At 46.2% G+C, this 203,911-nt stretch carries 185 protein-coding genes and 3 tRNA genes (1 of these 188 running past the window's edge); 111 read left to right on the top strand and 77 right to left on the bottom strand.

The genetic code is table 11. From position 1 onward, the window contains the following. Positions 1 to 369: 369 nt before the first annotated feature. Complete coding sequence (locus tag H6F63_RS05770; protein WP_190419205.1) at positions 370 to 570, bottom strand: hypothetical protein; 201 nt, start codon at positions 568 to 570, stop codon at positions 370 to 372. Positions 571 to 916: 346 nt separating this feature from the next. On the opposite strand from H6F63_RS05770, the gene H6F63_RS05765 reads away from it, so the two are divergent. The 5 genes from H6F63_RS05765 to H6F63_RS05745 all read left to right on the top strand — a co-directional run bounded on the left by H6F63_RS05765 (position 917) and on the right by H6F63_RS05745 (position 5,576). After that, positions 917 to 1,297: a histidine kinase gene (locus tag H6F63_RS05765; protein ID WP_190435334.1), complete on the top strand. Its 381-nt coding sequence runs from the start codon at positions 917 to 919 to the stop codon at positions 1,295 to 1,297. Positions 1,298 to 2,027: 730 nt separating this feature from the next. Further along, positions 2,028 to 3,479: a signal recognition particle protein gene (gene ffh / locus H6F63_RS05760; RefSeq protein WP_190419209.1), complete on the top strand. Its 1,452-nt coding sequence runs from the start codon at positions 2,028 to 2,030 to the stop codon at positions 3,477 to 3,479. A 163-nt stretch (positions 3,480 to 3,642) separates the two neighbouring features. Next, on the top strand, positions 3,643 to 3,903 hold the full coding sequence (gene rpsP / locus H6F63_RS05755) for a 30S ribosomal protein S16 (RefSeq protein WP_190419211.1): 261 nt from the start codon (positions 3,643 to 3,645) through the stop codon (positions 3,901 to 3,903). After that, a complete protein-coding gene (locus H6F63_RS05750) occupies positions 3,866 to 4,321 on the top strand; it encodes a KH domain-containing protein (RefSeq protein WP_190451749.1) in 456 nt (151 codons plus the stop codon). Before rpsP ends, H6F63_RS05750 begins: the two co-directional genes overlap by 38 nt. 295 nt (positions 4,322 to 4,616) lie before the next feature. Continuing rightward, on the top strand, positions 4,617 to 5,576 hold the full coding sequence (locus H6F63_RS05745) for a PhoH family protein (RefSeq protein ID WP_190451751.1): 960 nt from the start codon (positions 4,617 to 4,619) through the stop codon (positions 5,574 to 5,576). A 170-nt stretch (positions 5,577 to 5,746) separates the two neighbouring features. Here H6F63_RS05745 and H6F63_RS05740 read toward each other — a convergent pair whose 3' ends face one another. Then, complete coding sequence (locus H6F63_RS05740; RefSeq protein ID WP_190635593.1) at positions 5,747 to 12,256, bottom strand: CHAT domain-containing protein; 6,510 nt, start codon at positions 12,254 to 12,256, stop codon at positions 5,747 to 5,749. A gap of 177 nt (positions 12,257 to 12,433) precedes the next feature. On the opposite strand from H6F63_RS05740, the gene H6F63_RS05735 reads away from it, so the two are divergent. Both H6F63_RS05735 and H6F63_RS05730 read left to right on the top strand, forming a co-directional pair. Next, positions 12,434 to 12,841: a ChuX/HutX family heme-like substrate-binding protein gene (locus tag H6F63_RS05735; protein ID WP_190635591.1), complete on the top strand. Its 408-nt coding sequence runs from the start codon at positions 12,434 to 12,436 to the stop codon at positions 12,839 to 12,841. 121 nt (positions 12,842 to 12,962) lie between these two features. Next, complete coding sequence (locus tag H6F63_RS05730; RefSeq protein ID WP_347276773.1) at positions 12,963 to 13,733, top strand: DUF6816 family protein; 771 nt, start codon at positions 12,963 to 12,965, stop codon at positions 13,731 to 13,733. 424 nt (positions 13,734 to 14,157) lie between these two features. On the opposite strand, the gene H6F63_RS05725 is transcribed toward H6F63_RS05730, so the two are convergent. Continuing rightward, positions 14,158 to 14,712: an SRPBCC domain-containing protein gene (locus tag H6F63_RS05725; protein WP_242019529.1), complete on the bottom strand. Its 555-nt coding sequence runs from the start codon at positions 14,710 to 14,712 to the stop codon at positions 14,158 to 14,160. A gap of 74 nt (positions 14,713 to 14,786) precedes the next feature. Here H6F63_RS05725 and H6F63_RS05720 point away from each other — a divergent pair, with 74 nt between their 5' ends. Beyond that, positions 14,787 to 16,178, top strand: a complete 1,392-nt coding sequence (locus H6F63_RS05720) for an NAD-dependent malic enzyme (protein WP_190426400.1) — start codon at positions 14,787 to 14,789, stop codon at positions 16,176 to 16,178. A gap of 151 nt (positions 16,179 to 16,329) precedes the next feature. Then, entirely contained in the window at positions 16,330 to 17,217 is an 888-nt protein-coding gene (locus H6F63_RS05715) for a hypothetical protein (RefSeq protein ID WP_190451760.1), read from the top strand. A gap of 4 nt (positions 17,218 to 17,221) precedes the next feature. Here H6F63_RS05715 and H6F63_RS05710 read toward each other — a convergent pair whose 3' ends face one another. Continuing rightward, a complete protein-coding gene (locus H6F63_RS05710; RefSeq protein ID WP_190635589.1) occupies positions 17,222 to 17,974 on the bottom strand; it encodes a peptidoglycan-binding domain-containing protein in 753 nt (250 codons plus the stop codon). A gap of 312 nt (positions 17,975 to 18,286) precedes the next feature. On the opposite strand from H6F63_RS05710, the gene H6F63_RS05705 reads away from it, so the two are divergent. From H6F63_RS05705 to H6F63_RS05675, 7 genes are all read left to right on the top strand, one after another. Beyond that, on the top strand, positions 18,287 to 19,699 hold the full coding sequence (locus H6F63_RS05705; RefSeq protein WP_199297717.1) for a hypothetical protein: 1,413 nt from the start codon (positions 18,287 to 18,289) through the stop codon (positions 19,697 to 19,699). A 306-nt stretch (positions 19,700 to 20,005) separates the two neighbouring features. Further along, positions 20,006 to 20,467: a ribosome maturation factor RimP gene (rimP, locus tag H6F63_RS05700; protein WP_190426406.1), complete on the top strand. Its 462-nt coding sequence runs from the start codon at positions 20,006 to 20,008 to the stop codon at positions 20,465 to 20,467. Between the two features lie 109 nt (positions 20,468 to 20,576). Then, positions 20,577 to 21,905 (top strand): transcription termination factor NusA, encoded by a 1,329-nt coding sequence (gene nusA / locus H6F63_RS05695; protein ID WP_190635587.1) that lies wholly within the window; start codon positions 20,577 to 20,579, stop codon positions 21,903 to 21,905. Positions 21,906 to 21,951: 46 nt separating this feature from the next. Then, positions 21,952 to 22,272, top strand: coding sequence for a YlxR family protein (locus H6F63_RS05690; RefSeq protein WP_190426410.1), 321 nt, complete (start codon positions 21,952 to 21,954; stop codon positions 22,270 to 22,272). A gap of 284 nt (positions 22,273 to 22,556) precedes the next feature. Beyond that, positions 22,557 to 25,655, top strand: a complete 3,099-nt coding sequence (infB, locus tag H6F63_RS05685) for a translation initiation factor IF-2 (protein ID WP_190635584.1) — start codon at positions 22,557 to 22,559, stop codon at positions 25,653 to 25,655. Between the two features lie 72 nt (positions 25,656 to 25,727). Beyond that, positions 25,728 to 26,384 (top strand): low-complexity tail membrane protein, encoded by a 657-nt coding sequence (locus H6F63_RS05680; RefSeq protein WP_190635581.1) that lies wholly within the window; start codon positions 25,728 to 25,730, stop codon positions 26,382 to 26,384. 268 nt (positions 26,385 to 26,652) lie between these two features. After that, a complete protein-coding gene (locus tag H6F63_RS05675) occupies positions 26,653 to 26,859 on the top strand; it encodes a hypothetical protein (RefSeq protein WP_190426417.1) in 207 nt (68 codons plus the stop codon). Between the two features lie 117 nt (positions 26,860 to 26,976). Here the strand turns inward: H6F63_RS05675 and H6F63_RS05670 are convergent, their stop codons facing one another. Continuing rightward, positions 26,977 to 27,492, bottom strand: coding sequence for an alpha/beta hydrolase (locus H6F63_RS05670; protein ID WP_199297715.1), 516 nt, complete (start codon positions 27,490 to 27,492; stop codon positions 26,977 to 26,979). Between the two features lie 234 nt (positions 27,493 to 27,726). Here H6F63_RS05670 and H6F63_RS05665 point away from each other — a divergent pair, with 234 nt between their 5' ends. The 6 genes from H6F63_RS05665 to H6F63_RS05640 all read left to right on the top strand — a co-directional run bounded on the left by H6F63_RS05665 (position 27,727) and on the right by H6F63_RS05640 (position 33,319). Continuing rightward, positions 27,727 to 29,379 carry a DUF1565 domain-containing protein gene (locus tag H6F63_RS05665; RefSeq protein WP_190635577.1) on the top strand — a complete coding sequence of 551 codons (1,653 nt, stop codon included), beginning with the start codon at positions 27,727 to 27,729 and terminating at the stop codon, positions 29,377 to 29,379. 101 nt (positions 29,380 to 29,480) lie between these two features. Beyond that, positions 29,481 to 29,552: transfer RNA gene (locus H6F63_RS05660), tRNA-Gly, on the top strand. 410 nt (positions 29,553 to 29,962) lie between these two features. Further along, positions 29,963 to 30,685, top strand: a complete 723-nt coding sequence (locus tag H6F63_RS05655) for a hypothetical protein (RefSeq protein ID WP_190635575.1) — start codon at positions 29,963 to 29,965, stop codon at positions 30,683 to 30,685. Positions 30,686 to 30,699: 14 nt separating this feature from the next. Further along, positions 30,700 to 32,592, top strand: a complete 1,893-nt coding sequence (locus tag H6F63_RS05650) for a glycosyltransferase family 4 protein (RefSeq protein ID WP_190635573.1) — start codon at positions 30,700 to 30,702, stop codon at positions 32,590 to 32,592. 258 nt (positions 32,593 to 32,850) lie between these two features. Continuing rightward, entirely contained in the window at positions 32,851 to 33,117 is a 267-nt protein-coding gene (locus H6F63_RS05645; protein ID WP_190635571.1) for a hypothetical protein, read from the top strand. A gap of 43 nt (positions 33,118 to 33,160) precedes the next feature. Beyond that, a complete protein-coding gene (locus H6F63_RS05640) occupies positions 33,161 to 33,319 on the top strand; it encodes a hypothetical protein (RefSeq protein ID WP_190635569.1) in 159 nt (52 codons plus the stop codon). A gap of 154 nt (positions 33,320 to 33,473) precedes the next feature. On the opposite strand, the gene H6F63_RS05635 is transcribed toward H6F63_RS05640, so the two are convergent. Both H6F63_RS05635 and H6F63_RS05630 read right to left on the bottom strand, forming a co-directional pair. Then, positions 33,474 to 33,800 (bottom strand): element excision factor XisI family protein, encoded by a 327-nt coding sequence (locus H6F63_RS05635; protein ID WP_190635567.1) that lies wholly within the window; start codon positions 33,798 to 33,800, stop codon positions 33,474 to 33,476. Beyond that, positions 33,785 to 34,204 (bottom strand): element excision factor XisH family protein, encoded by a 420-nt coding sequence (locus tag H6F63_RS05630; RefSeq protein ID WP_190635564.1) that lies wholly within the window; start codon positions 34,202 to 34,204, stop codon positions 33,785 to 33,787. The genes H6F63_RS05635 and H6F63_RS05630 overlap by 16 nt, the downstream gene beginning before the upstream one ends. A gap of 178 nt (positions 34,205 to 34,382) precedes the next feature. Between H6F63_RS05630 and H6F63_RS30390 the strand changes: the two genes are divergently transcribed. The 3 genes from H6F63_RS30390 (at position 34,383) to H6F63_RS05620 (ending at position 35,409) form a co-directional block, all read left to right on the top strand. Continuing rightward, positions 34,383 to 34,511: a hypothetical protein gene (locus tag H6F63_RS30390; RefSeq protein ID WP_277876350.1), complete on the top strand. Its 129-nt coding sequence runs from the start codon at positions 34,383 to 34,385 to the stop codon at positions 34,509 to 34,511. Between the two features lie 76 nt (positions 34,512 to 34,587). After that, positions 34,588 to 35,166: a Uma2 family endonuclease gene (locus tag H6F63_RS05625; RefSeq protein WP_190635562.1), complete on the top strand. Its 579-nt coding sequence runs from the start codon at positions 34,588 to 34,590 to the stop codon at positions 35,164 to 35,166. Between the two features lie 105 nt (positions 35,167 to 35,271). After that, positions 35,272 to 35,409 (top strand): hypothetical protein, encoded by a 138-nt coding sequence (locus tag H6F63_RS05620; protein ID WP_190459897.1) that lies wholly within the window; start codon positions 35,272 to 35,274, stop codon positions 35,407 to 35,409. An 86-nt stretch (positions 35,410 to 35,495) separates the two neighbouring features. Here H6F63_RS05620 and H6F63_RS05615 read toward each other — a convergent pair whose 3' ends face one another. Continuing rightward, positions 35,496 to 35,654, bottom strand: a complete 159-nt coding sequence (locus H6F63_RS05615) for a hypothetical protein (protein WP_190420666.1) — start codon at positions 35,652 to 35,654, stop codon at positions 35,496 to 35,498. Between H6F63_RS05615 and H6F63_RS05610 the strand changes: the two genes are divergently transcribed. Further along, on the top strand, positions 35,593 to 36,828 hold the full coding sequence (locus H6F63_RS05610) for a family 10 glycosylhydrolase (protein WP_190635560.1): 1,236 nt from the start codon (positions 35,593 to 35,595) through the stop codon (positions 36,826 to 36,828). The two genes, H6F63_RS05615 and H6F63_RS05610, sit on opposite strands and share 62 nt — an antisense overlap. Positions 36,829 to 37,147: 319 nt before the next feature. Here H6F63_RS05610 and H6F63_RS05605 read toward each other — a convergent pair whose 3' ends face one another. Further along, a complete protein-coding gene (locus tag H6F63_RS05605; protein WP_190443783.1) occupies positions 37,148 to 37,354 on the bottom strand; it encodes a hypothetical protein in 207 nt (68 codons plus the stop codon). Positions 37,355 to 37,567: 213 nt separating this feature from the next. Between H6F63_RS05605 and H6F63_RS05600 the strand changes: the two genes are divergently transcribed. Continuing rightward, complete coding sequence (locus tag H6F63_RS05600; protein WP_190420385.1) at positions 37,568 to 38,440, top strand: S-methyl-5'-thioadenosine phosphorylase; 873 nt, start codon at positions 37,568 to 37,570, stop codon at positions 38,438 to 38,440. A gap of 282 nt (positions 38,441 to 38,722) precedes the next feature. Here H6F63_RS05600 and H6F63_RS05595 read toward each other — a convergent pair whose 3' ends face one another. The 6 genes from H6F63_RS05595 to mnmA form a co-directional block, all read right to left on the bottom strand. Further along, a complete protein-coding gene (locus H6F63_RS05595; protein WP_190635558.1) occupies positions 38,723 to 39,655 on the bottom strand; it encodes a hypothetical protein in 933 nt (310 codons plus the stop codon). A 144-nt stretch (positions 39,656 to 39,799) separates the two neighbouring features. Next, the gene (locus tag H6F63_RS05590) at positions 39,800 to 42,130 is read right to left on the bottom strand and encodes a caspase family protein (protein WP_199297713.1); all 2,331 of its coding nucleotides are present in this window, start codon (positions 42,128 to 42,130) and stop codon (positions 39,800 to 39,802) included. Between the two features lie 106 nt (positions 42,131 to 42,236). Beyond that, on the bottom strand, positions 42,237 to 43,436 hold the full coding sequence (gene sat / locus H6F63_RS05585) for a sulfate adenylyltransferase (RefSeq protein ID WP_190635556.1): 1,200 nt from the start codon (positions 43,434 to 43,436) through the stop codon (positions 42,237 to 42,239). Positions 43,437 to 43,596: 160 nt separating this feature from the next. After that, positions 43,597 to 44,652 carry a DUF6745 domain-containing protein gene (locus H6F63_RS05580; protein ID WP_190635554.1) on the bottom strand — a complete coding sequence of 352 codons (1,056 nt, stop codon included), beginning with the start codon at positions 44,650 to 44,652 and terminating at the stop codon, positions 43,597 to 43,599. Beyond that, positions 44,633 to 45,244, bottom strand: coding sequence for a hypothetical protein (locus H6F63_RS05575; RefSeq protein ID WP_190635552.1), 612 nt, complete (start codon positions 45,242 to 45,244; stop codon positions 44,633 to 44,635). Before H6F63_RS05575 ends, H6F63_RS05580 begins: the two co-directional genes overlap by 20 nt. A 60-nt stretch (positions 45,245 to 45,304) precedes the next feature. Further along, positions 45,305 to 46,360, bottom strand: coding sequence for a tRNA 2-thiouridine(34) synthase MnmA (gene mnmA, locus H6F63_RS05570; protein WP_190635550.1), 1,056 nt, complete (start codon positions 46,358 to 46,360; stop codon positions 45,305 to 45,307). A gap of 196 nt (positions 46,361 to 46,556) precedes the next feature. On the opposite strand from mnmA, the gene H6F63_RS05565 reads away from it, so the two are divergent. Further along, positions 46,557 to 47,351, top strand: a complete 795-nt coding sequence (locus H6F63_RS05565) for a hypothetical protein (RefSeq protein ID WP_190635548.1) — start codon at positions 46,557 to 46,559, stop codon at positions 47,349 to 47,351. Positions 47,352 to 47,439: 88 nt separating this feature from the next. Continuing rightward, on the top strand, positions 47,440 to 48,993 hold the full coding sequence (locus tag H6F63_RS05560) for an NAD(P)H-hydrate dehydratase (protein WP_277876349.1): 1,554 nt from the start codon (positions 47,440 to 47,442) through the stop codon (positions 48,991 to 48,993). Positions 48,994 to 49,008: 15 nt separating this feature from the next. Here the strand turns inward: H6F63_RS05560 and H6F63_RS05555 are convergent, their stop codons facing one another. Together H6F63_RS05555 and H6F63_RS05550 are read right to left on the bottom strand one after the other, a co-directional pair. Next, positions 49,009 to 49,377 (bottom strand): aspartyl protease, encoded by a 369-nt coding sequence (locus H6F63_RS05555; RefSeq protein ID WP_190635546.1) that lies wholly within the window; start codon positions 49,375 to 49,377, stop codon positions 49,009 to 49,011. Then, entirely contained in the window at positions 49,374 to 49,694 is a 321-nt protein-coding gene (locus H6F63_RS05550) for a hypothetical protein (RefSeq protein ID WP_190635544.1), read from the bottom strand. Before H6F63_RS05550 ends, H6F63_RS05555 begins: the two co-directional genes overlap by 4 nt. A gap of 145 nt (positions 49,695 to 49,839) precedes the next feature. Between H6F63_RS05550 and H6F63_RS05545 the strand changes: the two genes are divergently transcribed. After that, positions 49,840 to 50,325 carry a gluconokinase, GntK/IdnK-type gene (locus H6F63_RS05545; RefSeq protein WP_190635542.1) on the top strand — a complete coding sequence of 162 codons (486 nt, stop codon included), beginning with the start codon at positions 49,840 to 49,842 and terminating at the stop codon, positions 50,323 to 50,325. A 23-nt stretch (positions 50,326 to 50,348) separates the two neighbouring features. Here H6F63_RS05545 and H6F63_RS05540 read toward each other — a convergent pair whose 3' ends face one another. Together H6F63_RS05540 and H6F63_RS05535 are read right to left on the bottom strand one after the other, a co-directional pair. Then, a complete protein-coding gene (locus tag H6F63_RS05540; RefSeq protein WP_199297711.1) occupies positions 50,349 to 50,951 on the bottom strand; it encodes a hypothetical protein in 603 nt (200 codons plus the stop codon). Positions 50,952 to 51,123: 172 nt separating this feature from the next. Further along, positions 51,124 to 51,753, bottom strand: coding sequence for a fasciclin domain-containing protein (locus H6F63_RS05535; RefSeq protein ID WP_190635540.1), 630 nt, complete (start codon positions 51,751 to 51,753; stop codon positions 51,124 to 51,126). Between the two features lie 662 nt (positions 51,754 to 52,415). Between H6F63_RS05535 and H6F63_RS05530 the strand changes: the two genes are divergently transcribed. The 7 genes from H6F63_RS05530 to H6F63_RS05500 all read left to right on the top strand — a co-directional run bounded on the left by H6F63_RS05530 (position 52,416) and on the right by H6F63_RS05500 (position 59,062). After that, the gene (locus H6F63_RS05530) at positions 52,416 to 52,685 is read left to right on the top strand and encodes a GlsB/YeaQ/YmgE family stress response membrane protein (protein WP_190420405.1); all 270 of its coding nucleotides are present in this window, start codon (positions 52,416 to 52,418) and stop codon (positions 52,683 to 52,685) included. Positions 52,686 to 52,726: 41 nt separating this feature from the next. Continuing rightward, positions 52,727 to 52,996: a GlsB/YeaQ/YmgE family stress response membrane protein gene (locus H6F63_RS05525; RefSeq protein WP_190420405.1), complete on the top strand. Its 270-nt coding sequence runs from the start codon at positions 52,727 to 52,729 to the stop codon at positions 52,994 to 52,996. Between the two features lie 344 nt (positions 52,997 to 53,340). Continuing rightward, entirely contained in the window at positions 53,341 to 54,141 is an 801-nt protein-coding gene (locus tag H6F63_RS05520) for a glutathione S-transferase family protein (protein WP_190635538.1), read from the top strand. Between the two features lie 314 nt (positions 54,142 to 54,455). Continuing rightward, positions 54,456 to 56,174, top strand: a complete 1,719-nt coding sequence (locus tag H6F63_RS05515) for a DUF87 domain-containing protein (RefSeq protein WP_190443395.1) — start codon at positions 54,456 to 54,458, stop codon at positions 56,172 to 56,174. 531 nt (positions 56,175 to 56,705) lie between these two features. Next, entirely contained in the window at positions 56,706 to 57,695 is a 990-nt protein-coding gene (locus H6F63_RS05510) for an RNA polymerase sigma factor, RpoD/SigA family (protein WP_190635537.1), read from the top strand. 503 nt (positions 57,696 to 58,198) lie between these two features. Further along, positions 58,199 to 58,747 (top strand): hypothetical protein, encoded by a 549-nt coding sequence (locus H6F63_RS05505; RefSeq protein ID WP_190635535.1) that lies wholly within the window; start codon positions 58,199 to 58,201, stop codon positions 58,745 to 58,747. Positions 58,748 to 58,837: 90 nt separating this feature from the next. Then, complete coding sequence (locus tag H6F63_RS05500; protein ID WP_190635533.1) at positions 58,838 to 59,062, top strand: hypothetical protein; 225 nt, start codon at positions 58,838 to 58,840, stop codon at positions 59,060 to 59,062. A 72-nt stretch (positions 59,063 to 59,134) separates the two neighbouring features. On the opposite strand, the gene H6F63_RS05495 is transcribed toward H6F63_RS05500, so the two are convergent. Further along, the gene (locus H6F63_RS05495; protein WP_190635531.1) at positions 59,135 to 60,640 is read right to left on the bottom strand and encodes an MFS transporter; all 1,506 of its coding nucleotides are present in this window, start codon (positions 60,638 to 60,640) and stop codon (positions 59,135 to 59,137) included. 360 nt (positions 60,641 to 61,000) lie between these two features. Here H6F63_RS05495 and H6F63_RS05490 point away from each other — a divergent pair, with 360 nt between their 5' ends. Then, a complete protein-coding gene (locus H6F63_RS05490; protein WP_190635529.1) occupies positions 61,001 to 62,206 on the top strand; it encodes a pentapeptide repeat-containing protein in 1,206 nt (401 codons plus the stop codon). A 381-nt stretch (positions 62,207 to 62,587) separates the two neighbouring features. Next, the gene (locus tag H6F63_RS05485; RefSeq protein ID WP_199297709.1) at positions 62,588 to 63,319 is read left to right on the top strand and encodes a pentapeptide repeat-containing protein; all 732 of its coding nucleotides are present in this window, start codon (positions 62,588 to 62,590) and stop codon (positions 63,317 to 63,319) included. A gap of 132 nt (positions 63,320 to 63,451) precedes the next feature. Here the strand turns inward: H6F63_RS05485 and H6F63_RS05480 are convergent, their stop codons facing one another. Continuing rightward, entirely contained in the window at positions 63,452 to 63,784 is a 333-nt protein-coding gene (locus H6F63_RS05480) for an STAS domain-containing protein (protein WP_190420419.1), read from the bottom strand. 130 nt (positions 63,785 to 63,914) lie between these two features. Between H6F63_RS05480 and cbiD the strand changes: the two genes are divergently transcribed. Together cbiD and guaA are read left to right on the top strand one after the other, a co-directional pair. Then, positions 63,915 to 65,105, top strand: coding sequence for a cobalt-precorrin-5B (C(1))-methyltransferase CbiD (gene cbiD, locus H6F63_RS05475; RefSeq protein WP_190635525.1), 1,191 nt, complete (start codon positions 63,915 to 63,917; stop codon positions 65,103 to 65,105). Between the two features lie 131 nt (positions 65,106 to 65,236). After that, positions 65,237 to 66,847: a glutamine-hydrolyzing GMP synthase gene (guaA, locus tag H6F63_RS05470; RefSeq protein WP_190635524.1), complete on the top strand. Its 1,611-nt coding sequence runs from the start codon at positions 65,237 to 65,239 to the stop codon at positions 66,845 to 66,847. Positions 66,848 to 67,046: 199 nt separating this feature from the next. Here guaA and H6F63_RS05465 read toward each other — a convergent pair whose 3' ends face one another. Next, positions 67,047 to 67,952: a cation diffusion facilitator family transporter gene (locus H6F63_RS05465; RefSeq protein ID WP_190635616.1), complete on the bottom strand. Its 906-nt coding sequence runs from the start codon at positions 67,950 to 67,952 to the stop codon at positions 67,047 to 67,049. A 240-nt stretch (positions 67,953 to 68,192) separates the two neighbouring features. Here H6F63_RS05465 and H6F63_RS05460 point away from each other — a divergent pair, with 240 nt between their 5' ends. From H6F63_RS05460 to H6F63_RS05455, 3 genes are all read left to right on the top strand, one after another. Then, on the top strand, positions 68,193 to 68,534 hold the full coding sequence (locus H6F63_RS05460; RefSeq protein ID WP_190420423.1) for a hypothetical protein: 342 nt from the start codon (positions 68,193 to 68,195) through the stop codon (positions 68,532 to 68,534). A gap of 111 nt (positions 68,535 to 68,645) precedes the next feature. Then, positions 68,646 to 68,774 (top strand): hypothetical protein, encoded by a 129-nt coding sequence (locus tag H6F63_RS30385; RefSeq protein WP_277876347.1) that lies wholly within the window; start codon positions 68,646 to 68,648, stop codon positions 68,772 to 68,774. Positions 68,775 to 68,782: 8 nt separating this feature from the next. Continuing rightward, positions 68,783 to 69,175, top strand: coding sequence for a hypothetical protein (locus H6F63_RS05455; protein ID WP_190635521.1), 393 nt, complete (start codon positions 68,783 to 68,785; stop codon positions 69,173 to 69,175). Between the two features lie 205 nt (positions 69,176 to 69,380). Here H6F63_RS05455 and H6F63_RS05450 read toward each other — a convergent pair whose 3' ends face one another. From H6F63_RS05450 to H6F63_RS05435, 4 genes are all read right to left on the bottom strand, one after another. Then, positions 69,381 to 69,620: a DUF4327 family protein gene (locus tag H6F63_RS05450; RefSeq protein WP_190420427.1), complete on the bottom strand. Its 240-nt coding sequence runs from the start codon at positions 69,618 to 69,620 to the stop codon at positions 69,381 to 69,383. Positions 69,621 to 69,909: 289 nt separating this feature from the next. Next, positions 69,910 to 71,541, bottom strand: a complete 1,632-nt coding sequence (locus H6F63_RS05445; RefSeq protein ID WP_190635519.1) for a glycoside hydrolase family 3 N-terminal domain-containing protein — start codon at positions 71,539 to 71,541, stop codon at positions 69,910 to 69,912. Next, positions 71,538 to 71,939: a 30S ribosome-binding factor RbfA gene (rbfA, locus tag H6F63_RS05440; RefSeq protein ID WP_190635517.1), complete on the bottom strand. Its 402-nt coding sequence runs from the start codon at positions 71,937 to 71,939 to the stop codon at positions 71,538 to 71,540. Before rbfA ends, H6F63_RS05445 begins: the two co-directional genes overlap by 4 nt. A 48-nt stretch (positions 71,940 to 71,987) precedes the next feature. Beyond that, positions 71,988 to 72,194 carry a DUF751 family protein gene (locus tag H6F63_RS05435; protein ID WP_190443107.1) on the bottom strand — a complete coding sequence of 69 codons (207 nt, stop codon included), beginning with the start codon at positions 72,192 to 72,194 and terminating at the stop codon, positions 71,988 to 71,990. A gap of 331 nt (positions 72,195 to 72,525) precedes the next feature. Here H6F63_RS05435 and H6F63_RS05430 point away from each other — a divergent pair, with 331 nt between their 5' ends. Further along, positions 72,526 to 73,392, top strand: a complete 867-nt coding sequence (locus H6F63_RS05430; protein WP_190635515.1) for a DNA adenine methylase — start codon at positions 72,526 to 72,528, stop codon at positions 73,390 to 73,392. On the opposite strand, the gene H6F63_RS05425 is transcribed toward H6F63_RS05430, so the two are convergent. Further along, on the bottom strand, positions 73,389 to 73,871 hold the full coding sequence (locus H6F63_RS05425; protein ID WP_190443402.1) for a PD-(D/E)XK nuclease superfamily protein: 483 nt from the start codon (positions 73,869 to 73,871) through the stop codon (positions 73,389 to 73,391). The genes H6F63_RS05430 and H6F63_RS05425 overlap by 4 nt on opposite strands. A 186-nt stretch (positions 73,872 to 74,057) precedes the next feature. Between H6F63_RS05425 and H6F63_RS05420 the strand changes: the two genes are divergently transcribed. From H6F63_RS05420 to H6F63_RS05405, 4 genes are all read left to right on the top strand, one after another. After that, positions 74,058 to 74,726 (top strand): SOS response-associated peptidase, encoded by a 669-nt coding sequence (locus H6F63_RS05420; RefSeq protein ID WP_190635513.1) that lies wholly within the window; start codon positions 74,058 to 74,060, stop codon positions 74,724 to 74,726. 159 nt (positions 74,727 to 74,885) lie between these two features. Next, positions 74,886 to 75,968: a DUF3616 domain-containing protein gene (locus tag H6F63_RS05415; protein WP_190635511.1), complete on the top strand. Its 1,083-nt coding sequence runs from the start codon at positions 74,886 to 74,888 to the stop codon at positions 75,966 to 75,968. A 132-nt stretch (positions 75,969 to 76,100) separates the two neighbouring features. After that, complete coding sequence (locus tag H6F63_RS05410) at positions 76,101 to 76,733, top strand: AAA family ATPase (protein ID WP_190443120.1); 633 nt, start codon at positions 76,101 to 76,103, stop codon at positions 76,731 to 76,733. Beyond that, positions 76,733 to 77,335, top strand: coding sequence for a hypothetical protein (locus tag H6F63_RS05405; protein WP_190635509.1), 603 nt, complete (start codon positions 76,733 to 76,735; stop codon positions 77,333 to 77,335). The genes H6F63_RS05410 and H6F63_RS05405 overlap by 1 nt, the downstream gene beginning before the upstream one ends. A 114-nt stretch (positions 77,336 to 77,449) precedes the next feature. On the opposite strand, the gene H6F63_RS05400 is transcribed toward H6F63_RS05405, so the two are convergent. Next, positions 77,450 to 78,409, bottom strand: coding sequence for an SGNH/GDSL hydrolase family protein (locus H6F63_RS05400; protein WP_190635507.1), 960 nt, complete (start codon positions 78,407 to 78,409; stop codon positions 77,450 to 77,452). 288 nt (positions 78,410 to 78,697) lie between these two features. Between H6F63_RS05400 and H6F63_RS05395 the strand changes: the two genes are divergently transcribed. After that, positions 78,698 to 78,895 (top strand): hypothetical protein, encoded by a 198-nt coding sequence (locus H6F63_RS05395; RefSeq protein WP_190635505.1) that lies wholly within the window; start codon positions 78,698 to 78,700, stop codon positions 78,893 to 78,895. Positions 78,896 to 79,042: 147 nt separating this feature from the next. Here the strand turns inward: H6F63_RS05395 and H6F63_RS05390 are convergent, their stop codons facing one another. Both H6F63_RS05390 and H6F63_RS05385 read right to left on the bottom strand, forming a co-directional pair. Then, positions 79,043 to 80,422 (bottom strand): cytochrome P450, encoded by a 1,380-nt coding sequence (locus H6F63_RS05390; RefSeq protein ID WP_190635503.1) that lies wholly within the window; start codon positions 80,420 to 80,422, stop codon positions 79,043 to 79,045. A gap of 182 nt (positions 80,423 to 80,604) precedes the next feature. Next, positions 80,605 to 81,726 (bottom strand): site-2 protease family protein, encoded by a 1,122-nt coding sequence (locus H6F63_RS05385; protein ID WP_190635502.1) that lies wholly within the window; start codon positions 81,724 to 81,726, stop codon positions 80,605 to 80,607. Between the two features lie 262 nt (positions 81,727 to 81,988). Between H6F63_RS05385 and H6F63_RS05380 the strand changes: the two genes are divergently transcribed. Next, positions 81,989 to 82,486, top strand: a complete 498-nt coding sequence (locus tag H6F63_RS05380; protein ID WP_190443135.1) for a 2TM domain-containing protein — start codon at positions 81,989 to 81,991, stop codon at positions 82,484 to 82,486. 48 nt (positions 82,487 to 82,534) lie between these two features. On the opposite strand, the gene H6F63_RS05375 is transcribed toward H6F63_RS05380, so the two are convergent. Next, positions 82,535 to 83,971: a hypothetical protein gene (locus tag H6F63_RS05375; protein ID WP_190635500.1), complete on the bottom strand. Its 1,437-nt coding sequence runs from the start codon at positions 83,969 to 83,971 to the stop codon at positions 82,535 to 82,537. A gap of 178 nt (positions 83,972 to 84,149) precedes the next feature. On the opposite strand from H6F63_RS05375, the gene H6F63_RS05370 reads away from it, so the two are divergent. Then, positions 84,150 to 84,629: a hypothetical protein gene (locus tag H6F63_RS05370; protein WP_190443139.1), complete on the top strand. Its 480-nt coding sequence runs from the start codon at positions 84,150 to 84,152 to the stop codon at positions 84,627 to 84,629. Positions 84,630 to 84,708: 79 nt separating this feature from the next. Beyond that, positions 84,709 to 85,134 (top strand): hypothetical protein, encoded by a 426-nt coding sequence (locus H6F63_RS05365; protein WP_190635614.1) that lies wholly within the window; start codon positions 84,709 to 84,711, stop codon positions 85,132 to 85,134. Between the two features lie 40 nt (positions 85,135 to 85,174). Here the strand turns inward: H6F63_RS05365 and H6F63_RS05360 are convergent, their stop codons facing one another. Continuing rightward, the gene (locus H6F63_RS05360; protein ID WP_190635498.1) at positions 85,175 to 86,383 is read right to left on the bottom strand and encodes a NupC/NupG family nucleoside CNT transporter; all 1,209 of its coding nucleotides are present in this window, start codon (positions 86,381 to 86,383) and stop codon (positions 85,175 to 85,177) included. A 158-nt stretch (positions 86,384 to 86,541) separates the two neighbouring features. Here H6F63_RS05360 and H6F63_RS05355 point away from each other — a divergent pair, with 158 nt between their 5' ends. Further along, the gene (locus tag H6F63_RS05355) at positions 86,542 to 87,372 is read left to right on the top strand and encodes an N-acetylmuramoyl-L-alanine amidase (RefSeq protein WP_190635496.1); all 831 of its coding nucleotides are present in this window, start codon (positions 86,542 to 86,544) and stop codon (positions 87,370 to 87,372) included. A 256-nt stretch (positions 87,373 to 87,628) separates the two neighbouring features. Beyond that, positions 87,629 to 88,234, top strand: coding sequence for a molybdenum cofactor guanylyltransferase (locus H6F63_RS05350; protein WP_190635494.1), 606 nt, complete (start codon positions 87,629 to 87,631; stop codon positions 88,232 to 88,234). A gap of 195 nt (positions 88,235 to 88,429) precedes the next feature. Here the strand turns inward: H6F63_RS05350 and H6F63_RS05345 are convergent, their stop codons facing one another. From H6F63_RS05345 to H6F63_RS05335, 3 genes are all read right to left on the bottom strand, one after another. Continuing rightward, entirely contained in the window at positions 88,430 to 89,056 is a 627-nt protein-coding gene (locus tag H6F63_RS05345; RefSeq protein WP_190635492.1) for a hypothetical protein, read from the bottom strand. Between the two features lie 220 nt (positions 89,057 to 89,276). After that, entirely contained in the window at positions 89,277 to 90,449 is a 1,173-nt protein-coding gene (gene moeB / locus H6F63_RS05340; protein WP_190635490.1) for a molybdopterin-synthase adenylyltransferase MoeB, read from the bottom strand. Between the two features lie 84 nt (positions 90,450 to 90,533). After that, on the bottom strand, positions 90,534 to 91,013 hold the full coding sequence (locus tag H6F63_RS05335; RefSeq protein WP_190635488.1) for a M67 family metallopeptidase: 480 nt from the start codon (positions 91,011 to 91,013) through the stop codon (positions 90,534 to 90,536). Positions 91,014 to 91,444: 431 nt separating this feature from the next. On the opposite strand from H6F63_RS05335, the gene H6F63_RS05330 reads away from it, so the two are divergent. Continuing rightward, positions 91,445 to 92,422 (top strand): CBASS cGAMP-activated phospholipase, encoded by a 978-nt coding sequence (locus H6F63_RS05330; RefSeq protein ID WP_190635486.1) that lies wholly within the window; start codon positions 91,445 to 91,447, stop codon positions 92,420 to 92,422. A 146-nt stretch (positions 92,423 to 92,568) separates the two neighbouring features. Next, positions 92,569 to 93,708: a glycine cleavage system aminomethyltransferase GcvT gene (gene gcvT, locus H6F63_RS05325; protein ID WP_190635484.1), complete on the top strand. Its 1,140-nt coding sequence runs from the start codon at positions 92,569 to 92,571 to the stop codon at positions 93,706 to 93,708. Positions 93,709 to 93,862: 154 nt separating this feature from the next. On the opposite strand, the gene H6F63_RS05320 is transcribed toward gcvT, so the two are convergent. After that, complete coding sequence (locus H6F63_RS05320; protein ID WP_190635482.1) at positions 93,863 to 94,693, bottom strand: alpha/beta hydrolase; 831 nt, start codon at positions 94,691 to 94,693, stop codon at positions 93,863 to 93,865. 81 nt (positions 94,694 to 94,774) lie between these two features. Here H6F63_RS05320 and gcvH point away from each other — a divergent pair, with 81 nt between their 5' ends. Both gcvH and gcvP read left to right on the top strand, forming a co-directional pair. Beyond that, complete coding sequence (gene gcvH / locus H6F63_RS05315) at positions 94,775 to 95,164, top strand: glycine cleavage system protein GcvH (RefSeq protein WP_190420476.1); 390 nt, start codon at positions 94,775 to 94,777, stop codon at positions 95,162 to 95,164. Between the two features lie 143 nt (positions 95,165 to 95,307). After that, positions 95,308 to 98,235 (top strand): aminomethyl-transferring glycine dehydrogenase, encoded by a 2,928-nt coding sequence (gene gcvP, locus H6F63_RS05310; RefSeq protein WP_190635480.1) that lies wholly within the window; start codon positions 95,308 to 95,310, stop codon positions 98,233 to 98,235. Positions 98,236 to 98,342: 107 nt separating this feature from the next. Here gcvP and H6F63_RS05305 read toward each other — a convergent pair whose 3' ends face one another. Next, positions 98,343 to 100,946: a tetratricopeptide repeat protein gene (locus H6F63_RS05305; protein WP_190635478.1), complete on the bottom strand. Its 2,604-nt coding sequence runs from the start codon at positions 100,944 to 100,946 to the stop codon at positions 98,343 to 98,345. 75 nt (positions 100,947 to 101,021) lie between these two features. Next, positions 101,022 to 101,423, bottom strand: coding sequence for a hypothetical protein (locus tag H6F63_RS05300; protein WP_199297696.1), 402 nt, complete (start codon positions 101,421 to 101,423; stop codon positions 101,022 to 101,024). Positions 101,424 to 101,587: 164 nt separating this feature from the next. On the opposite strand from H6F63_RS05300, the gene H6F63_RS05295 reads away from it, so the two are divergent. Continuing rightward, positions 101,588 to 102,100, top strand: coding sequence for a DUF1648 domain-containing protein (locus H6F63_RS05295; RefSeq protein WP_190635475.1), 513 nt, complete (start codon positions 101,588 to 101,590; stop codon positions 102,098 to 102,100). A gap of 137 nt (positions 102,101 to 102,237) precedes the next feature. Here H6F63_RS05295 and H6F63_RS05290 read toward each other — a convergent pair whose 3' ends face one another. Then, on the bottom strand, positions 102,238 to 103,107 hold the full coding sequence (locus tag H6F63_RS05290) for an NAD(P)-dependent oxidoreductase (protein ID WP_190635473.1): 870 nt from the start codon (positions 103,105 to 103,107) through the stop codon (positions 102,238 to 102,240). A 684-nt stretch (positions 103,108 to 103,791) separates the two neighbouring features. Here H6F63_RS05290 and H6F63_RS05285 point away from each other — a divergent pair. Beyond that, on the top strand, positions 103,792 to 105,195 hold the full coding sequence (locus tag H6F63_RS05285) for a sugar porter family MFS transporter (protein ID WP_190635471.1): 1,404 nt from the start codon (positions 103,792 to 103,794) through the stop codon (positions 105,193 to 105,195). A 205-nt stretch (positions 105,196 to 105,400) separates the two neighbouring features. Then, complete coding sequence (locus tag H6F63_RS05280) at positions 105,401 to 106,990, top strand: sodium:proton antiporter (protein WP_199297747.1); 1,590 nt, start codon at positions 105,401 to 105,403, stop codon at positions 106,988 to 106,990. On the opposite strand, the gene H6F63_RS05275 is transcribed toward H6F63_RS05280, so the two are convergent. Further along, positions 106,956 to 107,663: a TrkA family potassium uptake protein gene (locus H6F63_RS05275; RefSeq protein WP_190635467.1), complete on the bottom strand. Its 708-nt coding sequence runs from the start codon at positions 107,661 to 107,663 to the stop codon at positions 106,956 to 106,958. The two genes, H6F63_RS05280 and H6F63_RS05275, sit on opposite strands and share 35 nt — an antisense overlap. A 196-nt stretch (positions 107,664 to 107,859) precedes the next feature. Continuing rightward, complete coding sequence (locus tag H6F63_RS05270) at positions 107,860 to 108,918, bottom strand: WD40 repeat domain-containing protein (protein ID WP_190635465.1); 1,059 nt, start codon at positions 108,916 to 108,918, stop codon at positions 107,860 to 107,862. A 94-nt stretch (positions 108,919 to 109,012) separates the two neighbouring features. Here H6F63_RS05270 and der point away from each other — a divergent pair, with 94 nt between their 5' ends. From der to proC, 7 genes are all read left to right on the top strand, one after another. Beyond that, a complete protein-coding gene (gene der, locus H6F63_RS05265) occupies positions 109,013 to 110,374 on the top strand; it encodes a ribosome biogenesis GTPase Der (protein ID WP_190635463.1) in 1,362 nt (453 codons plus the stop codon). A 175-nt stretch (positions 110,375 to 110,549) separates the two neighbouring features. Then, positions 110,550 to 111,515, top strand: coding sequence for a CbiQ family ECF transporter T component (locus tag H6F63_RS05260; RefSeq protein WP_190635461.1), 966 nt, complete (start codon positions 110,550 to 110,552; stop codon positions 111,513 to 111,515). A 63-nt stretch (positions 111,516 to 111,578) separates the two neighbouring features. Next, positions 111,579 to 112,994: an anthranilate synthase component I gene (locus tag H6F63_RS05255; RefSeq protein ID WP_190635459.1), complete on the top strand. Its 1,416-nt coding sequence runs from the start codon at positions 111,579 to 111,581 to the stop codon at positions 112,992 to 112,994. Positions 112,995 to 113,238: 244 nt separating this feature from the next. Next, positions 113,239 to 113,508 (top strand): transcriptional coactivator PipX, encoded by a 270-nt coding sequence (gene pipX, locus H6F63_RS05250; RefSeq protein ID WP_190420502.1) that lies wholly within the window; start codon positions 113,239 to 113,241, stop codon positions 113,506 to 113,508. A 210-nt stretch (positions 113,509 to 113,718) separates the two neighbouring features. Further along, a complete protein-coding gene (locus H6F63_RS05245; RefSeq protein WP_190635457.1) occupies positions 113,719 to 114,390 on the top strand; it encodes a YggS family pyridoxal phosphate-dependent enzyme in 672 nt (223 codons plus the stop codon). A 193-nt stretch (positions 114,391 to 114,583) separates the two neighbouring features. Then, a complete protein-coding gene (locus H6F63_RS05240) occupies positions 114,584 to 115,171 on the top strand; it encodes a cell division protein SepF (protein WP_190420506.1) in 588 nt (195 codons plus the stop codon). Positions 115,172 to 115,240: 69 nt separating this feature from the next. Then, positions 115,241 to 116,050, top strand: a complete 810-nt coding sequence (gene proC / locus H6F63_RS05235; RefSeq protein ID WP_190635611.1) for a pyrroline-5-carboxylate reductase — start codon at positions 115,241 to 115,243, stop codon at positions 116,048 to 116,050. A 319-nt stretch (positions 116,051 to 116,369) separates the two neighbouring features. On the opposite strand, the gene plsY is transcribed toward proC, so the two are convergent. From plsY to H6F63_RS05215, 4 genes are all read right to left on the bottom strand, one after another. Further along, positions 116,370 to 117,017, bottom strand: a complete 648-nt coding sequence (gene plsY, locus H6F63_RS05230; protein WP_190635455.1) for a glycerol-3-phosphate 1-O-acyltransferase PlsY — start codon at positions 117,015 to 117,017, stop codon at positions 116,370 to 116,372. A 32-nt stretch (positions 117,018 to 117,049) separates the two neighbouring features. Then, positions 117,050 to 118,282: a DUF3086 domain-containing protein gene (locus H6F63_RS05225; protein ID WP_190635453.1), complete on the bottom strand. Its 1,233-nt coding sequence runs from the start codon at positions 118,280 to 118,282 to the stop codon at positions 117,050 to 117,052. A 174-nt stretch (positions 118,283 to 118,456) separates the two neighbouring features. Continuing rightward, on the bottom strand, positions 118,457 to 118,855 hold the full coding sequence (locus tag H6F63_RS05220; RefSeq protein ID WP_190635451.1) for a DUF3119 family protein: 399 nt from the start codon (positions 118,853 to 118,855) through the stop codon (positions 118,457 to 118,459). A gap of 56 nt (positions 118,856 to 118,911) precedes the next feature. Further along, on the bottom strand, positions 118,912 to 119,709 hold the full coding sequence (locus H6F63_RS05215) for an MlaE family lipid ABC transporter permease subunit (protein WP_190420514.1): 798 nt from the start codon (positions 119,707 to 119,709) through the stop codon (positions 118,912 to 118,914). Positions 119,710 to 120,017: 308 nt separating this feature from the next. Between H6F63_RS05215 and H6F63_RS05210 the strand changes: the two genes are divergently transcribed. Continuing rightward, on the top strand, positions 120,018 to 120,311 hold the full coding sequence (locus H6F63_RS05210; protein WP_190420515.1) for a hypothetical protein: 294 nt from the start codon (positions 120,018 to 120,020) through the stop codon (positions 120,309 to 120,311). A gap of 608 nt (positions 120,312 to 120,919) precedes the next feature. On the opposite strand, the gene H6F63_RS05200 is transcribed toward H6F63_RS05210, so the two are convergent. Continuing rightward, the gene (locus H6F63_RS05200) at positions 120,920 to 122,575 is read right to left on the bottom strand and encodes a Ppx/GppA phosphatase family protein (RefSeq protein ID WP_190443195.1); all 1,656 of its coding nucleotides are present in this window, start codon (positions 122,573 to 122,575) and stop codon (positions 120,920 to 120,922) included. Positions 122,576 to 122,780: 205 nt separating this feature from the next. Here H6F63_RS05200 and H6F63_RS05195 point away from each other — a divergent pair, with 205 nt between their 5' ends. The 9 genes from H6F63_RS05195 (at position 122,781) to H6F63_RS05155 (ending at position 132,477) form a co-directional block, all read left to right on the top strand. After that, positions 122,781 to 123,665 (top strand): 4-hydroxybenzoate solanesyltransferase, encoded by an 885-nt coding sequence (locus H6F63_RS05195; RefSeq protein WP_190635449.1) that lies wholly within the window; start codon positions 122,781 to 122,783, stop codon positions 123,663 to 123,665. Between the two features lie 171 nt (positions 123,666 to 123,836). Then, the gene (locus H6F63_RS05190) at positions 123,837 to 124,331 is read left to right on the top strand and encodes a TIGR00725 family protein (RefSeq protein WP_190635447.1); all 495 of its coding nucleotides are present in this window, start codon (positions 123,837 to 123,839) and stop codon (positions 124,329 to 124,331) included. Between the two features lie 228 nt (positions 124,332 to 124,559). Next, on the top strand, positions 124,560 to 125,165 hold the full coding sequence (locus H6F63_RS05185) for a superoxide dismutase (protein WP_190635444.1): 606 nt from the start codon (positions 124,560 to 124,562) through the stop codon (positions 125,163 to 125,165). A 482-nt stretch (positions 125,166 to 125,647) separates the two neighbouring features. Beyond that, positions 125,648 to 126,337: a helix-turn-helix transcriptional regulator gene (locus H6F63_RS05180; protein WP_190635442.1), complete on the top strand. Its 690-nt coding sequence runs from the start codon at positions 125,648 to 125,650 to the stop codon at positions 126,335 to 126,337. 188 nt (positions 126,338 to 126,525) lie between these two features. After that, complete coding sequence (locus H6F63_RS05175; protein ID WP_190635440.1) at positions 126,526 to 126,735, top strand: hypothetical protein; 210 nt, start codon at positions 126,526 to 126,528, stop codon at positions 126,733 to 126,735. Positions 126,736 to 126,943: 208 nt separating this feature from the next. Continuing rightward, the gene (ppk1, locus tag H6F63_RS05170) at positions 126,944 to 129,091 is read left to right on the top strand and encodes a polyphosphate kinase 1 (protein WP_190635439.1); all 2,148 of its coding nucleotides are present in this window, start codon (positions 126,944 to 126,946) and stop codon (positions 129,089 to 129,091) included. Between the two features lie 255 nt (positions 129,092 to 129,346). Next, positions 129,347 to 130,636 carry a glucose-1-phosphate adenylyltransferase gene (locus H6F63_RS05165; protein ID WP_190635438.1) on the top strand — a complete coding sequence of 430 codons (1,290 nt, stop codon included), beginning with the start codon at positions 129,347 to 129,349 and terminating at the stop codon, positions 130,634 to 130,636. Between the two features lie 181 nt (positions 130,637 to 130,817). Next, the gene (locus tag H6F63_RS05160) at positions 130,818 to 131,378 is read left to right on the top strand and encodes an AAA family ATPase (RefSeq protein WP_199297694.1); all 561 of its coding nucleotides are present in this window, start codon (positions 130,818 to 130,820) and stop codon (positions 131,376 to 131,378) included. Between the two features lie 85 nt (positions 131,379 to 131,463). Further along, positions 131,464 to 132,477, top strand: a complete 1,014-nt coding sequence (locus H6F63_RS05155; protein ID WP_190635437.1) for a J domain-containing protein — start codon at positions 131,464 to 131,466, stop codon at positions 132,475 to 132,477. Positions 132,478 to 132,576: 99 nt separating this feature from the next. On the opposite strand, the gene H6F63_RS05150 is transcribed toward H6F63_RS05155, so the two are convergent. Together H6F63_RS05150 and H6F63_RS05145 are read right to left on the bottom strand one after the other, a co-directional pair. Beyond that, a complete protein-coding gene (locus tag H6F63_RS05150) occupies positions 132,577 to 133,116 on the bottom strand; it encodes a redoxin domain-containing protein (RefSeq protein WP_190635435.1) in 540 nt (179 codons plus the stop codon). A gap of 164 nt (positions 133,117 to 133,280) precedes the next feature. Then, positions 133,281 to 133,598 (bottom strand): hypothetical protein, encoded by a 318-nt coding sequence (locus H6F63_RS05145; protein ID WP_190635434.1) that lies wholly within the window; start codon positions 133,596 to 133,598, stop codon positions 133,281 to 133,283. 169 nt (positions 133,599 to 133,767) lie between these two features. Here H6F63_RS05145 and H6F63_RS05140 point away from each other — a divergent pair, with 169 nt between their 5' ends. After that, positions 133,768 to 135,225 carry an ATP-binding protein gene (locus H6F63_RS05140; RefSeq protein ID WP_190635429.1) on the top strand — a complete coding sequence of 486 codons (1,458 nt, stop codon included), beginning with the start codon at positions 133,768 to 133,770 and terminating at the stop codon, positions 135,223 to 135,225. After that, the gene (locus tag H6F63_RS30895) at positions 135,222 to 136,115 is read left to right on the top strand and encodes a tetratricopeptide repeat protein (protein ID WP_190635428.1); all 894 of its coding nucleotides are present in this window, start codon (positions 135,222 to 135,224) and stop codon (positions 136,113 to 136,115) included. The genes H6F63_RS05140 and H6F63_RS30895 overlap by 4 nt, the downstream gene beginning before the upstream one ends. Here H6F63_RS30895 and H6F63_RS05130 read toward each other — a convergent pair. The 3 genes from H6F63_RS05130 to H6F63_RS05120 all read right to left on the bottom strand — a co-directional run bounded on the left by H6F63_RS05130 (position 136,088) and on the right by H6F63_RS05120 (position 137,612). After that, entirely contained in the window at positions 136,088 to 136,381 is a 294-nt protein-coding gene (locus tag H6F63_RS05130; RefSeq protein ID WP_190635422.1) for a DUF3349 domain-containing protein, read from the bottom strand. The two genes, H6F63_RS30895 and H6F63_RS05130, sit on opposite strands and share 28 nt — an antisense overlap. A gap of 2 nt (positions 136,382 to 136,383) precedes the next feature. After that, the gene (locus H6F63_RS05125) at positions 136,384 to 136,788 is read right to left on the bottom strand and encodes a DUF1308 domain-containing protein (protein WP_190635419.1); all 405 of its coding nucleotides are present in this window, start codon (positions 136,786 to 136,788) and stop codon (positions 136,384 to 136,386) included. Positions 136,789 to 137,006: 218 nt separating this feature from the next. Beyond that, a complete protein-coding gene (locus H6F63_RS05120) occupies positions 137,007 to 137,612 on the bottom strand; it encodes a peroxiredoxin (protein WP_190635417.1) in 606 nt (201 codons plus the stop codon). A 139-nt stretch (positions 137,613 to 137,751) separates the two neighbouring features. On the opposite strand from H6F63_RS05120, the gene H6F63_RS05115 reads away from it, so the two are divergent. Beyond that, positions 137,752 to 139,806 carry an amylo-alpha-1,6-glucosidase gene (locus H6F63_RS05115; protein WP_190635414.1) on the top strand — a complete coding sequence of 685 codons (2,055 nt, stop codon included), beginning with the start codon at positions 137,752 to 137,754 and terminating at the stop codon, positions 139,804 to 139,806. A 29-nt stretch (positions 139,807 to 139,835) separates the two neighbouring features. Here H6F63_RS05115 and H6F63_RS05110 read toward each other — a convergent pair. The 7 genes from H6F63_RS05110 to H6F63_RS05080 all read right to left on the bottom strand — a co-directional run bounded on the left by H6F63_RS05110 (position 139,836) and on the right by H6F63_RS05080 (position 148,363). Then, positions 139,836 to 139,907: transfer RNA gene (locus H6F63_RS05110), tRNA-Met, on the bottom strand. Between the two features lie 91 nt (positions 139,908 to 139,998). Beyond that, on the bottom strand, positions 139,999 to 142,491 hold the full coding sequence (locus H6F63_RS30890; protein WP_190635413.1) for a peptidoglycan DD-metalloendopeptidase family protein: 2,493 nt from the start codon (positions 142,489 to 142,491) through the stop codon (positions 139,999 to 140,001). Between the two features lie 735 nt (positions 142,492 to 143,226). Then, entirely contained in the window at positions 143,227 to 143,691 is a 465-nt protein-coding gene (locus H6F63_RS05100) for a tRNA (cytidine(34)-2'-O)-methyltransferase (RefSeq protein ID WP_190635412.1), read from the bottom strand. 293 nt (positions 143,692 to 143,984) lie between these two features. Beyond that, the gene (gene gshA / locus H6F63_RS05095; RefSeq protein WP_190635409.1) at positions 143,985 to 145,124 is read right to left on the bottom strand and encodes a glutamate--cysteine ligase; all 1,140 of its coding nucleotides are present in this window, start codon (positions 145,122 to 145,124) and stop codon (positions 143,985 to 143,987) included. Positions 145,125 to 145,232: 108 nt separating this feature from the next. Beyond that, positions 145,233 to 146,150: a histone deacetylase gene (locus H6F63_RS05090; protein ID WP_190635607.1), complete on the bottom strand. Its 918-nt coding sequence runs from the start codon at positions 146,148 to 146,150 to the stop codon at positions 145,233 to 145,235. 160 nt (positions 146,151 to 146,310) lie between these two features. After that, positions 146,311 to 147,579, bottom strand: coding sequence for a hypothetical protein (locus H6F63_RS05085; protein WP_190635407.1), 1,269 nt, complete (start codon positions 147,577 to 147,579; stop codon positions 146,311 to 146,313). A gap of 541 nt (positions 147,580 to 148,120) precedes the next feature. Further along, the gene (locus tag H6F63_RS05080; protein WP_190635406.1) at positions 148,121 to 148,363 is read right to left on the bottom strand and encodes a hypothetical protein; all 243 of its coding nucleotides are present in this window, start codon (positions 148,361 to 148,363) and stop codon (positions 148,121 to 148,123) included. A gap of 323 nt (positions 148,364 to 148,686) precedes the next feature. Between H6F63_RS05080 and H6F63_RS05075 the strand changes: the two genes are divergently transcribed. From H6F63_RS05075 to H6F63_RS05065, 3 genes are all read left to right on the top strand, one after another. After that, positions 148,687 to 149,208, top strand: a complete 522-nt coding sequence (locus H6F63_RS05075; RefSeq protein WP_190420555.1) for a hypothetical protein — start codon at positions 148,687 to 148,689, stop codon at positions 149,206 to 149,208. Positions 149,209 to 149,360: 152 nt separating this feature from the next. Further along, positions 149,361 to 150,272: a mechanosensitive ion channel family protein gene (locus H6F63_RS05070; protein WP_199297692.1), complete on the top strand. Its 912-nt coding sequence runs from the start codon at positions 149,361 to 149,363 to the stop codon at positions 150,270 to 150,272. A gap of 265 nt (positions 150,273 to 150,537) precedes the next feature. Further along, positions 150,538 to 150,918, top strand: a complete 381-nt coding sequence (locus tag H6F63_RS05065; RefSeq protein WP_190420559.1) for a DUF2614 family zinc ribbon-containing protein — start codon at positions 150,538 to 150,540, stop codon at positions 150,916 to 150,918. Positions 150,919 to 150,990: 72 nt separating this feature from the next. Here the strand turns inward: H6F63_RS05065 and H6F63_RS05060 are convergent, their stop codons facing one another. After that, entirely contained in the window at positions 150,991 to 151,458 is a 468-nt protein-coding gene (locus H6F63_RS05060) for a hypothetical protein (RefSeq protein ID WP_199297690.1), read from the bottom strand. A 343-nt stretch (positions 151,459 to 151,801) separates the two neighbouring features. On the opposite strand from H6F63_RS05060, the gene H6F63_RS05055 reads away from it, so the two are divergent. The 5 genes from H6F63_RS05055 (at position 151,802) to H6F63_RS05035 (ending at position 156,764) form a co-directional block, all read left to right on the top strand. Then, complete coding sequence (locus H6F63_RS05055; RefSeq protein ID WP_190420563.1) at positions 151,802 to 152,149, top strand: hypothetical protein; 348 nt, start codon at positions 151,802 to 151,804, stop codon at positions 152,147 to 152,149. A 248-nt stretch (positions 152,150 to 152,397) separates the two neighbouring features. After that, complete coding sequence (locus tag H6F63_RS05050) at positions 152,398 to 154,602, top strand: pentapeptide repeat-containing protein (protein ID WP_190635403.1); 2,205 nt, start codon at positions 152,398 to 152,400, stop codon at positions 154,600 to 154,602. Between the two features lie 217 nt (positions 154,603 to 154,819). Further along, positions 154,820 to 155,065, top strand: coding sequence for a hypothetical protein (locus H6F63_RS05045; protein ID WP_190635401.1), 246 nt, complete (start codon positions 154,820 to 154,822; stop codon positions 155,063 to 155,065). Next, positions 155,062 to 155,484, top strand: coding sequence for a PIN domain-containing protein (locus tag H6F63_RS05040; RefSeq protein WP_190635399.1), 423 nt, complete (start codon positions 155,062 to 155,064; stop codon positions 155,482 to 155,484). Before H6F63_RS05045 ends, H6F63_RS05040 begins: the two co-directional genes overlap by 4 nt. An 86-nt stretch (positions 155,485 to 155,570) precedes the next feature. Next, positions 155,571 to 156,764: a glycosyltransferase gene (locus H6F63_RS05035; protein ID WP_190635398.1), complete on the top strand. Its 1,194-nt coding sequence runs from the start codon at positions 155,571 to 155,573 to the stop codon at positions 156,762 to 156,764. Between the two features lie 183 nt (positions 156,765 to 156,947). Here H6F63_RS05035 and H6F63_RS05030 read toward each other — a convergent pair whose 3' ends face one another. Then, complete coding sequence (locus H6F63_RS05030; protein WP_190635395.1) at positions 156,948 to 157,808, bottom strand: SDR family oxidoreductase; 861 nt, start codon at positions 157,806 to 157,808, stop codon at positions 156,948 to 156,950. A gap of 94 nt (positions 157,809 to 157,902) precedes the next feature. Beyond that, positions 157,903 to 158,646: an SDR family oxidoreductase gene (locus H6F63_RS05025; protein ID WP_190635393.1), complete on the bottom strand. Its 744-nt coding sequence runs from the start codon at positions 158,644 to 158,646 to the stop codon at positions 157,903 to 157,905. 162 nt (positions 158,647 to 158,808) lie between these two features. On the opposite strand from H6F63_RS05025, the gene H6F63_RS05020 reads away from it, so the two are divergent. After that, the gene (locus tag H6F63_RS05020) at positions 158,809 to 159,186 is read left to right on the top strand and encodes a helix-turn-helix domain-containing protein (RefSeq protein ID WP_190635391.1); all 378 of its coding nucleotides are present in this window, start codon (positions 158,809 to 158,811) and stop codon (positions 159,184 to 159,186) included. Between the two features lie 80 nt (positions 159,187 to 159,266). Here the strand turns inward: H6F63_RS05020 and H6F63_RS05015 are convergent, their stop codons facing one another. From H6F63_RS05015 to H6F63_RS05000, 4 genes are all read right to left on the bottom strand, one after another. Beyond that, complete coding sequence (locus H6F63_RS05015; RefSeq protein ID WP_190635389.1) at positions 159,267 to 159,800, bottom strand: hypothetical protein; 534 nt, start codon at positions 159,798 to 159,800, stop codon at positions 159,267 to 159,269. Between the two features lie 371 nt (positions 159,801 to 160,171). Further along, positions 160,172 to 160,957 carry a DUF3891 family protein gene (locus H6F63_RS05010; RefSeq protein WP_190635387.1) on the bottom strand — a complete coding sequence of 262 codons (786 nt, stop codon included), beginning with the start codon at positions 160,955 to 160,957 and terminating at the stop codon, positions 160,172 to 160,174. A gap of 148 nt (positions 160,958 to 161,105) precedes the next feature. After that, positions 161,106 to 161,366: a hypothetical protein gene (locus H6F63_RS05005; protein WP_199297688.1), complete on the bottom strand. Its 261-nt coding sequence runs from the start codon at positions 161,364 to 161,366 to the stop codon at positions 161,106 to 161,108. Between the two features lie 155 nt (positions 161,367 to 161,521). Continuing rightward, on the bottom strand, positions 161,522 to 162,421 hold the full coding sequence (locus H6F63_RS05000; RefSeq protein ID WP_190635385.1) for an alpha/beta fold hydrolase: 900 nt from the start codon (positions 162,419 to 162,421) through the stop codon (positions 161,522 to 161,524). A gap of 130 nt (positions 162,422 to 162,551) precedes the next feature. Here H6F63_RS05000 and H6F63_RS29875 point away from each other — a divergent pair, with 130 nt between their 5' ends. Then, positions 162,552 to 164,588, top strand: coding sequence for an S-layer homology domain-containing protein (locus H6F63_RS29875; protein ID WP_190635383.1), 2,037 nt, complete (start codon positions 162,552 to 162,554; stop codon positions 164,586 to 164,588). 129 nt (positions 164,589 to 164,717) lie between these two features. Here H6F63_RS29875 and H6F63_RS04990 read toward each other — a convergent pair whose 3' ends face one another. The 3 genes from H6F63_RS04990 to petB all read right to left on the bottom strand — a co-directional run bounded on the left by H6F63_RS04990 (position 164,718) and on the right by petB (position 167,430). After that, entirely contained in the window at positions 164,718 to 165,911 is a 1,194-nt protein-coding gene (locus tag H6F63_RS04990) for a glycosyltransferase family 4 protein (RefSeq protein WP_190635604.1), read from the bottom strand. 269 nt (positions 165,912 to 166,180) lie between these two features. After that, positions 166,181 to 166,663: a cytochrome b6-f complex subunit IV gene (gene petD / locus H6F63_RS04985; RefSeq protein ID WP_190420580.1), complete on the bottom strand. Its 483-nt coding sequence runs from the start codon at positions 166,661 to 166,663 to the stop codon at positions 166,181 to 166,183. A 98-nt stretch (positions 166,664 to 166,761) separates the two neighbouring features. Beyond that, entirely contained in the window at positions 166,762 to 167,430 is a 669-nt protein-coding gene (gene petB / locus H6F63_RS04980) for a cytochrome b6 (protein WP_190420582.1), read from the bottom strand. 184 nt (positions 167,431 to 167,614) lie between these two features. On the opposite strand from petB, the gene ctpA reads away from it, so the two are divergent. The 4 genes from ctpA to trmFO all read left to right on the top strand — a co-directional run bounded on the left by ctpA (position 167,615) and on the right by trmFO (position 175,441). After that, positions 167,615 to 168,850, top strand: coding sequence for a carboxyl-terminal processing protease CtpA (gene ctpA, locus H6F63_RS04975; protein WP_190635381.1), 1,236 nt, complete (start codon positions 167,615 to 167,617; stop codon positions 168,848 to 168,850). 396 nt (positions 168,851 to 169,246) lie between these two features. Further along, the gene (locus H6F63_RS30885) at positions 169,247 to 172,141 is read left to right on the top strand and encodes an ATP-binding protein (protein WP_190635380.1); all 2,895 of its coding nucleotides are present in this window, start codon (positions 169,247 to 169,249) and stop codon (positions 172,139 to 172,141) included. Between the two features lie 325 nt (positions 172,142 to 172,466). Next, positions 172,467 to 173,972, top strand: a complete 1,506-nt coding sequence (locus H6F63_RS04965) for a site-2 protease family protein (protein WP_190635378.1) — start codon at positions 172,467 to 172,469, stop codon at positions 173,970 to 173,972. 122 nt (positions 173,973 to 174,094) lie between these two features. After that, positions 174,095 to 175,441: an FADH(2)-oxidizing methylenetetrahydrofolate--tRNA-(uracil(54)-C(5))-methyltransferase TrmFO gene (gene trmFO / locus H6F63_RS04960; protein ID WP_190635376.1), complete on the top strand. Its 1,347-nt coding sequence runs from the start codon at positions 174,095 to 174,097 to the stop codon at positions 175,439 to 175,441. 64 nt (positions 175,442 to 175,505) lie between these two features. Here trmFO and H6F63_RS04955 read toward each other — a convergent pair whose 3' ends face one another. Then, positions 175,506 to 175,667, bottom strand: coding sequence for a hypothetical protein (locus H6F63_RS04955; protein WP_190420590.1), 162 nt, complete (start codon positions 175,665 to 175,667; stop codon positions 175,506 to 175,508). 409 nt (positions 175,668 to 176,076) lie between these two features. Here H6F63_RS04955 and H6F63_RS04950 point away from each other — a divergent pair, with 409 nt between their 5' ends. Both H6F63_RS04950 and H6F63_RS04945 read left to right on the top strand, forming a co-directional pair. After that, complete coding sequence (locus H6F63_RS04950; RefSeq protein ID WP_347276774.1) at positions 176,077 to 177,219, top strand: peptidoglycan DD-metalloendopeptidase family protein; 1,143 nt, start codon at positions 176,077 to 176,079, stop codon at positions 177,217 to 177,219. Between the two features lie 27 nt (positions 177,220 to 177,246). After that, positions 177,247 to 177,319, top strand: a tRNA-Arg gene (locus tag H6F63_RS04945). Positions 177,320 to 177,403: 84 nt separating this feature from the next. Here H6F63_RS04945 and H6F63_RS04940 read toward each other — a convergent pair. The 5 genes from H6F63_RS04940 to H6F63_RS04920 all read right to left on the bottom strand — a co-directional run bounded on the left by H6F63_RS04940 (position 177,404) and on the right by H6F63_RS04920 (position 181,794). After that, entirely contained in the window at positions 177,404 to 177,574 is a 171-nt protein-coding gene (locus H6F63_RS04940) for a hypothetical protein (protein WP_190635372.1), read from the bottom strand. After that, complete coding sequence (locus H6F63_RS04935; protein WP_190635371.1) at positions 177,575 to 178,294, bottom strand: class I SAM-dependent methyltransferase; 720 nt, start codon at positions 178,292 to 178,294, stop codon at positions 177,575 to 177,577. It abuts the gene before it with no gap. A gap of 506 nt (positions 178,295 to 178,800) precedes the next feature. Then, complete coding sequence (gene kaiC, locus H6F63_RS04930) at positions 178,801 to 180,366, bottom strand: circadian clock protein KaiC (RefSeq protein WP_190420594.1); 1,566 nt, start codon at positions 180,364 to 180,366, stop codon at positions 178,801 to 178,803. 122 nt (positions 180,367 to 180,488) lie between these two features. Next, on the bottom strand, positions 180,489 to 180,803 hold the full coding sequence (kaiB, locus tag H6F63_RS04925) for a circadian clock protein KaiB (protein WP_190635369.1): 315 nt from the start codon (positions 180,801 to 180,803) through the stop codon (positions 180,489 to 180,491). 76 nt (positions 180,804 to 180,879) lie between these two features. Then, on the bottom strand, positions 180,880 to 181,794 hold the full coding sequence (locus H6F63_RS04920) for a circadian clock protein KaiA (protein ID WP_190635367.1): 915 nt from the start codon (positions 181,792 to 181,794) through the stop codon (positions 180,880 to 180,882). Positions 181,795 to 182,122: 328 nt separating this feature from the next. Here H6F63_RS04920 and H6F63_RS04915 point away from each other — a divergent pair, with 328 nt between their 5' ends. The 3 genes from H6F63_RS04915 to H6F63_RS04905 all read left to right on the top strand — a co-directional run bounded on the left by H6F63_RS04915 (position 182,123) and on the right by H6F63_RS04905 (position 187,780). Beyond that, positions 182,123 to 185,344, top strand: coding sequence for a hybrid sensor histidine kinase/response regulator (locus H6F63_RS04915; RefSeq protein ID WP_190635365.1), 3,222 nt, complete (start codon positions 182,123 to 182,125; stop codon positions 185,342 to 185,344). 302 nt (positions 185,345 to 185,646) lie between these two features. Continuing rightward, on the top strand, positions 185,647 to 186,651 hold the full coding sequence (locus tag H6F63_RS04910) for a hypothetical protein (protein ID WP_190635363.1): 1,005 nt from the start codon (positions 185,647 to 185,649) through the stop codon (positions 186,649 to 186,651). 52 nt (positions 186,652 to 186,703) lie between these two features. Further along, the gene (locus H6F63_RS04905) at positions 186,704 to 187,780 is read left to right on the top strand and encodes a hypothetical protein (protein WP_190635361.1); all 1,077 of its coding nucleotides are present in this window, start codon (positions 186,704 to 186,706) and stop codon (positions 187,778 to 187,780) included. 68 nt (positions 187,781 to 187,848) lie between these two features. Here H6F63_RS04905 and H6F63_RS04900 read toward each other — a convergent pair whose 3' ends face one another. Together H6F63_RS04900 and H6F63_RS04895 are read right to left on the bottom strand one after the other, a co-directional pair. After that, a complete protein-coding gene (locus tag H6F63_RS04900) occupies positions 187,849 to 189,765 on the bottom strand; it encodes a glycosyltransferase family 39 protein (protein WP_190635359.1) in 1,917 nt (638 codons plus the stop codon). Between the two features lie 235 nt (positions 189,766 to 190,000). Then, the gene (locus H6F63_RS04895; protein WP_199297687.1) at positions 190,001 to 190,648 is read right to left on the bottom strand and encodes a hypothetical protein; all 648 of its coding nucleotides are present in this window, start codon (positions 190,646 to 190,648) and stop codon (positions 190,001 to 190,003) included. Between the two features lie 130 nt (positions 190,649 to 190,778). On the opposite strand from H6F63_RS04895, the gene H6F63_RS04890 reads away from it, so the two are divergent. The 3 genes from H6F63_RS04890 to tilS are packed head-to-tail and all read left to right on the top strand — an operon-like array spanning position 190,779 to position 193,314. After that, on the top strand, positions 190,779 to 191,135 hold the full coding sequence (locus H6F63_RS04890) for a DUF565 domain-containing protein (RefSeq protein ID WP_190420604.1): 357 nt from the start codon (positions 190,779 to 190,781) through the stop codon (positions 191,133 to 191,135). After that, positions 191,135 to 192,163, top strand: a complete 1,029-nt coding sequence (locus H6F63_RS04885) for a glycerate kinase (RefSeq protein WP_190635357.1) — start codon at positions 191,135 to 191,137, stop codon at positions 192,161 to 192,163. The genes H6F63_RS04890 and H6F63_RS04885 overlap by 1 nt, the downstream gene beginning before the upstream one ends. Beyond that, a complete protein-coding gene (tilS, locus tag H6F63_RS04880; RefSeq protein ID WP_190635355.1) occupies positions 192,163 to 193,314 on the top strand; it encodes a tRNA lysidine(34) synthetase TilS in 1,152 nt (383 codons plus the stop codon). The genes H6F63_RS04885 and tilS overlap by 1 nt, the downstream gene beginning before the upstream one ends. Before the next feature lie 33 nt (positions 193,315 to 193,347). On the opposite strand, the gene hmpF is transcribed toward tilS, so the two are convergent. Beyond that, the gene (gene hmpF, locus H6F63_RS04875; protein ID WP_190635352.1) at positions 193,348 to 195,111 is read right to left on the bottom strand and encodes a pilus motility taxis protein HmpF; all 1,764 of its coding nucleotides are present in this window, start codon (positions 195,109 to 195,111) and stop codon (positions 193,348 to 193,350) included. Positions 195,112 to 195,224: 113 nt separating this feature from the next. Between hmpF and H6F63_RS04870 the strand changes: the two genes are divergently transcribed. The 7 genes from H6F63_RS04870 to H6F63_RS29255 all read left to right on the top strand — a co-directional run. Then, on the top strand, positions 195,225 to 195,368 hold the full coding sequence (locus tag H6F63_RS04870; RefSeq protein WP_190635351.1) for a hypothetical protein: 144 nt from the start codon (positions 195,225 to 195,227) through the stop codon (positions 195,366 to 195,368). 349 nt (positions 195,369 to 195,717) lie between these two features. Next, positions 195,718 to 197,040: a response regulator gene (locus H6F63_RS04865; RefSeq protein WP_190635349.1), complete on the top strand. Its 1,323-nt coding sequence runs from the start codon at positions 195,718 to 195,720 to the stop codon at positions 197,038 to 197,040. A gap of 85 nt (positions 197,041 to 197,125) precedes the next feature. Continuing rightward, complete coding sequence (locus tag H6F63_RS04860) at positions 197,126 to 197,308, top strand: hypothetical protein (protein ID WP_190635347.1); 183 nt, start codon at positions 197,126 to 197,128, stop codon at positions 197,306 to 197,308. 47 nt (positions 197,309 to 197,355) lie between these two features. After that, on the top strand, positions 197,356 to 197,721 hold the full coding sequence (locus tag H6F63_RS04855) for a response regulator (RefSeq protein WP_190414517.1): 366 nt from the start codon (positions 197,356 to 197,358) through the stop codon (positions 197,719 to 197,721). 81 nt (positions 197,722 to 197,802) lie between these two features. Beyond that, positions 197,803 to 198,333: a chemotaxis protein CheW gene (locus H6F63_RS04850; protein WP_190420615.1), complete on the top strand. Its 531-nt coding sequence runs from the start codon at positions 197,803 to 197,805 to the stop codon at positions 198,331 to 198,333. 128 nt (positions 198,334 to 198,461) lie between these two features. Beyond that, entirely contained in the window at positions 198,462 to 201,344 is a 2,883-nt protein-coding gene (locus H6F63_RS04845; RefSeq protein ID WP_190635345.1) for a methyl-accepting chemotaxis protein, read from the top strand. 249 nt (positions 201,345 to 201,593) lie between these two features. After that, on the top strand, positions 201,594 to 203,911 hold the start of the coding sequence (locus H6F63_RS29255; RefSeq protein ID WP_199297685.1) for a response regulator. Its footprint extends 5,572 nt past the window's final position; only the first 2,318 of its 7,890 coding nucleotides appear in the window; its start codon is at positions 201,594 to 201,596; its stop codon lies beyond the right edge, outside the window.

Genomic DNA, 203,911 nt, shown 5'->3' with positions numbered 1-203,911 from the left:
AAATCAGCTATGTACACTGGATGACTAAGTTAACTAAATGTTAACTCAAAGCTCTTAGATAGGAAGAGTCTATTCGACTATGTAAAGTTTTGTATCTAGATTCAACATTTCTGCCTACCAAGGTGGTTTGAGAATTTAACCCAAAACGCATAGGTAAAATAAAATTCTTCAACAGCCACGCACTCTCGTGCGCTCTTAATCCACGCATAAGGGTGGCTCCCCAACTACGCTCAAAAAGCTTCAGGGCATTCTTCAGCTTGAAGAACGCCCTGATTCAAATCGATTCATTTATTCACAGGCTTTGGAAAGCCTCATTGAATTGTTACACCACTATCCAAAACGGACTCTAGCCGATTAATTGCAATAAACCTAGCTCAGCGAAGCATTGCTGCGGTCATAGCTGGCGCGGAAGCTGGGATGAGGCTGTCCCTGAATGTGGTTCCAGTATTCAGATCCTTCAACATCCATACCAACTTCAGCTGCTGTGCGACCTAGCATGGACTGCTGACGATTCTTGATGATGTGATGATGACGCATCATTAGGGCGCGAGCTTGTTCTTGAGTAGACATACCAGGTTTCTCCGTGTTGCTTAAGTGATGTTTGAAGGTCGTTTGTTTTCCTTACTTATTCAATATAACAGAAAATTCTGTATCTAAATTTACAAAACGGCTTTTTAAACAAAAATTCACAAATAATTTTGGGATCGGGTAGCATCCCGATTCAGATTTTGCATAGCCGATACTGGTCGGCAGGCAAAGGCTGTAGAATTTGACGAGCCACCGACAAATCTGAAACTCCTACATCCTCCAAAAGTTTGATTTAATACTTCAGATAGGTAGGCTAAAGACATAACATTGGGAAGAAATCGACTCTGTAGCTCAGTCCAGAAGATATAACTGACTAGGAAATAAAAAAATGCTTACATCGTGTCATATTCTCGTAGAGGGCAACCCTGTCATCATCTATGCCAGCCGGAATGGTAGCCCTAACAAGGTTTTACCCATTCTCAAGCGATTTCTAGATAAGTTTTGGCAAGAACGAGAAACCTGTGGAGAAAACAGCGATACGCCTGAGTGCTTAGCGGCTCAGATTCTGGTGCGTTTCGGCTACGAGATGTGTGAAGACGATTTTTCTAACTTGCGAGTAGGGATGAAGTTTGCTCAGGATGTGGGATATATCTACTGCGTATCTTTGGATCGCAGTGTCAATGTCTGGGTTCCAGAAGCTTCCTATCGTCATAATCCCGCTCTGGGGCTTAAAGCCTGTCGTCCAGACTCGGTGCTGAGCGCTTCCTAGGAAAAGCTTTTATGCGATCGCAACCCTCTTGAAAAGCTAAGCACTGCGATCGCCTCTGGCTTGAAACGAGATATGGCTAGGCTAAAGTAAGTTGTGAGTCTCAAAAAAGGGCAAAAAAAGGCAAAAGAAAGAATCTTTCCGCTTTCTTCTGCCTTTTTCCCTTTTAAGCTACTGCTTCGGCCCACACGCGGGCAAACTGGCTTTCAGTGATCCCTGGCACCGTCTGTACCCTTCCCGTTTCAATGTCGGCGTTTACAAAAGGCTTCTGGTTACTAATAAGAAGTAGTGGAAGTCTGGTTGATATGAGTCAAACTCAAGCTTGAAGCCGCATCACAGACAAGCGCGAAAACGATTACCCTGTATAGATAGGGGTTAAAACTACCACAGTTTCAGCTCTAAGACACAACCAGCCGATCTTAGTTTCAATGTTCTCCACAATTCCAGGTTATGTAATCGTTTTAATTTACACAAATGATACTGTCTTCCCAGAGGGTGTCCAACCCCTCTGACAAAGATCCACTTAGAATATTGCGATCGCATTTTTTTTAAACAAAAATTGGTTAATATAACCAATGCCCTTTCACAGCGCTTTCGGGAGCAGTTATCAAATGAGTAATTGGCAATGGGTAATTGGCAATTAATAATCCTCTCTACCCTGAGTTCCTCTACCACTTAATCCTCATCACTTTGATAAGCAGGATAATTATCTAAACCAAAAAATACAAATAATATGTTTGACGCACTTGCTGAACGCCTAGAATCTGCCTGGAAAACACTACGGGGTCAGGACAAAATTTCCCAATCCAATATCCAAGATGCGCTGCGAGAAGTTCGTCGCGCATTGCTGGAAGGGGATGTCAATCTCCAGGTAGTCAAAAATTTTATCGCCGATGTCGAAGCCAAGGCGCAAGGTGCTGAGGTAATCTCAGGAGTCCGCCCCGACCAGCAGTTCATCAAAATTGTTTACGATGAGCTGGTGCAAGTAATGGGAGAAACCAATGTTCCCATCGCCTCAGCCGATAAGCCTCCCACCATCGTCTTGATGGCTGGCTTGCAGGGAACAGGTAAAACCACAGCTACGGCAAAGCTAGCTTTGTATCTCCGCAAGCAAAATCGCAGTACCTTACTGGTAGCAACAGATATCTATCGTCCCGCAGCCATTGACCAGCTCGTGACGTTGGGCAAACAGATTGACGTGCCAGTGTTTGAACTTGGTACAGACGCGAACCCAGTCGAAATTGCGCGGCAAGGTGTCGCACAAGCTAAGGCAGACGGTGTAGACACGGTAATTATTGACACTGCTGGTCGCCTCCAAATTGACCAAGACATGATGGCTGAATTAGCCAAAATCAAGCAAACCGTCCAGCCGCACGAAACGTTGCTGGTGGTGGATGCCATGACCGGGCAAGAAGCAGCAAATCTCACCCGTACTTTCCACGAACAGATTGGCATTACTGGTGCCATCCTTACCAAGCTAGATGGCGACAGTCGTGGCGGTGCGGCGCTTTCTGTAAGGCAGATTTCTGGACAGCCGATTAAATTTGTCGGCGTGGGTGAAAAGGTCGAAGCCCTGCAACCTTTTTATCCTGACCGGATGGCTTCCCGGATTTTGGGCATGGGAGACGTTATCGGCTTCGTGGAGAAAGCCCAAGAGGAAATCGACCTGGCAGATGCCGAGAAGATGCAGGAGAAAATGCTCTCGGCTAAGTTTGACTTTAGCGACTTCCTCAAGCAGATGCGGCTCTTGAAGAATATGGGATCTCTGGGGGGACTCCTCAAGATGATTCCGGGGATGAACAAGATTTCCGACGAACAGCTCAAGCAGGGAGAAACTCAGCTAAAGCGGACGGAAGCAATGATTAATTCCATGACCAAACAGGAGCGCACCAACCCGGATTTATTAGCCAAGTCTCCCAGTCGCCGTCGCCGGATTGCCCGTGGTGCTGGCTATCTAGAATCAGATGTGAGCAAGCTGGTAACTGATTTCACAAAAATGAGAACAGCCATGCAGCAAATGAGTATGGGCGGCTTCCCCGGTATGCCCGGAATGATGGGCGGCGGCATGGGCGGCATGGGCGGCGGTAATCAGCCTTCTCAACCCGGTTGGCGCGGCTACTCGGCAGGAAACCCAGGCAAGAAAAAGAAAAAGGAGAAGAAGAAGAAAGGCTTCGGCACTCTCTAAAAGTTAAAAATTAGCAGTTTCTCGTTAAGAGTCAGAGACTCTTAACGAGGGAAACAGAGAACGGGCGATGAATTATGAGTTATAATTGTAAGTTCAAAACTCGTTACTCATAAGTGGATCTGGCTAATAGCTTAAAATCCAATAAGGAGCATTCTTCATCAACATGGTCAAACTGAGATTAAAGCGATTCGGCAAAAAGCGGGAAGTTAGCTATCGGATTGTAGCGGTGCATAGCACCTCCCGCCGGGATGGTCGTCCCCTGGAAGAACTGGGCTTCTACAACCCCAGAACCGATGAAGTAAGGTTGGACGAGCCTGCCATAACCAAGCGACTCAAAGAAGGAGCGCAGCCCACAGAAACTGTGCGTCGGATTCTGCAAAAAGCTAATGTCCTTGAACAATCCAGTGCAAGAGCCACCTCATGAGAACGGGTTGGGTAAACCAACTCCAACCATCAAACCAGTAGGAACGTCCCCTCGTGGGGGAGTACAACCGGATTATGCCGCTCTGGTGAATTTTTTGGTGCAGCCCTTTTTAGAGTCGCCAAAGTCGCTGAGCGTAGACTGTGAAATGTCACAAGGCAACACGCGAGCCTGGCTGAGGGTTGCCTTTGAAGGTGAGGATAAGGGACGAGTATTTGGTCGAGGGGGGCGGAATATTCAGGCAATTCGGACAGTAATTGAAGCGGCTGCCCTTGCTGCTGGACAATCTGTACATCTAGATATTTATGGAAGTCCGGCGCGATCGCTTGAAACTCCCCCGGAAAACCGAGAAGGCCCCAAGAAAGATCCACCCCGTCGCCCGTCTGCCCCAATACCTTCTTCCAAATCCCGCACCAATTAAAAGTCAAACGCTCAAGCGATCGCGTTTAGCTTTGATGGGGAGATGAGCAGAACCTACTCATCTGTCAAAAGTAAAAGGGCAAAAGCAAAAAGAATATCCAATGTCTAAAGCTGGGGGATTGAATAACGATACTTCATCGTGGTTTTTTGACCGATATGAAGCAAAAAGTATCAAAACCTACAAGTTCTTTCTTTTGGCTTTTGCCTTTTAGATTACATGATTGCCTTTTTTTTGGGACGCCCAAGCTGGGAGCTGCAAAGCGATAAATCGGGCGTTCTTTCACATAAATATATAAATGATAGAGGCCTTTAAGACAGTACAACTACCGAGTACAAATAGTGCGATCGCCCTCGCGGGAGATCGGGAAGAAAACCTCAAAGCCCTAGCAAAGTCTACAGGTGCAACTATAGTGTTGCGCGGACAAGAACTGATAATTTCTGGAACCCAGCAACAAGTAGACCGTTGCTATGAGTTAGTGCGAAGCCTTAAACCGTTCTGGAAAGACGGAAAGCGGATCACCAAAGTCGATATCCGCACCGCCGCCTACGCCGTGGATACTGGACGCACTGACGAAATGCAAGCCATGCAAGAGGAAGTTCTAGCCCGAAACCGTCGCGGCGAAGAAATCCGCGCCAAAACTTTCCCCCAGTGGCAGTATATCCAAGCAGTACGCACCAACGACCTTACCTTCTGCATCGGGCCAGCAGGCACAGGTAAAACCTACCTAGCAGCAGTTTTAGCAGTTCAGGCGCTGCTTAGCGATCAGTACGAACGGCTCATCCTAACACGTCCAGCAGTAGAAGCAGGCGAAAAATTAGGATTTCTGCCTGGGGATTTACAGCAGAAAATCGATCCATTTCTGCGCCCCCTCTACGATGCCTTATATGAATTCATCGACGCAGAGAAAATTCCTAGTTTGATGGAACGCGGCGTTATCGAAGTCGCACCCCTAGCTTATATGCGCGGTCGTACCCTCAACAATTCTTTTGTGATTGTTGATGAAGCCCAGAACACCACACCAGCGCAGATGAAAATGGTTCTGACTCGGCTTGGTTTCCGTTCCCGGATGGTTGTTACAGGCGACATCACCCAGACAGATTTACCTGGACATCAACAGTCAGGATTAGCTGTTGCTCAGAAAATCCTCCAGTCAGTTGAAGGTATTTCCTTCTGCTATCTCTCCAAAACAGATGTCATTCGCCATCCCTTAGTTGAGAGAATTGTATCAGCTTACGAACAGCACGAAGCAAAGTAATAGTCAATAATTTGTTGCTACTGGCATTCAGCCCAAATTATCCTCAATGATTCGTGAAGGCGAGATCCCCGACTTCTCTAAGAAGTCGGGGATCTGAAGGGCTGGCTCACAACTCAAATAGGATTGCTATACAACTATTTTTAAGTGAACCGTATTGGGTCATAATCCGATTACCAAGGGTTGCCAATCATCGTAAAAGCCGCCCAGTAGTAAGGATGGGTAAACTGTTGATTTGAGAAATTTCCCAGAGTCGGTGGTAGAGGTATTTTCCCATCAGGACTAAGCAATTGGTTTTCCTCTACACGTAACTCCCCTTTTAACATCGCTACCTGCACCTGACGTAGCGCCTCCGCTTTGATTGGGGCTTTTTTTAATTCGTTGTAGAAGCCTGTCATTAATCCCAAAGTACCTTCATCGGACACATACCACAGACTTGCTAGCGCCGACTTCACTCCCGCCTGCACCGCCAACCCTGCAAACCCCAACTCAGCTTCTTCATCCCCAATTGCCGTTCGACACGCACTCAGCACTAACAAATCCACTGGTGGGTTATTCCAGCCCATTTGTCCCAAACTATCCAATCTCAGCTGAGTGTCCCATAGCTGAATGTAAGAATTGCTCAGTGAGCCAGACTTAAATTCTGCATGGGTTGCCAGGTGTACAATCCCAAAAGGGCGTTCACCGCGTTGCGTCTTAAGATTACTTAGAGTAAAACCTTCGTCTAGGAAAGATTTACCACTCCAGCAAGGGCGATCGCTACTTTCTTTGGCTGTACAGGTGATGAACGACAACTCCGCAGGTACAGCAGGTAAAGCAGGTTTGTTCTGAAATTTCGCCGCCCCCATCGCCAGAACTTCCGTATCTTTGATATTTCGGTAACGGGTATCGGTTAAGCTGAGACTGGGCATCAGACCGACGCTGTAGCGTTCTACGAGAAATTTTTGACCATCGTGGAGAGCAGCCAGAGGTACAGAACGCAGCCCCATATCCGTGATGAATACTAGATTCTGAATGCCTCGTGCTTTTAAATCTGCTTCCAAGGGGGCTATTAGCCACTGATAAAGTTGCTGACCCAGAGGAAGGTATTTCTGACGACTGCTTTGTACGTTGCTTACTTCGGTGCTGAAGGCAAGAGCAGTTTTGAGGACTTGCGATCGCATAGCTGAAGGTATTTTCTTACGAATCGGTTCCCCTTTCCCCGTTACCAGAATCAATTCCAGCTGATCTTGGGAATTTTGAATTGTAGAAACGTTGCATCTAACGCTTCTACAATTTTCCTCCTCGGATGCAACGCTTGCAGGCAAAAATACAATATAAATCAGCGCTGGTTTTACGCCTGTTGCTGCTTCAATATTACGAACTGTCTTCTGAGCATCTTCCAGATTTTTGATCGAGGTATCCTCAATACCCATATAATTTTCAAACTGGTTGGTAAAAGCCTTCTCCAAGGCAGAAATACCAGAATTATCTAAAACTGGGCTGAGGTTATCAATGCTGGCGGATAGTGTTGGTAATGGCTGAAGTTGGAAGTCGAGAAAAGTTGTTGCCGTCCTTGCATCTGGTGTAAAAGTAAGGATGTTAATATCGCCCTGAGTGTACGTACCGGAAAAAGATTGCTGCGGCTGTATCGTATCATTTCCACTGGTAATGGCCCCTGCTGTGCCGTTGACGCTAGCATCTCCGACGACAAAGGGAGTATCGACGAATCCCCCAGCGTGTCGGATGGTGATGTCACCATTCCCTGCACCACCAGCAGTGGAAATGCTGGCTTGTGTACCATTTTGATCTGTGAAAGAGTCAGTCGCCCGGAAAAATCGCCCTGTGGTGATATCAACATCGCCCCCCTTGCCTTGGGTGCCACCTTGGGAGTTAATTGAGACAACTTGGATGTCATTTTCCGGATCGAGGGTGACATCGCCACCGTCTCCCACAGTTGCACTAGAGTTTATCGCGCCAGTCTGAATGCGCGAACGTGCAGAAACAGTGACTTTCCCACCACTACTCAATCCTGAAGATGTTAGATTACCGCTTTGTACGGCGTCTCTGGTGCTGGTGAGGGTAATCTTACCGCCATCGCCTGAAGAGGCACTAGAGTCTAGATTGCCAGTAATCACCTGGTTAAGTGCAGAAATGGTGATATCCCCGCCACGGGTTGTCCCTTTTGAAGTGAGATTTTCGGTTTCTACGGCACCGCGATCGCTTGTAAGCGTAATTTTACCGCCAATTCCTGCTGTACTGGAATCGAGAGAGCCTGTAAGAATATCTCCGCTGGCTTGAAAGTCAATTTCTCCGCCATTCGTAGCGCTACTAGAGTTAATAGTGCCTTGCTTAGTGTCAATAGTTGCGCCTGAGAGAGTGATTTTGCCGCCCTGCGTCTGTAGTGTACCGGAAATAGCGATCGCGCCCGGACTCTTCAGCTCAAAATTTCCGCCATCAGTGCTAACAGAACTCAACAAATTCGCATTACTGGCAAAGTTCAGGGTAAAATCTCCGCCACTGGTGCTGATACTGTTTGGTAGCAAAATATTGCTTGGTTTAATATCATTTCCTACCACAGTATCAGCTCCCTGAGCGGTAATATTTCCAGTGAAATTTACCACCCCAGAAGTATCAATTGTCAAGGCACCGCCGCCAAGTCCGGCGATAGAACCAAAATTTAATTCACCAGTGGTAATGTTGTTATTAGCAGAAAGCTTAATTTCGCCGCCAGTACCATTATCAGCATCAGCATCAAAATTTCCGCTGTTGATATTTCCAGTTTGGCTGCTGAGGGTAATATTACCCGCATTGCCAGAAACAAGAGAGTAAGAAGATAGTTTATCTGTAGTAATATCGCCAAATGCTGAAAGCGCGATCGCACCCCCATTTCCACCAGAAGCTGTTTTCAATTCTCCGGTTGTGTTAATTGCTCCCGCCGTGCTATTGACATTGATATTTGCTCCCGTGCCATTAACAGAGAAAGAGTCAATTTTTGCCGTGGTAATGTTGTTATTAGCAGCAATTTCAATTTTCCCCCCACTGCCAGAAACAGAACTAGAATTTAACGCGCCTTGAGTATTAATTGCTCCTTGAGTGCTAATGAGATTAATCTCACCTGCATCGCCAGCACCACTAGCAGCAGAATTTAAGTTTGTTGTAGTAATGTCCCTAGTTGCGGAAAGTTGAATTTTTCCCCCATTTCCTGAAGTAGAAGTTGAATTTAACTCACCTTGAGAATTGATTTGTCCTTGATTACTCGTGAAAATAATATCGCCTGCATTGCCTGAAACAACAGCAGCAGAATTTACAGCACCAGTGGTAATGTCGCTAGTTGCAGAAAGTTCAATTTTTCCCCCATCGCCAGTCAGACTGCTGGAATCTAAAGTAACTGCGGTAGTATCAATTCTGTTCCCGCCAAGAGTAATATTACCGCCATCAGTATCTAGATTTTTTAAAATATTCAGTTCTTGCGAACTCTTGATAAAGATATCCCCGCCAGAGGTAGCTAAAGTCTCTGTAGATAGATTTAAGTTAACTTCTTTAGGCGCAGCAATATCGCCAATAGAGATATCTGCACCATTGTTATTTATAGCACCGTTAATGTTAACGATACCAGCAGTATTGATATTCAAAGGGTTATCTACACCACTAGACAAATTGGAACCAAAGGTAATAGCGTCTGTAGTGATGTCACCTGTGTTGGAAAAAAGCGCGATCGCGCCTCCATTCCCCCCAGTACCAGTAGCCTTAACATAAGCTTGTACAAGATTGGTGGTTATGTTGCCATTAGTAGCATTCAGCCTAATGTTGCCAGCATTTCCCGCATTTCCAGAAGCCGTTTCAGCATTGGTTTGCAAAGCATCTTTTATATTAATATCCCCATTGGTAGTTGTAAGAATTGCATCACCACCATTCCCAGCATTGCCAGTAGCAGCAACGCGAGAACCACTTTGCAGCAAACCATTTACGGTAATACCATTAGCAGCATTGAGAATGACAGCAGCACCATTTCCAGCATTGCCCGAACCAGAAGAAATACTAGAGTAGGATCTAAGATTAGTGGTAGTAATGCTGCCATTATTTGCTGTTAGTTGGATTTTTCCAGCATTACCAGCGGTTCCCGAATTAACTTCTGCTCTGGAGAACATATCTCCTGTAATAATATTGCCATTACTGGTTGTAAAAGTAATGTCTCCTGCTGTACCCCCTCCTTGAGTGCTGGAGTTCGTAAAGTTAGCATTAATGCCGTTAGCAGCAGTTAGAGCGATCGCGCCTGCATTACCACTAACAGAGTCAGATAATAATTGCAGAGAATCAATACTTCCCTGCGTACTTGTCACCTTAATTTCACCGCCAGTACCAGCCGTAGAAGCTGAGTTTAGTTGAGCAATAGTAATATTATTTTTTGCAGATACATCAATCTTGCCAGCTAACCCTGTGGAAGTGCTGGATACCAGCGAACCACCACTACTCATCAAAATTCGTCCATTGCTACTGTTAACAGTAATATCTCCGCCATTAACAGGTGCATTCGCCAGAATTTGGTTTGTATTTATATCAATATCACCAGCAGCTTGTAGAGTAATATCACCTCCGTTACCAGTTGCTAAATTACCAGATGCTTGAATAAAACCTCCGAGTTGAATGCCACCTCCGCTAGTAATGCGAACTTCCCCACTTGTCGCACCGGACAGTGAACGGGAATCAATGGTATTTGTAAGAATGTTGCCAGCAGCTTGAATAGTAACTACACCGCCATTCGCGCTGAGCGACGAAGAGGAAGAATTTATAACACCAGTAGTAACAGTACCCTTTGTAGAATTGATGGTAATCTCTCCGCCAGCACCATTGTTACTGCTTGACTGAAGAATAGCTGAACTGGTATCAATAGAGCCGTTGACACTGTTAAGGCGAATAACTCCGCCTCCTATAGCTGAAGAAGTGAAAATATTTTGAGTGACAATTATATCTTGTCCGGCACTCAAATCTATAGAACCTCCTGCTGTGCTAATACCTCTGTTGATGCGAATATCTCTACCTGCTTGAAAAGTGATTGCCTCACCTAATGTTTGATTAGTAAACACTATCGGTGAAGTAAAAGGTTGCACGATAATATCGCGTTGCGCTTGCAGGAAAATATTACCAGTTAGAGCAGTTAGGGCTGTATCATCAATTTGGAAATCAGCAACACCACCATCAATAAAAACAATTTGGCTGTCCGCTACTTCGGCATTCTTATCAGGGTTTGAGTCATCAGGCTCAATAATAATATCTCTGGGATCGAGGAGTATTGTCCCATCTTTGCCCTTAATTGCAGAGACATTCACCCCACCGTTAAAATCTAGAAACTCTTTACCAGAGACTTCAACAAAGCCACCGTCACCAAAGTTAGCACCGCCACGAGCGCTGATATTGCCATAAAATCTAGTAACGTTATCAGACCATACAATGACGCGCCCACCATTACCATTGTTGTCAGCGTTGGCATTAATCAGCGAGTCGGGACTGACGTAAGTTGCAGAGGCATTCGGTACTGTACCTTTACCCTGATAATCGCCGCCAATTAGCACATTTCCGCCGCCATTAGTTCCAGAGGCGTTGATATTGGCACCAATTAACCCCACCTTGTCGCCCAAAACTTGTATTGTGCCACCAGTGGCACCAGATACATTTAGAGTGCCAGATGCGATCGCTACCCCCCCTGCTTCTGGCACTTGAACGCCAGAACCCGTCAGCCGCACTTCTCCATTACTATTAACCGTCAATCCCGTAGCATTCTCCAAACCAGAACCCGTCAGCAACTGGGGTAAAGATAAGGGATTAGGATTCCCCGCCCCTGGCCCCCCGTCCCCAGTCCCCACCTCCAAACTCAGGAGATGTCCAGCTTGAGAGAGGCGCACCATATTTTCACCAGGCACCCCGGCTACGGTGATATTACCTCCCGGTGCCGACAACTGCCCGGTATTAACTACAGTGCCGCCTAATAAAGTTAAATTCTGTCCTGAATTAACACCCAATTGACCTGCATTGACAATTGCTCCCGGCTGTGCGACCGAAAAAGCAAAGGTGCTGGGTGTCCCGACTAAAGCAGCGTAGTTATTCGCCCCGACAGCCTTAAACCAATTGTCACCAAAACCAATACCAGTGGCGGTGATAGCGGTAAAAGATGCAGGCACGTTTAGCTGGGCATTGGCACCAAAAACTATGCCTGCTGGGTTCATCAAGAATAAGTTGGAGTTGCCGCCAGTAACTTGAATAAGACCATTAATAATCGAAGGGTTGCCGCCGTTGACACGCCCCAAGATATTTTGAATAGATGGATTAGAGAGAAAATTGGCAATTTGGTTCTCACTCAGACCGAATTGGCTGAAACTGTGGAAAAGGTTCGCCCCATCCTGGGAGAGAGTGCCGCCAGTAATGTCGAAGCGAACCGAAGGTTGTCCTTTTAGGACATCGCCATTGGGTATACTAACCGTGCCTGTGCCGTCTGTAGCTGGGATAATAGACTGTGCCTGTGCTGATATTGGTAACAGCATTCCTAGTAGTAGGGCGGGTATTGCCCACCGAATGCGATCGCCTTCAGCATTCTTCTGATTCCCAGTCAAAAACTGGAAATGGGACAAGAGAGGCTTTGGCTCCTTTTGTTGAGAATGATGCAAAATGTTAGTATTGCTTTTTGTCTTGGTGTGTGCATCAACCATATAGATAAGATTTTCCCTAAATGATTTTGTATGCTTAAACACGAGGACAAATTTTATTTGTCTGTAATGACTGTTTTGCCTGGAGTTACAAGGAATCCGCAGATAGGCTAACACTCTGTCTTTAACAGATTCTTAAGAAAACTTAAGAGTGTTCTCTACCTTCTTATACGTGAGACAATGACTGCCACCCTGAAAGAATTTTTAGAAGCTTGCAATACTCTCTTGACGTTGCGTTTAATCGTGACTAGCAGCGCTGCTGTTTTGGAAGTACGGGGAACAATCCAAAACCTTTTCTATGCAGAGTTGCCTAAAGGCAGGTATGCCAATATGCACGCAGATTTATTCGAGTTTCACCTGAATATGGATGCCATCAAGCGGGTGAAATTTGAAACAGGTGAAGCAAAAAGAGGGAACTTTACTACCTACGCGATTCGCTTTTTAGATGAGAAAGAGGAAACAGCATTGAGTGCGTTTCTACAGTGGGGCAAACCGGGAGAATACGAACCGGGGCAAGTAGAAGCATGGGAGGCACTAAGAGAAAAATACGGAGAAATTTGGGAACCAGCACCACTTGAGGCTGTTTAAAAGTTAGCTAATGGCTAATTGTTTGTTGCCATTCGCCATTAGCTAACGATAAATTTAACCTGACAATTAAATCTGCTCTACCGTGATATTACGAGTCTTTTGGAGTTGCTTCCTGGTTCTGGTGTTGCTGTTGTGGGGTGGTGAGGCACACGCGGGAGTCTTAGCTGAACGTTTGGCACATCCCCATTGGGAAGGTAAGCCACCTGTCGCTGCTGCTGAGGGCGATTTAGTTTATCCTGACTGGATGGTAGGCACCTGGAAGGTCAGGAGTACGTTAGTAGATTTAGTGGCACCCTTAGCACCAGAGATTCTAACACCAGGTTTTGAAAGTAATCGTCGCTATCTTAACCATCCTGTAAGTTTCTATGTGCGATTTAACCCAATTATTCACACCAGTGAAGGATTGTCAAGATTTTTTTTAAATCCAAAATCACGCGATGTTTTGGGGAGATTGATTCTTCCCAAAAATAACTTGAAAATTCCTCAAGTGGTGGCAGATCGGGCATTCAATGGGTTGAATATTGGTAGGGCATATTTAGGCGATCGCGCTATTCTATCAGTCAAAGTTGATCCCCGTTCTCCCAATCGTCAGATTACCTCGTTGAGAGGCGATCGCCAGCTTGTCTCAATTGTCACTGGTCGCGGCACCGAGACACCAGCGCCCGATAAATTCATTGCCACAGAACTTCAAGAGCAAATCTTTCGCGGCATACCCAGCCCTTATTTCAACACGGTAGAAACGACAACAGCTTATCATCGGCTTGGGTCATCTATTGAAGCCGATCAGGTGACAGCTGTTTATCTTTCACCTCAAGATCCAGATTATTTTAAAGCTCTTGAGCGACCAGTAGCACTTTACCGCTATCGCCTGGAATTGGAAAAGTCTCCCTGACGGTTGTATAGCGGTTCTCGTTTGTTGGCGGTAGGGGCGTGGCATTGCCCATCGGTGTCAATTTAAGCCCCGGCGAATGAATTCGCGGCTACAAAAACCAAGTCCGCCTGCGCGGACTAACGGATCAAGATTCTTATAACCCGCGCAGGCGGGTTTTGTTTGTATAGCTGCGGTTTCAACCGCCAAGCTAACGTTAAGTTGACACCAATGGGCAATGCCATGCCCCCACAAAATAGTGAGAACCGCTAAACTGCCCTAACAAAATAAAAAACCGTGGGAGTTGAGGTTCCACGGTTCTGAAGGAGTCTTATCTTAAAGTCATCATATAGGCACCAATTTCTAGAACAGTGCTGGTAACATTTTTTGAAACCAACTCGAATTACGTGCAGTTAATTGCTCCCAATCCACTCCTGGCCAATCTCCATCACATCTGCTCTACATACCGCTTCAACTCCCGCGCCATCCGCTTGATCCCCTGCTGCTCATCTTGCCGAATGAAGGGCAAAAACACCCTCGTCAGCACCCCTGAGAAATTGTCCCGGTGAACGTATTTAGTCCGCCCAACACCAATCTCTTGCAACTCGAAAATATACTCATTCTGAAAACCGGGAATAGAAGAAACCCAAGCCAAGCACGTCCCAGACTGTACTAAAGTAACCGTAGGCTGAAACTCTGTCTCCTCCTCACCTGGATACCGCCGCAAAGAGAGGAAAACTTCTTGCCCCTGCTTAAATGGCGCATTAGGGTCTAAGTCAAATAAGAAAGTGTTCCATTTATGCCACTGCTGTTTTTGGAATAAAACTTGCCAAACTTTAGCTTTTGGAGCATTGATTTCAATTTCGGCATAGAAACTCGCCATGTCGTAGCAGCTGATCAGGTGGTGTAAGCGGGTACAATTGCAAATTTGTAGCTCCTTTAGGCTAGGAGCGAGTAAATTTTGGATGATTAGGGAATGGTGAAGAGGAAGACTCTTAACCATTCCAAATTCCTGAATCTAAAATCCCACATTCTCAATCCAAACTCTAAAATCTCAAATCTAAAATTCTTAACTCAATGGTAGAACTAACACCCAACTCTAGTTTCAGTTTAACGATTCGCCTCCAGATTCCCAACCGCGCTGGGATGTTAGCAAGTGTAACAGGAGCGATCGCATCTGTCGGGGGTAACTTAGACCAGATTACTTTGGTTGAGCGCACTCGTCAGACGGTGACTCGCGAAATCACTGTCGATGCTGCCAGTACAGAACACGCTGAAAAGATTGTACAAGCGATTAAGGAGCTGTCAGATATCAAACTGATCGATGTCTACGATCGCACCTTCAATTTACATCGCAGCGGCAAAATCACAATTGAAAGCAAAATTCCGCTAAAAAGTCAAGGTGATTTAGCGATGGCTTATACTCCCGGTGTGGGACGTATTTGTATGGCGATCGCGCGAGACCCGGAACAAGTCCACACCTTAACTATTAAGCAAAACACTGTTGCCATTGTCACCGATGGTAGCGCTGTCCTGGGATTGGGTAACTTAGGTGCCGCCGCCTCCTTACCAGTGATGGAAGGTAAAGCGATGCTGTTTAAAGAATTTGCCGGAATTGATGCCTTTCCTATCTGCCTGAATACCCAAGATACAGATCAAATTGTGGAAACTGTCAAGAACATCGCCCCAGTTTTTGGTGGGATCAACTTAGAAGATATTGCCGCGCCGCGATGTTTCGAGATTGAAGCGCGGCTGCGGCAAGAATTAGATATTCCTGTGTTTCACGACGATCAACACGGGACAGCAATTGTCAGCTTGGCAGCTTTGATCAACGCCCTGAAATTGGTAAAAAAATCCTTTGAGGATGTGCGTATTGTAATTAATGGTGCGGGTGCTGCTGGGGTAGCGATCGCACGTCTTTTACAAAAAGCTGGTGCCAAGTCAATCTGGATGTGCGACTCCAAAGGCATTATCTCCACCAACCGCCCCGACTTGACACCAGAAAAGCGAGAATTTGCCATAGAATCTAGCGGTAACTTGGCAGATGCCATGAAACAAGCAGATATCTTCTTAGGTGTCAGCGCTCCCGGTGTTGTGTCGCCGGAAATGGTACGCTCAATGGCAAAAGATCCGATTGTCATGGCGATGGCTAATCCGATCCCGGAAATTCAGCCGGAATTAATCGCCGACGATGTAGCTGTCATGGCAACGGGACGCAGCGACTACCCGAATCAAATCAACAACGTTTTAGCCTTTCCAGGTGTCTTCCGGGGTGCTTTAGATTGTCGCGCCTCTACAATTACCACCACTATGTATTTAGAAGCCGCCAATGCGATCGCTTCCCTAGTCAAACCCTCCGACCTCGACCGGGAACACATCATCCCCTCCGTGTTTGACAAGCGGGTAGCCAGTGCTGTTGCTGGTGCGGTACAAGCCGCCGCCCGATCTGAAGGGATCGCCCGCCGATAAAGGGAAAAGGGGAGCAGGAGAGTCAGCAGATAACTCCTCTCCTCAGCATTCTTCAGCCCTCAGCCGTTTGTGGTTCAATCCACAGATAGACCTTATGCAATGCAGAGATTGGAACAATAAGAGGAAATAGTGCTTTTTCGCCAAAAAAATAATGACCTTTAGTTTCTTTGACATTTTCTGGGTTATTTTAGCTGTATCCTCCTTCCTACCTGTATTGCAAAAACGCCAAGTTGCATCTCGACGAGTTCAATCCTTAAGAGAATTTGAGCGATCGCGTCGCAGCCGCGTGATTTTGCTGATTCACCGTCAAGAATCTATTAGTTTCTTAGGAATTCCTATATCTAGCTACATCAGCATCGAAGATTCAGAACAGGTACTACGGGCAATTCGCCTCACCCCGCCCGAAGTTCCCATCGACCTAATTTTGCATACCCCAGGCGGCTTAGTGCTGGCAACCGAACAGATTGCCAGAGCCTTAATTCGTCACCCAGCGAAAGTCACCGTCTTTGTACCCCACTACGCTATGAGCGGCGGCACTATGTTAGCCTTAGCATCCGATGAAATCATCATGGATGCCAACGCCGTCTTAGGGCCAGTCGATCCCCAACTGGGAAATATGGCAGCTGCTAGTATTCTCAAGGTCATTGAACAGAAGCCGATTAGCGAAGTTGACGACCAAACGATCATCATGGCAGACCTATCACGCAAAGCCATCGATCAGGTGCAACGGTTTGTCCGCACCCTCCTCAAAGACGCTATTCCCCAACCAAAGATCGCTCCAGAAAACATCGAAAAAATTGTGGAAGCCCTCACCACTGGCCGCGTCACCCATGACTATCCCATTACAGTAGAGGAAGCCACGGAACTCGGTCTGCCAATTACGGTGGGGCTGCCAATGTCAATCTATAACTTGATGGAGTTGTACCCACAGCCCCAGGGCGGCCGTCCAAGCGTACAGTATATTCCCATGCCCTACGAAGGTGCGCCTGCTTTACCTGTCCCTAAAGGAAGACCCCTGCCTGAAGATCCTCGGTCATAAAAATTTATCTTGCTGATGGCGAGGGACTGGGGCTAGGACTTGGCGCTGGCGAAGGAGTAGCCCCTGGTGTCGGTGAGGGACTAGGACTTGGTGCTGGTGAAGGAGTGGTATCCCTTGGTATTGGCGTAGCTCTTGGCAGAGGTGTTGGGGTTGGTGTTGGTGATGGCGTGGCTGCTGGCGTTGGTGATGGCGTAGCTCTTGGGGTTGGCGTTGGTGATGGTGATGGTGTTGGTGATGGTGATGGTGATGGCGTTGGCGTGGCTCTTGGCGTTGGTGCTTGGTCAACAGTTCCTAAGATTCTTTTTGCTTCCAAGTCGAGTCTCTGACGGACTGGTAACGTAGCGATCCCAGTTACAGGCAAATTAAACTGTCTCTGAAATTGCCTGATAGCTTCTTCGGTTCGCGGGCCATAAAACTGCGTCCGGGGCAAAAGGGGGTTTGGCTTAACGACTAGGTTCAAGTTCGCCTGGAGAATTCTGACTAAATCAGCAGCCAAATTCTGCGTTCTCTCCCCAGCTAGGCCATCAACTGGTGTGATTTTGTATCCCTGCTGAAATTCGCGGATAGCCCTGGTACTGGCTTCATCCGTAAGGCTATCTCCCAGAGTGACGTTATACCCGAAGCCGCGCAATACTGAGCGCATCTCAAGTGGCGTATAGTCGCGGCTTCTGTCGGCTAAAGCGAATTCGTAACTAACTAAGCTGGCTGTTATGCCGAGGGCAACGGCAGCCAAAGGCATTCCAAATCTACCCCACATACTTCAAACTCCTCACTCACTGAATTAAATGCGATCGCGAATTAAATAGTTACAGTTTAAGCCCAATTGGGAATCCTGACGCTAACCTTTGGTGAGTTGACAAATCTTTGGGCATTATTTGGTCTAAATTCTAGGAATGGTAATTGCGATCGCAATTAGCTCCCCGCTGTCGCGCCTATCCAATTTTCCGGGTCTATTTCGCTCCTCTTCAGCCTAAATCGTCAATCATGGATGAAGGATAAAGTGTGATAAGTCTATCAGTCGCAAGCGTCGCAACCCCACCTTCAACCTCCTTTATCCTTCATTCCTACCATGACCCCTCAAAAAATAGCAAATAGGCCCAAATCCCGCCGTCATCTGTGGTATGAACGTGTGATGGCACTTTTAGCCCTGGCTAACTTGGGCTTGGTCGCGTTTGATTTGAGCTATGTCCCCTTACGCGATTTCTACCTGCGCGAGTTCCGCAGCCTCACCCAAGTCTATGACCCAATCAAAGCTATTGAACCCCATCGAGAAACGCAGCGGTATCTGGAAACGGTAGAAAATCTCAAAGTGGAACTGCAAAAACCTACAGGGTTGCAGTCGCCAAGGGTCGAAACCTTGTTACAGGAACTACGCGATCGCAGCGTGGAAATGATTGAGACTAATCCATTTCAGGAAGCAAACAAAACAGGAACTCTCGAAAAAATCAAAAACCGGATGCGGCGGCGAATTGGTAACGACTCCGCCAAACAATCTTTCATAACTTTCTGGAGTTTACCCTACTTATCACAAGACTGGGAAAAAGAAATTGCGTTTTATAACCAAGAAATTCAGCCTTTAATCGCAACTAATTATTTTCGGCAAATAGGAGAAACAGGTTATTTTGCTGACCATTTTTGGCTAATTGATATTTGGTTTATCATCCCGTTTGCCATTGAGTTTTTGGCTCGTACCTACTACATTCACCGTACTCGCATCGGTTTAACTTGGATAGAAGCGATGCTGTGGCGGTGGTATGACATTTTTATGCTATTACCTTTTTGGCGGTTACTGCGTGTCATTACAGTTGCACTTCGCCTACACCAAGCCAAATTGTTAAACCTGGAACCAGTAAGGCTGCAAGTTAACCGAGGGCTGGCGGCAAACTTTGCAGAAGAACTAGCAGAAGTTATCGTTATCCGGGTAATTAACCAGGTGCAAAGTTCCATTCGCCGGGGAGAACTTAGACGGTTGATTGCCAACAAAGAAGCTCGTCCATACATTGACATCAATAATGTTAATGAAGTGGAAGCGATCGCTACTTTATTAATGAAAATAACCGTTTATCAAGTCCTCCCGAAAATCCAGCCGGATTTAGAAGCAATTTTAAAACATAATATAGACAAAATTCTCCGGTCTTCCCCAGCTTATCGAGGACTCCAGCAGGTGCCAGGATTGGGTACGATCCCCGCGCAAATAACTGAGAACCTGGTTAGAGAAATCTCCCAAGCAGCCTACCAAACCCTCACCTCCTCCCTGGAAGACGACCCGGTTGGCGCAGAACTCTCCAAACAGTTGATGGAACACTTCACCCAAGCCTTGGGATCGGAAGTGCAAAGACAGCAGACAATACAGAAAATTCAATCTTTACTTATCGATATGTTAGAAGAAATCAAACTCAACTACGTTCAGAACTTGTCCGAGGGAGATTTGGAGCAAGTATTAGAAGAAAAAAGAGCCATCAGCCAAATTGTCAAGCGTTGATTAGGGAGTGGGGATTCGGGGATTCACAGACGAGACACCTGTGGTGCGGACTAGGGAACAAGGGAACAGAAGAATTCTTTTTGTTGCCTTTTACATGATTGCCCTTTTCCTGACTCGCCACCAGAGTACAGCTTGCGTTAAAATCAACGTAGGGACGAATTCAACCGGATTCGTTGCAAGACTTCTTGGAATATAGTGTTCGCAGGAAGTGGGGCGGCACCCACTTTTTTTTGTTGGAGTTTTACAACCCTAATAGGGATTGGAACCTCCGCCCCGCATAAATTCTACAATGTACGGATAGGTCTCATGACTCATCCTCTGATTCCACAAATTATTGATTTAGCGACACCAGTAGCAGAAGACTTGGGCTTGGAGGTAGTAGGGGCGGTTTTTCACACCAACCAACGCCCGCCAGTGCTGCGAGTGGACATCCGGAACTGCGACACCGACACGGGACTAGATGACTGCGAACGGATGAGTAAGTCGTTGGAAGCTGCTTTAGATGCAGCGAATATCATCCCTGATGCGTATGTATTGGAGATTTCCAGCCCTGGGATTTCGCGCCAGCTGACAACGGATCGAGAGTTTATATCCTTCAAGGGATTTCCCGCGATCGTCAAAACCTCCGAACCTTATGAAGGGCAGAAAGAATGGAGGGGACAACTAATTGGTCGCGATGAGAGCAGTATTTACCTCAACCAAAAGGGTCGGGCGATCGCTATTCCCCGCCAGCTGGTGAGCCGCGTACAGCTGGATGAAAAACGCTAATTGAAGGATTGCTAACTGCTAATAGCTAATGGCTAATTGTTCGCAAGCTAGGAACCATTAGCTATTAGCTATTAGCCAATGACAAATATTACTTTTGGAGGTTTTTTTTATGTCAATGGTTAGTCTGCGTGGACTTAAAGAGCTAATCGACAAAATTAGTACAGAGCGCAATTTACCCAAAAGTGCCGTGCAATCAGCCCTCAGAGAAGCCCTTCTTAAGGGCTACGAGCGCTATCGTCGCACCCAGAACCTCGACAAGCGGCACTTTGATGAAGAGTATTTTGAAAACTTTGAAGTCGAACTCGACACAGAAGAGGAAGGCTTCCGCGTCTTGGCTACCAAGACCATTGTGGAAGAAGTGACAAATTCGGATCATGAAATTGCCCTAGAACAAGTTCAAGAAGTAGCTCCAGAGGCGGCTCTAGGTGACACCGTGGTTCTGGACGTCACACCAGAACAAACCGAATTTGGTCGCATGGCGGCAATTCAAACCAAACAAGTGTTATCGCAAAAACTGCGAGATCAGCAGCGCAAACTCGTTGCTGAAGAGTTCCAAGAACTGGAAGGAACCGTCTTACAGGCGCGAGTGCTGAGATTTGAGCGGCAATCTGTAATTATGGCGGTCAATAGTGGGTTTGGTCAGTCAGAAGTGGAAGCCGACTTACCGAAGCGGGAACAGCTGCCCAACGACAATTACCGGGCCAATGCTACCTTCAAAGTATTTCTAAAAAAGGTACGGGAAGGCCCAGCGCGTGGCCCTCAGTTACTGGTTTCTAGAGCCGCCGCAGGGTTAGTAGTTTATCTATTTGCCAACGAAGTACCAGAAATTGAGGATGAAGTGGTGCGGATTGTGGCAGTAGCGAGAGAAGCCAATCCTCCCTCTCGTCATGTAGGCCCCCGCACCAAAATCGCCGTTGATACTTTGGAGCGCGATGTAGACCCCGTGGGAGCCTGTATTGGCGCTAGAGGATCGCGGATTCAAGTGGTAGTAAATGAATTGCGGGGCGAAAAAATAGATGTGATCCGCTGGTCGCCTGACCCATCTACCTACATTTCTAATGCTCTTTCGCCCGCACGAGTCGATGAGGTGCGCCTTGTAAACCCAGATGCTCGTCAGGCTCATGTTTTGGTGGCGGAGGATCAACTAAGTTTGGCGATAGGTAAAGAAGGTCAGAATGTCCGTCTAGCAGCGCGATTAACAGGTTGGAAAATCGATATTAAAGACATTGCCAAGTACGACTACGAAGCCGAAGCCCGGAATATAGCGGCTGCTGCTGCTCAACGACAAGCCGAAGAGGAAGCTCTCTCCGCTTTGGCAGACGACGATGAGGAGTATGAAGAATTTGAAACTCCTGCCTCACAACATGATTGGCAGGACGACCTGGACGAGGAAGATGAGGTAGATAAAGTTAATCAGGCGCAGACAACGGAAGTTTAGATTTGAGATTTTAGATTAAATCTCAAATCTAAACTGTTGCCTCGATATGAAACCAAACTATCGGCGTTGCGTAAGTTGCCGCCAGGTAGCGCTAAAGTCAGACTTTTGGCGCGTTGTAAGACTCTACCCGTCGGGGAAGTTACAATTAGATCAGGGAATGGGACGTTCCGCCTATATTTGTCCCCAGGAAAGTTGTTTGGTAGCGGCTCGAAAAAAAAATAAACTGGGGCGAAGTCTCAAAGCACCTGTTTCAGAAGAACTCTACCAAACCCTGTGGCAGCGTCTGACCGCTAGCCAACACGAGCGAAGTCTCCTGTTGGTTAGCGAAACCAGCAGCCAAGAGCCGCCTATCGTCCCAGGCCCATAACACCCATCCGAATAAGATATCGTAAGGAAATAAGCCTGCAAAAAAGAAATGTGACCCAAGTTGTTAAAAATTTGTGCAAGATTAGAAAAAAAGCAGTTAACTAAAATAGGCAGATAGCTTGTTTGTGGTAAGCAGAGTAAAAATTTCTTGTACATGATTACGAGAAGCCAAAGACAACAGTCTGGCGCTTCCGTTCTTTACACAGCACGCAAATGATCAACAAGTTGTGGTTTAAGCGTATGGTTATGGTCTGAAAACTGGTAGGATTCGAGGGGAAAGACTGGATGAACAACGGCAAAGTCAGAATTTACGAATTATCACGGGAATTGGATTTGGAAAATAAGGATATTCTAGGAATTTGCGATCGGCTCGATATAGCAGTCAAAAGTCACAGCAGCACAATAACAGAATCGGAGGCAGAGCGTATTCGTTCGGCGGCAGAGAAACAACACGCCTCCCGTCCGAAGAGCGCGTTACGTCCGCCGGGGGAACGCAGAACTTCGCCGCCAGTATCTCAAGCTGTGCGACCAAGGCTGGAACACAAGCCGCAAATCTTGGAGATTCGTCAGCATAAAGCAGGTTCGGGTTCTAACCCACAACAGTCGGGAGAGCAAGTGGCTATCCCTCCCCAACCACCAGTTAGACAGCAGTCGCCGTCACCAATGAAGCCGACAACCCTCAATAAACCGGTGCGTCTCAGCGAACGGGATAATACCCCAACTGTAGAAGAAACGCAAGTAGAGTCTCAAGTAGAACTACAAGAAGAGCCTCAAGTAGAAGCAGTACAACCAGAGAGAAACGTTCTACCAGAGGAAAATGCCCCTGAACCTCAAGTCGTTGAAAAACGACCCGAACTTGTTGAACCTCCAGCAAGGCAAACAGCGCAGCGTCCAGGGCAAACAGTTGAACGGCCTGTATTGAAACGGGCCAATAAGGTTGACAACAATGCACCTCCTGCGGAGCCAGTAGCGAAACCACAAACAGGCGGGCCAAGCAGTGGGTCGCCAGTACGGCATAGTGCGCCGACTCCCCGATCAGCAGGAAAACCAGAGCGCTCTGCGCCCGTAGCCCCGCCAGTTCCACAACTGCACTCGCCACCGCAAAGACCAGGGCGGAATCTGTCCCCGATTGGCAGAAAATCTTCTGGAGGCGTTGAAGCACAAGAAGATTTAGTGACAGGACGCTCTAAGGGGCTTCGGGACAACGACGATGGTTTGGGATCGGCAGATACACCAGAAGAACTGTTATTAAGAAAACCAACTCCGCCCCGTTTGGTCAGCAAGCGGAAGGCTGCGTGGGAGGAAGAGGAAGAGGAAAGCCCAGAAGCAGCGAAGGCGAAGGCAGCAGCCAAAACCAAGCAGCGTCGCAATCAAATTGTCTTGGATGACGAAGATGATCTTGACGAAGTGGAAGGTTTGCCAGCTGCACTTCAGGTAAGTCTTTCAGTGGCGCGTCCTCCGAAGCAGCAAAAAGCTCGTCCAGCAGGGCCAGTAGTGGCAGCTCCAGCAGCGGCCACCAAAGTTGGCGCTCGCAAAGGTTCAAGCTCACGCGATACCCAAAATGATAATCGCCGTCGGGAAGCAGCCAAACCAGAACGTCCCGAAAAACTGGTATTGAGTGGCAGTTTGACCGTAAGAGAACTAGCTACGGCTCTGGGAGTGGCAGAAACCGAGATTATCAAAACTCTGTTCTTCAAAGGCTTTGCGATCAACATTACCCAAACCCTGGATATCCCCACCGTCACAATGGTGGCGAATGAGCTGGGTGTGGAAGTGGAGACGCAAGAAGAACAAGCTGCGGCTACGAAAGTAACGGTAATGGTGACCGAGGAAGACGTGGATCACCTGCAACGCCGTCCCCCAGTCGTGACAATTATGGGTCACGTAGACCACGGTAAAACAACCTTACTCGATTCGATCCGCAAAACCAAGGTGGCTCAGGGAGAAGCCGGGGGAATTACCCAGCATATCGGTGCTTACCATGTGGATGTGGATTATGAAGGTCAACATCAGCAAGTTGTGTTCCTCGATACTCCTGGTCACCAAGCCTTTACGGCAATGCGGGCGCGGGGTACGCGAGTTACAGACATCGCTGTGCTGGTGGTTGCCGCTGATGATGGTGTTCAACCCCAGACGATAGAAGCCATCAGCCACGCGAAAGCAGCTGAAGTGCCAATTGTAGTGGCGATCAACAAAGTTGATAAGCCGGATTCCCAGATAGACCGCGTGAAGCAGGAGCTAACCCAATACGGTCTGCAACCTGAAGAATGGGGCGGCGATATCATTATGGTTCCGGTAAGCGCCATTAAAGGGGAAAACCTGGATACGCTACTGGAAATGATTCTGCTACAGGCGGAAGTTTTAGAACTATCCGCTAACCCAGACCGCCCAGCTAAAGGTACGGTGATTGAAGCAAATCTGGATAAATCAAGAGGTCCAGTTGCTACCTTCCTGGTACAAAATGGTACGTTGCGAGTAGGCGATGTCCTGGTAGTTGGCTCGGTACTGGGCAAAGTACGGGCAATGATCGATGACCGGGGAGATCGGGTGAGTGCCGCGACACCATCTTTCGCAGTGGAAGTGTTGGGCTTAAGCGACGTTCCAGCTGCTGGTGATGAATTCGAGGTCTACCCGAACGAAAAAGAAGCTCGCGCGATCGCTAACACCAGAGCCGACGAGCAACGCCAGTCACGCCTGCAACAGGTGATGGCATCCCGCCGAGTTACCCTGGATTCCCTCTCAGCTCAGGCTCAAGAAGGCGAACTCAAGGAACTCAACTTGCTTCTCAAGGCAGACGTTCAAGGCTCCGTAGAAGCGATTCTGGGCGCACTCGGACAGTTGCCGCAAAATGAAGTGCAAGTTCGGGTGCTGTTAGCCGCTCCTGGGGAAGTTACTGAGACAGACGTTGACTTAGCTGCTGCCAGTGGCGCTGTGATTGTTGGGTTTAATACCACTCTTGCCAGTGGAGCGCGACAAGCTGCTGACGAGGCAGGTGTCGATGTGCGCGAATACAACATCATCTACAAACTGTTGGATGATATTCAAGGCGCAATGGAAGGTCTGCTGGAACCAGAGCAGGTCGAAGAACCCCTCGGAAGCGTGGAAGTCCGCGCTGTCTTCCCCGTCGGTCGCGGCGCTGTCGCTGGTTGCTACGTACTGTCCGGCAAAGTAGTTCGTAATTGCCGAGTGCGGGTACGCCGCAACTCTCAAGTGGTGCACGAAGGCGTTCTAGATTCCCTCAAGCGGATGAAGGAAGATGCCAGGGAAGTCAACGCTGGGTACGAATGCGGTGTCGGTGTTGATCGTTTCAACGACTGGAAGGAAGGCGACATTATCGAAGCCTACCAGATGGTAAGCAAGCGCCGGACTCTATCGCCCAATTAGTTTTGAGTTTTGAGTTTTGAATTAAAAACATATTTAACTCAAAACTCAAAATTCAGCACTCAAAACTCTTTTATGCGCTCTTTTTGGTCAGAACCGTTTTTGTGGATTCATCTTGCTGGATTGGCAGCAGTTCCTATTTGCTTGGAAGCGTGCTGCCTATTCCTAGCTGTTGGCGATCCTGTGTCACCAGGGTGGGTCGAAATGTCTTTAGTGGCGGTTGTCGGCATTGCACCAGTATTGTGGATGCAGTGGAGCCGCCCTTTTTCCATTTTCAGCATCCTGGCAGTGGCGATGAAGCCAGAGCAATTGACAGATGAGCAACGATGCCTCTTGTCGCAATTCAAAACTTCAGGGAACAAGTTTATCGCCGGCGCAGCAGCCGTTTTCATGCTGGGGCTATTGTGGCTCCTATACCAGACGGCACCCTTAGTGGCAAGCAAAGCAGCGTTTCTTCCCCAGTGGCGACTGGCGGGACTGCTAGCGGCGACACTGGCATTTCTGGCAGGCAATTTGTTTTTGCAGGTTAGCTTGAGCGTGGCGCGAGTTCTGTTCATCAGCGAAGCAGCGTTTTGGGCAACGCCACCTTATCCCCTAGAACGCATTTGTCAGGAGTTCACAATTCCGGGATTACAGGTAAATCAAATATTGCCAGCAGAAATCTCGCAAGCATCTGCTAAAATGCCAGCTGAGCTGGAATCAGCAAAGAGGGAACCAGTGTCTTCTGACTAAGAATACAAGCCTTTAGTCAACCTAGCCAATCATGGATAGTTTAAATTGAGATGTGCTTAAAAGCACAATCTAATTTGCGATTTAGGCTATCCTGGGAATAGATGGACAAATTAATTAAATAGCGGTTAGCTGATTTTAGATATTAAACGAGTGATATTAGATTTTCAAGTGAGTTTTAACTCTAAATCTAATATTTAGAATTTAAAATAAAAAATAGAATTGCTTTGATATATAAGCTGAAAACTCATTATTACTATAAAAGGTGCGTATGGTCATTTTCTCGGCTTCACAAAAAAGCGAATTTTCCGGCGATACCCAAATTTGGGAAAGCCTCAAACAAGCGATCGCATCCAGTTCCGGATTCCAGCGTTGGGAGCTGGAACGCCCTATGGATAAAGAACAACTTCAAGACGTGGGTATCGATTATCGGGTTCGCCGCTACCTGCGGGAAACACTAGAAACTTTGGCTTATTAGTCAGTTATCTAATGGCTAATTAGTTAATCAAGACGGTCTTTTGTAATTGCTCCCCCAATCGTAAATTGGGGGAGCAACTCTTAGTTGCACATTGGGTCAATTAGCTATTAACAGCCGCTACTTGATTAAATCGCCCAAATTCGGCAAGCCTTCTGCTAGTCGCCGGACTTGCTTGTAGACATCGGCAAGGCGATCGCCCTCCACATGAACTTCTGGGGTAGGGTAGTTTTGCAGCACTTCAATCAAAGTAATCTTATTATTTGATAGAGCCGAACTCATCAAAGCTCCCCGCAAAGCCTGTACGTTGGCACCGCTACCAGTATGAATTACATCAGAGACTTGAGTCAGGGCAATTTCCCCTAGAGGGTTATTCAGCACCTTGTCTAAAAACAGAGCATTCACCTTTATTTCTTGCGTCAGTACCTTTCTCAATTCTTCAGGTTTTTTTCCAGCCATAGCTAGATAAGCACGCAACGCAGGCGAAAGTTCCCCAGTTTCCACAAAAGTTGCGAGTTCGGGAACCGATATTGATTCTCTGAGAATGCTGTATTTTAGCACCACCGATTCGGCAGCATCCGCAGGAGTGGCAAAGAGCCAAACACCTGCAACAGCAGCTAAACAAACGAGACGCATTGACAGCAATAGATAGCGCATAGGGAACCACAAAATCTTGTTCTACTTTGACGATACTCTGTAGCGATAAGTTGCAACCTCTGGCGCAAGAAACAATGGCGAATAATACTACAGGGACATCGCACAAGTGGGGAATGCGATCGCATCCGTGTTCAATTTTAAATTTAAAAAAAAATATCCCTCAGCGAGTCCCTAAATCGTAAAGTAAGAAAGCACACAAAAAGCATCAATCGTATGATCTACAAGGGTTCTCATCGGAATTCCTCTCAGCTTAAGAGCGTCAATTTACGTCACAGCAAGGTAGCCACCGTCATCGGGACATCCCTGTTTAGCGCTTTGTTGCTTTGGTCTGGCGGGGTAATGGCACTTCCTGCTACTGCCCTTATAGAGCCATCAACATCCATAGCGCAAGTTCCCGCAGGCGCAACCGTCGTCTACGTCAACCAATCCACAGGTAACGATAGTACCAGTGCTGGCAGCCAAACCACACCCTATCGCACCATTTCCTATGCCCTCCAGCAAGCTGCATCTGGCACAGTCGTTCAGCTGGCATCTGGTTCCTACACCGCTGACACAGGGGAAGTCTTCCCCCTCGTCGTCAAAAAAGGCGTGATTTTGCGCGGCGATCCTGCGACCAAAGGACAGACAGTAGCAATTATTGGCGGTGGTGGCTACAACAGTCCCACTTTTTCCGGTCAGAATATTACATTGCGCGCAGACAACGACGCGGAAGTTGCAGGATTAACTATCACTAACCCTAATCCGAGAGGAACTGGGCTGTGGATTGAATCTAGTAATGCAAAGGTGAGTAATAATACCTTTTCCAACAGCAAGCGGGAGGGGGTTCTCGTCACGGGTACAGCTAACCCCAAGATTGAAGCAAACGTCTTTACCAGGAACGAGGGAAATGGTCTTTCTGTTGCCAAGACAGCGACAGGAGAGATCCGCAACAATCTGTTTCAGGAGACTGGTAGTGGTATTGTGATCACTGAGACGGCATCACCTTTGATCGTAGAAAACCGCATCATCCAAAATGTTGATGGGGTGGTTGCCTCCAACTCAGCGGCCCCTGTGCTGCGTAGTAACATAATTGAGGCAAATACCAGCTATGGAGTGGTGGCAACCGGGACTGCACAACCTAATCTAGGTACTGCTGACAGTCCGGGGCAAAATCGCATACGTAATAACACTAGGTTTGATGTTGCGAACATTACCCGTACCAATACGATACTGGCAGTCGGCAACGATATTGATGCCAAGAAGATTTCTGGCCGCGTAGACTTTGTAGCGACATCAGTTCCAGGCGGCGGCTTTGCGGATATTCAAGGTAACTGGGCGCAAGCATATATTCAAGCGTTGGTAGCTAAAGATATTATTGCTGGTTTCCCCGATGGCACTTTCCGCCCTAACCAACCTGTGACACGCGCCCAGTTTGCGGCTATCATCAATAAGGCATTTGCCCCAACACAAACACAGTCGGCGATTAATTTCACCGACGTTAGCCGGAATTATTGGGCTTATCAGGCTATCCAAACAGCTTCTCAGGGCGGTTTCCTATCGGGGTATCCGGGGCCTGTATTTCGACCGGAACAGCGCATCCCCAGAGTTCAGGTTTTGGTTTCTCTGGCGAGTGGTCTGAAACTGCGCTCTGATAATACTAATGTGTTGTCGGTATTTAGCGATCGCTCTCAAATTCCGACTTGGGCCAGCACTGCGATCGCAGGCGCGACTCAACAACAGTTGGTAGTAAATTATCCCACGCTGGCTCAGCTTAATCCTAGTCGCGATGCTACCCGTGCTGAAGTAGCGGCATTTGTCTATCAGGCGCTAGTTAATGCTGGCAAGGCTGAGGCTATTGCTTCACCTTATCTAGTCCAGGCTCCTTAAGATGCTTTCGCGCCAGTTTTCCTAATGCTGGATGCTGGCGCTCTACATTAAATGAGTGTTATAATATGATTTACCTATCAGCAATTAGCTGATAAGTAAATGCGGGTGTAGTTCAGTGGTAGAACGTCAGCTTCCCATGCTGAATGTCGTCGGTTCGAGTCCGATCACCCGCTTTTTTACAGTGACTAATTATTTGTCGTCAGTGCAGATTGTTGTCGCTGTACAACAGTGACTTTTAAAGAGATAGAACAGCATATAAAAGAAGCGATAAGCCTAGGGCATGGCTTCGCTTACCGCTTTTCATTTGGATTGGTTGCCTAGATGAGCGTTTACTCATTCGGAGAACCCACGACTCTATGTGAATATGTGGAAGCTTGCTGAGAGTGCGATCGCACTTTACGCCACTTTGCGATCGCATCCATCAACGCTTGCGAGAGAACCACAGAACCTTTGATCAGTAGATGAGTTGGTCTGACGATTCATCTATTAGACTATGATGTTGTTGACATTAATCTGTACGAGTGAGCGAAATCGTCAGACAACTGTACTGAATTCCACTACAACCCTATTGGCTTCAGGCTCAATGTCTCCATCAGTTATTGAAAACTTTGTAGTTGGCATAGTAACAAGCATTGTAACAGCCCTTGCTGTTTGGCTATGGGAAAAGGTACGCAAATCCAGAATCCTAAATCGAAGGGCTGCCTTTTTTGGTCTTTTACCCAAGGAAACATGCCTTGCAGTAATGAATCATAATCCTAAAAGCCCGAATACAATGTCTCATTCAGACGTGCAGACATTGATTGAAGTTGTTAGGCTTGTCGATGAAATTGGCTCCAAATTAATAATTGCTCCCTTCGATGAAATACTGGAACCTGCTGGAGGAACGACTGAATTTTGTATAGGTGGTCCAGACTCCAATCAGAGAACCAGAGTGCATTTAGAAAATTTTCTTAAGGGGATTCATCTGAAACCCTACGAGCCAGGCGATCCTGATAATATTGCAATTGTTACCAAAAACGAAAAATTTAGGTATGAGAAAAACAAGAGCGAGTATGCTGTTTTAGCAAGACTCTATCCTAGTTATACTTCTCATCCTGTGATTTTAATTTGTGGACAGACAGGGAGAACTAATCAGGGAGCTATTCACTATTTAATTCAAAATTATGATGATTTTTTGAGAAAAAAATTTGGAAATAAAAAACAGTTTTGCCTAATCATTACATTACAGTCGCCTGCAACATACGGATACAAATCTGCAAGACTAGAGAAAGATTTGACAGACACAGCGTTTATTCCATTATCGTAGGAAATTCCATAGCTATGAAGGAATGCCTCGTATTTTTCGCGACAGCTTGGGGGACACGTCACGGAGGTATCAATTCTTTTAACTATGACCTTTGTAAAGCTTTGGCTAAACTTTTAGCTGAACCTGGTCATCCCAAATTAAAGGTTGTTTGCATCGTCAATGAAGGAAAATACACTGAGGTCGAAGAGGCTAAGGCACTTGGCATAGAACTTCTTGTTATTTCCCACCACGATGAGCCTGCCCTCGACATGAAGAATGTTAGTAGCCAACTTAAAGGCAACGAAATAAAGCCTGTATACGTGCTGGGACATGACGTACATACTGGACCGAGAGCCATTAAATTATCAAGGGATGTTGGCGTTCCAGTCGCCGTATTTCATCACATGGATTACAGGGCATACAAGCCCTTCCAAGGCAAAAACGATAAGGATTCGATTTCGCGTCAAGAGAATATCCTGAAGGAAGCTGATACTGTATTCGCTATTGGTCCGAAATTGGAAGAGTCGGCAATAGACAAAATTCGTGGAGGAGAAAAAGAAGTCCGTGTCATAAAAGTTCAACCAGGTTTAGCAGAGATAAAACCAGTAGAGATGCCATCCCGCTTTTTAGCGATAACTTTCGGACGGCTGGATCAAGAAAACGGCTTACTTAAACAGACTGATTTAGCTGTAGCTAGTTTTGGGGAAGCTGTAAAAAATAGGGCAAACCCACTTGGACGAGATCCTGGACTCGTAGTGATTGGATTGTCCAATGAGGAGATAGACAGGGGGAATCAGTCACTCAAATCGTTAGGCGAAGATTATGCGAGAAAAGCCGTATCGATTTACGGTTGGATATATAACGAAAATCGACAAGAACTATTCAATGAGCTTAGAGGAAACACTGTTTGTATGATGCTTTCTCTTCACGAGGGTTTTGGTCTTGTTGGTCTAGAGGCAATAAGTGCTGAAGTTCCGCTTATCATTTCAAAGAATACTGGTTTGTATAAGGCTATAGACCAAACTCTTGAGGGAGAAGGAACTGGCTGTTTGTATCATGTTGATATCTCAGGTTCATTTGGTGAGAAATCCTTTCAAGATACAGATATTCAAGAAGTTGTAGATTGTCTCTATAAGATAGCCGATGACAAAGACAAAGCGAAGAGAAACGCTAAGAAACTTAAGGAAAAGCTGTCTAAAATTTGGACATGGGAAAATGCAGCTTGCCAAGTTTTTACAGGGCTTGAAGATATATTAAAGTCCGCACCTACCAATGATATAGCACAGATATTAAAGATGGACTCAAAAACAATTCTAGAGAATCTTCAAGATACTAAAACAGAAGGAAATCTTGATGCCTGTCTTCATGCAATTTATAAGACTGCTATTTGGTTGGAAAGGCATCCAAATGAATCATATATTCGTCGGCACTACCTTATTTTGGTAAGAGAAAAAGGCTTGCCGGAACAACAGCAGAAAGCAATTGTAAAAATGTCCCTTTGGCTACAAGAGAATCTAGAAAACTGTGATCCCTACGTTTTTACGGAGTATCTAAAGCTGATTAGAAAACCAGGAATACTAAAAGAGCAATGTCATGAGGCAATTCTTCAGTCTTCTAATTGGCTATCAGAACATCCAGATCAATCATCATATGTTCTCACGCAGTACCTTGCATTAGCAAGGGAAAAGGGGAAGCCAGAACACTCTCAAGAGGCAATTTCTAAGATGACTTTATGGCTGGAAGAGCATGGAAGTAACTGTGATCGCTACGTTTTTTGGGAATATCTCAAATTAATTAACCAAAAAGGAACATCACAACAGCAGCAAACAGCAATTAATCAGGCTGATATTTGGTTCCAAAAATATCCAGATGAAGATGATTCATACGTTCGTACAGAATACCTGAAGCTAATGAGAAAACAAAGATAGTAAGCAACTTCAATGACTTAATCGAAATCGCTAGTTGTGATAAACCCTTTCGCTAGGAGACGTGATTTTTGTCCACGGATGGTGCCGTAATGAACGAAGCACTTTGCATTCCGAGAAACGACAGGCTGCTCATACCTTGCCCTTGACTTAAACTGCGATTTTATTCTCTGACAGGGTAACTCGGCGTGAGACAATTGCTCATTCACTCCCTCCCAACTTTGACCGCATCGCTTGTCACACCTCAATCTGCTGCTGTAATTGTTGGATGCGATCGCCTTTTGCCTCATGAGTGCGATCGCTCATTCATTCCCTGCCAACTTTGACCGCATCGCTTGTCACACCTCAATCTGCTGCTGTAATTGTTGGATGCGATCGCTTTTTGCTTATGGAGTGCGATCGCTCATTCATTCCCTGCCAACTTTGACCGCATCGCTTGTCACGCCTCAATCTGCTGCTGTAATTGTTGGATGCGATCGCTTTTTGCTTATGGAGTGCGATCGCTCATTCATTCCCTGCCAACTTTGACCGCATCGCTTGTCACACCTAAATCTGCTGCTGTAATTGTTGGATGCGATCGCCTTTTGCTTATGGAGTGCGATCGCTCATTCATTCCCTCCCAACTTTTCCAGTAACGCTTGCCACGCCTCAATCTGCTGCTGTAATTGTTGGATGCGATCGCCTTTTGCTTATGGAGTGCGATCGCTCATTCATTCCCTCCCAACTTTGACCGCATCGCTTACCACGCCTCAATCTGCTGATGTAATTGCTGTTCGGGCGATCGCATGAAAGCCTCATGAGTGCGATCGCATCGCTTCTCACGTTTCAACCTTGTTTCTCATCCCAATTATTTGGATGGTTGCAAACAGTAAGAATGTGAGTGCTTAACGATGTAGAGTCAGCTGTCGCTGTTCTTGAGAAAGCCCCGTCACGATATCCTCTGCTGCAATTCCTGCTTTAATTAATGCTTCAGTCATTCCCTCCTCAAAATTATCATCCTCAATAACAACCTTGCCATCGAAGAGCCGAGCATGGAACAAGATTGTATTAAGCCAAACACTTTTCTCCCAACCTGTTGCAATAATTAGAAACTGCCCTGACTCAGTATCGCACACGGCACGAATTTGAATTGTCTGTAATCGGGGTTGTGCAGCTGATGCCTTCCGTAATACTTGTGTCAAAATTTCAGGATAGGTTAGTGAGCGATCCATTGGATAATGACCTCATCTATAGGCTCATAAATCAGTAGATTGATTTTATTCCGTCTAATGGCCATCTGAAAAATTGGTTTCTGAAAATGCTTTAAGTAGACAGACTGGCTCACAGCCAAAAAAAGCTGACGATCTGGTTCTTGTTCTTCTAAAGCCCACTGATAAAGCTGAAGCTGCCCCATCGTTTTTTCTAGTTCACTAATCACCGAAGGAGTATCAAAGTCTTTTACTTCAACTGCAATTTTACGGTTTTCTTTCTCTGCACTAAAAAACTTTTCGGCTCCAAGATCGGCTTTTAGCAATGTTCTCTCTAACAGCAAAACTAACGGAGCATCAGTAATTGTCCAACCATCCTTTTCTAGGGTACGACGCAGAGAAAAATGTAAATCATCTCGTCTAGACATTAGTATTAATCATTTTATTCAATTTTACGCATGAAAATACTTTGGTCAAATAGCTTTCTGATAGGTGGCCATTCCCACAAAAAGCAACTGACACTGATAACAACGCTTATCCTGCCACAAAGCCGTAATCTAAACCCTCTTCCCACACCTGGGACACAACGACCAACAACCTCAGCTGATGCTGCTCATACCTTGTCATCAGGAGAAGCGATCGCTCATTGATTCCCTCCCAACTTTGACCGCATTGCTTACCAGGCCTCAGTCTGCTGCTGTAATTGTTGGATGCGATCGCATGAAAGCCTCATGAGTGTGATCGCGCCTGACACGATAACCTCTCCAACCAGAAGATACAATAAAATCGACCATCGCCAGAAGTGAACGCGATGCCCCCACTACTTGACAAAACAACCGATCAACGCATTGTCCATCATGGAACTTGGGAACAGTTCAAGTTCATCCAGAAGGGCTTTGATGGTTCTCCTGGGATGCGGCTGTTTTACTATGACGGGACGATCGAGATTCTTATGCCAGGACAAGACCACGAAGCCTTTGCTCGCGTCATTTTTTACTTAGTGACTACCTTTCTGGTTGAACAGGGAATCTTCTTCAAGCCTACAGGAGCAATGACTCAGGAAAAAGAAGGCGTTGTCTCGGTTCAGGCGGATGAGTCATACTGCATTGGGAGTGTGAAGTCGATTCCCGATTTGTCGATTGAAGTGGTCTTTACCAGTGGAGGCATTAGCAAGTTAGAACGCTACAAAGCTTTGGGTGTATTAGAAGTTTGGTTTTGGGAAGATGGATCGCTCAAGCTGTATCACCTTCAAGATGGTAGTTATGAACCCATCGATCGCAGCCAGCTACCCGGACTCAATGACCTGGATCTTGATTTATTGAAACGCTGCATCTTGATGGCGGAGACTGACGCTGGAGAAGCGATTAGAGCGTTCCGTCGAGAGATTTAGGGCGATACAAAGTCAGGACTTTTAGCAGAGGCGCTTCTCATAACGATTCGAGAAACTACCACGACCTCCAATGAGAGGGCGACTAGGTATCAGGAAAGGAGAAGCGTGAAGCGATCGCTTTTTCACCGTCAATCCCTCCCAACTTTTCCAGTAACACTTGCCACGCCTCAATCTGCTGCTGTAACTGCTATTCGGGCGATCGCTTTTAGCTATCCTGTCGGGATGCGATTCCCGACAGGATAGTTACGCTTCATGCACCATTTTTTAAGGCTATGCGGAATTAAGCGATCGCAAAGTGAAGTAGCTTGATGTATCACTTAAGCCCTAAATTATTCCTCCTGTACTTCAAGAGTATCCGTTAATACAGGCAAGCCCCAGTCGAGTAAAGAAAGTTGCTGCATCGTTAAACAATCATGCTTTGTTGCCATGCCACCTAAAAAAGAAAACAATGGATGTGGATGTGCGAGTATTCCATTTTCATTAATCATCGTTTTGTTAGGTGTTGGTTATTGGGGCTTTAGGCATCTAGATAAACTAGATATCAGTAAATTTTTGCCTAATAATCAACAACCAACCGCTCCTATTTTGACTTCTGCGCCTAGCCAGGGCATACCTGTTGCCAATTCTCCCCTTCCGAAAGCGATTCCGACTGCGACACCAACCGCCAATCCTCCTCTTCCGAAAGCGATTCCGATTGCGACACCAACAACCAAGCCACAAGTTGCAGCATTACCCGTAACCCCCAAGAAATTACCATCACCTCAAAATTCTTGGGAGAAAAAGGAAATAAGAGGAATTTATTTGAGTCGGTATCAGGCGACTAATAATGCTAGCGAAAAAATGATTCGCGAACGAGTTCGTTATTATCGCGCTCAAGGAATAAATACCATTATTCATGGGGTGTGGGGGAATGGTTGCACGATGTACAACAGCAATGTCATGCAGCAAACATTCGGATACAAAAGCTGTCCTAACCAATTTCAAGAGCAATGGTTAGATTGGTTGATTGATGAGGCGCACAAGCAGGGAATGCAAGTTCACGCCTATTTTGAAAAGGGGATTAAAATTGATAAAAATAGCCCAATTTTTGATTTAGCAATTTCTAAACGATGGATTGTTCCTGGGGTCGATAAAACCTACGCTGGCATCGAGCATTATGTACTGGATGTGGAGATTCCAGAGGTTGCTAATTTATTCAGAACAATCTCAGTAGAGTTCGTCAAAAAGTATCCAACCATCGATGCAGTTCAGTGGGATGATTACCTAGGTTATCATGCTGAATTACCAGGCAAAGTTGATCGCACGGCGCATTTAACTAAGTTTGTGCGGCAAATGAGAGGTGACATAAAGAAAGCTAACCCAAGGGTTAGTTTCGACCTTTGCCATCATAATCCTTATTGGGGTAAACGTTATTTTGCAGCTGATTGGGAAAATTGGAATGTGGATCGAGCTTTCATTCAAATTTATAACGATGCGAATTTTACCCAAGAGCTAGATTATGCGGAAAATTATGCGGGAGTAGCTATTTCAGATAAGCAGTTGTCTCGTTTACAAGCATTGGTTAATAACCCCAAAATCAAGAGTATTTTAGTGTTTCCCTCCTCTGGAAAACCAGAAGAGACTGCTGCTCTTGTCAAGAAGTTAACTCCAACGAGTAAATAGGGTAAGAATATAATAGATTTGCTGAAATAAGTAGACAAGGGAGCCTGCGCTGGGAGAAATGCTTACAACTTTCAACAAGCTGTCATCACACACGCAGATAGGAGCGCGATCGCTACATGAGTTTTTCCCGCTTTGTTCATCTTTATCAAAGTGACGGCGCTGAGGTAGATTTTGGCCAATTTAACTGACTCAATGCCATCTCTAATATCTTGTAATGCTTTTTAACTGTATGATGCTAAAGCGGTACCATAACACCATAGCTGGTGTTGGTGAACCTACAGCAATTTCTGTATATGGTGGATTAATAAGGAATAGATTCTTAATCCGTAACCTTAATTAATCCTCTTTGCAGGGCATCAAACACGCGATTAATTTGCAAACGATCGGTTTCGTTGTAGCATTTTTTTGATAAAAATGCGGACATCAGTAACCGTTGGTCAGTGCGCGTAATCTGCCGAAAGGCGAAAATGCGCTCAACAATTTGTTCTACTGATACTTTAGGTAGAGAGCGTTGGGATATCATCATTCTAGGGGTAGATATTTTTGTATAAATTGAAACTCAGTATAATTTAAGTATGCAATATTTCTTTACAAATGTGGCAGATCGCAGTCCTAGAAAGGCTGTAATATTTTCCTGAAAAATCCGTGATTCCCATCATTGACAAATAACGCGGAGTTTGAATAAAGTCAGTAATTTCCCGGTAAAATAGCTTGGCGTTGCAGCAAGAAGGCAAAAACAATGGCTCAGGCTCGTATTGGGATTATAGGTGGCAGTGGTCTTTACAAAATGGAAGCGCTCAAGGATGTGGAAGAGGTGCAAATCTCTACACCTTTTGGCTTTCCCTCTGATGCGTTGATATTGGGAACTTTAGATGAAACGCGAGTGGCTTTCCTGGCCCGTCACGGTCGAAATCACACGCTTTTGCCGTCTGAGTTGCCATTTCGAGCCAATATCCACGCCATGAAGCAGCTAGGGGTCGAATATCTGATTTCTGCTTCCGCTGTTGGTTCCTTGAAGGAAGAAGCTAAACCTTTGGACATGGTAGTACCGGATCAATTTATTGACAGGACAAAAAATCGAGTTTCCACTTTTTTCGGGGAAGGAATTGTAGCGCACATTGCTTTTGCCGATCCGGTGTGTAATAAATTGGCTCTTGTTGTAGCGGATGCGATCGCATCCTTAAATTTACCAGATGTCACCCTCCATCGCGGCGGTACGTATGTCTGCATGGAAGGGCCAGCGTTTTCTACTAAAGCTGAATCCCATCTTTACCGTAGTTGGGGCGCGACAATTATTGGGATGACAAATTTACCGGAGGCGAAGTTAGCTAGAGAAGCTGAAATTGCCTATGCAACTTTAGCCTTAGTTACAGATTACGATTGTTGGCACCCAGATCACGATAGCGTAACCGTAGAAATGGTGATTGCTAATTTGCAACGCAATGCAGCGAATGCTCAAAAAGTAATTCAAGAAACTGTCCGCCGTCTGAGTGAAAATCCTCCAGTTTCTGATGCTCATTCTGCTTTGAAGTATGCAATTTTAACTCGCCTGGATAATGTTCCGGCGGAAACTAAGGAGAAGATGGAGTTGCTGTTGAAAAAGTATTTGTAAAGATGTAAGAGGGACTAAAGACACGGCTAGACAAAACTTAGCCCCCTGCGCGGGCTAAGAAAATAAAATAGTAAATGTAGGTTAGGTTTTGAACCCTTAAAATCTAACCTACATTTATTCTTAACTTCTATCTTCTCTTTGCATTCTTGGTGTCTTCCTGGTTCATAAAAAAAACCACAATTTCAAGAATGAAAAGCCAAGGACAGCTAAAGTCGCGACTAGACGAAACTTAGCCCGCCTGCTTGGACTAAGAAAATAAAATAGTGACTAGCCTAGAAGAACTTATTCACTGATCAACTTCTTAAATTGAGCATCGGAGCGAATCGCATCAAAAGCAGAGTCAGCTTTTGCCATTTCTTTATAATTAGGCTCAATATCAATTGCCCATTGTAGATTACCTATTGCTAAATTTACCCGGTATTGCACCGCATAACAACGAGAATTGTTATACCGAGCTTCAGAAAAGTTTGCTTCAATCTTAACAGCGGCGTTATAAGATTGATTCGCCTCTAGATAACGACCTTCAGAAAAATAAGCATTTCCTTGGATTAAATAATCATTGGCATTTAAAATTTGGTTAGCATTGGCATCCAATTCTTGAATTGGCACTGCTAAATCAGATTGAGCATCTAAAGTAAATTCCGAAAGGTAATTCTGCTCCTCAGAGTTTATGGTTTCAATTTGTGGCTCATAATAATGGTTGTACCTTAGTGTTTCAAATTCTTGAGATACAATAATTTTCTGTTCTTTAAGTTCTCCTAATACAGCTTGAGCTTCTGAAATTAGGTTGTTTAGTTGCAGAAGACTGTCATATTCTGCTTGGGTATTGTCAGTTAGATTTTTTAAGTTAGCAGTTACTTGTTCCTCTAGTTGGGTGGCAAATTTTTCTCGAATTTGCTCTAATTGATTTTGGGTTTCAGAAACTATTTGGTTAATAACACTGCGACGTAGGAAAAAAACGCCGACAGCTGCCACAATCGGAAACAAAGTTAATATAAATAGTAAAGTATTGAGTAAAGTTGTGGTGCGGCTAAAGGCGCGGTCAACTTCCGATTGTACGCGATCGCGTATTTCCAGCTCAAGCCGCAATCGTTCTACTTCCTGCTGTTCCTGAACCGATAGGGTTGTGGCAGCAGGCTGAGGTTGGGCAACGGCAGCAGCAGCAGATAGAAAAAGGCAGGAAAGCGCTAGGGCAACTTGCTTATTGATCTTCATGAGAATACTCTTAGCTTTAATCTAAGTATTCCCAGCCTGTGCCAAAACTATCAGGTACTAGGAAAATTCGTGCAATCCCCACCTATACAGTAATTAAAGATGCCTAATTAAAATGGAAGTTTAATTAGGCATCTTTAATTTGATTCAACCTACTTGATAAACAAAGCTGAGAGTTGCCCAGGCATTGACATCTAAAGCATAGCTGTCAGAGGATATACCAATATTTTCTCCAGACACAGACGCGATCGCGTTTTGCTTAAGTAACGCACTAGCTTGATGTAAATCTTGCAGCAAGGCCCGCGCCACGACTAGCGGGTTAAACAATTCGGACACTCCTTCGCGCTGGGAACGCCGCCCAGAGGACATGGCAGCAAGGGTTTGGGTAAAGGGTGCGCGACTGGCGAACAGATGAATTTCCGCAAGCCCTGCCGGGCCTGCGATCGCCCATTCCAACGATTGAGGTTGTGGCACCGTCAGAGTTGCCCCTGCCGGAATAAAAACATCTTGTAGGGCAGCGGTTGCTGCTGCCGTCGGGTTGCTTTCCAGGGACTCTGGAGTGGATGACGGGGGATAATAGGCGATGCCAGAGCCGCTGCTATCGATGCCGAGTAGTATGAAATAAATCGGGCGATCGCTATAGTTTTGAATTCGGTACTGGACGCGGCTACCAATTGGTAAAGTGGGGATGCCTGCAAGGGCGGAAAGTTTTGAATTTTGGGTATTGATTGAATCAAGATTAGTTTCCTGCGTCCTCCGCAAAGTTTCTCGTTGCAGCAGCACCTGTTCTGTAGGAGAAACCATTTCCAACGTCGCCGCAATTGGGAGACGAGAAGACCCTTCATTTGCCGTCAAACGCCATAACTTAGCCGCCAGAAGCGTTTTCAGTTTCGGGGTTAAACGATTAACAGCTATTTTTACCGCTTCAGTCGGTTCTCCAGCTGTGTTGAAAATCAGATCCCGGCCGGGAGAAAATAGTGCATAGCTACCCGCCGAGTCGGTAGTCTCCACTTTGCCAAACAAATAATCTGCGGGTTGTTCGCCTGCTGTGACAACCGATGAGACAGAACTAACATTGGCAAAGGCACTGGTTGCATCTACGCGCTCAATTCGTTCTAGTTTGGCATCTAGAGCCACAGTCAAGCCGATATTTCGGGGCAATACGCGGATGGATTCTTGTACCAGTTGCCCGACTTGCAAATTAGATGTTTCTGACCCAGAAACAACTCGCGCCTTGGCAGTCAAACCCTCCTTAAAACGAATTTGCACTTGTACAGGTTGTTCCTTGTTCGCAGTTGATAGTTGATTGCTGTTAACCACGAACAGAGAATTTACTCCGTAATATTCCCAAATGGGTGCTGGTAATCCTGCCAGCCACAAGTGTAAGAATTTGCCGCCTTCTTCTACGGCCGTAATCACACCATCCGCACCAATACCGATTTCAGGCGTCAAATTATAGGCAAGCGCATATTGCTCGTTACTTTTTTGGCCCATTAGCTGGGGCTGTTGCTCTTTACCTACCAGTTGTTCGACAACTCCAGCAGCCCGATTGAAGCTAACCTGAACCGTCGTGGGTGAGGTTGCTTGCCAGAGATGTTGAGTTAGGGCGTAGGTGAATAATCCGGCGCTAAAACCGCCCCAACGCGCCTCAGTTGCTGGCTGATTAGGGCCAGCTGCCGCCAGAACAATTCCAGGCATTTCGCCGGATAGCAGCTTGTTGAGTGCTTCTGGCGAAAACTTGAGACGCGATCGCAATTCTTCTTGAAAAGCTAGTTCCTCGTCGCTGGCTTGCTGCGCTAACACCGTTTCCGGGCAAGTGCGAATCCGCAGGTTGCCTTGGAGGACGGTATCGCCGTCACTGTAACTGGTATCGAGTACAGTTGTCACTTGGTCAGTGGCAAGCGATCGCAACAGCAAAAACAGCGTCTCTTCCAACAAATCATTCCCTACTGTTCCTTTGGTTGACAAAACGCCATCCACTGGCACTAAGGAATTTTGGATTCTAGATTTGGGATTTTGGATTAAAGAATCATCTTCATCTTTCATCCTTCCCACGCGGCTACCGTAGCCGCTGAAGTGAAACAGCACCACATCACCTGATGAAGCTTGAGCTGTCAAATGCTCAAGGAAAGCAGTTTCAATATTTCCCCGCGTTGCCTGAGCATCCGTCAGCGTCAAAATATCGCTGGGGTGAAAGCCAAACCTGTGAATCAAAAGTTCCCGTTGCAGTTCCACATCTGTCACGCAACCGAAAAGAGACGCTACTTTCGTCTCCGTGGTATGGGGGTACTGGTTAATTCCTACAAGTAGCGCCAACTTTCGCCCATTCGGTTGTGCCAGCGCTTGATAATAGCGATCCAGCAGAGGCACCGCTAGGCTTTGATCCCCCAGTAGAAGAGATAGCGCCGTTTCACTTACGCCCAGCGCCAAAAGCGCCATTCCCGCTCGTTGCAGAAAACTCCGCCGCTTCAATCCCATATCAGCTATTAGCTATGAGCCATCAGCTATAGCCTATCAGGGTCTAGGGAATACAGATAATTGCAAATTGAAGATTTCAAATTTAAGCAGCCTCCAATCTCCAATCTCAAATCTCAAATTTTAAACTTGCAATCTCATATTTTTTTGCTTCCTCTGGAACCTGCATCGCCCTTGCCAATTCTGCTGCAACTTCTGGGCGCGAAAACTCTGGTGGTGGCAATTCACCGCGCCGCAACATTTCTCGTACCTTCGTCCCCGACAGGTGAATGCGTTCACCGGGAGCGCTGGGGCTTGTCTTCGTCGTCGCCATAGTCTGAGTGCGCGTACAGTAGAAGGCGTGTTCAAACTTCATCGGCGTGATGCCCAACTCACCCGGTTCAAACTCATCAAAAATGTGCTGAGCATCGTAAGTTCCGTAGTAATCGCCGACACCCGCATGGTCGCGTCCAACGATGAAGTGAGTACAGCCGTAATTTTTGCGAATTAGGGCATGGAAAATCGCCTCTCTGGGGCCAGCGTAGCGCATCGCAGATGGATTAATTGCCAAAATTACCCGGTCTAGAGGATAGTAGTGTTCCAGAATAATCTCGTAGCAGCGCATCCGAATCTCTGCTGAGATGTCATCGTCTTTAGTGACTCCCACCAAGGGATGCAAAAACAAGCCATCTACAGTTTCTAAAGCACACTTCTGGATATATTCGTGCGCCCTGTGGATGGGGTTGCGAGTCTGGAAGCCGACAATCGTTTTCCAGCCCTTTTCCTTGAACATGGCGCGAGACTGGACGGGATCTATTTGGTAATTTGGGAATAAAGGATGAGGAGCGCGTTGCAACAGCCAAACTGATCCTGCAAGATGAATTTCTCCTTGCTTGTAAACAACCTTAACGCCTGGGTGCTTTTCATCATCGGTGCGATAAACATTGACCCCCTCGCGGGTTTTGTCATAGCGATATTTCTGCGTTAGTTCCAGAACGCCGACAAAGCGCCCAGTCGGGTCGTCCAGACGCACCAAACCGCCTTCTTTGAGATTTGCGGCTACCGACTCGTCCACCGAAAGCGTGACGGGAATTGACCACGGGAGACCATTGGCAAGGCGCATTTCCATCACTACGCGATCGTAGTCGGCTTGTTCCATAAAGCCAGTTAGTGGGCTAAATCCCCCAATGGCAATCAGTTCTAAATCCGATGTCGCCCTTTCGTCTAGTTGCACTCTGGGCAAATAGTCGGCTTTATCGAGAAATTCTTGTTTTTGTTCCGGTGTAGCGATGCGATTAATTAGCTGACCGCCGTGAGGTGCTAGGCTCATATCGAATTGTAAATTTAGCTGCCAAATTATCCTACCAAGATATAGAGCCGGGAGATAAGAAACCTAGCCCCCCTCCCCTTCCCTAGTAGGGAAGGGGGAGCCGGAGTTTCTTCCAGCTACAAATATTTTTCTTGTTCCCTCTCCTTTTAGGAGAGGTTCTTCAAGTTTGCACTGAAAATTTCTCTGGATCGATTCCCCAATTCACCCAACGAATCGCCTCACGCGCTGACTTAACATCAGGAGGTACTCGCAAAGCATGAATAAATCCAGTGCTGGGACAAGTCATTTTTAATAAATAAATTGGCTCTACATCGACATCATTATCTATTTTTAATAGAGTGTATTCCTGCCAAAAGTCTAATTCAGTCGCTTGCAACTCTTGGCAAATTCGACTGTAACCAATTCCTTGGATTAAAACTCGCCTCAATTCGGCGTTATCCTCTTCTAAAAGCCATTGTGCGTGCCATTGATTCGGGTGCAGTACACCGTACTTTTCAGGTAATTCCACACCGTGGTAAGCATAGACACTGAAACCATCAGCAAATTGAATTGCTGGTGTGCCTTCTGCGTGTAGGCGTTGCTCGTTGTCAAAGGAGAGGACGCGAGGGCGATCGCACACATAGCAAACTTCTTCAAATGGAAAAATCCAACCACAATTTTTGATTAGCTGCTGAAGAACTTGCCATCTGTCTTGATGACAACTACACCCTAGAACTGAAATGAAATAGTCTAGTCTACCTATATTACTATAAAAATTCTCAGAACCCTTAGGAACATAATTGTTATAAAAAATCGATTCTTCTTTTTCAAGTAAATTTATTGTTTTATGATTTACCGCTTCAACAATATGCGATTCTATTGTTATTAATGACCAAAAATTTGGGCTGGTTTCCCTTAATAAATTATGCCTTATTTCATTAGCTAAGTTTATCGATATTGGTTTTATTAATTTACTTTCTAATAAGTCTATTATTTCAATATATTCATGAAGGTATGTATTCAATAATATATGTTTCCAAGCTAGATAAGGACTATCAAAAAAAAGAATCTTAGGCTCTTCTAAATCAATTGCGTTGTAGGCGGCTTTTACTACTGCCGTAGCTTTTTGACAGTTAATTGGTTCAGTAGAGAAGATAATTCGCTTCCACTTTTCCCAATAAACCGGAATCAAAGCTTCTTGTTCAGGCGTGAGTTGTTCAATTTTCTGTGACATCATGGTAGGCAGATAATAAAACCCCTAAAATTTTATTGGCATTCCCTATGAAGTATTCAGTCAAGTCAATAGAAACTACTTGCCCTTCTAATTTCAAAAATTTCCAAATAGTTCCGGTTGTTACAGTTCCATAAAGGGTTATAATTTCATTCCCCTCTCGTTCATTAAACAACTGTGCTGCTATCATTTCAGCTACGCATTGCCCCAATCCAGCCTTAATATTTTCATTTTTCGCTTCTACAATAGTAAGGACTGGAGCGCTAATAAAAAGCTGTTCTGAGGAACGGCTAACTAGAAAATCACAGATCCCATTTAATCCTCTTGCCGTATCTACATTAAAATCCACACCTGAAAATAAACTAACTTGATAATTTAAGCGTCTCCTAACTTCAATCAGGATAGGGGCTATAATCATTTCAGAACGAGCTTTCTCAGTATTAATAGCAGTAGCTAAAGGAAGATTCTCTTTAAGTGTAAAAGCTAAATGTTCGCTACATTCTACCGGAGGAACAGCCGCAAATAAATCTACTGTTTCGTTAATCGTTAAACTAAATAGTTTTTTAAGTTCGCTTAGGGTGAAGTCACTATAAGCCATAGTTATAAAAAAAGAGGCAAAAGACTTTACTTTTGCCTCTATCTTATACCTTATTACCGTTTACTCAAACCTTTCGATAATTCCGCCGCCGAGTACGATATCTCCATCGTACAAAACCGCAGCTTGTCCAGGGGTAATTCCGAACTGAGGTTCATCGAAAACAAGCTTAATGCGCGAATCTTCTAGGGGGATTACGCTGACTGGTTCAGCCTTGGAACGATAGCGGACTTGCACTTCGGCACGGATTGGACTGGTTGGTTCTGGGATAGAAACCCAGTTTAACCGCGCTGCGGTGCATTCAGGCTTGTGAGTGCTAGCGCGATCGCCTACAATAACCCGATTCCGCACCGCATCCAACGCCACCACATACAACGGTTCCGCCGCCGCAATTCCCAGACCCTTACGCTGTCCAATCGTGTAGTGATGGATACCTGTATGCTGTCCCAACACCTTGCCCGACTGGTCAACAATATCGCCTTCTTTCTGGGGAATGAACTTATCCAGAAACGCTTGCATGGAACCGTTGGCTTCCACCAAACACAAATCCATACTTTCCGGCTTATCAGCAGTCGTCAAGTTAAATTCTGCGGCAATTCGTCGGGTTTCTGTCTTCAGCATTTCTCCCAGCGGAAACATTGTTCCAGAGAGCAAATCTTGTGTCAAATCATACAAAAAGTACGACTGATCCTTAGACGAATCTACAGCCCGACGCAGCTGGTAAAGTCCAGTTTCCGCATCATAACTGATCCGCGCATAATGACCCGTAGCAATGCGGTCAATTCGCAACTCTTCACGGGCATAGCGCAGCATTGGGCCAAATTTTACCGCTTTGTTGCACTGAGAACATGGCAACGGCGTGATACCCGATTCGTATCCCGCAACTAAGTAATCGACAATATTTGTCTGGAAAACATCCCGACTATCAACAATGTGATGAGGAACGCCCAACTGTTCGCAAATTGAAGCCGCATCGACCATCCCTTCAGAGCAGCATTGACCTTTACCCTTCATTAGCCAAAGGGTAAGGCCAACAACTTCGTAGCCCTGATGGTGCAGGGTTGCGGCTGCGACGGAACTATCAACTCCTCCGGAGAGACCAACGACGACTTTGTTCATGGAACGAAAATTTGAATGACTGAATTATCAGTTTTTTCTCTAGAGTAACATTTTGGTTGTTAGTCATTAGTTATTAGCAAAGGATTACTGACACAGGTGTCCCGCCGGTGCTACAGAACAATGACTAATTGTGGTAAATTTACTACAAATTTTGCCGCCACAATTTCTGAAAGATGATCAGGAGGGCTGATTGGAAATGAGTAGCGATCACCATAATCTAGAAACCAGTCGCGAGAGAAAAAGTAAACCTTCTTTCCTCCTACGCCTCCTAGCTTGCCTCTTTTGGGGTGGATGTTGGTTCGTGGCATCTACGCCAGCTTCGGCAAGACCCCTCCCTAGACCACCGGATGTGATTCCTGGCTTACCGCCATCGCCAAATGTTGAGCCAGCAGCTCCTCAAGATCGTTTACCATCACTCTCACCAAATCCTGCTGGTAGACGTGAATTTGACTTTCAAGCACCACCGCCAAGGACGCGCAACAGAAATAGAGATGAGAATTTCTTAAGAGAAGGTAGAACTTCTCAGCTATATGGGGTTTACATCAACGGCGATAGTCCCCTGCTGTTAGCGCAAGTCCGCAGGATAGAACCGGAAGCTTTTGTGCGGCAAGGCGGGGGCATGATCCAAGCGGGAGTATTTTCTGATGAATCTAATGCCCAGCAGCGTGTTCAAGCTTTGGAAGAATGGGGCATTATGGCGCAAGTTGATACTTATTCTGGTGATGATGTCGATTCTCGTCCTGTAGAAAGAGGTAACGAAATTGATGGCGTAGCCTATTTCGTGGTTGTTCCGGGAAGTAAGGAATATTTACCCGATATTGCCGCCCAAATGATTCGGTTGGGCTTCCCAGAGAATGCTGTTGCTCAAAGAAAGTCACCGCGAGGGCCGCACGTTGCAATTGGCCCTTTTGCAGAACAATCAGAAGCAGAGCGTTGGACTAGCTTTCTGCGTTCTAATGGTATGGATGCGCGGGTTTATTTTGGAAGATAAATAAATAGGGACTGGGGATTGGGGACTGGGAAAATTATCTTACCAATTACCAATTACTTCGTGACTAATAGCTGAAAGGAAACTCACCTTGGTACAGGCGAAAAAACGGCAAGAACAAATTGAGCAAATTGTGGTGGCTGCCCAACAAATGCGCGAAATTGAAGGGCGCATATTTGCGGCGGGAATGCCTGTGGCGGCTTTGATGGAAAAGGTGGCAAAGTTAATTGCATCTCGAATTCAAGGACTTTATCCTTCCACCAAAACGCGGCGTGTTGGCGTGTTGGTGGGGCCAGGCCACAATGGGGGCGATGCGTTGGTGGTTGCCCGCGAGTTGCACTTTCAGGGTTATGAGGTTGTTGTTTATCGTCCGATTTCTAAGTTAAAGGAATTGACTTCGCAACACGCCCAGTATGCGGATAGTTTGGGCATTCTTTGTTATGAGCAAATTGAGCAATTGCAAGACTGCGATTTAATAATTGATGGTTTGTTTGGGTTTGGGTTGGAAAGAGCGTTAGAAGGCCCCATTGCTTCTGCTATTAATCAGTTAAATGAGTGGTCGAAACTTGTAATTAGTATTGATTTGCCTTCGGGTTTGCATACGGATACTGGCGAGGTTTTGGGTACAGCGGTTCGTGCGACTCGCACGTTTTGCTTGGGTTTGTGGAAACTTGCTTTTTTGCAGGATCAGGCGTTGGAATATGTTGGGACTGCTGAACTGATAGATTTTGATATTCCACTTGCTGATATCTGGGGAGTTTTGGGAGCACCGAAATTGAAGCGCGTGACAAAAACTGCTGCGATCGCTTATCTTCCCATACCCCGCCCCCCAGTGACTCACAAGTATAAACAAGGACATCTGCTGCTGATTTGCGGTTCTCACAAGTATGGTGGAGGCGCAATTCTATCCGGTTTGGGAGCGAGAGCTAGTGGTGTTGGGATGCTTTCAATTGCGGTGCCGGAATACCTGAAACCGTTACTGTTGGCACAGTTGCCGGAAGCGCTGATTATTGGTTGTCCGGAGACAGAAACGGGCGCGATCGCATCCTTACCAGATATCGAACTTGCTTCATTTAGCGCGATCGCGTGTGGCCCCGGTGTAACAAAAGATGCCACGTCAGTAGTTGAAAAAGTGTTAGCAACCGATCGCCCTCTGGTTCTCGATGCCGATGGTTTGAATATCCTGGCTGAATTGGGAACCATCCCAACATTATCTAAGCGTCAAGCTACAACGGTTTTAACGCCTCATGGCGGTGAGTTTAAGCGTCTGTTCCCCGATTTAGGCGATCCGACGAAAGACCGAGTGCAGGTGGTGCGCGAGGCATCTAAACTCAGTGGTGCTACGATCCTCTTGAAGGGGGCGAGGACTGCAATCGCTAATCCTTCTGGTTCAGTATCGATTGTGCCGAAAAGCACACCAGCATTAGCCCGTGGTGGTAGCGGGGATGTTTTAACTGGGTTAATGGGTGGACTTGTGGCAGCGGCATCCTCAAAGGCGTTGCCTCTAGAAGAGGTGGTGCAAAGTGCGGCTTGGTGGCACGCTCAAGCGGGAATTTTGGCTTCCCAGGAGCGAACTGAGTTGGGAGTCGATGCGTATACTTTGACACAGTATTTGATGGCAGTAGTGCGTGAAGGAGTTGAATAAGCGATCGCTTTCTCCTCAATCTTCTCCTAACGTCAGTAAATCTGCTTTTCTATCTACTACTAACCGCCGATTTCCTAGCCACTGCAAACCTATCAAAACCTCGGTAATTTCTTCAGCGCCTAAGACGGGAATAGTAACTTCTTGACCCTCCATAACAACAGTTCCTCGATAAAGATTAAACGTTGCTTCTCCCCTTGCTGTCTGCATTTGCTCTTTCTTGACAAATGGCCATCCCAAACTCTCCACATCTTGGAGATCCATTACCAACCAGTCAGTAAATCCAGTGTCTAGCAACGCATTAACTGTAACTAATAAACCATCATCGGCGATTAAGTCAATCTCAAAAAATAGCTCACCTTTGTCGCCAAAATAGCCTTGGATCATATTCTGCCGCAAGTTCCAGTTTCATTCAAACGCATTGCCATCAGCACTGCTGTAGGGTGCTTCTGCTTGGCTTTTTGAAAACTGAGTTCTTCATCGGGGTCAATGAAATAGTCTCCGCTTTCTGGCTCAATATGTATGAACCAGTCGTAATGATCCGCGATTAATTCCGGGTAAACTCGGTTAAAAATCTCTCGACACCGCTTGCCAAATGCTTCATTCTCAGCCTCGCGTCTAGCTATCTCTTCTGGAGAAAGTAGTGCGCGGTCGGGGAAAATTCGGCTGCCGCGTGGCACTCGCCTATGGGTTTTCTGGCTCATTATTACAATTAGGTTAGTGGTGTAAACTTTAATATTATATCTTGAGGTAATGTAGCGCGATCGCGTAAATTGTATTATTTAAAATTGACATATTTATGAAAGCGATCGCATTTTAAAATAACTGAAAGCGAGTAGTAATAAAAAAGTGGTTATTATCGTAATGGGTGTTTCTGGCAGCGGCAAATCAACCGTCGCTGAATTGTTGGCAAAAGAACTGAACTGGGATTTCAGCGATGCTGACTCCTTCCACTCGCCAACTAATATTGAAAAGATGAGCCAAGGCGTTCCCCTCACCGATACCGACAGAATGCCTTGGCTGCAAACAATGCAACAAGCCATCGACCAATGGCTACAAGAAGATAAAAACGTAGTTCTAGCGTGTTCTGCCCTGAAAGAATCCTATCGTCAAGCACTGTGGCGAGACCCCGAACAAATGGAGCTAGTCTACCTAAAGGGAAGCTTTGAAGCGATCGCGCAGCGGCTAGGGTCACGCCAAAACCACTTTATGACCAAAAAGCTCTTGCAAAGCCAGTTTGACACCCTAGAGGAGCCACAAAAAGGCATCACAGTAGATGTTTCTGGGTCGCCAGACGCAATTGTGCAGCAAATTCAGAGGCATCTTGAACTTTAGATTCCTCATCCAAAATCCGAAATCTAAAATCTCAACCCTACACCGCCCTGCACCGAGACAGCGGTTCCGCCACCGTCGCGGTAGGCATCAAAAGCAATAATCGCGTTGCCAAAAAGCACTGTATTGCTATTAGGAATAACGTAATCAATCCCAGGCTGTAAAGCAAAACTGGTTTTATCTCCTACAGGTGAAGGTGTTCTATTTCCACTGCCAAAAGCAACACCCGCCCCCAAGTAAGCATCAGTTTGCCAATTAAGCGGGACATCATAAGAAATCGTTGACACAACCGCAGGACTAGCACCAATCAAAGCTTGCGCTCTTAGAGAAATAGGAGCTTGCAGCAGTTTATAGCGTACAGCAATCACCCCTCCCGCTTGGCGACCTTCTCCGAAATCGTTTTCATTAATCCCCACCGTAGCACCAACACCTACGTAACTTCCGTATGCTGCCTGAGCTGATACTGGCTTGCCAAAGCTAATGCCTACTCTACCAGAAGCCGAATCAGCTACGGGAACTAAAAAGTAAAAACTTAAAACTAGCAAATAAAAAAGGCTTTTTTTTACCTTCTTCCTTTTACCTTCTACAGCGGCTTCTAATTCCAAAAGCAAACCCATAAAATGCCCCATTTCCCCACTCCTCAACGCCTATGAAGCATAAAGCTCCATATTTTTGTCGATTTTATTCTAATTTATCTTGAATTTCCAAGCGTAAGCTGTTGTTGACAACAAGAAACACAAAACCCCGTTCAATTTCTCTGAACAGGGTTTTGTCTCTCGATTAGTTTCTTATGCCGAAAAGTTACTCTCCAACTGGCACAATTACCTTATCAATCACATGGATAACGCCGTTGGTGGCTTGAATGTCAGGTTGGACAACTTTGGCGTTATTCACCATCACGCCATCAGTTCCTTTCTTCACCTTCACCGAACTGCCTTCTACAGTAGCAACGGAACCAGAACTCAACTGAGTGGATGTCACTTTACCCGGAAGGACGTGGTAAGTCAATATTTTAGTTAATAAAGCTTTATTCTCTGGCTTTAGCAACTCTTCCACAGTACCGGGAGGTAAAGCAGCAAAGGCTGCATCTGTTGGCGCAAAAACTGTGAAGGGGCCAGCTTGTGATAGGGTGTCAGTCAAACCTGCGGCTTTTAGGGCAGCAGTGAGAACCTTGAATGAACCATTTTGAGAAGCTACAGAAACTACGTTACCGTTCTGAGATGTTGCTCCTTCTTTAGGAGATGGTGCCGCATTTGTATCCCTCGGAGCCTTGCGATCGCTACTGTTGCTAGGCTGGCTGATATTAGTTGGGGTTTGGGGTTTGGGCTTCTCCTGGGCAATGGCTGGCAAACCCATTAGCACACTAGCACTTACAGCTGCTACTAGGCTAGCCAGCGGTTGAATCAAATTTTTACGATTCTGATTATTCATTGCTGAAGATTTTCCTGAAAGCTAGGAGTCTACTGACTTAAACTAACTTCACTTTTTGTTGCACTTCTTTACATCTGTCTTTAGGATGAGCTTCCCGCTGCTGTCCCTACAGTTGAAGCAACCCAAAATAGGAGAAATTTGGGGATCTGAAGTTGAAAAAAGGTGTGACTGATAAAGGTTATAAGCCTTAAAAACCTTCGGATAAACTCGCTCTTAATCTAGCTGTTGCCAAGTTGATAATATTCCTTTAGATATACTCCAGAAGAAAGCCTAAAGTTAGGCTTGCGGGTAAAGTTAGCTGAAATAGGAAATATTTCATACTTGGGACTCTAGACTTTTTCTTTTTGATTTCACCTCTAGCAATCCCTAATTTGGAGCGATTAAACAGCGATCGCTACCTTTTCCATCTGAGGAAGTAGGACGATTGTCATCTCATCAGCAACCGTCCTACAGGTTGACACCTTCCTTGTCAGCCAAAATTTCATCAACTTAAGATAGCAAGCTGTAAAAACTATTTTTTACAGCCAAAAATATGAATTTATACTTTAAAATTCTATGCCTTTTGGTTATAACCTCTGATAGAGGGTACCAAGATACCGCAGTTGATATTCTGAGAATAACAAAAGAAAAAAATAAAACATTATTAACGACGGAGTTGAAAAATGGGAATTATTGCTTGGATTGTTTTAGGTTTAATTGCTGGCGCTATTGCTAAAGCCATCTATCCCGGTCATCAAGGCGGCGGTATTTTCGCAACAATGGGTTTAGGTATTTTGGGCGCGTTAGTTGGTGGCTATTTAGGAAGTATGTTCTTCGGTACATCGGGAGGCGCAGCCTATGGAGCGCTAACTATTCCTAGCATTGCCTTTGCAGTCTTGGGCGCACTGGTTCTACTATTTCTGTGGGGTCTACTTACCCGTCAGAGTGCTTAATAATAAACTTTTTGAAACGTTAATAACCACGGAGTTGAAAAATGGGAATTATTGCTTGGATTGTTTTAGGTTTAATTGCTGGCGCTATTGCTAAAGCCATCTATCCCGGTCATCAAGGCGGCGGTATTTTCGCAACAATGGGTTTAGGTATTTTGGGCGCGTTAGTTGGTGGCTATTTAGGAAGTATGTTCTTCGGTACGTCGGGAGGCGCAGCCTATGGAGCGCTAACTATTCCTAGCATCGCCTTTGCAGTCTTGGGCGCACTGGTTCTACTATTTCTGTGGGGTCTACTTACCCGTCAGAGTGCTTAATAAAAACTTTGTTTTGTTACATATAATAAAAGTCCCCTAGCTTGAAGCTAGGGGACTTTTATTATATTCGTTAAAATTGTAATATAAACCGCTATATTTACAAAAACAATAATTTAGATATAAAAATAATGGGATAAAATAGAATTGTGGGATTTAAAATACTTTATTAAAACATTATTTAGTAATAGTATCGGCAAGCAAAGTAAAATTAAGAATTAAAAGAATTGCAGCTTGGCGTTCTGATTTTAAGCGAAAAAAGGACAACTGCGGTAGGCTAAAAGCGTTAAATTGACCAAAGACGCGATCGCGTCTCTCGGTTCTGAAAAACTTGCAGGAAAGACAAAATGCTGGAATTATACCAATTTGAACTATCCCACTACTCCGAAAAAGTAAGGCTGATATTGGATTACAAAGGGCTACCCTACCGCAAAATAGAAGTAACACCCGGAGTGGGACAAGTGGAACTGTTCCGGATGTCTGGTCAAAGACAAGTACCAGTGCTGAAAGATGGAAATACGGTAATAGCTGATTCTACAGCGATCGCTATGTACCTCGACCGACAATATCCAGACCGACCCCTAATTCCAGTTGACCCCAAACAAAAAGGCTTATGCTTGGCTTTAGAAGACTGGGCAGATGAATCAATTGGTCTGAAAAGTCGTAAAGTATTGTTTGGTGCAATTACCCAAAATCAGAATTTCCGCACCTCGATTTTACCCAGCAACACGCCCGATGTGGTCAAAACTCTCGTCGGTGCAGTACCGAGTGAAGTGCTGAATATCCTCGGCTTAGGTGTCGGCTACGGCCCAGAGGCCGTACAATCAGCAACAACTGACCTCAGACAAAACCTGGAAGCCATCAACCTGATCCTAACGGAAAGTCCTTACCTGGTCGGCGACTACCCAACACTGGCAGATTTTGCTGTCGCGGGACTGAGTATGCTAATCAAATTCCCCGAAGGGCCTTATCTCGACCTTCCCGAAACCCTCAAAGGTAAAGGAATCCCCGGATTTGCGGAAAATGTCGCCTACGAAACATTTTTCAACTGGCGCGATCGCTTATATGCAGATTATCGCAAACCCTTAAGCGCCAACACCACCGCAGGTGCAACCGGATCGACACCGACAGCGATTGAAATTGATTAGAAGATCCTAGGATAGCGATCGCTATTATCTAAGAAACAGGGTGAGCATTGCTCACCCTACTAATTGTTTTGATCATTTTTTTCCCACCTAGTTAGCATAGTTAGCGTAGCAACGAAACCTAACTACAATTATTTTTAACTAATAGCTATAGCAATCCTATTTTAGTTGTGAGGTGCCAACCCTTCAGATTCCCGACTTCTCTTACGAAGTCGGGGATCTCGCCTTCACAAATGATTTAGGACTGCTATAGTTACCTAAAAGTACGATAAACTTTGGAAGCCTAAGCAACAGCATTTATGCCAGATCGAACTATGATGGACAAGCCATTAGGATCGGTAGTTCAAGGTTCCCTCAGTCAGGGACTAGAAGTAAAACTGCATCCCGATGTTTCTGTTGAGGATATGCGGGTAGGCAAATTCTTAGTTGTCAGAGGCGTTCGTTCAGACTTCTTCTGTATGCTTACGGACGTTTCTTTGGGAACTTCTAGTCAGCGAATTGTCGCCGATCCTCCCAGTGCCGATGACACCTTTTTGCAAGCAGTCTTGGCAGGAAGTGGCACCTATGGCACCATCAATTTAACACCAATGTTGATGCTGACCAGAGATGCAAGTGAATCTGGCGGAACTTACGTGGTAGCTGACACAAATCCCAAGAAAGTAAGCGCGATCGCATCATTTCAAGCGCAAACTAGCGGCGACATGGAGTTGCTGCCAGTTAAAACAGTTCCCAGCCACTTTAGTCAAGTTTATGATGCCACTGAACGCGATTTTCGCGCCGTCTTTGGTTGGGAAGACGACCCCCACCGTCGCAACTTCGCCATCGGTCAACCACTGGATATGGAAGTACCAGTTTGTATAGATTTAGACCGATTTGTAGAACGTAGCAACGGTGTTTTTGGTAAATCTGGCACAGGCAAATCTTTTCTCACCCGCCTACTATTATCTGGCATCATCCGCAGGCAAGCAGCGGTAAATTTAATTTTTGATATGCACTCGGAATATGGCTGGGAAGCAGTCCGCGAAGGCAAACAATTCAGCACTGTAAAAGGTTTGCGCCAGCTATTTCCCGGACAGGTAGAAATGTACACCCTCGACCCCCAATCTACCAAGCGGCGAGGAGTACGCGACGCGCAGGAACTTTACCTCAGCTACGACCAAATAGAAGTTCAAGATATCTTTCTGGTGCGGAACGAGTTAGGTCTTTCCGAAGCTGCTTTAGACAACGCCAACATTCTAAACGCCGAGTTTGGCAACTCTTGGATTGTCCAATTGTTGAATATGACCAACGAGGAAATCCAGATGTTCTGCGAGGAAAGGAAGGGCCATAAAGGTTCGATTATGTCCTTGCAGCGCAAACTGATGCGCTTAGAAAATTTAAAATATCTCAGAACAGCTTGTCCTCACAACTACGTAAATCAAATTTTGCAATCTCTCGATGCTGGTAAGCACGTAGTTATTGAATTTGGTTCCCAGTCGGATATGCTTTCTTATATGTTAGTGACGAATATGATTACTCGTCGCATTCACGCAGCTTATGTCCGCAAAGCTGAAACATTTTTGCAGACAAAAAATACAAGCGATCGCCCGCAGCAGTTAGTAATTACTATTGAAGAAGCACACCGCTTTCTTGACCCAGCGATCGTCCAAAGTACCATCTTTGGCACCATCGCCCGCGAAATGCGAAAATACTTTGTCACTCTGTTAGTGGTAGACCAGCGTCCCTCTGGGATTGATAATGAGGTGATGTCTCAGATTGGCACCCGCATCACCGCTTTGCTGAATGATGAAAAAGACATCGATGCCATTTTCACAGGTGTCTCTGGCGGTGCGAGTCTGCGTTCCGTTCTCGCCAAACTGGATTCCAAGCAACAAGCTTTAATTTTAGGTCACGCTGTCCCCATGCCAGTAGTAGTAAGGACTCGTCCTTATGATGAAACCTTCTACAGAGAAATCGGTGATACTTGCTGGGAAGAAATGTCTGATGAGGACGTGTTCGCCGCCGCCGAAGCAGCTAAAGCTGATATTGGATTTTAGCCAGTTCTCAGGGAAGATTCCTAACCTGGTGACTACGGACTTCTTCCCAAAATCAGTTCGGTTATCCCACAAGAACACCTGTATCAGTTTCAGGGTTTTCCGGTCATCATTATATATATGAGATAGATCCTTCTAGACCCCGCCTCACTCCAGCGTCAAAAAAATTGGTGGTGGCGGCAACTTTAACCCTATCGGATGAACCTTTCACCCTCAAGCGTCGTCTAACATTAGTGATATTATAGAAATGTAAGACAAACTCATACCGACTTTGACTTTAGCCTTGATTAGATATCAGGAGTGGCTAATAAGTGGTTGATACCAGCTTGAGAGGTATCCCCAGCGGAAGTATTTGACGAATGGTTCCTTATGTGTTACGGTAGCCTATTCAAATGGGTAGGCTATCTTTACAACTTTCGCAGGATGTGTCTGGCAGATTGACCTAGCTATTCTCATCTTAACAGCTGGCAATCTCCTATTTAGTTTAACCCCTGCTACAGATTTGTTGCTTGTTTACGGAGTCACCACTCACTCATGCCAATTGCCAACACCCAAAAAAAGACGACTAAACAACCCATGTTTACAGCTGATATGGTTCGCACATATCTGCATGAGATTGGGCGCGTACCCCTGCTGACCCACGAGCAAGAAATTGTCTATGGTAAGCAGGTACAGCAAATGATGGCGTTGCTTGAAGCTAAAGACGCTTTGGCAGAAACATTGCAGCGCGAACCAACTCATCAAGAGTGGGCAGATCATGTGCAGCTGAGTGAAGCTGAATTAGATAGAGTAATAAAGCTGGGAACAAGAGCCAAGCGCAAGATGATCGAAGCCAACTTGCGTCTAGTGGTAGCGATCGCCAAGAAATACCAGAAGCGTAACATGGAATTTCTGGATTTAATTCAGGAAGGCACGTTAGGCTTAGAGCGGGGCGTAGAGAAATTTGACCCGATGCGCGGTTACAAATTCTCCACCTACGCTTACTGGTGGATTCGCCAAGCGATTACTCGTGCGATCGCTCAACAAGCCAGAGCTATTCGCTTACCCATCCATATTACCGAGAAGCTGAACAAAATTAAGCGAGTACAACGGGAACTGGCTCAAAAGCTGGGTCGCAGCGCTACGCCCGGTGAAATTGCCGAAGCGTTGGAATTAGAACCCGCTTTGATCCGCGAGTACCTGAATATCGCCCGTCAACCAATTTCTCTAGATGTGCGCGTCGGTGATAACCAAGATACCGAACTGCAAGACCTTCTAGAAGATGACGGCCCCACTCCTGACCATTACATGACCCAGGAATCTCTGCGGCAAGACCTGGATGATCTCTTAGCAGAACTGACACCGCAGCAACGAGAAGTCTTAACCCTCCGCTTTGGCTTAAACGATGGCAACGAGCTGTCTCTAGCGAAAGTCGGCGAGAGACTGAACCTCAGCCGTGAACGGGTACGCCAACTCGAACACCAAGCCCTCGCACATCTGCGCCGTCGTCAAGCAAATGTCCGCGAATACATCGCCGCTAGCTAACTGTGGGAGCGGGATTAACCAATGATTCCCGGTTCTGGCAGTTATATCCAATAAACCCGCCCCTACTAAGTTTTAGGAGCGGGTTTATTACTTATTTGGCTTTTTTGCCCCTATCTGGTTAAATATCTCCTCCCCTCTGTCCTTCAGCATTCAGTAGGTGGGGATTGCCCGCACTCTTACTTTTGTAAAGTTTCCTAAAGTCTTTGCGTAATTCAGGCTGGTGCCGATGAAGTCAACGATCAGTTAAGAGACAAGCCCACGCTGACGCATTGAGGAAAGCTAATGGAACGGCTCAATCAAGGGAGTACAAATCAGTCTTCTAGACTTCAGGGGCAATCTCCTGTAGAAAAAATTGTCCTCAATACGTCGCTTGACTTAACAAAAACTCCTATCGGGTGAGAAGTCTTTCACCCATTTGAGTGAAGCATTCAACCTCAATTATTAGCTATTTTTTAATTAGGGTCTTGAGTGTGTCTACTCTTAATTGCTAAGGGGATACTACGGTGCTAAACAAATTCTTCGATCGATTTTTTCAACAGCGTCATTTTGAAGTGCCTGCTTTGGGATTACTTCTAACAGTAGGCATGGCAACCAGCGCCGCGGCTTTGGAGACACTAGCCCCACTTTTGCCAGCAGCCGAACTTAGTTCGCCTTCACTAATTGCACAAGCAACTATTTCACCAACCAAGCGAGTTCCTGATGGAATCTACCTCTATGGTAGTTCCCAAAAGCCAGAACAAATTGGTCAAGAGTATATGGTGTTTGAAGCGCGTCAGGGAAAAGTAGTTGGTGCATTGTATATGCCCTCTTCAGAATTTAGTTGTTTTTCCGGCACGGTCGCAGTACAGAAAATGAATTTGACCGTTGTAGATCCTTACGACCAAACAACAAATCCCTACTCAATCACCCTTCAACAACCATCTCCTGTGGCCTCAAGTAGCGGCTTGCAAACTGACGGTAGCTTACAACTCCACGGATATGAGCGAATTACCAACCTTAGCAATAACGACAAACGGATGTTGGGCGTTTGTAAAGCCAATTTTCAACGGTAACTTTTGTGGAGTGGGCTTGTAGCACTATTTTTCAAGACGGTTACCCCCGCAAGAGTGTAAGCTTTACAGATATGGTGGAGACAAAAGGGTATGAGCGAGTATCACTTCCATGACGAATCAAGCCTTTCAGACACAGCCGAAGCGCTGGGTAAAAAGGCTATGGAGTTAGGACTTATCCCTAGTTTTGTTGTACGTTACTTTCCAGATAGCAGACAATTTTACATCCCTAACGAGATAGAATCTGAACCTCTAACACCAGAAGAGGCATATCTTCGTTTGAGAAAATTAGTTGAACAATCTGATAAATCTGATTAATAAGTATTTTCCTAACAGTAGAAAATATAAGTCTAATAGCTAATGGCTAATAGCTATTAGCTACTAGCCAATTTATTCGGGAACTTCAACTGGCTCAGGATTTAACCGGGATTGTTCTACTCCTGGTACAACTAATGGAACTGGGAGCAGTTGAGATTTTGAGGGAACAAGCGATCGCATCACTTGCAATAGTGGGGTAGAACGCTTTTCTTGCACAAAGAACAAAGCTAATAAAGCAATTAGCCGCAAGGCAGCAGAGAGGGCAAACACTGCTTGCAAACCCCCAAAATTGACTTGAGAAGCCAGAAAGCCGCCAGTAGTCGTTCCCAAAGCACCACAGACCCCAGAAACAGCAGCAGCGATCGCAAAGTAAGTAGACTGATTGCGCCCCGATGCCACTGACATTTGCAGATTGTTGCTGCACAAGTCAATGGCTGCCCAAGTCCCACCCATCAGCACGTGTAAAAGCGGGAACCAAATCCAAACAGAAATCGGGTCAGCCCCAAGTCCAAGCCAGAATAAAGGTGTCACTGCTACCAGTATTCCGACAAATACCAGCAACGGACGATTCCCCATCCGGTCTGCCAGCTTGCCCCACACCACCATCATCACCAAGGTAGCGGCAGACGTTAAGCTGCTATAGAAAGTTACCCAGGTGACACTTATATCCAGATTGTCCAGCAGGTAAAGACCAAAGAAGGGAGTGCAGATATTGACTGCAAATGCCCAAAAGCCAAAGTACAGCAAAAACCTCAAGAAATTAGGCTCAAAGCGAGATAAAGAGAGGGGGCGCTGAGGTGATGGGGTAAGGGAGGGAACTTCTCCGACTTCCCCACTCTCCCCTGCTGCTGCGAATTGCATCCGGGGGTTCACATCCGCCATGAAAAATTGACAGACGAGACTAATTAGCCCCATGACTACCCCCAGCACTAAGACCACAGCGTAACCCTGAATCGTCCCACTAGGCCAAGCAGACACTGCTAGACCCAGCAGGGGTATGCCTAGCAGCGTAGTCAAGCTTGTGACACTATTGCGAATGCCGAAATAGCGCCCCCGCAACCTTTCGGGAACCAACACCGCCATCCAACTCATCCAGTTCGCACTTCCCAAGGCTCCAACAACATTGGTTGCCAAGACTATCCCCAATGTCAAGCCGACTAATGTGTGCAAATCGGTGTGATGCCAGCTTTTCCACCCAATCGCCAATACTAAAATCAGCCACAGCAGCCGTGATGGGCCGTAAATCCAGACGTTATACCAGTAGCGGCTGGTGCTTTGCTCCGACAGATATGCTCCCACCGGTTGCAGCAAATTCACCAACATAGGAACTGAGGACAGCATACCAATCTCAATTGGGCCAGCACCCAGTTGGAGCAAAAAATTACTCAGTAAGACACCGCCAGTAATGTTGCCAAAAATGGCAGCAAATACGGCATCCCAGGCAGATGCCTTCAGACTAGACCGAATGGCATCTTTGGAAATTTTCGCTGGCGATTGAGGGGATACCACCACAGAACCTGGGGTGGTTTCTAGAACCTCTAAATTTGGAGGAGATACGTTTTCAATTGGGGCTTGCAAGCGATCGCTCCTAGACTGGTTTCAAACTAGCTGGTATGGGCGAACACCAAAATCCTCACTGATAAACACAACTATTCCTAAGCTGGTTTAAAATTAAGGCTTTTGATAGACTAGAAATTCTGTGCGGGGGAATCTACTCCACAAAGAAATACTTCTTAATCTATTCAAACAAAAATAAACCTAAGAGCATACTTATTTAGAAAGTGGTAGTTTGAGTAGTCTGGCTGTCTTATATAGCTTTCCCAAAAAATCTCAGTGAATCTCTATGGCTTGGGTGCATGACTACCAGGAAGTAAGCGCCAAGACATCGTACCAAAGGCCAGTAATGGCATCTGCCAAAATAAAGGGGCGTGGAGCTGCATGGCAAACGAGCAACAACTGGCTCTGCTAAAGCAAGGAGTAGAAGCTTGGAATAAGTGGCGCTCTTTGAGTCCAGGAATACCGCCAGACCTCAGAGGAGCCGATCTGCGCCAGGAAGATTTGGGTGGGGTAAACCTGATGAAGGCATCTCTAAGTGGCGTAGATTTGAGCGGAGTGAACCTAATGGGGGCATCTCTGTCTCAAGCCGACCTCCGGGGCGCTAACTTGAGTGGGGCATACCTGAGTAAAGCAGATTTGTCTGAGGCGGATCTGAGTGAAGTAAACCTCAGCGAGGCTTACCTGTTAGAAGCGAACCTGAGTAGGGTGAACCTGGATGGAGCCGATCTTCACTGGGTATATCTCGGCAAAGCAGATTTATCCGGGGCGATCGCAATCGGGGCAAATCTGAGTGAGGTGGATATGCGGGGAGCAAACCTGATCGGCGCGAACCTGATCGGGGCGGATTTGCGAGGCGCGATTCTCATTGGTGCGGATTTACAAGGTGCGGATCTCTCCGGAGCTGATCTGGGTGAGGCAAACTTGATGGGAGCAAGGTTGCTCAAGACTAACTTTGAGCAGGCGAATCTTGCAGGTTGTTTAATTTATGGTATTTCTTCTTGGGGGTTGAATCTGGAAGCAGCCAACCAGTTAAACCTCAGCGTAGCTCCTCCAGGGGAAGGCGTGATCGCGGTGGATAATCTGGAAGTCGCTCAGTTTATTTACTTTCTGCTAAATCACCAGAAAGTCCGCGAGGTTTTTAATTCTATTCACTCCAACATTGTGCTGATCCTGGGCTGCTTTCAAAGTAGCGATCGCCTTGTATTACTGGAGGAAATTCGGGATGCTCTTCGTCAACATGACTATTTGCCCATGTCGGTTGAGTTAGAAAAATCAACAACGCCCGAACTCAAGGAATCAATCTCCACCGTGGCGGGAATGGTGAAGTTTATCATTGCCGATTTCACAGACGCTCCTCACATCCCCCAGGAATTACTGAAAATCCTCCTAGGTATCTCTGAAGTCCCAGTGCAACCGTTAGTGCAAGTTGATACCACCCACTTAGCTATATCGGATGATTTGCACGAATATCCTTGGATGCTCCCAACTTACCAGTATCCGAGTCTAAGCCAAGCGATCGCTGACCTGAAAGAAAAAATCATTGCCCCAGCCCAAGCTAAGGCACAGGAGTTACGGGGCGGGTATTAGGATAGCGTTTATTTGGAGTTTTGTAGCTTAGAATACAGACATTTTTGGTGTTGTACATTGTTGAAAATTTTGCTTGATAGCTATCCAATTGTCCAACACCGCTTTTTAATCTTTACTACTTCCTCAGATAAATGCCAGTAATTTAAAGATTAAGTGAACGTTAATCTAAATGTTTTTAAACATCAAATATATTCCTTAAGATATAGAAAGTAAGGTTTAGAAGCGAATCGCGCTTTTAGTTAACTTAATCAATTGACTCCAAGAGTAGAAAAGCTAAATTGCTTTGAAAGGATGAAAAATTGCGATCGCTATAAGGTGAAATTATCCGGAAGCTTTGTTCAAATAATTGAGATTACTAAGGAAAAAATGGGAAGTTATATAGTGAAAAGCAAAATAGATATAAAAAATAATCCCACAATTATTGCGATCGCAACCCGGTTTAAAGGTGCAGCCAACCAGGAGTTGGATTTGCTAAATTTTGGAGTAGAAAGCTGGAATCAGACAAGAAAAGAGCATCCTCAGCTCCAACCAAACCTGAGAAATGCCAACCTCAGACGAGCTAACCTTAGCCAAGCCAATCTCAGCGGCGCAGACCTCACCTCGGCTAATCTCAGAGGCGCAAACCTCACCTCTGCCAACTTGAGTGGCGCAGATTTGAGCGGCGTAAATTTGAGCGGCGCAGACTTGAGATGGGCAGACCTGAGTGGAGCTAACCTGAGTGGGGCTAACCTCTGTAATGCAGTTGTGTGCCAAGCAAACTTCAGCGAGGTAAAATTCACCTCTGCCAACCTGAGAAAGGCAAACCTGAGTGGAGCCAATCTCAGTGATGCACAACTTTCTGAGGTAAACCTACGTGGGGCAGACCTGAGATGGGCAAACCTGAGACGGGCAGTTGTTAGCGAGTCAGACCTCAGCAAGGCAGACCTGAGATGGGCAAACCTGAGCGAGGCTCAGATGATTCGGACAAACTTGGAGAAGGCAAACTTTGAGGGTTGTACAGTTGATAGGATTTTTACATCAGAATTGAACCTAAAGGGAGTGAAGCAGTTGAATTTGGCGATCGCTGTTCTTGATAACCCTACAGTCACAGTAGACAATCTGGAAGTTGCTTGAGTGGGAATTGAAGAAGCGATCGCTGACCTGCAAGAAAAAATAATTGTCCTAGCGTAGGACAAAGACCAGAATATTAAAACCAAAAGGCTCGACTTAGGAGGTTGCATAAGTCGAGCTTTTAATTTTTGCAAATTATATTTCATAGTTCCAGGCAGCTTCGAGAACTCTTTGCGTCGCCACATCCAGAAATTCAAAAGTTAGGGTTTTGCCCAGCGCCGCAGCTTTCTCCATTCCATGCAGCAGGCTTTTGACCCCCTCCCTTTTGATAGCATTTACCGCAATCATATCCACCACCACAGTATCTGTCGCCAATTCCAAGGCTTGCTCTAGAGACTTAATAAAAGCAGGACTGGTCTTGCTATCCAAGCACCCACTGGGTCTGATTACCACAGTGCTTGGTCGAAATTCTGATTTGGAAATTTGAGCAGGAGCTTTGGAAAACAAGTTCGTAAAGAAAAATTTCATGAAACCTCCAGAGTGTCTCGTTGAGCAGGAAATACTTACAAAATCTTTATATTGATAGAATCCAATGAAAGACTGATGACAGAGCTGTTAAAAGTCACCCTCGCGCAGCGATCGCGATCGCACTCTCACAATGACCTCAACCCCACCCCGCTTTGGATATACCTTGCCAGTCTTTGCTTGTGCCGCTGCAATTGCCGCCCTGCGCTGGTTACGCCAAGAACAACCAGAAATAAACGCTGTGTCGGTGGATTTAGTTGAACCCGCCGACACAGTGGAAATACCCATTGAGCAGGTTGCTAAGATCGGTGAGGGGATGGCGCTGGCAATTACCACCAGCGATCCCGGCGATAACCTTGACCTCACCCGCAACACACCAATCTGGGTACTGGTGGAATGGCTTGAAGAAGACAAAAGGCAATCGCCTTTTTTAAACGGGGTAGCAAAAGGAGAAGAATCAGTTCACTCCTCACTCCAAACTTCTCACTCCTCCATCCGGATCAAAGGCGGTGAAGGAATTGGGCGAATGGTGAATGCTGGTGACAAACCGGCAATTTATGCTTATGCCCAGCGGCTGTTACAAGAGAATTTGCAGCGTCTGCTGTCACCAGAGGAAAAAATCCAGGTGACGATTATTTTGCCCTTCGGGCGATCGCTTGCCCAACGCACCTCAAATGCAGCTTTTGGCGTTGTGGATGGACTCTCGCTACTGGGAACTACAGGCATTTCTCAGCCGTTGAGTGCTACTGGACAGCTAGAAGCTTTCCGCGAGGAACTGCAACACAAAGCTCACTTCGACTGTTTGGTGTTCTGCGTAGGGGAAAATGGCTTAGACTTGGCGCGACAACTGGGTATTCACCCAGACAGAATGGTAAAAACTGCTAACTGGCTTGGCCCAATGTTGGTAGAAGCTGGATTGCAGCAGGTTAAGTCAATCTTATTATTTGGCTACCACGGCAAACTTATAAAACTTGCGGGGGGAATTTTTCACACTCACCACCACCTTGCTGATGGAAGGATGGAAATTTTGACTGCTCATTGTGCAAAGCTGGGTTTACCGACTGCGGCATTGCAGGCAATTTTCCAAAGTGCTACAGCGGAAGATGCGCTCTTTTACCTGCGGCAATTGGACGATGCTAGTGGAGGCGCGATCGCCGATCAAGTTTATAGCTCACTTTGTGAGGCTATTGACACGCGATCGCAAGCTTACATCCGCACGATGATCGATACTCAAGTTACCGTCGGTTCCCTGCTGTTCGATCGAGATCGCCGGATTATCGTCAAAAGCCAAAATGGTGCCGCGTTACTGTATCAAGTGTGTTAATTTTATAGGAATACCAATTAACTTAATAAATAGCAATAAAGCAGTTTTTCTAGAAAATTAGTAGTTATTAGTCATTAGTAACTAACTAAGGACTATTGAATATCCACACTATCACCATTTAGGATACTCCGGTGACTCTACAGACACAACGACTGCCTCAATTAGAAGAGAATTTGGGGCAACTGAACCGCCAAATAATTGTGATTCTTGACTTCGGCTCTCAGTATTCCGAACTGATTGCGCGTCGGATTCGGGAGACACAAGTGTACTCGGAAGTGCTTTCTTATCGAACCACAGCCGAACAGCTAAAGCAACTCAATCCCAAGGGAATAATCTTCTCTGGTGGCCCTAGTTCCGTCTATGACAAGAAAGCGCCCCATGGCGATCCCGAAATATGGAATCTGGGCGTTCCCATACTCGGAGTGTGTTATGGAATGCAGCTGATGGTGCAGCAGCTGGGTGGGGAAGTCACCAGTGCTGACCGGGGAGAGTATGGCAAGGCATCCTTATTGATTGACGATCCCACGGATCTGCTCACAAATGTGGAAGATGGCACCACCATGTGGATGAGTCATGGGGACTCTGTAACCAAGATGCCAGAAGGGTTTGAGGTGCTGGCACACACAGCGAATACTCCTTGCGCTGCGATCGCTCACCACGAGAAAAAGCTCTACGGTGTCCAGTTCCATCCAGAAGTCGTTCACTCGATTGGGGGTATTGCCTTAATCCGCAACTTTGTCTATCACATCTGCGACTGCGAACCGACTTGGACGACAGCAGCTTTTGTTGAGCAGTCAATTCGAGAAATTCGCGCCAAAGTTGGCGAGAAGCGAGTGCTGTTAGCTTTAAGCGGCGGTGTCGATTCTTCCACGCTGGCCTTTTTGCTGTACAAGGCAATTGGCGATCAGTTGACTTGTATGTTTATTGACCAAGGCTTCATGCGGAAAGAGGAGCCAGAACGGTTAGTGAAGCTGTTCCAAGAGCAATTTCATATTCCTGTGGAACACGTTCAAGCAAGAGAACGTTTCCTAAATGCGATCGCTGGTGTCACAGATCCCGAAGAAAAACGCCGCCGCATCGGTCACGAATTTATCAGCGTCTTTGAAGAAGAGTCTAAACGTCTTGGCCCCTTTGATTATCTTGCCCAAGGCACTCTCTACCCAGATGTTATTGAATCAGCTGATACCAACGTCGATCCCAAATCTGGCGAACGGGTAGCAGTGAAAATTAAGAGCCATCACAACGTCGGCGGTTTGCCTAAAGACTTACGGTTTAAGTTAGTCGAACCGCTGCGAAAACTCTTCAAAGATGAAGTGAGAAAAGTCGGGCGCTCAATTGGTTTACCAGAAGAAATTGTACAGCGGCAACCCTTCCCCGGCCCTGGACTGGCAATTCGCATTTTAGGCGAAGTTACAGCAGAGCGATTAGAAATTCTACGCGATGCCGATCTAATTGTCCGTCAGGAAATTAATCGCCAGGGAATGTACAACCAGTTCTGGCAAGCTTTTGCTGTGTTGTTACCTATTCGCAGTGTAGGCGTGATGGGCGATCAGCGTACTTACGCTTATCCGATTGTCTTACGCTTCGTTTCCAGCGAAGATGGCATGACGGCGGATTGGGCAAGGGTGCCTTATGATTTCTTGGAAACCGTTTCTACTCGTATTGTGAATGAAGTTCGGGGTGTCAATCGCGTGGTTTACGATATCACTTCTAAGCCACCTGGAACTATCGAGTGGGAATGAAGAAAAGGAAGGATTGTTAACGCAAAGGTTCGCAGAGGGTATCCCAAAAATACGCAGAGTAATCTCCTTTGCGTAATGCGCCTCCCTTTGTGATCCTTTGCGTTAAAAATTTATTTTTAAGTTATTGTCTTTTCCTTAACTTTTGTGGAAAACCCGCAAAAATCTGTGGAAAAGCCCCTCTTCCTGTGGAAAACTATGCCTATTTTGATTCCGTTTTGTAGGTAATTTGGTCAGATTGGTAAGCGGGTGGTTCGACGTGAATGAGAATTCGGACGGGGTTGAACCGTTCTTGCAAGCGTTTCTCGACTTCTTCTGTGATTCGATGGGCAGTTTCGACATCAATGGCATCTACAATTAAGTGCATTTCAATAAAGGCTTGTCGCCCGACGACACCTCTGGAGGCAATTTCGTGGCAGTTAATTACTCCGGGTACTTGCATTACAATCCCATGAATTGCTTCAGGCGCAATCGCCATTTCATCCACCAGCCAAGGCAAATTATCTTTTAAAACATTCCAGCCACTCCAAAACACCAGCAAAGCAACTGGAAAAGCTAAAACTATATCTAGCCACTGAATACCTTGCCAGACACCAATTAACCCAGCCATAACGGTAATCGTCACCCAAACATCGCTCATCGTATGCTGGGCATCAGCAATCAAAATCGGGCTACCCACCCGCTGTCCGACATGGCGCTCGTAGAATGTGACAAAAATATTAACTCCTAACACAATCAGCAGCAACCACAGCTCTGATGGTGATATCTTTACTGGGTCGCCGCCGCCCTTGATAATTCGTTCTATTGCCCCTCGCAAAATTTCAAAGCAAGCGATACCTAAAAAAGCAGCAATTCCCAATGCTCCCACTGCTTCAAATTTCTGGTGTCCGTAAGGATGATCCCGATCCGGTTGGGGAGAAGAAAACTGACTGGTAACTAATCCTAAAACGTTATTGGCACTATCGGTTACGCTATGTAAGGCATCAGCTAGCAGCGAGAGAGAACCTGTCCACGTTCCCACTACAGCCTTCAATCCCATCACGAACAGGTTGAGTAGCAGGGTAATAATTAAAACTTTACGCACTGCCGAGCGGTTATCTGCAACCACAGAATTTCTTTCACTCGCCATTTGTATTTTATGGCACCCAGTCTAGAACCTATTGTTGGCTGATAGCATCTATTTCGGGTTAGAAAAAATTTTGCCGGTTGGGTTGAAGAACCTCACCCAGAAAAGAAAGTTGGGTTGAGCGCTCGCGAAACTCAACCTACAGATTCTATTGTGTGGTAAGAAGTTATAGTTACGAGTTAATTCAATCCTCGCTTCCTAACTTCTCACTGTTAATTACTCATGTCCGGTTCACAACTCAGGCTTAACCTGGTTGAAGGCTCTGTCACCTTCAGCTTTACGCCCCAAGCGGCGCAAGATTTACAAGGCGCGATCGCACAATTAATGCAGAGTCTTAAGTTGGTAGCTGGTGGCGGCGGTAAAACCAATCCCCAGAAACCAATGGAGTATCGCTACACCGGAGATGTCTTTCTAGAGATTTTCTGCAACCCTAATATCTGGCCCAGCCCTTTTGCAGCCAAAGTTCTGCTTACCCTGCGCGATGAACGCATCCGCTTGACTACGGAAGCTGAACTTACTCGCTTGATTGAGGATATCAATCAGTACCTAGAGCAAGTAAGCTAAACCAGGAAGCTAAAAAGCAAGCTAAAAAGCATCTTTCTTAAGAAGGATGCTTTTTAGCTTGTATCTCAGCACAATGTCCCCTTGTATGCTTAAAATGGTCGGCAAGTTTAGATGTCATCGGCATCCGTACTTAGCTGGCACCAAGGTGAGCTTCGCCCCACAGTTCGCATTTTGGCATTCCAAAAGGAAGTCAACTATAGCGATCGCTCAATTCTTATCAAATCATTCAATTTGGCTTAATTTACCTAATGAACTCTGATAATCTCTTTGACTTAGTACACAAAGGATTTCGCGTCACCTTGGGTGCGACGGCTTCCCTGGTGGAGAGCGTACAAGACCCGCAAAAGCGAGAACAAAATCTTGAACTGTTAAAAACAGACTCAAATTTGCTCTTAGAGCAGTTGGCACAAAAAGGAGAGACAACGGAGCAGGTAGCTCGAAGTTTTGTTGATTCGCTAATAACACCAACTGATCGGACTGAGAGTACGCCTACCTATGGGACACCCAGTTCTACCGTCACAACCTCGACGACATCGGTTGCCCAACAGGATGTGCAGATAGAGCTACAGGAGTTGACTGCACAAATTGCTGCTATGCGGACTGAGTTAGAGAAGCTACGCAACCCCGACTCAGAGATTTAGATCGGCTTTAGAATTGATTTTGTCAAACCCGCATAAGAGATAAGTTCTCTAGATCGGGCATTAAAAGTAAAAATTGGCAGGTAATCCAGAGATAGCTGTCTTCCACTGTGAGGTTTTAAGCGTGGAGGACGGATTGCTTTTGGTTGCACCAAGTTTCCTGGTGAACCGCTCTCCTTGTCTTAAAATTGTCTTCAATGTAGATTTATCAGTCGTTATCCCATTCTTCTTGACCCATCAGATCGCCGATGCGATCGCGGAGTAAGATATTGCACCTTTCTAGTTCACACTCAACACAAACCCACTCACGAGCGGGAATGTACTGACACAGGACGTAGATCGGTTGCTGACGAGTCACAACTCCCTTCTCCACTAATTGACGTGCTTCATCTTGAATAACATCGATGGAATATACAGACGCACCAGTTAGCATTGTGTCAACGCTCATAAGTCCTCAACCTATAAACTAACGGATATAAAATTAATATTAACGAATAGTTCGTAGCGCGAACACATAAAAAGTTCAGTATATTGAGTTACAAACTAAATATTCTTTTTAATAAAGATTGCAAAAGTCAGGGACTTTTGACAATAAATTCCGTCTCTATAGGGATGAAATCACGCCAAAAAGGGCGTAGTACGCCTAGCCTAGCGCTCTTGATTTATGAATAAGTAAAGGTAGGACAGGCAAAACGTTAAAGAAAGTTTAAAAAACTGGCATACCTCTAACAGTCAATTTATTGGGGAGGGAACAAAACTTCCAGAGCGATCGCCTGAGCTTCTGACATTTGTCCATAAGAAAACACGCAAGGTATTTCTGGCGGCAGATGCGGAAGAAACTGTTCTAAGATATACGGGCTACCATAAATTACTAAGGCTTGTAGCTCGGCGTTTTTTAATAATCTCTTAAATAAATCTTCGGCAACGGGTGTTAAGCCAGCACTGCCTCGAAAAGGATTGCCACGGATGAAAAGTTGAAGCAATGTTTTTGTTGTCGAGATGGGAGCGATCGCGTCTGACAATGGCGCAGTCGGGGTATGGGGGTCAACCAGTTGCAATTGATAGCCTAAACTTTTTGGCAATGCCACAGCCGGGGCAAGTTTACTCAAAAACTTACAATTGAGTACGTCATCCACCACTATTAAATTGCGTAAGTTGCCTGTGTTTCTAGGCAGAGGAACCTGGCCATGAACTAGCAGGGAATCTCGCGAAATGTTTGCAGATGTGTTTAGTGCGTGGGGTGAGGCGAGTTGTAGAGGATTGGGGATTGGGGATTGGGGATTGGAGATTGGGGCATCTCCCAAGTCTGCCCTACTTCCCTGCACCTTGCGTTTAGCTTTCCAGATACGTTCGACAGAGGCGCGAATTCGCTCCTCGGAAATGCGCCCCTCTGTCACAGCGTCACAAACTGCTTGGATGGCACCAGCAGGATCTACTGGCATTAGTAAAATATCCGCCCCGGCTTCTACAGCTAAGACGGGGGCTTCCGAAGCTCCATAACGGTTAGCGATCGCTCCCATTACCAGCGCATCGGTGACAATTAAACCTTCAAATCCTAACTCTTGCCGTAGCAGAGAAGTCAAAATAGGATAAGACAAAGTGGCGGGGCGTTCGGTATCCCAGGCGGGGATGAGCAGATGAGCGCTCATCACAGCGTCAACACCGGATGCGATCGCTGAGGCAAACGGTGGCAGTTCAATTTCCCCTAGTCGTGCTGGTGAGTGTGGCAAGACGGGCAAATCTAGATGAGAATCAACTGCCGTGTCGCCATGTCCGGGAAAATGCTTGGCAGTAGTCAACACCGGAAAACGTTGTGCGCCCTGAATAAAAGCAGATGCCAGCTGGCTTACTTCCTCTGGGGTTTCCCCAAAAGCCCGCACGTTAATGACTGGATTAAGGGGATTGTTGTTGACATCCACGACGGGCGATAGCACCCAGTTGATTCCAATAGCTAATGCTTCCGAGGCGGTGATAGCGCCCATTTCCTGGGCGTAGTGCAAGGCTCTGGCGACATCTTTCCGGAAAATTGCCCCAATTGCCATCGGCGGGGGAAACCAAATTGCCCCAGAAAACCGTTGCCCAACGCCTTCTTCAATATCAGCGGCAATCAGCAGAGGGATTTTGGCAAAACTTTGTAGTTGTTGCGATCGCAGTGCCAATTCTCCTGCACTGCCTCCCAACAAAATTACACCGCCAACGCCCAAATCCTGTATCCAGTGTTGCAGCTTTGCTCTGGGTGGTTCCCATTCTGGGTACTGAATTTGGTGATCGAACAGGTAGCCCGATGCTCTGACTACAAACATTTGCGCTACCTGTTGTGGCACAGTTAGCGATTCCCACTCAGGTAGCGACTCCGGCACAGATTTCAATCTTCGGCCTCAACGGTGTCTTCTATTTCCCCACTTTCTGGCTTACGCTCACTACTAAGCTGATTTATCAAACTCAGAAGGCGATCGCCCCGTTCCAAAGATTCATCTTCCAGAAACATTATTTCTGGTGTCCGACGCAGCCCCAGTCGTTGACCTAATTCCCGGCGCACAAATCCGGTTGCTGCCTTTAAACCCTCCATTGTCTCTGCTTTTGCTTCATCGGTGCCATAGATGCTGACAAAGATTTTAGCGTGTTGCAGGTCGCCGGAAACATCGACATCTGTAACGCTGACCATTCCAGCGCCTACGCGGTCATCTTTGATTTCTTGGAGCAGCAATTGGCTGATTTCGCGTTTAATTAGTGCTGAAACGCGAGAAACGCGACGACTCGTAGCCATAGTAGTCCGCTGCCTTTAAGACAGTCTGAGCAATGATTTTTTATCGTACTAAACTGGGGCCAAGCCCAGCATCGCCCGTAGGGTGAGGGCAACAAAAGTTAAGCCTGCTACAAATAAGCTGATCGTGGCGATCGCGCTTATCGGGTTTTTCATCAGTGGCTGCAACCACGCAAAGGCGTAAAAGAACACCCCCAGGATGATTGTCACCAAGTAGCGAGGGTAGCGAGAGATGTTATCCCAAAAGCCATCAAACATATGTTGGAGACCGCAGCTATAAGGTACTGCATTTTAACTGTTAACATTTAAAGCGCAAGTTCGACAAGTCCGCAAGAGCGCGATCGCTTTATCCTGCTATCGTCAGGGAACAAGCGCGATCGCACTTATTGGTCTTCTCGCCCAAACACTAACCGATTATACACCTATTAACTTGCTTAGAGCGCGTTATTATGGTTAATTCTATGGCTTTCAACTGTTACAACTAATGTTTTAATTCTCAGCAATTATTTATCTAACCCACTATTGATATTAAGCCCTTATATTGTAAAATTATAAAACATTTATATAGTTAATTCAAACTCATTGCTAAATGCTAGTACAACCCAACACAGAAAATAAAAATATTACCAAACCTTTCTTAAAATGGGCGGGAGGAAAAAGCAAATTACTAGAACAGTATAAATATTATTTTCCTACAAACTTCAAAAATTACCACGAGCCATTTTTAGGGGGAGGCGCTGTATTTTTTTATATTAATCAAGCTTTTCATAAAAAAGCTGTATTAACCGATATAAATAACAACTTAATTGAAACCTATCTGTGCGTCAGAGATAACGTTGAGCATTTAATCGAGTTGTTGTCACACCATCAGAAAAAGCATAATAAAGCGTATTATTATGAGATGCGATCGCTGTCTTATAACACAGACTTAGAAAGGGCAGCTCGTTTAATTTATTTAAACAAAACCTGCTTTAATGGACTTTATCGAGAAAACTCCAAAGGTAAATTTAATGTACCCATAGGCAGATATGTCAATCCTGCGATTTGCCAGCCAGATTTACTGCGTTCAGTATCAATTGCACTTCAGTCTGCTGTTATTGATGTCAGACCTTTTGAAGATATCCTGAAGTACGCAAATTCTGATGACTTTGTATATTTCGATCCGCCCTATCATCCTCTAAGCGATACCAGTTACTTCACAGCCTATAGTCGCTATTCCTTTAATGAAGACAATCAGATAAAACTTAGGAATATATTTGCAGAACTTGCAGCGCAGGGTGTCAAAGTTATGCTCTCTAATTCTGACTGTACCTTCATTCGAGAACTCTACAGTGACGATAAAATTTTTCAAGTCAATAATCTTCCTACTATTCACACTATATCAGCATCCAGGGCAATTAATTCCAATCCCCAAAAACGAGGTAAGATTTCCGAAATTTTAGTAACTTCCTATTAAAGATTGTTGTTAGCCCAGACCATAAAACTTACTAATGTATGCACTGCTAATAAATTTGCATTTGAGTGAACTTGTTTGTGAAACCAACTAACTGCTCCCGGCTTCATACCGCCACCATCTATTACTACAACAGATGGAACTGGATAGCAAGTTTGAATATTTAAGTTGACATAAGGTAGTTTCTCATCAACAGAACCCCCGCTTTGTTGCCACTTGCATTCAATAATTAACCCCGAAGGAAAGGCAGCTAAACCAATAATATAGAAGTCTACATAGATGTCAGTTCCATAAATGCCGTTGCCAATATAAACCTGTCTTGCATAGCGTTTAGGTAGCAGACAACCGTTTAAGATGTAGTCGCGTCGCTGCTTATTCGGTAAATTATTAGCGACTTGGAAATATCCATGTTCTCGCAGGGTTGCTTCTACAGTTCTTTCTAAAACTTTACCAGACCGATTTGCTCTGCCGCCCTGAGTCATCATCTTTTCCAACCGAGACGGTACATCCTAAAAAAATATTAACTCTACAGTAAACTTTTTTCCAGTTCTGCATATTCAAGTACAAGAAGATAAAAATTTATAATTTTGGCTTAAAATAGTACATAGATACTATTAAGTAAAGAAAATTAGCTCGCCACTTTGTAATTAGTCGCGTGGGATAAAATCATGTGTGGAAGATTCAGTCAAAGTAAATCAGCAGAAACAATTGCCCAAGTATTCCAGGTAAATAATGTTCCTCCCTTAACGCCCCGTTACAACATTGCACCTACCCAGCAAATTCAGACGATTTTACAGAATGCAGAACAGTCTCAAAGGGAGTTTCAAATGTTACATTGGGGGCTGATTCCCAGTTGGGCAAAAGATCCAAAAATGGGGGCGCGGATGATTAATGCACGGGCGGAAACAGTAGCCGAAAAGCCTTCTTTTCGGGCAGCTTTTAAACAGCGCCGGTGTCTAATTTTGGCTGATGGCTTTTATGAGTGGGAGCAGCAAGAAAAGAACAAGCAACCTTTTTATTTTCGGATGAACGATGAGCATCCCTTTGCCTTTGCTGGGCTTTGGGAGCATTGGAAAAGTGGCGATGGGGAGGTGATTGATTCTTGTACGATTTTGACAACAGAACCTAATGATTTAATGCGCCCCGTCCATAACCGGATGCCTGTAATTATTGATCCAAAAGACTACGATTTATGGCTTGATACAGAGGTAAAAAAGCCAGAGTTATTGCAGCCTTTGTTGCGTTCGTACTCAGCCGAAGAAATGACAGCTTATCCAGTTAGCACGAAGGTGAATAAGCCAGTGAATGACTCGGCGGAGTTGATTAATAGTTTGTGAGCAACTAACAACATAACTAAAATAGGGCGGGGGATATTTCCCACCCTATTTTTTATTTATATAGATAATTATTTATTCCGATAGAGGGTATGAAACTTGCATGGGGATATGCTAATACAGAATTGTAACGCTCCCCAACAATTTTAGGAAGTAAGCATTATGCCAGAAAGTTTTCTACTAAGTCGCGTGCTAATTCGCTTCAATGGCAAAGCAGATGAACCTCTCGGACAAGATTTATCTGCGGCTGCTTTCACACCTGATGGTAGCTTGTGGGTAGGTTCTGATGAAACCAGAACTATTGAGCGTTTATCACCTATTGAGCCATATATTTTCGGCGATCATCAGCAATTCTTTGTTAAGAATTTTATTGATTTATTTAATCAAGAAGGCGAAATTGATATAGAAGGAATGGATTATGCCAACAATTATCTATGGATAATTGGTTCGCATAGTACAAAGCGGAAAAAAGTAAAAGGTAAAGATTTAGCAAAAGATTTAGAGAAACTAGCCACAGTAGAAAGGGAGCTAAATCGTTATGTACTAGCTCGTATCCCGGTAGTGGGGAAGGAGTTATTTAAAGTATGCTCCCATCCAGATAATCCAGAGAAAAAAATGACAGCAGGTTGTCTGCAAAAGATAGACGATAATACCAATGTGTTGATGGAAGCCCTAAAAGAAGACCGCCACATAGGGCATTTTATAACAAGTTCTATTCCCTCTAAAGAAAATGGATTTGATATTGAGGGATTAGCTGTTCGAGGAGATAAAATTTTCATCGGCTTGCGAGGCCCTGTACTCAGAGGCTGGGCGCTAATTTTAGAGATAGAAGTTGAAGAAACAGAGCCGGGGATTTTAACCCTGAAAAAAATCGGTAAAGAAGGGGAGCAATACAAAAAACATTTTCTGAATCTGAATGGCTTAGGTGTACGGGAACTGTGTCTAGATGGTGAAGACTTATTAATACTCGCGGGCCCTACTATGGATCTAGAAGGTGCTTTGCGAGTTTTTCGGTTAAAGAATGGCTTAGATTATCCTGAAAACAGTATATCTGGGCAGGAAGAGGGAGACTTGGAAGTAGTTTTAGATTTGCCTTTCAGGTTCGGTTCAGATCATGCTGAGGGGTTGGCACTCTTTCCTTGTTTAGGACAGCAAAATTCTCTTATGGTGGTTTATGATTCACCTGACGAGAACAGAATACTGGAGTCGCATAGTATTTTTGCCGATGTTTTCAGACTGAAGTGATGGTGTCGATTCTTTCTGAAGATATATATCAATGGCATGATATATGTTCGCAGCCAAAGAAATAAGGCAAAAAAAAAAATTCATAGCCGATAAAGCGGTATATTTTTCTAAGGTCAGCATCAAAGGCGAACAGTGCCAAGAATAATCGCTATTCTCAACGGGAAGGGAGGAGTAGGTAAGACCACGACAGCAGTCAATCTGGCGGCTACCTTCTCGGAAAACAAACGGGTTCTTCTGGTCGATACAGACTCTCAGGGTTCGGCGAGTTGGTGGGTTGGGCGTAGTGAGAAAGGGATGGGCTTTGACCTAGCCCAAGAGACTGACCCAAAACTTTTGAGTAATTTATGCGAGATAGAAGGCTACGATTTAGTAGTAGTGGATACGCCTCCGGCGTTGCACTCCGAAGCATTAGCGGCGGTAGTAGCGATCGCAGATTATCTGGTTTTGCCTACACCCCCATCAGCAATGGATCTGGCTGTACTTATTGAAACAGTGCGGGAAGCCGTTATGCCCGTGGGAGTCGCCCATCGGGTGCTGCTAACTAAGGTGGATGGGCGGAGTGTAGGGGAAGCACTGGAGGCTCAAAACACTCTCATGGAGCTAGGAATACCCACCTGTAATGCGTTTATTCGCGCCTACAAAGCCCACGAACGAGCGGCGCTAGAGGGGGTGCCTATTACTAAATGGCGCGGGACGAATGGACGGGAGGCTCAGGCAGACTACCGCCGTGTGGCTAATGAATTACAACGTGATTGGAGGAAATAATGACTAAAAAACGTCTCTCAGATTTGCTACGCGAAGAAGCACAAAATTTACCAGACAAAGAAGAAGGTGAAACTGTTATAGAAGTCACCGCCCATAAAGTTTCAGAATCAGAGTTGCAAGCTGAGGAGGAGGAATCGTCAACAGATACCTCTGAACAAACTACTGCTAAGCGGACAAATCCAACCAAAGCTGATTTAGAAGCAATGGTGACGGACTTGAAAGCAACTATAGAGCGATCGCGTCAAAACGAAAGCTCTCTAATGGAAAAAATGTCTAATTTGGAAGCCAATCTTGATGAGCAAAAAGAATTAGTACAAAAGCTTCAGAAAGAGCTTAAACAACTAAACAAAGTAAAGGCAGAACTTGAGCAAGCTAAAAATGCAGCTATGCAACTTGCAGAAGCGAATTCTCAACTGAGTGATGAAGTTAATGCTCTGAAAAAAGGCAGGCAAGATAAGCAAGATAAGCAAGATAAGCAAGACAAGCAAGATAAGCCACCTAGCAAAGGACAACTAACCCAATCATTCGTGCGGCAACAACGACCAGTTTTCAAACACGCAGATGAGCCTGCGGATTTTGCCGCAAAGACTTGGTTACTATAAATAGGTGTACATTCAAAGAATAATTTTGTAGGGCGGGGATTGCCTACCATCGAAAGATTTGGTTGGCTTTGCCCACCCTACTATTTTTGCTAACATAGCCTACCGAATTTAAAATCAGTTTTTGACGGCTTTTTGGCGCTTGATGATAAAACCTGTACCTGCACCAAATGCGATCGCGCCCATTACAAAAGGAATAGGGGTAGAGATAGAAACAGGTTGGGGCGCAGGTTTGGACGATGCAAAAGCTAATTCTACGAGTAATTTATGCGCGGCGGTTGTCGGATGGATGTTATCCCAAAATAAATATTCGTTGGGATTATCGCATATCTTAGCTTGGCTTAGACAGGCGTTAGTTACATTCGTGAAACCAAATTTTTCTGGATTGTTGACGACTTGATTAAAGAGAGAATTCACATCAAGGTAGGTGATCTTAATATCACTTAGTTGCTGGCGCAAATTGTTGAGAGATGCAGCTAATGCAGAGTTATGCTTCTGAGTCAAATTGTTGAGCGAGTTGGAACGTTCACTGATGCGCGTACCTGGAAGTTTTCCTAAATCTGGCAAATTAACTACTACGATATTTTTAGCGCCAGCGTCAGCGAGAGACTTCACTGCTACGCTTAAATTATTAACTGGCGCGGTAGAGTCAGTAGCGCCACCCAGGTAATCATTAGCACCAGCCCAGACAATATACAGAGCTTTCGGATCTGCGGAAGAATGGGTTGCTTTAAAAGTTTCGATTTGCGTCAGCAATCCTGGGGGAAGTTGCCTAGAATTACCTGTTTTTGCACCTCCGAAGGCGAAGTTAGTCTCTGTACTGGATTTTAATTTCAGCTTAGCTGCGAGATAGTCCGCCCAAACTAAACCATTAGAATAGCGTCCGCGAAAGTAGGGAGGGTTTGAGGGACTTTCCCCTCTTGTAACTTTATAGGCATTGCCAACATCCGAGATGCTGTCGCCAAAGACATAAATCTCATCAAAATTCTGCGCTGAAACTTCCTTGGGAAAGCCCAAAACTGTGAAGAAAGCGATCGCTGCTCCAGCCGTAGCCACCAAAATTTTTTTTATCAACATCCCCAGAGATTCCGATTTGAGCTACAACAGTTGCTTTTTCCTTGTAGCATTTCTGGAAAATGATTGGCTGTTCGAGAGTCATCGCTTTACCCAACCTAAGCTCGAACAAGGGGACTTGCTATCTGCAAAATGCTGGGAGCGATCGCTACAGGCTAGGTACTTCTCCCAGTTCATAACCTAAGTTATGTTTTAAAAATGTAACTTTCGCTACTTTTCTCTTAAATGTCATTAAAATATGACTTATAGGGTCTTAACCCTGATATCCGTCCTTTCAGCAGAGGTTTCCTTATGCCAGAACTTACCTGTACTGTTCCCGTTCCCAAAACCCCGCAAGAATTGGAACAGGCTGTTAAACAATACATAGTCAACGATCTAAGGGGTGATGAACTCCTTTGTCAGTGGCAAGCAATCCGTGATGCCTCCCTAAATCAAGACTTTTGCGTGCCTAGTGATAGCGACCTGGTTGCGGGCGAAGACAGCTATTAAATTACGTTTATTGACACTGATGGGGTGCTTAGGAGCATGGATTTATTAACCCCCAATTTCCTGCCTAGGGGCATTGCCATGCCCCTACTTACAAAAACTCCCCCAGCTAATCTGAAGGAGTTGGAGTTTAAGCCGTCAAAAACCTAATTAAACTGAGACTGGAGTATTTGCAGGCTTCTTCAGCCGAGAAGTAGCAACCATTTTCATGCCTCCTGGTGCTGCTAAAGTTAAGCCCCGACGCACCGGAATAACCGGACGCTTATCAACCAGCGACACTTGAAAACGCGACAGAATTGTTGCGAGAACCAATTTCATTTCATACATGGCAAATGCCATGCCGATACAGCGACGATTCCCGCCACCAAAGGGCAAATACTCGTATGGAGAAAATTGCCGTTCCAAAAAGCGTTCTGGCTTGAACTGCTTCGGCTCTGGGAAAGTTTCCTCGCGATGGTGGGCTAAATAGATACTGGGGACTACTACTGTACCCGGCTCTAATTTGTAGCCCGTTATCTCGATTGGCGATCGCACAACCCGAATAAAAGTATTTGGAGCAATTGGGTAAATGCGAAGCGTTTCAGAGCAAACCGCAGTTAGATAGGGCAGTTTGGCAATGATACTTGGATCTGCTGTGGTATCAACATCCAACTCTTGGAGCAGTTTGTCCCGCACCTGGGGTAATTGGTCAACCCAGTACAAAGCCCACGTCAGCGCAGAAGCGGTGGTTTCATGTCCGGCGACTAGCAGAGTCATTAACTCATCGCGTAACTCCACATCCGTCATCGGTTGACCCGCTTCATCACGAGCAGACATCATTAAGCTGAGGATATCTTCGCGATTCGGGTTAGATTCTGCTCGACGTTCCGCAATCTGAGCATAAATCAGTTCGTCAATTTGTTTTATTTGGCGCTGCATCCGACCCCAAGGACTCCAACCGCCTAAATCTTGTTTAAGAAACTCAAAAAAGAAGGCGCTGGAGTTGAAGGGGGAAGTCATCAAGTCCAGGGTTGAACCGACTAAGCTGCGTAGTTTTTCCAAACGCGACCCTTCATCCAGTCCAAACACCACTCGTAAGATGACGCGCAGGGCGATTTCTTGCATCGACACACGGATGTTGAAGGGTTTGCCAACCGTCCATTGATTCATCACCTGCTGGGCAATTTCAGAGATAATCTGACCGTAAGCCCGCATCCGTTCCCCGTGAAAGGGAGGGGTTAACATCTGTCGTTGGCGCTGATGGCGATCGCCATCTAGCAGTAGCAGAGAATTTTCTCCCATTAAAAACTCTAAACCGCTGTTCCCTCTTCCAGCGTCTAACTGGCGGTCATCAGCAGTAAAAATCGTTTGCAGTGCTTGTGGTTGGCTGAAGTACACAATCGGAGTATTTTTGCTTCCCCTGATGGTGAAGGTGTCACCATAGGCTTTGGCATTATCATCCAGGTACTTTATGGGCTGAAAAATAAACTTTATTAACCGCAGCGATCGCGGAGTGTTTGGCCCTTTAGGCAAACTGTTAGTGAGTTCCATTGAAGCGCCTTGTGTTCAGAGCAGTTTAATTCTATTGTGCCGATAGAGGGAGAACTGTGGGAAAGAAGCAACGCATTCCCAGGTCTGGAAGAGATGGCGCACAAAAAAACTCCCCCTGACAAGCATCTCATTGTCCGAGGGAGGTTTTATTTTAGATTTGATAATCCAAAATCTAAAATCGATTAAGCGGGGTTTGCTTGCGCTCTTTTTTGGAGCAACTGGAGAACAGAAGCTTTTTCCAGAAGTCCTACTAGCACGCCGTTGTCACGAATGACGGGAAGCTGAGTGAGCTTTTGTTCTTCTAGCAGCGTCACCACTTCCAGCAACGATTGATCGGGTTTGACAGTTGTGGAGAATTCGATAGGTTGCGTTAGCTGACTAACAGATATTTCGGGCCATTGAGATGTCGGGATGGTTTTGAGATCGTCAACTGCGATCGCGCCCACCAATTTTCCCTGCTCGTTAGTCACTAAGAACCGTTGCGCTTGGGGTTTGCCAATAATGTAGTCGTTAACAAACTCTCTCACAGAAAGCGCCTCAGATACAATCGGGCTATCCGGCATTACTGCATCTTGGGCGGTCAAATTTGCTAACTGCTCCTGCACTCTGGCACCTTGGGTTGCACGACCAGCATTTTGCAGCAAGAACCAACCGATTAATATATTCCAGACACCGCTGAAGCTACCCATTAGTAGAGGTAACAGTCCTGATCCGATCGCAATCCATCCCAGGATTTGACCAGCGCGACCAGCAAAGACAGTACCTTTGTAAGGATTGCCAGTAATCTTCCAAACTATCGCTTTGAGAACATTACCACCATCTAGGGGTAAGCCTGGAATCAGGTTAAACAATGCCAGCGCCAAATTGACGTAACCCAGCACTCCTAAAATTGCGGCAAATGGCCCGGAAATGCCTGAGCTAAAGCTAATAACGCTAATTAGACCAAAAAGCGCCAAACTAACTAAAGGCCCTGCGATCGCCAGCCAGAATGCTCCTGCTGGAGTCTTTGGTTCTTTACCTAGACTTGCCAGACCACCAAACAGAAACAGATTGATGGATTTAACTTCAATTCCCTGCCGGATGGCGACAAAACTATGTCCTAGTTCGTGCGCCAATACCGAAGCAAACAACAGTAGCGCTGCGATCAATCCCAGTAACCAGGGTAATCCCAAGCTAAGGGAAGGAAATTGAGCCGCTAGCCCGCTACCATAACTCAAAGTCACCCAACCCAGGACGAAAAACCAGGACGGATGCACGTTGAAGGGAATTCCAAAAAGATTGCCGACGCGAATTGTGCCGTTCATTACGCCACCTCTAATTTTACAGACGCAAGCGATCACGTCTTTTCTTTGAGAGGCTTAACTGAACCTCTCGCATATCCTTATCGTAACGGAATGTAACGAGTGTCTTAATCTTTTTGCTATCGTAGTATCCGTCCATTCAGGTTCGGTTTTGGGAATATTGTTCTATGCCGTTCCCCGGCTTGCCTCGGCATAATAGAATCAGCACTGCTCTGGAATTTTAAGGGCAGAAAAGCTTTCCCAACATCGACCGCAGGTGCTGATTATGCCCGTCACCCAAACCCAAATGATTCGTTCTTACAATCAAGAAGATATACAGCAGATTTTGCAGATAGCGATTGCGCGTCAAGCTGATGACACAGAATTTACTCGCGAACAGCTATTAGAAATCGCCGCCGAGTTAGAAATCTCCCCAGAATGTCTTCAAGTAGCAGAACAACAGTGGCTACAGAAGCAAGGAGAAATCCAAAAGCGGCAAGATTTTAATATTTATCGACATGGAAGATTACAGAAACACGCTGGCAATTTTGCGATCGTAAACTCATTCTTTATGGGGCTGAATCTAGTTAATGGAGGCGAGCTTACTTGGTCTTTGTATATTTTATTATTCTGGGGACTAGGGCTAGGACTCAATGCCTGGAATACCTATCAATCTGAAGGCGAAGATTACGAAAAAGCCTTTCAAAGATGGTATCGCCAAAACCAAATTAAACAATCAATTAACACCATTTGGAATAACTTGTTTAAGACTTGGGGAACTTAATATTAAATTCTCGTTCCCAGGCTGACCCTAGGAACGAGAAAAAATTCCTTACAACCCCCGAAATTCTTCTTGCAATGCCCGATGACGAGGATAACGCTGCCGGATATCAGTAATATAGCGTTGCCAAGCCGCTGAATCATTCAAAACGGACAAATAAATTGATTTGATTGCACTAGCATGACGAGCCGCAATGCTGTAATGTTCGCGGTTTTTACTGTCAATATGGCTCTGCACGAGTTGCTGATAAATTTGAATAGATGCTTCCGTGCGGTGTTGCTTCACCCCTTCTGCAACTAAAATTCGCAACGACTCCTCATAATAAGAATTGGCTTTTTGCTGTGCAAGTTGAACAGCCGCATCCCAATCTTGCTCGTAAAGATGAATTTCCGCCAGATTAGTGCTACTTACTTGAGCAAATTCTATCAGCTTAAGTTTCAGTTCTTGCCAGTTACCTAACTTGCCACCAAGCGTTTCAATTTGTTTATATAAATCTAACGTGGTTTTACCGAATTGAGCCAAAGTCATCAAAATGCGACAGTAGTTTTCATCATCCTGTTGCTGGCGATAATGTTCCGCTAATCTCTTTAAAATCGGGCTGTCTTCTAAAGATGAATAACGGGGAGCAAAAAGATAATTTAACTGACTCTGAGGAGGAGCTTTTCTGTTAACTAAATCAGATACCCATTGCTCTAACGTCTCCAGGTGTTTTTTCCTATCTCCCTTTTGCTGCCAAAATTCTGCTAACTGTAAATAGTCTTTCTCTTTTTCCAGATTAGCTTGCCGAACTCGGAGATAGTTTTCATCATCTCCTAATTCAAGATAATATTGGGCAATCAAATCGGAGCTTCTCTCGTAATCGTTATTTTCAAACTTTTGAATAAGATAGCGAAAATCTTCTGGGCCAGTACAAATTTTGTCCAGCGCCTCTTCAATCGCTTCAGTAACTTCACCGTAGCCGCAAATAGCCCAACTAAGAGCATCAATTAGCACGTCAAAGTAATTGTGCTTTTGCTGATGAGGTAAATCTAATTTAGTGACAGCTTCGCCGTATAAGCAAATTGCTTCTTCAATTTGTGGCGTACCAATGAAAAACTCTCCTTCCTCAAAAACTTCATTGCCGCAAATTGCAATATGCCAAAAAACCTCGATTTGATCGACAAGATTCAAAGTTCTGGCATTTTCTAACAAAATCTCTAATTCAGAATACTCTTCACTTTCGTCATATTCATTATCGTAATAATCATCGTAGCGACCACGTTCTTCAAGTTCGTCAAAAAATTTGCTGATGTCTCGTTTAAATTGCTTGACTACTTGAGGGGATACAGGCTGTTGCTGGAGAATTTGGGGTGAAATACTGACATTTGCTAACAGAATGCGGCGAAAGTCAGCTTCAATGCTGGAAAGGTTTATAATCAAGTTCAACAGCTCTTGGTGAGACATCGCTGTTAAAGCTTGCTCAAGGGCGGTGGAAGTATTTGCATCCATAAGTTTGAGTTTCAGGCGATCGCGCAAGTGGTAGGAGTGTTACTGCTCTGTCCATAAGCTAGCGCCTTTTAGGATATATTCTGTTGGGCGATCGCTTTCTTTTACCCTAAAATAATCCTGTCGGCTTGGTTCAAATAACCAGCCCATAAGGTCTTTCGACAAGTTCTCCGGCAAAACTATGGTTCAGTACACTCTCGCTCAAAGCCCAGAAGTCATCCTGACTGTTCCAGGCAAAGATTCAAAAAAAGCCCGTGAGAAAGCGATGGAGCAGCTTATGGAACTCATGGATGCGGAGGAGCTACCCACCGATCTCGAAGAGGGATTTAGTCCGCAACAGCTGATTGAAGTTAAAGAACTCCAAGCAGATGAAAAGAGCGATGAGGACGCTGTAACCCAAGCTGTACAAGTTCTCAGCAACCTTGCCACTCTGAAGCTAAAGGTGCAGGAATCACGCTCCGAAGCTCTGAAAATTCGCGCTCAGGTAGATATCCTATTTACAGAGCAGCCGGTAAGTGAGGAGGAAATCTCCAGCCTCAAGGACGGTTTTAAGGTTCTCAAAAACTTTGCCCAAGTTAATCAGCGCTACCTGGAAGCTCGATCTAAAGCAGAGGAAGCGCGTGCGGTGCTAGACGAGGCGCTAAAATCTCCGGAAAAATAACTTTACTAGCGATCGCTCGATTTTTGGCAAGGGCGATCGCTATCAACACATTAAATGCACAATAACTGAACGTAAAATGATTCAATTTGGTAGTACCTCCCCTGATTCTGGGGAAAAGAACTGGCGAAACCAGCTAAATCAATTTGTTAAAGCAAATCAGCAAGAATTAGCAGCACTTGCTTGGGGATTGTGGTTAGAAAATGGAGACACTAAAGGTACTTTAGGGCTGGATATCAAACCAAAACCGCATTTCGTTTATTGTCCCAAACAAGCTATAGAAGCACTAAATAACCAAGTTGAAAATAAACTTCAGGAAATATTGGGAGTTGTGGATGCTCATAAACCGGAAGTGGAAGTTCTGATTATTGGAATTGGCGAGGGACAATTAAAGATAATTCAGTTTGAACCAGATCCCCCACCACCCATTTGCTTTGAGCAGGTCGGCGCAGATGTTGATACATTGCTAGAACGAATAGAGCAAGGAATGGCAGAACAGATAGACTAACTCTTCTAACTTTTTCTGTGTGATCGGTCGTGGTTCAAATCTACAACAACATACCCGCGATCGCAGCTGTCATCAAACCCGCCAACAAACCCCCAATCATCGACCTTACACCCATTCGCGCCAAATCTTTCTGACGATTCGGTGCGATCGCGCCAATCCCGCCAATCGTAATGCCAATCGAGCCAATATTGGCAAAGTTGCACAGCGCATAGGTAGCAATAATTACTGCCCTTTGGGAAATCGCCTGAGTTTCAATCAGCGTCTTCAAATCCAGGTAAGCGATAAAATCATTCAAAATAGTCTTTTTGCCCAACAACACCCCAACTTCCCTACAATCAACCCAAGGCACCCCGATCAACCACGCCACGGGTGCCATTACATAAGATAAAATCGACTCCAGCGACAGGGTTGCCATCCCCACCAGTCCCCCTAACCATCCCAAAACGGCATTCACAAACGCCAGCAACCCCAAAAAAGCAATAATCATCGCCGCGACGTTAATTGCTATTTTCGTCCCGTCCACCGCTCCCACAGCCGCTGCATCAATGACATTCTCATAGGTGCTTTCCACGTTTATTTGCACTTTGCCAACGGTCTTCGGTTCTTCTGTTTCCGGATAAAGCAATTTTGAGGCAACGAGTGAGGTGGGCGCAGTCATAAAAAAAGCAGCTATCAGGTGTTCGGCGGGAATTCCAAAGGACAGATATGCGCCTAATACTCCACCCGCAATTGTGGCAAAGCCCCCAGTCATTACTGCGTGCAGTTCTGATTGGGTCATTGTCGCTACATAAGGTTTAATTAGCAGGGGTGACTCAGTTGGCCCTAAAAAGATGTTGCCAGCACAAGATAAAGACTCAGCCCCCGATGTTCCCATTGTCTTCATCATCACCCACGCCAATCCATTCACCACGCGCTGTAAAATCTTGTAGTGGTAGAGTACGCTGATGAAGGCAGAGAAAAAGATAATTGTCGGCAGCACTTTGAAGGCAAAAAAGTGATCTTCGTATTTTTCCCCAAAGACAAATTTCGCACCGACATCAGAAAATGATAGAAAGCGACTCACCACATCGCCTATTGCCTTAAATATCGCTAAACCGCCTGGTGTTTTAAGAATTAGAAGCGCCACAATAAATTCTAATCCCATCCCCCACAATATCGGACGCCAGCGCACCGCACGGCGATTTATCGAGAAGGCGTAGGACAACCCAATAAAAACAGCCAACCCAACTGCTGAAATTACCCGCTCCATCGATTCTTAAAACGCTAAGTTAGAATACGGCGTATCATAGCCTGGATACGCGAACAAGAAAGTATCACTTGCTCCTCCGGATTCAAGCTTTATGGGGATGAAGCACAATGAATAACTATAACGTCCAGAAATAATAGAATTTTGGGGAGATAATTATAATGGTAAGGATTTTTCTTTCCGCTGGACATGGTGCTGGAGATCCGGGCGCGATCGCAGGAGGCACTACGGAAGACAGGGAAATGAGACTCACCCGTGATGCTGCTGTAGCCGAAATGAGATCGCGTGGTTTAGATGTCACCTCTGTTCCCGACACGCTGAGTTTAAAGGAAACTATTACCTGGATTAACGTGCGATCGCGTCGTGGCGATGTGGCGCTAGAAATTCACGCCGATGCTGTTAATAATCTTAACGTGCGGGGTGCCAGCATCTTCTACGTCGCTGGCAACGCTCAGCGGCAAGCCGATGCCCAGTTGGTACTGCAATCTTTGCTCAGAGTAGTTCCGGGATTACCTTCTCGTGCAACTAAACCAGATACTAGCACCGGAGTTGGGAGTTTGGGTTTCTGCCGTCAAGTGGATATTCCTTCAATGTTGTTGGAGTTGGGGTTTCTTACCAGTGCAGGCGATCGCGCTTTACTGCAAAGTAAACGTAAAGAGTTCGCCCGTGGACTAGCTGACGGACTGCAAGCTTGGAGTACGCGAGAAGCGCAGCGACAAGGCATGACTCCCCCGCCTCCTCGGTCATACCCAGTTATCAGCGTCAAAATCAACGACCAGCTTTATAATAATCAGGGTATTCTGGTTAACGGTAATGCCTCTATTCCCGTTGTTTTTCTGAATTCGTTGAAGATCGATCCGAGTAAAGTTGCCAATTTTCCCAAAGTTACTCACCGCAATCTTGAATATATCAAAGCGGTTGATTTACAGCAGTTGGATGTGTCTATTAAATGGGATAATCCCTCTCGGACGGTTATTTTAAGCGCAAAATAAATTCTCTATTAGCCCGGAACTTAAGTTCCGGGCTAATAGCTAAAGTCCATTTTAATCGACTGAAATCTCTGGTTTTTTCTGGATTGCTATCGTCCTATGCAAGAGTTGGGTGCGATACATATGTAGGGACATGGCATTGCCATGTCCCTAACCTTGGTAGGGAGAACGTCAGAAACGCGATATATTCCACCCAACTGAGAAACGCTATAGCGTTAGATTCAAATCCAAGGCGGGCGATCGCAATTGGTGCAAGATAATGAACATTTCCCAAGCTGAATCGGTGACAGCAATTGTGTTGGCTGGCGGACAAAGTTCGCGGATGGGAAGGGATAAAGCCTTAATTTCTGTTAATAATGTGCCGTTGATTCGGCAGGTTTGTGAAGTTGCCCAAGAGTGTGCTTCTGTAGTTTATGTGGTGACACCTTGGATTGAAAGATATCAAGATATATTGCCACCTAACTGCCAATTAATTCGAGAAGTTTATGACTTGGAAGCAGGGAAAACTCACGGGCCTTTAATTGGGTTTAGACAAGCTTTAGAATTGGTGCAAACAGATTGGGTGCTGTTACTTGCCTGCGATTTGCCAAATTTAAAAGTGGAAGTTTTGCAGAGTTGGTTACAGCAGTTGCCAGTGCCAGAAGATGCTATCGCGCTTCTTCCCCGACACCCGAAAGGCTGGGAACCCTTGTGTGGTTTTTACCGCCGTTGCTGTTTGCCGCTACTGTCTGAATATATCAATCGAGGCGGCAGATCCTTTCAGCATTGGTTGGCGGAGCATTCTGTACAGGAACTACCCGTAACTCAACCACAAGTATTGTTTAATTGCAACACTCCCGCTGATTTGGAAGCACTGGGAAATTAATTTACCCGCATTCCCTGGCTGGGCTGGGGAATGCGAAAATGACTACTGAGAGGATGTCTGAAAAGTCATAATCCACACGCTTAGATGGTGGAGATCCCCCTTGCATCCCCCTTAAAAAGCGGGACTAAGACTTGATCCCCCTTGAAACGGGGGATCAAGCTAACTTTTGACACTTCTGGGACATCCTCTAAGTATTTAAGGATTAACTGGTCTTGGTCTAGCCGGGATAACTGGATTTGCGTCCAAATTAGGCAGAGGTGTCAGCCCCGGCGGAGGTGCTACCGGAGGTGTAAACTGCGGCGTTGGATTTGGGGCAGGCGGTGGCGCAAAGGTGGGGGACAAGTTGGTAGGATAATCTTCCGCCGAAATGCAGCGATTCATTGCGGTGCTGGCGGTGATTTCCAGTTGGCGAGTCAAGCCAACGACGCATTCAGCAAAGCGGATTGGCAGCAGGCTGCGGCGACAATTATCAAGAACATCAAGCGCTGCCGCATTTCTGGTGTCGTTGTTAATATTAATTACACACCTGCCTAACTCTATCGGGCGGCGCACGCGGGTACAGGCAGGCAGAACGTCTTGCGCGGCAAGCTGAGTTTCTTGGTTAATATAATACACGCAAGCGGATAATTGCTGAGGATCGAGTGCGTCTGAACAAGCTGAGGCAGCTTGTTCTACGGAAATACCAACATTCCGCAAGTCGGCGGCACAGTATTGAAATGGACTCAGATGGGTGGCGGCGGCAGGATTGCTGGGGATGATAATTGCAAAAAATCCTGCTGTTAGCGCGATCGCAGTAAACTTATCGCTACTTTTGTTTTGCATTTTGATTTCTATACAAGTCGCTCAAAAGCTATCCTACTTGTACTTTGCACACACTTTGCACTTTACACTGCCACTGATGCTTTCCAGCAGCTTAAGACAATGCCACAAAGCAAAAATACACCTGTTGACAATTAAGCCAAAGTATGCCACCGAATTTAATCCAGCAATGTAGCAGCGTAGGGTACGTTACGCTGTCGCGCTTCGCACCCCACACAATTTTTTAGTATTCCGGCACTGAAGGGTCAATTTCTCGACTCCAAGCAGTAATCCCACCTTTCACGTTGGTGCCTTCAATGCCAGCTTCTTTCAGAATTCCCAACGCCTTCGCAGAACGTCCACCCATTTTGCAGTGTGCAATTAAGCGATGACCATTGAGTAATTCCTTAACTTTGGCAACACCAGCGCCACTTTCAATATCCGGTAACGGCACTAAAACTGAACCGGGAATTTGGGCAATTTCGTATTCATTGGGGTTGCGGACATCAAGCAGCACAAAATCATCTGTACCCCTGTCTATCAATTCCTTCAATTCCTTAACCGTCATTTCTGACATTTCCATCTGCTGCTTTGCCTCCTCTGCTTTTGCTTGTGGAATCCCGCAGAAATGTTCGTAATCTATCAATTTTTCAATAACTGGTCTTTCTGGGTTCGGACGCAGTTTCAGTTCCCGAAACTTCATTTGCAGGGCATCATACAACAGCAGTCGCCCACTCAGAGTATTACCCTGACCCAAGATAATTTTAATGGCTTCAGTTGCCTGAATGGTGCCAATAACGCCACACAAAACACCCAAAACGCCGCCTTCAGCACAAGAGGGAACCAATCCGGGTGGTGGTGGTTCGGGGTAGAGGTCGCGGTAATTGGGGCCGCCTTCGTAGTTAAATACGGTAGCCTGACCTTCAAAGAAGAGGATAGAGGCGTAAACGTTGGGTTTATTTAACAGTACGCAGGCATCGTTAACTAGATAACGTGTGGGAAAGTTATCGGTGCCATCCACTACAACATCGTAGGGTTCGAGAATGTCCAGGGCGTTCTCTGAAGTCAGGCGGGTTTCGTATAAGTCAACTTGGCAATCAGGATTTATTTCTAAAATCCGGTTTCTTGCCGATTCAATTTTTGGTTTACCTACCCAAGAGGTGCCGTGAATTACTTGCCGTTGTAAGTTGGAACTATCAACGACATCAAAATCGACAATGCCGATGCGTCCGATACCAGCAGCGGCAAGATACAGCAATAGTGGCGAACCCAGTCCCCCAGTGCCAACACACAGGACGCTTGCTGCTTTCAGGCGTTTTTGTCCTTCTAGTCCCACTTTGGGCAGGATGAGGTGGCGGGAATAGCGTTCGTATTCTTCTTTCGTTAACTGGATTTCATCCAGATTGGGATTAAGCATGACCTTTCAGTGAGGGCAGACAGAGTTAACAGCCTATCAAAAATACAATAGTCTTTGTATCTTTGTGTCTTAATAGTTTTTAATCTAGGTTATTTCTACCGTAATCATTTCTTCTGGCTGAAACTGGTGTGCATCGTCCAGACTCCAGTTACACAGGTCGCCAGATTTGCCTTGTAGCACAGAGACAATAATATAAGAGTATACTGACCAGGCGCAGGCTCGATCAAATTCTGAGGGAACTGCGGGATGGTCGGGGTGGGAATGGTATATGCCGATGATATCAAAAGAGCGATCGCGTCCTTCCCTCTGAGCTTTTAGCATATCTAGTGGTGCGATCGCGTATCTATCTCTTTTGCTACTACCTAGTTTATCCGAACCCGCGATCGCAGCAAACGCTTGGGCGGCTTCCGCATCCCAACTGTTCTGGGTTGGTATCACTTCCGCCACAATTTTCTCATCCCCAGCCAATCCCAGCAACAAGCCGCAGCACTCGTTAGGATAACTGCTTTCAGCATGAGTCCGAATGGCTTGCAAATGGTGAGGGGAAATTTTTAAAACTGCCAAAACCCAATCATCCTCAATAGATAGCGTCCAGCAAAGCTCAACAGGTTATATTGAAATATTTAATACTACCATGCGTAAATGAATAGGGAGCATACCTATGAGAGCAAATATAAGTCTACAGGCTAGAAGCCTGGAAGAACAAAGCCTGCTAACGCAACGGCTTTATATTATTAGCCTGCGTTGGCAGGCTTTGTTGGTTCGCCCTTGACTTTAGTCGGACATTTTTACTTAATTTTATCTTTTGCTGAATAAACTATAGCTTTTCTCAGTGTTCTGATGTTCGGGGACATGGCAATGCCATATCCCTACAGATGTATTGCATCCACACCTTGAATTTATATAACAAAAATTAAATTGTGATCGCATTATCTGCGACTCATACCATTTCCTGTAAATAAATGATTTAATACTAAGAGAATTAGGAGTGCATCATGTCTAGATTAATCAAAGTCTTGTCAATTGATGGAGGCGGTATTCGCGGCATCATTCCGGCTATGATTTTAGCCGAGATTGAACAGATAACATCAAAGCCGATTGCAGAGCTTTTCCATCTGATTGCGGGTACTTCAACCGGGGGGATTTTGGCTTTAGGTCTTACTAAACCCAATGGGGGAGGCAAGCCTGAACATCCTGCCGCAAATTTAGTCAGACTGTACGAAAAAGAAGGAATCCGCATTTTTCCTCAGTCTAATTTTACTAAACTCAAAAATTTACAAGACGAAAAATATCCCTCACATGGGATAGAAAGAGTTTTACAAGAATACTTTGGCGAAACCATGATTGGCGAAGCGCTGACAGAAATATTGATTCCTAGCTATGACATTGAATTGCGCCGTCCCTACTTCTTCAAACGCACCAAAGCTAGAAAAACCCCAGACTGCCACAATTTTCCCATGAAAAAAGTGGCACGGGCAACTTCCGCCGCCCCAACATATTTTGAACCCCTAAAACTGGAAACAAATGACTTGACAGATTACTATGCCTTAATTGACGGTGGCGTTTTTGCTAACAATCCCGCCATGTGTGCATATGTTCAAGCAAAAATTAACTATCCAGATGCAAATGATTTTCTAATTGTCTCAATTGGTACTGGAGAACTAACCACAATTCTGCCCTATGAGAAGGTGAAAGACTGGGGACTTCTCCAATGGGCGCAGCCGATAATCCATGTAACTTTTGATGGGGTCAGCGACACCGTACATTACCAACTCAAAGAGTTACTTCCTCCGGTAAGAGATCAACGTCGTTACTATCGCTTTCAGACAAGGCTGACCGAACGCGGCGATCACATGGATGATGCAAGTAAGGAAAATATTCGCGCCTTAAAACTGCAAGCTGAAAGCATCATTAATGATAATGAAGAGATTTTGCAGATGCTTAGCAATCAGTTGTTATCAGCAGCTAGTTAATAAATATCCGGCGATGTTTGTAATCGCCGGGGCTTTCATCAAAAGCAAATCTGCTGAAAACCGTTACATTAATCCTTTTTCTACACTGATGAAGATGCAGGCATCTCGTAGGATAAAGATAATCACCTGCGACGGAATAACCAGCTGTGGCTACCGAAGAACTGCATCCAGAGACAGCGATCGCCCGAACTCCCCTATATCAACTCGCCCTAGAACAAAAAGCCCGACTCACCGCCTTTGCCGGGTGGGAAATGGCAGTACAATACATCGGCATTGCCCAAGAACACCAGGCAGTTCGCACCTCAGCGGGGATGTTTGACATCTCCCACATGGGCAAATTTACCTTCAAAGGGAAACAGCTAATTTCCCACCTCCAGCCGCTAGTTCCCTCGGATCTTAGCCGTCTGAAACCCGGTGAATCTCAGTATAGCGTGCTGCTAAATCCTCAAGGTGGGATTTTGGACGACATAATTTTCTACTATCAAGGCGAAGACAACGGCGAACAGCGGGGAGTAATGATAGTCAACGCCGCCACCAGATCCAGAGACAAAGCTTGGATGTTTGCACAGTTGGAATCTTACCCAGTTGATTTCGAGGATTTGTCACTAGCGAAAGTTTTGATTGCTGTTCAGGGGCCGAAAGCGATCGCATTTTTACAGCAATTTGTCAAAGATGATTTGACACCGATTAAGGCATTTGGGCATCTCGATACAACCATACTCGAACAGCCAGCCTTTATTGCCCGCACTGGCTATACAGGCGAGGATGGGTTTGAAGTGATGGTAGACCCAGAAGTAGGGGTAGAATTGTGGCGAAATCTTGTAGCAGCTGGTGTGGTTCCCTGCGGACTCGGCGCTAGAGATACCCTGCGCCTAGAAGCAGCAATGGCACTTTATGGGCAAGATATTGATGAAAGCACCACGCCCTTAGAAGCTGGTTTGGGTTGGGTAGTTCACCTCGATAGCAAAGGCGACTTTATCGGGCGAGAGGCGCTGGAACAACAAAAAGCTAATGGAGTAGAACGCCGTCTGGTAGGGTTGCAAATGCAAGGGCGTTACATCGCCCGTCATGGCTACCCGGTGCTGCATAATGGTGAAGCTGTGGGTGTTGTCACTAGCGGTACGCTGGCACCAACTTTAGGGCAACCAATTGCCCTGGCTTATGTTCCCACGAATTTAGCGCAGATTGGGCAGCAGCTAGAGGTCGAAGTCCGGGGTAAATCATATCCAGCGGTTGTTGTCAAGAAACCTTTTTATCGTTCCCCTACTCGTCTCTCCAGCAAGTAAAAGTGCCTCGGCTTCTATAGCAATTCTATTTAAGTTGTGAGATGCCAGCAGTTCAGATCCCCGACTTCTTAGAGAAGTCGGGGATCTCGCCTTCACGAATCATTTAGGACTGCTATAGTGCTGAGTGGAATAGTTACTCGTTACTCGTTAAGAATCAGAAACTCTTAACCAGAGAAATAGACTGGGCAAACTCCCGCAAAGTTTTCGCATACGACTCGCCAGCAACCCACGCTAGATCATTGTGACGTGCAGTATCCACCCAAAAAGAGCGCTTGGGTTCATTTGCTGCGGCAAAAAGTTGCTCCCCGTGCCAAAATGGTACAACTTCGTCCAGCCTCCCGTGCATCACCAGCACTGGAGAAAGCACCTTTTTAATCTTGCTAATATTATTAAACTTATCAAAAGGCACAATCGGAATCCGCGTCAGCACCCGAAACGCGCTAAGAAACGGAGTTTCCAAAATTAAACCAGCAACAGCCTTGCGAGAAGCCAAATCAACAGCCGGGCCACTACCCACAGAACGCCCATAGACAATAATCCGATTTGGCAGGACACCCAACTGCTGAGTTAGATAATTATAGGCGGCATCAATATCCCGATAAACATTGGCTTCAGTGGGAGTTCCCTGACTGGTGCCATAACCGCGATAATCGTAGCTAAAGACAGCAAAGCCCATATCCCGCAGTTCTCTTAAACCCGGTAGACTGTCTCCCAGGTCTTCCGCATTGCCGTGGCTGTATAGCATTGTGTAGGTAGCGCTAGGATTAGGCAGATGCACCGCTGAGATTTTCACGCCATCCGCAGTCGTTAGCTTGATAATCTCCCCACTGTCTTGATAGCTAGAAGGTTGCGGCAAAAAAATCATCCGGTCTGAAAAAAAGTAGGCATAGAAGCAAAGAAAAGCATAGATAAAGATTGCGGAAAAGGCCAGTCTTTTCAAGGAAAATTCGCCAAATAGTAGACGATAGAGCTTTTGTTTATCCATAATTGTGCTGATTCTAAGTCTGAAAGCTGTAAACTTAATGGCTAACTTAAGCTAGTTTCAGCGTACTGATGAGGAAGTGAGATGGCTCTGGAATACCCTGATGACTTGAAGTATTTAGACTCCCACGAGTATGTGCGGCTAGAAGGCGAAATTGCCACAATTGGCATTAGTGCCTTTGCTGTCGATCAGATGGGCGATATAGTGTTTTTGGAGTTGCCAGACGTGGGCGATGCCCTACAAAAGGGAGCCAGCTTTGGCACAATTGAATCAGTGAAAGCGGTTGAAGATATGTATGCGCCAATCAGCGGTACGGTTATTGAGCGCAATGATGTCATTGTAGAAGCTCCAGAGCATCTGGGAGAAGACCCTTATGGAGAGGGTTGGTTGTTGAAAGTTCGCATCAATGACCCCGATGAACTGGATGAAGCGCTGACGGCGGATGAGTATCGAGTCCAGGTGGAAGGGGAATAAGAGTTTTACATGGAGACGCGATATATCGCGTCTCTAGTTTTGAGTTTTGAAAACATTCTCTTCATTCAAACTTCAAACTTTTCCCAACTCCTGACTCTGAAATTACTGTTACAAAGTAATAAGCAGACAATTCTGGAGAGCAAATGGCATATTATACCGCTCAAACGCAGTCTAGCCGTCAGCAAGTGATGGAAGGAATAAGGCAATCGATTTCTTTTGCAGACAGGCATATTGGCCCAAACCCCGATGAAGTGGGGCAAATGCTGGAGGTGTTGGGGCTGAAAGACCTTGATGCGCTGGTTGAGAAGACGGTTCCGCAGACGATTCGCCTTAAGGGAAGTCTACAGTTACCAGAACCAAAAAGCGAGTACGCAGCGATCGCGCTCCTCAAACAAATCGCCTCGAAAAATCAGGTATTCCGCTCATACATCGGCATGGGCTATCACGACTGTATCACCCCGCCTGTCATCCAGCGCAATATCCTAGAGAATCCCGGCTGGTACACAGCATACACTCCCTATCAAGCAGAAATTGCCCAAGGTCGTCTGGAAGCGTTGCTGAATTTCCAGACAATGATTATAGACCTCACAGGTTTGGAAATTGCCAATGCTTCCTTACTCGATGAAGCAACCGCCGCCGCCGAAGCGATGACGATGAGTTATGGCATCTGCAAAAATAAGGCAAATGCGTTCTTCGTCTCAAAAGACTGCCATCCCCAAACTATCGAAGTCGTGCAAACACGGGCTATACCGTTGGGTATTGATGTCATTGTCGGCGACTTTCAAACCTTTGACTTCCAGCAACCTGTTTTCGGCGTACTTTTGCAATATCCCGCCAGCGATGGCACAATTTACGACTACCGGAGTTTTGTCGAAAAAGCTCATGCAGTCGGTGCCTTAGTTACAGTCGCAGCCGACCCCTTGAGTTTAACTCTGCTTACACCCCCTGGAGAATTTGGGGCTGATATCGCGGTAGGAAGCACTCAGCGCTTCGGTATTCCCTTGGGCTATGGGGGGCCTCATGCCGCTTACTTCGCCACCAAAGAAGAGTATAAGCGACAAGTTCCGGGGCGAATTGTCGGCGTTTCTAAAGATTCCCAAGGAAACCCTGCACTGCGTCTCGCCTTGCAAACCCGCGAACAGCATATCCGCCGCGATAAAGCTACGAGTAATATTTGTACCGCCCAAGTTCTACTGGCGGTGATGGCGGGTATGTATGCGGTCTATCATGGGCCAGCAGGATTGAGAAATATTGCCGAAAATATTCATAATCTGACGGTACTTCTGGCAGAAGGACTGAAGCGACTAGGTTACAGCATTGGTAGTGAGAATTATTTTGATACATTGCGAGTAGAATTAGGCGATAATGCTACGCATCGCTTACGCGCTCGCAACTTAGAAGAAATTCTCCAACGTTGCCAAGCCCGTCAAATTAACCTGCGGATAGATACAACTATCGGGATTACTCTAGACGAAACAACTACACTCTCAGATGTCATCGATTTATTAGAGATTTTCGCCCTTTCCGATTCCCTACCCTTCACAGTTGAAGAGTTAGCACCAAAATCTAACTCCCCCTTCTCCCGTACCAGCAACTATCTCACTCATCCCGTCTTTAACCGCTATCACTCGGAAACAGAACTTTTGCGTTATATGCACCGTTTGCAAGCAAAGGATCTGTCTTTAACTACATCTATGATTCCCTTGGGATCATGCACGATGAAGCTGAATGCAACATCTGAGATGCTACCTGTAACTTGGTCTGAATTTGGCAAAATTCATCCTTTCGCCCCCCAGTCGCAAACGCGGGGTTATCAAGTTCTCTTCCAGCAGCTTGAGGAATGGTTAGCGGAAATCACAGGTTTTGCGGGAATTTCTCTGCAACCGAATGCTGGTTCTCAAGGGGAATATGCAGGACTTTTAGTAATTCGTCAGTATCACGAAAGTCGCGGTGAAACACACCGCAATATCTGTCTAATTCCCCAATCAGCGCACGGAACAAATCCTGCAAGTGCGGTGATGTGTGGGATGAAAGTAGTGCCAGTTAACTGCGACACTCAAGGCAATGTGGACTTAGACGATCTTAAAGCTAAAGCCCAGAAACACAAGTCAGAACTCGCCGCCTTGATGGTGACATATCCCTCCACTCACGGCGTATTCGAGGAACCGATTCGGGAAATCTGCAATGTCATCCATGCTAACGGCGGACAAGTCTATATGGACGGGGCGAATATGAACGCTCAAGTCGGGCTGTGCCGTCCGGGAGACTTCGGGGCGGATGTTTGTCACCTAAATTTGCATAAAACTTTCTGCATCCCTCACGGCGGCGGTGGCCCTGGTATGGGGCCAATTGGTGTCGCACCGCATCTAGTACCATTCCTACCTGGACATTCTGTTGTCAAAATGGATGCGAATAATCCAAAATCGATGGGCGCTGTTTCTGCTGCGCCTTGGGGTAGCGCCAGCATCTTGACGATTTCTTGGATGTACATCGCCATGATGGGTGGCGCGGGTTTGACGGATGCAACCAAGGTGGCAATTTTGAATGCTAACTACATCGCCCGTCGTTTAGAAAGTTACTACCCGGTTTTATACAAGGGGAAAGCGGGTTTAGTGGCGCATGAGTGTATTTTAGACTTGAGATCGCTTAAAAAATCCGCCGGAATCGAAGTAGATGACATCGCTAAGCGTCTGATGGACTACGGTTTCCACGCGCCTACTGTCTCTTGGCCTGTCGCGGGTACGATGATGGTGGAACCAACGGAAAGCGAATCGAAAGAAGAGTTAGACCGTTTTTGCGATGCAATGATATCTATTCGTCAAGAGATAGAGGAAATTGAATCGGGTAAAGTAGATGCTCAAGATAATGTCTTGAAGAATGCACCTCATACCGCAGAAAGTCTGATAACTTCCGAATGGAACCATCCTTACTCTCGCGAACAAGCGGCTTACCCTGCGCCTTGGACACGCGAACACAAGTTTTGGCCTGCTGTCGGACGTATCGATAATGCTTTTGGCGATCGCAATTTAGTTTGCTCTTGTCTCCCAATGGAAGCTTATTCACAAGGCTAGTATTGTTTGAAAGAAAACGCGATCGCACTTATTGATTGGTGAGTGCGATCGCATCTTTTTTTAAACCGCATAGGCGCAGAGAACGAAAAAGGGGTATCGTCCTTGACTCATCGCTGCCGAAGGAAAGTGTGTAGTAGTCGCCATAGGCGATTAACCCATCGTAATAAAAAGTTAACTATAGCTTTTGGCAAACTCATCCAAATGTTAGTCTTTCTGAAAAGGCTTTGAATTGCATTGTTAGCATTTTGGACATCTGCACCCAGTCCCATTACTTGATACAGATCGCAGGCATTTTGGTAAGCAGCAAGGGCTTCTAATTTTCGACCTAGCTTTGCCAAGGTCGTTCCTAAATTAAATAAAGAAGTCGCTTCCCCATTGCGGCCGCCAATCTCCCGGAATATTGCCAGAGACTGCTGATGGTAATCAATTGCTTGTTGGGATTGTCCCAGAGAATCGTAAGCAGCGCCCAAATTACCGAGAGAAACAGCTTCCCCATTGCGATCGCCAATCTCCCGGAATATTGCCAGAGACTGCTGATAGTATTCAATTGCCAGTGAGTATTGTCCCAGAGAACGGTAAGCATTGCCCAAACCTATGAGAGAAATCGCTTCTCCCTTGCGATTGCCAGTTTCCCGCTTTATTGCCAGGGACTGCTGATAGTATTCAATTGCCAGTGAGTATTGTCCCAGAGAATGGTAAGCACTGCCCAAACCTATGAGATAAGTCGCTTCCCCATTGCGATTGCCAATTTCCCGTGTTATTGCCAGGGACTGCTGATAGTATTCAATTGCTAGTGGGTATTGTCCCAGAGAACGGTAAGCATCGCCCAAATTATTGAGAGAAGCCGCCTCCCCATCGCGATATCCAATCTCCCGTGTTATTGCCAGGGACTGCTGATGGTAATCAATTGCTAGTTGGGATTGTCCCAGAAAATCGTAAGCACTGCCCAAATTATTGAGAGAATGGGCTTCCCTATTGCGAGCGCCAATCTCCCGGAATATTGCCAGAGACTGCTGATAGTAATCAATTGCTAGTGGGTATTGTCGCAGAAAATTGTAAGCATTGCCCAAATTATTGAGAGAAGCCGCCTCCCCATCGCGATTGCCAATCTCCCGTGTTATTGCCAGGGACTGCTGATGGTAATCAATTGCTAGTGGGTATTGTCCCAGAGAACGGTAAGCACTGCCCATATTATTGAGATAAGCCACCTCCCCATCGGGATCGCCAATCTCTCGTGTTATTGCCAGGGACTGCTGATGGTAATCAATTGCTAGTTGGGATTGTCCCAGAAAATCGTAAGCATTGCCCAAATTATTGAGATAAGCCACCTCCCCATCGCGATATCCAATCTCCCGTGTTATTGCCAGGGACTGCTGATGGTAATCAATTGCTAGTTGGGATTGTCCCAGAAAATCGTAAGCATTGCCCAAACTAGCCAGAGAAGCTGCGAATTCCCAACTCTTGGAGTTATTTTGCTGCCATGTTTCAACTAACTTCCCGTACAGTTCAACTAGGTCAGTGTTGTAACCTCGTAAACTTAGAAAATAGTCACACAGGCGAATAGTCTTGAAGGCGTCATCATACTCTCCCAACTGATAACAGTGATAGAAAACTTCTAAGTATTCTGCTACATCACTTTTTGTCTGCCAGGGTTCTGATTTGGCATTTTCTTTGTAGTATGCAATTGCCTTTTGGTGCGCCTCGGTTAGATCGCCCGCCTTTTGTTTGACATACACCAAAATGAACGGGTGAAACTGAAACCATCGCCCCCCTTTGTTGTCCCTTTCCTCCTGTAACAGAGAACGCCTAGCCAACTGCCTTAGATCCTGCTCCGATACATTCTCTCCCGGCAACTGGGCATCTGCTGCGGCAGTATTAAAAGGAATCCGATAGACACTCAAATTTAGTAGCAGTCTTTGCAACTTGTCACTGAGTCGGTTAAAGCTGGCATCTAACACCAGGCGCATCCAAATATCAATTTTGCCCCGGTGCAACCCTTTCAGCTTCTCGTCAGTCACTAGCTGGGGTACGTTAGCCAAACCATACTTCTGTAAGTAGCTAATGTGCGGATTTGGTTCTTCCTCTTTTATCAAAAAATTTGCTACCAGCGTCAGCAGCAAGGGATGCCCCTCTGCCTTTTTCGCAAACTCTTGCAATTCTGTCTCAGTCCCCAGAATCCCCAAAGCCCTCAACAAATTAGCCCCCTCTGCTGGTGACAATCCCGGCAAAGGAAGCCATTGCAACCTAATTTCTGGCAAATCCGGGCGTTCCCGCGTCGTTACCAGAATGACACTCTTACCGCCACATCCCAACCAACCGTGAAAAAACTGCTCGTAGATAGTATCCAACCATTGCCCATCTGGTTGCAACAGACTTTCTAGGTTGTCTATGACAAGTAAATACCGCCCCTCCCGCAGATGGTTCACCAACACATCCACCAGCGACAATTCTGGAATTGCCTCCACAGTTGGCGGGGAAAGTCCCAAGCGCTGCAAGACTCGTCGCGCCCACTCGGTAAAAGTCACGCGGCGATTGATATCTACCCAACCTATTCGGATAAACTCTGCGCTATCTTCTTCGTAGATTTTGACAGCCAAAGTAGATTTGCCAAAGCCACCCAAACCCGTAATACCGATCAGTCGGATATTTCCATCCGCCATCCATTCCCGGATTTTCTGCCTTTCCTCCGTGCGCCCTTGCCAATAATCCAAGCTGGGGTGCCTTTCATCGAGGTTAGCTGAGTTTTGAACTGGTTGAGGGTTTATTCCCTGGTTGACTACCAGCAGTCAGGGGTTATGGATAACGTCACCAATATGCCCAACTGTATCAGCTTTGACTTGATAGCCTTTACTGCTGTCGTAGTTACTCTGATTCATGCTGCTGTTGTCTTCCAGGTTGCTGTCATTAATTTCCCTGGCAAGTGCTTGAATCTCTTGGGCAAAGGTTGGCTCTTTATCCATGCAAGCCTGCAAATATTCAGTAACCTGCACTAATTCGGACTTCGAGCCTTGCTCAACGGCTTTAATGGCTCTTTCTGCCTCCGGATTACCCCATAATTGATTCCAAATCTTCTGGCGTAGCAGATTTAACTTTTCAATGGCGATTTCCGTCAACTTACCAGCGCCACCTTCTATCATTCCGCCAAAGGCAATTTCTGCAATCTTTGCTGCTGTAAATCCAAGTACCATCTGTCACAGGTTGGCTATGCTTGCCATTTTGTTGTAGCCCATCAACCCTCTATCTGCCAATGTTAAGATTGATGGCTTTACTAACTTTTCTCTAATTAGGACGATTGACTTTAGAGATAAACTGTGTTTTAAATATATGCCGTTATCGCCTAGCAATTTACCCTATGACTAGGAATCCATCAAATCAACGACCGATTTTGACGATAGCGCGATCGCCTATTGGTTGGGTACTAGAAATAGCCGCAGTTGCAGGGATTTTCTGCATCATTGTAATCACCCTGCAATCTTGGGCAAATCTACCCAACAGTATTCCCATCCATTTTGAGATGGGAGGCAAACCAGATGCTACGGGTAGCAAAAAATTAATCTGGCTTTTCCCCAGCTTAGCTATTTTAGTTTATGTAGCGTTTACAGTGCTGCGTCAGTTTCCCCATACTTTTAATTATACTTGGGGAATTACAGAGCAGAATGTCGCCAAACAATATCAGCTAGCTGTTAATTTATTAGACTGGAATAAGGCAGAGTTTATGTGGATACTTGCATTTATAGAATGGCAGATTATCCAGGTAAGCTTGGGACATTCGGCTGAATTGAGCGTCGATTTTTTCTCTGTAGTAATGCCAGTGTTTTTGGTCACAAATGGGCTTTATTTTTGGCAAGCATATCAAGCTCGTTAGTGAAGTATTTATAAATTAATACGCGATTATAAATCGCATCTATACAGGCAAATTCCGCCGTCGCGGACTAATAAATTGAAACCCGCGCCGGCGGGTTTGGTATGTGTAGCCGCGAATTCTATTCGCCAGGACATTTATCACTTCTCCCGTAACGCCTCTAATTCTTCCCGCACAGATAAAGGCGAATATCCTAGCGAAAAAGCTTTTGAACTATCTAAAGAAACATCTGGTGGTCGTGGTGCAGCCATTTTCACATCTTTTTGCTTGCCGGATTTAAGCCCTACGTCAGGAAGCTTAAACACCTCCACTAATAAGCGACCGAAATCATAACGCGATATTCGTTCTTTCCCACCTAAATGAATGATACCACGGGCTTTATCTAATGCTAATAAAAGCCCTTGAGCCGCAGTTACCCCACTAACTGGAGTGCGGAATTCATCTATAAATAAACGTAGCTCTTTTCCCTCCTTCAAAGTTTGGATAAATGGCTGAATAAAGCTGATAGCTGTGGGTGTCGCATTCCCAAACATTAAAGGCATACGGCAAACTGCGGTCATCGGATAACGTTCTAACATTCCTGACTCTGCCATGACTTTTTGTTCGCCGTATAGGTTGACAGGAGACACCGAATCTGTTTCTTTATAGGGAGGGTTTAAGCCATTGAAAACTAGGTCGGTTGAAGTAAAAACGCAAGGTATAGAATAATCCGCGCAAAGTCCGGCAATATTGGCAGATGCTGTTACGTTGATTAAGTGGGTTTCTTCAGGATTATTTTGACAATAATTTGGGCTAGATTGTGCAGCAGTATGAATAACTGCATCTGGTTTAATTTGGCTAAAAATACGCTTTAGTTCCTGAAAATCTTTTAAGTCAACTTTCAACAGGTTTACGCCGGGAATGTCTATTGCATGGGAAAAATAGGTTCCATAAATTTCCCATTCTTGTTTGGCTTGGCAAAGATGCCATCCCAAAAAACCACTGGCACCTGTGACTAATAGTTTCTTCATTGCAACATGAATATATTTATAATGCCCTCATTATAAAGGTACTAACTCTTGTGATACTAATTGGTAATTGTGATGTAGCAATCATAATTGAGTTGTAAAACTGCTTTCTGAAGGCGAGATACCCGACTTTTCTAAAGAAGTCAGGTATCTGAAAGGCTGGCACCTTACAACTCAAATAGGATTGCTATAGATGGTGTATTTTTGAGGGGAGGGTTTGTTTCTAGATAAATCCCTCTTCTTATCTCTAATTGAAAATATAATTTACAACCTGAAGATTCTGTATTTTCTGACATTTACTTAAATCAGGCTGTTGTGTTAAGTTTCTTCACTGAATCTTACAGTTTCTTACACGTTCGCTGCTTTAATCCTAAAGATTGATGCTAGTAACGGTATGAGGTCAAACAATGTTCTTATGGTGACGAATAAATTTACATTCTTTTCATAATCCAGTTTATATCAGTTCTCCCATTAAACACGGAAGCTGAAGTATCACACAAATCCGCTCATTGTCACCATAGTTAACAAAAGTAAAAATTGCCCTCGTACATGAGAGATTGCCGGGATAGAAAGCAACCTATAAGTTGCTTTCTATCCCTTGGCAGGCTTTGCGTTTCCAAGTTCGCATGGATGAGCAAATCGAAATCAATTTAGCTTTGCATTGGCGTTTGACTTAGGAATTAACAAATGACTATTCACAACAAACCTGTTATGCCTAAAGCCAGCACATCCTATGTGCTGATGCTGGCGCTGGTAGCTGCAATTGGCGGTTTTTTGTTTGGTTTTGATACTGCCGTAATTAATGGTGCAGTAGCAGCTTTGGGAAAAGATTTTCAAGCGGGTAGTGTAGCAACGGGATTCGCCGTTTCCTCCGCACTACTGGGTTCGGCGGTGGGAGCCTTCTTTGCCGGGCAGCTTGCCGATCGTTACGGGCGGGTAAAAACGATGATCGTCGCAGCTATTATGTTTTTTATCAGCGCCGTAGGTTCCGGTATTGCGTTTAATATTTGGGATTTCATGGTTTGGCGATTAGTAGGTGGAGTGGCTGTCGGTGCTGCCAGTGTGATTGCTCCCGCATACATTGCCGAAGTTTCCCCTGCACACTTGCGCGGACGACTCGGTTCTCTCCAGCAACTTGCGATCGTTACCGGGATATTCATCGCCTTGCTGTGCGACTACTTCATCGCTGTCGCTGCTGGTTCCGCTGAAGCGCCCTTCTGGTTCGGAGTCCCGGCTTGGCGTTGGATGTTCTGGACTGAGATCCCAGCTGCCATTGCCTACGCAGTAGGCGCACTGCGGATTCCAGAGTCACCCCGCTACTTGGTCGCCCAAGGCCGGGAAGCAGAAGCGGCTTCCGTTTTGGCAAAGGTTTTGGGTGGAGATGTTCAGGCTAAAATACAGGAGATCCGGCAGACGGTATTGCGGGAACGCAAACCTCAACTGTCCGATTTAGTAGGCAGGCATGGTTTACTATCGATTGTCTGGATTGGTATTGGGTTATCTGTACTACAACAGTTGGTGGGGATTAACGTGATTTTCTACTACAGCAGCGTGCTGTGGCAGGCGGTAGGCTTTTCCGAGAAGGATTCGTTGTGGATTACGGTGATTACCAGTGTCACCAATATTGTGACAACGCTAGTAGCGATCGCTTTCGTGGACAAGTTTGGACGCAAACCTCTGCTAATTCTGGGTTCTCTGGGCATGACTCTGACCCTAGGAACGCTGGCGACAACCTTTGGCAGCGCGCCCCTAGATGCTGCTGGGAATCCCGCCCTAACCGGAAACTCTGGCATAATTGCTCTGGTAGCGGCTAACCTCTACGTCTTCTGCTTCGGCTTCTCTTGGGGGCCAGTCGTTTGGGTGATGCTAGGAGAAATGTTTAACAATAGAATTCGCGGGGCTGCCCTATCATTAGCTGCCGCCGCCCAGTGGATTGCCAACTTTGCGGTATCCACCAGCTTTCCGCCTCTCAAGGATGTGGGTTTAGGTTTTGCCTATGGCTTGTATACGACTGCTGCGGCGATTTCCCTGTTCTTCGTTTTGCTGCTGATTAAGGAAACTAAAGGTAAAGAACTGGAGGAAATGGTATAGTAATCGGCTGATTAGTTCTGCCACTAAACGGGCGATCGCTTTGTTCCCTTCAATTTGGCATTTAAAGCGATCGCTATAACTTAGAACAAAAGCATCGTAGCTCATCCTTTAAGATACTAAGGGCAGTTCTGTAGAACCTGGCCCTATATGTATCGTTAATCACTTGTGAGTACGTGCTATGCAGTGGCTAAGCGAGCGATCGCTCATGGCAGTCCCAACGGTCGCAGGCAGCGAGAATCAGGGAACTGTTGCTGAATTAGTAATTTTTCTGATCGTCTTGTTGTTGGTTGCCACCGGGGTTGCCCTACTATCTCGACGATTACGGATTCCCTACATTACAGGTTTAGTATTGGCAGGGTTGGCGATTACAGAGCTTTTGCCAGGTCGCATCCGTCTGGATTCCGCCCTAATTTTTAATCTTTTTTTGCCGATTCTACTCTTTGAATCGGCAATTAATACCGATATCAGTCGCCTACGCAGCACGTTTAAACCGATTGCCTTGCTAGCAGGAGTGGGATTTCCCCTCTGCGCTGCCATCACCTCAGTCTTGCTGAAACTAGAACTGGGCTTAGATTGGGTTCCCGCCCTGCTGGTTGGGGTCATTTTGTCAATTACAGATACCGCCTTAGTGATTGCGGTTTTCAAGGAAGTGTCTGTTCCCCACCGACTGGTCACGCTCGTAGAAGGTGAAAGCTTAGTCAACGATGATGTGGCGCTGGTTTTATTTAGCCTGATTTTGACTGCAAATTCAACTGGGTCACTAACGCCCCTCGATGTCGTACAAGCATTTTTGTTCGTGATTGTCGGCGGAATCTTAGTTGGCTTAGCCTTGGGCTACCTAAGTATTGGTTTATTTAGCCAAGCAGACGATCCTCTCAGCGTGATTCTACTCACGATTGCCGTAGCGCTGGGAGCCTTCCAATTAGGCGAATTTTTCCACGTATCCGGCGTGGTTGCGGTTGTGGTGGCAGGACTGATTGTAGGCAACCTGGGGGTTTCTCGCAGTACCTCTGCTTCCACTCAAGTCACTTTGTTCAGTTTCTGGGAATTCGCCGGGTTTGGTGTCAATACCTTTATTTTCTTACTCATCGGCTTAGAGATTAATCTCATCACCCTTTGGCAGACGCTACCCGCCGTTCTTCTCGCACTAATTGCCTACCAAGTCGGGAGGGCGCTTACCGTTTATCCACTCTTGGATTTAGTGCGTTTTTTTGACAAACCGATTCCGGTGAAATGGCGGCACGTTCTCTTTTCGGGCAATATTAAAGGTTCGCTTTCAACTGCCTTGGCGTTAAGCTTACCAGCTAATTTGCCAGGGCGAGATAAGCTGGTTGTCATTGTCTTAGGGATTGTGCTGCTGTCGTTGGTGGGACAGGGAGTAAGTTTACCTGGGTTTGTACGACGTTTAAAACTGGATCGCCATTCCGAATCACGACAGCAAATCGAAGAATTGCAAGCTCAATTGATGACTTCCAAAGCAGCGCAGGATGAATTAGAAAGTCTCCTGAAATCGGGAGTTTTACCAAAATCAATCTACGAAGAGATGCGAGCCGCTTATCAGGTGCGAGTGGCAGCTTCTGAAAGAACGTTGCGGGAGATATATAATCAACGTCCAGAAGATGCTGCTAATGAAAGTAGCGATCGCCTAAAATTAGACACGATTCGTCGGCAATTACTGTTGGCAGAAAAGCAGGTACTCAATGACGCCCTCCGCAGGCGAATTCTCTCAGAAGAAGTGGTGCAAGAACGCATCAAAACCATTAACGAGCAACTTCTAAGTTTGGAAGATGACTAGAACACAAACCTAGGAAATCAATCACCTGATGTAACTTTTCCGATTTAGTGACTACTAGCACGGTTGCTCCCGCCTCTAGCACTGTCTTGCCATTCGGAATTACGAGATCGGTTTGGGAATGGGATTGATAGCCAATAATTAAGGAACCACTGGGAAACCGGGAATCCTGAGCGACTTGTAACACGGTACGACCCGCAATGTCAGACTCCGGTGGCACTTTGAGTTTGAAGACTTCTACCTGACCCTGCTCAAAGTGCATCATCGATTCTACTTGGGGATATTCGATAGCATTCACCATCGTGGTCACGGCTAAGTCAACCGTACTGATGACATGATGCGCTCCGGCAATCCGATAAGGTTCGGCAAAATCACTTTGGCGCATCCGAGTCACGATATGGGAGACGCCATAGTGCTTGGCAAGTGTCACCATTGCCAAATTTAAAGCATCATTGCGGAGGGCAGCAACAAGCGCATCTGCCTTGCGAATTCCTGCTTCCATTAGCACTTGCGTACTGACAGCACTGCCTTCAAAAGCCATCGCTCCTACTTGTTCGCGAGCATAGCGGCAGGCGGTGGGATCGGTATCGATGACGGCAACCGTGTGTCCCAATTCTACTAATTGTTGGGCTAAGTTCAGCCCGACCAGTCCTGCTCCACCAATCAATACGTACATGGCTCACTCACCTCTGTTGCAGGTATTTACGTCTGACCCTCAAAATCTAAAGTGTAGTTGCTAACGGCCAGAAGAGTAAATTATTTAAATGGGCGATCGCGTTTTTGAATTTGAACTGCAAAGGACAAGGCAGCAAGCGTGTCAAAAGTTAGCACGTTAGGTAGTTAAAATTTTTAATCTCGAAAAACCTTCCTTGTCATTCTTGAGCAGGCACTTGCCAAATCTTAATGCTGCCGTCATTACTGCCACTCGCTATTTGCCCGTCGGGACTGAAGGCAAAGGAATTTACTTGGCTGTCATCTCCTGCCAGAGTGCTTTTGAGTTCGCCAGTGCGAGAATTCCACAGCTTGATAGTATTATCTAAACTGCCACTGGCTAACGTCTGCCCCTTGGGGCTGAAGGCGACGGAATTAACCATAACTGCCTTTCCTTTGAGAGTGCTTTGCAGTTCTCCGGTGACAAGATTCCAAATCTTGATCGTGCCGTCATTGCTACCACTAGCTAATGTTTGCCCATCCGGACTGAAGGTGACAGAATTAACCCAGTCGGAATGCCCGGCGAGAGTGCGAATGCGGATGCCGTTGTTGGGATTCCAAAGCTTAATAGTTTGATCGGCACTCCCACTGGCTAATGTTCGCCCATCTGGGCTGAAGCTGACAGTATTAACTGCATCTAAATCCCCACTCAGGGTGCGAATAAGTGTCCCAGTGCGGAGGTTCCAAATCTTGATAGTTTTGTCTAAACCACCACTAGCTAATGTTTGCCCATCTGGGCTGATGGCGAGACAGAGAACTGAATCGGAATCGCCAGTCAGGGTACGGATGAGTTCTCCGGTGGCGAGATTCCAAATTTTGATGCTGCCATCATAACTGCCAGAGGCTAGTAACGCAGGCATCTTGCTGACATCTGATGGGCTAATGGCGATCGCATGAACTGGTTTAGAATGCCCGGTGAGGGTGCGGATGCGTATCCCTTGTGCCAAATTCCAAATTTTGATGCTGTTGTCATCGCCGCTACTGGCAAGAATCTGCCCATCGGAGGTGATAGCGATCGCCTGAACATAGCTAGGATGTCCAGTAAGGATGGCAACAGGCTTGGCGGTTGGTTCAGACTCCGCGATCGCACTAAGATTTAAGCTGGAGTTTTCCAAGCTGACGAGTTTTGCAGAAGATTGGGGTATGCACCCAGTAACAGCTACTACTGCTGCATATGCGATCGCCCTTACCACTTTCCCAGACTTAGGCTTTGAATTCATTGCAACGCACCCAAGAATAACAGCAGGTTTATTCCGGATTGTTACAATGGAAATTTGGAACTTTCATCATCCCGTTGGATGACTATACCCCGTTATGTCCCTGCCAATTGTCGCTATTATCGGTCGCCCAAACGTGGGCAAATCTACTATTGTCAATCGTTTGGCAGGTGTACAAGATGCCATTGTGCATGACGAGCCTGGAGTGACACGCGATCGCACTTATCGCCGCGCCTTCTGGCAAGATCGGGAGTATGTAGTCGTGGACACTGGCGGATTAGTGTTTGATGATGACACCGAATTTCTCCCAATGATTCGGGAACAGGCAATGCTGGCGCTTACAGAGGCAAAAGCGGCGATATTTGTGGTGGACGGTCAAGCCGGATTAACCACCTCAGATGAAGCGATCGCCCGATGGTTGCGTCAACAAACCGTACCTGTAGTGTTAGCCGTCAATAAATGCGAGTCACCAGAACAAGGTTTAACCCAAGCCTCTGAATTTTGGCAACTAGGATTAGGTGAACCTTTCCCCGTCTCTGGCATTCATGGCAACGGTACAGGCGAGTTACTTGACGAACTAATTAAATACTTGCCGAGTGCAGAAGAAATCGAAGAAACCGACGAAATTAAAGTTGCCATTGTCGGACGACCAAATGTCGGCAAATCCAGCTTGTTGAACGCCTTTGTCGGCGAAAATCGCTCCATCGTTAGCCCAATTTCAGGCACCACCCGCGATGCTATCGATACCGTTGTGGAACGAGACGAGAAAACCTACCGCTTGATCGATACAGCAGGAATTCGCCGAAAGAAAAACGTTGAGTACGGCGCAGAATTTTTTGGAATTAATCGCGCCTTCAAAGCTATCCGCCGTGCAGACGTGGTTCTGTTAGTAATTGACGCAGTTGATGGTGTCACCGAACAAGACCAAAAACTAGCAGGACGCATTGACGAAGAAGGGCGAGCTTGTGTAATTGTTGTTAACAAGTGGGACGCTATTGAAAAAGACTCTCACACGATCTACGAGTTTGAAGAAATCTTCAAACAACGACTGAGTTTTATCGAGTGGGCAGAAACAATCTTTGTCAGCGCTCACACTGGACAACGAGTAGAGAAAATTCTAGAGTTGGTGAACGTAGCCGCCGAAGAACACAAGCGACGAGTAACCACCGCCGTGATTAACGAAGTGCTACAAGAAGCGATTTCCTGGCACTCGCCCCCAACCACCAGGCAAGGGAAACAAGGTAAAATCTACTACGGCACTCAGGTAAGCAGTCAACCGCCTGCGATCGCGCTATTTGTTAACGAACCCAAGCGCTTTAACGACAACTACCGTCGCTACATCGAACGTCAATTCCGACAACAGCTAGGCTTTAAGGGAACACCGTTGCGCTTGATGTGGCGAGGCAAAAAAGTCCGCGAAGTCGAAGCAGGGAACCGAAACCGAGCCACCCGTGTATAAATTTTAAAGCGATTTTTGGGGAGATCGATCGGGGAGTTGAACCATTACTGGTTCTTCCTCCAACCTCCCGTTCTTCCCAAAACAGCGCCTGATTTTGGATGCAAAGATTTTGGACTGGGAAGAGAATCTAAAATCTAAAAGCTAAAATCTAAAATCTAAAATCTAAAATCGGAATATGGATTTACTGCGAAGTCTGCCACTGGGACTGTACCTTGAACAACCGATTACCTGGCTGCATAACCTTGACCCACGGGTGAAAATAGCTTGGTTGATGAGCTTTCTCATAGCGCCAGTCCTAGCAAATCCCTACTGGCGTATAGGCTTAGTACTCATACTAATTATTATTACTTTCAGTGCGGCTATCCCCTTGCGCGTTTGGCGACAGCAAATGGGTTGGCTATTAATGGTAAGTTTTTTTGTCTTCATCCTGAGCGCGATCGCCCCCGACGCATTAGCATCTGACTATCAGCGTCGCCTTCCATCAGATGAAATAGCCTTTACAGTAGAGGCGAAGCCTTCAGGTGAGCAATCTGGACAACAGCCGACAAAGAATAACCAGAATGCTTCGCCCTTACAGTCCCAAGCAAAAAACTCCAAAAACTACCGCTACATCCTGTTTCACCAAGGGCCGATTAAAATTACTCGCAAGTCCCTGGATCTAGCAATAAGCGTCAGCACCTTACTGTTCATCCTGATTTACAGCACCAACCTCTTTTTGCTCACAACCGCACCAGAAGAAATTACTGCTGGTATGGAAAGCTTAATGCGACCTCTGCGGCGCTTCAAACTGCCCGTAACAGAAATTGCCCTCACCTTAACCCTTTCCCTACGCTTCATTCCCCTAGTTTTAGAAGAAATACAAAATTTAATTCGTTCCGTGCGGACGCGGGCGATAAACTGGAAAAAGTTAGGTCTCCGCAGAAGTCTGCAAGTCTGGTTGCTGGTAGCCGAACGACTACTGGAAAATCTCCTCCTACGAGCCGATCAAATCGCCAGTGCCATGAACGTACGCGGCTTCACCAGTCCCGATCGGCATCGCGTTCAGTGGCACCAGCTGCGCCTCAAGAGGGGCGATCTGGTGGCGTTGGTGAGTTTGGTTGTACTATGGGGAGCGCGGCTGATTTGGGGATGGGAAACATAAGTTATGAGTTTTGAATTAATAACTCCTCGCCTCCTACTCCTAGATAATGGCTAATGACTAAAGATGCAACCTTGGTACTGGCGATCGCTTCCTCTACAACATCGAACTGGATCAATAGTATTCGCTGCATTATTTCTGGATTCTCAAATTGCTACCCTTCTAGAAAGTCCCTATACTGAAAGCTCCAACCAAACTAAAAACTCCTTAACTCGATATTCCATCTGTGCTGGTGTCCCCCGAATTGTGGATGGACAACCTCAGATGTGGACACCACCTATAGGCAAAATTCTCCCCTTCCTACGCCGGAAGCTGCAACAATCAGGGAAAGCAGGCCCCACCTCAGCCGAAGCCCTTCCTTTTACTGGTGGCTGGCTGGGGTGGTTAGGTTATGACCTCGCTTGGGAGATTGAGCAATTACCCAATCTCAAAACCGACCCGTTGCCGTTCCCAGTCGCTTATTGGTATGAACCAGCGTCTTTCGCCGTTCTCGACCACTGGGAACAAACCCTTTGGTTAGCAGCTAGCGACCCCTCGGAACTCGACTTGTGGCAAAGCCAGCTAGAACAGAAAAGCTGGGAAAACAGGGAAGGAAAATTCCCCAATCCCCAATCCCCAATCCCCAATCCCCAGCCCCCTCACGTCCATCTCTTTTCATCCCAAACTGATTACGAAGACGCTGTGCGCCAAGCCAAAAAGTATATCCAGGCTGGAGATATCTTTCAGGCAAATCTTTCCCTCCGATTTGAGCAGCCCACCAATGCCCGCCCGTGGGATATTTATCAGGCGTTGCAGCACATTAATCCTTCCCCCTTCGCTAGCTATTGGCAGACGCCTTGGGGAGCGGTAATTAGCTGTTCTCCAGAACGATTGGTACAACTCTGGGAGCGAGAAGCGCAGACGCGACCAATTGCCGGGACGCGATCGCGCGGCACCACCCCAACCCTCGACGAACAACTAGCTCGTGACTTGATCGCCAACGCCAAAGAAAGAGCTGAACACATCATGCTGGTGGATCTAGAGCGTAACGACCTGGGGCGCGTTTGTCAGTGGGGTTCTGTAAAAGTCAATGAACTTTTCACTATAGAGCGGTACAGCCATGTTATGCACCTCGTCAGCAACGTTATCGGCACGATTAGCCCAAACTACGATACTGTTGACTTAATTCGCGCCCTCTTCCCCGGAGGCACCATCACAGGTTGCCCCAAAGTCCGGTGTATGGAAATCATTGAAGAACTTGAACCCGTGCGTCGCAGCTTGTTCTACGGTTCCTGTGGTTATCTTGATTGGCGGGGACACGTAGACTTAAATATTTTGATCCGCACCCTCCTTTATACCCAGCGCGACAATAAAGCTGTTGTTTACGGGCAAGTTGGGGCAGGGATCGTTGCGGATAGCGATCCTGAGCGAGAATGGCATGAGTCTTTATACAAAGCTCAAGCTCTGCTGGCAGCACTGAACAGTTTTAATATCAGTGGGTAGGATAGGACGGAGATCCTGTCTGTCAGCGATCGCTGGAAAAACAACTACCGACAGATAACACAAATATGACAACTACCACTTCATCCCAGTGGCTCCAAATCAAGCTATCATCTGCATAGTTTTAAACGGAATCAACTCCCTGAGTATAAAAAGAGGGGGGCTGGCGCGAGTCAAACTGCCATCTCCACTCTTTGACTCTTCCCAATCCCCAAGCTAGGGATGGGTATTCCTTATGTGAATGTTAATGAGTACCGAAACCTATCTGAATCACCCAACATTTGGTCTACTTTACAGAGTCTGTTTACTGGAAGACAACCAGGAACTATTCACCACCCTGTATGCACAGCGTCTATTTTTTTTGGTCAACACCACACCCACGGGAATTAAATTTGAACCAATTGGTCGCAACGATGCTCGTCTTATGGTAGAAAACCGTATGCGGATGCTCCGTCGCAGCAGTCAATTACAGGAGTACGATAAGCTTCAGGTTATTCACAAGCAAACATTTTGCTAAGATATAAAATTAAAAATTAACAATTAAAATTAAAAATAAACTTTTTTGATTTATAATTATACATTTTTAATTTTATCTCCTAAAGCTGCCCTGCCGATGTTTAAGTACGATCCCCATGCACTTTAAAAAGGCTTTCATGCAAAAAGTGAAAAATTCATTTTGAACATGAAAGCGTTTTTTAACCCCTAGTCCCTTTTGAAGATAGGTCTAATGACCGGAGACTTAGCGCAACGAATTGTCAAGATTCGTCAACAATTACCAGAATCTGTTCGCCTGATCGCCGTCACTAAACAAGTGTCGGTAGATGCCATGCGGGAAGCTTATGCTGCTGGAGTAAGAGATTTTGGCGAAAGTCGCACACCAGAAGCCGAACTCAAACAAGCCGAACTCCAAGACTTACCAGACATCACGTGGCATCTAATAGGACATCTCCAGAGCAATAAAGCCCGAAAAGCCCTAGAGTTATTTCAGTGGATTCACTCCGTGGATAGCTTAAAATTAGCCCAGCGACTCAATCAACTGGCTAACGAGCTGTCCTTGTCGCCACAAGTCTGCCTGCAAGTCAAAATTCTGCCTGATCCCAACAAGTATGGCTGGAGTGTTCCGGAACTGCTTGCCGATTTACCAGCCCTAAATCAGTGCTACAATCTGCAAATTCAAGGTTTGATGACAATTCCGCCTTTCGCACTAAAGCCGCCAGAAATTCGCTCAGTATTTGAGAGTACCAGCGAATTAGCTGATAAAATCGGGCAACAAAACTGGTCAAATATTCAAATGCAGCAGCTATCGATGGGGATGTCAGATGATTACCCTCTAGCTGTGGAAGCTGGGGCGACGATGGTGCGTTTGGGGAGAATTATTTTTGGCCAACGGAATCCTTGAGAAGCCTTTCCACGCCTGAAGAAGACAAGAATTCTGAAGATAAGGGTAGGGTAAGGGATAAGACATCAGCTATTATATTGCCAACACGACTATATGATTGTTATTGTCGTTTCTTTAACCAAGACTTCTGTCTCAAGGGTGCTATGTAAAATAATCCCCAGAGTAAACCTGAAGTTGTGATGGAGCGTGAACTGTGAATAATATTTTTTCCAAACTGCGAGATTTCGTGGGACTCAACGAGCCTGCCAGTTATGAGTACGATGAGTACGAAGAACCAGACGGCGAAGAGTACCAAAACATCTATCAGGAACAGCATCCTCAGCAAACACCAGAGGAAGAACGCCGCCAGAGTCGTCGGACACGGGATACAAGAGCTGTTGTACGAGAAGTAGAAATGGGGTCAACAATGAATAATGTGATTGGGATGCCCGGAGCCGTAAATGGCATTTCTGAAGTGGTAGTGATGGAACCGCGTTCTTTTGAAGAAATGCCCCAGGCGATACAAGCTTTGCGGGAGCGGAAGTCAGTTGTGTTAAACCTGACGATTATGGATCCAGATCAGGCGCAACGAGCTGTGGATTTTGTTGCTGGAGGCACCTACGCCATTGATGGACATCAAGAGCGAATTGGGGAAAGTATTTTTCTGTTTACACCAAGCTGTGTTCAGGTAAGTACCCAGACGGGCGTAGTTCACGAAGCTCCCCAACCGCAAGTCCGCATTTCTCGTCCCGCAGCTCCCGCTCCAGCTTGGTCAGCAGAACAGACGCGGATGGCGCAGTAAATGTTATGAGTTTTGAGTTATGAATTCAAAATTCAAAATTCAAAATTAATTTAAGTGATGGGGGCAAGGTTGTCCATCAAGTTTGGCATGATTGGCGGCGGGGTAATGGGAGAAGCTCTGTTATCTCGCCTGATAGCTCAGCAGATTTATCCGGCTGAGGAGATTTTGGTGAGTGACCCGCAACTACATCGGCGCGATTTTTTGGCGCAGCAGTACGGCGTACAGGTGACGGCAGACAATCGGGCGGTAGCAGCAGCAAGTAATGTGCTGTTGTTGGCGGTTAAACCGCAGGTGTTTGAGGCGGTGGTGGCAGACTTGGCGGATGACGAGCGTGCCGAATCACCGCCGTTGGTGATTTCAATTATGGCGGGTGTTTCTTTGAGCCAGTTAGAAGCGGCTTTCTCGCTTTCAGGGGCGATGCGCGCCATGCCGAATACTCCGGCGACGGTGGGGGCGGGAATGACTGCTTTAGCACGCGGCAAACACGCCACTAATCACCACCTGGAAGAGGCAAAAGCTATCTTCCAGGCGGTAGGGGAAGTGGTGGAGGTGCCAGAATCCTTAATGGATGCGGTGACTGGGCTTTCTGGTTCAGGGCCCGGCTATGTGGCAATTATGGTGGAAGCTCTTACGGATGGGGGCGTCGCTGCTGGGTTGCCAAGAGCGATCGCGTCTTCGTTAGCTCTCCAAACTGTACTGGGTACAGCCCAACTTTTGCACGAATCCGGGCTACATCCCGCCGAGTTGAAAGACCGCGTTACCAGTCCCGGCGGTACTACTATTGCTGGGATCGCACAGTTAGAGCGTTCGGGTTTCCGTTCAGCTTTGATTGAAGCAGTTGTGGCAGCTTCCCGGCGATCGCAGGAGTTGGGAAAATAGTCGCAATGGCTAATGGCTAATAGTAAAAGAGGAGTATATGGCAATACGTCAAGCGATAAGGCTTGATACCCTCAACTCTCCTTTTTTAGCAGGGTGGTTTCATTTATTAAAAGAAAATTTTGTAACGTTGATTTTGCTTGGTGGTAGGGGCATGGCAATGCCATGCCCCTGCAAAATGTTGCAATTTTCGATATTTTCTAAGGGTTGTATGAAACCACCCTGCTCAACTCTCTTTTTTAAGGGGTTGGGGGGATTAAATTTGCATCACAACATTAACCGAGATGTATTCATGGCTGTGGCTTCCTCAAATTAGCAATTCCTACTCTTGCTGTAACTTTTGCCCTAATTGAGGTTCGGTTCCGGCAAGTAGGCGTTCAATGTTGCCCCTGTGTAGCCAGATAACGTATATCCCGCCAGCGATCGCAAATAGCAGGTAGGGTAAGGGCTGTTTCAGGAGAATCATCAGCAGAGTAACTGCGATCGCTCCGGCAATGGAACTGAGGGAAACTATTCGAGAGAAGGCAAGAAATACGCCAAATACCGCCACAGTGCCTAATGCTACTGGCACCGACATGGCTAATAAAACGCCAATGCTAGTGGCAACTGATTTTCCACCCCTGAAGGAAAGCCAGATAGATTTGCTGTGACCCAAGAGTGCGCCTAAGGCGGTACCAGCGACTAGCCAAGGTTCCCAGGTGGCAGGTAAAAGAGGCGTGGGAGCAAAGGTATACAAAGCGTAAACCAGAGCGATCGCGCCTATCCCCTTCAACATATCAATCAGTAACACCATCGCTGCTGGGCCTTTGCCCAAAGTCCTCAGCACATTGGTAGCACCAGTCGAACCCGATCCCTGTTCTCGAATATCAATCCCTTTAAGCCAGCGTCCCGCCAAATAACCCGTAGGAAGCGAGCCTAGTAGATAGGCTGCTATTAACAATCCTCCACTGACAGCGTACTGTAGCATCATCGCAAGCGTGCCTCTTACCTGTAGCTCGATTGTTAATATCTCATATCAGGGGACATCTGTTGAGGATCGGGCGCAAAAGCTAACCACAGAGGAAATTGCAGCAGCGACAGATTGATCAAGTCTTCTGTCTCATCAATGATAATCAAAGGCATCTGCCGTTCCTTAACCAGTCGATCTGCCTTTTGTACAAGGGCTTCTGCCGCCTCAAATAGAACAATCCCTCGCTCTGGGCCAAAATCAGCGCGGGAAATGCCCAGACAGTCCTGCAAACCCCGCCGCCATTCTCCCAGGCGTTCGGGAGAGTTAGCAAGAATTAAAGCGCGGACGCGATCGCCATACAGCGTATTTAGCACAGAAGTCACCGCCGAGGCGACCAGAATATTTTGCAAGCGGCTTCCCATCGTCCGCAGCGCTCCTCGTCCCCCCTGAGTGAAAAACCAGTTAGCAACTCGTTCCGCATGAACTGGTTCAAAAGTCCGGCGCAATTGCCACGGAGGTCCATAATAGTCTGGTCGCGTCCGATACTGGTCTAAAATACTGCGAATTTGTTTCGATGTCGATTGAAAACCCTGTTCCGTAAATTTAGGATTTGTCGGCGGTGCAACAGCCGCTTTTGACTCTTCAACAACTGGCTTTGGCGTTTCCGATTCTTTCTGTAATTGCAATTCTTCAGCCGCCAGCACTAAATCCTGTAAGCTACCGACGAGATAATCTTTAAAGCCTTGCACTCTAATCGCTAGTTCTTGAGAAGTGCCAGCAAAAGTTCTTCGCATTTCCTCACGGATGCGATCGCGCCGTCGTTCCAGTTGTTCCACGGCAATTTGTAGGGTTTGTTTGCGTTGCTCCAGTTCGCCTAAAGACTCTTGCATTAAGCGATTCATTACCGTTTGAGTTTGTACTACCTGCTCTTGCAGCATTTTATTGTGAGCAGCTTTTTGAGCGGCAATTTCCTGTATCAAAAACTGTTCTTGGCGTTGTAGCTCGGCTACTCGTTGCTCTAACTCTGCTATAGAGTTCTCTACATCGGAGGTTGTGGGCGCAACGGTTGCCATTTCCGGCTCTAAATTCTCGCCGGATACTTCAACAACAATTACCGTTTGTTCCTCTAAATTGTCATCGGATGCTTCAACAATAGTTGCCGTTTGTAATTCTACATTGTCCTCTTCGGGTACTTCAACAACCGTTTCTGTTTCCGAGTCTAAATTATCCAATGGCTTAACAGTTGGCTCTTGATCTTCTTGGGTATGGATTTCGTCTGAATTCATTAGTCCGTAGTCCGTAGTCGGTAATCCTTAGTTTTTAGCTTCTACTGGTTAGTTTTTAGTCATTAGTCCCTAATTGGCAGCGCCAAAGACTAATGACTAAATTCATTAGCCTTTAGTAAATAGTCATTAGTTTCTAGTTACCAGCACCAATAACTAATAACTAATTCCTAATAACTAATTCCTAATGGGACAGCGTTCTTCCAGGCAAGTCCTTAGCATCTTGGGATCAAACAACATCGGCAAAAAGTGGATGCTGTTAACTTCTTTGAAGTAAAACAGAATTGGCACTGGTGTCCAAAAAATCTTCCAATTTTGCCATTCCTGGTAAGGAAAGCGCCGAATCATTTTATCAGAGCGATAAACATCTAATGCTGTTGGGGTGAATTGCAAGCGGATTGTTGCCGCCTGAAACAGCAGGAACAACCCGAAAATAGCGATCGCGCTTGCCAGCCAAGGTGAAAAGAGCAATAATGGAACCGCAACTACTAACAATCCCAAAGGTAGTGTGTAACTAGGTGACAGTTCAATAGTTTGTGACGGTAAAGAAGAAGACGCAGCAGTAGTCACAGGCATAAACCCCGTTTTGTAAAAAATCGTCACTCTATTTTTTATTTTAAAGGTTCTTAACCTCAGGCCCCCCGGAGTACGGCACTGCCAGTTCCCTGAAACATCACCCAAGTCAAGAAAAAGTTAGAAATAAAGATGGCAAGTAAAGCTGTGACAACAGCTGTTGTGGTAGATTGACCAACGCCTTTTGCTCCTCCGGTGGTGGTTAAGCCCCAACTGCAACCGATTGTGGCAATTAGCCCCCCAAAACAAAATGCTTTAATCGCCGCACTACACAAATCCCAGACTTGAAGGAAATTCCGGGCAGAATCTAGAAATACGGTTTCGGAAAGATGGTATAAATTTGTGGCAACTAGCATTCCCCCAGCCATCCCGGTGATGATAGAAAGAACTGTTAAAACTGGCAGCATCAAGCAGCATGCGATCGCGCGGGGAATCACCAGGTAATCTATCGGGTCGGTTTTTAGCATATATAGCGCGTCGATTTGTTCGGTGACGCGCATAGTGCCAATTTCCGCAGCGAAGGCTGATCCAACTCGCCCAGCCAAAACCACCGCAGTCAGTACGGGTGCCAGTTCGCGGGTCAAAGAAAGCGCCAATACGCCTCCCACAGCCCTTCCAGCACCCAGATTAATAAACTCTCTTGCCACCTGAATTGTAAACACCATGCCGACAAAAGCGGCAGTTATCAGCGCAATTAGCAAAGATTCAGGGCCAACTGCTGCCATTTGGTCGAGGGTGTTGCGCCGATGGATTTTCCGAGTCAGTAGGTGAACTATCACCTGTCCCCCCAGGAAAATCGCCGCCAGCAACCGCTGACCCCACACCCCTAAGCTGTTCGTTTGCGTAGTCTCGCTCAATGATGCTAATGCTCGCTTCAACCACTGCGTAAAGCATAACTGATGCACCACCTAAAAAAGCGCTTACGCAAAAGTAAAAAGGCAAAAAGCCCCAATTCCCCAATCCCTAATCCCCAGCCGCCAGTCCCCAGCCCCCAATCCCCAGAAATTATGAGATACATTTACGGACTTTAACCAAGATTTTTAAGGTTTATTTAAGATTTCTGACATATCGGTGCAGATTGAGCGATCGCACCTATTGTATATAGAGATAAACAAGCACTGTTGCCTTAAGCCTTCTCGGTCAGTTCCTTCGCAGTAACGTCCTTATGAGCATTTTGCCTAATTTCTTCCGTTCCCTGATTCTGGCGAGTCTTCTTAGCTTTGCCGCCCCTATAGTCCTTTTTGGCGGGGTATTGGCAAGTTTGTCTCTGCTAAGTTACATTCCTTTAGTCGAAGCGATCGCTCAGTTCACCCAGGCGCAGATTTTACAATTTCTCGCTGTCTTCGGCAATGGCTGTCCTCTAGAGGGCATTTTGACCATCGGCTTCACTTTCAGTATTGTGGGCGCGATGTTCGACACCTACGCCTTCTATCGTTACCAAAATTTACGCGGGAATTAATAATTTAAGAGTACAGGAATCAAAACTGACTCTAGCGCATAACGGAAGCCACTATCATTTTAGCTACTGATAAGCTCCTCCCACCCTTAGATGGAGTTGAGCATCATGGCAAAATTAGTTGAGATTAGTTTTGGTACGACAAATTCTTATATTGCCGTGGTAGAGGGCAAGTAACCCGTCATTATTGCTAACGCCTAAGGATTTCGCCTCACTCCTTGCGCTGTAGCTTATGGGGTCAAAAAATTTAAAGTGAAGAAACCTTTTTAAGAAAAGTTGCTGAAGCGATGAAATTTATCATCTACTTTGGGGCTAATTGGGATGCCTTAGACGAAGAGATATCTCTGATTTTATGACAGACCGGATATATTCAGACAAGCTGGCCCTTGCTAGCAGCAAATAACACGGGAAATTTTACGTTCTGCGGAAGAATACTGGCAGAATAAAAAACCCCTGTGGATTTTAAGAAGTTCATAATTTGGAGGATGTAACTTTACTTGACATTATTAACGAGAAATTTACCTCTTTTTTATTATCGTAACAACTCAAAAACCAGTTTTATAAAATAAAACTGGTTTTTGAAAAATGCTTACATTAAATTCGCAACAAGCCTAGACCGCCGCAACAGCAGCAGGCTCTAAAGTAGCTACTAATTTAACATTAAACTCCCCTTCAAACACGTCTTTTTTGTAATCTAAACTCCAGAGTTCTAAAGCACAGTCATCTTCTAAATGAGCTGGAAAAAGGTGCAAGTGTAGTTCTTGTTCCGGGCGATATTCACACTGCAACCGCTCAATAGCACCAATTTGTCTGCGGTCAAGAGCAACTGCTAGTCTCAGCAATGCACTGAGTTGAGTCACCATCTGGCGATGCTTTTTGCTGGGAAGATTTTGATAGTTTTCGTGCTTTTTCTTAGGAGGATTTTTGCGGTGATAGCGGGCGATGTTGGCGATAACTTCAATTTCAGCTTCTGTATAGCCTAAAAGGTCGCCGTTGCGAATTAAGTAATACGAGTGTTTGTGGTGAGAAGAATGACTCACATGGTGTCCGCAGTTGTGTAAAATTGCGGCAGCCCAAAGCAGTTCCCTTTCTTCTAGACCCCAACTGTGGAGATGTTCCTTGGTTTGGTCAAACAAACTGAGGGCAAATTCTGCTACTCGCTGAGAGTATTCTAAGTTGACTTGATATTTTTGGGCAATTTTGATGACGCTGCGTTGACGCACTGAACTTTGGTAGCGCAGTTTGTCTTCAATTAAACCGTGGGTAAGCATCCAGTCTACGATGACACCTTCCCGAAGACTTCGTTCGCAAACCGTAAGCGTTTCTTGGCGCAGCAGCGTCATCGCTTCTTGTAAAATTATTGCACCTGCAACAATGATTTCTGAGCGGCGATCGCTCATTCCCGGAATTGCGGCGCGTTCGGCGTTGTTCATCTTCCGCAGACGATTAACTAAATCCCGCAGGTATTTCAGACTCAGCTGGTAGCCAGTTAGGGGCGTTGGCACCATTCCCATCTGTTCTCGCGCCTGCATTGTTGCTAAAGTCTCTATGGTGCCAGCTGTTCCCACTAAACGCAGTAATTCCCCCGGCTGCAAGTAAGCCTGCAACTCTTCCACGGGTCGTTCTAGCTGTCCCCGCACGTAGGCTTGCAGGTAATAAAATTCGGCATTGCTGATCGGATCGGTGGTGACAAGTTCTCTTGTAAGGCGCACCGCACCGACTTTGGTGCTGCTGAGACTTCGCGCGTCGTGACTATCCCCTAAAATTAACTCAGTGGAACCGCCGCCAATGTCAATAATAATGTGGGGCTGGTTGTTGAATTCCATCCCCGAAAGTACGCCCAGGTAAATTCGTCGGGCTTCCTCTTGACCAGAGATTAGGTTGACAAATAAGCCTAACTCTGATTCTACGTGTTTGAGAAAGTCTCGACCGTTGGGGGCTTCGCGCACAGCGCTAGTTGCAACGGCGATAGTATGTTCGGCGTTCAAACTTTTAGCAACTCCCTGGAAGCGGCGTAAAGCAGCGATCGCGCGATCCATCGCTTCCGGTGTCAGATCGCCCGTCTTTTGATCGCGATCGCCCAGTCGCACCGTATCTTTTTCTCTGGCAATAATACTAAAAGCAGGCAGACTAGGTTGAATTCGCACTACCACCATGTGTAGGGAATTTGTACCCAAGTCAATAGCAGCAAGAATCCGATCTTGATTCATCGTAGGAAAGGGAATATTCACAGAATTATCTTTGGTGGCGATAAATGAATTAACCATCGCAACGTATCTAGGGTTCTAAACCCAGCCGAGACTTGATGAATAAGCATATTCTATAGGGGATAAAGACACGATTAATCGCATATATCTATAGGAATTATTAGCAAATTGATGATTCTTTGTAGAATTTATACGGGGTTTGGCAAGGTCAGCTTTAAAATCCCTATTAGGGATTGAAACTTAAGGATTAAAAATTTCATAGATCATGCTGACCCAACAAGAACCCCAATCTGAACGAATATGGCTAACTATCATCCGGCTTTTGAGGTGGGATAAGCCGGAAGGACGATTAATTTTGATGATTCCCGCCCTTTGGGCTGTATTTTTGGCAGCAGGGGGAACGCCACCGTTACCGTTGGTTGGCGTGGTGGTGTTGGGTACTCTTGCGACAAGCGCTGCTGGATGCGTTATTAACGATTTGTGGGATCGGGATATCGATCCACAAGTAGAAAGAACGCGATCGCGTCCCCTCGCTTCTCGCGCCTTGTCAGTAACAACTGGTATCGTCGTCGCCTTGATAGCGATGAGTTGCGCTGCTGTTCTCGCCTTTTACCTCAACCCGCTAACTTTCTGGCTGTGCGTCGCCGCAGTTCCGGTTATCGTATGCTACCCCTTAGCCAAGCGCGTCTTCCCAGTACCACAGCTGATACTTTCCATCGCCTGGGGTTTTGGCGTTCTGATCAGTTGGACTGCTGTAACTGCCAAGCTAGAAGAACCCACCTGGATTTTATGGGGGGCGACGGTACTTTGGACACTGGGATTTGACACAGTTTACGCCATGAGCGACAAGGAAGACGATCGCAAAATTGGCATTAACTCCAGCGCTTTGTTCTTTGGTAAATACGCCGCCGAAGCTGTGGGGGTTTTCTTTGTTGGCACCGCAATCTTACTAGAATGGCTAGGGATCGAGATGCAACTACATCTGAGTTTCTGGTTAGCCTTGGCTGTGGCTACTTTAGCTTGGATTTGGCAATATGCCCGAATTAGCCAAAAAGATGTCCCCACACCTGTTTACGGGGAAACTTTCCGCCAAAATGTTTGGATTGGCTTTATTGTACTCGCCGGGATGATTGCCGGATCTCTTAGCTGATAGCTTATGAGTGTTTTTAAAATCCGATTGCGATCGCAATCGGGATTATAACTTTGCCTATAGCAGTCCTAAAGAAGGCGAGATCCCCAACTTCTCTAAGAAGTCGGGGATCTGAAGGACGGGCAGATTTCTTCTGCTAACTAAAGGGTTAAAAATTTCAATAATTTTCTTATGAGAAAAATCATCATTGGCGTTATGGGGCCAGGTGCCAACGCCACCGAAACCGACTTACAAAATGCCTACAAACTAGGCAAACTCATCGCCCAATCGGGATGGATATTGCTGACTGGCGGTAGAAATGTGGGTGTGATGGATGCGGCGAGTAAAGGTGCAAAAGCTGGCAATGGTTTAACGATTGGCATTCTTCCTACTAACGATACCAGCGCTGTTTCTGATGCCGTAGATATTGCGATTGTTACCGATATGGGAAATGCGAGAAATAATATTAATGTCCTCTCCTCTAACGTTGTGATTGCCTGTGGCATGGGTGCGGGAACGGCTTCGGAAATTGCCCTGGCTTTGAAGAATCATAAAAAAGTTATTTTGTTAACCAATCATTCAGAAAGTAAAGTTTTTTTCCAAAGCTTGTCTGAAGACTCTATTTTGATTGCCAATACTCCAGCAGGGGCAATCGAAATTGTTAAAGAAGTTTTGAGCCACCATTAATTATCCCTTTGGATAGATGCAATCGGGAGAAATTAGTGGTTAGACCCTTCTAAATTAGCAAAAAGCGTTGATTTTGGCTGTCTCTTGACTTTTAAGGTACAATCCAGTGGTTAAGTTTTATATCGCTAGCGATCGCAACCTGGATCTGGCGAGACTTATATGCTTAAGAAGAAAAAAACTTCTTCATTAGTTTTAAGCTAGAAAGCAGTTAGCAGAGGATTGAACACAATGGCATTTGAACTACCCCCTTTACCTTACGATCAAGACGCTTTAGAGTCGTCTGGTATGTCGGCGCGGACACTTGAGTTCCATTACGGCAAGCATCACGCTGCTTACGTGAACACTCTCAACAACCTGGTTAAGGACACGGAACTAGCCGACAAGTCGCTTGAAGAAATCATCAAGGCAACCTACAAAGCTTCAGACAAAGCTGCTGTATTCAACAACGCTGCTCAGGTGTGGAATCATACCTTCTATTGGAATGGCATCAAACCAAATGGAGGCGGCAATCCTAGTGGCGAACTAGCGGAAAAGATTAACGCCAGCTTCGGTAGCCTCGACAAATTCAAAGAAGAGTTCAAAACCGCCGGAGGCACCCAGTTTGGTAGCGGATGGGCTTGGCTGATCAAGGATGGCGACACCCTGAAAGTAGCCAAGTCTCCGAACGCTGAAAACCCAATTGCCTACGGACAAACTCCCTTACTGACGATGGATGTTTGGGAACACGCCTACTATCTGGATTACCAGAATAGCCGTCCAAACTTCATGCAGAACTTTGTTGACCACTTGATCAACTGGGACTTTGTTGCCCAAAATTTATCGGCTGCTGCTTAAATAACTGCTGATGTTTAAGCTACGTCAAATTTAATCGTCTTGAAAACAGCCACGTTTTTAGTAGTGGCTGTTTTTTTTATGATTATCTGTAAACTTTGGCGGCCTGGATCTTTAAGTGATATTTTGCACCTATTAGGATAAACCACTAATACCCAAATAAGTGGTGTAAGAAAGTAACAGCAGATGCGGAAAATACCTTGCGGGAAGCGAAAGTAATTCAAAAAACTATATTTAAGCGTGATATTACGTAAACAGCAAGTTGAGATTGCTTGCATACATAACCTCTGAACTGCTGTCCCTACCGATAACCTTTCCCACAATACTGACTAACTTTGCCAGGCTGCTTCAACTGGGTTGTTATGCCGCTTGGAGCGGATTTCATACTACCTTAAACGTTACTATAAATCAGCTTTGTCAAGCTATACTTGACAAAAAGGCGGGTGAGTATGTAAAGTAATACTTGACGGAGAACAGACAAAGCCATGAAAAACCGACTGAAAGAACTTCGACAACTGCACCAGTGGTCACAATCTGACCTTGCTAGGCAATTAGGAGTCAGTCGTCAGGCTGTCAATGGTTTTGAATCTGGCAAGTTTGACCCCAGCCTAGATATGGCTTTTAAAATTGCTAGTCTGTTCAACGTTGCACTTGAAGACGTTTTCATCTATAAAGTAAAAAATTCTATGCAAACACTTGTTGAGCGATTCAAAAATTATTTTGGTTTCGAGTTTGGTTTCGAGAGGTTTACTGAAAAGGCAATCAACGCGATTAAGTTCGCACGAAATGAGGCAACACATTCGCAGAAATCACAAGTCGAGCCAGAACATCTGCTTGCTGGCTTGCTGGCTGATCCAACCACCACAAGTGCTAGTTTACTTCGAGCCAATGGCTGCCAAGCGGACATCGACACACATGAAAATTCTTTTGAATCCCATGAGAATCCAAGATTTAGCCCACAGAGTAAGTTTGTTCTAGAGCTTGCCTTGCAAGTCGTTCGGCTTCAGGGTAATAAGTCTATTGGGACTGAACATCTGTTGTGGGGTTTAGTCCGTCTCGCAGAAACAGACAGGACTACTCTGAGTGACCTGTTTCAAAGATACGAAATTGATTTCGATGCCCTAAATAATCAACTAGCAGAAACGGTTTATAGCAATTCTCAGTTGCCTAGATGACACTGTAGGGACACGACATTGCCGTGTCCCTACGAACATTCGTATTACACGCAATTGAAAACCGCTATAAATTCAGGACAGAAACTGGCTGAGGCTACCTAGTTTCACACTTATTCATGGAATTGACATTCACTTTTTCAGGTGCAAGATATAAGTTTAAAGAAAGTAAAATTCCTACCAGCTAAATCATGGATAGTAAAGAGCTAGCGCAATACCTCGAAGCAACAGATAGCATTTCCAAGCCTTGGCTATTAGTGCAATTGCGCCTAAAGAAACTCCAAGAACGTCGCCCGACGATTTCTCCACAGGAATATGCCAAAGAATTAGCAGATATTTATCAGGATTTAATGAATTTGGGTGAGTGGTGGCGGGGAAGGGAAGATGAGGTATTTGGTTGAAAAAAGCTTATCGCATGGCTATCGTCCGATGGGAATAGGCTTGGCGACCAGCGCTGGTGAAGTCTAAGGCGAAACAAAGGCGTAGCGATCGCTCCTTTTATCTCCACACGGCTTTCACCTACCGTCAGATAGTTTCTGGCTCTTATATCTCAAGATAGTATAAATCCATCATTGATGGAATAGTCATCCCTTTGTGTCCCTTAAGATTATGCCGAAATCAAAAAAAACTACACAAGAAATTAATCTCAACGATCCACAATATTATTTCAGCCGGGAACTCAGCTGGTTAGAGTTTAACAATCGGGTGTTGAATGAAGCCATCGACCCCCGGACACCCCTATTAGAACGCCTAAAATTTATAGCCATTTTCTGTTCTAACCTGGATGAATACTTCATGGTGCGCGTCGCGGCGCTGAAGCAACAGGAAGAAGCGAAAGTAAGCAAACTGCCCCCCGATGGTCGGACACCCACTGAACAGTTAGAACTGATTAGCATTAAGACCCGCTCCCCAGTAGCACTACAGCATCAACACTTTGAACAAGTATTGCGGCCCTTGATGGCGGCAGAGGGCATTCATCTTCTAGACTACGTGGATTTGAACCAGGAACAGCGAATTTACCTGCAAAAGTATTTTGAGGAGCAAATCTTCCCAGTTCTGACTCCGCTAGCTGTTGACCCCAGCCATCCCTTCCCCTATATTTCCAACCTTAGCCTCAATCTCGCCGTAGTGGTGAAAGACCCGGACACTGGCGAAGAATTGTTTGCCAGAGTCAAAGTCCCGAACACCTTACCCAGGTTTGTACCCTTGCCAAAAGAAGCTGGAGTTGGCAGTCGGTCATCTATCATCGAAAATCAGCGACACATTTGGACTGGCATACCGTTAGAACAGGTAATCGCCCATAATTTAGAATCTCTGTTTCCGGGGATGAATATTCAGGAATATCACCCATTCCGCATCACCCGCAATGCAGATATCGACGTGGAAGAAGACGAAGCCGATGACCTGCTACTGGCGATTGAACAGGAACTGCGGAAACGCCGGGTTGGGGGTGATGTGGTGCGGATGGAAATTTTAGCTTCCATGCCTGAAGCAGTGCGAGGAATGCTGATTCGGGAAATGGGACTTTCGGAAAAAGATGTCTACGAGGTGGAAGGAGTGCTGGGACAGGCAGATTTGATGTCGTTTATGGCATTGCCAATCCCGGAACTCAAAGATCCTGCGTGGACTCCAGTTGTACCGCCACGCCTGCGACGCCTCAATGAAGAGGGTTCGGATGAGAAAGAAGATTTTTTTTCTGTAATTCGTAATGCAGATTTGATGGTTCACCATCCTTATTACTCGTTTGGAGGGACGGTGCAGCGATTCATTACCCAAGCGGCACACGATCCGAACGTGTTGGCGATTAAAATGACGCTGTATCGCACTACTGGCGACTCGCCAATTCTTCAGGCGCTGATTACAGCAGCGGAAAAGGGAAAACAAGTAGCGGTGCTGGTGGAACTCAAAGCCCGTTTTGATGAAGAGAATAATATCAACTGGGCGCGGAAGTTAGAACAAGCTGGAGTCCATGTAGTCTATGGCTTGGTGGGTTTGAAGACTCACACGAAGGTAGTGCTGGTAGTGCGCCGCGAGGAAGACCGGATTCGCCGCTACGTCCACATTGGTACGGGGAACTATAACGCGAAAACGGCGCGAATTTACACAGATTTGGGGCTGTTAAGCTGCCGCGAAGACTTGGGGGCGGATTTGACAGATTTGTTTAATTACTTGACTGGTTACTCGCGACAGCGTTCTTATCGGAAGCTGTTGGTGTCCCCAGTCAACTGTCGCGATCGCTTTGTCGCCTTGATCCGCCGCGAGATGGAACACTGTAGGGATGGTAAAAGCGGTCGCATTGTCGCCAAAATGAACTCCCTCACAGACCCGCAAATTATTGCCACCCTGTACCAAGCAAGCATCGCTGGAGTGCAAATCGATCTGATTGTGCGGGGAATTTGCTGTCTGCGTCCCGGCCTGGAAGGGGTGAGTGAAAACATCCGGGTGGTTAGCGTTGTCGGGCGCTTTTTAGAACATTCCCGGATTTATTACTTTCACAATCACGGTAAACCAGAAGTGTATATAGGGAGCGCTGACTGGATGTCCCGCAACCTAGATCGACGAGTGGAAGCGATCGCTCCCATAGAAGACCCAGACATCTCCAACGACCTGCAAGAAATACTCGGCATCATGCTGGCAGACAACCGTCAAGCCTGGGATTTACAGCCTGATGGCAAATACGTCCAACGCCACCCCAACGGCAAGGAAAAAGAGCAAAGCGCCCAGAAAATTTTAATGGAAATGGCACTGCAAATTTAGATTGGGGACTGGGAAATGGGGACTGGGGACTAGGTGTTGGGTATAGGGAAAAGTTAAGTGACTGGGGACTAGGGACTAGGTGTTGGCTATAGGAAAAAGTTATCAGACCAAGAGTAACTAATTCATAACTCATAACTCTCCCAGTCCCCAATCCCCATTCCCCAATCGCCAATCCCCAGTCCCCCCCCTTGCAAACTTCCCCACACAGTCCGACACTGGTCTTGGAAGTTCATTGGCAGTCGGGAGGCTTAAAGCGTGAAAAAAGTATTAGCTATTATTCTCGGTGGCGGCGCAGGCACCCGTCTTTACCCGTTAACTAAGATGCGGGCTAAACCAGCTGTACCCCTGGCAGGAAAATATCGCTTGATCGATATCCCAGTCAGTAATTGCATAAATTCAGAAATTTTCAAAATTTACGTCCTAACTCAATTCAACTCAGCTTCACTCAATCGGCATATCACCCGCGCCTATAGCTTTTCTGGGTTCACAGAGGGATTTGTTGAGGTGCTAGCCGCCCAGCAAACTCCGGAAAACCCCAACTGGTTTCAAGGCACCGCCGATGCTGTCCGCCAGTATCTCTGGCTGTTGGACGAGTGGGACGTTGATGAATACCTGATTTTGTCGGGAGATCATCTCTACCGGATGGACTATCGCCAGTTCGTGCAACGCCACCGCGATACCAATGCTGATATTACCCTCTCCGTTGTGCCGATGGATGAGCGTCGGGCATCGGATTTTGGCTTGATGAAAATTGATGACACCGGGCGGGTGATTGACTTCAGTGAAAAGCCGAAAGGCGATGCGTTGCGGAGTATGGAAGTCGATACGACTACCCTGGGTTTAGATCCAGAACAAGCAAAGAAAAATCCCTTTATTGCCTCAATGGGGATTTATGTCTTTAAAAAAGAGGTGCTGATGCACCTACTGCAAACTAACCTCGATAGAACCGATTTTGGTAAGGAAATCATCCCAGCTTCGGCGAACGATTTCAACGTTCAAGCTTACTTGTTTGATGATTACTGGGAAGATATTGGAACCATAGAGGCGTTTTATGACTCTAATTTGGCGCTGACCCGGCAACCGGAGCCTCCTTTCAGCTTTTATGATGAAAACGCCCCGATTTATACTCGCGCTCGTTATTTACCCCCCAGTAAGCTGCTAGATTGCCAGATAACAGAATCGATTATTGGGGAAGGCTGCATCCTAAAAGAATGCCGGATCCAGCATTCGGTATTGGGAGTGCGATCGCGTATAGAATCCGGTTGTCTAATCGAAGACACTCTGGTAATGGGTGCAGACTACTATCAACCCTTCGCTGAACGACACTCTAACTCTCAAGATGGGAAGGTTCCCCTGGGTATCGGTGCAGGAACAACAATTCGCCGCGCCATTATTGACAAAAACGCTCACATTGGTTGCAATGTCCAAATTATCAATAAAGACCGCGTGGAAGAATCCAACCGTGAAGACGAAGGTTTCTACATCCGCAGCGGTATTGTTGTAGTGCTGAAAAATGCCGTGATTGCCGATGGAACGGTGATTTAAAGATTAGGAGTTATGAGTTTTGAATTAATAGCTTCGGGCGCATCTCAATGAGAGCAAAAATACCAGGCAATGTTCCTAATCGCAACCGCACAAACAAAGTCCACCTTCGCAGACTTATATATACCCTGCTCCCGGCAGGCTTTGTTTGTGGAGCATCGATTCTAGTCTGAGGGCAATTAATTTGTCAAATTCTGATGCTCCCATAACTCCTCATTCTTCACTCTTAACTCCTAAATATTCAGCGCTTTTTTTACTTATCGGACTTCCCGGTAGTGGCAAATCGTCTTTAGCAAAACAACTGGTTGCAGAATGTGAACAGCGGCGACTGATTTCCACAGATGGGATTCGAGAGCAACTATTTGGAGATGAAGCCGTGCAGGGTGAGTGGCATTTTATATGGCATGAGCTACAGCGGCAATTAATCCAAGCCCTTCGGGAGAGACATCAGGCGATTTACGATGCTACAAATGCGGCTAGGAAACATCGTCGGGAAGTGATCGCTATTTCCCGTAACATTGGTTTTACCCACATCACAGGGATATGGTTGGATACGCCACTAGAGGAGTGTCTAGAAAGGAATAGAAGGCGCCAGCGTCAAGTTCCAGAAGAAGTCATACTGAGTATGTACCAACAACTAAAAGACGCACCACCAGCCCTGAATGATGGATTGGATCGTCTGATCCGGTACTCTGTGACAAGTACGGAAATTGCGATCGCATCCATGAGAAAGAACCGAACTTAAACCCATTGACTCCTTTGATAGCCTAGCTCTGAGGGATCTAAATAAAAAAACTTAAACTAAATATTAAAGCAGAGGAGATAGGCTGATGGCTGCAACCGACTTCAAAGACTATTACGCCATCCTGGGAGTAAACAAAACCGCCAGTTCAGACGAACTTAAAAAAGCCTACCGCCGACTGGCACGAAAATACCACCCCGACATGAACCCAGGTAACAAAGAGGCTGAAGCACGCTTCAAAGAAGTTAGCGAAGCCTACGAAGTGTTATCTGACCCCGAAAAACGCCAAAAATACGACCAATTTGGGCAATACTGGAGACAAGTCGGAGAAGGATCGCCATTCAGCGGCGGCGGTGGCGGCGCTGGAACTAACGTTGACTTTGAAGGCTTTGACTTTAGCCAGTACGCGAATTTTGATGAATTCGTCAACGATCTTCTCGGCGGTTTAGGCGGTGCTAGTGCAAGAACTGGTGGACGCAGCACCGGACGGCGGACAAGCTATCGCACATCCACGGGAACTGGATATACAGACTTTGGCGGTTTTGCCGAACAGCCTTCTGGAGTAAGCGCCGATAGAGAAGCCAGCATCAAACTGGGTTTATCGGAAGCATTTCACGGCGTTCAGAAGCGTCTGTCTTTAGGAAATGAAACTATTGAAGTGCGAATTCCTCCCGGCGCTAAAAACGGCAGCCGCATTCGCGTCAAAGGCAAAGGCTCTGTCAGTGCCTACACCCAACAGCGGGGCGACTTGTATTTAATAGTAGAACTTCTGCCGCACTCTTTCTTCCAATTTGAGGGCGATAATCTGGTCTGCGAAGTGCCTGTAACGCCCGATGAAGCCGTCCTAGGGGCGCAGATAGAGGTTCCGACACCAGATGGCACCGTCAACGTCAACGTTCCCCCTGGAGTCCGTTCCGGTCAATCTCTGCGACTGCGCGGCAAAGGTTGGCGCAACCCTAAAGGCGATCGCGGCGACCAGTTAGTGAAAATTCAGCTGGTAACGCCGAGAGACATTACCCCAACTGAACGCGAATATTATGAAAAAATCCGCGCCAGTCGCTCCTTCAACCCCCGCAGCAGTTTGTCACAGGTGAAGCTGTAGGCGTAGACCTAACCCCCAGCCCCTTCCCTTCAAGGGAAGGGGAGCAAACTGGAAGTCCCTCTCCAAAAGGAGAGGGGTTGGGGAGAGGTTCACCTGAATCTACAATCGGCTGACTGCATCTAACAGCGTCTCTACAGAGGCATTATGGTCAAGGAAGGAGAACAAATGCCTGTAGCGCAAAATCCCATTTTTGTCAACAACGAACTGTCCAGGCAAAGGCGCACCCAAAGCTTGACCCGTGCAGTAAGCCCGAAACGTCCGACAACTGGGGTCACTCAGCAACGGCATCTTTAAACCCAAGTCTTTAACAACAATTTTGCTCTGTTGCTCATCGGTACTGGTAATCATCAACACTGCTACCCCCCGACTTGTGAACTGCTCGTAGTTTTCATTCAGCGCTTTGATGTGCGGGAAGCAAAAAGGGCAATATTGCTTTTCAGTGAAGATGCGGGTAAGGGCGACGATAACAGGTTGTCCCTTGTAATCTGATAACTTGACTTTCCCGCCATTGGTGATGTCCGGTAATTCAAAGTTTGGCGTAGTTTCTCCCAGATTCAGACTATTTGTTGCTGGAATCGGAAAGAAATTCTGGAAAAAGCGTTGATTCAGCAGTCCGCTAAAGTCGGTAGAAGTCAGCATTGTAATACCATTTTGCTCTTATTATTGTAATTTTAATATTGCTTTACTTATTTGTGAGCGGATTTGAGGAAGATGCGATCGCGCTTTCATCCCCAACAAAAATCGCATCTCCTACTTTAGGGGATGCGAGTGTAGCTTAAGCTGAGTAATTTCAGTTACAAGTGTTACCCAACTACTAAATTAACTTTGACGCTGTGACCAAAAGCTTTCAAGAAAGCTGCTTCTACATCGGGTAACTTTTGTATTGCCAGTTTGAAAATAGGTAGCGATCGCACTTTAATGCAAGCTTCCTCATTACTGAAAGCTATGAGTTTCCCATGCTGACTCATCAACGCTTTCGTAGTCCTTACCGAAATATGCACAATTACCCCTTTCCAGATTAGGTCTAGCATATCTTGAATTGCTTTTTCCATTTGCTTAAGCGGGTCGATTTTCTCTACGTTTAATGGCAGTTCCATCTGTACGAAATTTTGAGCTTGCATTGTCTTACTCCTGAGCGTTTGTTTTAACTGGCAAGAAGCGATTATGCTGTTCACTTCCTCCCACATCCCTAGAATCTTTGATTTACATGAATTTCACCAGACGCAGATTAGGCTCAGTGGGAGACTGAGCTAAAATTGAGCTTGACAATCAAAAACTTAGGTTGTAGTCATGCCTTCGCTGAGAGCTTCACAGCCGGGACTAGCAATAATTAAGCAAGCCAGGAACGAAAAGGGATGGACTGTAGACGACGAAAGATGGCTTAAAGAAGCCAGTAAGGTTCTAGAGCCAGACAAAAATTGGGAAGACTTCGAGCAAGTAGCTAACGGTGTCTCACTAGCAACTTGGAAACGTTTTTCGCAAGAAAGAAAGTCTATCAATACTGAAGCTTTCAAGGCTTTTTGTCAGGTTTTAGGATTGAACTGGGAAGAAGTTGTTGAACGCGCTTCAACCCCACAAACAGCTGCACTTGTACCCGATTCTGCCTCTGATGACGGTCGAATACGTCAAGAGTTTGATGATGGGGAGACTCGGTGGGTAGGTCGTGAAACACTGATTACCAGCCTGATCAAGAAGTTGCAAGGAGACTGCCGAGTTTTATCAATAGTAGGTATAACCGGGATTGGCAAGACATCCCTGGCAGCAAAGCTAACACGAGAGCCTGAAATTCTTCAGCTATTACCAGAATTAAAGATAATAAGCTTCTCTCAAGAATCACCCAACTTTGAGGCGCTGGCACGTCAGGTTTTGGGACATCAGGTAGCAAGAACTGAGCAGTTACAAACATATGTAGATGCAATGGTAGCGGAGTTACAGTCGCAACCGTGTTTGCTGGTCATAGACATGATTGAGGAGGCTTTAAAGGCTGATGGTAAAACAGGTCATCAATTCAAGGAGGAAGCTTTTACAAAGTTCTTGGATCGGGTTGTTAAAGTCGATAAAATGCCTAGTCGAATCATCCTGACCTCTCAAGATCAGCCTCCAGTCATGGCTGAAGGGCGCTATTCACAGCGATCCCACACAGAACTGCTGAAGGGTTTGCATGAATCAGAAGCCAAGGAGCTGTTTAGAGTTTGGGATGTCAGGATACACGAAGACGCGGATTTGGATTACCTCAAGCGCATCATCAGCGTCTATGAAGGGCATCCACTAGCATTAAAGGTAATTGCGGGTGAAATCCGAGATGAACCCTACCAAGGAGATGTCCAAGCTTATTGGAATGACTATGGACATGAAATTGAAGAAGTGGAACGGATGAAAAACGCGCCCGAACCAAGTTCTAGGGAGGATAAGCCAAGACTAGATCGCTATAGCACTAAACTGACAGACTTGGTTCAAACGCGCATTGAAAAAACTTTTGAGCGCTTACATAGAGCATACCCAGTCGCGTGTTTATTGTTCTGCATGGGAGCTATGAATAGACGTGCTACAGAACGCCGTGCTTGGCTCCTTTTAATAGGAGAGTACCCATGCGAAGAGCAAAAATTAGCCTTTCAAACATTGGAACGACGGCTTCTTCTGGAGACAGAAAAAAAAGCCCAAAACATTACCTATCGTTTGCACAGTCTTAACCGTAGAGTCGCACTAGATAATTTGCCCAAGCTTGAAGAGGAGGTGTTACTAGCGTGAGTAGCTTCTACAGAGAAGTGCAACTGCAAGAGCTTTCAGAGCAAGAGGTTCTGAATTTGCGCTATAACGCCGTAGGTAAGTTGGTTTTGCTTGAATCTGATTGTGCTGTTGAAGAGAACGGAACAACTCAAACAGCTAGTGAGGTATCAACTGTATCAATCAGAAAGCTAACCATTGAAGAAAAAGCTCACCTTCGATTAGCTTTCTATTATTTAAAGGTCTATCAACCGGAGCCAGCTTCTCCCGATATTCCTAACATAGAGAAGGCAGGCAGTTTCTTAGAAGCGTTTTACCATCTGTGTCAAATAAAGGCCTGGGAAGAAGCTGCCAAAATAATAGGTATTCGCTTCGAGACTTCTATCAATGAAGAATCTCTCATTCCCTTGAGAAGTTGGGCGTTCTATAAACTTGAGCAGTATTCAGAAGCTCTGGAATATTTGCAGGTAGCATTAGAGATTTGTCAAGAAACTGGTGCTAAGTCTCTTGAGGCTATAACTCTCTATGATTTGGCAATACTCCATCTGATTTCTGGCGAAATAGCTCTAGAGTATTGTGAGCAAGCTTTAGCAATTGCCAAACAATTGAAAATCCCCTTGGAAAAACATTGTGAGCAATTAAAAATACTTTTGCTCGAAAGTGAAGCAAAGGTATATATATCTCTAGGAAAGTATCTCAAAGCTATTGATTTTTATAAGCATAGGTTAACGTTTGCACGGGAATTGCAAGACCGCCAAGGTGAAGAGAGGACTTTAATTAATCTGGTCAAGGCTTACTGTGCATTGGGAAATTATGAAAAAGCACTTGAGTACAATCAACAACATCTAGCTATCGTAAAAGCAACGTTACAGCAATTAACGCCACGTTACTCCTCTTTCAGCCACTCTTCATAACCGCAAGCAAGTAGACGCTGTTTGATTTTGTCAATAGCATTAGGTGGAGGCACATCTGTTGATCTCACCCCATACACATCATTCAGAACAATATAATAATCTTTTCCAGTGTAATGAGCGATAACTTGTGCAAGACTGCGATGGCTCATTTCATCAGAAAGCAGTGCTAAAAGTGGCAAATAAGATTCGGAGTCTATTCCATCAGGAAAGCCACGCTGAATTAGCTTATACGTACTTAGCAAATAAGGTGCAATAGTAATTTGCATAATTAGTTTCCTGTTAGAGAAAAAGGGGAATGGATATATACATTGAAATCTACACCTTGAGCTAGAGCCGACTTAACAGCGTTAACATCTGCCGTCATGGTTACAATGCCCAACTGGTCGCCAGTTCCTAAAATAATAATATCGTTTTCTTCCAACCTTCTTGTAGGTCGGAGGCTTAATGCTCTAGCCGAGGGATTGTCGGGAGTAATAGTCAGTATTTGTAGAAATCGGCTAGTTCTTTCCTGTTCTAAGACACCACCACTACGCTGCACAATACGAGTGAACTCATTAAATGCTGTCTGAGTTATCACCATTTGTTTTCCTAGGACATATTCTCGCAACTGATAGCGGATAGGCGAACCTTCAGCGATGAACGCCAAGGCTGTGTTGGTGTCCAAATTAACCATCTCAATCTCACACCCAAAACCATTTTGTGTTTATACACTAAATTGATGCAAGCAAGAAGCGATCGCATAAAATCAACAACACCTAGCCATCGTGAAAGCAACGTTACAGCAGTTACAGTAATTAAGTAAAACCCCAGCAGGCTTTATCTAAGCTGTGCTGGGGTTTTTAAATTAATTCAAGACTGAATTAGTCCTGAAATTGACTCGCTATCTGGAAATTAAACAGCGGCAAAGTAAGTCTTCGACTTAACGGGGTCAGGAACCATCGTCTTGTCGCCTTCTTGCCAACCAGCGGGACACACTTCATCGGGGTGTGACTGCACGTACTGGAACGCCTTGAGGGTACGCAGGGTTTCATCGACGTTGCGACCAACTGCGAGGTTATTGATAGTCGCGTGTTGGATAATTCCTTCTTTGTCAATGATGAATAAGCCGCGCAGTGCTACTCCAGCTTCAGGATCGAGAACATTGTAAGCAGCGCTGATGGTTTTCTTGATGTCAGAAACCAGAGGATAGTTCAGGTCGCCCACGCCGCCTTGTTTGCGCTCACTTTGTATCCAGGCTAGGTGGGAGAATTCGCTGTCAACGGATACGCCGAGGACTTCAGTGTTGAGCTTCTGAAATTCTTCATAGCGATCGCTAAAAGCGATGATCTCCGTGGGGCAAACAAATGTAAAGTCTAAGGGATAGAAGAATAAGACTACATATTTGCCACGATAGTCAGACAGTTTAATCGTCTTAAATTCTTGATCTGCCACAGCGGTTGCAGTAAAGTCAGGGGCAGCTTGTCCAACCCGAAGGCACCCTTCTGCGTGGTGAGTCATGAATCGATTCTCCTTGAATTATTTTGCTACTAAATGAGCTGGTTCAGGGGTAATCTAGTTTGGGTCTACCCTGGACGCAACGATTGTTTATTTACGATCTGTTACGAATATATCATACTCATAACGAGTTTGAGTAGGAATGGATAATTTGGATACGAGAGAGTGGCTGCTTACCAACGGGTTAGGGAGTTTTGCCAGCGGTACTGTCTGTGATGCCCGGACTCGAACTTATCACGGTTGGTTGATTGCTGCCCTCGATCCGCCGAGTCAGCGGACTTTATTACTATCTCACCTGGATGCCAGTTTGGAAGTAGCAGGGCAGATTTTTGCACTTTCAACAAATTTCTGGACGAATGACAAAGTTGACCCTTTGGGGTATCAGTTGCTGCGTTCTTTTGAGATTGAGCCAGTTCCCAGCTGGGTTTGGAGTGAAAGCAACTGGCAGCTAGTCAGGCAGCTGGTGATGCCCTATGGAAGGATAAAGGAGGAAGAATCTGGCAACCGGATTTTGATTCAGTATCGCTATGAAGGCGACACTGCGGCGACGCTGAGGCTGCGACCCGTCATAGGCGATCGCAATTTTCACCACCAGCAATCAGCCGCATCCGAATTACACTTTTCCCAATTGGTGGCGCAACAGCAAATCTGCTTGCAAGCCATGCGTCCAGATTGGACTGGCACACCCTGGCATCTGCGCTGGAGTGCGGGAGACTATAAACAGGAAGGGGTTTGGTACTGGCATTATTACTATCCAGAGGAGAAGCAGCGTGGTTTAGCCGACACGGAAGACCTCTATAGCCCTGGATACTTGACGGTGACGCTGCAACCGGGAGACGCGATCGCCCTAGAAGCAAAAGTCGGATTGCCCCACCCCGACCAACCAGACCTCAGTCCGCTAGACTTTCAGCAAGCGGTGCAGACACAGGAACAACGATTGTATCAGTGGCCAAGTTGTCAAGTTGAAACGTTGTTAGAATCTTCCCACCTACCAACCCCAACCGACAACAGACAATCTCCAATTTTTCAGCAACTGTTACGAGCCGGCGACCAGTTTATCGTTTACCGTGCATCTATTGCTGGCCCTACGGTGATTGCTGGCTACCACTGGTTTAATGATTGGGGACGCGACACGCTGATTGCTCTACCCGGATTAGCTTTAGCAACTGGGCGATACGCTGTGGCGAAGGGACTGCTGGAAACTTTTGGGCGCTCTTGTCGCAATGGTTTGATTCCGAATGCGTTTCCGGATGCTGGGGCGCAGCCATTTTACAACAGCATTGATGCTGCGCTTTGGTGGATTGAAACGCTAGGACTTTACCTGGAAGCGACGCAGGATTGGGAATTCTTAGCGCAACAGTATCCCGTGGTGCGGCAGATTTACAAAGGTTTTATGGCTGGCACCGATTACAATATCCGCATTGATGCGGCGGATGGGCTAGTGACTTGGGATTTTCCGGGCGTGGCGCTTACGTGGATGGATGCGGTGATTGATGGTCAGCCGGTAACGCCTCGTTGTGGCAAACCTGTAGAAATAAATGCTCTGTGGTACTCTGCTTTGTGCTGGGCTAGCCGTTGGGCGCAACAGCTGTTAAGCGAACCGGGTGCTAATAGCAGGTGGCTGAGTAATCAGCGCGATCGCTATACCCGACAGGCGCAACAGGTGAAAGCATCGCTGCAAAAATTCTGGAATCCAGGGCGGGGATACTTCTACGATAGGATTGCGCCGGATGATGTGCCTGACCCCAAGATTCGCCCAAATGCGGTTTTAGCTCTCTCCCTTTATCATTGCGGGTTTCCTGCCGCTCAAGGACGTTCTGTGTTAAAACTAGCCTCCCGTAGGCTTTTAACACCCTATGGTCTTCGCAGCCTCGAAAGGGACGATCCGGAATATGTGGGTACTTATACTGGCAATTCCCACTATCGCGATCGCGCTTATCATCAAGGCACAGTCTGGAGTTGGCTGATTGGCCCCTATATCCGAGCTTGGAGCCGTTTCTACGATTCCGAACCCGTTCCCTTTGATTCCCTACCCATGCTGGAACACTTCCAGCAACAAGCTTGTTTGGGTTCAATTTCCGAAATTTTTGATGGCGATCCGCCTTATGCAGCTCAGGGTGCGATCGCCCAAGCTTGGTCAGTTGCCGAACTCATCCGGCACTATCACGACTTAGGCAGACACGGGAAAGGAGAATAATTCAGCTTTCATCCTTCCGTCTTTAGTAATGGCTCAGGTTGGATTTGAACCAACGACCGAGGGCTTATGAGTCCCTAGCTCTGCCACTGAGCTACTGAGCCGTGCTTTTCTACACCTTTGCAAGTATAGCATAAAAAAAAAGGCAAAAGAAAAAATCTTTTGCCTTTTTCCTTGAAAAGTAAAAAGTAATTTTTACTTTTTAGGTAGAAATGCCATCGGGTTGACAGCTCCCCGTCCAGAGGAATGCACCTCAAAGTGGAGGTGAGGGCCTGTACTGTGTCCGGTGCTGCCCATTTCCGAAATTTGCTGACCTTGATCAACCTGTTGCCCTTCTCGCACCAGAAGGCGGTTGTTGTGGGCATAGCGAGTCAAGCTGCCATCAGGGTGCTGAATGTCAACCAGGTTTCCGTAGCCACCAGAGTTCCAGCGTGCATAAACCACGACCCCAGGAGCGGCAGCAAAAATAGGTGTGCCAACCGGAGCAGCGATGTCAATCCCCTTGTGCATCCGTCCCCAGCGGCGACCATAGCCGGAGGTCAAGACACCCTTTGAAGGCCAGATGTATCCAGTGAATTGTGGGTTTTCTGGCAGGTAGGGATTTGGCCCTGGTAGGGGCGGTAATTCGGGAGAAACCTGCTGACCGAAGGGGGTTTGAAGTGTCGGATTATAGGTGTCTGCTCCTGATGGTGCCGCTGCTACCACTGGCTGCTGTCTTCTAGTAGTCCGTGGATTGGCGGGTGCAGGCACCTTGATTTGGATTGGAGCCTGCGATCGCTGCTGTTGCCGTCTTTGCATTTCTGCTTGTACGGCTTCGTTGTACCGATTGGGACTATACTCCGGATTGATCGGAGCGTTGTATTGAGAAGGCTTCACCGGATTAGCGGCTGGAGGAGCAACCTTTACGGTGACAGGAGCAGTCGGCACAGCGATGTTAGCTACGGGAGCGTTTGAGTTGCCCGCGCCACCGTTCTGCTGAGCGCGATACTGTTGACGTAGCTTGACAATTTCCCCCCGGAGTTTTTCAATCTGCGGGCTGTAGTCGGAGTCCTCTTGTTCGATTTGTTCGCTAGAAGACTGATTCACATCGTTGTCAGCAATCAGTGTGGTGCTGGGTAAGGGATTACTAGCAACTAGCACTGGTTTGACGACGGGTTGGTAAGCCTCACCTTGCGCTCGTATCTGTGTTGGTACGACTGGCACCGAGGTAGGCAAAGTGGGAACAGAAAGACTGGCTGTAGCAGACTCAGAGGCGAAGTCTTTTGTCTCTACAGATTGTCCAGGTACTGGTGTAAGACCTGGAATCACTGTTACACTCTGGGCTTGCGGGATTTTCAGCGGTTGATTGACCCGAATCACGTTCGGGTTGTCTAACTGATTTGCCCGGATCAGTTCTGATCTAGAAATGCCGTGAGTGCGAGCGATCGCATCAAGCGTATCTCCTGGTCTTACCTGGTAAAGCTTGGCGGGGGTTCCATCTGCCTCAACAACAGCTATCGGTGTTGGTGCTGCTAATGCAGTCTGAACTGGCAGGGGTTGGACTGCCAGGGGTTGGTTAATTGCTAAATTCGGTACTGGCTCACTCTGGGTTTCATTTACCCCAGGCAGTGGTAACGTTGGTGTTTCTATCGCCGCTTGTGTTTGGCTGGCGGGGATGTGGTTAATCACCCGATTCGGGACACTCAAGGAAGGTAGCGGCGCTACCACCGAATTTGGCACCTGGGTATCCGCTACTTCTACTTCAGCGGATTGAGGATTAATTGTTTGAGCTTGTTCAGTGACTTCTGGCTGCCCAGCAGATTCACTATTTAACTCCTGAGACTTCCACTCGGACAGACTGCTCTTTAAGCGGCTTTGCTGCTCTTTCAAGCGGTTCATTGCCGCGTCTTGTCTTGCTTTAAGTAGCTCATTTACATTGCCGGGAATCGTAACTGATTCACCGACCCGAAGCGTTCCTGCGTTGACTACCCCAGCTGATTGCTGCACCTGGGAAGAAGGAACCCCATAAGACTCAGATAGCTTTTCTACAGTATCGCCAGGCTTTATTTCGTGAACGATGCCGTTCACTGACGGAATTTTTACCACTTCTCCAGCTGGGAGGACAGAGCTGGATTTTATCTCGTTGGAAGTGGCGATCGCAGCAGGTTCTACCTGGTAGTTTTTTGACAACTGCCAAATCGTCTGCCCCTGCTGCACTTTGTGTTCAATCACGCGCGGGGCATTTTTCGATTCTGCTTGAGCTTCCGGCTCTACCTTTGGTGCTGGCGCAATTGCTTGAGCTTCCGGTTCTACCTTTGGTGCTGGCGCAACTGCTTGAGCTTCCCGCTCTACTGAAGAAGGCTCTGGTGCGACTGAGGAAGTTTCTGCTTCTCCAAAGGTGGAAACAGCAGCACTTTCCGCGGCTACGGTAGCATTTGTCGAACTTGGCTCTACGGCAACCGGGTCTGCTGCCATTGCTTCGTCGCCTTTTTGCGGCAACAAGAGGCTGGAGGCTCCCATCGAGATTGCCAATCCAATCATGGCGGCAGATGTGCGAGCGCGGCGGTTGACCTCTTGAGAAGTTGGCTTCAAAGAACCTGCATCTGAGTCCGGTTGCGTTCCTGCGGACAGCAATGCGTTCGCATCCTTGTCAGATGCACAGGAAGAGGAAGGAATCGATTTAATCTTGTGCGTGAATGGGCGTTTCAAACACGACCTCCTAACTTATGACGAGCGCTTAACTGTCCCTGAATGATTTTTTACCAGTCAATAGGACAAATCACATCGAAAAGTGATCTAAATCACTGCCAGTAATGATACTTAGGCAAGATTACCCTGATTTTTTGATTTAGACAAGTTTACACGACTGGGAACATAATTCAGTCATGAACAGCTCAGGCTTGACCTCTTCGGCTGAAGATTTAATCATTGCGTCAACCATGAGCCTTTTGTCAAGAGCTGGCAAGCTATAGGTCTGTTCATTACTCTGGCGTCGATGATATTGGAACATACTTGCTAGACTTGCTTTGCTCCGGAATACTTGCAGAACACTTTAGTTCTTGGCATCCTGCTGTTGGTTTATTACCAGATGAAACTTTAAGCTTATTTTGCCCAATACAACAACCGTGAAATTATGTAGATCGCTCTAACTAATGGCGTAGATTGCACTGACCCGGCAGCCCTAAAAATCTTTCTAGAGGTTGGGGCACGGGGTTTTGGGCAACTGTACACTCCCAGCTATTGCATGAATAAAAGCTATCATCATCTGTCCTTCGTAGCTCCTATTACTAATAGAAATTTCTTATCAAAGCCATACCCATTTTGTAGCCTGCATAACTGAAGAATTGTAAATAAAATCTGCGTGAAAGAAAAGAGTCGTTGGTGATTAGTGATTAATCGCTGGTCATCAGCTAATGACCAGTGACTAAAGATTACAGACATTTTTCATCCTTCTAGAATCCCTAGTTGGCGACGGGCTTCAAATAGACCAACTGCCGCACTTACAGACAGATTTAAGCTGCGAACGTGGGGCTGTGCCATAGGAATATAGACGGTGGCACTACAAAGGGCAAGAACTTCTGGGGGCAGCCCAGTAGTTTCACTGCCAAATAATAACCAGTCATCAGTCTGAAACTGGAACTTAATATAACTACAACTTCCAGAAACGCTAAAGCCAATCAAGCGCCCACCGTGGTTCTCTTGGAAAGCACGAAAGTCTTCTAAACGCTGGTGGTAGTGCAGATTTACATAAGGCCAGTAATCTAATCCGGCACGTTTTAGGTAGCGATCGCTGATTTCAAAACCCAGCGGCCCTACTAAATGCAATTCGGTTCCTGTGGCGGCGCAGGTACGGGCTATATTGCCAGTATTGGGCGGAATTTGCGGATGAACGAGGACAACAAAGGGCATGAGATGAAAGAACTCTCTGACTCAAACACCAACTGTATGCTGGCAATTCAAAATGTGCTTAATGACAAAGTGATATATACATATTTTTTATATGACCTCCGAATTTCAAATAGATTAAATATTCTGATCTCAACAAAAATCTCCGCCGCCGAAAAATTATCCAGCAAAAAGCCAAGAAAAAGCAAGGAAGGGTAGCTCAGGATCAAGGGATTAGGGATTGAGAATTGGGAATTGGATAAAAATCTTGCCCAACCCCCAGTCACCAGCCCCCAGTCCCCAATCCCTCAAATACTTCAGACGACTAAACCCTGGCACAATTTATCTTCTAGTTCTTGTTCTTGGTCAGCCAAACCTTGAATGGCGGCGACCATCACGCTGTGAGTATCTAGACCTTGCTCTTGTAAATTTAACCACTGCTCAGCAGCATTTCCTTCACGAAGAATTTTTTGTAGGGGTGAGAGGAAGCAACTAAAGCCCATTTGTTTAGCCATGTACCAAACTTCTTGATAAATTTCTTTAATCCAATCTCGTGCCAAAATCGGTCTACCGTCTTGCCAATGCCGCAGTTCGGCATCTAAACTGTGACGGGCAGCAGCATCTTCGTTGGCATCCGTGAGGGCAATCAAGTCTTCTGAGGACAATTGGCTCATTTGCAACGGGTCAAGGCTGGGATTATCAATCATCTGCAAAAGTCGAGCTTCTAACAAGGCTGTGACAGCCAGCAACGCAATCGGATCGGCAATTAAGTCACAGATCCTCAATTCGAGCCTGTTGAGGTCGTGGGGGCGCTCGTTACCATTTGGTCGCACAGATGACCAGAGGTGGCGGACATTTTGCATCGTCCCAGCTTTCAGCTGATCTTCTGTCCACTGGATAAAGTGGGCGTGGCTTTCAAATAAGGGGACGTGGGCGGGAGTTTTTGGGAAGAGTCCCCAGCGAGTCGAGTGATAACCAGTGGCTAACCCATCGAGAAACGGGGAGGAGGTGCTGAGGGCAAGGTACAGGGGTGCTTCTGTGCGGATGAGGCGAATTGCCCGCATCAGTAATTCTGGATCGCTGATGCCGATGTTGATATGAACGCTGGCTGTAACTACCTTGGTGCCGTAGGTGTTTTCAATATAGTCGTGGTAAGGGTTGTCGGGGTCAGAACGCCGGAAAACTTCGCTTCCTCCCAATGACAGCGTACTACCCGGAATCAGTGTGTAATCTCCCTGGCGTTTTAAATAATCTCGTAGTTGCCGCCGAGGACGCACCAAGGCACATAATAATTCGTCGTAACAATAAAGCGGTTCTGTGGTATATTCCACGTTGCGGCTATCTGGCTCCCGCACGAATCCATCTAGGTCTGCCACAATCCGGTCGGATAAACCCACAATGTCACCATTGGGGGTGCCAGTATACATTTCAATCTCGAAGCCTTTTGATAGAACCACGATTTTTCCTCAGCGATAGTTTGAGTAATTAGTTAGGGATACGGTTGCACTCACCGTTCAAAAGTGTATCGAAGAAGACGAAACAAATCCTCTGCTTCTAGTTTGGCATCACAGCCTATACTGGCGATAGACATTGCTGGCCGCTCGGTGTAAAAGGGAGTGGCGGTAAACTAGGGAATCAAGATCGTCGGCATAACCGCCGCCAATTACGCAAGCGACTGGGAAACCAGCAGCAACACAGGTACTCAAAACTTGCATCTCGCGGCGGAAAATCCCTGTATCGGTGAGGGCAAGTTTGCCTAAGCGATCGCCTGCATGAGGGTCAACACCTGCATCATATAATACTAAATCTGGCTTGACATCTAACAGCAAATCTGGTAAATATTTTGCCAAAGTTTGCAGGTAGGCGTCGTCTTCCATCCCGACTGGCAGGGGAACGTCAAGATCGCTTTGTTGTTTGGTGCCGGGAAAGTTGACTTCGCAGTGCATTGAGAAGGTGAAAACACTGTTGTCATTTTGAAAAATATATGCTGTACCGTCGCCTTGATGCACGTCTAAATCTAGGATGAGGATTTTACGGATAAGTCCGAGATGTTGCAAGACGCGGGCGGATATGGCTAAATCGTTAAAAATACAGAACCCCGATCCGTAACTGGGAAAGGCGTGATGAGTTCCGCCAGCAGTGTTGCAAGCTAAACCGTGAGTTAGTGCTAGTTTGGCTGTGAGAATTGCGCCGCCTACGGCAATGCAGGTACGATTTGCGAGTGCAGGACTCCACGGCAAGCCAATTCGCCTTTGTGCTTTGGCATCTAAGGTGCCTTGGCAGTATGCTTGGACATATTCCGGGGTGTGGACTAATTCTATCCACTCTTGGGGTGGGTGTTCGGGTATGTATATTTGCTCTTGGATGGCTACGCCATCAGCTAAAAGCATTTGGTAGAGTTTGCTGAATTTGGGCATGGGGAAGCGATGCCCTTCTGGGAGTGGTGCGACGTAATCGGGGTGGTAGACTATCGGCAAGTCCATTAAGTTTAAGAATTTGAACCGCGAAGGAAGATGGGGACTGGGGACTGGGGACTGGGGACTGGGGACTGGGGACTGGGGACTGGGGACTGGGGACTGGGGACTGGGGACTGGGGACTGGGGCTGGGCAAGATTCTTATCCAATTCCCAATCCAAAATCGGATCAGCGGCGATAACGCAAGAGTTTCCAGGTATAACCGCTAATTAGGCAGCCTAATCCAATGCTGAACAACATAACAATTATTAGATTAGCTAAGGGTAAAGCTATGTTTTGTTGGTTGTTTATTTGGTTGGGGTAAGGTTGGGTTATATCTTTGATTAGGGCTGAGGCAGCTGAGGCGGCGACTGAGGCTACTCCTACGCCGACACCAGTAGCGGCGACGATGTTTTCTAGGTTGCGATCGCGTTTTGCCTGTTCTATCTCTACTATGCCTCTAATTGTGTTAATTACGTCTTCTAACACTCTCAAGGCTGGGCTGAAGCTGTCAATATCTTGTTGGATTTGAAGTTGGTATTTTTGCTTTACTGTTTTGTTAAAATCTTCTAGAAAAAGCAAATCTGTTTCACCATATTTACTGGCTTTCTGAATTATATGGTCTAAATGCTCTTGGTAGTTCTTCTGGTTTGTCTCAATTGTATGCAACTGAATTTCTAGATGGTTTAAGTCTGAAGCATACTGAGACAAAATTTTTATATTTTCTCCTAAAATAACTTGCAACTTTTTCAAGGGTATCTGTTTGAGTATTTCCCCAGCTTGAAAAATATGGACAAAGCTATTTTGCAGCCCCTGTCTTAGTTTTTGCGACTCACAATAAGCCCAAATTATTTTATTACGATAGGAGAATAGCTTCATCCAGTCTTCGTAATATTTGGCAGCTTCACTTTCAGCCGCTACATCTGGATAGAATATAATAATAGCGTGGTGATTTTCTTCTATGTCCCCACTATGGGGCGGTTGCCAGATTTCAAAAACTGTTGCACCTAGAAAATTTCCCTTTTTTGGCTTTTGCCATTTCCCAAACATCGCTGCTTCGTAAGCTTCCTGGGCAAGGATTTCTACAGGCGTGTCAGAATTACGAGGTAGAACCCCAGAAATTATCCAGGTTTTGCCGATATTACCTTGTTTATCAGCCGCCAGCTTTCTAAGAGTTGGGAAGCATTTAAACGATTGTAGATAATCTCGATCGTCGATTTGAGAATTAAACAAAAGCCCGTAATTATCGCTGAAGCGTACCGGATAATAAAAGCCTTTGACGGGATATCCATCGACGCGATCGCTAAAAGTATAAAAAGCTTCAGTTTCCCCCGCAAGAGTTAGTAATTCCAGGTAATCAGGATCGGTAAAAATTGCCTCCTCAGCAGAGGCGAGTATGGGTTGTAACTGTAGAGGGAAGTTATTCCAGAAGGCTTGCTGATTTTCTTCTATTTGCATGGGATTGTCTCCCAACCCGTTTCTGAGGTGGTAAACAAATAGATCCACTTTGGGAAGAAATAACAAGTTCATCGGGAGAGTATACATATGCCAAAATACCTGGCGATTGAAATCGCGGCTATACAAACTTTCGTCGGACTGCGCGGACTTAGAATTAATATATAGCGTCTGATGAAACCTGCGTGAGTAGGTTTTGTTTGTGTAGAGACGTTGTATACAACGTCTCTACAAAGATCCTCCTAGAAAAGGTAATAGACGCTGAAGCCATTTTTTTTGACCTGTCGCCTTTTCTAATTCTTCTTTAGCCGCTTGTGGCATATTATCAGAATTGAAAGTGTATTGAGCAATATTTTTCAGTTGATCTGGGGGGATGGGTGCGCTAAGATTTCTTAGCGAGGTTGGAGGTGGTTTGGCGCAATAAAGTTTGTTTAAGCGATCGCACCTAGAACCCCAGCATCCTATCGTTTATTTCCTCGCCCCCAGTACACCTCTGCATATTGTGCTTCCATTGGGATATTCTCTCTTTCCTCTGCGGTTCGTTTTAATCGCTTCTGGTCAGGTACTTGCAACCCAACGATGGGAACCGCCAAACAAACGCCGAAATTATCTTATAAGCGATCGCTAAATCCTGCTTAGCATTACCACCACGGCATTTACCCAATTTTAGGCTGGGCGAATCAAGGAATAAGCGATCGCGCTTACCCAAACTTAGCCAGAGGATGCGATCGCTAGAACTAAAATATTTGTAGTACGCCGAGATTGCCACATTACAAGCAGAAAACATCAGCGGCGAAATACTGGCATCTTCCCTAGTAACATCTCGTTTTCATAACCATTAGCACTTGGTTGAAACCCGCGCAACTAGCGATTCTTTACATCTAAAACCCAATAATCAGCAATTTCAGCAACAGAATATAGTTTTTCTTTTGCCATGCGATGATATTCTTCAACTGTCCATTTACGAATGTCTAGCTGCATAATATTATCCTGTTTTAATTAATCTTCCTTTATTTACAAAACGTGAGTTACAAATTCTTTGCAAGTGAGTTCGGGGCGGGAACCTTCGGTTTAAACTGTAATAAAGAGAAGAGAAATCAGTAAGCGGTTATGCAACCAAAAATCGTCTGGCAACAAGGCAGCAACAACCCCGATAATGCTAATAACTTTGCTACCATCCGTGAATGGTGGGCAAGCCTCGCGGATAAAAAAATTGCTTGGAGACAGCGAATTATTCCCCAAAGCGGTGATGTCATCGAACTGGATTGGGAAACCCAACGCTTTGATGAAGTATTTCAGCTAAAAACACCTGAAATTCGCGGTATTACTCTCTATTGGCACAAAGCCGATGAAGATAGAGAACGCAGTACCACGCCTCGAAAACTCGAATTAGATAACCAGCGTCAGCAAATCTATATCTATCCGCAATCCCAAAAAGAACTTGTGATTAGGGTTGGAATACCAGAAATCATCTATCAAAAGATGGAATTGAAAAATCCCCAGATGCAAGTTACTGCTGCTGGCGAAAACCAAATCCTTACCTTACGCGATACTCAACAGCAGGTAGAAGTGAAAGTCACTCTAAGTCCAGAAAATCTTAACCAACTTAAGGCAAATATCTTAACCTTGTAGAGATGCGATCGCGTTTGTTAATTAATTAGGATTTACTCAAAATGATGCAATGGATTGTCCCCCTAGGATTAATTTTAGTCGGATTAATCTCTGGGGGGATTTTTGAGAAATTTTTCCTCGACAATCTGAAAAGATTTGCCGCTAAAACTCGATTGCCAGGAAACGATCTATTTTTTTATTCCCTGCGGGGCATAACTAAAATCTGGTTTATCATTGCCGGATTTTATGGTGCTGTTATTAGCCTTCAGCTAAATGGCATTATTTCCGACAAAATTTCTGATATCCTGCAAAAGTTTCTGACTGTCCTATTTCTTTATTCAGTGACGATAGTCTTAGCTAGACTTGCGGCTGGCTTTGTTAATTTATTAGCTCAAAGAATCCAAGGAATTTCAGCATCATTACTTTCTAATTTAGCGAGGATTATCGTTTTTGTTTTCGGGATACTGACGATACTGCAAACTCTAAATATTTCTATTACACCAATTCTGGCTACTTTAGGAATCGGTGGTTTAGCTGTAGCTTTGGCGTTTCAGGATACTCTGTCAAATTTGTTTTCAGGTTTATATCTGATTATTTCTGGACAAGTGAGGACTGGCGATTATGTAAAAATTGAAACTGGGCAAGAGGGTTATATAGTAGATATCACTTGGCGAAATACAGTTATTAAAGAACTGCCTAACAATGTAGTTATTGTACCAAACAGCAAGCTGGCTTCGGCTATTTTTACTAACTATCATTTGCCAGCGAAAGAAATTACTTTGAACGTTCCGGTAGGTGTCAGTTACGATAGCGACTTGGAACACGTTGAAAAAGTAACTATCGAGGTGGCTAAGGAGGTTATGCAAGAAAATGCGCCAGATATTACTGGATTTGAGCCGTTTTTACTTTATCAAAACTTTGGAGATCATAGTATAAACTTTACGGTATTTCTCAGGGTAAATGAATTTTTGGATCAGCGAGTTGCTAAACATAAATTTATTAAAAGATTACATCGCCGCTATCAGCAAGAAGAAATAACAATTCCATTCCCTAGTAGAGAAATTTATATGAGGAAAGGAGAATAATTAGATATAGCAATCCTCTTTCCTTTGTAAAGTGTGGGACTATCAGGAGAGCGACTGGCTCTCCTGACGAGAGCGCTAAAAACGAAAAAATTTTTCACAACTGGTTTAAAACTGCTATAGGCGTAATTAAACAACGCGATCGCATCCTACCGAACTGACATCAGGCGGCGATCACTTATTGCACTGGCTTGTGTTAACAGAGACAATTGAATCTGAACTACGATGGAACTATTCCATACAACGCAAGCTTTCATTGGAGACTGCCGTGAACCAGAACAGCACCAATACCTTTCAGTTCAAGCTTTCTGGCGTCGGCTCTTGGCTTACCCTTCTGCTGATTATTTGGTTGCTGGGGTCGATTGGGCTGGGCTGGTTAGTTAAGTCGTTTATGATTCTGATTGGGTTAATCCTCATCACGCCTGCGATCGCCTTCCTCGGTTTTCGCTGGTGGTTGCAGCGCAACTTAGTTGGTGACGAGTGTCCCGTCTGTAACTATGAATTCCGCGCTTTGAATCGAACTGAGTGTCGATGCCCCAACTGCAACGAACCACTCAAGATAGAACAGGGACATTTTAACCGCTTGACACCTCCCGGAACTATTGATGTCGAAGCGGTTGAGGTATTAGCTAAACAGCTAGAAGACTGAAAAAGCCAAAAGTTAATGGCTAATGGCTCTTGAACAATTAGCCATTAGCCATTAACTTTTGGCATAAGCTATTTACTTGTTTTGTTGCGTGATATATAAGGTATAAGGATGCTTGCCGCCAGTGCGATCGCCTACATAGACCGAGTAATTACCGCGCAGCCAAACTCCGGAAATTTCTGGATTGTCTCCAGAAGCTTTATCTGCCAACACGCAGAAGCGTCCTCCTGGGCCATCAATCAGCAACGTAGGCTCACCAGTGGTGCTTTGTACGCCCAGGCGCAAATAGTCGATTTTGTCTGCCGTTACCCTAACCACTTGATTCGGTGTCTGGGAAATATAACCGCAATTGCTGTTTTTTTGCCCGCCAGATGTACCGCTCATCTGAAGCGGATCGCGCTGCAATTTCGGCGTAATTTCTATCACTGGGGCATCACTATGAGCCACACCAGCACCCGCCAAAATCAAAGCCAAGGTCGTGGGAACAACCATCAACTGAGAAAGTGTCTTCATCATGTCATCCCCTTGCCTTTTTAAGGGCATTTATACTATCAGCTTCCTACATTAGAAGCTAAATGTGTTATGGATATGTTCCTATTTCTCAAGTGTCACTGTCTGGGGCTGGGGACTGGGTGCTGGGAACTGGCGACTGGGGACTGGGGGCTGGGGACTAGGAACTAGGAACTAGGGACTAGGTAAGACTTTTGCCTCTTCCCCAATCCCCAATCCCCAATCCCCAATCCCCAATTCCCAATTCCCAATTCAAAGAAACTGTTATTTTTTCTAGTCCTAGTGTTTTGGAAACAAACCTTGGTTAAGATCGCAAACATAAAGGCATAGCTAAGTGCCAATGTGTCTGTTTTGTAAGCGAGTATAAAAACCAAAGATGAATCCTCAAGAAAATCAAGACTTAGAGCGTAAAATTCAACAACTAGAAGCCGAAATCGAGCAAGTACCATCCTCGCCAACGGTGGAAACCGAGGCGGGACAACCTATCCAGATCACGACTAAGGAATATCCTACAGTCAAATCTCTGTTGAACAGAGTCACTAACTGGTTTAACGGGCTGCCTGGTGTTGGTAAAATATTGGCGATCGCAGTAGCGGCTGTAGTTGGTTTTGCCATCCTCAGAAGCGTTTTGTACCTGACTGCATCCTTGATCAGTCTGGGAATATTGGCAGGGATAGTGTACTTGGTGTACAAATTTTTCATTGCCCCCAAGTCCGCAGAATAAACCCTTAGAGGATGTCTCAAAAGTCATAATCGAGACGCTTAGAGGGTGGAGATCCCCCTTGCATCCCCCTTAAAAAGGGGGAACTAAGACTTGATTCTCCCCCCTTTTCTCTAGCGCATCGGCGCTCTCTTCACAGGGGCTGGGGGGGATCGAACTAACTTTTGACACTTCTGGGACATCCTCTTAGACTAGAGACGCTACGCTTCACCGTCTCTAGTCTTTAGTCAGCGCCGTTGTGGAATGCTTGCATGGCTACCCAAGTAAAAAAAGCCTCGAATCGGAAAAGCCCAGCGTGGCGAATACAGCTGCACCAATTGCCACTAGGTCTACGACGTGGCGCTGCTAGCATCGTGGAAATTTCTCTAGTTGTTGCTAGTGCCTTAGTTCCTTACAGCATCGGGCTTGTAGCCAAGTCGTGTACCGGGACATGGCCTTGCACCGCTACGGAAACTGTTCCCCTAAACCCAGTGCTGGCGAATACCAAGGATGCGATCGCCCAAACTTTAGCGGTTCCCCGCCGAGAAACAAACCAGCAAGTTCCCCCACTCACAAATTTGTTGTGGTGCGCGGCATTGGCGGCTCCTGTCCTCGTGGTAGGGCGGCAACTGTACTTATTGGGGAAAAAGGGTCAAACTTCCCCCAAGCGGTCTTTAGGCGTACAAGTGGTAACGGAGTCTGGCAACTCGCCGGGATTAATCCGCGCTGTGTGGCGGGAAGGCTTAGGTAGGTGGGGATTACCCTTTACGACGGCTTATTTAATCTGGCGCTACAGCGGCGCTTTTCCCGATTTAGGGATTTTGCTGGGTTTGGGGGCGTTGATGTGGTTGGGGGAGAATGCGATCGCGCTTTTTGATCCAGAACGCCGCACCCTGCACGACAGAATCGCCGGAACCTTTGTTATCGATAGCGCAACTTTTACACCCTACCCAGAAGCTGACCGGGGAATACCTCTGCGAACCAAAAAGCCAGTCACGCTGGAGGTGCAAAGTAGTTGGAGTGAGGCAGACGACCAACGTCACGAAAAAGTCACCACCATCGTTTTATCTTCAGGTTCCAGAGGGCGCAAGCTAAATCTGTGGTACTGGATGCGCCAACACCCCGGCACGATGCTGCTGATTGCCGCCGTCTCCACCATGATTGCTATCCTGGGAACCTTTGTTGGCACTCAGATATATATTCAAAATCAGGCAAACTGGCGCGACGCTAAACAACAGAATAACAAGGTGTTTTTGGCGCTGGTGAATCAGTTGAGCCAAAGTTACCCCTACCAAATAGAGGAACGACGCAGTGCAATCTTAGCGCTGGCAAGGCTTGAGGATTCCCGTGCTGTTCCTTTCTTAGTAGATTTACTCGGTCAGGAAGTTGCTCCGAGGTTGATTGACACGAGTCAGCAAGCTTTGGTGAGCGTGGGGCCGAAAGCTTTACCATACTTGCAACGCTTGAATCTGTCGTTGCAAAAAGACGAAGCGCTGCTGCGAGGTAGTGCATTAGAAGAACGACAGTTAATTGCAAGACGACTGGGAGCAACCAAAAGAGCGATCGCGAAAATTATCAGCATCTATACTACTCAAATCCAGAATACTGACCTCAGCCGCACCAACCTCGATAAAGTAACCACAGAACCTGCCCCATTCACCCTAGTTCTGGACAAAACTGATTTATCGAGGATACAGTTCAAAGGGGCAAACCTCACAGGTGCCAGTTTACGCGGTAGCCGCTTCTTCGGTGCTGGTGAAGACGGGCGACTTGGCACATTTGATGATTGGATTGCCGACTTAAGCGGTGCTGACTTAAAAGAAGCTAACTTAACGGACGCTTTTTTGAGCCAAGTCCCCCTGAATCGCACCAACCTGATCCGCGCCACCCTAAACCGCGCAAATTTATCTAATGCTCACCTGGTGGGAGCAAACCTCAGCAGCGCCAAGCTGATAGAAGCAGATTTGCGTCAAGCCGTCTTAGAAAATGCCAGCCTGACAGGAGCAGATTTAGGTGATGCTAACCTTACCCAGTCAAATCTCTCTGGTGCGCGTCTGGGAAAGGTGAGAGCCGTCGGTACTAAGTTCGATTTTGCCCTACTTACTCAATCAAACTGGCAAGGAGCAGATATGACAGAGGCTCAATTGCGTAATGCAAATCTCCAAAATGCCGACCTCAGCTCAACTAAATTGACGAGAGCAAATTTAAGCGAGGCTCAACTGCAAAATGCCAAGTTTCGCAACGCCAACCTCAGCGCCGCAGATTTGCGCGGCGCTAATTTAGAAGGGGCAGATTTTCAAGGGGCAACTTTTGCCGATGTAAAACCGCGCCAGTCAGATCAATTTATTCAAGAATTACCGCCAGCAGCGTCATCGGCTCGTGTCAAGGGCGTTGATTTTTCCAAAGTTAAAAATTTAGAAACTAAACAAATTCGCTTTATCTGCGATCAAGGTGGGCTGCATCCGAGGTGTGAGTAAGTAGGGGCGTTAGCAAAAGCGGTGCAAAGTACAGCATTGCGGCTTGTATCTCTTGGTGACTGCGATAAATTTTCTGCCGCAAGGCTCCTACATTCATTAGACTTCTTGCATTCATAACTAAAGTCATCGTCACGATTCCTGTCTTAGTTCAACATAGCGATCGCGACAGAGTCGTCTTAAGATAAATTTTGTTTGCCCATTTATGGAGAGTGTGGCGATGAGCCAAAAATTGACGGCTGTATTTGACGGTCATATTCTACGCCCAGATGCACAGCTAGACTTGGAACCTAACAAACGCTACGTTATCACCATTGAGACGGAGGCTGTAACCGTTACCCCTGGCGATGCCTGGGATGTGCTAGAGGCTTTCTCTGGAACAGTTGAAGCACCCTCAGACTGGGCTAGTGAGCATGACCATTATTTGTACAATACTCCGAAACGTCAGCCAGAAACTACTCTATGAGTGGTGAGCGACTATTGCTAGATACAGTTTTTATCCAAGCTTTGCTCAACCGCCGCGATCAGTACCATGCTCAAGCTATAGCCTTGCTGCCGCGTGTACGAGCTGCTACTGAGGTATGGGTAACTGAGGCAGTGCTGACAGAAGTTGGTAATGCTCTAAGTGCAGTTAACCGCGACGCAGCTGTTCGGTTTATTCAACAGTGCTACCACACAGTAAATATCCGCGTTGTCACTGTGGACACGCAACTTTTAACCCGTGCCTTAGAGCTTTACGAAGCTCGTCCCGATAAAACATGGGGTCTTACTGACTGCATTTCATTTGTTGTGATGCACGAGCAGGGTTTAACAGATGCCGTGACGGCTGATAAGCATTTTCTTCAAGCAGGTTATCGTGCATTGTTACTGGAGCAGTTGAGATAATTCTGCTGTTATGGTAAAGGTCAATTTTGGCACCAAATAGAAATTGGCACTACGGCAAAAACGCTTAAGTTAGTTAACGGTACAAAATGAAGCTGAGTTTCTGCATAATTGTAAAAAATGAAGAGGCATCATTACCTAGATGCCTCAGTAGTGTTAAAGATTTGGTAAATGAAATTGTCGTCTTAGACACTGGTTCTACTGACAAAACAGTGGAAATTGCCAAAAGTTTCGGGGCGAAAGTTTACTATTTTGAATGGTGTAATGATTTCGCGGCGGCGCGGAATGAGGCGCTGAAGTATGTGCAGGGTGATTGGGTTCTGGTTTTGGATGCGGATGAGGTGCTGACTCCGGAAATTGTACCGCAGATAAAGCAGACAATTGAAAGTGATCGCTACCTCGTTATCAATCTTATCCGCCAAGAAGTCGGCGCGTCGCAGTCCCCGTATTCTCTGGTTTCGCGTCTATTTCGCAATCACCCAGACCTTCGCTTTTCTCGTCCTTATCATGCGATGGTCGATGATAGCGTTAGCGAGTTGTTGCAACGAGAACCAAATTGGCAGATTGTCGCTTTGCCAGATGTGGCAATTTTGCACTATGGCTATCAACCGGAAGCGATCGCATCTTTAAATAAATATGCCAGAGCGCAAGCAGCAATGGAAGGCTTTTTGGCAACTCATCCCAATGATCCTTACGATTGCAGCAAACTGGGGGCGCTGTATGTCCAAACTGGGGAAACGAGTAAGGGAATTGAACTTCTAGAACAAGGTTTAAAATCAACTGATATTGATGCTTCTGTTTTGTACGAGTTACACTACCATCTAGGCAATGCTTACACTCGTCTTGACAATCCTACTCAGGCGGCAAAACATTATCAAGCGGCAATTCAACAGCAAATTCTGCCAAAGTTGAAACTCGGTGCTTATAACAACTTGGGTAATTTGTTGATGGCGGCTGGGGATTTTACCAACGCTGAAAAAGCTTACCAAACAGTTTTAAAAATCGACTCTAAATTGGCTTTAGGTTACTACAATTTAGGGATGAGCTTGAAGGCGATGGGAAGATTGCGGGATGCGATCGCATCTTACCAGCACGCCACCAAACTCAATCCAGAATATGCAGAAGCGTACCAAAATCTGGGAGTAGCGCTACTGAAAATTGGTAATGTAATCGAGAGTGTAGAGGCATTTCGCCAAGCGATCGCGCTTCACCAGCAACACAACCCAGAAGAAGCAAACAGGCTACGTCAAGGACTGCTGGAAATGGGTTTTAAGGTTGGCTAATTAAAAGGCAAAAGGAACAACTAAATAATTTTTTTTCTCGTTACAACGAGCTAATGCCTCATGGTTTAGCAAAATAGGCAATGCCGACTAATTACGGTCTGAAAAAGCACTCTAAAAGCCCCAACCCGTCAACGAGGCGGGGTAAGCAAACTGATCGGGGTGACGGGAATTTATGAAATATCGCTATTTAAAAGCTTCAGCATAATCTTTAGCAAATTGGTCAAAAGTTATAGGTTTCTTTCCGGTGACTTGCTCTACTACAGGGGATACATTTGAATATTTTCCCTCTTTTTGATCCGCATACAATCCGAAAACAAGATTCATTTCTGGCTCTGGTATTCCCGCCTCTTTCATTCCCTCTCGTGCAGCATCTTCGGGAACATCGACATATTGAATAGTTTTACCAAGCGCAGATGAAAGTATGTCTGCTATCTGTTTATTGTCTAGTGCTTCCGAACCTGTTACCAAGTAAGTTTTGCCCTCATGACCATCTTGCGTTAGTGCGGCGGCGGCTACAGCTGCAATATCGCGCGTATCTACAAGACTAAGCTTTGCATCTCCCAAGGGTAGATAAAAAGCGTTTTTGCTTTTGATAGTAGCTCCTGTAAAAGTAATGTAGTTTTGATAGAACGAATTAGGACGCAAGATAGTGTACGCAATCCCCGAAGATTCAATCATTTTTTCAACTTCCCGGTGCAATTTACACAAAGGGTTTGCTGGTTCCCCATCTGCACCCATTACCGACAGCCTAACAATGTGTTTTACGCCTGCTTTTTTCGCAGCTTCTAAACTTGTAGCGTCCAGTTCTACCATGTTGGCAACTAGCGGCGTTGCCAAGAAAAGTTTATCAATTCCTCTAAAGGCGGATTGAATTGTTTCTGGCTTGTTCAGGTCAAACTCTACAAGTTCTACTCCAGTTAACTTTTCTGCCTTGCTGGTTGAACGTACAGCAGCACGAACATTTGCGCCAATTTCTGCCAGTTTTTTGACGACTTGACTGCCAACGGTTCCGGTAGCACCAGTCACTAAAATTGCGTCATTCATTATTTATTACTCACATACAAAAAGGTAGGTATTGCCCACTTTTTAAATTGTGCAACTATTGATTCGAGCTGAAATAGTTCTACGCAGACATTGCTTACTCTACTTTGGGGAGAAATTGGGCAAGCTGCTTTTCGACAGCCTTGCGATCGCTACTCAGTTGAGCAATCGTATATGTCGCTTCCTCCCCAGGATAGACATCCTCCACCCCATCAATGACTGCCTGCAAGGCCGCCTGAGCCACTTCAGCCGGGGGTGTCTTCGGTCTGTCATAGTCTTTGCTGAAATCGGTGTCAACCGTTCCTGGCATCACTGCGACAACAAGAGTTCCCTGCGCCGCCAATTCAGCCCGTACTCCCTGCGTCATCGACAATGCAGCCGCCTTTGAGGCGCTGTAACTTCCACGGGCAGGAAGATTTACTAGAGCTAGCGAGGATAATATATTAGCGATCGCTCCGCCGCCATTGTTTTTGAGGATGGGAGCAAAAGCGCGGCACATCTTCAGGGTGCCGAAATAATTAACTTCCATCTCAGTTTTGGCGTGGGACAAATCCGGCGCGGCGATCAAACCTGCATCAAACCCTACACCAGCATTGTTGATTAACAGAGTGACATCGCCGCAATTGGCAGCAGCATCGTTGACTAATTTCTCATCAGTGATGTCGAGTTGGATGGGAATAATCCGTTCCGGGTCAGTAGAGACTATCTCTGCAACTGATTCAGCTTTACGCGCACAGGCATAAATTTTTGCGGCCCCTGCTGTTCGTAATGCCTCAACAAACTGCCTGCCAATTCCCCGATTTGCACCTGTCACCAGCGCAACTGCACCTTCAATTTGCATTGGTTCACTCCCTTGATTTATTAACTTAAATACCAGTCCCTAAACTTAGCCGTACATTGGTGTAAAATGCACGCAAGCGGTTTAATTCATTCCCCTATAGGTATGATTACAATAGTACAAATCTTTTAACAAGTAGGTACTAAAAAGTGCTGTACTTACCAAATGGTGCCTAAATTTCCCGAACCCGACATTTTTAACGCCAATTGCCCCACGCAGCAAGTATTAGACACGATTGCTAACAAGTGGAGTGTTATTGTTGTTTATTCCCTTTCTTTTGGCACCAAGCGCCACAGCGAACTTCAGCGACAGATTAGCGGTGTGTCGCAAAAAATGTTGACCCAAACGCTACGTAACTTAGAGCGTGACGGGCTAGTTGTGCGAAAAGTTTACCCCGTTGTCCCCCCTAAAGTTGAGTATTCTTTGACACCGTTGGGAGAGACGCTGATAGAACCATTAGGAACTATCTGCAAGTGGGCTGAAACCCACATAGATGAGATGCAAACAGCGCGCGAGCGTTACGACAACACATTGGAGCATTAGACTTTTTATTCTCGTTCCCAGTGCCAACTATGGCACTGGGAACGAGAAAATTTTTTAGCACTTATGTAGCAGCTATCAAATTATTCCATAGTGTCCGTAATGGCCTTAATTTGAATACTCATCTGCTCACGCCTAGCCTTAAACCTAGCAAGCTGATTCTGAAATGTAGTTAACCGAGTATTAAGCACCTCAAACCGCTCGTTAAACTTACTAGCCTCAGAGCTAAACCGACTATTATCAGCAAGAGTCGGCTTTGGTATGCACCCCAACTCCCATGATTCGACTGGAGAGATATAAATAGCACTTAGCAGCTGGGCTAAAGATTCCCTGATAGGCTTTTGGGTTATCACAATTTCTTTAGCTAATTCCTTAGCTTCATCGAGTGTTAACCGCTCTGCCATAAGTGCGGTACATAAATCGTGGTTTGTATTACTCAACTCTTGCTGTATCAGTTGCAGTTGTTGACTCTGGTAACTAAGCTCTAGTTTTAAAGTGTCAACCTGCTCCCGCAAAAGCTGATTCTCATCCTGGCTATTCAATTCGCTAAACCCTATAGAAGGATCAGTAAATGCTTTATCTTCTGCCAGTTGACGTTCTTGTTGATATTTCTGCATCGCAGGTATTGCCTCTATAACTGGAAAAATTCACCACCCTGTCTTGACAAAATTTCCTTCCTTCCTGCTTCATTTATACTAAAAATTATTAAAATAGTTGTCTATCTTAAGTTTTCATAACGATTCTTAAGATAGACATTAGCATGCACTATAAAAGCGGGAATTGGAAATTGGGAATTGGGGATTGGGGATTGGGAATTGGGAATTGGGAATTGGGGATTGGGAATTGGGAATTGGGAGGACTCTTAACCAGTTCCTTGTTCCTAGTACCCAGTCCCTAGTACCTAGTACCTAGTCCCTTGTCCCCAGCCCCCAGTCCCTTGTCCCTTGTCCCCAATCCCAATTCCCCATTCCCCAGCCCCCAGTCCCTTTCATGCTGGGCTGAGGTAGGTTTTGATTGTCGCCCAAGGAGCGATCGCGATCGCGTTCCGCATCGTCTCCTCATCTGCAAATGTTTCTGACAAATAACGTCCCTCGCAAACCAGCGTCACCGTCTCTTTTGCAAAAGGCCAAGGACTCACACTCACTCGCGTCGGATCGCCATTTAGGGGCGTTAGTTTCAGCGTCGTTTCCCCGTTAGCGGTGGGAACCTTCTCAACTAATCGCTCTTTTAAAAGCCTCATGCACAGGATAAGTGACAGACCATCCCATATCGCAACTAACTGCTGATTCCGGGCGATCGCTTCTGGTGTAGTGTAGGGTGCGTAATCAGGATCGTTGCGGAGAGTAGCAATTAATTCCTTTTGGAAAGCCTGTTCGCCCACGAGGAACTTCTGCACAAGCTGGGCATCTTCTGGCGAATCATGGGTAGCATCGTAATGCTCGTAGAGGCGCGTACCGTGCAGCGAAGCCAAAAGCGCTGGATATCTCCCCAGCGCGATCGCTAATCTTGCCGCCCCAGACCAAATATCTATGTGTATCTTTCGTGGCAACTCCGTGAAGCTGTGCGGCAAACCCGTCTTGGGGTTAAACGTGGGCATCTTTTCCCACGAATACCAGCCGATATCGTGTTGTTCTGCACCCATACAGACATCTTCTTTGGGTGCCAAATTGCCAAAATATTCATTTCCCCAAGCACGCGCCAACTGACCGGAAACCCACGCATGAGCAGGTTGCGCGATCGCGAGAAGCCCCTCTGGATCTTTGCGATATAGCATTCAATAGTTCCTACCGCACCTTCTTAACTATACTCGTCACGAGTTTGATGTATCACTGTAAGAGACGCAGTGGTGCTTTCGTTTCTTAAACTCGCATCGGGTCTTTCTTATACCATTTCATTTTATGTCTGCAACAGCTCCGTTTATATTAAGCATCGTCAACAAGTTGCTCAATACCCACAATTTCCGTATCGCCTATAATATTTGGCTTTGTGTGAAATGTGAAGCGGCGCTTATCTCCTTGTTGGTTCCACACCTCTTGCAACGCTGCATTAGGGTAAGTCCCACTATTTAGTTGTGCCAGTAACAAAGGCCATGTCACCTGAATTTTGCTGGCATCACCAGCGTAGAGCTTTAGATGACCAATGTGCGCGATCGCATATATCCCAGAAGCCATAGTTCGGGGCATAAATAAATTGCTCAGAATCTCAGAATTACCTTGCTCTTTCTTAGCTGTTTTCAAAAGAATTGACTAAGACTGATATAGCAATCCTAAATGATTCGTGAACCCCTGTAGGGACACGGCAGTGCCGTGTCCCTACAGGGCGAATATTCGTTCACAAGTTAAATAGGATTGCTATACTTCGCCAACCAATCCAAAATCAACTCATTCACAATATCTGGTCGTTCATCATGGGGACAGTGACCAGCCTTGGGAATGCCCACGACCTGAACTGGTTGACCAGTTTCACCTAGTTTTCTGTAGATTTCAGCAGCTTTAATCGGTGTCCAAGGGTCATTTTCTCCCCAGAGTACCAACAAGGGGTGTTGTACTTTTGGCAACAACTCTGATGGACTAGGCCCAGGGGGTGCAGTCAGAATTGAAGCAAAAACCTGCTGTGCGCCACTGTCACAAGACGGATCGTAAAGCATATCCACCAGTTCATCTGTAATCGCTTCCGGGTCTTTGTAAACCTGGCGGAGAGTGCGACGGAGGCGGTCTTTCTGGCGGATGCGGTTAAACAAAAATGGCCCAACAATTTTGGAACTAACCAGCTTAGTAAAAGTTCCCATCACCAACCGCAAAGGTAAATTTAGCTCATCTGGACGATGATTTAGACCACCAGCACAGTTAATCAAAATCCCACCAGCAGACATCTCTGGATGATTTGCCACCATCATCAGCGCCAGTAGTCCGCCGATAGAGTTACCCACAAATACAGTTGGCTCCTGAATGTGCGTTGTCCAGAAATCCTGTATCAGTGATTCCCACAACTCCACGGTATAATCTAACGCTGGCTTATCAGAACCCCCGAATCCCAGCAAATCCAGCGCAAACACCCGATAGCCTCCAGCGGCTAACACTGGTATATTTTTCCGCCAGTGTCCAATAGAGGCTCCAAAGCCATGAATCAGTACCAAGGGACGACCAGTTCCCATCACTGTGTACTGAATTTTGTAGCCTTGCCAAGCCCAGTTGAGTTTTTCAAACGTGCTTGTTGTTGTTATCTGTTGGGTAGTCACAAGAATTATTAAAATTTATAAACTCTTTTTCTATCCTAGTGTTTTATGACTTAAAAAAAGAGAAATCAGGGAACATTCTAACCGCATTCACAGTCACTCTAACGGTTTATACAGGTGTGAGAACAGCGTGATGAATCGAAGTTCCTTTGCTTTTTTAGGCAGCATGGTATTAGCTGCTACGAGTCTTAGTATTGCCACTACTGCAAGTGCCTTACCTTCTGAAATTACACAAGCTGGTAAGTCTGGAGAACAAATATTAGTGCAGCAGCCTGCTGTAAGTCCAGCAGAAGAAGAAGCTGTTGAGTTGCCGAAACCTGTTGCTGATGCCGTTTTAAAAGATATTGTCCAGCGGACGGGTGTGGAAAATTCTGCCCTCCGCGTCCTTCAGGTGGCAAAGCAAACTTGGTCAAATGGTTGTTTGGGTATCACTACCGCCGGTGTTGCTTGCACTGAGGCTACTGTTCCCGGCTGGGTGGTGCTGGTAGCCAACGCCCAAACAAAAGACCTTTGGATATATCGGGCTAATGAATCTGGTTCTTTGGTAAAGTGGGATGAAGCGGCTACCAAGACTCTGACTGCTCGGCTGAGAACTCAAACCACGACTGAGGAACGAACGACTACTGAGCAGCGCACTACAAGCACACAGCAGTCTACAGTTGCAGTCAGCGAGTCAGCAGGATTTAGCCTCACGGTTCTGCAACCAGCAGGCACTTTATCTGATGTGATTGCTCGCGTTTCGCTGAAGGAGAAACAAAGCAATAGCTATACTCAAGAAAAATATCTGGGTGACTTCAAGTATAAAATCAAACAAAAGGCTAAGTTTGTCCAAGGGGTAAAACCAGGCGATCGCGTCGTAGTTCGCTTGTACAATTTGCAAAACAGCCTGATTGGTTACAGCGAGTTTGAACTTCTCTCGGAAAACGCCGCGGTTAACTTAATTCTGCCGCCGAACCCTTCCCAAGTGCGCGTAGTGCGGACAGTATACGGGATTGATGCTAACGCCGATGGCAATATTGACAGCGGCACCACTGTTTACAACTACTACACTCAAATTAATAGCCAGGAGCGCGTTACTTTCCTCAGTAGCGTTGAGAAGCTTAACCTCAGCTCTTTCCAGCTAAGCGGAGTAACCGCCTCTGCTGCAACCAACGTTTATCCCACTTCCTTTACCAGTGGTGAATATGCACTCGCCAGCCAGACGATGAGCGCTTACAGCTCAAGCTTAGCGGCGGTTTTGACATCTATACCTGGTAAGCTGGTGCAAGTGGTGGACGTAGGTGCTGGTAACACGATCTACCAAGTCAGCCAACTGCTTTCCAAATATCAACAGGTGGCGGCGGCGGCTCAAACTGTTCAGACGAGTTTTGCGGATGTGCCGCAGGGACATTGGGCAAAAGGTTTTATTGCCGAGTTGGCATCCTTGGAGATTATCGAAGGCTTCCCCGATGGTCGTTTCCGTCCAGATCAACCCGTGACTCGCGCCCAGTTTGCGGCGATGATTCGGAAGGCGTTTGAGAAGACTAAAGTCAGGAATGCGATCGCTTTCAGAGATGTTTCCTCAAACTATTGGGCATATACTGCCATCCGAGAAGCTTATGAAATGGGCTTTTTGAGCGCTTCTGGCAACCAGTTCAACCCCACGCAAAATCTTTCTCGTCTTGACATCTTAGTAGCCTTGGCAAAGGGAATGAATTACTCTTCTGCCACCACCACTACCGAAACCCTGCTGCAAGTTTACAGCGATGCCTCTACTATTCCTAGTAGCGATCGCAGTTTGATCGCCGCAGCTACTGAACGGGGTCTGGTAGTGAACTATCCCGACATCAAGTTACTCAAACCCAATGAAGTAGCAACTCGTGCAGATGTCTCTGCTTTCCTCTACCAAGCCTTAGTCAGCAGTGGCAAAGCTACCAACATCACCTCACCCTACGTGGTAGGAGAAGAAGCTAAACCACCTCAGCCGACTCAAGTCCGCGAGGTAGAACAAACCCCTGGTGACAACCGTCAGGTAGATGATCGCGATCGCACTAACCAGCGTCAAAATTGTAACCAAGGCGTAGGTAATGGCCCAGAGGGTTGCGACCCAGGCAACTCAAATCGGAACCAACCAAGTAACGATGAAGGAGCAGGAGCAGCACCTGGAAATCCAGGTCGTCAAGGCAAATAATATCAAGTTTGTCTAGCCGATAACAAAAGAACCCCGCGGGGAGCCGGATCTAGCAGGTAGGTTGGGGTGAGGTTCCTCAAACGCTACGCCCCTGTGCGCGGCTTGCCCGCGCACAGGGGTAAGCTCCCCCTACAATACTTTCCTCTGCGTTCTCTGCGCCTCTGCGGTTCCTTCAATCAACTGTTTTAACTGCACCGCAAGAGCTTCCTTACTAAACAAAGCAAGGCTTTGTTCTCGCAACCACTCACCATCACAGCGCCGATCTGCTCCCTGAAGAATTTCAATACAAGCAGCTGCAACGGCTTCCGGGTTGCGGTGAGGGACGCGCCAGCCGAAGCGTCCATCCTGTAGAGGGTCAGCGGAACCATCGTTGTCACCAGATAGAACCGGGATACCACACGCCATCGCCTCTAGGTAGACAATGCCGAAGCCTTCTTGGGAAGGCATGATATAAGCATCAGCAACGCGGTAATGGTTTACCAAGTCTTCTGTGGGGACAAACCCGGCAAATACAACTCGGTCAGCAACTCCTAAATCTTTGGCAAGCTGGGCGAGTCTGGGTTTATCATCGCCGCGACCAATAACCAGGTATTTTACCTCTGGGAATACTTGAGCGATCGCCGGAATTGCCCGAATTGTCACATCCACGCCTTTGTAGATATCGCCTGACCACAGCCGCGCCACAGTCATCAATACCTTGGCACCAGCAAGATTATACCTTTCGATCAATTTCTGCGGTTTCGTCCCTGGGGTAAAGTAATTTCCATCAACCGCACAGGGTAACATCTGCACTTTGTGGGGGTCGAGGTTATTCACAGCACAGGCGCGATCGCGGCTATAACGACTGATTGTCCATATCCCTGAAGCCTGCGCCAAAGCCGTGCGATCGCTTATGTCTAAAGGTTCCCAAAACTCTTTTCCATAAGTAAGCACCGTGTAGGGAATCCCTAGCGGCTGACACAAGAATCTAACCAGTGGTGCCAAATTAATGTGACCGCAAAAAACGTGCTGGGGGCGTTTTAGTAATAAATACTTTAAAAATGCACTTGCCAGTCGCAATCGCTCTAACTGACGAGTTTTACCTTTAAAATAATGAAATTTCAGGTTCTTACCCTCAAACGAATTTGGGCATCCAGAACCATCTCGCAGCAAAAATACCTCCCCCCTAGCTTCTCCCAACGAGAGATAGGACTTCAAAATGTCCTTGACATAAGATTGAATGCCACCTTCGCAATCAAAAACACTCAGAAAAATGAAAGCATGGTTGGCGGCTGGCTTAAGTTTCTCAGCAAAATCTGTATTTTCTCCCACTTCAGTATCCAAGGATGTTAGGAGTTCTATTTCTGTTGGGGTAGAGGCACTGTAATGGTTGGTCAATGCTTCATCAAGTCCTTAAAAACCATCTTTTGCAAAAGACCTTCAAAGCTGATTTCCGGTTCCCAGTTAAGTTTAAGTAGCGCTTCCTGTTAAGACTACCAGTAGGAAATATTTATCTACAATATATCGCGATTAACGCCTGTAAAAGTTTCCTAGCTGCACCTTAGAACTGCTGAAGAAACTCTCACAGGCGTTAAATCGCAAAAATGACCGTTTTAGAAAAGACCAAGGGTCAGAGATTTGTCAATTGGGAAAGTAGCACCAATACCAAGCCAGATGGTGACAACGGTTCCAAAGAGGAAAACCGTTGTAGCGACTGGACGACGGAAGGGGTTTTGGAACTTGTTGACGTTCTCAATAAAGGGAATCAAAGTCAACGCCAAAGGAATAGCGGTCATGCTGGCTATACCCAACAGTTTGCTGGGTAGAATTCGCAGGATTTGGAACACAGGCCATAAGTACCACTCTGGAAGAATTTCCAGGGGGGTAGCGAAGGGATTTGCTGGTTCGCCAACCATAGCGGGGTCTAGCACAGCTAACCCGGTACAAAGAGCGATTGTCCCCATAATCACCACGGGGAAGATGTAGAGTAGGTCGTTAGGCCAAGCAGGTTCACCATAGTAGTTGTGACCCATGCCTTTGGCAAGTTTTGCACGTAATTCTGGATCTGCCAGATTCGGCTTTTTTAGAGTTCCCATTTTTTGAAGTGTTCTCCTAATGAGTTGTTAACGGTTTGTTTGGAGATTTTTAGTGATTTTTAGCTAATGGCTATTAACCATTAGCCATTTTTCACTATTTACAAAGGACCCGAAATGCCCTGCTTACGAATCATCAAGAAGTGTAGCAGCATGAAGACTGCAATCAGCCAAGGCAACACAAAGGTGTGCAGGCTGTAGAAGCGAGTCAGAGTGGCTTGACCAACACTTTCACTACCGCGCATTAGCTCAACGATTTGATCGCCGACAATGGGGATAGCAGCTGGAACGCCGGAGACAATCTTAACCGCCCAGTAACCAATCTGATCCCAAGGCAGGGAGTAACCTGTAACACCAAAGGAAACGGTGATAACGGCGAGAATTACACCTGTCACCCAGGTCAGCTCACGGGGCTTTTTGAAACCACCAGTGAGGTACACCCGGAAGCTGTGCAGAATCATCATCAGCACCATCATGCTGGCAGACCAGCGGTGGATGGAGCGGATCAGCCAACCGAAGTTGACATCTGTCATCAAATACTGTACTGAGGAGAAAGCTTCGGTGACGGTTGGCTTGTAGTAAAACGTCATCGCGAATCCAGTGGCAAACTGGATCAAAAAGCAAGTTAAAGTAATCCCACCCAGGCAGTAGAAAATATTAACGTGGGGAGGTACATACTTGCTGGTGACGTCTTCGGCAAGCGCCTGTATCTCTAGGCGTTCCTCAAACCAGTTGTATGCTTTTGAATCAGTTACCTGCTTAGAAAACATGAAGCCAGAGTTCCTAAAAATTTATTCTTGTTTTTGACACGATTGAAGCCTATGAGACAGTGTGCCGCTCTTTGGGGGGGGCTTTCAGTTTCGATGAGGCTAGTTTAAAGGCAGCGCTTGCGGGTTGTCTAGGCGTAGCCTCTACAAAAAATGTAACATAGCCCGAAAGGGAGATTAGAGTGTTATGCACAATCGAGTTTTTCGGGTTCTATTTGTACTGATCATACAAACTATCGTTGCCTTTAGTTGGTTGAGTGCGCCTGCTTCGGCTTTGACGCAGGAACAGCAGATCCTGAACGAAGCATGGCGTATTGTCAATAACGCCTATGTGGATGATACTTTTAATCATCAAAATTGGTGGTTGGCGCGCCAAAAAGCTCTCAAGCAGCCGCTGTCGAATCGTGAAGAAACTTATACGGCAATTCAGAAAATGGTTGGGATTCTGGACGATCCGTTCACGCGGTTCCTGAAACCAGACCAATACAAAAGTTTACAAGTGAATACTTCGGGAGAGCTTCAGGGTGTGGGGCTGCAAATTGCCTTGGATTCTGAGACGAAGCAGTTGCAAGTGGTGGCACCGTTAGACGGTTCGCCAGCGCAAAAAGCCGGAATCAGATCGCGCGATCGCATTCTGGAAATTGATGGCGTGTCAAGCGCCGAACTGACTCTCGACGAAGCTGCTGCCCGGATGCGCGGCACAGCAGGCACCAGCGTTACCGTTTTGGTACAACACGAAGCAGAAACACCAAAAGAAATCAAGCTGGTACGCGATCGCATTGCCCTTAACCCAGTTTATGCGGCATTAGATTCTCGCAATTCCGGGATACCAGTAGGTTACATTCGCCTCTCCCAGTTTAGCGCCAACGCTCCAACTGAGCTGGCTAATGCTGTCGCCAAACTAGAAAAACAAGGCGCACAAGCCTACATTCTCGATCTCAGAAATAATCCCGGCGGACTGTTGCAAGCCGGGATTGAGATTGCCCGTTTCTGGTTAGATGAAGGCACAATTGTATATACAGTAAACCGACAAGGAATCTTGGGCAGTTTTGATGCCAATCAACCAGCACTAACTTGCGCTCCGCTGGTAGTTTTAGTTAATCAGGGAACAGCTAGTGCCAGCGAAATTTTGGCAGGGGCGCTACAAGACAATGGTCGCGCTCAACTGGTGGGGGATAAAACCTTTGGTAAAGGCTTAATTCAATCTTTGTTTGACCTTCCCGATGGCTCCGGACTGGCGGTGACAGTTGCCAAGTACGAAACGCCAAACCACCACGATATTCATAAATTGGGGATCACGCCAGACCGAATAGTGCCAAATGAGCCAATTACTATTGAACAGGTCGGTACACAGGCAGATAGCCAATACCAAGACGCATTGGAGGTGTTAACCGCTAAAACCGTAGTTGCTGGTGCTGCCTGATTTACAACTAAGATATGAAAACTGAGTAACTAACGGGATTTCTCGTAATCCCAAAAATTAGCTACAAAGTGACAAGATTTTACTCAGTTCTTAGTTCTTAATACTCTGTATTAAAAGACCAGCGTAAATTGGGAATAAGTCAAGAGGCTTGACGATAAATAGATTGTTGAAAAATCTAAACTTGAGAGGGTTAAGAACTGCGATGCGGCGACCTGTCGGTTACTGAATTTCTAATGCCCAATCACCAAAACTGGTGAGTGTTTTTACCGCCTTTCCCCAGCGCTCAGGCTCATGGTTTTTCTGCAAAATAATCCTAGATACTCTATCAGTCGGTTATCTGTTTTGTCTGTTGCTCATTCACTGCTAAAGTTTTTGGCTTCAGAGCAAAATTCTAGAGTGTTACTCATCAAACCTGGCGAGTCAGATTTCACTTTTGACGACCTTTGTCCGGATTTGGTATCAAATACTCCCCACGATTTGCCGGATTTGTCTCAACACAACTGTTATTTGACACTGGCGACCCAGAAGTCAGTAAGTAGGGTGGGGGAGAACGCTGCACTACGCTGCTGCTTCCCTTGCTCTGTCGAACTGGGGGAGATAATAACTGAAAATGCCCTTTCCCTGCCATCTGTGGCGATTTTGGGAATGGGCGATCGCTTCAACGTGCTATGTTCAGCCTACAAAGCAGCCGAAGACTCACCAGGGGGCGCTAACTGTTATGAGTTGTCCTTTGTGTTCGATCCAGCGATTGTTGCCAAAATTTGCACCCAAATCCAAAGCGGTCTGGTCTTAACACCAGAAACAAAGCCGATATTTGAGCAAGCGATCGCATCTTGGCATCCTCAACCCAATCTACCAGAAGCACAAAGCGAATTTACCTCAATGCTGGTAAGTGCGCTCTCTACCACACAATTACAGGGGGAGAGTTGGAGAAGGGGTTCCGGGGTTCAGGGGAGAGCCAGAATTCTCCAACCCCCAGTCCCCAATCCCCAATCCCCAATCCCCAATCCCCAATCCCCAATCCCCAATCCCCAATCAACAGCTTCGCAACAGCAGCAATGGTTACAGCAAGAAAAGTTACTGCACGAACTGCTGCGCCTTAGCTGGACAACTCAAGGAGTCCAGGCGATTTTGCAGGGTTCGGCAGCATTAATTCAGGAGCATTTAGGGGTCAGTCGGTGTTTAATGGGGTTCTATAGCCCCAAAGATGAGCGCGTCATCTGGGGTGCGATCGCTCACGCTCCATCTATCCCCGTTACTTCGCGGCAAAACCATTATCCCGACTGGGCGAAGGTTGAACAGTGTCTTTTACAACACCATCAATCTAATCCTTGGGCGATAGAGCGATCGCCTATGGACTCGTACCTTGAGCAAAACCTTAGCGCCAGAGCAGCCAAATCTGCCTTTCTAACATGGCTGCATACACACCCGAACCAGAATCTAGAGATGCAAAATCTTATGCCTCTAGGTGGCACGTCTGTAGTCGTTGGTTTGCTGGTGGTTGAGCAATGGGATGAACAGCGAGATTGGCAACCTTGGGAGCGGCAATTACTTCATCTGACACTCCATCTGATGCACAGAGCGCACGATCTGTCAAATCTTTATCAGCAAGCCGAGGAACGGATTACATATACAGCGCTGCTAAATCGACTGGTTGCCCAGATCCGTGCTTCTCTAGACGTGTCTCATATTTTTCAGACGGTAACGTTGGAATTGGGACATCTCCTGGTGGCAGATCGATGTTCAATTTTTCAATATGTAGAAGATCAGCAATGTTGGAAGCCGCTTGTGGAGTATCGCGCTCATTGTGATGTTCCCACAGCCATGAACCTGATAATTCCCGATCAAAATAACCCTTATTCCAGAGCGCTGCGGAATTTGCAGATGGTTCAGGTAAGCGATACGCGCACAGTAGATGACCCGATTAATCGCTCGTTGGCAGTAAAATATCCCGGAGCGTGGCTAATGGTGCCGATTCACCGCAGTGGCTCTATCTGGGGTTTCCTCAGCTTCTGTCAAGATAAGTATCCCCGCTACTGGCACGAGTCAGAGTTACGGTTTGTCACCACAGTTGCCGATCAGCTGGCGATCGCTATCTACCAAGCGACACTCTACCAAAAAATTCAAGAGCAAAACCAAACTTTAGAAGTTCAAGTGCAAGAGCGCACCGCCGAGCTTGAAAGTTTCTTTGACGCTCACCCAGATTACATTTTTGTGGTAGAGCGCCAAGGTATGCGTCTGCGCTTTTGCAACCATGCTTTTGCCAAAGCGATTGGCTTTGATAACCGTTACTCAGTTCAGGGACGGTCTATAATCGAATGCTTCCCGCCGCTAATTGCCAATTCTTTTGCCAAACAAAATCTGCGGGTATTTGAATCCGGAGAAACTCTACACGAGCAGGAAACGCTGATTTTCGCAGACGGAACTCACCACTTTGATACTTTCCGAGTGCCGCTAAAACACCCTAATGGTGAAGTTTATGCTTGCTTAGGAACTTCCCGCGACATTACCGAGCTACTTAAAACAAAGCAAGCATTAGCGGAACGCACTGAGCAGCTGCAAGATGCCTTAACCGCTGCTCATGCTGCTTCTCAGGCAAAAACCGAGTTTTTGGCAACGATGAGCCATGAATTGCGGACACCGCTTACGTCTGTGATTGGTATGTCTTCAGCTTTAATGCAGCCGTACTTTGGCGAACTGAACGTTAAACAGAAAGAATATCTCAACATTATTCATCGCAGCGGACAGCATCTGTTGCAGCTAATCAACGATATTCTCGATGTGTCTAAGATTGAAGCAGGTAAGGCATCTTTATCGCTAAGTCAATTTTCTCTGCTGGCGGTGGGTCATGAATGCTTGGCACTGTTGCAAGAAAAAGCTCAAGCTCAACAAGTGAGCTTGATGGAAGATTTTACTGGGTTGCCTCAAGGCGACGAGTTTTGTGGCGATGAACGGCGGGTGAAGCAAATTTTGCTGAATCTGCTCTCAAATGCAGTCAAGTTCACGCCGCCTGGGGGTGAGGTATGGCTGCGAATCGGGTATATCGACAACAAGGTGATGATTGAGGTATCCGATACAGGAATTGGCATTCCTCTAGATAAGCAGCATCTTTTGTTTGAGGCGTTTCAACAAATTGATAGTTCCCTAAATCGGCAGCACGAGGGTACTGGCTTGGGGTTGGCTTTGACTCGCCAGCTAGTGGAGATGCACGGCGGTACGATTGAGTTTAATTCTCAAGAGGGTGTCGGTACGGTGTTCACAGTTTATCTGCAAGCGCAAAATTTAGATTGAGGGATTGGGAATTGGGAATTGGGAGAGGAAAACCACGGACAACTGACATCTTCTAAAACAATCGTTCAGGATATTGCCTGGGTTTTCTACAATGGAATATAGGGTGTGGCACTCAATCTATCTGGATTGGGTGGAAAAGTCTAAATGGCATCAAGGACAGCGAGAGGTTATTTAATAGCCCCAGAGTGTTCTGCCAGAAGCTGTGAGGCGGGAAGGAAAGCGCTGTATTCTGGAGAATCTGGTTGTACTTTGCCAGTGATTAGAGCAGCTAACAAGCTTAAGCTGCTCTCGTTAATTCTCCTGTAGACCAATTCAGATTTATATCATGGAACTCTGGTTGCTCCTAATCTTACTGGGTCTATTTACTTACTTGATCGTCAAGCGTAGTGTTGCCACCATCACTCGAACGCCAGTCTGGCTATTGTGGCTGGTGATGATGACTCCTGCACTGATTTGGACTGGCTGGATTTTGGTCTACGGTGAAGACACCCGGATGCCTCCAGTGTTGGAAATTGCTCCGTTCGTCGTTTGCCCGTTATTGTACTGGGTGTTGATTCAGATGGGTCGCAGGGAGATAAACACACCTTCGACAAAAACGCAAGAGATGGCAGCAACAAACCAGAGTCAGAATCCAACTGAGGCAAAGGCTGTTGTGCCTCCCGTGCCGGTTAGTAGCTACCGTCCCATCGATAAAACAGAAGAAACTAATCTCCGAAATTGCTTTCCCTGGTCGATTTACTACCTCCAGAACATTGATTATCGACCGCAAGCGGTGATTTGTCGGGGTAAGTTGCGCTCTAACCCGGAGGTGGCTTACAAGACAATTAGGGAGAATATTGAGAATTTATTTAGCGATCGCTTCTTCGTTGTCTTTCAAGAAGGTTTAAACAAAGATCCGTTTTTTGCTCTAGTTCCCAATCCCCAAGCACACCCAGAGACGCAACAGAACATCGAACCCTTGAAGCGACCAGTTTTAGCTTTGGCGTTGCTGGTCGTTACCTTGCTTACCACGACTTTAGTTGGGGTGGAGATTGCAGGCGTTTCTAACTCACAATTGCAATCAAATCCAGGTTTGTTACTAGCAGGATGGCCCTATGCTGTAGCGTTAATAGGAATTTTGGGCATCCACGAAATAAGTCATTACCTGACAGCCCAATATTACAAAATTCGCACCACCCTGCCTTACTTTATTCCCATACCGTTTTTCCTAGGGACATTTGGGGCGTTTATTCAAAGGCGATCGCCTATACCCAACCGGAAAGCATTATTTGACGTGGGCATTGCCAGCGCCCTAGCTGGCTTTGTGGTAGCGTTACCGCTATTGTGGTGGGGATTAGCTCATTCTGCGGTAGTTCCCCTGTCCGACCAATCGAATATTTTAAACTTCACTTCCCTCAATCCCCGGTTTTCTCTGTTTTTAACTGTGCTGAGTAAATTGGCCCTGGGAACTGAATTCACGTCGAATATGGCAATCAAGCTGCATCCGGTAGCGGTGGCAGCTTACATTGGTTTTGTGTGGACGGCATTTAAGTTGATGCCTGTAGGACATCTGGATGGCGGTCACATTGTCCATGCTATGTTTGGGCAACGAACTGGCGCTACTATTGGTCAAGTTACCAGGCTGCTGATGCTGGGATTGTCTTTGGTTCAGACAGATTTGTTTATCTGGGCAATTTTCTTATTCTTGATACCTGTAGCTGATGAACCAGCGCTGAACGATGTCAGCGAACTCGACAACAAGCGAGATTTTGGGGGATTGCTGGCGTTAGCACTTCTAGTCAGCATTCTTTTGCCAGTGCCTGGGACTATTACTCAATGGTTAAATATTTAAAACGCGGCGAGTGCTGCCAGTTAATTTGGTTTTTTAAGGTAATTCGCTAAGGATTTCTTTGCGTTCCTTTGCGTACACCTTTGCGTTAAAAGAAAATCCGCACTAGGGATGGAAAGATTTAGATGGATCAACAACCAATTCAAGTTATAGGCGGCGGTTTAGCGGGGACGGAAGCAGCGTGGCAAATTGCCAATGCTGGGTTGCCTGTAGTGCTGCACGAAATGCGCCCCAAGCGGTTTAGTCCTGCCCATCACTCAGAACATTTGGCGGAATTGGTGTGCAGTAATTCCTTTGGGGCAATGTCAAGCGATCGCGCTGCTGGTCTTTTACACGAAGAACTGCGTCGCCTCAACTCAATAATCATTGGCAAAGCTGACGAACACGCCGTTCCTGCTGGTGGTGCTTTAGCCGTTGACCGGGGAAAATTTAGCAGCGAACTAACAGAAACTCTTGCTTCTCACCCTAATTTAGAGTTGCGGCGCGGCGAATTGCCGCAAATCCCTACAGAAGGCATTACAGTTCTCACTACTGGCCCTCTAACTTCCCCCGATTTGGCGGCAGATTTGCAACGCTTCACGGGCATGGAATACATGAGTTTTTTCGATGCCGCCAGCCCGATTGTGGTGGGAGAATCGATTAATCGTGACATTGCTTTCCTCGCTTCTCGCTACGACAAGGGAGACGCTGCTTATCTCAATTGCCCGATGAATAAAGAGCAGTATCTACATTTCCGGGAGGAACTCTGCAAGGCTGAACAGACGGAATTGAAAGACTTTGAACGGGAGACGGCAAAGTTTTTTGAGGCTTGTCTGCCAATTGAGGAACTGGCGCAACGGGGAGAAGATACCATGCGCTATGGCCCTCTGAAGCCTGTGGGATTGTTTGATGCCCGCAAAGGTGATTTCCGCGCCCCAGAAAATCAGTCGCAACGTCCTTATGCGGTGATACAGTTGCGCCAAGAAGATAAGGCGGGGCAACTCTGGAATATGGTGGGATTTCAGACGAATTTGCGCTGGGGCGAGCAGAAACGGGTGTTTAGCTTGATTCCAGGCTTGGAAAATGCGGAGTTTGTGCGGTTGGGCGTGATGCACCGCAACACGTTTATTAATGCGCCGCAGTTGTTAAAGCCTTCTTTACAATTTCACAACCGCCCTACGTTGCTTGCAGCAGGGCAGTTGGTGGGAACTGAGGGTTACACGGCGGCGGCGGCTGGCGGTTGGCTGGCGGGGACGAATGCGGTGCGAATTGCTTTGGGTAAAGAACCGCTGACGCTACCAACTACGACGATGATGGGGGCGTTGTTTGAGTTTATTAGTTCGGCTTCACCAAAGCATTTTCAGCCGATGCCACCCAATTTTGGCATTTTGCCGGAATTGCCTGTAAGGATTCGCAATAAGCAGGAGCGATATGGCGCTTACCGCGATCGCGCTTTTGCTGATCTCGCTAGTTGGAAGTCTGCCATAGGTTAATCTCTCGTTCCCAGTCAGATGCTGGGAACGAGAAATTTGCATTTAAGTGTCTTTTCTGAGCATATTAATAGCCGATGAGTCCATAATAATAACTTACAGCCAAAATCAGAATTGTTAAAACTCCAATCGTAGTGCTGATGACAAATTGCTTAGATGTTTTTTGATTGAGTTCCTTTTTACTTTCACCTACAGCATTTTGGGAATTTGTTGTTTTGTCAGTGGTCATTGTTGTTAATCGCTTATACTTATTTATTACCTAGTTTGCTTTAACTGCAAAAAACTTCATCTAACTTTAGGGCTATCAAAAAACGGTGTACAAAGATACCTAACAGTTTTAAGTTTTTTATTTCGTTACGCAGCTTGTAGAAATGGCTATTTGTGGTATATTTATATAATGGAAATCTGTGCGCTCAGGTAAATGTTTAAATAACCCACATCGCTTCAACTGGTGGGGCAGGCGGTCTTTCCGGCGACTAGAGATGACCAAAGCTTTATTTCCCAATCAAAGCCAGAATTATTACCTTTTGCTGCCTTTGTGTCTTGCCCGAAGATTTGGGGAGACAAAGCTACACCGAAATTTCGGACGCTTTTTAAGCTTTGTTGGGGGTATTGCCCTTTGCTTTTCCCTGTGGCTAATGCTATCAATGCCCGTGAAGGCTGAATCTCCCACGCCGCCCCCAGTCACGGTGGACACGTTGAAGCAGATGCAGCAACAGTTAGATCGACAAAGGTCTAATTTTTCCCAAGAAAGCGAGCGCTTACAAAAACTCGAAAAAGCCGCACAGGGACAACGGGGCAAAGTACAGCAAAATATTAACTTAACCGACACCAAAATCAACGATTACCAGTCCCAATTACAACAAGCCACCCAAACATTAAAAAAGTTACAAAACCAGTTATTTTTCGCCCAAAGGGATTATCAACAAAAGCAAGCCGCCACCATCGCCAGATTGCGTTTCCTGCAACGCCAGAACCTAACTAACCAAGGCTGGAATATCCTGCTTTCTAGCCAGAATTTTAATCAATTTTTTGACCGCCGTCGTCAGATAAAATTAGTGTTTCAGGCAGACAGGCAAATTTTAAGCAACCTGAAAGCCGAATCAGATAAAATCAACAGCCAGAAAATCGCAGTCGAACAGCAGGAAAATCAAATTGCCCTGATTAGCCAGCAGCTACTGCTACAAAAAGCAGACTTTATGGCACAGGGACAGGTGCAGGAACAACTGATTGAACGCCTTAATAGCAACAGACAAGCCTTAGAAGCTGCCGAGAGAGTTTTGGCAGAAGATTCCCAAGGCATCGCCACCTTGATTCAAAAACGGGTTGCAGAAGCTAAAGCAAAAGAAGCTGCCGAAAAAGCTATTCTGCGCGGCGACGACATTAAGCGTAGCACTGGTGGCATCTTCGGATATCCCAGCGATGCCGCAATTAGCAGCAACTTTGGCTGGCGGATACACCCAATTCTAGGCTACCGCCGCTTACATTCCGGTCTTGACTTTGGGGCAAGCTATGGCAGCACCATCCGCGCCGCCGAGAGTGGAGAAGTGATTTTTGCCGGTTGGTATGGCGGTTACGGCAAAGCAGTGATAATCAACCACGGCAAGGGTATTACGACTTTATACGCTCACTCTAGCCAACTCTATGTATCTGAGGGACAATTTGTGAGAAGAGGAGATGCGATCGCATCTGTTGGTTCCACCGGATTTTCCACAGGCCCCCACCTCCATTTCGAGGTACGAAAAAATGGCGAACCAGTAGACCCCATCAATTACCTCTAACAGTGCTATACTTATCCAAAGATATCAGGGCACGTAGCTCAGTGGATAGAGCACCAGATTCCGGTTCTGGGTGTCGGGGGTTCAAATCCCTCCGTGCTCGTTTAATGCAATAGCGAAACCCAACAAATCGCTAAAACTAAGCCCGCGCAAGCGGGCTTAGTTTATTCGCCCTTGACTTTAGTCGTCAGGCGTTTTTCCCAAAAATTAGACAAGCCCCAATACTTCTATGCTCCACAAGCCAAGCCATTGCCTTCGCAACGGCTAAAATATCTTGAGGCTGCTTTTGGGCAGTCTTTGCCCCTGTAACCGCACCCTTGACGATGACAGCTATTAACCGAGAAGTATAGAAGCCCATCTAAACTTTGCTGTAAACGCTATAACCACAAGCTAAAAACTCTTTCAAAAATTTGGGAGGATTTATTTCCTTATTGATGTCATTAGAGACACGCATCCCCACGTTCCCAAATTTTTCTTGCAGCAAAGCCGGTTTATGCGGTTTGATAGTATATTGGGGACACTTCTGCGATAATTGAGAATTTTTCAACAAACGCTTTATCTCACGTAAAGAATATTGCTTTAAATGACCGAAATCGAGTTTGGATTTCCTCGTTTTATGCAAAACGTTATCCAAAATATTCATCGGACAGTAGCGATTGTAGAATAAATCTTCAAATACAAAAACTCCCCCCGGCTTGATAACGCGAGCAATCTCTGCCAGATTGTGTTTTAGTTGCTCTGTTTCTAAACTCAAAAAAATACTACTTGCTCTAACAAAATCTATTGAGTTGTCCTCAAATGGCAACTTATCCCCGGCGATACAAATTAAAGAGAACTCTGCTGAGGGAAACAAATTATATGCTCTTTTATACCCCAGCATACGCCGCAGAAGACTCTCGGAAATATCTATTCCATAATATTTGTTGCAGGTAATCTTTTTCTGTTTTGAAAGATAGGCAGCAAGTCTGCCATATCCACAACCTAGATCCAAAATTGAATCAAAATGTTTACCAATAGGTAGGGGTTCCCAAACTTCCCCAAAACTTCCTAGAGACTCTGCTGTTTGCTCCCATTGCACTACAGCTGTTTCCCACAACAACTGCTTGAGTTTCCACATGGAACTAGCTTCATAGTTTTTGGGAAAATATATCTCTTGAACCAGTTGAAAATCGCTTAACTGAAGTTGAGATTCTGCGAGTGTAACCACTTGAATATACCTCCCCTGTAGCTTTGGCGGAATACGAAGAACCTGTATCCTTACCCTAGCCGCCTAAAGATCGGGTATTTACGTAAAAATGCGGATTGACATCAATTGCATTTTAATTTCTATTTGAAAAATTTTGCTATAGCTAAAACCCATCTTCACTTAATCTTTAAGTAGGAAGCTAACTGAAGGCAGAATTATGAAGTTTGTGTAAAGTGTAGTTGTAATTACCAATAACCGGAATTCAGGATCTTTCATTAAAATCAAGGCTGACAGGCAATTGAAAAAGCTATACTATCTCAACTGAGGTTATTACTAGGTAAAGATTTGCTTATATCCGTATTATTGCGGATATAAGCCCTTAACTGACAGACCCAAGGTTAAATTACCGTATCGCTACTATTGTCCCTCATCCCTCGAACAATGCGGGATAATTCGCTCTTTTCGTCAACCGCAATCCGAGTGGGTGAGCCACTGATAATTCTTTCGTAATTACGGAAAGAATCTTTAATTTCAGCTCCCTCATCAGTGATAGTGTACTCGCGGATACCTTTTTCGTGCCAAGAACCCCGCATCTTGAAGACATTGATAGCACGGGACATTTCACCGCGAATTTCCACATATTGCAGCATCAAAATCGTGTCTGTAATCGTGGAAATATGGGAATCCGTAATCGAATGGGAACCCATAAATTGGTCGGTGGTGTTGGTAAAAAAGCCAGTAATTTCCTCTTGCTTGGCATAACCAGTAACGCCAATTACAAACTGCCGGAAGGCATTACTGCTAACCCCGCGTGCTAAAGCAGACAGAGAATCAATGGCAATGCGACACGGCTTGAATTCAGCAATTTCTGATTTAATAATTTGCAAATGGTCTTCTAACCCAGCCGACTCTGGATAAGTACAGAGAATTTTTAGCAAACCTTTTTGCTCCATCTCCTCAAAATCAATGCCCCAAGAATAAGCATTGCGAGAAAGTTGGGCGCGAGATTCTTCATAGGCAAACAAGATGGCACGTTCGTCCCTAAGGCAGGCATTTTCCAAAAATTTGCTTACTAAAAGCGTTTTTCCTGTACCTGTAGCACCTGTTGCCAAAATAATCGAATCTTTGAAGAATCCACCACCACACATTTCATCGAGGGTTTTGACACCAGAAGACACCCGAATATTGGAAGAACGCTGGGTGAGTCGCATTGCTCCTAGTGGGAAGATATTGATTCCATTATTGGTAATGGTGAAAGGGTATTCGCCTTTCATATGGGTAGTACCGCGAAGTTTAAGAATTTCAATGGTGCGGCGGCGACGTTCTCCTTCCAAAACGTTACGAACAATGGCTACGTTATCAGAAACAAATTCTTCTACCCCAAATCGCGCCACTTGACCATATTCCTCAATCCTTTCTGTCGTCATTATGGTGGTGACACCAATTTGTTTGAGCCGGGCTACCAATCTAAAAATTTCCCGTCGTACCAGCCCTGCGGCATCATATTGCTGAAAAATAGCTGTTACAGAATCAACGGAAACCCGCTTGGCTTTGTATTTACGAATGGCATACTGAATGCGCTCAATTAAGGCGGAAAGGTCAAAGTTACCGACAACTTCCTGTCCTTCAGGATCGGGAGAAGCATCCAGAATAAATAGCTGGCCTTGATCTATTAATTTCTGTAAATCCCAACCAAAGCTGGAGGCATTTTTTATGATGTCTGTGGGAGATTCTTCAAAAGTAACAAATACGCCAGACTCATCAAACTGAGTAATACCGTTGTAGAGAAACTGAACTGCAAACAAGGTTTTACCAGTTCCGGATGTGCCGCTGAATAAGGTGGTTCTCCCCAGTGGTAAGCCTCCATGACTAATGTCATCGAAGCCTTCAATCATTGTGCGAATTTTTTGGACTCCTAGCGGTGCCAATTCGTCTTTATGCTCGCTGGGATTAGTTTGATTCATCACTTGAGTCAAAAAAATAAGAGATTAGCAGGAACTGAGTAAGGGCTATAGACCAGTCAAAAGTTTAAAGGCGCAAGTACCTCTGGTTGTAAGGGTTTATTACTAATACACCCGGATATAATTTATAAATCTGATTCGGCTTCGCTGAGTTCTTCATAGAGAAGATCCAATCCGACTAATACCTTTTCTCTATCCGAAAGATCCCCGATGATTCTGCGGACTGGTGGAGGTAATACTTTTGCCAAAGTCGGCGTGGCTAAGATTTTATCTTCTTCAGCCAGTTGGGGATTTTTGAGAACATCAATCACTTTCAGGGCATAGACACCCTGGAACTCTTGTTCCAAGATATTTTTGAGCGTTTTTAAAGCCCGTACTGAGTTGGGAGTATTTCCAGCAACGTAGAGCTTAAGAACATAGGTTTTCTTCAGGGCGGTCATAAATTAGCAATTGAGGACTTGGAAAAAGAATTAAAACTTAAAATTTAACTTTTTTAAATTCTGAATTTTAAATTAGTTAGGACTCTCTGGGAATGGAACGGCGATACATTTCGCACAGATGAGCAATGACATCAATCAAGGTCAGACGATAGTCTAATAATATTTCTTCGCTCCGCCCTTCTAGTTGCAAGTATTTGGAGAATTCATCCATTAATTCCATATGAATCTCGACAATTTGAGACACTGACATATCGGCAAAAAAAGCCACAGTGACAAATTGATCGATGGCTTGATTCAGTGTACTCTCTTTGGAGAAGTAATTTATGACAATCTGGCGATATTCGGCTTTGAGTTGGTTTAAAAGTTCTTGCCTTTCAGTTCGCGATAGATGACGGAAAAAAGCCTGGGAATTTCTCTTGTAGTACACGCCTAAATACCCTAATCGTTCCTGAAGTTTTTCAGCTAGCCGACGCTGCTGTAGCATTAGGAAACTTTGAGTATTTAGCTCAGTAACGGGATCGAGGCTGGCGGAAAGGTCAGGGAGAAGACAGCTGGGTGCTAGGGTGAGGAATCGAGCGATCGCTTGCTCAATCAACAGCGTCATCTTGTTAGCTTGTGCGGTTACATGAACTTCCGCAGGGTGGTACAGATAAGTCCCCAACGATTGGTTAGCATCAGCGACGCTACTTACGTTACTCGGCTTATCTGTAATCACCGCATAATTACTGAGTTCATGAGATACCTTCTTGAAAATTACGATTGGCAGCAGAGTGCCTTGTTCGTACAATTTGTTAAACAGGGGTAGCAACTCGCCTTCCTCCTGTAAAACCAAACAATCGATTTCCTGCTTGTGTTGCTCGATTTTGGCAAAAAACTCAGATAAGGAACTCGCCTGAGTTACAAGATAGCGATCGCTGCTCAAATTGTCCCTCACGGACTTAGCCAGCGATTCATTAGACACAAAGGTACAAATAGACAGGGGTGAATCCAAAACCTTAGTCAGTGTAATAAATTAATGTAGTGTGTCCATTGAGACATCCTTCACGAGGAGGATTTCTTACCGGAATCGTTTAGAAACTACTTAATAATAATTTAAACATTAATCGAATTGTAATTAATTGTAAGTATGACTATCTGGGAGTCGCCTGGATGGAGCCATAATTAAGCAGAACCTCTACTTTCATATTCCATAAGAAACTGCGCGATCGCCAGTTTTTTTTTAAAGCCAACTTTTTTGGCAGAAGGCAGGAGAAACCCCTACCGAGAAGCCAAGGAAGTACGTCCGCGCAGAAGTCACTCTCCCAAGAGCCAGGTTTGTCATGTTCATTACCAATCCCAGTCTAAAGGAATTTATTGAACGAGTTCCTGTTTGCGAACAAACAGCTGCCTTCGCATCTCTTTTAGAGATTTTTCGCTCTGGCGGTTGCGATCGCGTGGTGGTGGTGAGCGAACAACAACACCCGCTAGGAGTAGTAAACCTCCGGGCAATTATGCCTCATCTGATCGTAAAAAACCAGTTTAAGAAGCAAGATTACCTAATTGCGGGGGTAGCAATCGATTTGCAGCAACCCCTGTGCGAGCTGGATTTGCCGCTGATTGAAAAAGTGGCAACCTTGCCTGCTTGGATTTCTTTAAGCCAGTTCTGGCTGTATTTGCGTTCTTCTAATTCCCAAACACATCTCCCAAACTGGGCTGTAGTCGATCCCTCAGATAAATTCTTGGGTTTGTTGGATAGCCAACGTCTGGTGAAATTTCTGGCAACTATAGAAGAAATTCCAGGGGAAATGGAGCAAAGGAGCCGAGGAACCCAGGAACCCAAGAACAAAGGAACTCAGGAGAATTGGAACGCAGGGGAATTGGAATCTACTTCCCCTACTGGCTGTACCAAAGAGTCCCTAGTTCAACTCTTGGAACAACTGCCTTTGCCCTTGAGGTTGCAAACGATAACTGGGCAAATTATCGCCCAAAATCTGACCTGGAGACAGCAGATAGGAGAAAGTCTTGACCCTCACCTAGAAGAGCCTGAAGCACCTGTCTTAATAGATTCCTTGTGGCAACAGGAGTTAGTGGGCGTAAGTTCTAGCGGCACCGCAGGAGAATTTGTAAATTGGTGGGAAGGTGCCGACCAGACAAATCACCATCAAATGTCAGCGACAGAAGCAACCATTGCCTCTAGGGAAACAACTTCTTGGGAGGTGGTGACGCAAAATCCAACTACAAAAAAGATAGGCGATCGCCTCTGGCAATTTGTCACAATTCCCCTGCGTCAAAACAGCACTAACGTAGAGGAGAAGAGCATCCGGGTATCCGAGTGGGAAAACCTACAACACTACAACACTACAACGCCCCTGCATTCGCTCAGCCCTGACCTCTCGCTGATGATGGCAACCGACGTAACAGAGCAGCACATCTTCGCCAAGGAATTAGCAGCTAAAAATGCCGATTTAGTCCAACTCAACCGGATGAAGGATGAGTTTTTAGCCTGTATCAGCCACGAACTCAAAACCCCCCTGACGAGCGTACTGGGTTTAGCCAGCTTGCTGAAAGATCAGTTAATCGGGCAGCTGAATGAACGTCAGGCACGTTATGCACGACTGATTCATCAGAGTGGGCGACAGTTGATGACGGTAGTCAACGATATTTTAGATTTGACCCGGATGGAGACAGGCCAGCTGGAACTGACACCAGAGCCAGTGCATATTCCCACAGTATGCGATCGCGCCATTACTCAAGCGCGACAACTCCAGCCAGGTAAAGAACCATTGGAAACTGATCTTCAACAAGAAGAAATCAGCTTCACACTCTGCATAGAACCCGAATTAGAAACAATGGTGGCAGACGAATTGCGCCTGCGCCAGATGCTAACTCACCTGCTTTCCAACGCCCTCAAATTTACTGAGTCTGGAGGCGCAATCGGTCTGAAAGTAGCTTGTTGGGAAGGCTGGATTGCTTTTACTATCTGGGATACTGGCATTGGCATCCCTGAAGCAAAACAGCATTTAATCTTTCAGAAATTTCAACAGTTGGAAGATACCCTCACCCGCAGATTTGATGGTACAGGTTTGGGACTTGCTTTAACCCAACGCCTTGCTCACCTGCACGGCGGAGATATTTCGTTTATCTCCAAAGTTGGTCAGGGAAGTCAATTTACTCTGCTACTACCTCCTGTTCCACCACCCAATTCTAAAAAGCTGGGGACTGAGCAAGATTATTCCCAACCCCCAATTTCTAATAAACAAAAATCCAAAGCCCAAAATCCCAAATTTAGCAATCGGTTAATCTTAATTGTCGAAGCTGTACCCCAGTACATCGAAGATTTAACCCAGCAACTGACAGGTTTGGGCTATCGATACGCGATCGCTCGTTCCGGTACAGAAGCAATCGAAAAAGCACGGCAGTTGCAGCCACAAGCCTTACTGCTCAATCCCTTACTACCCCTGCTTTCCGGCTGGGACGTTTTGACTCTGCTCAAATCAGATGAACAAACCCGTCACATCCCAGTCCTCGTGACAGCAAGCCAAGGAGAAAAGGAGCAAGCATCCGCCAACCGCGCAGATGGCTTTTTAACCCTGCCAGTACAGACAGAAGCATTACGACACAGCCTGATTAGCTTAAAAGCACCTGAAACTCCTACCCCCAGTCTGACGATTTTGCATCTTACCTTTGAGGAGCAAGCAGCAATAGAATTCTCACCTACAGCACTGGGGCTGTCGCCAAAGCACCGGGTTCTCGAAGCCGACGATATAGAGCAGGCAGAACTTTTGGTGCGTGTTTGGCACCCGAATGTCGTCATCCTCGATGGTGCTGGTTTAGAAGACCCTCTGGCTTACTTAAAGGAGCTTTCGTTAACTGATCTTGCCTCTTTACCCTTAATAACCTTAGACCGCCAGACTACTCAAGCGGCAAATCAAGTTACTGGTCTTTCCGTATTTCCGTGTTTAGCATCAGATCGCCATGAGAATATGGATGCCTTATTGCAGGTGATTCAAGTTGCTGCTGGCATCAGCTGCCAATCAAATATTTTAGTTGTGGATGCCCGAAGTCTCACCGATGTGTTCTCCCCCACCGAAGAAATTGGGGAATCGAGAATAGATGCAGGCGCAAATACTTCTCCCTACGACCGTACAGGCGAAGCATTTGACCCCCAATTTGTGGCTAGCCCCCAAATTAGCAGCTCAAATGGTTCCCCTCTGCTGCACTATCTGGAAAGCGCAGGGTTTAAAAGTTTACTCTCGCGTTCTTGGGCGGAAGTATGCCGTCAACTGCAACACCAAAACGTAGACTTACTGCTCATCGATCTGGCGGACATCAAGCCTTATCCAGCACTGGTGGAAGCTTTGACCTCCTTAAAGCAGATGCCTGCTCTACCGCCCATTTTGGTACTGGATCACCGCTGGGATGGGAGAAATTTGGATGAAGCAACCATTAAGTTTGAGGCAGCCTTGAGAGCGATCGCTACTAAAATTCTCTCAGTACCTCCCTTGTCAATGGCAGAAGTGCTAGACCACATTCACGCCTCCCTCGCCCAAACAAGCTTCTAACCCGCTCTCCCCTCGTTCCCTCCCAGTAGTTGTAGGTTGGGCCCGTGCGACAGCGAAACCCAACACACATAGGCATTAGTTGGGTTTCGTACCTCAACCCAACCTACGCAGGTCTTTGATTTTTAACTCTAAGCAATTTTATACACATCTTCTACGTATTTCTTTCCTTGACATTATTGCTAATCCTTGAGTATATTGCACTAGAACAAATGTTCTATTAGAGGACAGCGTTCCCGGACAGATTGCTGCACTCTGCTGTAGGAACACCTGCAACAGAGCAACTTTGTTATGGAGAAAAAAGCATGAATAAAATAGCCTCAAGAGACAGCAAAGAAAAAATTCTTGAAGCCTTCAAGCAGCTTCTAACAGAAAAGAAAAAAATCGAGTCAAAAATAGCCACAAAAGAACAGGAAGCAGAAAAAGAAAAAAACAAAGAAATTCTCCAAGCTGCTTCTACCTATACCGTCGATAGTATTGTCAAAGGTCTAGCCGACCTGCAATTAGAATTTGGCAGCATCGTCACCGGACTCTCCACAAAATTAACAGGAGAGACATCAAAGTTAAACGAACTAAAACGGGCGATAGAAATTGAAACCCAACACTTGCAAGAACTTCAAGAGATCAGAATAGTAGCAGATGCGCTGCACATCTTAACTCAAGAACACCAAGAAAACTTGAAAGCGCTAGAACAAACAACTGCAATTGAACGGGAAGCGCTGGAAAAACAACAAACTATAATCCGCAAATCTTGGCAAAAAGAGCAAGAAGAATACGAAATTGCACTCCAAGAACAAAATGCCTTATTAACCGCAGAACGCCAGCGGGAAACTGAAGATTATCAATACGAATTAGAACGTACTCGAAAGCTGGAAACAGATGAGTACGAAGAAATAAAGCGAAACCTAGAACGGGAATTGCAAGCGTCTGAGAAAGAAAAAGAAAAACAATGGTTAGAACGAGAAAATAATCTAATAGCGCGTCAAGCAGAGTTTCAAGAGCATCAAAAGAAAATAGACGGATTCCCTAAAGAATTGGAGGACGCTGTTAAAAAAGCCAGAGAAGAAGCCATTAAAGACGTTCACCAAGACGCTAAGGTGCAAGCTGATTTGTCTGAGAAAGAGTGGGAAGCGACTAAACAGAGTAATGAATTTAAAATTCAATCTTTGGAACAGACAATTCAAAGACAAATGGAACAGATAACAGAAATTACCGCCCAACTCCAAGCCGCGTCTAAGCAAGCACAAGATATCGCCATGAGAGCTTTTGAAAGTTCCTCTGCTAAGCTGACAACTAAAAGGGAAAATTAAGGGTTAGGGATTGGGGATTGGGGACTGGGAAAAAAAAATTAGGAGATTAGCAATGGCGAGAAAACCTAGCGATAAAAATACCAAGGCTGAAATCTTAGCGGCGTATGAGGAATTAAACAAGGAAAAAGCAGCCATAGAGTCACAACTTAAGCAACTGAATCAAGCTAAACCACCGGCGATTAAAGATAAACAACCATTAGAATCTTGGACAGCTATGAATCAGGGTGCTGCGGCTCAAGAAAAAATGGGTAACGTGATTGAAAGTCTCGCGAAGCTGCAATTAGGCTTTGGTGGCGCTGTCAGTGAATTGTCAGAAAAACTCACATTAGAAGCTTCTAAATTACAAGAATTTAGAAGTAATGTAGAAACAGAGGTTACACAGTTACAAGAGCTGCACTCTCTAGAGATTGAAGAAGGAATGTTGGATACGCTCATCCAACAGTATGAGGAAAGTGCGAAGAACTTTGGCGAGGAACTAAGCCAAAGTCGTGAAACTTTGGAACAACAAACGCTGGAGGAAAAAAACGCTTGGTTCAAAGAGCAAGAAGAACGTAAACGCTTAGTTAAAGAACGAAATGAGACGCTGAATAAAACTCGACAGCGAGATGCAAAAGAATATAAATATGAGCTAGAACTGCAACGCAAACTCAATCAAGATGAGTACGACCAAAACAAGAAAGGATTGTATAAGGAAATAGAAGAGTTCCAGCAAGAAAAAGATAAACAGTGGGCTGAGAGAGAGAAAGCGATCGCTGAACGAGAAAAACAATATGACGAAGCTAAAGCCAAGGTAGAAGCCTTTCCGAAAGAATTGGAAGCCGCTATCAAAAAAGCCAAGGAAGAAGGCAAAGGAATTGCTCATCACCAAGCTAAGATTAAGGCAGATTTGTATGCTAAGGATGTGGAAGTGCAAAAGCGTTTGCACGAACAAAAGATTCAATCCTTAGAGGATACTATTCGCAATCAAGAAGCACGAATTCAAAGCCTCTCTAAACAACTCGACTTTGCCCTCAAACAGGTTCAAGATTTGGCTGTTAAAGCAATTGAAGGTGCCTCAAATGCCAGTTCTTTCCAGTCATTGAAAGAAATTACTCTGGAGCAGGCAAAAACCTTACAGAAAACCAAGTGATATCAAATCTGGTTAATTACGGATAGAACCCCTCCCCGCTGTTCGTGGAGGGGAGCCAGAGCCTTTGATTAATTGGAGCGAGGCGGCTCGCTCCAAGCAACCATTTGTTTCGAGATTCGGATGAGCTGATAAGCACCAACTTTACCTAGAGTTTGGTATTGATGAGGCGCAAGCTTTGTTTGCTGCAAATATTTAGGCTCGGTAAGAATGAGTACCGAAGGTGGCTTAGCTTCAGTGGCTGAGATCGCTTCAATGTATTCCATTGCTGAGCTAGCTTTGGCAAAGTAATTTACCGGACGCTGGGTGTAAAATACTACGCTAGGCTTTTTGAAGCCAATCATAACCATCGGTTCCCCAGGCCGCTCAACTTGAGCCGCGATCGCGCTTAATTCCCGCAACGGCAACTGACGCGCGTTATCCATCATGAAGTAGGCGGGTGTCAACACAAAGATTATAAAAGCCATAAACCCAATCAGATTGGGACTCCAAAGCCAACGCCACGAGCGTCGCCACAACAGCACTGCGGCTGAAACAGCAGCAGCTCCCCAGATGATAAATCCCCGCACTGGCAAACCGGAATTTTGCACCAGTTGCTGCAAATCTGGCACAGCCGGATCGTATCCCAGAAAATTTGGGCTGTATAAAATACCACCAGCAAGCACCGCCAAAAATACTACGTTGACAATGCCACTCCAGAAGAGTCCTTTGTTCTTTGAGGTTGGATGGGAAGGTTGGATGAGAAGGTTGTTAGAATCCAACGTTTGAGCGTTCAAGCTTGACGAATCTTCTGTGACCACAGACAAGGGACGACTAACAAAAGTCATCTGTTCGCTGAACAAAAGCGCTACCAAAATCCCCGCTGCTGGCATCAGGGGCAGCACATAGCTGGGAAGTTTAGTTACTGCAACGGTGAAGAAGCCAAAGATACCAGCAAACCAAAACAGGGCAAACAGACCCAATTGAGCAGAACGCGGTTGTTGACGCCAGCGATCGCGTTTCCAAAAGCGCAGTCGCGCGATCGCTATCGGCAAATAAATCGACCAAGGCGCAAAACCAAGCAGCACCACCAGAAAATAAAAATACCAAGGGGCCCAATGGTCATTCACAACGCCCGTGAAGCGTTCAAAATTGTGATAGCCAAAAAACTTATCTATGTAGGCTTCCCCATTGCGCCAAATTACCAAAACATACCAAGGCACTGCTAGAGCCAGGACAATTGCCAAGCCCCTAATCGGGCGCATCTCCCGTAAAACTTGCCAGAAATTGCCTAGATAAAGTAGAAAAGTCCCAATAATTAGCACTGGCAACACAATTCCCACCGGCCCTTTGGCAAGAATAGCCAAAGCAACCAGCACATAAAACGCCAGATACCAACGTGACTGAATTGCTGGGCGAGACGGCTGAGCATAACCAAGAAAAAAGGATAGGATTGCACAACCCATGCAGCCAGTCAGCAGCATATCAGAAACGCCAGTTCGTCCCCAGACGATCATTTCAGGATTCAGGGCGATCAAAGCTGCACCCAGCAGTGCCGATAGCCACAACTGGGGAGGTGTACGTTTGCCAACGCTAGATTGCCCCGTCGCCACAGCACCAGAAGTAGCCCCAAAGTAACGCAACGTGTAAAAGGCTAACCCAGTCACAGCGATCGCACTCAAAGCAGAAGGCAGCCGCACCGCCCATTCATTCACGCCAACCGATTTATAAGCGATCGCCATCAGCCAATACACTAACGGCGGCTTATCAAAGCGCGTCTCACCATTAAAAAACGGCGTGATCCAATCTCCCGTCACCGTCATCTGGCGGGCAGCTTCCGCAAACAGCGGCTCCGTCTCATCGATAAGACCGATACTGCCTACATTCCACACAAAAGCCAGCCAGCAAACCCCTAGCACCCACAGAATCGATAGCGTCCAAGCAACGCCTGGATGCTTATCCCAATATTTCCACCCACGTCTAAGCGCTTGATCTACCCTAAATTTCATGAAATCCCGAACAGTCCCTCAGTAATGGGCAACCCCAAAGAGCATCTTCCCAGACCTTAATCTATCTGGAAATGCGACGCTCATGCTCAGTTGCAGGGGCTAATACTCTCGCTTGTCCCAGTTGCATTTCCTGACTCTGCCAGTACACGGGAGTTCCCGGTTATTATTCAGAGAAAGTTTGTCAAATTGTCAATTTGAAATATTGTCCGGTTCCAACCAACAACCGATAAAATTCTCATTGTAAAACCAGCTGCCATTCCGACACCTGACTATTCCACACAGGCAAAGGTGTCTCGCCCACAACATAAGGCCCCCAGTATTGGCGGGAGCCATCCTGGGCAAATGCCACCAGAATATCCCCCTTTTTTAGCTGGAAATCACCATTTGGTAGCGATACAATCAGTCCTTGGCTGCCACCTTCCCCAGGCGCAAAATCCCAGTGTGCAGGCTGCACAGAATAGGGGCGGCTGCTAGGTGAAGACAGCCCTGGAACAGAAGAAAATTTAGTCGGTGCCATAGCCGCCAGGAACGCCAGCCGAACCGGGTAATCGGTTTGATTACTCACCCGTAAAACCCCTTGAAGATCCGTGACTACGGCTGGTGGAATGACTGTGGGTGGGGAAACTCGGATAGAGTTCGACAACCCAGAAGTCTTCAGCTTTTCCACGCCTTGAGAATTGAGCAACACCGAAGGCTTAGTTTTCTTTAAAAAGGAGGCATCTGGCGACGCTGACTCAGTTTCTACCTTAAACTGCGTTCCCAACACAAAGAGTCCTAAAAGTAAAGCAATCAGAACTCCAGGGTAAACTTTTAAGCTCAAAAGCTTTTTCATAATTTTTAACTGCTTTACCCCGCACCACTGGCTAGCAATAACTTTCTCCATAACAACAAGCTGCTCTTGGAAGCATCGCCACCCTAATATTATTGAAGCAGGGTTATAGAACGCACGACATCTGAGCATGAAATATTTGCTCAAAGTCTGCTAATGCCAACTTCACTCGTCAGCCCCGATCATGCAAAGGACTCGTCTAAACAATTTTGTTGATGTTATCGCCGCTCGGCTGGGACAATGGCTGAGCAATCCTTGGCGGCGAATATCACTGGTTACTATTAGTCTGCTGTTTGGTGTCTTTCTGGGAACTGCTATTCCCACCACGTCGGGACAAACCGCTGAGGTAGATATAATTGCGGCGGGAATTTTGATTTTCTTCACTGAACTCGTCAGCCGATATGTTTATGGCGGGAAGCCGCAAACAAGACAGGCGGCTGTTGGTAATCCCCGTCGCAGTTTACTATCAGAAATTTTGAACGCTCTTAAAATTGGACTGACTTACAGCTTGTTCATTGAAGCCTTTAAACTGGGTTCGTAATGTTATCTCTGAGTGAAATTCTTAATCGTTCTTTAGCAGGACAAATGCCGACTTCAGCCGAGTTGGAATATTTGGCTTCGGTGATGTTATCAGATAAGCGGCGATCGCTTGCTTTCGGGATCACACCAGCTAATGTTGAGGAAGTTATTCGACGATCGCATCTCCTAGTGCGTGTCTACCCCAATCTCCACCCAGTCCCCAGCCTAGAAACTCTCTGGAACCTCTGGCTTCCCTTAGCAATGCAGCTGGCCCAGTCTCAGCAACAGTTGGGACATCCCCTGATCCAGGGAATTTTAGGTGGACAGGGAACTGGCAAAACTACCCTGGCCGCTATCCTCACCTTAATTCTCAAACACTTGGGAAAATCCACACTCAGCCTTTCCCTCGATGACCTCTACAAAACCTATAGCGATCGCCTCGCCTTAAGAGAGCAAGAAAGACGCCTTATCTGGCGAGGCCCACCCGGAACCCACGATATAGACCTGGGTTTAGCAGTTTTGGATCGCCTGCGCCATCCTGACGGACAACCAATTCCCATCCCCCGTTTTGATAAATCTGCCTGGAACGGTGCGGGAGACAGAACCCAGCCGGAAATTGTCCAGGGTGCCGATATTGTCCTATTTGAAGGTTGGTTTGTCGGTGTCCGCCCCATTGACCCAGTTGCCTTTGAGAACCCGCCACTGCCGATTCTAACTGCCGATGACAAGACGTTTGCCCGTGATATGAATGCTCGGTTAGAGGACTATTTACCCCTTTGGGCGCGATTAGACCGTGTGATGGTACTGTATCCAGTTGATTATCGCCTGTCCCTAGCGTGGCGACAGCAGGCAGAACGGGAAATGATCGCTGCTGGTAAATCGGGAATGAGTGACTCAGAAATTAACGAATTTGTCAAGTATTTTTGGAAATCGCTGCACCCAGAGTTATTTATCAAACCGCTAACCACAAATCCCAACTGGGTAGATTTGGTGATTGAGATTAATGCAGACCATTCACCGGGTGATGTTTATCCACCAAGCGATCGCTAATGCCACAACCTACTTGGACACCTCTCCATGCCCAGCTGCATCGAACTCTCTTGCAACGCCCGTTGATTCCCCGTGGAGAGAGGCTATTAGTAGCAGTTTCTGGCGGGCAAGATTCCCTCTGCTTAATCAAATTACTGCTAGATTTGCAACCAAAGTGGGGATGGCATCTGGCAATTGCTCACTGCGATCATCGTTGGCGGAAAGACTCCCAGGAAAATGCCAAACACGTAGAAAATCTTGCCTTAACTTGGGATATCCCTTTCTATCTGCAAATCGCTCCAGAAACGGAAAATATCGCCTCAGAAGCAGCAGCCCGACAATGGCGTTATCAAGCTCTAAGCGCGATCGCACTCGACAACGACTCCCCCTACATCGTCACAGGTCATACAGCCAGCGATCGCGCCGAAACCCTCCTCTATAACCTAATTCGCGGTAGCGGTGCCGATGGCTTGCAAGCCCTTACCTGGAAGCGTCAATTAAATTCTGGGCTGCAACTCGTGCGTCCCCTTCTAGAAGTCACCCGTACCCAAACAGCCGAGTTTTGCCAAAACTTTCAGCTTGCCATCTGGGAAGATTCCACCAACCAAGACCGAAAGTACGCCCGTAACCGCATCCGCCACGAGTTACTACCCTACCTACAAACCAACTTCAACCCAAAAGTTGAGCAAGCTTTAGCCCAAACCGCCGAACTCCTCCGGGCAGATGTGGAATATCTCGAAACAGCGGCCCAGCAGCTACTAGAACAAGCTATGAATCAGGGGTTGGGGACTGGGGACTGGGGGCTGGGGGCTGGGGACTGGGGGCTGGGGGCTGGGGACTGGGGGCTGGGGGCTGGGGACTGGGGGCTGGGTAAGAATCCTTCCAATTCCCAATCCCCAATTCCCAATTCCCAATTCCCAATCCCCAATTCCCAATCCCCAATTCCCAATCGACTAAATCGCCTCGTACTGCGTCAAGCACCCTTGGCCTTACAACGCCGGGTCATCCGCCAGTTTCTCTCCTTAGTCCTACCAGTTGCCCCCAGCTTCGAGCAAATTGAAAAGTTGACAGCCTTAATTACAGCTTCCAACCGTTCCCAAACCGATCCGTTTCCCGGAGGCGCGATCGCCCAAGTCTGGGGTGACTGGATTGTGTGGAAATTTGAGTGTTGAATTAAGAAAATAACTCAACACTCAACACTATTTTTACGCTGCACTAAACTGCCCATTCATCAAACTAACGATAACTTCCCGCATCTGAGCAATAGATTGCAGCTGATAATCACCCGTTTCCTGAACCTGAGCTAAAGTGGACGCGATCGCTTCCAACTTTTGCCGCATCTCATTAACGCGATCCTGATAAGGCTGTAGCATTTCCTGATAAACATTCACCCTGCTCCAAAGTTCAGCTAAAGCCGTCCTCGACGAGAGCAAATTCTGCTCTAGCTGCTTAATTTGGTTGCGAGTTGCCTCTTGTTCGCCAGCTTGATGATCGATCATTCCCTGTGCTTGGCTGATTGAGAGGCGCATCTGCTCAACCTGACTTTCCAGCTTTTGCAGTTCCTCAGATTGTTGTTGTCGTTGCCCGTCCAGCTGACTCAGAACAGGCCCCAAATCAATTTTCTGGTTGTCCTGCTGCCCATCAGATTCCGTAACCCCCTGCCGTCGCCGTAGCACCCGCTGGTGCTGGTTCAAAATCTCTTCTCGCTCTCGCAGATTTCGACGTTGACCTACCAGCGTTTCGTCTAGCATTTGGTAGCAATCCTGCTCCTCTGCCAGCTCATTTTCCAGACTCATCCGGTCATACTCGCTGGCTTGGTTAATCTTCGCCTGCAACTCGTCCACCGTCTGGCGCTGAAATGTCAGCTCTTCTTCCTGGTCGTTGACAAAACGCACCACTTTTTCTAAATCCTGCTGCAAGTTTTGCACAACTTCTTGCAGCTCTCCTAATGGCATTTTCTCCAGGGCTTCCAGATCGATTTTCTGACTAATTTTGACATCTGCTGAAGTCGTTGCCAGACGGTTAAGTTGCTCGTAAAGCTCTTGTTGGGTTCGCAACTGGAGATCCTGCATCCGAGCAAACTCCTGCTTCATTTCCAGAGCATTCTGAAACACCATCCGTTCCGAACGCGCCTTTTCTAAAGCATTTTCAGCTTGCGTCAACTCCTCGGTGCGCCTTTGCAGCTCTTGAGTTTGGCGATCCACATCTCCTTGCATCTGAGTAGCGCTATTGCGTTGTTGCTCTAGCTGCTGCCAATGCCCGTTAAGCAATTCCTGCTGCCCATTGACAATTTCAAAAGCCAGATTCAGTTGTTCCCGGATCGCTTCAGTGGGCGCGATCGCCCCCGCTAAACGATCCAGCAATTCCCGAATCTTTTGCCCTTGAGTCTCATCTAATACCGTTCCCTGCTGATACTCCGCCTGTCGCTCCTCCAGCCGTCTTGTCTCGCCCCGCAGGTGTTCCCAAGCTCCCTCCAACTCTAGGCGGTTGCGCTCAAACTCCTCCCGAAGTCGCTGAGTTTCCTCCCGCGCCGTGTCAATCTCCTGACGCTGCGCCTCCAGCCGTTCAAAATCTTCATCCAACTGCGCCAGTTGTTCCACCCGCGCTTCCATTTCCATCTCGCGGCGGTTCAGCTCCTGACTCTGATAAGTCAGCGACTGCTTCCACTGTTCAATTTCTTCTTCCTGGGTTTTTGACTTTTCCAACTGGCGAGAGAAATTTTGCAAAATGCTCACCAACTGCCGCCCCGCCTCCGTCGGCGGACGCTGCACTTGTTTATTTCCACTCAGCTCGACTAACACCAAGACGCCAGCATTAAAATTATTGGCTTCATCGGGAGCGGGAATTACTTCATCAGCAGTCACCGCACTCCAACTCTGGTCAGTCCGCTGACAAGCCAGCAGTTTTAGGTCGGTCTTAAAACCCATTAACCCAGATTTCTGCTTTTGTACTTCTGCTAGATACAGCACACTGATGGTCCTCTTGATGTGTGTTGTGCCTGATTCTTGACCGACCTTTGGCCCAACCAGAGCCATAAGGTGACAATTGCGTAAGGCTAATACAATCGAGATCCTAACCTTTTGTGTCCCTGTTGTGGGAGTGGCAACCCACAAGGCTTAGAAAGAGAGTAATTGACACCCCGCTCTTAGCCATTATGAGTGGTGGTCAGTTTCCTGTGGAAAAACCCGATGAATCAGCCCGTATTGGCAGCGCCGTCAAGACTTAAATTAAACTAAATATATTTCGATTTTCTGTTTATTTAATATCTAACTTGAAAACCCGTCCAATCTCAACACTGTATGTCAGATAGTTTCATTTTCCGTTGAGCTTACCTTCATCAGAAGCAATCTCTAAAGCATTCGTCTTGGTACGAATCCAGATTCAGGCTAAGCATTTTCACCTCCCCAGCAGAACGATCCCTGGTACTGTATTATCTGGTTCAATCCGTTGCCAAAAGAAAAAGGGCATAATTGTAAAGAATTTTATAGCAGACATGGCCAATTAAATCAACACTTCCCCCGAATACAGCATTAACTTTTTTCTTAAAACGGTAATTAGGAGAGCGTTTTCATTACATGCAGGGAACGTTAAATGAAATTGATATACGCAGCATCCTGCAACTGATCGAATTAGGTCAGCGAACAGGGGAATTATTTGTAGAGGCATACAGCCATTCTGGCTCTGGTGCCTCTGAGAGTGCAGGAGCGCGATCGCGTAATATGCCGGGACGCGAAGCCAAACTAAAAGAACCAGGTCCCTTCTGGTTCGTTTTCTTCCACAACGGGCAAATAGCTTATGCTAGCGATGGCACTCTCAGCCTATCGCGCCTGCGCGATTACCTGCGTCGCTACCGAGCCGACACCGCCCTCAACAACCTAGAAGTCCCTGCAATTGATTCCATAAACGCCCCAGAGTACGGCTACCTGTGGGCAATGCTCGAAAATCATATCCTCACACCAGCACAAGGGCGCAGTATCATCCGCAGCATGGTACACGAAACCCTCTTCGACCTTTTGGGCCTCCACCAAGGAGCTTTCATCTTCGACATCGGGCCAGCACTAGCACCCCAACTAACCACCCTAGAAATTGCCCCGCTAGTCACCAAAATTATGAAGCAGGTGCAGGAGTGGAAACAGTTTCATCCCCACATCCAGTCCCCTGACCAATGCCCAGTAATTACAGATCCCGCCGCTTTAGGCAACGCCCTCCCGCACACTGCCTTTAACACCCTAGAGCGTCAGCTAGACGGAAAAACATCCCTGCGCCAGCTATCCCGATACTTGAACCGCGATATCTTAACCGTAGCTAGAGCGATCTATCCTTATGTACAACAAGGCTGGGTACAACTACTAAATTCCACGAACGACGAAACCATAGGAGCAGGTTTCAAACCCCCCCGTACCAAAGTAGGCGTAGGATTAAAACCTGATCCAACCCAAGAAACCCAAGTTCCTCGCGTTGTCTGTATTGAAGATGACGTTGCCATAGGAAAAGCAGTTGAATATACCCTAAATCAACAGGGTTACGAAGCAGTTGCGATTAACAATCCCCTGCAAGCCCTTAGTCTCGTCTTCCAACTCAAACCCGACCTGATCCTCTGCGACCTAGCAATGCCAGAACTAGACGGATATGAAATTTGTGCCATGCTCCGCAAGTCAACAGCTTTTCGGCAAACGCCCATCGTCATGCTGACAGGCAAAGATGGATTTATCGACCGCGTTAGAGCGCGAATGGTAGGAGCAACTGACTACCTAACCAAGCCGTTTGGAGAAAGTGAGTTATTGATGCTACTAGAAAAATACATTGGCCCAGGCGAAAAGGAAGTTATACTCCCCGACAGCACCTACCCTTCCAGCTTAGATCGCGAGATAGAACAAACAGATGTACGGGCCGGGTAAAGAAACACACAGCAGAGGGCAAAGAGAATTTTTTCCCTCCGCTTCTACTAAAAAATTGTCCCGGCTTGGGGCTTAGGCTTAGTTAATGATTAATCTAGGAATAGACTATGGACTAGGGACAGTGAACTACAGACTATCGACTACAGACACCACTGGAGTCATCAGCGCCGGAGCAAATCGGTATATCTGTAAACTTAGCCCCGGCATGAGTCTAAAGTTAGATGGGATACTTGAATTATTAGAAGGTCTAGGGGTGAACCAAGCGTGAGTCGTGAGCGTTCATGTTTGAACCGGCAGACAGGGAGGTAGAGAGTTATGAGTGTAGTTCTGGTTGTAGAAGACAGTCCCGCCCAACGGGCAATGATCTCAGACCTCCTAAAAGGAAGTGGGTTGACAGTTACAATTGCCACTGATGGCGTAGAAGCCTTGGAACAAATTCTCAAGTCTTGCCCCGATTTGGTGGTATTGGATATTGTTATGCCTCGAATGAATGGTTATGAGGTTTGCCGTCGGCTCAAAGCTGACCCAAAAACTCAGAATGTTCCAGTGGTAATGTGTTCCTCGAAAGGAGAAGAATTTGACCGCTATTGGGGCATGAAACAAGGTGCAGATGCTTACATAGCCAAACCTTTTCAGCCAACCGAGCTGATTGGTACGGTAAAACAGCTGCTACGAGGCTAAAAATCAATTAAAAATTAAAGATGAAAACTTAAAAACTTTTTCTTCATTTTTAATTTTTGATTTTTAATTAGAGGAGATGGGATGGTAGGCAATCCAGACTTTTTAACAAGCAGCGGTCAAGATCACTCACCGGATTTTCAGGAACTAGAGAGTCCTGAAGGCGAATTACATTTGCGTTTCTACGTTCCTTCAGGTAATGAGTTTGCCTTGGGAGCAAGTGGAATCCGCGAAGTGATTTCCTCGTCACCAGACAGGATTACTCCCATTCCCAATGCTTCTCCCTTACTATTGGGAACACTAAACTGGCGCGGACAAGTGATTTGGGTGGCAGATTTGGGTCAATTTTTAGGGGATTCCCAACCTTTGAATACAGATAAACCGGAAATTCCGGTGATTGCGGTTGAAGACCAGGACACTATGTTAGGTTTAGCTGTTGACCGTATTGTAGGGATGGACTGGCTTGATATCGATCAGGTGCAAATGCTAACCAACGTTCCAGACAGTATGGCGCCTTTTTTGCGAGGCGAGTGGTTGTTAGATGAAGCCAGCAATCAGTTTCTGAGATTGTTAGACCAAGTGGCAATTGTTCGCTCAGCGCGGTGGGCGGCATGAAAAGGCAAAAGTAAAAAGGCAAAAGGCAAAAGAAAAAACTTTTTTGCAGTTTTATATTTCTTTTTTTCTTGATTTTTACTTTTTACTTTTTACTTTTTACTTTTTACTTCTTTAGCTGGGGAAGGCAAATGAAATCAAGTACCGATTACTCACAAGAATATCAACACGCCTTTTCGGCATACACTCTGGGTAACTACGAAGAGGCGGCTACTATTATCGATCGCTTGGTCGAACATTATCCGGATGATCCGAATGCTCGAATCCTGAAAGGTCATATTTACTGTTATGGGTTACGGCAGTATGACATCGCACGGGAACAATATGAGTTGGTGCCTAGCCTTACTGACAATGCAGAATTTATTGATTGTGCCAACAATGGAATAGAATACGCTGTTTCTTGTCAAAACTACTCGGAATCAGTTGGTGTAGAGTCTAATCCGCCAGTTGAAACGTATGAGTCAGGCAACCACGAAGAATTCGCGGATGGTGACAATTATATTCCTGAAGGAATAGGGTCCTGGAATTCTCTGGAAGATCCAGACCCTAACGAGGCATGGAATTCCTCGCCAGCTTCAGACATGGAGACGGAAAATTTCGGCTCTCTAGATGATTTTGACTCCGGAGATTTTCAAGATATAGAGGCTTACCCAGAGGCTGATCCTTTTGGTAATCAGGCTTTTGAGAATTCAACTCCGGAGACACCAGCAAGCTATCACGATCCGTTTGTACAATCGTGGTCTGAAAATGATTTGGACGATCCGGTAGCATCCAACAATCCGGCTTTGTTTCCTATCGATGCCTTTAGTGAATTTGATGAACTGCCGAATGATGAATTTACGGGTGATGACACATTCGATATTAGTCAAAGTTCGACATATGAACTTCCAAATGCTGCTGACTCTCTAGAAACAAACAATTTCGAGCGCTTCCCTCTTGAAGATGAAACTCTTTTAATGAGGGCAAAAGAGCTGGAAAACGATCTAACTCCAGACGACAGTTTTGGATATGATAGCCTGGGTTCCACAGACGACACTGAACCGTATGGAACGATAAGTGACTCGATAGGCTCCCGAAATCGGTCGTTTGAGACTCATCCTTACCATGAAGACGTAACTTTTGTATCTCACTCAGACCAAAACGGCAACAGCGCTCAAGAGCATTTTGATTTTGAGGCTTTTGACGAAGCAATTAACTATGACTCGCTGGATTCACTTTCATCAGATACTCCCAGTAGTAGCGGACTACATACAAGTAGCAGCGACTTTTTAGACGAATTTGGTGATTTTGGCGATGATTTAGCTAGTATTCCGGATTTCGATCTGCAACGTGAAGGCAATAGTCAAGGATTCACTTCGGGAAATTCAGACTTGAGTGGAATTTCCCGGCGATCTTCGCCCAAAGATTTTGTCCGGAAAGTAGATAAGCGAATTCCATCTGGACAAGCTGGCGATCTGGGTACTAGCGTTCAGGATGATGAAAATTTCACCTTCACTGGAACTAGCGAACAAGTACCGCATTTTTCCCCAGATGTTACTAGAGCTGAGGCAAACGTTACCGTTGAGCAAGGGCCGCTTGCTTTCTATGAAAATGCTCCTTTAAAAAGAAAACCGCTGATTGCAGCTGCGATCGCAGGAGTAGTTTCCGCCATCGTCGTCGCCGTAGTTAGCCAAATCTCCGCCAACGCCTCTCCCCAAGCCAACAAAGGCCCCATTGTTAACCATCTCCGCAGCACTGGCTGGGTCATGACTCTCTTTGCAGGTGCCGCTAGCTTTGGCACAACTTTAGCTTTAGGGCGAATCACAACTCAACAAATTAAAAGAGCCACTGAAGACCTGCAAAACCAATTTGAATCAGTTTCAAGTGGCAATTTTAACGCTCAAGCTACTGTCTACACAGAAGACGAATTTGGCACCCTAGCCGCTGGCTTTAACCAAATGTCTCGCGTTATCCTGATTACCACATCAGAATCCCAACGTAAAGCCGAAGAGCAAGAGCAAGCCAAAGAAGACTTACAACGGCAAGTTATTCGACTGTTGGATGACGTGGAAGGTGCTGCTCGTGGGGATCTCACCGTACAAGCAGAAGTCACCGCCGACGTGTTGGGAGCGGTTGCCGACTCGTTTAACCTGACAATTCAAAACCTGCGGGAAATTGTGCAGCAGGTGAAAATGGCAGCGCGACAAGTTAGTAAAAATGCTACTGATAGCGAATCTTTCGCCCGTAGTCTGTCAAGTGATGCGTTGCGTCAGGCAGAAGAGTTGGCAGTAACTCTGAACTCAGTTCAGGTGATGACCGGATCGATTCAGCGCGTTGCGGAGAATGCGCGAGAAGCTGAAGATGTTGCCCGTGCCGCCTCTGCTACCGCCCTCCGGGGTGGTGAGTCGGTGGAAAGAACTGTTGCTGGTATTCTGCAAATCCGGGAAACAGTAGCAGAAACAACTCGAAAAGTCAAGAGACTTGCGGAATCTTCCCAGGAAATTTCCAAGATCGTCGCCTTGATTTCCGGAATTGCCTCCCGTACTAACCTCTTGGCGTTAAATGCCAGTATTGAGGCAGCACGGGCTGGCGAAGCAGGTCGCGGCTTCGCGGTGGTGGCAGATGAAGTGCGACAACTGGCAGACCGAGCCGCGAAAGCTCTTAAGGAAATTGAGCAGATCGTGATACAAATCCAACAGGAAACGGGTTCGGTGATGACGGCAATGGAAGAAGGCACCCAGCAGGTAATTGAGGGAACTAAACGGGCAGAACAGGCAAAGCGCAGTTTAGAAGACATCATTCAGGTGTCAAATCGCATTGATGCGCTAGTGCGTTCGATTACCGCTGACACTGTGGAACAGACAGAAACTTCTTCTGCTGTGGCTCAGGTGATGCAGTCGGTGGAACTGACCGCGCAAGAAACTTCACAGGAAGCTCAGAGGGTGTCAAATGCGCTGCAAAATCTGGTCGGCGTGGCGCGAGATTTGCTGACTTCCGTGGAACGCTTCCGCATCGAAGCTACCGAGGGAAAATAAGGGTCAGTTGGCGTTGTCAGGTTGGAAGGTGGGAAAGTTGTTAAAACATGACTTCGTTTCAAGAAGTTGAAAAATCTTGCCTGAAGACTGACTAACGGCTAATGGCTAATGACTGGTGATGTCGATTTTGAGTAGATTGGGTACATTAAAAGCAATCTACTCAAGAGACAGCACTCAGCAATCATCAGGACACACAGGCGAGACACCTGTGCTACGCACTCAGCACTCAGCACTGATAGGGACACTGCTATGCAGCCGGAACAACAACAGCGAATCATGGGCTACTTTATTGAGGAGGCTAAAGACCACCTCAACACCATTGAACAGGGTTTGATGAATCTGCAAAGCACGATTGAAGACCCGGAAATGGTAAATGAAGTATTCCGCGCCGCCCATTCGGTTAAAGGAGGGGCGGCAATGCTAGGACTCAATAGCATTCAGAAAGCCTCCCACCGCTTAGAAGACTCTTTTAAAATTCTCAAAGAGTGTCCGGTGAAGATTGACCAAAAGCTGGAGTCCCTGTTTTTGCGAGTTTCTGATACTCTCAAGGAACTGATAGAGCAACTAAGCGGCCCGTTCGGTCTGACGGAAGATATTGCCAACAGCATCATGTCAGGGGTGGAGCCTGTATTTGAGGAACTAAACCAGCACATGGCGTTGCTGGTAGGCGGGGCTGGCGGCATGGCTTTAGAGGCGGCTAACGGCACTAAGGCTGAGACACCAATGGTAATGTCTGCACAGTACGCTGGGAGCAGCGTTCGAGATGGGCAGGCGCAAAAAAGCGTATTTACAAGCGATGTGCTGAGCCAGCTGCGGGAGATGTTGCAGTTATTTAAGCAGCCGGACTCTGCCAGGTGTAGGGAAAAACTTCAGGAAATCTGCGGCAGTTTAGAGCTTTTGGGCGAGCAATTTGAGTTGCCAAAATGGTCGCAGTTGATTCGGACAACGGGAAGCGCGATCGCTAATCCAGAAAATTCCTATCGCACTCTTGCCAGCGTCGTTATTAAAGAGATAAAACAAGCTCAAGAACTGGTGTTGGCAGGTCGGGAAACATCAATAGAGCCAAGTTCCCAGCTAAAAGCACTGATACCGTTAACTGCTGTAGTCGCGACTGGTGAAACTCACGAAGCAGACAACTATCTCCACGGAGCGATCGCTACTTTTGAGCCAGCACACCAGACAAGCGATCGCACCGTATTGGCAGTAGAGGCGGGAAATCTCCACAATCATCACGCGGCCATTGATGGCGATCGCTACGCCGATACGCCAATCCAAGAAGAAATCGTTGCCTCCGTGTCCTCTGGCGCTACTTCTTGGCAGGAACAAGCCCTTTCGCCAGACGTAGATAATATGTTCTTTGAGCCAGCTAATAACAAAGGTCGGAGTAAAGAATCAGCCACCCACCGCGCCGACCCCAGCGGGCCAGAAGTCGGGATGGCAGAACTCAACAGCCTCGCAGACCTCTTTGAAGGCGAAAGTCCGGAACTAGATGAAACCTGGCAAGAAGAAGAAGTCCTCAGCGATGTTGGTCATGACCTGGTAAATGAGCGTCACGGGGAAAGCGATTTTGACGAAGAAGGCGATTCTTTCGATGATTTTTCCGATCTTTTGGGCGATTCATTAAGTGGAGTAGCAAAACCCTCCGCCACAGCCACAGGGGGAGACGAATTAACCAATTTATTTGGCGAAGACTTTGTAGACGAAGCAACAGTAGATGAGCAACCTTCTCTCCAATCGGTTGATGATGGCTTTGCCGATATGCTATTTGAGGACGATAGTTCGCTCAATACGACATCAGAAGATTTAAGCAGTCTCTGGGACGATAATTTCATAGACGAGGAAGAATCCGATTCACCAGAAATCGCAACAACAGCCACAGAAGCAACCGAACTGAGTGATGAAGATTTGGTTGTCATTCTGGCTGCTGACAATGTGGAAATGGCTGTAGCAGCGGCAGACTTGGAAGAATCATTTGGCGAGGATGGGAATGCTGTGGGTACAGATACCGACGAAAATGAATCTATTTTCGATGCAGCACCTGATTCACTGGAGTCGTTCGACTTTGAATTGACAGGAGAAACTTCCGACAACGAACTAGAAGATTGGGACACTCAACCAGTGATGTCCACCACAGAACCAGCAGATGACTGGACTGCGGACTGGTCGAGTGAAGATTTGCAAATACTTGATGGTGTTTCAGAAACAGAGCCATCTTTGACCAATTCTCCTGAAGATTGGTCAGATTCAATGTTTGCCGATGAGCTAAATGCCGATGCCGCTTTGAGCGACAATTTGAACGGCGGTATGATGGCAAATGACGAAAGTTGGACGACAGATGCTGGTTGGGAAGAAGAACCAGACTTTAGCAACTTGAATTTGTTTGAAACGCCAGTTGCTACACCAGAGAGTCAGAATGTTTTAGAAGAACTGGTGTTAGACGAAAACGGCGACCTTTGGCTAGAGGAAAATGGAAGTACCGCAGAGGAACTAGAAGCGTTTGGTTTGGATGGGGTAGGCGAAGCTATGCCAGATGAGGATGCGATCGCTTCTAGCGAAACCAATGCTGT

This window comes from Trichocoleus sp. FACHB-40 (genome assembly GCF_014695915.1).
In the GTDB taxonomy this organism is placed as follows: domain Bacteria; phylum Cyanobacteriota; class Cyanobacteriia; order Cyanobacteriales; family FACHB-T130; genus Funiculus; species Funiculus sociatus.
The sequence above is the reverse complement of the archived record's forward strand: the minus strand, read 5'-3'. Positions and strand labels throughout refer to the sequence as shown.

Excerpts from the sequence above, each read along its gene's own strand:
- H6F63_RS05770 (WP_190419205.1), bottom strand. The coding sequence starts at position 570 with ATGTCTACTCAAGAACAAGCTCGCGCCCTAATGATGCGTCATCATCAC.
- H6F63_RS05765 (WP_190435334.1), top strand. The coding sequence starts at position 917 with ATGCTTACATCGTGTCATATTCTCGTAGAGGGCAACCCTGTCATCATC.
- ffh (WP_190419209.1), top strand. The coding sequence starts at position 2,028 with ATGTTTGACGCACTTGCTGAACGCCTAGAATCTGCCTGGAAAACACTA.
- rpsP (WP_190419211.1), top strand. The coding sequence starts at position 3,643 with ATGGTCAAACTGAGATTAAAGCGATTCGGCAAAAAGCGGGAAGTTAGC.
- H6F63_RS05750 (WP_190451749.1), top strand. The coding sequence starts at position 3,866 with ATGTCCTTGAACAATCCAGTGCAAGAGCCACCTCATGAGAACGGGTTG.
- H6F63_RS05745 (WP_190451751.1), top strand. The coding sequence starts at position 4,617 with ATGATAGAGGCCTTTAAGACAGTACAACTACCGAGTACAAATAGTGCG.
- H6F63_RS05740 (WP_190635593.1), bottom strand. The coding sequence starts at position 12,256 with ATGGTTGATGCACACACCAAGACAAAAAGCAATACTAACATTTTGCAT.
- H6F63_RS05735 (WP_190635591.1), top strand. The coding sequence starts at position 12,434 with ATGACTGCCACCCTGAAAGAATTTTTAGAAGCTTGCAATACTCTCTTG.
- H6F63_RS05725 (WP_242019529.1), bottom strand. The coding sequence starts at position 14,712 with ATGGTTAAGAGTCTTCCTCTTCACCATTCCCTAATCATCCAAAATTTA.
- H6F63_RS05720 (WP_190426400.1), top strand. The coding sequence starts at position 14,787 with ATGGTAGAACTAACACCCAACTCTAGTTTCAGTTTAACGATTCGCCTC.
- H6F63_RS05715 (WP_190451760.1), top strand. The coding sequence starts at position 16,330 with ATGACCTTTAGTTTCTTTGACATTTTCTGGGTTATTTTAGCTGTATCC.
- H6F63_RS05710 (WP_190635589.1), bottom strand. The coding sequence starts at position 17,974 with ATGTGGGGTAGATTTGGAATGCCTTTGGCTGCCGTTGCCCTCGGCATA.
- H6F63_RS05705 (WP_199297717.1), top strand. The coding sequence starts at position 18,287 with ATGACCCCTCAAAAAATAGCAAATAGGCCCAAATCCCGCCGTCATCTG.
- rimP (WP_190426406.1), top strand. The coding sequence starts at position 20,006 with ATGACTCATCCTCTGATTCCACAAATTATTGATTTAGCGACACCAGTA.
- nusA (WP_190635587.1), top strand. The coding sequence starts at position 20,577 with ATGTCAATGGTTAGTCTGCGTGGACTTAAAGAGCTAATCGACAAAATT.
- H6F63_RS05690 (WP_190426410.1), top strand. The coding sequence starts at position 21,952 with ATGAAACCAAACTATCGGCGTTGCGTAAGTTGCCGCCAGGTAGCGCTA.
- infB (WP_190635584.1), top strand. The coding sequence starts at position 22,557 with ATGAACAACGGCAAAGTCAGAATTTACGAATTATCACGGGAATTGGAT.
- H6F63_RS05680 (WP_190635581.1), top strand. The coding sequence starts at position 25,728 with ATGCGCTCTTTTTGGTCAGAACCGTTTTTGTGGATTCATCTTGCTGGA.
- H6F63_RS05675 (WP_190426417.1), top strand. The coding sequence starts at position 26,653 with ATGGTCATTTTCTCGGCTTCACAAAAAAGCGAATTTTCCGGCGATACC.
- H6F63_RS05670 (WP_199297715.1), bottom strand. The coding sequence starts at position 27,492 with ATGCGTCTCGTTTGTTTAGCTGCTGTTGCAGGTGTTTGGCTCTTTGCC.
- H6F63_RS05665 (WP_190635577.1), top strand. The coding sequence starts at position 27,727 with ATGATCTACAAGGGTTCTCATCGGAATTCCTCTCAGCTTAAGAGCGTC.
- H6F63_RS05655 (WP_190635575.1), top strand. The coding sequence starts at position 29,963 with ATGTCTCCATCAGTTATTGAAAACTTTGTAGTTGGCATAGTAACAAGC.
- H6F63_RS05650 (WP_190635573.1), top strand. The coding sequence starts at position 30,700 with ATGAAGGAATGCCTCGTATTTTTCGCGACAGCTTGGGGGACACGTCAC.
- H6F63_RS05640 (WP_190635569.1), top strand. The coding sequence starts at position 33,161 with ATGCGATCGCCTTTTGCTTATGGAGTGCGATCGCTCATTCATTCCCTC.
- H6F63_RS05635 (WP_190635567.1), bottom strand. The coding sequence starts at position 33,800 with ATGGATCGCTCACTAACCTATCCTGAAATTTTGACACAAGTATTACGG.
- H6F63_RS05630 (WP_190635564.1), bottom strand. The coding sequence starts at position 34,204 with ATGTCTAGACGAGATGATTTACATTTTTCTCTGCGTCGTACCCTAGAA.
- H6F63_RS30390 (WP_277876350.1), top strand. The coding sequence starts at position 34,383 with ATGCTGCTCATACCTTGTCATCAGGAGAAGCGATCGCTCATTGATTCC.
- H6F63_RS05625 (WP_190635562.1), top strand. The coding sequence starts at position 34,588 with ATGCCCCCACTACTTGACAAAACAACCGATCAACGCATTGTCCATCAT.
- H6F63_RS05610 (WP_190635560.1), top strand. The coding sequence starts at position 35,593 with ATGCCACCTAAAAAAGAAAACAATGGATGTGGATGTGCGAGTATTCCA.
- H6F63_RS05615 (WP_190420666.1), bottom strand. The coding sequence starts at position 35,654 with ATGATTAATGAAAATGGAATACTCGCACATCCACATCCATTGTTTTCT.
- H6F63_RS05605 (WP_190443783.1), bottom strand. The coding sequence starts at position 37,354 with ATGATGATATCCCAACGCTCTCTACCTAAAGTATCAGTAGAACAAATT.
- H6F63_RS05600 (WP_190420385.1), top strand. The coding sequence starts at position 37,568 with ATGGCTCAGGCTCGTATTGGGATTATAGGTGGCAGTGGTCTTTACAAA.
- H6F63_RS05595 (WP_190635558.1), bottom strand. The coding sequence starts at position 39,655 with ATGAAGATCAATAAGCAAGTTGCCCTAGCGCTTTCCTGCCTTTTTCTA.
- H6F63_RS05590 (WP_199297713.1), bottom strand. The coding sequence starts at position 42,130 with ATGGGATTGAAGCGGCGGAGTTTTCTGCAACGAGCGGGAATGGCGCTT.
- sat (WP_190635556.1), bottom strand. The coding sequence starts at position 43,436 with ATGAGCCTAGCACCTCACGGCGGTCAGCTAATTAATCGCATCGCTACA.
- H6F63_RS05580 (WP_190635554.1), bottom strand. The coding sequence starts at position 44,652 with ATGATGTCACAGAAAATTGAACAACTCACGCCTGAACAAGAAGCTTTG.
- H6F63_RS05575 (WP_190635552.1), bottom strand. The coding sequence starts at position 45,244 with ATGGCTTATAGTGACTTCACCCTAAGCGAACTTAAAAAACTATTTAGT.
- mnmA (WP_190635550.1), bottom strand. The coding sequence starts at position 46,360 with ATGAACAAAGTCGTCGTTGGTCTCTCCGGAGGAGTTGATAGTTCCGTC.
- H6F63_RS05565 (WP_190635548.1), top strand. The coding sequence starts at position 46,557 with ATGAGTAGCGATCACCATAATCTAGAAACCAGTCGCGAGAGAAAAAGT.
- H6F63_RS05555 (WP_190635546.1), bottom strand. The coding sequence starts at position 49,377 with ATGATCCAAGGCTATTTTGGCGACAAAGGTGAGCTATTTTTTGAGATT.
- H6F63_RS05550 (WP_190635544.1), bottom strand. The coding sequence starts at position 49,694 with ATGAGCCAGAAAACCCATAGGCGAGTGCCACGCGGCAGCCGAATTTTC.
- H6F63_RS05540 (WP_199297711.1), bottom strand. The coding sequence starts at position 50,951 with ATGGGGCATTTTATGGGTTTGCTTTTGGAATTAGAAGCCGCTGTAGAA.
- H6F63_RS05535 (WP_190635540.1), bottom strand. The coding sequence starts at position 51,753 with ATGAATAATCAGAATCGTAAAAATTTGATTCAACCGCTGGCTAGCCTA.
- H6F63_RS05530 (WP_190420405.1), top strand. The coding sequence starts at position 52,416 with ATGGGAATTATTGCTTGGATTGTTTTAGGTTTAATTGCTGGCGCTATT.
- H6F63_RS05525 (WP_190420405.1), top strand. The coding sequence starts at position 52,727 with ATGGGAATTATTGCTTGGATTGTTTTAGGTTTAATTGCTGGCGCTATT.
- H6F63_RS05520 (WP_190635538.1), top strand. The coding sequence starts at position 53,341 with ATGCTGGAATTATACCAATTTGAACTATCCCACTACTCCGAAAAAGTA.
- H6F63_RS05515 (WP_190443395.1), top strand. The coding sequence starts at position 54,456 with ATGGACAAGCCATTAGGATCGGTAGTTCAAGGTTCCCTCAGTCAGGGA.
- H6F63_RS05510 (WP_190635537.1), top strand. The coding sequence starts at position 56,706 with ATGCCAATTGCCAACACCCAAAAAAAGACGACTAAACAACCCATGTTT.
- H6F63_RS05500 (WP_190635533.1), top strand. The coding sequence starts at position 58,838 with ATGAGCGAGTATCACTTCCATGACGAATCAAGCCTTTCAGACACAGCC.
- H6F63_RS05490 (WP_190635529.1), top strand. The coding sequence starts at position 61,001 with ATGGCAAACGAGCAACAACTGGCTCTGCTAAAGCAAGGAGTAGAAGCT.
- H6F63_RS05480 (WP_190420419.1), bottom strand. The coding sequence starts at position 63,784 with ATGAAATTTTTCTTTACGAACTTGTTTTCCAAAGCTCCTGCTCAAATT.
- cbiD (WP_190635525.1), top strand. The coding sequence starts at position 63,915 with ATGACCTCAACCCCACCCCGCTTTGGATATACCTTGCCAGTCTTTGCT.
- H6F63_RS05460 (WP_190420423.1), top strand. The coding sequence starts at position 68,193 with ATGTCCGGTTCACAACTCAGGCTTAACCTGGTTGAAGGCTCTGTCACC.
- H6F63_RS30385 (WP_277876347.1), top strand. The coding sequence starts at position 68,646 with ATGTCATCGGCATCCGTACTTAGCTGGCACCAAGGTGAGCTTCGCCCC.
- H6F63_RS05455 (WP_190635521.1), top strand. The coding sequence starts at position 68,783 with ATGAACTCTGATAATCTCTTTGACTTAGTACACAAAGGATTTCGCGTC.
- H6F63_RS05450 (WP_190420427.1), bottom strand. The coding sequence starts at position 69,620 with ATGAGCGTTGACACAATGCTAACTGGTGCGTCTGTATATTCCATCGAT.
- rbfA (WP_190635517.1), bottom strand. The coding sequence starts at position 71,939 with ATGGCTACGAGTCGTCGCGTTTCTCGCGTTTCAGCACTAATTAAACGC.
- H6F63_RS05435 (WP_190443107.1), bottom strand. The coding sequence starts at position 72,194 with ATGTTTGATGGCTTTTGGGATAACATCTCTCGCTACCCTCGCTACTTG.
- H6F63_RS05430 (WP_190635515.1), top strand. The coding sequence starts at position 72,526 with ATGCTAGTACAACCCAACACAGAAAATAAAAATATTACCAAACCTTTC.
- H6F63_RS05425 (WP_190443402.1), bottom strand. The coding sequence starts at position 73,871 with ATGACTCAGGGCGGCAGAGCAAATCGGTCTGGTAAAGTTTTAGAAAGA.
- H6F63_RS05420 (WP_190635513.1), top strand. The coding sequence starts at position 74,058 with ATGTGTGGAAGATTCAGTCAAAGTAAATCAGCAGAAACAATTGCCCAA.
- H6F63_RS05415 (WP_190635511.1), top strand. The coding sequence starts at position 74,886 with ATGCCAGAAAGTTTTCTACTAAGTCGCGTGCTAATTCGCTTCAATGGC.
- H6F63_RS05405 (WP_190635509.1), top strand. The coding sequence starts at position 76,733 with ATGACTAAAAAACGTCTCTCAGATTTGCTACGCGAAGAAGCACAAAAT.
- H6F63_RS05400 (WP_190635507.1), bottom strand. The coding sequence starts at position 78,409 with ATGTTGATAAAAAAAATTTTGGTGGCTACGGCTGGAGCAGCGATCGCT.
- H6F63_RS05395 (WP_190635505.1), top strand. The coding sequence starts at position 78,698 with ATGCCAGAACTTACCTGTACTGTTCCCGTTCCCAAAACCCCGCAAGAA.
- H6F63_RS05390 (WP_190635503.1), bottom strand. The coding sequence starts at position 80,422 with ATGGAACTCACTAACAGTTTGCCTAAAGGGCCAAACACTCCGCGATCG.
- H6F63_RS05385 (WP_190635502.1), bottom strand. The coding sequence starts at position 81,726 with ATGAACGGCACAATTCGCGTCGGCAATCTTTTTGGAATTCCCTTCAAC.
- H6F63_RS05380 (WP_190443135.1), top strand. The coding sequence starts at position 81,989 with ATGCCCGTCACCCAAACCCAAATGATTCGTTCTTACAATCAAGAAGAT.
- H6F63_RS05375 (WP_190635500.1), bottom strand. The coding sequence starts at position 83,971 with ATGGATGCAAATACTTCCACCGCCCTTGAGCAAGCTTTAACAGCGATG.
- H6F63_RS05370 (WP_190443139.1), top strand. The coding sequence starts at position 84,150 with ATGGTTCAGTACACTCTCGCTCAAAGCCCAGAAGTCATCCTGACTGTT.
- H6F63_RS05360 (WP_190635498.1), bottom strand. The coding sequence starts at position 86,383 with ATGGAGCGGGTAATTTCAGCAGTTGGGTTGGCTGTTTTTATTGGGTTG.
- H6F63_RS05355 (WP_190635496.1), top strand. The coding sequence starts at position 86,542 with ATGGTAAGGATTTTTCTTTCCGCTGGACATGGTGCTGGAGATCCGGGC.
- H6F63_RS05350 (WP_190635494.1), top strand. The coding sequence starts at position 87,629 with ATGAACATTTCCCAAGCTGAATCGGTGACAGCAATTGTGTTGGCTGGC.
- H6F63_RS05345 (WP_190635492.1), bottom strand. The coding sequence starts at position 89,056 with ATGCAAAACAAAAGTAGCGATAAGTTTACTGCGATCGCGCTAACAGCA.
- moeB (WP_190635490.1), bottom strand. The coding sequence starts at position 90,449 with ATGCTTAATCCCAATCTGGATGAAATCCAGTTAACGAAAGAAGAATAC.
- H6F63_RS05330 (WP_190635486.1), top strand. The coding sequence starts at position 91,445 with ATGTCTAGATTAATCAAAGTCTTGTCAATTGATGGAGGCGGTATTCGC.
- H6F63_RS05320 (WP_190635482.1), bottom strand. The coding sequence starts at position 94,693 with ATGGATAAACAAAAGCTCTATCGTCTACTATTTGGCGAATTTTCCTTG.
- gcvH (WP_190420476.1), top strand. The coding sequence starts at position 94,775 with ATGGCTCTGGAATACCCTGATGACTTGAAGTATTTAGACTCCCACGAG.
- gcvP (WP_190635480.1), top strand. The coding sequence starts at position 95,308 with ATGGCATATTATACCGCTCAAACGCAGTCTAGCCGTCAGCAAGTGATG.
- H6F63_RS05300 (WP_199297696.1), bottom strand. The coding sequence starts at position 101,423 with ATGGTACTTGGATTTACAGCAGCAAAGATTGCAGAAATTGCCTTTGGC.
- H6F63_RS05295 (WP_190635475.1), top strand. The coding sequence starts at position 101,588 with ATGACTAGGAATCCATCAAATCAACGACCGATTTTGACGATAGCGCGA.
- H6F63_RS05290 (WP_190635473.1), bottom strand. The coding sequence starts at position 103,107 with ATGAAGAAACTATTAGTCACAGGTGCCAGTGGTTTTTTGGGATGGCAT.
- H6F63_RS05285 (WP_190635471.1), top strand. The coding sequence starts at position 103,792 with ATGACTATTCACAACAAACCTGTTATGCCTAAAGCCAGCACATCCTAT.
- H6F63_RS05280 (WP_199297747.1), top strand. The coding sequence starts at position 105,401 with ATGGCAGTCCCAACGGTCGCAGGCAGCGAGAATCAGGGAACTGTTGCT.
- H6F63_RS05275 (WP_190635467.1), bottom strand. The coding sequence starts at position 107,663 with ATGTACGTATTGATTGGTGGAGCAGGACTGGTCGGGCTGAACTTAGCC.
- H6F63_RS05270 (WP_190635465.1), bottom strand. The coding sequence starts at position 108,918 with ATGAATTCAAAGCCTAAGTCTGGGAAAGTGGTAAGGGCGATCGCATAT.
- der (WP_190635463.1), top strand. The coding sequence starts at position 109,013 with ATGTCCCTGCCAATTGTCGCTATTATCGGTCGCCCAAACGTGGGCAAA.
- H6F63_RS05260 (WP_190635461.1), top strand. The coding sequence starts at position 110,550 with ATGGATTTACTGCGAAGTCTGCCACTGGGACTGTACCTTGAACAACCG.
- H6F63_RS05255 (WP_190635459.1), top strand. The coding sequence starts at position 111,579 with ATGCAACCTTGGTACTGGCGATCGCTTCCTCTACAACATCGAACTGGA.
- pipX (WP_190420502.1), top strand. The coding sequence starts at position 113,239 with ATGAGTACCGAAACCTATCTGAATCACCCAACATTTGGTCTACTTTAC.
- H6F63_RS05245 (WP_190635457.1), top strand. The coding sequence starts at position 113,719 with ATGACCGGAGACTTAGCGCAACGAATTGTCAAGATTCGTCAACAATTA.
- plsY (WP_190635455.1), bottom strand. The coding sequence starts at position 117,017 with ATGATGCTACAGTACGCTGTCAGTGGAGGATTGTTAATAGCAGCCTAT.
- H6F63_RS05225 (WP_190635453.1), bottom strand. The coding sequence starts at position 118,282 with ATGAATTCAGACGAAATCCATACCCAAGAAGATCAAGAGCCAACTGTT.
- H6F63_RS05220 (WP_190635451.1), bottom strand. The coding sequence starts at position 118,855 with ATGCCTGTGACTACTGCTGCGTCTTCTTCTTTACCGTCACAAACTATT.
- H6F63_RS05210 (WP_190420515.1), top strand. The coding sequence starts at position 120,018 with ATGAGCATTTTGCCTAATTTCTTCCGTTCCCTGATTCTGGCGAGTCTT.
- H6F63_RS05200 (WP_190443195.1), bottom strand. The coding sequence starts at position 122,575 with ATGGTTAATTCATTTATCGCCACCAAAGATAATTCTGTGAATATTCCC.
- H6F63_RS05195 (WP_190635449.1), top strand. The coding sequence starts at position 122,781 with ATGCTGACCCAACAAGAACCCCAATCTGAACGAATATGGCTAACTATC.
- H6F63_RS05190 (WP_190635447.1), top strand. The coding sequence starts at position 123,837 with ATGAGAAAAATCATCATTGGCGTTATGGGGCCAGGTGCCAACGCCACC.
- H6F63_RS05185 (WP_190635444.1), top strand. The coding sequence starts at position 124,560 with ATGGCATTTGAACTACCCCCTTTACCTTACGATCAAGACGCTTTAGAG.
- H6F63_RS05180 (WP_190635442.1), top strand. The coding sequence starts at position 125,648 with ATGAAAAACCGACTGAAAGAACTTCGACAACTGCACCAGTGGTCACAA.
- H6F63_RS05175 (WP_190635440.1), top strand. The coding sequence starts at position 126,526 with ATGGATAGTAAAGAGCTAGCGCAATACCTCGAAGCAACAGATAGCATT.
- ppk1 (WP_190635439.1), top strand. The coding sequence starts at position 126,944 with ATGCCGAAATCAAAAAAAACTACACAAGAAATTAATCTCAACGATCCA.
- H6F63_RS05155 (WP_190635437.1), top strand. The coding sequence starts at position 131,464 with ATGGCTGCAACCGACTTCAAAGACTATTACGCCATCCTGGGAGTAAAC.
- H6F63_RS05150 (WP_190635435.1), bottom strand. The coding sequence starts at position 133,116 with ATGCTGACTTCTACCGACTTTAGCGGACTGCTGAATCAACGCTTTTTC.
- H6F63_RS05145 (WP_190635434.1), bottom strand. The coding sequence starts at position 133,598 with ATGCAAGCTCAAAATTTCGTACAGATGGAACTGCCATTAAACGTAGAG.
- H6F63_RS05140 (WP_190635429.1), top strand. The coding sequence starts at position 133,768 with ATGCCTTCGCTGAGAGCTTCACAGCCGGGACTAGCAATAATTAAGCAA.
- H6F63_RS05130 (WP_190635422.1), bottom strand. The coding sequence starts at position 136,381 with ATGCAAATTACTATTGCACCTTATTTGCTAAGTACGTATAAGCTAATT.
- H6F63_RS05125 (WP_190635419.1), bottom strand. The coding sequence starts at position 136,788 with ATGGTTAATTTGGACACCAACACAGCCTTGGCGTTCATCGCTGAAGGT.
- H6F63_RS05120 (WP_190635417.1), bottom strand. The coding sequence starts at position 137,612 with ATGACTCACCACGCAGAAGGGTGCCTTCGGGTTGGACAAGCTGCCCCT.
- H6F63_RS05115 (WP_190635414.1), top strand. The coding sequence starts at position 137,752 with ATGGATAATTTGGATACGAGAGAGTGGCTGCTTACCAACGGGTTAGGG.
- H6F63_RS05100 (WP_190635412.1), bottom strand. The coding sequence starts at position 143,691 with ATGCCCTTTGTTGTCCTCGTTCATCCGCAAATTCCGCCCAATACTGGC.
- H6F63_RS05090 (WP_190635607.1), bottom strand. The coding sequence starts at position 146,150 with ATGGACTTGCCGATAGTCTACCACCCCGATTACGTCGCACCACTCCCA.
- H6F63_RS05085 (WP_190635407.1), bottom strand. The coding sequence starts at position 147,579 with ATGCAAATAGAAGAAAATCAGCAAGCCTTCTGGAATAACTTCCCTCTA.
- H6F63_RS05080 (WP_190635406.1), bottom strand. The coding sequence starts at position 148,363 with ATGTTTTCTGCTTGTAATGTGGCAATCTCGGCGTACTACAAATATTTT.
- H6F63_RS05075 (WP_190420555.1), top strand. The coding sequence starts at position 148,687 with ATGCAACCAAAAATCGTCTGGCAACAAGGCAGCAACAACCCCGATAAT.
- H6F63_RS05060 (WP_199297690.1), bottom strand. The coding sequence starts at position 151,458 with ATGCCCTTAAAAAGGCAAGGGGATGACATGATGAAGACACTTTCTCAG.
- H6F63_RS05055 (WP_190420563.1), top strand. The coding sequence starts at position 151,802 with ATGAATCCTCAAGAAAATCAAGACTTAGAGCGTAAAATTCAACAACTA.
- H6F63_RS05050 (WP_190635403.1), top strand. The coding sequence starts at position 152,398 with ATGGCTACCCAAGTAAAAAAAGCCTCGAATCGGAAAAGCCCAGCGTGG.
- H6F63_RS05045 (WP_190635401.1), top strand. The coding sequence starts at position 154,820 with ATGAGCCAAAAATTGACGGCTGTATTTGACGGTCATATTCTACGCCCA.
- H6F63_RS05040 (WP_190635399.1), top strand. The coding sequence starts at position 155,062 with ATGAGTGGTGAGCGACTATTGCTAGATACAGTTTTTATCCAAGCTTTG.
- H6F63_RS05035 (WP_190635398.1), top strand. The coding sequence starts at position 155,571 with ATGAAGCTGAGTTTCTGCATAATTGTAAAAAATGAAGAGGCATCATTA.
- H6F63_RS05030 (WP_190635395.1), bottom strand. The coding sequence starts at position 157,808 with ATGAATGACGCAATTTTAGTGACTGGTGCTACCGGAACCGTTGGCAGT.
- H6F63_RS05025 (WP_190635393.1), bottom strand. The coding sequence starts at position 158,646 with ATGCAAATTGAAGGTGCAGTTGCGCTGGTGACAGGTGCAAATCGGGGA.
- H6F63_RS05020 (WP_190635391.1), top strand. The coding sequence starts at position 158,809 with ATGGTGCCTAAATTTCCCGAACCCGACATTTTTAACGCCAATTGCCCC.
- H6F63_RS05015 (WP_190635389.1), bottom strand. The coding sequence starts at position 159,800 with ATGCAGAAATATCAACAAGAACGTCAACTGGCAGAAGATAAAGCATTT.
- H6F63_RS05010 (WP_190635387.1), bottom strand. The coding sequence starts at position 160,957 with ATGCTATATCGCAAAGATCCAGAGGGGCTTCTCGCGATCGCGCAACCT.
- H6F63_RS05005 (WP_199297688.1), bottom strand. The coding sequence starts at position 161,366 with ATGCCCCGAACTATGGCTTCTGGGATATATGCGATCGCGCACATTGGT.
- H6F63_RS29875 (WP_190635383.1), top strand. The coding sequence starts at position 162,552 with ATGAATCGAAGTTCCTTTGCTTTTTTAGGCAGCATGGTATTAGCTGCT.
- petD (WP_190420580.1), bottom strand. The coding sequence starts at position 166,663 with ATGGGAACTCTAAAAAAGCCGAATCTGGCAGATCCAGAATTACGTGCA.
- petB (WP_190420582.1), bottom strand. The coding sequence starts at position 167,430 with ATGTTTTCTAAGCAGGTAACTGATTCAAAAGCATACAACTGGTTTGAG.
- ctpA (WP_190635381.1), top strand. The coding sequence starts at position 167,615 with ATGCACAATCGAGTTTTTCGGGTTCTATTTGTACTGATCATACAAACT.
- H6F63_RS04965 (WP_190635378.1), top strand. The coding sequence starts at position 172,467 with ATGGAACTCTGGTTGCTCCTAATCTTACTGGGTCTATTTACTTACTTG.
- trmFO (WP_190635376.1), top strand. The coding sequence starts at position 174,095 with ATGGATCAACAACCAATTCAAGTTATAGGCGGCGGTTTAGCGGGGACG.
- H6F63_RS04955 (WP_190420590.1), bottom strand. The coding sequence starts at position 175,667 with ATGACCACTGACAAAACAACAAATTCCCAAAATGCTGTAGGTGAAAGT.
- H6F63_RS04950 (WP_347276774.1), top strand. The coding sequence starts at position 176,077 with ATGCTATCAATGCCCGTGAAGGCTGAATCTCCCACGCCGCCCCCAGTC.
- H6F63_RS04940 (WP_190635372.1), bottom strand. The coding sequence starts at position 177,574 with ATGGGCTTCTATACTTCTCGGTTAATAGCTGTCATCGTCAAGGGTGCG.
- kaiC (WP_190420594.1), bottom strand. The coding sequence starts at position 180,366 with ATGAATCAAACTAATCCCAGCGAGCATAAAGACGAATTGGCACCGCTA.
- kaiB (WP_190635369.1), bottom strand. The coding sequence starts at position 180,803 with ATGACCGCCCTGAAGAAAACCTATGTTCTTAAGCTCTACGTTGCTGGA.
- H6F63_RS04915 (WP_190635365.1), top strand. The coding sequence starts at position 182,123 with ATGTTCATTACCAATCCCAGTCTAAAGGAATTTATTGAACGAGTTCCT.
- H6F63_RS04910 (WP_190635363.1), top strand. The coding sequence starts at position 185,647 with ATGAATAAAATAGCCTCAAGAGACAGCAAAGAAAAAATTCTTGAAGCC.
- H6F63_RS04905 (WP_190635361.1), top strand. The coding sequence starts at position 186,704 with ATGGCGAGAAAACCTAGCGATAAAAATACCAAGGCTGAAATCTTAGCG.
- H6F63_RS04900 (WP_190635359.1), bottom strand. The coding sequence starts at position 189,765 with ATGAAATTTAGGGTAGATCAAGCGCTTAGACGTGGGTGGAAATATTGG.
- H6F63_RS04895 (WP_199297687.1), bottom strand. The coding sequence starts at position 190,648 with ATGGAGAAAGTTATTGCTAGCCAGTGGTGCGGGGTAAAGCAGTTAAAA.
- H6F63_RS04890 (WP_190420604.1), top strand. The coding sequence starts at position 190,779 with ATGCAAAGGACTCGTCTAAACAATTTTGTTGATGTTATCGCCGCTCGG.
- H6F63_RS04885 (WP_190635357.1), top strand. The coding sequence starts at position 191,135 with ATGTTATCTCTGAGTGAAATTCTTAATCGTTCTTTAGCAGGACAAATG.
- tilS (WP_190635355.1), top strand. The coding sequence starts at position 192,163 with ATGCCACAACCTACTTGGACACCTCTCCATGCCCAGCTGCATCGAACT.
- H6F63_RS04865 (WP_190635349.1), top strand. The coding sequence starts at position 195,718 with ATGCAGGGAACGTTAAATGAAATTGATATACGCAGCATCCTGCAACTG.
- H6F63_RS04860 (WP_190635347.1), top strand. The coding sequence starts at position 197,126 with ATGATTAATCTAGGAATAGACTATGGACTAGGGACAGTGAACTACAGA.
- H6F63_RS04855 (WP_190414517.1), top strand. The coding sequence starts at position 197,356 with ATGAGTGTAGTTCTGGTTGTAGAAGACAGTCCCGCCCAACGGGCAATG.
- H6F63_RS04850 (WP_190420615.1), top strand. The coding sequence starts at position 197,803 with ATGGTAGGCAATCCAGACTTTTTAACAAGCAGCGGTCAAGATCACTCA.
- H6F63_RS04845 (WP_190635345.1), top strand. The coding sequence starts at position 198,462 with ATGAAATCAAGTACCGATTACTCACAAGAATATCAACACGCCTTTTCG.